Genomic DNA, 230,686 nt, shown 5'->3' with positions numbered 1-230,686 from the left:
GGCCGTGTTCCGTGAGGGCCGCGGCAATTCCGTCTGTTATCCCGCCGGCCGGATCGACAAGAGTGCCGTCCAGGTCGAAGATCACGGGCACTGTTGTTGAAGTCACCGGCTTAGTTTCTCACGATGGCACGCCGGCTCAAACTCGTATGCCCTCCGTGGAATACTCCCGCCCGTAATTGGAGTTTTTGTCCACGTATCGTGACTTCCGAGGCGTTCAGCTGCCATTATCCGGACAAAAACTCCAATGAAACGCTTACGACGGCGGCCCGCCAGTTGTTCTGGTGGCCCGCCGTTGCGTCAGAGGATTTCGGCCAGGAACTTCGCCGTGTGGCTTTCCGAGGACTTGGACACCTGCTCCGGGGTACCCGAAGCAATGATCCGGCCACCGCCGGAGCCTCCGTCAGGGCCAAGGTCAACGATCCAGTCGGCGCTCTTGATGACGTCGAGGTTGTGCTCGATGGTGATGACCGTGTTGCCCTTCTCGACCAGGCCCTGCAGCACCATCAGCAGCTTCCGGATGTCCTCGAAGTGCAGCCCGGTAGTGGGCTCGTCCAGGACGTAGACGCTCCGCCCGTTGGACCGCTTCTGGAGTTCGGCCGCGAGCTTGACGCGCTGCGCTTCGCCGCCGGACAGCGTGGTGGCGGGCTGGCCCAGCCGGACGTATCCGAGGCCGACGTCCACGAGTGTCTTGAGGTGGCGGGCAATCGGGGAGAAAGCAGCGAAAAATTCGGCTCCCTCCTCAATGGGCATGTTCAGCACGTCGGCGATGGTCTTGCCCTTGTAGTGCACCTCGAGGGTCTCCCGGTTGTACCGCGCACCGTGGCAGACCTCACAGGGAACATAAACATCAGGCAGGAAGTTCATCTCGATCTTCAGCGTGCCGTCACCGGAGCAGGCTTCGCACCGGCCGCCCTTGACGTTGAAGGAGAACCGTCCCGGGAGGTAGCCGCGGACCTTCGCCTCCGTGGTCTCGGCGAAGAGCTTCCGGATGTGGTCGAACACGCCCGTGTACGTGGCCGGGTTGGAGCGCGGCGTACGGCCGATCGGGCTCTGGTCGACGTGCACCACCTTGTCCAGGTGCTCGAGGCCCTGGACAGTCTTGTGCCGGCCGGCCACCTGCTTGGCGCCGTTGAGCTTGTTGGCCAGCACCTTGTACAGGATCTCGTTGACCAGGGTGGACTTGCCCGAGCCGCTGACGCCGGTCACCGCGGTAAACAGGCCCAGCGGGAAGGCCGCATCAACGTTGACCAGGTTGTTCTCGCGGGCGCCGACGACCTTCAGCTCGCGCTTCTTGTCGTACTTGCGCCGCTTCTTGGGGATGTCGATGCGCTTCCTGCCGGAGAGATAGTCCCCGGTAAGGGACTTCGTGTTCTCCAAGAGTGCTTTGTAGGACCCGGAGTGGACCACCTGTCCGCCGTGCTCGCCCGCTCCCGGGCCGATATCCACGATCCAGTCGGCCTCGTGGATGGTGTCCTCGTCGTGTTCGACCACGATGAGGGTGTTGCCCAGGTCCCGGAGCCGGGTCAGGGTTTCGATCAGGCGCCGGTTGTCCCGCTGGTGCAAACCGATGGACGGCTCGTCCAGGACATACAGCACGCCCACAAGGCCCGAGCCGATCTGGGTGGCCAGCCGGATGCGCTGAGCCTCGCCGCCGGAGAGGGTACCGGAGGGGCGTTCCAGGTTCAGGTACTCCAGGCCCACGTCCAGCAGGAAGGTGAGGCGGGCCTGGATCTCCTTGAGGACCTGATGGGCGATCTGCGCCTCACGGCCGGTCAGCACGAGGTTGTCCAGGAATGCCGCGCATTCGCGCATGGGCAGCCGCGCGACGTCGGCGATGGACTTACCGTTGATGAGAACCGAGAGCGACGCCGGGTTCAGCCGGGCGCCGTTGCAGGCGGGGCAGGGGATCTGCCGCATGTACTCCTCGTAGCGGTCCCGGGCGGAGTCGGACTCGGTTTCGGTGTGCTTGCGGTGCACGTACTGCACCACGCCTTCGAAGCCGGTGCTGTACTTGCGCTCCCGGCCGAACCGGTTGCGGTACTGGACCACCACCTTGTGGTCCTTGCCGTGCAGCACGGTCTGCCGAATGTCCGTGGGAAGGTCCTGCCACGGCGTGGTCATGGAGAATCCGAGCTCCTTGGCGAGCCCCCCGAGCAGCCGGTTCCAGTACTCGGTGGTCGCGGTGCCCAGGGACCACGGCGCGATCGCCCCGTCCTCCAGCGCAAGCTCCGGATTCGGAATGATCAGTTCCTCGTCCACTTCCAGCCGGGTGCCGATGCCGCTGCAGGCCGAGCAGGCACCGAACGGGTTGTTGAACGAGAAGGACCTGGGCTCAATTTCATCGATGGCCAGGGGATGCTCGTTGGGGCAGGCCAGGTTTTCCGAGAAGGCCCGCGTGCGGTGCGCGTCGTCAGCATCAAGGTCGACGAAGTCGGCCAGCACGCGCCCCTCGGCCAGGCCGAGTGCCGTTTCGATGGAGTCCGTCAGCCGCTGCCGGATGCCCTCCTTGACCACGAGCCGGTCCACCACCACCTCGATGGTGTGCTTGAACTGCTTGCCGAGCTTGGGCGGATCGCTCAGCTGGACGAGGTCGCCGTCGACCCGGGCGCGGGAATAGCCCTTCGCCGTCAGCTCCTTGAAGAGGTCCACGAACTCACCCTTGCGGCCGCGTACCACCGGAGCGAGGATCTGGAAGCGGGTCCCGTCCTCGAGTTCGAGCAGCTGGTCCACGATCTGCTGCGGGGTCTGCTTCATGACGAGTTCACCGCAGACGGGGCAGTGCGGACGGCCCACCCTTGCCCACAGGAGGCGCATGTAGTCGTAAATTTCGGTGATGGTGCCCACCGTGGAGCGGGGGTTTTTGCTCGTGGACTTCTGGTCGATCGAGACCGCAGGCGACAGGCCCTCGATGAAGTCGACGTCGGGCTTGTCCACCTGGCCCAGGAATTGCCGGGCGTAGGCCGAGAGCGATTCGACGTAGCGGCGCTGGCCCTCGGCGAAAATGGTGTCGAAGGCGAGCGAGGACTTTCCCGAACCGGACAGGCCGGTGAAGACGATCATGGCGTCACGCGGCAGGTCGAGGTCGACGTTGCGGAGGTTGTGCTCACGGGCGCCCTTGACCACCAGCCGGGAAAGATCCGGACGCGCCGGTTTGGCGGGGTTCAGGGGGACGACGGCGGAGGGGGCGACAGCGGTTTCTTCAGCTACGGCTTTAGGCACCCACTAATGCTAGTCGAAAACTTCTTCGAATATAAACGCGGGTGTGCTATGCCACGCCGCTACTCGGCGTCGTAAGCGGCAGCCAGCAGGTGGACCGCCTGGGCGAACGTTGCGCCCTGTGATTTGGCGGCCGCGGCATAGTCTGCGGCTGCCTCCGACAACGTCCCCCACCGCTCGTCGCGGGCGCAGACCACCGTTCCGTTGCGCCCCTTGGTGGCGACGACGCCCGCAGCTTCCAGTTCCTTATAGGCCCGCGCCACCGTGTGGGGTGCGACGCCGAGGGTTTCGGCGAGGCTCCGCACCGCCGGCAGCCGCGTGCCGGGAGCAAGCTTCCCCTGGTCCGCCTGCTCGATCACGTGCAGCCTCAGCTGCTCGAAGAGGGCCACGGAGCTGCCGGTGTTCGGTTTCCACTGCCCCGGGAAGGTATGGCCGGCGGTCACAGGCCTGACTCCCGGTAGCGCTGCCGGCCGGCGGCGTGCCTGCCGCGGTGCCGGCGGATGGCGCCGAGCTCGCGGTCCACCCCGCGGAACTGCGCCTCATACAGGTGCCTGTAATGGCCGTCCACGGACAGCAGGCTGCTGTGCGTTCCCTGTTCAACAATGCGTCCGTGATCCATGACCAGAATTAGATCAGCGTCGCGCACGGTGGACAACCTGTGCGCAATGATGAAGCTCGTCTTGCCGTGCCGCAGCCGGTTCATTGCGAGCTTAATCTGCATCTCGGTCCGGGTGTCCACGGAACTCGTTGCCTCGTCCAGGATCAGGACGCTCCGGTCGGCGAGCCGGGCCCGGGCGATCGTGATCAGTTGCCGCTGGCCCTGGCTCAGCGAATCGCCGTCGTCTCCCAGGACCGTGCCGTAGCCGGCGGGCAGCGACCTGACGAAATGGTCCACGTGGCTGGCCTCGGCCGCGGCCAGGATACGGTCATCATCCGCCCCCGGGGAGCCGTATTCGATGTTTTCGCGCACGGTCCCGCTGAACAGCCAGACGTCCTGCATGACCACGGCGAAGTTGGACCGCAGCGAGTCCACGGGGACCGTGGAGATGTCCGTGCCATCAATCGTGATCCGGCCCGAGTCCAGTTCATAGAAGCGCATGAGGAGGTTCACCACGGTGGTCTTGCCCGCGCCCGTGTGGCCCACGATGGCCACTGTCTGGCCCGGCAGGACGGAGAAGGACAGCCCGCTGGCGGCCGGCACTCCCGGGGTGTACGCGAAGGTGACGTCCTCGAAGTCAATCCGGCCGCGCAGGCTGTCCTGGCGGGCCGGAACGCCGTCCTCGCGTGGAACCTCAGGCTCGTCGAGCAGGGCGAAGACCCGCTCAGCCGAGGCCGCGCAGGACTGCATGAGCGTGAGCATGCCGCCAATCTGCCCCATTGGCTGGGTGAACAGGCGGCTGAACTGGATGAACGCCTGAATGCCGCCGATGGTCATTACCCCGGCCGCCACCTGCAGGGCGCCCACGACGGCCACGGCCACGTAGTTGAGGTTGGCTACGAAGACCATGAGCGGCTGCACGGCTCCCGAGACGAACTGGGCGCGCGCGCTGGCGCGGGCCAGCCGGTCGTTGCCGCGGCCGAAGATGGCCGCCGCCGTGTCCTGCTGCCCGAACGCCTTGATCACTTCGTGTCCGGTGATGAACTCCTCGACGTGGGCATTCAGCTCCCCGGTGGACGCCCACTGGGCCGAGAAATAGGTCTGGGACTGCCGTGCCATGAACACCGTAATCAGCGTGGACACGGGAACGGACACCAGGGCGATGGCGGCCAGCAGCGGCGAGATCCACAGCATCATGGCCAGCGAGCCGCACAGCATCAGCACGGACATGATCAGCTGCGTGAGCAGCTGATTGAGTGCCTGGGAGATGTTGTCGACGTCGTTGGTGGCCCGGCTGAGGACATCGCCCCTGGCCTGTTCGTGGAAGTGCGCCGACGGCAGCCGGTGCAGTTTGTCCTCGACGGCGGCGCGGAGGCCGAAGACCAGCCGCTGCACCGCCTGGGCGGTCAGCGCGCCCTGGACCCAGTTGAAGACGGACGTCCCGACGTACATCAGCGAGACCACGCCGAGCAGCATGGCAAGTTTGCCGGCGTCGAACGTCGCATGCATGAAGCCGTCGACAACGACGTCGGTGGCGTCGCCCAGGAGCTTGGGAGCCGCCACATTGAGGGCGGCGAAGCCGCAGGTGGCCGCGACGGCCAGGACCATCCTGCCTCCGGACGGGCGCAGCAGGCCCAGCAGGCGTTTGGCGGCCGGCAGGAAAGTGCCGGTGGTGCGCCTGGCCGCGTGGGTGCCCTTCATGGCCGCCCGCTGCTCACGGCTGCTCATCAAGGGCCAGCTGGGATTCGGCGATCTCCCGGTAGGTGGACGACGATTCCAGCAGTTCGGCGTGGGTCCCCTGGGCGACCAGCCGGCCTTCCTCCAGCACCAGGATGAGGTCCGCGCCCATGATGGTGGGAATGCGTTCGGCCACCAGGAGCACCGTGGCTGCTTCCAGCGCGGGCGCCATGGCCTCCCGGACAGCAGCCTCGGTGGCATAGTCGAGGGCGGAAAAACTGTCGTCAAAGAGGTAGAGGTCCGCGGGGCGGAGCATGGCGCGGGCAATGCAGAGACGCTGCCTCTGCCCGCCCGAAAGCCCGGCCCCGCCCTGGGCGACGGCTGCATGGAGGCCGTCCGGGAGCCGGCGGACGAAGTCATCGGCCTGCGCCAGCTGCAGGGCCTGCCACAGCTCGTCCTCGGTGGCCTCCGGCGCGGCCATCCGCAGATTGGTCGCCACGGAGCCGGAGAAGAGGTAGGAGTGCTGCGGCACCACTGAGATCCGTTCCCGCAGCCGGCCGGCGGGCAGGGTCCGGGCGTCGGCTCCGGCCAACAGGACTTCACCGGAGGTGGCGTCCAGGAACCGCGGGAGGAGATTCAGTAGCGTGGTTTTGCCGCTGCCGGTGGCCCCGATGATGGCCGTGGTGGTGCCGGGGACCGCGGTAAAGGAGATGTCCGCCAGGACGGGGGACTCCGCCCCGGGGTAGGCGAACCAGACGTGGCTGAATTCCACTCCCCCGCCGGCGGACCGGGCGCCGCCGCCCGGGGCGCCGGGCTCCGGCGGGGCCTGCACCGCGGCCGCGGGACGCGTCCCGGTGCGTTCCGGGGCGGGCACGCCCAGAGCCGGGGTCACATCCAGCACATCCTGGATCCGTTCGGCGCAGACGGCCGCGCGCGGTGCGGTGCTGAGTACGTACATGGCCATCATGATGGCCAGCAGGATCTGCAGGATGTAGGCGATGAAGGCCGTGAGGGCGCCCACCTCCATGCTGCCGCTGATGATCAGGTGGCCGCCGAACCAGACCACGGCCACCGAGGAGAGGTTCACCACGATCATGATCATCGGCAGCATGCCGGCCACCAGGAGGGCGGACTGGAGGTTGTTTCGGGTCAGCCTCCGGTTCGCTTCCGCGAAGCGCGCCGCCTCGTGCTTCTGCCGGACGAAGCCGCGGATGACGTTGACGCCGATAATCTGTTCGCGGAGGATCCGGGTGACGCCGTCGATGAGTGCCTGCCCCGTCCGGTAGAGCGGGATGAGGCGGCGCACGATCAGGTACATGATGAGCACTAGCAGCGGGACTATGACAATGACGACGGCGGACAGGGCCGCATTTTGCTGGACCGCCAGGATGATTCCGCCGATGCCCATGACGGGCGCCGCTGCGAGCATGGTGAAAACCAGGACCGCGAACGTCTGGATTTGCTGGACGTCGTTGGTGGACCTGGTGACAAGGCTGGCCGTGCCGAACGTCCCGATCTCCTGGGACGACATGGCCTGGACCTGGGAGAACAGCTCGCGCCGCAGGCGGTGGCCGATCTTCATGGCGACGTCGGCCCCCAGGTACCCGGCGCCCAGGGCGGCTGCAGCCTGCAAAGCGGTGAGCACCATCATCCAGCCGCCGAGCCCCAGGATTACTCCGGGCTGGTTGGCGAGGATCCCGTCGTCGATGATGCTCGCGTTCAGCGTCGGCAACAGCAGGTTTCCCGCGGTCTGCACCACCTGCAGCGCGATGATCGCCCAGACAGCCGTCCGGTGTTCGCCCAGGAGGCGGAGCATCAGGCCGAAAAGCACCGCGCCTCCTTCATCGCCTGGGCGTATGGGAGCCAGGCTCGGCCCCCAATAACCGCTTGGCCATTGTAAGCCAGATCACATAGGACCGCGCGGGAGGTTGCGGGGCGGGTTGCGCCGCGAGCCGGGAGCATGCTGCCCTAGAGCTTGCGGGCCACTGCAAAGATCCTGCGGAACGGGTACACCGTGCCGTGCGGAGTTGGCGGATAGGCGTCGGTCAGCCGCGCGCCGTATTCGGCCTCGAACCCGGCGACGTCCTCCGGCGAAAGCGCGGCCAGCACGGGCCGCAGGCCTGCGCCCCGCACCCAGTCCAGCACCGGGTTATCGCCGGTGAGCACCTGCTGGTAGGTGGTTTCCCATGCGTCAGCGGCGCACCCGGCGTCGAGCATGATCTCCAAGTAGCGTGCGGGCGGCGCCACCGCCTCATCGTGGCGCAGCACGCCGGCAAGCTTGCCGGCCCACTTCGGCGACTCGGCGACGTCGCGCATCAGGGTATGGGAAGCGGAAGTGAAGTTGCCCGGCACCTGCAGGGCGAACCACGCTCCCGGCTTCAGCGCCGCCAGCCAGCCGGCCAGCAGTTCGGGGTGCCCGGGGACCCACTGCAGCGCCGCGTTGCTCACCACCACGTCTGTGTCCTCGGAGGGCAGCCAGGAGGCGATGTCGCCGCGGCTGAACTCCAGCCCCGGGGCGGACTGCCGGTGCTGTTCGGCCATTGCCAGCATCTCGGCTGAGGAATCCAAGCCCACAACTTGCGCGTCTGGCCAGCGGGCCGCGAGCGTGGCGGTCAGGTTTCCGGGGCCGCAGCCCAGGTCCACCACCTGCCGCGGGGCGTCGGCGAGGACCCGGGCGGTCAGGTCAAAGAACGGGCGCTGCCGGTAGTCCCCGAACTGAACGTATTTGGCGGGATCCCACACATGGCCTCCAGTTGTTCGTGGACCGTAGTTCGTTGAAGCTTGGTCTCTAGGTTTTGTCCTGGCAGGGCGAGCCTAGCGCCGGGCAGGCACGAAATCGTTCAGGGACGCGCTGGCACTAAGCTGGAAGGCAATGAAACTCCTTGAGCAGCTCCCCGCCCCGTCCGCACGGATCACCACCGGAACCGGCGCGGACCCGGACACGCTGTACGAGCGCTTCGTGGAGTGGACCGAAAGCCGCGGCGTGCAGCTCTACCCGGCCCAGGACGAGGCCATCATGGAGCTGGCCTCCGGCGCCAACGTGATCCTCGCGACGCCAACCGGATCAGGCAAGTCCCTCGTTGCCATTGCGGCCCATTTCCAGGCAATGGCCCGTGGCGATCGCAGTTACTACACGGCCCCCATCAAGGCCCTGGTGTCCGAAAAGTTCTTCGCGCTCTGCGAGATCTTCGGGGCGGAGAACGTCGGCATGATCACCGGCGACTCCGGCGTGAACCAGGACGCTCCGATTATCTGCTGCACCGCCGAGATCCTGGCCAACACCGCCCTCCGCGAAGGCGCAACGGCCGATCTGGGCGCCGTCATCATGGACGAGTTCCATTTCTACTCCGATCCGCAGCGCGGCTGGGCGTGGCAGGTTCCGCTGCTGGAACTCCCGCAGGCGCAGTTCCTCCTCATGTCCGCCACGCTGGGCGACGTCAGCCGCTTCGAAGCCGGCATGACCGAACTCACGGGACGGCCCACCACCACGGTCAGCTCGTCCGAGCGCCCCATTCCGCTGCACTACTACTACCGCGAGACGCCCGTCCACGAGACCCTCGAAGAACTGCTTGGCACCAGGGAAGTGCCGGTCTACGTGGTGCATTTCAGCCAGGCGGAGGCGATTGAGCGCGCCCAGACGCTGATGAGCATCAACGTCTGCACGCGCGAGGAAAAGGACAAGATTGCCGAGCTCATCGCGAACTTCCGCTTCGCGGCAGGATTCGGCAAGACGCTGAACCGCCTGGTCCGGCATGGCATCGGCGTGCACCACGCCGGCATGCTGCCCAAGTACCGCCGGCTCGTCGAGCAGCTGGCCCAGGCCGGCCTGCTTAAGGTCATCTGCGGTACTGACACGCTGGGCGTGGGAATCAACGTTCCCATCCGTACCGTCGTGCTTACTGCACTGAGCAAGTACGACGGCGTACGCACCCGCCTGCTCAACTCCCGTGAGTTCCACCAGATTGCCGGCAGGGCCGGCCGGGCCGGCTACGACACGGCCGGCACGGTGGTGGTGCAGGCCCCCGAGCACGTGGTGGAGAACGTCAAGGCGATGGCCAAAGCGACCGCGAAGTTCGGCGACGACCAGCGGAAGCTGCGCCAGGTGGTGAAGAAGAAGCCGCCGGAGGGGTTCGTGTCCTGGGGCCAGCCCACCTACAACCGCCTGGTGGACTCGGTTCCGGACCCGCTGAGCTCCAGTTTCACGGTGACGCATGCGATGCTCATGAACCTCATGGAGCGTCCGGGCGACCCGTTCGCCGCGGCGCGCCGGCTCCTCACGGAGAACCACGAAGGCCGACCTTCGCAGCTTCGGCTCATGAAGAAGGCCCTGGGGATCTACCGGGAGCTGCTCGCGGCCGAGGTTGTGGAGCGCATCCCGGCTGCGGAGCAGGGAACGGACGGCCGCACCGTGCGCCTGACCGTCCACCTGCAGCCGAACTTTGCCCTGAACCAGCCGCTCTCCCCGTTTGCGCTGGCGGCGCTGGACCTGCTGGACCCCGAGTCGCCGTCCTACGCCGTCGACGTCGTGTCCGTGATTGAAGCCACGCTGGAGAAGCCCAGGCAGATCCTGTCCGCTCAGCAGAAAAAGGCACGCGGTGAGGCCGTGGCTGCCATGAAGGCGGACGGCATCGAATATGAGCAGCGGATGGCCATGCTCGACGAGGTCACCTACCCCCAGCCGCTCGCGGAAATCCTGGGCGAGGCCTTCGAGGTGTACCGCAAGGCTGCGCCGTGGGTGGGCGACTTTGAACTGGCCCCCAAGTCGATCATCCGTGACATGTACGAGCGTGCGATGAACTTTGGCGAGTTCGTGCAGTTCTACGGCCTTGCCCGCTCCGAGGGCATCGTGCTGCGCTACCTGGCGGACGGCTTCAAGGCACTCCGGCAGACCGTTCCGCAGGATGCGCTGCGGGAGGACCTCGAGGACCTGATCGCCTGGCTCGGTGAGCTGGTGCGGCAGGTGGACTCCAGCCTGCTGGACGAGTGGGAGGAACTGGCCTCCGGGGCCGCCCCAACGCCGCACGACGCACCGCCGCCCCCGCCGCCGTCGCTGACGTCCAACATCCGGGCCTTCCGGGTCATGGTACGGAACGAGATGTTCCGGCGCGTCGAGCTTTTTGCGGACGAGGACGCCGCTGCCCTGGGCGAGCTCGACGGCGATGCCGGCTGGGACGCGGCCCGCTGGGAAGGCGTCCTGGACGACTACTTCGACGAGCATGATGACATCGGCACCGGTCCTGACGCGCGCGGTCCCGGGCTGCTCATCATCACCGAGGAGCCCGGTGCCTGGAAGGTCCGGCAGATCTTCGATGACCCGGCGGGCAACCATGACTGGGGGATCTCCGCGGAGGTGGATCTGGCCGCGTCGGACGAAACCGGCACTGCGGTGGTCCGGGTGACCGGAGCGAACCGCCTCTGACCGGCGCTGTCTGGATCCGGACGGGCGCTGTCAGCCTGCCTGGGCCTCTTCCTCCAGCTCATCCGGGAAGCCAATGACTCCGGCGCCTTCCTCACCTACGAGCCCGGCCGCTTCAATGGCACCGCCAAGGATCAGGGTGGTCAGATCGGCCACGGCTTCCATGTAGCTTCCGTGCTTGGGATTGTCCGCAAAGTCTTCGAGCCACTTCATGGCCACCTGGCCGACGAACTCCATGGTGCTGGCTTCACTGGACATTGCGGTCTCCCTAGGATGTGACTGTCTGATTCAACCATCCTAGGTCGCGAGCCTGTGGGATCCTTGGGAGAAAGCAGAGCCCCAGCCAATAATGTGGGGGCCCGGCGGCGGCGCTGCCGCGGCCTTTCCGCCGGGACTGACTTCCGGGCAAGCTCCGGGGAAGTCGTTCGCGGATCGTAGTTCAGGAGGTTCATAACCGTCCTGGCCTCGTCGGATGAGAACCGGCTGGCTGTTTCAGGATCAAGCCACGGTTTCGGGTCCTCGGAATCGTCGACAAAGTTCAGGACGGGCAGCGGCGCGGTAGGCGGACCACCGTCTTTGATCGGGAACAGGTCCGGCCGGGCAGCGGGGTCGTAGTACACACGGCGCTGAGGTTCCCGGGTAATTTCATATGGGCTGTGGCAAGTGTAGCCGGCCCAGTGAACCACCTGCGGTTCGGGTAGGGTCTCGGTGGAGTTGGGCGCTTGCGGCGGAACAGACTTTTCGTAGGCCACCCATTGCCCGTTGATCTGAACGTAGATCAGGTCCTGACCACCTCCCGGAAAGTAGACCGTCACACCAGTGTCTGCAGGTGCCATCGGGGCAATTTGCTCTTGACCCGGCCCCGTACGGCCAGGCGTTACCTCGATCATCTGACTACGCCTTTTCACGTCGTCCAATTGACTAGGCCTCATTGCGACCGGTGCCTAGATCGTTTCGACCGCGATGTTGAGCATGCGGCGCAGCGGCTCGGCGGCGCCCCAGAGGAGCTGGTCGCCGACGGTGAAGGCGCTGATGTACTGCGGGCCCATCTCGAGCTTGCGGATGCGTCCCACCGGAATGGTCAGCGTGCCCGAGGCAGCCACGGGAGTCAGGTCGGCCATCGAGGCTTCCTTGGAGTTGGGCACCACCTTGGCCCATTCGTTGTCCTCTGCGAGCAGCTTCTCGATTTCGGCAACGGAGAGGTCCTCGCGCAGCTTCAAAGTGAGCGCCTGCGAGTGGGAGCGCATGGCCCCGATCCGCACGCAGAGGCCGTCCATGATCACGTGGTTGTCATCCGAGGTGCCAAGGATCTTGTTCGTCTCGACGCCGGCCTTCCACTCCTCCTTGGACTGTCCGTTGCCGAGGTCCGCGTCGATCCAGGGGATCAGCGAACCGGCCAGCGGGACACCGAACTGGGTGGCGTCGATCTCGCTCCGCTGGTGGGCCAGCACCTTGCGGTCGATGTCCAGGATGGCCGACGCCGGGTCGTCCAGTTCCGTGCTGACCTCGGCGTTGAGCGTGCCGAACTGGGTGAGCAGCTCGCGCATGTGCCGCGCGCCGCCGCCGGAGGCTGCCTGGTAAGTCATGGACGTGCCCCACTCGACGAGGCCGTTCTTGAAAAGGCCGCCGAGGCCCATCAGCATGCAGGATACGGTGCAGTTGCCGCCGATGAAGTCCTTGACGCCGTTGGCGAGTCCCTTGTCGATGACGTCGCGGTTGATCGGGTCCAGGACGATGATGGAGTCATCGTTCATGCGCAGGGTGGAGGCGGCGTCGATCCAGAGGCCGTCCCAGCCGCGGCTGCGCAGCTCACCGTGGACCTGTTTGGTGTAGTCCCCGCCTTGGGTGGTGACAATAATGGGCAGCTTCGCCAGCGTGTCGACGTCGAACGCGTACTCGAGCTTGCCGGCCGCGCCCGCGGCAGCACCGGCAACCGACGGGGCGGCGCCTCCCGCGTTTGAGGTGGAGAAAAATACCGGGTTGATGTTGGCGAAGTCGCCCTCTTCCTGCATGCGCTGCATCAGGACGGAGCCGACCATGCCGCGCCAACCGACCAGTCCAACGGACTGAGTAGCTGCTGTAGTCATCTAACCCGCCTTAGAACATGACCTCGTGCAGAAGAACTCCGGTGGACTCCTGCCGGAAGGGACCTTGTAGAGTGGACCCGCGCGTAGTGCACGGCCTTGTGCCGGGGCCCCCGCGTTGCGGCTGGAAGCCCCGGAGCTTCGGGCGACCGATGCGAGGCGGCGCGAGCCGGATTCCCGGCGAACACCGTGTTCTCCGGGACATCTGTGCCCTTCATCAGAAAGGCGTCAGCCATAACCGTCGAACCGTCTTGCATTGTCACGCCATAGTGGACGAAGGCCAAGACGCCCACGGAGCAGCGGTTTCCCAGAACAGTCGGGCCGGACTTGAAGGTGCCGTCTTCCATGGAATGGCCTTGAATGATTGTTTCTTCGTTGAAGGCGCAGTCATCGCCGATGGAGGCCAGCGTTTTCTCTGGGATGGTTAGGCCGGCATCGTACAGCCGTTTGCCCACTTTCACGCCCAACAACCTCCAGACCCAGGCCTTGAAGGGAGTTCCGTTGAACGGCGGCGTAGCGAGTAGCTTCCACAGCCTTTCATGTCGCCAAAAATAGGGGTCATAGATGGAGCAGTACTGCGGCTTCAGTTGGCGGAAACCCATCACCGAACGCTCCACCAGTACCCTAAAAAGTATGCGGAATATCAGGAAGCCGAGCATTGAGAGGGATACCGCCAGCACGCCGAGGAAGCCATGGGCGGTGACCGCAACGCCACCGAAGAGCGCGGCGGCAAACAACTGAAACCAATTAACCGCCAAGAAGAGCATCATGCTCACGATGTTGTGACGGTTCTTGGCCGGCAGAAGTCGGTTCTTGGCCTCTTCGATCTTGAGTTCATCAAACTGAGCATCGCGCTGGACAGATCTGGGGATCTCGAAGGCGGGAGAACCGAGCAGTCCCACATCGCGACGGACCGGGCCATCGATCGGGACCATCACTTTGGTGGCGAGGAGGCAGTTCTCCCCGACGCGGGCGCCGATCGGAAAGGTAACGTCGTTTCCCAGGAAATTGCGGCCTGCGACACGCACAGCTGACAGACGGAAAGACGTATTGGAGAAGTCTGCATTCATCATATTTAGTCCGTCTGAAACCATTGTTCCAGTTCCGACAGTGCTCAAGAAGGGGGATTCGTGGGCCAGCGTGGGGCCGAAGTTTGATCCCGTCTGCTCCACCTTGCGCAGATCGTAGCCGAGGGCGCGCAGATAATAAACGATGTACGAGCTGTCGCCGAAGACGTCCTTGTAGAGCTTGACATTCGAAATCCTTGCTATCATCCGCTGGATGGAAAAGTGCACGCCATAGAGCGGGTATACCTTGTCAGGCTTGAGAAACAGATTGAGCAGTCGCGGAACGGTGAGGACGAAGAGCAGCCCGCCGATGAGCCCGGAAATGAAGAGGACTAGTGTGGCGGCCAAGACGTCGACATAGAAGCTGGACTGGCCGAGGTGCAGGTGTTCGGAGTCCAGATAGGAGGGTAGCAGGGCGGCGAGCAGGAGGACGCCGCCAGGAACGACCAGGACAAGCCGGTTGAACAGCTGCAACACGCTGAAGATGACGCGTCTGCGGGTTGTGCAGTTGGCAGCGGGCACCCGACGGTAGTTGGCGGTCGTTCGCGCTGCCGGAGAGCCATGCCACGCCTGACCCGGTGGAATAGACTGCGGGGTCTGTAGTGAAGAGGCATGCCCCAGCTGCGAGTCATCGCCCATGGAGGTGCCGATGTCCAGCGTGGTCTTCTCAGAGATCAGCACATTATTACCGAGCGTCACCGAGCCAGTCTCAATTAGGCCAGGGCGGGCCCGGTAGCAGAGGAAGTAGGAATCTTTATGGATCACGGTGTTGTCGCCAACCATGAGCAGGTCCGGGCACGCCGGCACATGTCGGGAGAAGATGACCACTCCCTTACCGATTTTGGCGCCGAGAAGCCGCAGATAGAAAATGTAGAGCGGTGAACCGGCGAACAGCACGAGAGGATTAGCCCGCGTCAGTGTTTTTACCAGCCAGAATCGGACATAGCCCATGCTCCAAATTTGGATACCCCTCGGCTTCCAGCGACCGACGAGAACCCACTTAATGATGATTGGGGTCACGGACAGGGCCAGGAACATGGCCGCGCCGAAGCCGACGGAACGTAGCCACATCTCCACCCAACCGTTTCCGCCGGACACCCATTCGTAGCCGGCAATCAGCAGCCAGGCAGCGTACATGGTGTAGCCCAAGAAGAACGCCATCTGGATGACGCCGCACGTTACATACTGGAAGGTGGTCGGCGGCTTGACGACTGTATTTGTCCATGGGCCCGTGTCGTAATCCGCTGGCGCCGCAGTTGCTTCGGGCTGTGCTTCCGTGAGCACCGCGGCGAGCTGACGGATGGTAGGGTGCTGGTAGATATCCTGCATCGCTGCCGGCGTCAGGGAGGTTTCCCGGCGGATGCGGGCGCAAAAATGCGCCATCAGCAATGAATTAGCGCCAAGGTCATTGAAAAAGTGAGCGTCTGTCGAGATCCGGTCGAGCGCAAGTATCGCCTCGAGCTGCTCCACCAATGACGTCTCAGCGGGTGAAGCGGGGGGTGTGTAGGCCCCTGTGCTTGCCGGGCTGACTCTGTTGGAGGGGCGCGGTAATTGCTTCCGGTCCGCCTTGCCGCTGGCCATCATCGGTATGGATTTAAGTTCTTCATAGTAGGCCGGCACCATGTATCCGGGAAGCCTGGTGCGAAGCATCTGATACATGTCGCGCGTTTCAACACTCGCGGCATCATGGCGAAGCGTGTAATAGGCGGCCAGTTCCAGCACTCCAGGCTCTGCTTCGACGGTGTCAACGACTGCCTGCGCGATCCCTGGGAATTGCAAAAGGAACGATTCGATCTCGGCCAGCTCGATCCGGTATCCGCGGATCTTGACCTGGGTGTCAATGCGGCCGAGGTACTCGATTTCACCATCCTTGTTGATTCGGCCCAAGTCCCCTGTGCGGTAGATTCTCCCCGAGGGATTATTGCTGATCTGGAGGAAGTCAGGAATAAAAGCCTTCTCCGTAAGGTCCGGGCGATTGACGTATCCTCGCGCGAGGCCGACTCCCGCAAGCCCTATTTCCCCGGACTCCCCGAGTGGAAGTGTCCTGCTGTCGGCGGGATCGAGGATGACGGCCGAGTAGGTTGGCAACGGGACACCCAATGAAACAGGGCCGCCCGGGTCAACGAGGGCCCACGTGGCCGTAACGGTCGCCTCGGTCGGACCGTAGACATTGAGGAAACGACGGCCGGGAATGTGCCAGCGCGTCACCAGGTCCCTAGGACACGCCTCACCGGAGACTAGCAGGAAACGCAATTCCGGCAGGTCTTCATCGATAGTGGCGAGCAAGGTCGGCACACAGCACAGGGCGCTGATGCGTTTGGCAATCAAATAGGAGGCTAGGTCAGCGCCAAGAAGGGTGGAACCTGCGGGCTTGGGAACCAACGTGGCTCCGGCTAGCCATGAAACCCAAATTTCTTCAACGGAGAAATCGAAGGCAATGGTCATTCCCTGGTATACGCGGTCGGTGGGCTCGATCCCGTAGAGGGCCGACGCGACCCGCACGAAGTTGCAGATGCTTGCGTGGTCTATTGCAACGCCCTTTGGCCTGCCGGTAGATCCGGACGTGTAAATGATGTAGGCGAGTTCATCTGCCGTTCCGCCCTCCAAAGGTTCTTCCATCCGGGACGGGTCCTGCGCGTCCACGTGCCCGCGGACGTCGTCCAGGGAAACTGTCAGCGCGGCAACTTCAGGCAACAGATCCTGAAGATGTGAGAGGCTGAGGACTGCGGTCACGTCGGCGTCTTCGACGATGTACTTGAGTCGGTCCGGAGGGAAGCCCGGATCCAGCGGAACATAGGCGGCGCGGATCTTGAGTACTCCCAGCATCGCGACATAGGCGTAAGATGGCTGATCGAACAGCAGGGCTATGCGGTCCCCCGGCCGCGCACCCGCAGCAAGGAGATAGCGTGCTAACTGGTTGGCCCGCCGATCCAGGTCCTCGTAGGTAAAGACAACATCCTCCGCGTCCACCGCGAGCTGATCGGCGCGACCCTGGTCCGTGTAGGCGTCACACCGGTCCTCAAACAGCTGGTTCAGCCGTTCGCCTCTGCTCCACCGTGCTACGTGATCCGGAAAGGCCGACGCCAGCACTGGCCCGGCCCCGTTCTGCCCAGTTGTCAGGATCCCGCGCAGCTCGGCCGGGCGGACATCGCCACGGTTGTGCACCTTCACGTTTTTGGTCATTTTGCTGATTCCTTCATTGGCATTGGCATCCGCATATCCTCGGTCTTCGTTCAGTCGTGTCAGCTCGGCCGGCGCGCCCCTTAAAGGGTGTGAACGCCCAGCGGGGCTGGAACGGGGGACGACGACCGGCGGCCATCCTTGGATGTCTCCGGCCGGCTGACGCCACCCGGCCGTGGGCCGCGGGTGGCAGCGAGCCGCACGCCCCCTGAAACTTTTCCGACTCCGTCCATGGCCAGGCCAAACGCTGACCGCACTGCGCGGACAGCTGTCTCCAACTGATCCGCCCCCGTAAGTGCACTTAGGCCTGTCTCTGAAATTTCAATCAGATCGAGGTCAACTCTGGCCTTTGACAGTGCACTGAAGAAGGTGGAGAAAACCGCAGGAGATGACCTCATGCCGAGTCCGGACAGCATGACCTTGCCAGCTCGTCCATTGTGCTGCAGATCCTGAAAGTCGAGATCGCTCTGCTGGGCGCGCAGCACTGATAAAGCAGTAGCGGCCTGCAACGCCGGCAGCGAAAATACCACGTCAGCACGCCGGGCTGGCCCAGGTCTCTTCTCAACGACCGATTGGATGGTCACCGACTGCGAAAGGGTGCGGAAGAGTGCGGACATGCTTTCGGGGTCATCGGGCAGTCCGGCAACGGTAATTTCCGCCAGTGCCTCGCATCCGGACACCTCGGTTATCACTGCCTGCTCTGGTGCAGGCCTTTGGAAGGGGCTCCGGTCAAGTCCTGGCAAAATCAGGGTTCCCATCTCGTCGGTGAATGAGGATCTGACATGGAGGGGAAGGCCGAAGCGGCGGGCGTACTCGACGCTGCGCAGGTGCATGACCTTGCTGCCGCAGGCAGAGAATTCGAGCATTTCCTCGCTCGACAGGGCGGCGATCTTTCGCGCCGTCGGAACAATGCGGGGATCAGCTGTGTAAACGCCGTCCACGTCTGTGTAGATCTCGCAGATGCCCGCTCCGAGGGCGGCGGCGAGTGCCACCGCTGTCAGGTCTGACCCTCCCCGTCCGAGCGTCGTCACCCGCCGGCCTTTCTGCGTCCTGCCTTGAAAGCCCGCCACGATCGGTACTGTGTCGTGGTCGAGGCACGTCCGGATGCGTCCGGGCCGGACGTCGGTAATGCGTGCCTTACCGTGAACGCTGTCGGTTATTAGCCCGGCCTGACTGCCGGTGAACGTTCGTGCCGCCTGGCCGCAGTCCACTAGGGCCATGGCCAATAGGGACGAGGAAACGGCCTCCCCCATGCTGAGCAGGGCGTCCAGCGCTCCTGGGTTCGGGTTCTGGGAAACACCGGCAGCAAGGTCGCACAGCTGGTCGGTTGTATCTCCCATGGCGGATACCACGGCAACTACCTGGTAACCGGCCTCGCGGGTCTTGGCTATCCTGCGGGCGGCCCGGCAAATGCCGGCGGCGTCAGCTACTGAGGATCCCCCAAACTTCTGTACGATCAGGGACCCTCTGGGCACCGCGGGTCCGGCGCCCTCGTGCAGGGGCCGGCTCCATTCGGTCCAGAGCGGGGCCGTGGCCACGCGGCTTGCCGTGGTTTCATTTAGCTTTGCAGGTTCTATGGACTCGTGATCGGACGGAGGTACTAGTGGCACGTTCATTGGATTCCCCGCATTTCTTACGTCGTCGTACGGCGGTTATTCCCGTTCAGGCACAATCGAGTGATCCAGGCGGAGTCAGGCGACAGTTTTCAAAGCCGTTCTGTGTCCCGTGACGGATTCGGCCGCTCCCGCCAAGATTGCGAGCCCGCGTTGCAGGTCCTCGGCGGTGATTGTGAGCGCAGGCATGGTCTTGAGTACTTCACCCTCGGGCCCGGAAGTCTCCACGAGAAGGCCGCGGGCAAAGGACTCAGCTGCGATTTGCCCTGCCGTCTTGGTATCGGAGTAATGAATTCCGGTCAACATGCCCCGGCCCCGCACTGTGGCGCCTCCAGCCGTGGCTGCAATACGGGACAGCCCCTCGTGCAGCTGCGCTGAACGTGCCGCTGTCCTCGATTCAAAAGTTTTATCCCGCCAGAAGTGCTCCAGCGCCGCCGCACCCGTGACAAAAGCTGGGTTGTGCCCGCGAAAAGTACCGTTGTGCTCTCCCGGCTTCCAAAGATCCAGCTCGGGCTTGAACAGCGTTAGGGCCAAAGGCAATCCGAAGCCCGAGATGGATTTCGAAAGGCAGACGATATCCGGAACAATGCCTGCAGATTCGAAACTGAAGAATGTGCCGGTTCGTCCGCAGCCTGCCTGTACGTCATCGACAATGAGCAGAATCCCATGCTGATGGCAGATGTCTGAAAGTTCGCGGAGCCAGGACGCCCGTGCCGCCCTGAGTCCGCCCTCGCCCTGAACAGTTTCGACGATGATCGCGGCAGGCCTTTCAAGTCCTGATCCCGAGTCCTTGAGCGCCAGCCGAAGCCATTGGAATCCAGTTCCCTCGTCCTCGAGGAATCCGTCATAGGGGATGCTCGATGCGTTGGCCAGGGGAATGCCGGCACCGTGACGCTTCATGGCGTTGCCAGTTACCGCCAGCGAGCCAAGCGTCATCCCATGGAATGCGTTAGTGAAACCAAGAATGTGGGACCGCCCTGTAACTTTTCTGGCCAGCTTCAGAGCAGCCTCCACGCAATTCGTCCCCGTTGGGCCCGGAAACATTACCTTATAGTCCAAATTTCTTGGCTTGAGGATCAGTTCCTGGAACGTTTGAAGGAACCGCCGCTTCGCTGAAGTTTTCATATCCAGGGAATGAATGACTGCTCCGGACAGCAAATAATCCACCAGCGGTTGTAGAAGTGCCGGGTGGTTATGCCCGTAGTTCAGGGCTCCTGCCCCGGAAAAGAAATCAAGGTATTCACGGCCATCCTCGTCGTAGATCCTGCTGCCAGCCGCACGCTCGAAAACGGTATTCCAGCCTCGGCAATAGCTACGGACTTCGGATTCCAGGGATTCAAAAATATCCTGCATTTGGGTAGTTTCCTGCCAGCTTGTGTGTGAGGGCCTCAGACGCCTGCGTCCTGTCCACTCACTTTTCAAAGACCACCGCACAAAATGCGGCGAAACGGAAACGCTGCGGTCACCAATATTTTCCCCAGCAGCTAATATCTGGCTTACCGCCGCGAGTCTTCCACGGATGCAACCTACGCCACTTAAACCTGCTAATCGACAGTAGGCAGGTACAACACCGCATTGCAACCGTCCCGAGTACCTGCATAGTTGGCCCGACCAATACCTACGTACTTGGGCACTTCCAGGGCTGGTGCGGAGCTGTACCTGTCTCTTACCAAGAGTCTTTCTCTGCCCTGAAGCAAGAGGTAGCTTTCAACCATGGATGCGTTCCGCCCGAGCCGTAGAGTGTGTGGGAGCACCGCAGGAGTCGTTGTCGCCGCGGCTGCAATGGCGCTGTCGGCGTGTTCAGCGCCTGCCGCGAGGGCTCCCCTCGAGGCGCCGCCGGCCGTGACGTTGCCGGCGCAGGAATCGCCGCTGGAACCACGGCCGACGACCACGCCAGTGCCGGATACGGTCACCCCCGCGCCGAAGGACGCTGCCAACCAGGTGCGCGCAGCCTTCGCCAACAGCAATCTGATACAACACCTCGAGGAGCTGCAGAAAGTTGCTGATGACTCGGGAGGAAACCGGGCTGCGGGGACAGCAGGCTATGAAGCTTCCGCCCGGTACGTTGAGGACCAGCTCCGCGATGCCGGGTACAAGCCGGTCCGGCAGGTCTTCACCTATAGGGACCACAATCGTGAGGCGGACGTGGAGACTTTCAACATCCTCGCCGAAACTGCGGGAAATCCGGAACACACCATCGTTGTGGGCGGACACCTCGACTCCGTCCGCAGGGGACCCGGGATAAACGACAACGCCAGCGGCGTTGCCGCCATCATCGAAACTGCCCGCTGGATGGCCGAAACAGGAGTCCGCCCTAAGAACAGGGTCCGTTTTGCCTTCTGGGGTGCCGAGGAGGTTGACCTGCTGGGTTCCCGGCATTACGTGGACACCCTCACCGACCGCGAAATCTCGCAAACGATGTTAGACCTCAACCTGGACATGGTCGCCTCATCCAACGGCGGACGATTCGTTCATGATGGTGACGGCTCCAGCTTTGGCAATGCCGGTCCCCGCGGTTCGGGCGAGATCGAGCGCCAGTTCCTCGACTATTTCGCAAGGAATTCGCTGGCCGCGGAGGCAACTGAGTTCGATGGCGAGTCGGATTACGAGCCCTTCATTGGAGCTGGCATCCCCGCCGGAGGGCTCTTTTCCGGCGATGACGACCGAAAAAACTCCAGGCAGGTGACCGAATTCGGTGGGATCGAGGGCGAAGATCACGACCCCTGCTACCACAGCAGCTGCGACGACATAGAGAACATCGACCCAGCGCTGCTCAAGGACATGGCCGGCGCCTTGGGCTACGTCACGCTCGCCTTCGCAATGATGGCCCCGCCCTAATTGGAACCAAGCTCGGGACCTAAGAGAACCGCCATCGTTGCCGTAAACGAACCGGGCAGCCCTAGCGAACTTGGGTCCACGGCGTCGAGCACCCAGTGCTTGTGGCTTTCTTCCTGGCCCAGCAGCAGCGGAACAGAACCGGCAACATCCACGAGAGCCGGGTCAACGACGGCCAGCCCCCTGCCGAGGGCCTTCAGTACTGCCTCCTTGCGCGTCCACAGACGTGTCTGGAAACCCGGCTGCAGGGCCGGCTCCACCTTCTGCAGTTCGTCCCGTTCCCGTGCCGAAAGTGCAACCTGTCCAAATCCCTCAAAATCTGCGGCTACTCCGCTCTCCAGGTCGACGCCGACCCCCAGCACCTGCCCGTCCGTGGACGCCGCCAACAGGCACCAGTCTCCCGCCCTGCTCAGGCTCGCCAGAACGGTCACCTTCCGTGGGCTCGCCTGATACCGCGGCATCCCGTGCACGTGGTCGTCCCTGGAGCACTCCCGGCAGACGAAGTCGGCCTGCAGATCCCGTACGTCAACTCCTGCGGCCTCGGCGGCGTGGCCCCGTAACGCGATGCGCCCGGCCAGGAACCTCTCCCGCTGCTCCCGGGAAGCGAACGTCCATGCCAGCCGCCGCTCGGCGTCGTCCAGGAAATCGGCCTGGCGAAGGTCGACGCCGGACAGCCTTACGGCTGCCAGACGGATCCGCTGCACGTCTGGCAGGGCTGGCCTCTTTACACCGGCCCCGGAAGGGTCACTTGATTCTTGACGGGTCATTGGATTCAATAGCCTATACGCCAGAGGCATCCTTCGGGCATGCCGCCTCCCCGGAACGCAGTAAGCTCGGATCCATGAGTGTAATCCGTCCCGCCACACCCGCCGATGTTCCCGTAATCCTGCAGATGATCCACGAGCTGGCAGTCTACGAAAAGGAGCCGGACGCGGTCCGGAACACGCCCGAGATGCTCACCGAGGTCCTCTTCGGCAACAACCCGCGCGTTTACGCCCACATGGCCGAGAACGAAGATGGGCAAGTGCGGGGCTTCGCACTCTGGTTCCTCAACTACTCAACGTGGGAAGGCGTGCACGGGCTCTACCTGGAGGACCTCTACGTCACACCGGAAGCCCGGGGCGAGGGCCACGGGAAGGCCCTCTTGCAGCATCTGGCGGCGACCGCCGTCGAACGCGGCTACGCGCGGGTCGAGTGGAGCGTGCTTGACTGGAACGAACGGTCCATCAACTTCTACCGGAAGCTCGGCGCGTTCGCCATGGAGGAATGGTCCACGTTCCGGCTGACCGGAGCGGCGCTTGCCCAGTTCGGCAGCCGCAGTGAGGTCGGTGCCCATGGCTGAGGCAGCGCTGGGCGCCAGTGCCCAGGTGGGCCCTGTCCAGGTGGGCCCTGTCCACGCAGTCCGGGCCCGGCACAGGTTCCGCGGCATGCGCACGGCGGAGCACTACTTCACACTGCCACTGAACCATTTTGCCGGCCCGGACGGTGATGCTGCGGCCGAGACGATAACCGTATTCGCCCGCGAGTACGTGTCCGACGAACACAGTGAGGCGGAGGCCGCCGAGCTGCCGTGGCTCCTGTACCTTCAGGGGGGCCCGGGCGGACGCGGCAACCGTTTCGCGTCGCTGGGCGGCTGGAGCAAGGCGGCAGCAAAGGACTTCCGCATCCTGATGCTGGACCAGCGCGGTACCGGACTTTCCTCCCCCATTGACCGCACCACCCTGCCGCTGCGGGGGGACGCCGCTGCACAGGCCAGGTACCTTGAGCACTTCCGTGCCGACTCGATCGTCGCCGACGCCGAACTCATCCGCCAGGCCCTCGGTTCAGAGCCGTGGACTGTCTACGGTCAGAGCTACGGCGGCTTCTGTGCGCTCACGTACCTGTCGTTCGCACCCAGGGGCCTGCGCGAGGTGCTGATCACCGGAGGGCTCGCCCCGCTGACCGGCTCCCCGAAGCGGGTCTACCGCGAGACCTTCAAGCGGGTGGCGGCACGCAACGCGGAGTACTTCGGCTGGTACCCCGAGGACCGGGAAGCTGTAAACCGCATCGCCAGTCACCTCCGCGGCACGGCGGAGTACCTCCCGGACGGCTCTCCCCTCACGGTCGAGAGGTTCCAAATGGTTGGATCCTTCCTCGGCGGGAACACCAGGGTGGACACCCTGCACAACCTGCTGGAGGACGCCTTTGTGGAGACTCCCGGGGGTCCGCGGCTCTCCGATCCGTTCCTGGAGCAGGTCCGCCCACTGGTCTCGCGTGCAGCCAATCCGCTGTACGCGCTGATGCATGAGTCCATCTACGGCCAGAACGCGGCCACGGGCTGGGCGGCCTGGCGGGTTCTCGAGGAGTTCCCGGAGTTCAGTCCGGGCGCTGCCGAGCCACTCCTGACCGGTGAGATGGTCTACCCGTGGTACTTCGAACAGGACCCTGCCCTTCGCCCGCTGCAGGAAGTGGCGGAACTGCTGGCGGCCAAGGCTGACTGGAAGCCCCTGTACGACACCGCGCAGCTGGCTGCCAACATCGTGCCCGCGGCGGCCGCCGTCTACCGCGATGACATCTATGTGGACCACGGGCTCTCCATGGAGACCGCGGGCGCCGTCCGTAAGCTGAACACCTGGGAAACAGGCGAGTTCCACCACGACGGCATCGCCGACGACGGTGAGGCCATCTTCGGCCGCCTGCTCGGCATGGTGCGCTCCGCCCGCTGAGCTACTCAGAACACAAATCCAGCCCGAACTGGCAGGTAATGCCCTCAAAGCGGGGATTTGAGGGCAGTACCTGCCAGTTCGCGCTTCGAATCCTCCCCCCTCGACGTGCAAAAAAGCAACCCCGGCCATCAGGTGGCCGGGGTTGCTTTCTGAGACGGGGAGCGGAAGCCTAGTCGACGTCGCTCAGGCTCTTCCGGGAGTCCTCCTCGAGGCGGGCGTCCAGCTTGGCCTTCTGCGCGCCGGAGCTCACCAGGCTGGCGATCACGGCGATGATGATGGTGCCGATGATGACCGCGAGGGACACGTACGTCGGGATCTCCGGGGCCCATTCGATGTGGTGCCCGCCGTTGATGAACGGCAGTTCGTTGACGTGCATGGCGTGCAGAACCAGCTTCACGCCGATGAACGCCAGGATGATGGACAGTGCGTGCTTCAGGTAGATGAGGCGGTTCATCAGGCCGCCGAGCAGGAAGTACAGCTGCCGCAGGCCCATCAGGGCGAAGATGTTAGCCGTGAAGACGATGAAGGCGCTCTGCGTCAGGCCGAAGATCGCGGGGATGGAGTCGACCGCGAAGAGCAGGTCGGTCATGCCGATGGTGACGAACACGATCACCATGGGAGTGAAGACCTTCTTGCCGTCCACCGTGGTGCGCAGCTTGCCGCCGTCGAACTTCTCGGACATGGGGATGACCTTGCGGAGCTTGCCGATGAGGGCGTTCTCCTTGTCCTCTTCGTCTTCGCCCTCGTCCTGCGCCTGCTTCCAGGCGGTCCAGAGGAGGAAGGCGCCGAAGATGTAGAAGACCCAGCTGAACTGCTCGATCACGATGGCGCCGAGCATGATGAAGATGCCGCGCAGGATCAGCGCGATGATGATGCCCACCATCAGCACTTCCTGCTGGTACTTACGTGGCACGGAGAAGCGGGCCATGATGATGATGAAGACAAACAGGTTGTCGATGCTGAGACTGTACTCAGTCACCCAGCCGGCCACGAACTGGCTGCCGTACTCGGGTCCCGTGAACGCGAACATGGCACCGGCGAACACGAGGGCCAATGCCACGTAGAAGGCCACCCAAAGGCCGGCTTCCTTCATGGAGGGCTCATGCGGACGGCGCACTACCAGAAGCAGGTCCATAAGGAGGATGATGCCGAGGACGACGAACGAGCCGACCTCGAACCAGACGGGAAGTTCCACAAAAATGCCTTTCGCAGGGTACAGAAAACCGGTGTAAGTCTCTCCGGCGAACCTGTGCACTTTGTGCTGATGTGGCTGCCCGCTACGCCCGGCAAGGCATCTGTGCCCTGCGTGTTGACGTTCGTAGCGCTTGGGATACTCCCCTACGTGACCTCAACTTTACCCTAGAGGCGGTGCCCGATGCGCCACGTGACGCTACGCGTGCCCCGCCGACTGCATCTGCCGCAATTCCTTCTTCAGCTCGGAAACTTCGTCGCGGATCCGGGCGGCCACTTCGAACTGCAGCTCGGCGGCCGCTCCGTGCATCTGCTCGGTCAGCTGCTCGATCAGGCCCACCAGGTCCTCGGCAGGCGCCGCCGCCAGCCCGTCGGCCCGGACGGTGGCAGCGCCCTTCTTGGCCGCCTTGCCGCCCTTGGCCGCCGCAGTGATACCGCGCTTGCCCTTGCCGTAGTCGAAGCTGCCCAAGAGCGCATCCGTGTCCGCGTCTTCCTTGGCCAGCTGGTCCGTGATGTCGGCGATTTTCTTCCGCAGCGGTTGCGGATCGATTCCGTTTTCCGTGTTGTAGGCCACCTGGATGGCGCGGCGCCGGTTTGTTTCATCGATGGCATGGGCCATGGAGTCGGTAATCCGATCCGCGTACATGTGGACCTGGCCCGAGACGTTGCGCGCGGCACGGCCGATGGTCTGGATCAGGGACGTTGACGACCGCAGGAAGCCTTCCTTGTCCGCGTCCAGGATGCTCACCAGGGAGACCTCCGGCAGGTCAAGGCCCTCCCGAAGCAGGTTGATGCCAACCAGAACGTCGAACACACCCATCCGGAGCTCACGGAGGAGCTCAACACGCCGCAGCGTGTCGACGTCGGAGTGCAGGTACTCCACCTTGATGCCATGGCCGAGGAGGTAGTCGGTGAGGTCCTCCGCCATCCGCTTGGTGAGCGTGGTGACCAGGACGCGTTCGTTCTTCTCCGTGCGGGTCTTGATCTCCCCCAGCAGGTCGTCGATCTGCCCCTTGGTGGGCTTGACCACCACCTCGGGGTCGATCAGGCCCGTGGGCCGGATGATCTGCTGGACGAAGCCGTCCGCCTTGCCGAGTTCGTATTTGCCGGGCGTGGCAGACAAGTAGACCGTCTGGCCTACGCGTTGGAGGAATTCGTCCCACTTGAGCGGGCGGTTGTCCATGGCGGAGGGCAGCCGGAACCCGAAGTCCACCAGGTTCCGCTTGCGGGACATGTCGCCTTCGTACATGGCCCCGATCTGCGGGACGGTGACGTGGGATTCATCAATCACCAGCAGGAAGTCGTCCGGGAAGTAGTCCAGGAGGCAGTGCGGAGCCGTACCGGGGGCACGGCCGTCAATGTGCGACGAGTAGTTTTCGATGCCGTTGCAGAAGCCCATCTGCTGCATCATCTCGAGGTCGTACGTGGTGCGCATCCGCAGCCGCTGGGCTTCGACGAGCTTGTTCTGGCTTTCCAGGACCTTCAGCCGGTCGGCGAGTTCATCCTCGATCCGCTTGATTGCCCGTGCCATGCGCTCGGGTCCGGCAACATAGTGCGAGGCCGGAAAGACATACATTTCCTCCTCGTCCCGGATCACTTCACCGGTCAGCGGATGCAACGTGTGGATGTTCTCAATCTCGTCACCGAAAAACTCGATCCGGATGGCCAGTTCCTCGTACATGGGGATGATTTCCACGGTATCGCCGCGGACACGGAAGGTGCCGCGGTGGAAGTCCATGTCATTGCGCACGTACTGCATGGAAACGAACTTCCGGAGCAAATGGTCCCGGTTCATTTCGTCGCCCTTGCGCAGCGTCACCATGCCGGCGATGTACTCTTCCGGCGTACCGAGGCCGTAGATGCAGGACACCGTGGCCACCACGATCACGTCGCGGCGGGTCAGCAGGGCGTTGGTGGCGGAGTGCCGGAGCCGTTCCACTTCCTCATTGATGGAGGAGTCCTTCTCGATGAAGGTGTCCGTCTGCGCCACATACGCCTCAGGCTGGTAGTAGTCGTAGTAGGAGACGAAGTACTCCACGGCGTTGTTGGGCAGCAGCTCGCGGAACTCGTTGGCCAGCTGGGCAGCCAGGGTCTTGTTCTGGACCATCACCAGCGTGGGCCGCTGGATCTGTTCCACCAGCCACGCGGTGGTGGCGCTCTTGCCGGTGCCGGTGGCGCCGAGCAGGACCACGTCCTTTTCACCGTTCCTGATGCGTTCGGTGAGTTCGGCGATGGCCGCCGGCTGGTCACCGGCCGGCTGGAACTCGCTGATGACCTCGAAGGGCGCGACGACCCGGTTGACCTCCTGCGCAAGACTCATGCATCTAATCTACAACCGGCCACTGACAGGAACTCCTGATTCCGCTTTGGGCTGTACTGGGTTCAGCGTTGACGCGCGCTGGCGGCGCTTGAAACGTACGACGGCGGCTGCCAGCCGCTGCTTTCGGCCCACCGTTCCATTCCGGGAGCCCCGACGTCGCGGAACCAGGCCTCTTTGTCGTCCGCGTAGCCGGACGTGTTGGCGTCGGCGGCGTGCAGGGCGGCCACCCTGTGCTTCTCCGCGGCATACTCCTCCCGGGCCGCCGGATCGGCGCGCAGCCAGTCGCGGAAGCAGAGGGCAAACCGCCAGCCGGCCGAACCGGCCACCCGGACGTGAAGATTCACCGGACGGGCCGGATCGGCGTTGCCGTGCAGGCGCTTGGACCAGGCAGCGGAGTCAAAGGGCCCGTGGGGGCTGTCCATCAGGACGCCCGGCCAGAGCGGGAACCCCGCGGTGCCCAGCAGGGGCGCAATCCGGTCTGCCGTCGCGAGATCAGCGACCGCGAGCTGCAGGTCGATGACGTCCTTCGCGTCGAGGCCGGGAACCGACGTCGATCCAATGTGGTCCACGGCCAGGACACCCTCGCGGGCGGCAACCTTGAGCCGCTCCGCCAGGCAGGCGGCCTGGCGCGGCCAGTCAGGGTCCGGCGCCACGAGGAGGGGCGCCCCGCTGCGGCCGGCCACCACAGCCTGGCTGATGTTCCGCGCAAAGGGCACGAGCCGCCCCTCCCACAGACGGTCCACCGTGGCCAGCAGTTCCTCACGCGTGCCGGAGTTGGGAAGGACCACGTCCGCGGCGGCGATCCGGTCCTGGCGGGACGCCTGGGCCGCCAGCCGCGAACGGGCGTCCGCTTCCGTCATTCCGCGGTGCACGGTCATGCGCTGCAGCCGGACATCCTCGGGCGCATCCACCACCAGCACGAGGTGGAAGTTCTTCTGCTGTCCGGTTTCCACCAGGAGCGGGATGTCCTGCACCACCACCGCGTCCTCCGGCGCGGCCGCAATCACCGCCGCGGCGCGTTCGCGCACCAGCGGATGCACGATGCCATTGAGTTCGGCACGCCGTTCCGGCTCCTGGAACACGATGGCCCCGAGGCGCGGCCGGTCCAGCCGGCCCTCGCCGTCGAGGATGTCCGGGCCGAACGCTTCCACGACGGCGGCCAGTCCCGGAGTTCCCGGTTCCACCACTTCTCGGGCGATCGCGTCGGCATCGACGAGCACTGCCCCCAGTTCTTCCAGGCGCGTCGCCACCAGCGACTTCCCCGAGGCGATGCCGCCCGTCAACCCAATCTTCAGCACTCCCCAAGACTAAACTGAACCGCCTCCCTAACCTCGCTCCGCTCGGCCAGGAAACCCTGGCGGCGTGGGCCCATCCACCGCCTCCCCAATCTCGCAAGCTCGATTGGGGCCCCTCGGCGTCGTGGCCCCTGGCGGTGTGGGCCCATGTCCTACACTTGGGCGGTGCAAGAACAAGAGAGCAGGGCATCCGCGTACACCACGCTGGCTGCCGGGGACGGCTTCCGCCACGAGATCGAGATCAAGCGCTCCCGGTTCATCACCGTCCTGCGGCGGGCGGGGACCGACGAGGATGCCCGCGCGCTGGTGTCTGACCTTCGCCGCGAGTTCCATGACGCCCGGCACCATTGCTCGGCGTTCGTTCTGGGGCCGGACCGGGACATCCAGCGGTCCAGCGACGACGGCGAACCCTCCGGCACCGCCGGAATCCCCATGCTGGAGGCCCTGCTCCGGCGCGAAACCGCACCAGGGGTGACGGACCTCAGCGACCTAAGTGCCGTCGTAGTGCGCTACTTCGGCGGAATTCTGCTGGGAACCGGCGGGCTGGTGCGCGCCTACTCCGAATCAGTCTCGACGGCGCTGGAACTGGCACCGCTGGTACAGCGCCGACGGCTGCGCATCTGTGCCGTCCGGGTACCGCACGCCGCGGCGGGGCGCCTCGAGAACGACCTGCGCAGCGCGGGCTATGCGATGGCGGAGACCGGCTACGAAACCCAGTCCACAGTCCTGCGCCTCGCGCTGCCGGACGAGCCGGGAGACCTGGCCGCGGCCGCCGACCGGCTGGCAGCCCTGACCGCCGGAAGTGCGGCCCTCCAGCGCGAGGACACTGAGTGGATTGACGTTCCGCACTGACGTGGTAGGAAAGAATCATCAGCTTGCTTATGACTTTGCGCTTTTCTAGGGTGGACCTGTAAGGCACCACACGGAAAAAGGAGAACGCATGTCAGAGCACGACATCACCGGCAAGAGGGTCGCCTTCCTGCTGACGGACGGCGTGGAGCAGGTTGAACTGACCAGCCCGTGGGACGCCGTCAAGAACGCCGGCGGCGAACCTGTCCTGGTGGCTCCGAAGAGCGGAAAGCTCCAGGGTTTTGAAGGCGTCGAAAAGGGCGACACCTTCGACGTCGACCTGACCCTTCAGGATGCCAACGCCGCGGACTTCCACGCCCTGGTGATCCCGGGCGGCGTGGTGAACGCCGACCACCTCAGGGTGGACAAGGACGCGCAGGCGTTTGCCCGCAGCTTCTTTGAACAGCACAAGCCGGTCGCGGCTATCTGCCATGGCCCCTGGCTGCTCATCGATGCGGGCGTCGTCAAGGGCAGGAACCTCACCTCGTACCACACACTGGCCACCGACCTGCGGAACGCGGGGGCCAACTGGAGCGACCAGGAAGTCGTGGTGGACCAGGGCTTCGTGACCAGCAGGAAGCCGGACGACCTGCCCGCATTCAACAACAAGGTGCTGGAGGAAATCGCCGAAGGTGAACACGCCGGGCAGACCGCCTGACATTCCACAGTAAAAACGGCAAACAAAAGGTGGCCGCCCCCTCTCGGGGACGGCCACCTTTTCAGTGGCAATTAGCTAATGCCGGGCAAATTAGTTGCCGGTCAGCTTCTCGCGCAGAGCGGCAAGCGCCTCGTCCGAAGCAAGCGTGCCTGCACCGGAATCGGTGGCAGCCGGCTCGGAGGAGTAGCTGGTGGTGCCGGAGTCGCTCTCACCGGACGTTGCAGCTGCAGCGTCGTCGGCAGCGTGCTGGGAAACCTGCTTCTTGTGGGCTTCCCAGCGGGTCTGGGCGTCAGCGTACTGCTGCTCCCAAGCGGCGCGCTGGTTCTCGTAGCCTTCAAGCCACTCGTTGGACTCGGGATCGAAGCCCTCCGGGTACTTGTAGTTGCCCTCTTCGTCGTACTCTGCGGCCATGCCGTACAGAGCGGGATCGAACTCGGTGCTGTCGGCGTCAACGCCCTCGTTCGCCTGCTTGAGGGAGAGGGAGATGCGGCGGCGCTCGAGGTCGATGTCGATGACCTTGACGAACAGTTCGTCGCCAACGGAGACAACCTGCTCAGCCAGCTCAACGTGGCGGACAGCCAGTTCGGAGATGTGAACGAGGCCTTCGATGCCGTCTTCGACGCGGACGAACGCACCGAACGGAACGAGCTTGGTGACCTTACCCGGAACAACCTGGCCGAGGGCGTGGGTGCGGGCGAAGGTCTGCCACGGATCTTCCTGCGTAGCCTTGAGCGACAGGGAAACGCGCTCGCGGTCCAGGTCGACCTCGAGAACCTCGACGGTGACTTCCTGGCCAACTTCGACAACCTCGGACGGGTGGTCGATGTGCTTCCAGGACAGCTCGGAAACGTGAACCAGGCCGTCTACGCCGCCCAGGTCCACGAAGGCACCGAAGTTGACGATGGAGGAAACGACGCCGGGACGGACCTGGCCCTTTTCCAGCTTGTTGAGGAACGTGGAGCGGACCTCGGACTGGGTCTGCTCGAGCCATGCACGGCGGGACAGCACAACGTTGTTGCGGTTCTTGTCCAGCTCGATGATCTTGGCTTCGATCTGCTGACCGATGTACGGAGCCAGGTCGCGCACACGGCGCATCTCGACGAGGGATGCGGGCAGGAAGCCGCGCAGACCGATGTCGAGGATAAGACCACCCTTGACAACCTCGATGACGGTACCGGTGACAACACCGTCTTCTTCCTTGACCTTCTCGATGTCGCCCCAGGCACGCTCGTACTGAGCACGCTTCTTGGAGAGGATCAGGCGGCCTTCTTTGTCTTCCTTGGTGAGCACCAGGGCTTCGACCTGATCGCCAACGGAGACGACGTCTCCGGGGTCAACGTCGTGCTTGATGGAAAGCTCGCGGGAGGGAATGACACCTTCGGTCTTGTAACCGATGTCGAGCAGAACTTCGTCGCGGTCGACCTTGACGACGGTACCTTCGACGAGGTCTCCGTCGTTGAAGTACTTGATGGTCGCGTCGACAGCTGCGAGGAAGTCCTCAGCGGTACCGATGTCGTTGATTGCGACTACGGGGGTACCGGGCTTCTCGGTGGAGGTGATGGTCATGTAGTAGGGGCTCCGTTGTGGATAGTTAGTCGGTCAGGCAAACCGCCGCGCCTGCGTTATGGAACGCAGGCGCAGGTGTGGGCACTTCGCAGGGAAGTGCCTGGTCATCCTGATTTTGTGGATTGAAGAAAAAACGTGCACGTAGTACACGCCCGTTTATTCTAGTGGCAAGCGCCAACCGGGGTCAAAGCGCTAGAAATGCGTCAGGCAGTGCGGCGGACGTTCGACGGCGAACATGCGGGCGGCGCGGAACGCCGCGCCCGGTGTGTGCTCCAGAATGCGTCCCGACGCCGCCAGGGTCACGGGGCTGACCCCACCGAGGTAGATGGCGGACAGCGCCGCGACATCCAGCTCGAGGTCCGGCGCGCCGCCGCCTCCGGAGGTGACCACTGCGGCGCCGCCGTGAGCGTCCAGCGTGAAGGTGCCGCCTGTCAGGCCGAGCGGGTCGGCAACTTTCAGCACCAGCCGCCCGTCGGCCGGGTAGTGGCGGGCTTCCAAGGCCTGCTTCACGTCGAGGATCCGCAGCCAGAGCATGTCCCGCGCTTCCGAAGCCTCCACGCAGCGCGCGTCCTCGAGGGCCCACCGCAGCGTATCGTCCACCGGCGCTTCCTCCCAGGTGATCCGGTCCACCAGGTCGATGGCTGCCAGGTACTGCCACAGCTCGAGGTACGCCGCCCCGGTTGCCGCGACAAGGTCCACGACTTCCATGGTGTACGGGGTGCTGGACCAGCCGGCAAACCTGTACGAGACGTAGCCGTCCACGTCGCCGCGGGGCCCGTAGTGCAGCGCCACTTTGACCTTCGGGTCTTCGCCCCCGTCCCGGCTGACGGATCCCGAGGCGAACTGGCGGTAGAACTCGTGCCGGCCGATGGATCCGGGCGTGCTGCGGTGCAGACGGTCGAAGACCTCCGGAGCCAGGTCCAGCAGCACCTTGGGGTCCGCCACCTCGACGCTGCCCACCGGGGTGTGGTTGAGCCGGAAACGCGCGGTGGTGTCCACCTTCATGGACTGCTCGGACGTTGCCACGCCAAACCCGAACCGGCCGTAGATCGAGGCTTCGGACGCCGTGAGGGCTGCCATCGCGAGGCCTTCCTCCCGGGCCAGGGCCAGGTCCTCCCCCATCATGCGGCGCAGCAGGCCGCGGCGCCGGTGTGAGGTGCGGACCGTCACGGCGGTCACCAGCCGGGTGTCCAGCAGGCGGCCAAAGCCGATGTTCAGTGTCTTGGTCATGGTCCCGAAGGTGGCAACGGGCACGTCGGCTCCGAGCGAGTGGCGGGCCACCGTTCCGGCCTGGTACACCCCGGTCAGGACGCGCCCGTCCGTGCGCTGCAGCTCGATGCTTTTGTCCACCCGTTCATCGCTGCGCCGGGCATCGTGGATGCCGAAGGCTACCGCCCGCATCCAGGCAACCGACTCCGCGTATGCAGGATCGTCTTTGGCAGCCGCTTGGAACCGACGGATTTCATAGTCAGCGCTCAGATTAGACACAACCCCGAGCCTAACCAATGGTCCCCCGCCCCGCCTCCGGCGCGGCGGGGTCCGTTGAGGCTAGTGGCCGGCGTCGTACCAGCTGGTGCCGACGCCGATCTGGACTTCCAGCGGAACGCTGAGTTCCGCGGCGGCGGCCATCTGCTCCGTGACGAGCTTTTCGACTGCCTCCCGTTCGCCGGTGGCCACTTCCAGCACGAGTTCGTCATGGACCTGCAAAAGCATGCGTGACTTGAGCCCCTGTGCGGCCAGTTCCGAGTGCACGCCGAGCATGGCACGCTTGATGATGTCCGCCGCGGAGCCCTGGATGGGTGAGTTGAGGGCGATGCGCTCGGCGTTCTCGCGCAGCTGCCGGTCTGTGCTGGTGAGGTCCGGCAGGTAGCGGCGCCGGCCCTCGATCGTGGCCGTGTAGCCGTCCACCCTGGCCTGGTCCACCACGCCGCGGAGGTAGTCCCGCACGGCACCGAACCGGTCAAAGTAGTCCTTCATGAGGTTTCTGGCCTCATCCACCGAGATCTCGAGCTGCTTTGACAGCCCGAAGGACGTCAGCCCGTAGGCCAGGCCGTAGGACATGGCCTTGACCTTGGAGCGCATCGCGCTGGTCACCTCGGCCGGCGGCACGTGGAAGATGGACGAGCCGACGAAGCGGTGCAGGTCTTCCCCCTCGCGGTAGGCCTCGATCAGGCCGGCGTCGCCGGACAGGTGCGCCATGATGCGCATCTCGATCTGCGAGTAGTCCGCGGACAGCAGGCACTCGTACCCGTCGCTGACCACGAAGATGCCCCGCACGCGGCGGCCCTCCTCGCTGCGGATCGGGATGTTCTGCAGGTTGGGGTTGTTGGACGAGATGCGCCCGGTGGCAGCCACGTTCTGGGCGTAGGTGGTGTGGATGCGCCCGTCCTCGGCCACGGACTTCTTCAGCGTTTCCACCATCTGCCGCAGCTTCGCCGATTCGCGGTGGGCCATGAGCTGGACCAGGAATTCATGCCCGGTCTTCTCCAGCAGGCTCTTCAGCGAAGCGGCGTCCGTGGTGTACCCGGACTTGATCTTCTTGGTCTTGGGAAGTTGCAGCTCCTCGAAGAGGACCGTCTGCAGCTGCTTCGGCGAACCGAGGTTCACCTCGTGGCCGATCGCGGCGAACGCCCGTTCCTGCGCATCGTCGATCACCCTGGCCAGGTCCGCCAGCTGTTCGTCCATCAGCTCCATGGAGACGGCGATGCCGGTCTTCTCCATATCCGCGAGGACACGGGCCACCGGCAGCTCCAGCGTGGCCAGCAGATCCTCGGCCTTGCGGTCCCTCAGTTCCGATTCGAAGAACCGGCTCAGTTTATGGACGACGGCGGCCACCTGGACCAGCGCACCGGACGCCGCGGCGTCGTCGTCGAACGCCAGCTCCAGCTGGCCGGCCTTGGCGGCCTCGGGCGTGATGTGGATGTTCAGGTGGAACTGGGCCAGTTCGGCCAGTTCGTAAGTGCGGCGATCGGGCTGGATGAGGTAGCCGGAGATGGAGGTGTCATCCACCACGCCCTCCAAACCGAACCCGCGGTTGGCCAATGCCTTCAGTGCCGCCTTGTAGCCGTGCATCACCTTCGGCGATCCCGCGTCCCGGAGCCACTGGGCCAGCACATTGTCGGCGTCGGCGTCCAGCGCGGTGAGGTCCACGTAGGCGGCGGCATCGTCCCGCACGATGGCGACGGCGTCCGCGTCCTCGCCGATCCGGCCGGGCAGCACGTCCACGGCGAGGGCGGACCGCTGCCCGGCCCCTGCCTCGAGGAAGGCCCGGAGCGAGTCCGCGTCGGCCAGCGCGGCAAAGTCCCTGCTCTCCAGGGGCTCGCGCTCCGGCGCAGGAGCCTCGCTCGCGTACAGATCAAAGAGACGGGTGCGGATCGTCTTGAATTCGAGCTCGTCGAAGAGCTCCTCGACAGCCTTCTGGTCCGGCCGCGGGTCAGCCAGCTCGTCCAGCGTCACCGGGAGGTCAAGGTCGGTGTGCAGCCGGTTCAGCTTCCGGTTGCGCTTGACCGCGTCCACGTTGTCCCGCAGCGCGTCCCCCACCTTCCCGCCGATGGCATCGAGGTGTTCCAGCACGCCTTCGAGGCCGCCGTAGAGATTGATCCACTTGGCTGCCGTTTTGGGTCCGACTCCCGGGACGCCCGGCAGGTTGTCAGCGGTCTCCCCCACCAGGGCCGCGAGGTCTGAATACCGGGAGGGGCTGACGAAGTACTTGGCCTCGATGGCGGCGGCGTCCATGCGCGGGATGTCGCTGACGCCCTTCCTTGGGTACAGCACGAAGACGTTGTCCGTGATGAGCTGGAAGGCGTCGCGGTCGCCGGACACGAGCAGGACTTCGTAGCCGGCCTTTTCACCCATGGCTGCGAGCGTGGCCAGGATGTCGTCCGCCTCGTAGCCGGGCATCTTGATGGTCTTGATGCCCCAGGCGGCCATGACCTGGTCGATGAGGTCGATCTGGCCGCTCATTTCGCGGGGCGTTTCGTTGCGGCCGCCCTTGTACTCGCTGTATTCGGCCTTGCGGTGAGTGGTGTCATCCGAGACGTCGAAGGCCACGGCAATGTGGGTGGGCTTCTGTTCCTTGATCAGGTTGATGAGCATGGATGTGAAGCCGTGGATCGCGTTGGTGTGCTGGCCCCGGGCCGTGGAGAACTTGTCGGCCGGGAGGGCGAAGAAGGCCCGGAAGGCCATGGAGTGCCCGTCCAGCACCAGAAGCCGGGGCTGCTCCGTCAGGGGAACGACGGGAGCCTGGGTGGCCGACACCGACGGGGCGTCAGCCGGGGACACTGCAATGTCCTGAAGGGTCTGGGTTGTGGACGGAATTGGGGCCGGTTTGGTTGTTTCACTCACAGGTGCCAGCCTAGTTGCCATGATGGACAATTTCACGCCCGGCCCTGCCGGTGAGGCCAGCCCCACAGAGGCCGGCGCAGCCGCAGATGCGGCCATCGCGGCGCCCGCCGAGGTTGCAGCCTCGGTTGAAGCCCAGTTCAGGGAAGAGCTGTTTGAGGCCGGCGTCCCCGAGCACCTGCACGAATGGCTCGCGGAGTACGGCATCGGCGCCCTCGTGGTGAAGATGGGGATCCGGTTCCTGGAGATGAGCCCTGAACGGTGCGTTGCCACGATGCCCGTGGAGGGGAATACGCAGGTGGCCGGGATCCTCCATGGCGGCGCGCATGTGGTGCTGGCCGAGACCCTGGGATCGTTTGCCGCGGGGATGCACGCCGGTCCCGGCCGCCAGGCGCTGGGCATCGAGGTGGGCGCCACGCACCACCGCGCGGTCTCCGCGGGCACGGTCACCGGAACGTGCACGGCCATCCACCTGGGCCGCACGCTGACCACTCACGAGATCGTGATGACCGACGAACAGGGGCGCCGACTGTCCACGGCGCGCATCACCAACCTCATCCGATAGCGGCGGAAGAGGCTAGCGGCCAGGCCAGCTGTACCGGAGCTCCACGATCCCCCGCCCCTGGGGACGAGCCTCCTGCAACTCGAGTGGCGCCGTCGGGCCCTGGACGAGGGGAAGCAGCCGTTTTCCGCCGCCGAGCACCACGGGGATGACCGAGACAATCAGTTCGTCCAGGAGGCCGGCGCCGGCGAACTGGGCGGCGAGCTCGCCGCCGCCCACCACCCAGATGTTTTTGCCGGCAGCGTCACGCCAGAGGTCGTCGATGAATTCGGTCACTTCGCCGCGGACGAACGTGATGTCAGCTCCCGGCGGGGCGCTGAACTCGTGGTGGGTGAAGATCCAGCAGGGCGTGCCGGGGTAAGGCCAGTTGCCGGGTTCGTGCTCCATCAGCCACCCGTAGGTGGTCCCGCCCATGACGATGCAGCCGACGCCGGATATGAAGGCGTCGTAGCTTTCCTTGCCGCCATCGAAGCCGTCGAACTGGAGCAGCCAGGCAAGGTCGTCGTCTGCCGTGGCGATGAAGCCGTCGAGGGAGGACGCAACGTAATACTGGACACTGGGCATGGACCCAGCCTAGCCACTCCGGTTCAGCGTTCCCAGAGGACCGCCGCCGGACCTGCCCGGTTAGCCGCTGAAGTACGGAATGATCAGGTACAGGCCGAACATCACGGCGATGCCGCAGAGTCCAAAGCAGGCGTAGGAGAGGTATTTGACCCAGGCCGGCGCGGCCACGTGGCGGTCACCGGCGATGGCGGTCAGCCGGACGCCAAGGGAGTAAAGGACCACGACGGTCACGGCGGCGACCAGAGTGGCGCCGGCTACGGTGAGGAGTTCCAACCACTTCATCGCTGCGGGCCCTTCGGGTTGTTGTTCTTGGCGCGCTCGGCGGCGCGTGCCCTGGCGAGGGCCTTCTTCTTCGCGAAGCGGATTGCCTGCCCGGCCTCTTCGACCTCGACGGCGTTGTGGTGGCCCACCTGGGATTTGCGGGATACCAGGAACATGTACAAGACGGCGCCGGTGCCGGCCACTGCCGCAATCACCACGCCGACCACCCCGGTCTTGACCAGCAGTGCGGTCAAAGCACCGACAATGCCCGCGGCGGGCAGCGTGAAGAGCCACCCGAGTGCGATGCGCCCCACCATGCCCCAGCGCACCGTAGTGCCCCTGCGGCCCATGCCGGAACCAATCACTGAACCGGAGGCCACCTGGGTGGTGGACAGGGCAAAGCCCAGGTGCGAGGAGGCCAGGATGGCGGAAGCCGTGCTCGACTCGGCCGCGAAGCCTTGGGCGGGCTTCACCTCGGTGAGCCCCGCACCCATGGTCCTGATGATGCGCCAGCCGCCGGCATAGGTTCCGATGGCGATGGCGAGGGCGCAGGCCGTGATCACCCACAGCTCCGGGCCGGAGCCGGGCTTCTGCGTCCCGGCCGCGATCAGTACGAGGGTGATGATGCCCATGGTTTTCTGGGCGTCGTTGGTGCCGTGGGCCAGCGCCACCAGGCTGGAGGTGAAGATCTGGCCTGTCCGGAAGCCGCCGCGCTTCTGCGTGAGCTTGCTGCCTGTCTCCGGATCATGCCGTGACGTGAGGCCGTAGGCGATCCGGGTGCAGACGTAGGCCACAAGCCCTGCGATGACCGGGGCGAAGATGGCGGGCAGAATGACCTTTTGCAGCAGCGTCTCGAGGTTGACGGAGTGGAAGCCGATGCCCACAACCGCGGCCCCGATGAGGCCGCCGAACAGCGCATGGGACGAGCTGGAGGGCAGTCCCTTGAGCCAGGTGATCATGTTCCAGAGGATGGCCCCCATGAGGCCGGCGAAAATGATGTCCGGGGTGATCTGGACCCCGCCGGACCCCTCGCGAATGATGCCCCCCGAGACCGTTTTGGCGACTTCCGTGGACAGGAACGCGCCGACGAGGTTCAGGGCCGCCGCAAGGGCAACCGCAGTCTTCGGCTTGATGGCACCGGTGGCAATGGGCGTGGCCATCGCGTTTGCGGTGTCGTGGAAACCGTTCGTGAAGTCGAAAAATAATGCCAGCGCAATGACCAGCGCCACCATGAAGGTGATGTCCACCTGTTGCCCAATCTGCAGAGTCTACGTACAGCAGTTCCACTTCCCCGGCCTGCACTGCACAGCATAGTTCACCCGCTGTTTAAGGATACGTCTGGGGGTGGAGGTAGCGGAGCTGCAGAGCGGGCTTGAAACCTTATCGATGGTACGCGTCCTGCAGGCAAGGTCAAACCTGCACTGCTCAACTCAGTCACACCTGCCGGTCCGGGGGCCGGGAGAAGGAGCGGATGGCCTCCAGCTGACGCGGTGACAATCCTGTCCGGGGGTCCGGCGAAACCAGCAAGGCACGGCGGCCAAGGATCCGCGCCCACGCCTGCGCACGGCCTTCAAATGCGAGCTGGTCATCCACCCAGACGATCCGCTCCGGCGTGTTCCTGCCCACATCCGCCTGAATGGCTTCCAGCTTCCACCATTCCGCGCCGCTGCCCGCCCCGTCAGCGGTCAGCACCGGCCACGTGCTTCCCTCCAGTCCGGTGACCGGGCAGAGAACGGCGGGCGCCAGTTCCTCCCAGCTGGTGAGCCAGACGCACCGGAGTCCGGGCTGCAGGGACAGCCGGTTCAGGGCCGTCACCAGCTCCGCCGCATAGGCAACTTCCAGCATCCCGGCGAAGGTGTAACGCCAGGCCGAGTCCCACGGCGTGGTGCCCGTGGGGCCAAATGGGCACACCACGCCATCGACATCGAGGTAGAGGGTCACCCTGTTCCCTGTGTCTCCCTTGAGCGTGGTGTCTCCCTTGAGCGTGTCCCCCGTTAGCGCGGCGTCCCCATTCGACGCTGCGATTCCCGCGGCATTCCTTCCACGCCTGCAACGCTACGGAACCGTGGCCAGTACGGGCAAGGCCTCTGGGAACAAGAGCCCCAACTGCCGGTTGGGCGGACCCGGAGTGGATCTGAAGGCCGCCATAACCCCGGGGTAGACTGTGCCCCTCAGCGCTGGAGCGGGATCCGACGGAAGGCAATAAATGGGCATGGCCGGGGCAAACGGGGCAATTTCGGATGACGAACTGGACCTCCTCCACCGCTACTGGAACGCGGCCAACTACCTGACGGTGGCCCAGATCTACCTCCAGGACAACGCCCTGCTTCGGGAGCCGCTGCGGCCGGAGCACATCAAGCCGAGGCTGCTGGGGCACTGGGGCACCGGTCCCGGGCTGTCGCTGATCTACGCCCACCTGAACCGGCTGATCAAGAAAACGTCGGCCGAGGTCCTGTTCATTGCCGGCCCGGGCCACGGCGGACCGTCGGTGGTGGCGAACGTCTACCTCGAGGGCACGTACTCCGAAATCTACCCTGAGGTCGGCCGCGACGCCGCCGGGCTGCGCCGGCTGGCCAGGCAGTTTTCGACGCCGGGCGGTGTGGGCAGCCACGTGGGTCCGGCAACGCCCGGGTCCATCCACGAGGGCGGCGAACTGGGCTACTCGCTGATGCACGCCACCGGCGCGGTGATGGATAACCCGGACCTCATCGCCGCCTGCGTGGTGGGCGACGGCGAGGCCGAGACTGGCCCGCTGGCCGCCTCGTGGACGGCGCCGTTCTTCCTCAACGCGGCGCGGGACGGCGCGGTCCTGCCCATCCTGCACCTCAACGGGGCCAAGATTTCCGGGCCTACAGTCCTGGGACGGCGCCCCGACGCGGACGTCGAGGCATTGCTAAGTGCCAACGGCTGGGAACCCGTAACAGTGTCCGGCGACCAGCCCGAGAAGGTCCACCGCGCCCTGGCGGCCGCCCTGGAAAGTGCATATGCCACCATCCGGAACATCCAGCAGGCCGCCCGGGGCGCCGGTTCCGGTGCTTCCGGCTCCGGCCGTAACCTGCCGACGGCGCCTCGCTGGCCGGCGATCATCCTGCGGACCCCCAAGGGCTGGACCGGACCGGAGTCCGTGGACGGCACCCCGGTGGAAGGCACGTTCCGTGCGCACCAGGTTCCCCTGTCCGGTGTCAGGGACAACCCGGAGCACCTGGCGCTGCTGGAGCAATGGATGCGCTCCTACCAGCCCGTATCCCTGTTCGACGACGACGGCCGGCTCCTCCCCGAACTGGCCGCTCTGGCTCCCGAAGGCAGGCTCCGGATGGGAGCGGCGCCGTGGGCCAACGGCCAGCCGTCCGTCCCGCTGGAAATACCTGACCTCGCCCGGTACGCCGTCAACCCCGGCCAGCCCGGTTCAACCAGCATCGAAACCACCAAGCCGCTGGGTGAACTGTTCCGCGACCTCTACACCGGCACGGAGGACAACCCGCGGTTCCGGCTGTTCTGCCCGGACGAAACCAACAGCAACAGGCTGGGCGCCGTGTTTGAGGCCACTGACCGTTGCCTGACGCTGCCGGGGAACGACAGGGATAACGGCGGCGGGGACAGCCACGTCTCGCCGGACGGCCGCGTCATGGAGGTGCTCTCCGAGCACCTGTGCCAGGGCTGGCTGGAAGGCTACCTGCTGACCGGACGGCACGGGTTCTTCGCCAGCTACGAGGCCTTCGCCATGGTCAGCGCCTCCATGACCGTCCAGCACGCCAAGTGGCTGCAGCACGCCCGGGAGCTGGAATGGCGCTCGCCGGTGCCGAGCCTGAACATCCTGCTGACCTCCACCTGCTGGCGCAACGACCACAACGGCTTCAGCCACCAGGGCCCGGGCCTGATCGACACCGTGCTGTCCCTGTCCGGTGAAGTGACGAGAATCTACCTGCCGCCGGACACCAACACTCTTCTGGCGGCGGCAGAACACACCCTGCTCAGCAAGGACTATGTGAACCTGGTCGTCGTCGACAAGCAGTCACACCCCCAGTACCTGACCCTGGCGGAAGCCCGCGCGCATGCCGAGGCCGGAGCCTCCATTTGGGAGTGGGCCGGTAACGAGGACGGCAGCGACACTGAACCGGACGTCGTCCTCGCCTGCGCCGGCGACATCCCCACTGAGGAGGCACTCGCGGCGGCCTGGCTGCTGCAGCGCCACGTTCCCGATGCCACCGTGCGCGTGGTGAACGTCATGGACGCCATGGTTCTTCCGCCGCGCAACGTGCACCCGCACGGGCTCGACGACGGGACGTTCGCTTCGCTGTTCACAGACAGCTGCGAGGTGGTGGTGGCATGGCACGGCTACGCCCGCTCGTTCCACCAGCTCCTGCACGGGCGGCCGAACCCGGACCGGTTCCACGTCCACGGCTACAGCCAGCAGGGCACCACCACTACGCCGTTCGACATGGTGGTGGTCAACCGGATGAGCCGCTACCATCTGGCGTTGGAGGCGCTGCGCCGGATGCCGCGGCAGTTCGACGGCGCGGAGGCCCTGGCAGAGCACTGCAACCAGCAGCTGGACGCCCATGCCGAATACATCCGGGAGCACTTCGAGGATTTGCCCGGCATCCGCGACTGGGTATGGTCGCCGCCCGGTTCCTAAACCAAACTGCAACGCGAGGTCAGATATCGTCCAATGGAGGCCTGTTATTGGGCAAAAAGTGACCCCGCGTTGCTACTTCTAGGAACCAGGCGCTGCCGAGGCCCCGCTGACGTTTACCAGCCAAGCGATGCCGAACTTGTCGGTGCACATGCCGAAGATGTCACCCCAAGGCGCCTTCTCCATCGGGACGGTGACGGATCCGCCGTCGCCAGAGAGTTTGTCGTAGTAACCGCGAAGTTCCGCCTCGTCGTCCCCGCTGAGCGATACCGAGATGTTGTTCCCCGGTGAATAGTCCATGGAGTTGGGGGTGTCGGCTCCCATGAGCACGAGCCCCTTCTCCGAGGTCAGCATCCCGTGCATGATCTTGTCCGACTCGGCAGGATCTTCACTGGCGTGGAACTCCCCGAAGGTGCTGAGTGCCAGGTCGCCGCCGAACACCGACTGGTAGAAGGTCATGGCGTCGCGGGCGGTGTCACGGAAGCTTAGGTACGGGTTGAGCAGGGTGGACACGATCTGTTCTCCTTCGGCTGTACGTGTGGCGCCCGGTGTGCGGCGCCCGGCTCTACACATGTTGCCCGAATCCGGATCCCCTTCATAGGGGTTCACGGAAGTTCACGGATGTCCATAAGGGCAGCTCAGGGCCGGAAGCGGTAGCCGACGCCGGCCTCGGTCAGCAGATGGCGCGGGTTGCCTGTGTCCGCCTCCAGCTTGCGCCGGAGCTGGGCCATGTACACCCGGAGGTAGTTGGCTTCCTTCTCGTAGGCTGGCCCCCAGACGGTGGCCAGGATCTGCTGCTGGGTGATGAGCTTGCCGGGGTTCCGCACCAGGAGTTCAAGGATGCTCCACTCCGTGGGAGTGAGCCGGACAGGCTCACCGTTCCGGGTGACCATCCGCCGCCCCAGGTCCACGCTGAACTCCGCGGTGTCCACGGTGGAGGGCTCGGCGGTTTCCGGCGCGCGCCGCAGGAGCGCGCGGAGCCGGGCCAGGAGTTCCTCCAGCCCGAAGGGCTTGGTGATGTAATCATCCGCGCCGGCGTCGAGGGCGTCCACCTTGTCCGATGAACCGTGCCGGGCCGAGAGCACCAGGACCGGGGCGGAGCTCCACCGGCGTAGCTCCCTGAGGACCGCCGCGCCGTCCATGTCCGGTAATCCAAGATCCAGGACAACAAGCCCGGGCGGATTGCGGGAGGCAGCAATCAGCGCGGCCTCGCCGTCCGCGGCCGTCTCCACGGTGTAGCCGTGCGCCTGCAGTGTGATCCGCAGGGCCTTCAGCAGGTGCTGGTCGTCGTCGACGACGAGGACGCCAGTCATTGGGCAGTCTCCTGGGGAGGTACGGCAGGTGAAACACCAGGCACTGAAACGCCGGGAACGACGGCGGAGGTCCCGCCGTCAGCCCCGGTTGAGTCATGCCCCGTTGACAGGGGAAGCCGGATGACCATGGTGAGTCCCCCGCCGGGCGTCTCCTCTGCCGCCAGGCTGCCGCCCATGGCCGAGACGAACCCCCTCGCGACGGCCAGTCCCAGGCCCACGCCGGTGGACTGGGACACATCATCCAGGCGCTGGAACGGCCGGAACATCGCGGGCACGTTCCGGCCCGGGACACCGCGTCCGTGGTCGATGATCCTCAGTTCACCTGCCGGGTGGCCGTTGAGGATCGCGCCACTAAGCCCGCCCGCCGCCGCCGTCACCTTTACGTCAGAGGCCGGGGCGTACTTGACCGCGTTCTCGGCGATGTTGGCGATGACGCGCTCCAGCAAGACTGCGTCGGCGTCGACGGCGGGAAGGTTCGGCGGCAGTTCCACCCGCACGCTCCCAGCCGGAAGGCCGCGCAGCGCGGGAGGCACAACATCGAGCCACCGAACGGGCTTCAGCAGGGGACGGACTGAGTCGGCGGTGATCCTGGACATGTCGAGGAGGTTGCCCACCAGGACGTCCAGCCGGTCCGAGCATTCGTCGATGGTTTCCAACAGTTCCTGTTTCTCCTCGGGGGGATACGTGACCGCGGTTTGCAGGAGACCGCCGACGGCGAGTTTGATGCCGGCGAGCGGCGTGCGGAGGTCGTGCGAGACGGCACGCAGGATGGCGGTGCGCATGGTGTTTCCCTCGGCCAGCCTCAGCACCTCGAGGCGGCTGGCGGCCAGCTGCTGGCGCTCCAGCTGGGCCAGCACGTGCGCGGCGAACGCGCCCAGCAGGCTGCTGTCGGCAGCCGGCACGGTCCTGCCAAACAGCACCAGCCAGGTGCCGTCGTCGACCGGTTCCACGGTGTGCCCGGCGAAATCCGCGCCTTTCCGTTCATCCTCCGTCAGCTCGCCCGCACTCGCGAGCAGCCGGGCGCCGGGACCGGCGCGGGATGCGGGTTCGAACGCGGACCCGCTGAAGAGAGCCGCGCCGCGGACCCCGAAGACGTCCAGCGCCTGTTCCAGAAGATTGCCCACCGTATCCTCGGCGCGGGTGGCTCCGCGGGCGAGCTCGCCGAGCGTGGCCGCCTCGGCGCGCGCCCGGGCGGCCTCCTTGGAACGGCGTGCGGACCTGTCCACCACGCCGGCCACGGCCACTGAGACGCCCACAAACACGCCGAGGGAAAGGAGGTCCTGCGGGTCGCCGATGGCCAGCTCACCGACCGGCGGCGTGGAGAAGTAGTTGACCAGCAGGCTGCTCCAGAGCGCTCCGGCGACGGCAGGCCAGAGCCCGCCCACGAGCGCCACGGCCACGGCCCCGGCGAGCTGGACCAGGACGGCGGTGGCCACGCTGTGCTCGATGACGGCGAGCGCCAGCTGCATCAGGATGGGGACGGCGGCCGCCAGCACGAATCCGACGGTGACGCGCACGCGGCCAAGGTCCCGCTGCCGCCGGCGGCCCGTGCCGTGCCCGGCCAGCGGATGCGCCACCACCTGCACGTCGAGATCGCCCGCACGGCGGATGATCCGCGTCTCGGTGCCGCCCGAAAGGAGCTTGGCCAGTGGATGCGCGCGCGACTGGCCGATGACCAGCCGGGTTGCGCCCACGTGGGACGCGAACCCCAGGAGTGCTTCGACGGGATCATCGGCGGCGACGGTGTGGTAGCTGCCGCCCAGCTCCACCACCAGGCGGCGCTGGGATTCGAGGGCGCTGGTGGATTCGCCCGACGCGCCCTCCGCGGAACGGATGTGCACGGCCAGCAGGTCACCGCCGCCGGCACCGTCCAGGACCTTGGCGGCACGGCGGATCAGGATCTCCCCCTCTAGGCCTCCCGACAAGCCAATGACGATCCGTTCCCCTGCCATGACGCCATTCTTCCACCAGTCCGCCGGCCCCGGCGGCACGCGCGGTGGGGTGCCTCACACCGGCGTTAAGGATCCGTCAAGATTCCCCTGCGGGCGGTTCCGGCGCTCCTGCGCGGTGCTACGTTCGGCTGTGCCCGCAGCGAAATGCCACGGCGACGGTGACATGCCGCTGTCGCAGTGACATGCCGCTGCCGCGGGGCACCAGCACAGATGGAAGGCACCCATGACAACCATGAGCCGCCCGCCGGCGGACCCCTCGGAGCTGCGCCGCACCCGACGGCAGCGGCTGCACAGCTGGCTGCTGCTGGGCCTCCAGGACAGCAAGGGTTCCCACCAGGGACCCGGCGGGCTGACCGCCGCCCACGAGCGGAAGCATCCGTGGTGGCAGGTCATGTGCCTGACCGGCGTGGACTACTTCTCCACCCTCGGCTACCAGCCCGCCATCGCCGCGCTCGCGGCCGGCGTCATTTACCCGCTGGCCACGCTGGTCCTGGTTGCCGTCACCCTGTTCGGGGCACTGCCGGTGTACCGCCGCGTGGCGGGCGAAAGCTCCCACGGCGAGGGGTCCATCGCCATGCTGGAGCGGCTGCTCCCCCGCTGGGGCGGCAAGCTGTTCGTCCTGGTGTTGCTCGGCTTCGCGGCGACGGACTTCATGATCACCATGACTCTCTCCGCCGCCGACGCCACGGCGCACCTCATCCAGAATCCGTACGCCCCGGTATGGCTGCAGGGGCAGGAGGTGACGGTGACCCTCGTTCTCCTGGCCCTGCTCGCTGCAGTGTTCCTGCGCGGGTTCAAGGAGGCGATCGGCATCGCCGTCGTCCTGGTGGCGGTCTATCTGGGACTGAACGTTGTGGTGGTGGCGAGGGCCGCCGTCGAAACGCTGGGCCACCCGACCGCCGTCGGGGACTGGTGGCAGGCCCTGGGGACCTCGCACGGCAACCCGGCGCTCGCCGTCGCCATAGCCCTGCTGGTGTTCCCGAAACTGGCGCTTGGCCTGTCCGGCTTCGAAACCGGCGTGGCGGTCATGCCGGCCGGGACACGGACATGGAGGAGAACCCGGCGGGCCGCGTCGAGGGGACCCGGCGCATGCTGACCACCGCCGCGCTGATCATGAGCGCGTTCCTCATCGCCAGCAGCTTCACCACGGTGATCCTCATTCCGGCAGCCGAATTCGAGCCGGGCGGCCAGGCCAACGGGCGTGCCCTCGCCTTCCTGGCCCATGAATACCTGGGGAACGGGTTCGGCACCGTCTACGACCTCAGTACCATCGCCATCCTGTGGTTCGCCGGGGCGTCGGCGATGGCCGGGCTGCTGAACCTCGTGCCGCGGTACCTGCCGCGCTACGGGATGGCGCCGGAGTGGGCCAAGGCCGTCCGGCCCCTGGTCCTGGTTTTCGGCCTCATTGCCTTCCTGGTCACCGTTCTTTTCGAGGCCGACGTCGACGCCCAGGGCGGTGCCTACGCCACCGGCGTGCTGGTGCTGATGACCTCCGCGGCCGTGGCTGTGGCGCTGTCCGCGCGGCGCCGCCGGCAGCGGAACCGTACCGTGGGCTTCGGGCTGATCGCGCTGGTGTTCATCTACACGACGGTCGCAAACGTTGTTGAGCGGCCCGAGGGCATCCGCATTGCCGCGTTCTTCATCGCCGGCATCATCGTCATCTCGCTGCTGTCCAGGATCGGGCGGTCCTTCGAGCTGCACGCCACCCACGTCCGCCTCGACCGGACGGCGCTGGAATTCGTCGCCGCGGACGAGAGCGGCCCCATCGGCATCATCGCGCACGAGCCGCGGAGGGTGACGGCGGAGGCGTACCGGCAGAAACTGACTTCCGCCATCGAGGTCAGCCACCTGCCGGTGCATTACCAGGCGCTGTTCTTGGAGGTGATCGTGGACGACTCGTCCGACTTCGAGACCGAACTGCAGGTGCGGGGCGTGGTGCGGCACGGCTACCGGGTGCTGGAGGTGCACGGGCCCGTGGTCCCGAACACCATCGCCTCCGTGCTCCTGCACATCCGGGACGTCACCGGGCTTATGCCGCACATCTATTTCCGCTGGACCGAGGGGAATCCGGTGGTGAACCTGCTGCGCTTCCTGTTCCTGGGCGAGGGCGAGATCGCCCCGGTCACCCGCGAGGTGCTGCGTGAAGCCGAACCGGACGTCACCAGGCGTCCGTGGGTGCATGTGGGGTGAACACTTCCCCTGGCCCCCTGAACATGCGGGGTGCAGGCGCGGTGCAATGCGCATTGAGCATTGAGCATTGAGCATTGCGTGTTGCGTGCGCGGACGGACGCCGGGCCGTAGGCTCAGCGCATGGCGAAATTCTTTGATGTCCACCCCGAGGACCCCCAGCCCCGCGCGATCTCGCAGATCGTGCAGCTCCTGCGATCGGGCGGGCTGATCGCCTACCCCACCGACTCCTGCTACGCCCTCGGCGCCCAGCTGGGGAACAAGGAGGCGCTGGACCGGATCCGTTCCATCCGCCAGCTGGACGACAAGCACCATTTCACGCTGGTCTGCCGGGACTTCGCGCAGCTGGGGCAGTTCGTGAACATCGGCAATGACGTGTTCCGCAGCATCAAGTCCGTCACGCCGGGCAGCTACACGTTCATCCTGCCGGCCACCAAGGAGGTCCCGCGCCGGCTGCTGCACCCGAAGAAGAAGACGGTGGGTGTGCGGATCCCGCGGCACAACTTCGTGCAGGCGCTGCTGGCCGAACTCGGCGAACCGCTGCTGTCCAGCACGCTGCTGCTGCCGGATGAGGAGGACCCGCTGACCCAGGGCTGGGAAATCAAGGAACGGCTGGACCACGTGGTGGACGCCGTCATCGAGTCCGGCGACACCGGCGCCGAGCCGACCACCGTGGTCGACTTCTCCGGCGGCACTGCCGAAGTGGTGCGTCGCGGCACCGGCGACCCGTCCCGGTTCGAGTAGGGGCGGGCTTGAGTAGGGCCGGGCTCGAGTAGGGACGGGTCACCCGGCGGTGCGGTGAACCTGCTACTCCGGCTTCTTCGCCCTGCTGGGCTGGACGCGCGGCGGCTCGCCCGGCATCTTGGGGTAGTCCGGCGGGAACGGAAGTTCACCCAGCCCGTTCTTGACGTCGCGCTCCCACCACTCCAGCAGCGTGTCGATGGTGCCGGGCTTTGCGTGCATGTCCGCCCAGGGGTCCCCCACCGTTTTCAGCCTGTCCGGCACGGTGAGGATGGTGAAGTCCCTGGGCCTGACGTCCGCCAGCTCGTCCCAGGTGATGGGGCAGGACACGGAAGCGTGTGGAAGGGCACGGGGGCTGTACGCGCCGGCGATGGTGCGGTCCCGGTTGGCCTGGTTGAAGTCGACGAAGATGCGCTCGCCGCGTTCCTCCTTCCACCAGTTCGTGGTGACCTGGTCCGGCATGCGCCGCTCGAGCTCCCTGGCGGCAGCGATCACGGCGTGGCGGACATCCAGGAACTCCCGGGCCGGCTCAACGGGGGCATAAACGTGCAGGCCTCGGTTGCCGGAGGTTTTCAGGAACGCGTCCAGCCCTGCCTCGGCAAGTACCTTCCGCAGTTCCAGCGCGGCGGGGATGGCGTCGTCGTAGTCGGTGCCCGGCTGGGGGTCCAGGTCGATGCGCAGCTGGTCGGGATTGTCCGAGTTGTCCGCACGGGACGGCCATGGGTGAAAGACCACGGTGTTCATCTGTGCGGCCCAGACAGCGGCGGCCGGCTCGTCCAGGACCAGCATGGGATGCGAGCGCGCGCTCGGAAAGGTGACCTTCACCGTGCGGATGAAGTCCGGCGTTCCCTTCGGCGGGTTCTTGGAGAAGAACTGCTCGCCGTCCACCGTGTCGGAAAACCGCTGCAGCGCCACCGGTCGGTCGCCGTTGGCGCGGATGAAGGCCTCCCCCACGTCTACGAAGTAGCGCGCCAGGTCCAGCTTGGTCAGTCCCAGTTCGGGCCACAGCACCCGGCTTGGACTGGAGACGCGCATTTCCCGGGGGCCGTCGGGCCCGTCGACACTGATGGTGGTCTGTTCACTGGCCATGGGGACAACCTACCCCGCGCGGCCCGCGGCGTCAGCAGTATGCCCGCCGCGATTCCCGCCACTGTCATTGGCGGACGGGCCCCGCCAAAGTGAGTCCGGCCGTCGGGCACTGAGAAACATCTGCCCGCTCACTGGGCAGCGGCGGGGCCATCTGTAAGGATGAAACACACCGGGCGCCGCCAGGCGCAGAGCATCCGCGAAGGAGACCCGTTCATGGTTGAATCCCCGAGTCTGGACGCCAGCCAAGGACCATCGGCTGCCGAGGAGTCCGGTGAGTCACAGCCTTCCGTGGCATCGGAGGCGGGCAACCGCCAGCTGTTCAGCCTGGCGGCCGGGCAGGCGGGCCTGGAGGCGGGCAGCGCTGACCGCGATGCACTGGAGCAGCGGTTCGACCGGCATTTCCCCGCCCTGGCGAGGCTGTTCCGTTCGCTGTACGGAACCCGGCCTGACATCGAGGAGCAGCTGGCGGCCCTCGCGCGAGAAATCGCCAGCTCCTGGAAGGAGCGGCCGGCAGACCTGAAAAAGCTCGACGCCGGCCGTGAAGGCAACAGCGACTGGTTCCAGTCCAACCGCATGCTCGGTGGCGTCTGCTACGTGGACCGGTATGCGGCCGATCTGGAGGGCGTCCGGGCCCGCATCCCCTATTTCAAGGAACTCGGCCTCACCTACCTGCACCTCATGCCGCTGTTCCTGGCCCCGGAGCCCCTGTCCGACGGCGGCTACGCCGTGTCCAGTTACCGCGAGGTCAACCCGAAGCTCGGCACCATGGACCAGCTGCGCGCGCTCGCTGCCGAGCTGCGGGCCAACGGCATCAGCCTGGTGGTCGACTTCATCTTCAACCACACCTCCAACGAGCACGAGTGGGCGCAGCGGGCCGCAGCGGGCGATCCGCGCTACAGCGACTACTACTGGATCTTCCCGGACCGGGCCATGCCGGACGCGTTCGAGCAGAACGTCCGCGAAATATTCCCGGAGGACCACCCCGGCTCCTTCGTTCAGCTACCGGACGGCCGGTGGGTCTGGGCCACCTTCCACACGTTCCAGTGGGACCTGAACTACTCCAATCCCGAAGTGTTCCGGGCCATGGCCGGGGAGATGCTGTTCCTGGCCAATTTGGGCGTGGACATCCTGCGGATGGATGCAGTGGCGTTCATCTGGAAGCAGCTGGGGACGCCGTGCGAGAGCCTGCCCGAGGCGCACACCCTGCTCCAGGCCTTCAATGCGGTCTGCCGGCTGGCGGCGCCGTCCCTGCTGTTCAAGTCCGAGGCGATCGTGCACCCGGATGAGGTTGCCCTGTACATCGATCCGGCCGAGTGCCAGCTCTCCTACAACCCGCTGCAGATGGCGCTGACCTGGGAGGCGCTGGCCACCCGCAACGTCTCGCTGCTGGCCCAGGCCCTGGAGCGGCGGCACACCATTGCGCCGGGAACATCCTGGGTGAACTACGTGCGGAGCCACGACGACATCGGCTGGACGTTTGCCGACGAGGACGCCGCCGAGTTCGGCATCAACGGCTTCGATCATCGCCGGTTCCTGAACTCGTTCTACGTCAACCGGTTCCCGGGCAGCTTCGCCCACGGCGTGCCGTTCCAGGACAACCCGCGGACCGGTGACTGCCGCATCTCCGGCACCACGGCGTCGCTCTGTGGTCTTGAAGCCGGGTCGGCTGAGGCCATCCGCCGCGTCCTGCTGACGCACTCGGTAGCCTTCAGCACCGGCGGTATCCCGCTGCTCTACCTGGGCGACGAGGTGGGGCAGCTCAATGACTACGGCTATGCGCAGGAGAATGGTCACGACGCCGACAGCCGGTGGGTGCACCGGCCGCAGTTCCCTGCCGAAAAGTACGCGAAGCGGTTGGACCCGGCCACCCCTGAGGGGGCCGTATATGCGGGGCTGCGGCGGCTGGCGGAGGTCCGCGCGGCGACTCCCGAGCTGGCCGGCACCCGCCTGCTGCCGTTCTCCACGAACAACGCTGCGGTGCTTGGCTACCAGCGGCCCGGCGAGGGAACGGTGGTCCTGGCCCTGGCAAACTTCAGTGACGGGCCGCAGGTGGTGTCTGGGGACACGCTGTCCGGTTTCGCGGCAGAGGCTTTGGACCTGTTTTCCGAGGAGCCGGTCCGGATCGACGAGGGGCTGGTGCTGCGGCCGCAGGACTACGCCTGGCTCCGGGTGGTCCCGGCCTCCTGAGAACTCTTGCCGGCGTCCGGGCTTTGCGTCCGAATCCGTCCGCTCGGATCAGGCATGATGGAGTCATGCCCACCGCTGACTCGCCCATCACCATCGCCGTCGGCGACGGCCACGTCTCCGGTGCCTACGCGCGGCCGGCCAATCCGTTCGCAACGCTGGTGCTGGCCCACGGCGCCGGTGCGGGCATGGAGCATCCGTTCATGCGCGGGTTCACGGGCGCATTGAACGACGACGGCGTGGCCACCTTGCGCTTCAACTTCCCCTACCGCGAGGCGGGCCGGAAGTTCCCCGACCGCCCGCCGGCAGCGATCGCCACCTGGCGGGCGGCGATGGCCGAAGCGGCGGCCCGGTCGGAGTCCGCCGGGCCGGAGTCCGCTGGGTCGGAGTCCGCTGGGTCGGCGGAACCGATTTGGGCGGCCGGGAAGTCGTTCGGCGGCAGGATGGCCTCCATGGCGGTGGCCGAAGGCATGCAGGCTGCCGGTCTCGTCTACCTCGGCTACCCGCTGCACCCGCCCGGCAAGCCGGAGAAGCTCCGCGACGAGCACCTCTACGGAGTGCAAACCCCCATGCTTTTCCTGCAGGGAACACGTGACACCTTCGCAACCAAGGACCTGTTGGAAGGTGTGGTGTCACGGATCGGACCGACCGCCACGCTGCAGTGGTGCGAGGGCGGCGACCACTCGTTCGCGGTTGCCGGAAACAAACGCAGCGCCGAAGACATCGGCGCCTCGCTGGCGGCTCCGGTCGCCGCGTTCCTCCGCGCAAACAATCCCGCCAACAGCCCTGCGGGCGGCTAGAGCCTAGGCATGCGCGGCCGCTGGCGCCACGTTGCCCGGGACGGGTTCGTGCCGCAGGTAGCTGCGGCGGAACCGGCCCGTGCCGGCGGTCAGTGCCCGCAGCTGCACCGCATACCGGAGGAGTTCCCCGTCCGGGACCTCGGCGGTGACCTCCGTGGCGTCCCCGCCGGACGACGTCGTACCCGTGAGCCGGCCACGGCGGGACGAGAGGTCGCTCATGACGGCGCCCACATACTCATCGGGGATGCTGATGGTGACGGCGGAGACGGGCTCCAGCAGCTGGATGCGGCCGGCGGCTGCGGCCTCGCGAAGGGCGAGCGCACCGGCGGACTGGAACGCGGCGTCCGAGGAGTCAACGCTGTGGGCTTTGCCGCCCACCAGGGTCACCCGGATGTCCACCACCGGGAAGCCAGCAGAAACTCCCTTCTGCATCTGCGACCGCACGCCCTTCTCCACCGAGCCGATGAACTGGTTCGGCACCACTCCGCCCACGGTCTTGTCCACGAACTCGAAGCCCGCCCCGCGTTCGAGCGCCTCCACCTCGATGTCGCAGATGGCGTACTGGCCGTGGCCGCCGGACTGCTTGACGTAGCGCCCGTGCCCGGCGGCCGGGGCGGCGAAGGTCTCCCGCAGCGGCGTCACCACGGGCACAGTCTGCAATTTCACGCCCTGGTCCCGCAGCCGGTCCAGGACCACCTCGCCGTGGGCCTCGCCCATGCACCACAGGATCAGCTGGTGGGTTTCCGAGTTGCGCTCAACCCGGAGGGTCGGGTCGCCGGCGGCCACCTTGCCCAGGCTCTTGGCGAGGGCGTCCTCATCGCTGCGGGTGGCGGCCTCGACGGCGACCGGCATGAGCGGTTCGGGCATGTCCCAGGCGGTGATCAGCAGCGGCGCGTCCTTCGCTGACACGGTATCGCCGGTCTCGGCGCTGCCCAGTTTGGTGATCGCGCAGATGTCACCCGCCACCGCGTACGGCACCGGCTTCAGGCTCGCCCCCATTGGGGAGTAGAGGTGGGTGAGGCGCTCGTCGCTGTCGTGATCCTCATGGCCCCGTTCGGCCAGGCCGCGGCCGCTGACGTGCACTGCCGAATCCTCGCGGAGCGTGCCGGAAAAGACGCGCACCAGGCAGACCCGCCCCAGGAACGGGTCCATGGTGGTGCGAACCACCTCACCGGCCAGCGGCCCGGCGGGATCGCAGGACAGCGGTCCCGTCGGTTCCCCGGCCAGGTCCGTCACATCCGGCACGGCATGCTCCAGGGGTGTCGGGAACGCCCGGATCAGCATGTCCAACAGCTCCGTGATCCCCAGTCCGGTTTCGGCCGAGGTTGGCAGGACCGGGAAGAACGATCCACGCGAGACTGCCGTTTCGAGGTCGCCCACCAGGACGTCTACGTCGATATCCTCGCCGCCGAGGTAGCGGTCCATGAGCGACTCGTCCTCGCTTTCGGAGATGATGCCCTCAATCAGCGTGCCGCGCTCCGACTCCACGGCTGCGAGCTCATCCGCAGTGGCCTCGCGGACCGCGGGCGCCGGGGACTCGCCGTCGTACTCCGAGACCTGCCCGGACAGCAGCCCCAACAGTCCGGCGGCGCCGCCGTCCCCGCGCACGGGCAGGTAGGCGGGCACCACCGACTGGCCAAAGGCGCTCTGGCAGGCGGCCAGGGCGGCCTCGAAATTCGCGCGCGGGTGGTCCAGCCGGCTGATTACCACCGCCCGGGGCGTGTCCAACTGGGCGCACTCCGCCCACAGCGCGGTGGTGGCGGCGTCGACGCCGTCCACGGCCGACACCACGAACAGCGCCGCGTCCGCAGCGCGCAGCCCCGCCCGCAGCTCGCCCGTGAAGTCCCCGTAGCCCGGCGTGTCCAGCAGGTTCACTTTGACGCCGTCGTACATCAGCGGCGCCACCGAAAGCACCACGGAGCGCTGCTGGTGGATCTCAGACGGTTCCGCATCGCTGACCGTGTTGCCGTCGACGATCGAACCCATCCGCGGGATGGTCCCGGCCGCGGCGAGCAGGGCCTCGAGCAGCATGGTTTTGCCGGCCCCGGAGTGCCCCACAAGCGCGACGTTGCGGATGCCCTCCGGCTTGTCCACCTGCGCTCCGGCCGACGCGTCCGCCCGCCGGAGATCGGAACTGCCGCGACCCGGGCCCTTGCCCCGGCCATTAGTGCCCTTTACCGACATGACCATCTCCCGGCGTGCTAGTCGTGAGCCGCCAAGCGGCCTTGGTAAGACGATTCGACACCTAAAGCTGCTGATCAGCAAGGGGTCCCAGCCCCGCAAACGCCAGTCCGACGGCGGGGCGGCGCGGCTCCCCGGGGCCGGGACGGGCGCTACGTAATGACCGTTGCGGCGTCCTGCCCGTAGGGGGACGATGGATACCGTGGCCGCACGGCCGGCCCATGCCATCCGACTAGTCGCCAGGGAGCGGTCGATGAGTGCGTGGAATGAAAATATCGGTGCAGGATCATCCGGGCTGACAGCGGTGACCGTGGTGGAAGGTTCCTCCTTCTGCATCTCCGCCGAGAGCGGGGACGTGTTTCCCGGCCAGCCGCAGGGCGCTTTCTACCAGGACACCCGGATTTTGTCCCGCTGGCAGCTGACGGTCGACGGCGTTCCGCTGGAACCGCTGTCCGGCCAGACCCGGGAACCCTACCGGGCTGTGTTCGTCGGCAGGCCCCGCGCGGCCAACGGTGCGGTGGAGAGCCCGCTGGTGGTGGAGCACAGCCGGCAGGTGGGGCCGGGCCTGCGTGACGACATCAAAGTCCACAACTACTCGGAACAGCCGCGGATTTCCCAGATCCAGATCAAGGTGGATGCCGACCTGAGTGATCTGTTCGACGTCAAAGGCGGAAAGGTGGTGCCGTCCGCCGAACACAGCAGGAACGTCCGGGCGGACGCCCTGCAGATTGACGCCATGCGCAACGGCATCCACCGCGGCGTGGTCATCAGCGCCCGCGGCGCCACGGTCACGGAGGACGCCCTGACATTCGACGCCGAACTGGCCCCCCGCGGTGTGTGGACGGCCAGCGTGTTCACTACCCCGCTGGTTGACGGCGCCGGGCCGGCGAAGCCGTTCACGCATGAGTCGGCTCCGCACGTGGGCGCCCAGCGCTACGCCGCGTGGGAGGAGCACGTTCCCCGTCTGACCGTGACGGACAAGAACGTGGAGAAGGTCCTGACCCGCAGCCAGGAGGACCTGGGCGCCCTCCGGATCTTCGATCCCGACCACCCGGAGCGGGCCGCCGTCGCCGCAGGGGCGCCGTGGTTCATGGCCCTGTTCGGCAGGGACTCCATCCTGTCCTCCTACATGGCGCTGCCGGTGGATCCGAAGCTGGCGGCCGGAACCCTGCAGACCCTCGCCTCCCTGCAAGGCCAGAAAGTTGATCCGGACACCGAGGAGGAACCCGGCAGGATACTGCACGAGGTGCGGCTGGGGGTCACCGCCGGACTCGCGCTCGGCGGCAGCCAGGCGTACTACGGCACCGCGGACGCGACGCCCCTGTTCGTGACACTGCTGGCGGAACTGGGGCGCTGGGGCCTGGCAGGCGACCTGCTGGACTCGCTTCTGCCGCATGCCGACCGGGCCCTGGAATGGGTGGAGCACTACGGGGACCGTGATGGCGACGGTTTCGTGGAGTACCAGCGCGCCAACGAGCATGGCCTGCTGAACCAGGGCTGGAAGGACTCCTGGGACGGGATCAACTTCGCCGACGGCAGGTTGGCGGAGGCCCCCATCGCCCTGTGTGAAGTGCAGGGCTACGTCTACAGCGCCTACCTTGGACGCGCGCTGCTCGCGCAGCAGCTGGGGGACGAGGAGACCGCGGCCAAATGGAACCGCCGGGCTGCAGAGATCAAAGCCGAGTTCAACGAGAAGTTCTGGCTCCCCGAGCGGGGATACTTTGCCGTGGCCCTGGACAAGGACAAGCGTCCGGTGGATGCCTGCACCTCCAACATGGGCCATTGCCTCTGGGTGGGAATCGTCGACGCCGACAAGGCGCCCCTGGTGGCCAAGCGGCTGATGTCGCCGGAGATGTTCACGGGCTGGGGAATCCGGACGCTCGCCTCGGACATGGGCGCATACAACCCTGTCAGCTACCACAACGGTTCGGTGTGGCCGCACGACACAGCGCTGGTGGCTGCCGGGTTGATGCGGTACGGGTTCGTCGAGGAGGCCACGCAAATCGCCACGGGCCTGTTCGATGCGGCGGAACAGTTCGACGGGCGGCTGCCGGAACTCTTCTGCGGATTCTCCCGGGACGATTTCCCCGAGCCCGTCCCGTTCCCCACGTCCTGCTCGCCGCAGGCCTGGGCATCGGCGGCGCCAGTGCACCTGATGCGGACCCTCCTGCGCTTCGATCCCCTACTTCCCCGTGCGGAGGTCTGCCTGGCCCCCGTGCTGCCGCCGGGATTCGGCAGCTTCCGTGCCGACAACGTGCAGATGGACCATTCCCGGATCACCCTGAGCGCCGCCGGCAGCGAGGGATCCATTGACGGCCTGCGCGAGGGCCTGACAGTTCTGCACGAACCGCGGCCGCCACTGGAGCGGCTGATGGCACCTTGAGGAACACGGTGCCGTAGCCCGGTCCACTCAAAAACTGAATGGTCTCAGTAGTTAATCGGTCACAGTACATCCGGACAAGGGAGCTGCGGATGCGTATCGGTCTAATTGCGGGGCCTTGGTATCCGATTCCCCCGGCTGGGTACGGAGGCACCGAACTGGTGGTCGACGCCCTGGCCAGAGGCTTTACGAGGGCGGGCCATGAGGTGCTGCTTGCCGCTGCCGCGGACAGTACCTGCCCGGTGGATCGGCTCCCCGGGATGCGTTCCTCCGAACCCGACCTCGTCGGGTTCACGTCCTCGGAACTCAGCCACGTCGTCAACGCGTATGCCGGGATGGACGGCATGGTGGACCTGGTGCATGACCACACCCTCGCCGGGCCGCTCTACCGCGGCCGTCCCGAAGGGCTGCCGGTGGTAACCACCATCCACAGCGAACTCACCCCCTCGTTCGCCGCTGTCTATGGCGCAGCAGCCCGGGACACCACCCTGATCGCCATCTCGAGAAGCCAGGTCAGCAGCGCGCTGGCAGACCGTGTCGCGGCCATCATCCCCCACGGCATGGAGGTAGCCAGCGTTCCGGTGGGGCACGGACAGGGCGGCTACGCGTGTTTCCTGGGCCGGATGTGCCCCGACAAAGGCGTCGTCGAGGCCATTAGGGTGGCCCAACTGGCCGGGATTCCGGTCCGGATCGCCGCGAAGATGCGGGAACCGGCCGAAGTGCAGTACTACCACGACGTGGTGGAGCCGCTGGAGGGCCCGGACGTGGAGTTCCTGGGCGAGGTGGGCGGCGCGGAGAAATACAAACTGCTCGGGGAAGCCATCGCACTGCTCAATCCCATCCAGTGGATGGAACCATTCGGGCTAGTGATGATCGAGGCGATGGCCACCGGCACCCCCGTCGTGGCCACACCCATGGGGTCAGCGCCCGAGATCGTTGACGACGGCGTCAGCGGCTACCTGGCCGAGGCTCCGGAGGACCTTGCCCGCCTCCTGGTGCGCGCGGCGGACCTGGACCGCAGGGCAGTGCGGACCCAAGCCGAAGACCGCTTCAGCACCGAGCACATGGTCGAAGCCCATCTGGCCCTCTACGCCCGGCTGACCGGGCTGCCCGAAGACCCGAATGATGAGCTACGGGCCGCCGGGACGGGCCCTGGCGGCAACAGCCGAAGCCGCCGATAGTCACTTCCGCGTGTTGGTCCGCGCCGTGGCCGTCGCGGACCATGGGTCCTCGGGCCAGGGGTGCTTGGGATAGCGGCCCCGCATCTCGGCGCGAACCTGCGCGTACGGCCCCGACCAGAAGGAGGCGAGGTCGTCCGTGACGGCCAGCGGCCGCCGGGCCGGCGACAGCAGGTGGAACTGCACCGCCACCCGTCCGCCGGCGAGTAGCGGCGTCCGGTCCCAGCCGAAGCATTCCTGGAGCTTGACGGCGACTACCGGCCTGCCGCCGTCGTCCCCGGCCGCGGGGTAGTCGATCCTGACGCGGGAGCCGCTGGGCACCTCCAGGAACTCCGGAACGAGCTCGCCGAGGCGGGCGGCGTCGGGCCACGGCAGCAGCCGCCGCAGAGGATCCGTCAGGTCAATGCCGGAGGTAGCGGCGCCACCGGCCAGTGCCGCCAGTTCCGGACCGAGCCAGTCATCGAGCCGGGACAGCAAGGCCTGCTCGGACATGTCCGGCCAGGGTTCGCCCAGTTCCCGGTGCAGCAGTGCGAGACGGCGGCGCAGTCCGTCGGCCGCCGTCGACCATCCGATGGCTCCCAGCCCCTGTTCCTCCACCGCCCGGGCCACGGCGGCGCGGCCCTCGCCCGCGGACGCCCGCACCGGTGTGGAGGAAAGCGAGATGGCGCCCAGCCGCCGTTCCCGGCGGGCCGTCACCCGGCCCTGGCTGAACGTGGCCTCCACCGAGTCGAGCAGCAGGTGAGCTGCGGCTGCCTCGGCTGTGTCCGCCGTAAGCGGTGCTGCAGAGCGGATCACCGCGCCGGTTCCGGCCGCGTCCCGCCCGTCCGCCCGCGCCACCTCGGCCACTGCCAGCCACTCATGCCCGGCAAGCGGGCTGCCGGCGGGAAGGCCGGCCCGGGTGCCGGAGGTCAGCAGGTAACGCTCCGGCCCGTCCCCGGGTACCCGGCGGGCCACCCGGCCCGGGAACGCCAGGGCGACCACCAGACCAACCTGTTCGGCGGTTCCCGCCGGCACGGCGAGCACCGGCACATCGAGCATCGGCACATCGACGGTGGGAAGCCCGACGCCGGTCCCCGCCTGGCGTGCCAGGGTGTCCAGCCGCCGCGCCTCCTCGCCCCACCGCTTGGCGGCGGGATCCTTGCCGGAGCGGAGCGCCGAAACCAGCCGGGGCAGGTCCGCTCCGTTTGCGCGCTGGTCCCCCGCGACGGCGGCCACCACCTCCCCGGCGGTTCCGTAACTCTTAGTCCCGGAACCGGCGCGGCCGGCCGAACTTCCGCCCAGCAGCGCTGACCCGACCAGGAGGGCGCGTCCCAGGCGCGGATCAGCCGGGATGCGCGCCAGGGCTTTGCCCAAGTCCGTCGCGTGGCCGTCCTCCGCCACCGCGCCAAGCTCGCGCAGCACCTCGACTGCGTCGTCCATCGCCGCCTGAGGCGGGGCGTCCGGAAGCGCCAGCCCGCGGCCGCCCGGTGAGCCCCAGCAGGCCAGGATTAGGGCGGCGCCGGTCAGGTCGGACACGGCGATCTCGGGTGTCTGGTGCGCGGGCGCTGCACCGACGGTCTTCTGGTCATAGCAGCGGACCACCTTCCCCGGCCCCTGCCGCGCGGCGCGTCCGGCCCGCTGCTCGGCGGAGGCCCGGGAGCAGGAGACGGTGACCAGGCCGGTCATGCCGCGGCCGGCGTCACGGCGTGGTTCCCGCGACAGCCCGGCGTCAACCACCAGCCGGACGCCGGGCACCGTCAGCGACGACTCGGCGAGGCCAGTGGAGACGATGATCCGGGCGGGATCGCCCGGTTGGCGCCCGGACACGGCACGGTCCTGGGCGGCGGGGCTGACCTGGCCGTGCAGTTCCAGGATTTCGACGCCGGAACCCACTCGGCTGCGCAGCCGGCCAGCCACATGGGACACCTCCCACGCGCCCGGCAGGAACACCAGGGCGTCGGTGCCGGGATCTGCGGCAAGGGCTGACGCGTAACTCGCGGCGGCGGTGTCCGCCACATGGTCCAGGAAAGCGCGCGTCACGCCGCGACTGTCCAGCCGCGCCACCGGGGCGGGCGCCCATGCCGTTTCCAGCGGGTGCAGCGCGGAGGGGCAGTCGACGACGGGAGCCGGCCCGCCGCCGTCGGCCTCCTCGCTGTGCTCGCCCCCGGGATCCGCGCCGAGCAGCGCCGCGAACCGCGGAGCGTCGAGCGTGGCTGACATGGCGACGAGCATGAGGTCGCCGCGCAGCTGGCGCACCTCGGCGAGCAGGCCCAGCAGCAGATCGGTTTCCAGGCCACGTTCGTGCACCTCATCGAGGATGACGGCGGCCGTGCCGTCCAGGCCGGGATCGGCCAGCAGGCGGCGCAGCAGGATGCCGGGGGTCACGAACTCGATCAGGGTACCCGGACCAGCCTGCCGCTCACCTCGGACGGTGTACCCCACCCGGTCCCCCAGCTTCGTCCCATCAAGTGAAGCGAGGCGCCGGGCCGCCGACCGGGCGGCGACCCGGCGAGGCTGGGTCACCACGATGCGCGGCTTCCCGTCCCTGGCGGCTGCCTGGGCCAGGTTGGCCACCAGCGGAGGCACCAATGTCGTTTTGCCGGTGCCGGGCGGAGCCTGAACTACCGCAGCTCCCCCGTCCCCCTGCTCTTGGAGCACGCTGGCCAGCTCCGCCAGCGACTCCGCAAACACCAGGCCGGTGCCGATGGTCAGCAGGTTGAATGGGGCCAAAGGTGGCAGGGCGCCATGTGGGGCATCTTGCGGGAGGGGTGCGGAAGTCACCACTCCATTGTGCCGCTCGCTAAGGGTGGCACCAGGCATGCGTGCGCGTCTTACCCCAACCCGGCGAACACCAGCCGCGGTGCTGGCGCTCGCAGGTACGGCCCCGGCGTCGTGCTCCAGCACCGGTGCCACCTGCCGCCCTCAACGCTGATCGAGCTCACATCCGCAATCCTCCACGGGCGGCGCAAAGCAGTCGCGCAGGCCTGGGCAACTAAGCGTGCCCCGCGCTGCTTGCAGCACACGGCTTCCTAAGCAGCTGTGTACGATGCCCAGTCGGGCCACGGATCCAGCGGCAGCGGTGAGCCTGTGCTGTCGAAATCGCCGGGGTCGACGAAATCGTCCGGGTCGATGAATCCGTCGGGATCCTGCCAGTCCGGTTCCGACAAGTATTGGCCGGGCGGTGGTTCTGGCCAGCGGGGTGGTTCCCAGTCCTGGTACTCGGCCGGGTAGGACCTTCCCGTGGGTGAGATCCAGCCGGGTGGGGCGTCCCGGGTCGCGCCGACAGGTCTCCACGCCGTGGCGTGTTTGAGGCGGTGGTGTTTCGGGCAGGGCTGGCCAAGGTTGGCGACGCCGGTACCGCCGCCGTCGGACCACGCCAGGAGGTGGTCGGCGTCGTTGTCCAGGGAGTGGTTGTTGCAGTTGGGGAACGTGCACTTGGCGTCGCGGAGCCGCAGCCACTGCCGCATTGGTTTGGTGAGGCGGTAGCTGGTGCGTCCGATCTCCAGGGGCGCCCCGTCCCGCGGGTCGGTCAGGACCCGCAGGAATGACGTAGCGCCGTCGGCGACGAGCCGGCGCGCCATGCTGGCGGGGATCGGCCCGTACCCGTCCAGCATGGCTGGCTCATCGGACAGGCCGAGCAGCGAGAACACCGGAACCGTAACCAGGACCTGCGCCCGCGGGGACGGCACACCACCGGCCAGCACACCACCGGCCAGCGCACCACCGATCATGGCATCACCGGCCGGCACCTCACCAGCCGGGACGGAGTCTGCCGTCAGGGGAACTTCGGGCAGGGATCCTGCGGCCGCACCTTCAGTCCCACCATCAACCCCGGGGCCCGCCGTGAGCATCCACGTGGCGAAGGCGTCAACGCGGAGCTGGGTCAGGGTCCGGGTTTCGGTCGGGCCCTGCATGGCGCGGGCCTTTGCTGTGGTGCGGTTCCAGATCCCGGCGGCCTGGTCCGCCGGCAGAAAGGCCGAGAACCAGGCCATGCCGTCCCGGTCCGGGGCATACTCCAGCCGCCGGTCCTTCGCACTCTTGGCGTGCCGGGTTTCGATGCTGACCGGATGATGCCGTTCCCGCCAATACCGGGCCTTTGCCCGAAACCTCGCCGGCGTCAGCTCCCCCGCCGCGCAACCCCGCGCATACCCGGGCGCGTCCGGGTCCAGGAAATGCACCTCCAAAGCAGCGGCCGCTTCCGGATCCAGCCCTTCGGTTTCGTCGCACATGATCCGCGCGTGCTGCCACGACACTGCTCCTGACCCCAGCGCGCCCAGCACCAACGGCAGATCCTTGCTCAGTTTGGCGGATTCAACCACCAACCGCTCCGCAGACCCCTCACTGACAGTCAGGGCGCCAGCAACCTCAGCAGTCACCGACATCCGCCGGACGGTGCGGTCCTGCACGGACGCACCAGGCGGAGTCATAGCCTCCTCCGCCGCGGAAAAGCCGACGGCGAGCTGCACCTTCACGGCCGCCAGCCGCGCCTCCATCCTCGCCACCCCGGCCAGACCGTCCAAGCACGCAACCGCCTGCTCCCCCAACGGATCCGCCTCCGCCTGCGGCGATTCCGCCATATCCGCCAGCAAATCCGCGCCGGCCGGGCCCGGATCAGCCGCCCGGCGGAGCTCAGCAGCCAGCGAAAGAGCGGAGGCACTGATAGCCTCCAACGTCTTCGCAACTGCCTCGCTATCCATACCCACAGCATGACAGGGGGCTACGACATTGAAGGAGGGAAAGAGCACCACAAGCGGGTCAAATCGATAAAGTGCTAAACCGGAACGGGAGCCCAAAGTTGGTAAAACTTGCGGCACCGCAAGAAGCGCATAATGGCATCATCCAGCGGCAAGAATTCCGACGGCGGCCAGGGACAGGGAGGTCCGGATGCTGAGGCTTCCGCGCATCACAGTTGAGGTTCCGGTGCTCGCAGTGGGCACCAAACCCGCGGACTACGAACAGCTCGCCGCCTACGCGGACGGGCTGCGCAGGCCGCAGGGCCTGCACATGACCCTGCTCCACATCGGCATCCTGGAGGACTTCGCGGCCGACGTCGCAGACTGGACCAAGGGCGCCCCGGATCCGGCCGCGGCCGCCGTCAAGACCGCAGACTGGCTGCGCAGCCTGCCCGTGCTGGAAGGCTTCTCCGGAACGGCCGAGCGGCTGGTTCTACTGGGCGGCGGCAGGGTGTCCGGACTCGAGGTGGACGTGCCCCAGGGCGTGCGGGACTTTCAGGTCTCCCTCGTCCAGGCCCTCCATGAGCTGCTGGATGACCTGCTGGTGGACAACCCCGATGACTTCATCCTCAGTTCCCGAGCCCTGGGCTACAGGTATCCGCGGTGGCGCCCGCACGTCGCCGTGGGCAAGCCAAGGGCACAGGGCGGTTCTCCGCGCGGCGGTGCCTGGGAGATCCGGCCACTACCGGTCGAGTTTGGCCCGTCGCAGATCAGGAACAGGCACCTGCTGCCGCGCCCTGAGCCTGCATAGCCCTCGCCCCTGGCGGTCACACCCCGTCAAGAAGCCGGCGAACCGCTTCCGACGGAGCGAGTCCCGTATCCGACTTCAGCAGAGCCTGGTATCTCTCGAAGGCCCGCAGCGCCGACACGGTGTTGCCCTGCAGTTGCTCGGCCTGGATTTGGAGACCAACTGCCCGCTCGTATAGCGGCTCCAGTTCCAGGGCAGCCTCGGAGGCTTCCAGGGCAACCTCATATTCGGAACGCGCCAGCGACTCGCGGGCAATGAAGACCATAGCGTGCAAGCGGTCCTGGCGAAGGCGTGCCTGCTCGACGACAATCCAGTCTTCGTACCACCCCGGGAGCAGATCCGCCTGGCGCAGGTCATGGAGGCAGGCAGACGCATTCCCGTTGAGCCCGGCCTCGCCCAGCTGCAGGATCCGCCAGCGGATCCGGTGAAGATCGACCTCCACCACCTCGCTGAGGGACAGCACCGCACCGTTGGCCGACAGCAACCCCGGCATCTGCCTGTTGACAAGATGCACACTCACGCGGAGGCTTTCCATGGCCCTGCCATCGGAGTGCTCCGGCCACAGGAGGCCGGCCAGATAGTTCCGCGGGCGCGGACCCTTCACGGCCAGCGCCGTAATCAGCCGCTGTTGTCGGGTCGGGACGTGGACGGCATCGGCACCGGACAGGAGTTGCCACGACTGACACAGCCCCAAATGAAAGTCACCATAGCCACCGTTGCCCATGGTTGCCCCCCAAATCCAGTAAATGAGAGATCTGGGATAGATCTACGGAACGAGGATCCGCAGTTACGTGAATGATGTCAATCATCCACGCCCCTTGAACGTCATTCCGGTTACATAACTACGCTCATGCGTATCACGGGCCTCAGGAACACCTCTGCTCACAGGCCCATCGCCCGAGCCCTCCCGCGGCACCATTCCCGGATGGCCGACTGCCGGCTATCACTTAGCCGGCTCCCGCATGGGCTATATGCCCCAGGGTGGAGGCGGCGCATACTGGGACGAAAATCGTCCAGTTCCAGGGGCTACTTTGGCTTATTCAACATTGGGACAAGCGGCCGCTTCACACTTGCGCAGCGCCATCAGGATCACGCCCGACGAACGCGCGGCCACACTTCCGCCCTACCTGCGGGGCATCAACCTTCCGCGGGGACCGGCGGAGATTTACGTCCAACTGCAGCAGGCTCCCGCCGATCCGACGATCCTGCAAAATCTTGCAGCTGCCGTTGACGCCGAGGCGTCCGCGGAGCCGGCATTCAGGAAATCAGTGGAGCGCTTTGTGCGGGAAAGGCAGCGCCCGCAGCCGGTGCGCCTGCAGGTGCTTGGCCCGGCCCAAACTCCGGATGGCAACGGGCTCACGCCCGCTTTCGGCCGGACCCTGAGGATCGCGCTCGCCATGCGCGGCGGCGTCAGCCTTGCCGTCTGGATCGGTGGTTGCGTGGCGGAACTCGATATTTTGCGGCGCCTCCGGATCTGCAGGCCCGAGGACAGCGCTGACCCTGCCCGTGACGAACTCACCGCTTTCTACCTCAGCGGGACCGATGAAATTGCAAGCGACCCCCTGGCCGCTCCCGTGCTCCGGCGGGCACAGGCATACGCGTCGCTGCTGGTGGAGGCCCAATATGACAGGGTGGAAATCGACATTCTGGCCGGCGCCAGTGCCGGCGGACTCAACTGCATCCTCTACGCGGTGGCGCAGATGGTGGGCGCCGCACCCGACGAGACCATCCTGAAGACGTGGCAGCGCGACGGCGGCCTCCAGGAGCTCATGCGTCCCCCCGGACTCAGACGCGTCAAGTCCATCCTCCGCGGGGACGAATACTTCTTCCCCCGGATCCGGCAGGCACTCGAGCGGATCTACAGTACCGACCACCGGCATGAATCCCTGGTCCCCGAGCACCTGACCATCGATCTGTCCGCGACCGTTCTGGACAACGAGCTTTCCCGGAACCCCGATGTACAGGAGGGGCGCGGAAGTTTCCACTTTGAGGGTCGCAATACAGCGACAGGGACCCCCGGGGCGGCCGCCGCCGGACCTGTGCCCGGCAACCGGATCCCGGCCCGGAACGGCCCTGACACCCCCGCCCACACCGCTGCGACGGCGCCGGAGGTGGCCGCCGACCTGGCACGGCTCGCCTATGCTGCAAGGTCCACGTCGTCGTTCCCAGGTGCTTTTGAACCCGCCACCATCTACTCGATGGAGGGCCGCGAATACCTCCACCCGCTGCCGGACCAGCCCGATATGCGGCATGCCTTCGGCTCGCACCGCTCATCGACCACCGAGCGGGAACAGGCCGCCTTCCACGTGGTGGACGGCGGCGTGTTCGACAACATCCCCATCGGACGGGCACTGACGGCGGCGCGCGGCCGGGTCTCACCGCGGCCGGCTCACAGGGCACTGCTCTACCTGGACCCTGATGCCGTAAGGGACCCCGTGCCGGTAAGCCGAAACGAGAACATCTCACAGTTCGTCAACGCAGTGGGAGCCTCCCTGCTGCGGCTGAAGCGCCGCGAATCACTTGACTCGGAGGTCAACCAATATGTCGACTACGTCAACACCCTGTCCCTGAACCTTGGCCGTTCTGAGGCCTTGGCCGCGGTGCTGTCCGAGCGCTGGTGCAAGGAAGTCGGTTTGGAAAGGCGTCGCGCTTACGTCCGCTACCGTGCCACCTCAGACGTGGACCTGTTGACCCAGCTGCTGACGCGGCCTGATGAGTGGCAGGTTGCATCTACCGCCACAGACCGCCGCAACTTCCGGGCCCGTGGCAGCGACGAGCTAAGCGGATTCGATTCCCAAACGGGGCAGGTATACCAGTCCATTTCGAGGCAGGACGAGGGGACGGCCCAGTTCCAGCTGATCACCGCCGACGCCCAGGCCTTGCTCGATGCGGCGCAGTGCGCGTTCTCCTGGCTGCGCCGCATCGAGACGGAATCCTTTCCGGAGCAACTTCGGAACAGCCTCACGTCCTTCGACGAGCTTCGCGCCGGCGTCTACGGTGTCATCAACAATGCGGTTGCTGCCCGGGACAAGGCCTTCTGGGCTGTTCTTGACAGATCATCGGACTGCGAACCCGGTGTTCTTCACGAGGAAGTCATTTCAGCGTGGCTGTCGGCTACGGAATCGGACCGCCCGGATCTCAGCGCCTGCTGGAATGCCCTGCAATCCCATCTGGATGTGCTCATCGGGTACAGCGCGAACCTGACAGCCAGGGCGGAGGACGCCAGCCGGGCGGAGTACGGACTCCGTGGGTGGCTGGAGACCCCGTGGCCGCACTTAGCCAGGATGGTGCTCTCCCCCTCAGATGGCAGCAGGTTCTCTGCCCGCGACCTGGCACCCGCCCTGGCCGCGGCGGGCATCCCCCCGGTGGTGGCGAGGATCCGGTACTGGAGGATAGGGAGCGACGAGAAGCCCGGCCATGCGGAAGACTACGCCCTGCTGAAGGATGGCGAGCACCGGAGCATGGTGGCGTTCGTCCTCAGAAACCCTCAGCTCAATCAGCGGGTCGCGGCAGCACTCCTTGACTCCGACCCGGCAGACGTTCCCTCACTCTTCAAACTTGCCGGCAATACCCTGGCCAATTTCAGTGGCTTCCTGTCCCGGGAGTGGCGCGAAAACGACTGGTGGTGGGGCCGGCTGGACGCGGCGTCCGGCATATCCCGTTTCCTCGAGACGCTGTCCGTGGACGTCGGGCCCCGCATCCCCGAGCTCGACGGGGACGAGGAAAATCTCGATGAAGATGCGGACGAACCGCCCCACGGCTCCAGGAACCGGGTGTCCTGGCTTCAGGACAGGATCACTGAACAGCAATTCAGGCTCACACACCCGTCCCCTGAGAGCAGAAGGACCGCGCGGCAGTCGATCCGTGCCGGCGCCGACCGGCCATCCGACCTGAGCGCTTCCTACCGGTTGCTGCTGATGTCCCGTGGACTGCGGGTGCTGTGGCGGGCACGGCCGGACGGGAAGCTGGCCACCACACTGGGGGGCTGGCTGCTGCACGTCCTGCTCGTGCCACTGTTCACTGTACTGCCCGCCGTGGTCCACCCCGCGCGGCTGGCCTTCATTCTGGGGTTTGGCTACGCTGGCCTGTGGGTTCTGACCCGGCCGGAAGATGTTGCCTTTGGCGCTCAGCCGTTGTACCTCTATCCGTGGCTGGCACTTCCCGGTGTCCTCTTTCTCATCCTTGCGGCGGTGGCCCTCAACGACGGCTGGCACCGGTGGGGCCCCGTCCTTGCAGCGCTCGCCGAAAACCCTTCCCTGGCTTCGCGGTCCCGGGACTGGCAAGCGGCTGCTGCGAGAAGAGCATTTGCGGGTCCTCTGGCCGTGACGCTGCTGCTGGTACCGCTGGCGCTGGCAGCAAGCCAGGCACGGCAACTGATGGTGATCAGCTGCTTGGCGTTCATGGCGGGGCTGGTAATCGCCACGCGGCAGTGGGCCATGTCCGTGCCTGCGCTCATCCACGGCAAGCATCCGCGGCTGGATCAGGCCCTGGCTACGACAGGTCTGCTGCTGGCCGTCTTCGTGCCCCTCGTCACCGAGCTCATGCACTGGTCGGCCGCACGCGACTGGCAGAGCCTGGTGATTCTGGCCGGTGCCCTGCTGGTCGTGGCGCTGGCTCTCACGTGTGACTGGCTGACGCTGCCCGGTGCCCTGCTGACCGGTGTTCTGGCCGCAACGGCGGGACCCCTCGCTGCCTGGGCGGCCTGGGGAGTTCTAGGAACCCTGCGCCAGTCGGAGCGCACCCTCCTGTGCCTCTACGCCGCCGTGGTGGTGTGGGGACTGGTGGTCTGGTGGCTGCCGGAGATCACGCGGATGGTCCGGCACTGCTCCGACGCTGTGGTTACCGTACCGCGTCCTGTGAACCGTCAATAGCCGCTGTCACCACTGGATGCCGGCAGGGCTGTCCAGCGGTTCCCGGGCCAAGAGGGATTCCGGCACCGGGAACGTATCCGCGTTACGGAGCCCCTCAGGGAACCGCAGGCCCGTGCGTTCTTCGACTTCGCTGACGCCCACCTGGAAGACGCGGAATTCGTCGAGTTCAAGCGCTTCGAGCTGATTGAGGTTCTGGGTCAGCAGGAACCCCCGCCCCTTCAGCTGCCCGTCCTCGACGAAGGCGACGATTTTCCAGTACTCCCTTGGCAAGGGGACGGTCCGATAGACCCGGTCATCGTCCTGGAAGACCGGACCGCCAAAGACGCTGACCCTCAGGTCCTCAACTTCAACGTCGGCGAACACCGCGTCCTCTATGCGACCCCAGATCCCGCTTCGGCTGCTTTGGTTGAAATCATCCATCTGCGGCGTGATGTTGGTGTAGAAGAAGGAGTCCCGGTTGGCCCGGCCCGCCTCGGCAAGGTCGCCCCACAGCAGATCTGCGCGCCGGGCCAGATGACCGCGGTCCAGGCGGTTGTCGCTGTAGAGTTCGTTTCCGCATTGGAACCTGGCGGGGATTCGGGGATCCTTGGTGAAGTTGAGAGCCTTCCGGGGGATCTTTTTCAGCGCGGTGCCATCTATGTTCCAAGCGACCCACCGGGCAAACCGGCGGGACGCGCTCATTGCCAGCGAGAAGTGGGTGTACGGAATAACTTCATGGCCGTCCAGCAGAACCGCGTCGTCCGCAAGCGAGGCGGCCAGGGCAGGCAGACCCACCCGCACGCCAAGGAAAGCGGCGTCATAGCCGCCCCCTGCTTCACCGGGAACTGCTTCACCCGGAAAAGCTTCGGGCGCGGGCGGCACCAGAGTGATCTCCAGCTTCTCGAATACGGATTGGGGCAGGCAGGCCAAGGCATACTCGTCCGTGGTAGCACCGGTCTCGCCGGCAAAGTGCAGTCCAGCCAGAACGGTCCCGGGCGATCCATTGGCGTTCTTGAAGATCCAGGCTGAACCGGAGTCCCCGCCCCGGCTGATCTCGCCGTCGTCTGGTAGGTTTTGCTGATCCAGGCCTATCTCGAAGCCTCCGATGGCATGTTCGCCTTCCGTGCCGTAGGTCAGCTTGGCGATCACGTCCACCCGGCGGACCACGCCATGGGTGACGCCCGTGGTTCGTCCACTCTTCATGACCTTGTCGCCAATTTCCGGCTCGCCCAGTTCCTGCGGCGCCGTGCCGATGCCGAGGATTTCGGGCTCGATGCCGCGGCCCTCAATGGTCGCCACCGCACAGTCACCGGCGACGCCAAGGTGGGAGCGCTTGAGAACTCCGAGGCGGTTCCGGTCGACCCGGTTGTCGTCGTGGGGTCCCGGCTGGACCACGGTGTCCCCCAGCGCGCCGCCCGGACCGTTCAGCACATGCCAGTTACTCAACACCAGTGGTGCTCCGTCTGTCTTGTCATAGACGATGCAGCCAATGGTCCCGGCAGTGCCCCGGGTGTGGGCGACACTGATTCCCGGGAGCACCGGGTCAGCACGCACCTTTGCTGCGGGCGGCTCAGCTTCGGCCACGACGCGGAACCCGGGCCGGTAGCTCCGCTGGATCACGTCAGTCGGAACGGCGACGCCGTCGACCATAATGCTTTCGGGAATGGGCGCGGTGTCCAGCGCTCCCAGGTCTTCCGGAGCAGCCTTCTGGTCGACGGTGAACTGCAGGGCCAGTTCCCCGGTTGCTGTACCCTCGCTGACTTTGTAGCCCACCCCAATGGAGGTGATGTTGGGGTCCTTCAAGTACTCGGCTCCCCGCGTCCGAATGAACTGCCGCAGTGCCTTAGCGATCTTCTCCTCAGCCGGGCTCTTCTTTCCCGAGGACGCCTTGCTGGTGGTCATTGCCCTGTCCTTTCAAGTGAGAGGTACTTTCACGTCAGCGCAGCTGCACGCACCGGTCCCGCTGGCCCCCAACTGGCGGAACGACCGCGGCCGTCAGGAACCGCCTCCCGAGAGGGTGTGGAGCAGTTCGAGCGTCCGGTCCCGGTAGTCCCCGCCGGCGATCTCAAAGGATTCCGGCGCGCTTCCGGCGCCATCCAGGGCCGCGAGGGCGGCACCGGCCCGCTCCTGGAGGTCTGCCACCTCCTCCGCCGTATGCGGGTAGAGCAGCTGAAGGCCGCGCCGGTCCCCGGCGGAGAGGTCCTGTCCGTTGCCGGACGGAGCACAGCTGCTCGGGTTGGACTTGTAGAAAAAGGCGGGAAAGCTGTACAACATGACCGATTGGGTATCAAAGGGGCCGGCGACGGCGGCAGGATCGTCTTCAGTGCGCAGGTTGTGGTCCACCTTGGCGCGGGGCCAGTTGTTCGGCGGACCCGCAAGGAAGGTATAGATGCCCGGGCGGCGCCCGGCGGGATCGGGCACGAAGACCCCCTTTGTATTCCTGGTGGGCACGTAGTCCGGGTCATCGTCCCACCTGAACTCCTGCTCGCAGGTGCCGCGCATGTTCTGGTGGGAATGGTGGAAGGCCAGGGCGTGCAGGAATTCGTGCCGCACCGTGCCTTCCCATTTTTCGGGCCGGTCGGTGATGTACCCGCCCAGATTCAGGCTTCGCTGGTTTGGCCGGCCGCCTACGGAACCGCCCGGGGAGCCAATCGTGGCGTCGCTGCTGTCGGTGCCCACCAGCGAAAAGTAGCCCCCCATGTTGAACGCGACCCGGATTTCCGCCGCATAGGCGGTATCGTCCTCATGCCACCGCCGGTACTCCCCGGTGGCATCCAACCCGAAGTCCAGTTCAAGGTTGCAGGCATCGGTAATCTGCTTCGTAGCGCCGGCTATGTCGGCGTGGAGGGCAGTATCCCCATCGAGGAAAGCCACCCGAACCGCGGAGCCGGGCATCCAGCGCGCCAGATCCGAGACGAGGAATTCCAGGGCGGCGCCGCTGCCGGCCACCTGGTTCCGCCACGCATTCCGGACCTCGAGTGAGGCAACTACCTCGTCCGGAAGTGATTCCAGTTTCACTGCAGACCCTCCTACGTTGCTTCCAGCCGCTCCGAAAACGCAAAAAGCCCGCGTAGGAGCAGGACAGTAACGTATGCCGCCAACCGTTACTGCAGCGTTACAGCCTTCCCCCGTGCCGGCGTCCAGCGGCGGAGCCATTTGCAGCCAGCCGGAAAACGTCAGCCATCTGGCGCAGAAAGCCCGTTGGCTGGATTATTGGAATGCCACCATCGTGAGGTGGCAGGGGACCCGAGGGGGACCGAAAATGACCGAAGAAAAACCCCCCAGCTGGTGGGTAACTTTGCCGGGCATGGTCACGGCGGCCGCCGCGTTGCTCACCGCGGTGACCGGGCTCCTCCTTGGCCTGGGTCAGCTCGGGGTGTTCAACGCCGCCAAAGCGCCAATTGTGTCCGGCCAGGCAACCGGCGCGGCGTCCCCGCGAACAGGAACGTCCACCCATTCCGGGGCCTCAGACCGGCCCGGGGAAACGGCATCCAGTCCCGGCAACACCGCACCGGGTGAAGGCCCGGGATGGACTGTCACACTGCCGGAGCAGCGCAAATACCGCTCGTCGGAGGTGGAATACGAGGTCCTCAGCGCGGAGGCCCGGCCCGACGTGGATGGGAAGATCACCCTGACGTTCTCGGTGCGCGCCACCAACCACGGCAGGTATGACCTCAACTTCTGGGATTCCACCTTCCGGCTCAATGTCGCCGGCGTCAGCGTCGCCCCCGACTCGGGTTTGAACGAACTGGTCTCAGGTGACTCGAGCAAGTCCGGCGATGTCAGCTTCACCGTCCCGGCGGAGACGCGTGAAGCCGCATTGCGTATCAAGTTCCTGCAGGGCGAGAGCACGGTTAGTGTGCGTGTGGCCTCGCCCTAGCCGGAACCAGCAGTCCTGACTAGTTCCAACTGCTTCCACCTGCCCTGAGGCCAGGAGCGCCCCGCACTCACCGCGAGGGCCTGACCACCATGGCGGAGCCTCCCCCGCGCCTGACCGGCTCAGCCGCGGCGACCATGCGCCCGCCGGACTCGAACTCGATGGCCGTAGCCGCGCCGATCTCCGCTGCCGAAGTGAACGCGTCACCGGAAGGGGTGAACTCGTGGCCGAACGGCTTCAGCTGGCTTTCATACGTCTTGATGAACGCCGGCTCGGCCGTTACCTTGGCCGCGTTCCGCTGCGCCGCCCGCGGAGCCGCGATGGCAGCGGAGATGTTCATCCCAAGGTCCACCCTGTTCAGGATGGTCTGCAGGACGGTGGTGATGATCGTCGAGCCGCCGGGCGAGCCGAGGGCCAGGAACGGCTCGCCGTCCTCCAGGATGATGGTCGGCGACATCGAGGACCGGGGCCGTTTGCCGGGCTCAATCCGGTTCGGGTCCTTCGGGTCGTACACGGTGGAGAAGTCGGTCAGCTCGTTGTTCAGCAGGAACCCGCGGCCGGGCACCACGATGCCCGACCCGCCGGTCTGCTCGATGGTGAGGGTGTACTCGACGACGTTGCCCCACTTGTCCGCGACGGTCATGTTGGTGGTGGAGATGTTCTCGGTGTCCTTCTCGCTAGCGGGTGCCGCCGCGGCGGCCGGGCACGCGCCGTCGTAATTTGCCACGTCACCAGGGGCCACCGGCTTCGATGCCGCCTTCTTCGGATCTATCTCGCAGGAGCGTTCCTTGCCGAACAGCGGGTCCGTCAGGCGACGCGTGGGAACATCGACGAACGCGGGGTCGCCCACGTACTTGCCGCGGTCAGCGAAGGCGAGCGCGCTGGCCTCGAGGTAGTGGTGCAGCGCGCTGGGCCTGGACATGCCGGAGAGGTTGAACGGCTCAAGGATGTTCAGCGCCTCGCCCACGGTGGTGCCGCCGCTGCTTGAGGGGGCCATGCCGTAGACGTCGAGGCCGCGGTACTCCACGTGGGTGGGTGACTGGTTCAGCGCGCGGTACTTGGCGAGGTCCGCCGTCGTCAGGTGGCCAACGGGGACAGGCAGCTTGGTGGTCTTGGTCTTGGGCGGAGCCTGGACCGTTGCAGCTATCTCCTTCGCGAGCGCCCCGTGGTAGAAGCCGCGTGTTCCCTTGTCCGCGAGCAGCCGGTAGGTTGCCGCAAGGTCCGGGTTCTTGAAAATACTGCCGACGGCGGGTGCGTCACCGCCGGGAAGGAAGAGCTTGCTGGTTGAGGTAAACGCCTTGAAGCGGAGCTTGTTGTCGAGGGTCTGCTGGCGGAAGGTATCGTCCACCACAAACCCGCGGTCCGCAACTTCGATGGCCGGCTCGAGGACGTCGTCGAGGTCCTTGGTTCCCCACCGGTCCAGCGCCCGCTCCCACGTGGCCGGCGTGCCGGGAACGCCCACCGACACGCCGCTGGTGACGAGCTCCGGAGTGAAGTTGTAAGGTTTCTGCGTCTTCGGGTCGATGAAGGCGTCGTGCGGCATGGCCGCGGGTGCCGTCTCGCGGCCGTCGATGGTGCTGACACGCCCGGTGTGGGCGCTGTAGAAGAGGAAGTACCCGCCGCCGCCGACCCCGGCACTGTACGGCTCGGTTACGCCGAGCGTGGCCGCAGCGGCCACCGCGGCGTCCGCAGCGTTGCCTCCCCGGCGGAGGATGTCGATGGCCGCGGCGGAAGCCTCCGGGTCCACGGTGCTCACCGCGCCGCCATATCCGGTGGCCGTCGCGGTCTTTTCGGTCACCCGCTCATCAGCAAACGCGGGAGGGGCGACGGCGCCCGCCGTCACGCTCATGGCCAGGGCCGTGGTCACGGCTGCTACTTGGCTTTTCAGGTGTGGCATGGTCGCTCCCGGGTCAGGGTAGTGCGGGTGACGGTACTGTCACGCTACTCCGCAGAGGAAGGACACTCAACGGCCTAAACTTTCACCGGCCGTGTGCTTCATCAGCCGCGGCGCGCTGCCGGCGGCTGGCATACAGGAACGGCACGGCGAGCAATTGGATGACGCCGCTGAACGCTACCGATGCCGGATAGCCGTACACATCGGCGGTCCGGCCGAGCACCGGCTGCACCACCACGCCGCCGCTTGAGCCCATGAGGGAGGCAAAGCTGAGTACTGTCGCCCGCTGCCCGGAGTCGATCATGTCGTTGAGGTAGGCCTGCCCCACCGGAGTCCCGACCTCTGCCACCAGCGCCCAGACGGCCAGCAGCATCAGGGCCACCCAGAATTCACGCGTGAAGCCGAGCGCCACCAGGATCAGCGCGCTCCCGGATCCGCTGAGGATCAGCACCGTGGTGCGTTTGCGGACCAGGCGCCGGAAGTGCGGCGCCAGCCAGCCGCCGAGGACCTCTGCCCCTGCCACGATGGCTGCGGCCAAACCTGCGATGGCGTACGCGCTGCGGTCGCCGAACAGCTCAAGCAGGTACGGCTGCAGGGCGTAGAAGACATAGATCCCGACGCCGGCCGTGAACGGCGCGGACAGCATCACGTAACGCACGGGCGGATTTTTCAGGCCGTTCTCGATGGACGCTGAAAGGACGGCGCGCGTCGCCTGAAGGGGACGCGCGGAGCGTTCAGGCGTGAAGCCGACGTCGTGCATGAGCCAGAGGGCCACCACGAACATGGCCAGCAGCACGCCCACCCGCAGCAGGAACGGCACGCCGAGGTCGGTGGCCTGGGCAATGACGCCGCCTGCCACTGACCCGATGAGCATGGCGGTGCCGGACACCACCTGGCCGCGCCCGAATACCGTCTCCAGCGCACCGTCGTAGCCGGAGAAGTGCAGCGCGTCCACGAGCCACGCCTCCACGGCGCCGGAGAAGAAGGTGAAACCCAAACCAAGCAGCACGGACACCACAGCCCACGACCAGAACGGGGCGGAAAGCTGCCACAGCAGGTAGTAGAGGAGCGTCGAAACGGACAGGGTCGCGGTGCCGAGCAGGAAGGAAACGCGGCGCCCCCAGCCGTCGGCCACCACGCCCGTGGGCACCTCGAACAGCACCATACCGGCGGTGAAGAAGGCATTCGCGGCAAAAGTCTCAAGGTTGCTGAGCCCCGCGTCGAGCAGAAACAGCGTGTTGATGCCCCAGATGAACGACGCCGCAAGGGTATTGCCCAGTGTCAGCGTCAGGTAGATGCGCTGCACCTTGCGGGCCGCCGGGTTCATCGCCTCGCTGTCCGTCCCGGCGCGGAGTTGGGGCACGGAACCCATTCTCGTCGTCTTCGCCGGGGGCCGCCAGAGACCCTTTTATCAGGCGGCGTTCGAGCGTAGCGTCGTGCCCAACGGAGTGGGCGGCGAAAGGCGGTGCGGCTCCGGTCCGCACAGCGCCGCCTCCCTCCTGAGCCGTCGAAGGAGGCGGGAATGGCTGCTGGCTGGAACGCTGATACGGCTGCCGGTCCGGTGGGGTCGGGCACGGTCACCCTGGTGGAGGGGTCGTCCTTCTGTATCTCCTCGGCGAACGGGGATATTCACCCGGAGCATCCGCACGGGGTCTTCCATGAGGACACCCGCATCCTGTCCCGCTGGAACCTGTCAGTGAACGGCCTGCCCCTGGAGGCGCTGACGGCGGAAACCAAGGAGCCTTACCGGGCGCTGTTTATTGGCCGCGTTCCCCGCTCGGACGGGTATGCGGACAGTCCCCTGATCGTGGAGCGCCTGCGGGAGGTCGGTGCCGGCATCCGCGAGGAGATCACCATCCGGAACTACTCCTCGAAGGAAACCGAGTGCGTAGTGTCCCTCAGCGTTGAGTCGGATTTTGCCGATCTCTTCGAAGTGAAGGAAGCACGTGTCCAGCGGCGCTGGGAAGAATCCCGCCAGCCTGAGGGCGACTCCCTGGTGATCAAGGCGGGCTGGCAGGACCTCGTTAAGAGCGTCGTCGTCAACGCACATGGCGCCGAGGTCACCGCCGATTCCCTGACCTTCCGGACGTTAGTCCCGGCGCGCGGTGCCTGGAGCTCTCGGGTGAGCGTCGCGCCGGCCGCCAACGGCGGCGGCGGCGGGGTCCCGCCGTCGTCGTTAATCCGTCCCGCGCCCGGTGACGTATCACCGAGCGACCGCCGCCGGCAGGAATGGGTGGCCAAGATTCCCAAGCTGCACATGGGAAACCGTTCCATCGAGCGGACCCTGCGGCGCAGCTATGACGATCTGGGCGCGCTCCGCATCGAGGATCCCGCACATCCGGAGCGCATCGTGGTGGCCGCCGGTGCCCCGTGGTTCATGACGCTGTTCGGCCGGGACTCGTTGTGGGCCTCGGAAATGGCGCTGCCGGTGGATCCGTCCCTGGCGCTGGGCACCCTGCAGACGCTGGCCGACCGCCAGGGCAAGGTGGTGGACGTGATGAGCGAGGAGGAGCCCGGGAAGATCCTGCACGAGGTCAGGCTCGGCATCTCCAGCGGGCTGGCGCTGGGCGGCAAATCCGCCTACTACGGCAGCGTCGATGCCACGCCGCAGTTCGTGATGGCGCTCGGTTCGGTGAGCCGCTGGGGCTTCGCCAAGGACACGATTGCAGCGCTGCTGCCCCATGCCGACCGCGCCCTGGACTGGGTGCGGAATTACGGCGACAAGGACGGCGACGGTTTCGTCGAGTACGAGCGCCTCAACGACCAGGGCCTCATCAACCAGGGCTGGAAGGACTCGTGGGACGGCATCAACTTCGCGGACGGGACGCTGGCCGAGCCGCCCATCGCGCTCTGCGAAGTCCAGGCCCTGGTCTACAGCGCGTTTCTGTCCAGGGCATGGATGGCGTACGACGCCGGCGACGCACCGTTGGCGGCGCGGCTCACCGAAGAGGCGGCGCAGCTGAAGAAGAAGTTCAACGAACAGTTCTGGCTGCCGGACCGCGGCTATTACGCCGTCGCGCTGGACCGCAACAAGCGGCCGGTGGATGCGTGCACTTCGAACATGGGGCAGTGCCTTTGGCACGGCATCGTGGATGAGGACAAGCTGCCGCTGGTAGCCGAGCGGCTGATGACCCCCGAAATGTTCAGCGGCTGGGGTGTCCGGACGCTGGCCACGGACATGGGCGCCTACAACCCGGCCAGTTACCACAATGGGTCGGTCTGGCCCCACGACAATGCCATCATCGCGGTTGGCCTGTTGCGCTACGGCTTCGTGGCGGAGGCACAGCGGATCGCCACGGCCCTGCTGGAGGCCGCCGAATACACCGACGGGCGCCTGCCGGAACTGTTCTGCGGCTTCAGCCGGGACCAGGTCACCGAACCGGTGCCGTATCCGACGGCGTGCTCCCCGCAGGCATGGGCGGCCACCACGCCGATCATGCTGGTGACCAGCCTCATGCGGTACGACGCGCACGTGTCCCGGGGCGGCATGTGGCTGGATCCCGTGCTGCCCGAATCCTACGGCGACCTGCACATCACCAACGCTCCCATGGGCGGCGGCCGGATCACCATCAACATCACGGGTTCCGAGCCCTCCGTGCAGGGGCTGCCGGAAGGACTGACCTTCCACCGCGAACACCGGCCGTGGCTGACGGAGCTGCTGGCTGAAGCCGGGCTGGGAAAGTAGGAGGCGGGCTGGGTAAGTAGGTGCCGCGTTGGGTAAGTAGGAGCCGGTCTAGGCAAGTAGGGCTAGGCCCGGCGGTCCAGCGCCTGCAGCAGCCGGTGAACGGAGCCGCCGAGGTTCCACTCGGTGGCGAGGCGCTCGAGCTCTTCCCGCGCCCCGCCCCGGACGGCATGCAGTTCCGCGCCGGCTTCCTCAAGGGAGGGCAGCTCCAGGTTGCGCACCACGTTGACGACGGCGGGGGCCACCTTGAGATAGTCCGCGGCCGCGGCGAGCTTGGACCGCACCGAGGCGGACACCTTGCCTCCGGGATCCGCCGCCGCCGCGAGCAGCCCGTCGAGCGTGCCGTGTTCCAGGAGGAGCGCCGCGGCGGTCTTCTCGCCGATGCCCGCCACGCCCGGCAGCCCGTCGGAGGCATCGCCGCGAAGGGTGGCATAGTCGGCGTACTGCTCGGGAAGCACGCGGTACTTCCCGACCACCACGGCCTCGGTGAGCGTTTCGAGGTTTTTCATGCCCCGGGCGGTGTAGATCACCCGCACCTGCCTGGTATCGTCGACCAGCTGGAAGAGGTCCCGGTCCCCTGTCACCACGTCCACCGGAAGGCTGGCGTGGCTGGCATAGGTGCCCACGACGTCGTCGGCCTCATGCTCCGGAGCGCCCACGACGGCGATGCCGGCGAGGCCCAGCACGTGGCGGATCAGTGGGATCTGCGCCTCCAGCGCGTCCGGCACCACTTCCACGTCCGGGACAGCCTGCCTCACCTCGGCGACCCGGTGGGACTTGTAGGTCGGGATAAGGTCAACCCGCCACTGCGGACGCCAGTCGTCATCCCAGCAGGCCACCAGATGTGTGGCGCCGTAGTCCGTGGTGAGCCGCGCAATCATGTCCAGCAGGCCGCGGACGGCGTTCACCGGCGTTCCGTCGGCCCGGCGGATGGTGTCAGGCAGGCCATAAAAGGCGCGGAAGTACAGGGAGGCGGTATCCAGCAGCATCAGGCGGTTGACCATGACTGATCCTGACACGGAATCACCGCCCGGTGCCTGTGACACGGGCCGGAAGTGGGAGGATGGGCGCATGGAACTGCACATCACCGGCGACCCGGCCGCCGACAAACTGCTCAGCGATGACGCTTTCGCGCTGCTCACCGGCATGCTGCTTGACCAGCAGGTGACCATGGAGTCGGCGTTCGCCGGACCCGAAAAGATCCGCACGCGCATCGGCTCCATCAGTCCTGCCGCCGTAGCGGAACATGACCCGGCGGGCTTCGTTGAGGTGTTCAAGGAGCGCCCGGCCGTCCACCGCTTCCCCGGCTCCATGGCCGGGCGCGTCCAGGCGCTCGCCGAGGCCGTGCAGAGCGAGTGGAACGGCGACGCAACCGCCATCTGGACCCGGGACGAACCCGACCGCAAAGAAGTTCTGCGCAGGTTGAAGGCCCTGCCCGGATTCGGCGAGCAGAAGGCCAAGATCTTCCTGGCGCTGCTCGGCAAGCAGCGCGGACTCGAGGCGCCGGGCTGGCGCGAGGCCGCCGGCCACTATGGCGAGGAGGGTTCGTACCTCTCGGTCGCGGACATCGTGGACCCCGAGTCGCTGACGAAGGTGCGCGCCAGCAAGCAGGCAGCCAAGGCCGCTGCCAAGGCAGCGAAGGCGCCGGCCGCCCAATAGCCGTCTACCGAACAGGGGCTAAGTCCGAACAGGGGTTAAGTACGACGGCGGCCGGTCGCCTTGGCGTTACAGGCTCAGTACTCGCCCTTGATCACGAAGTAGGAGCCGCGGATCTCGCCGGCCAGCTTCGACTTTTGCCGCGCGAACTTGAAGTTTGAGGCGAGTTCCTCGGGAACTTCCATGCCTTGCGACAGCTTGAAGCCCACTGCCCGCTTCGCCCCGTCCTCGATCCCGTACATCACGTTGATTGACAGGCCGGATTCGTAGAACACATAGGCCATCCGGAAACCGTCCACCTCGAAGGAAGTAACCTCGAGCGGACGGGACGAGATGACGATGTTGCGCTCTTCCGAGAGGATGCGGTTGACCCAGTCGAGCGTTTCCGGCGCCTCACTGGCGGGCCTGACGGTAAACGCGTGGCCGTACTTGTTCTTGTAATAACGGGCCTCGTTGGCACGCAGGCCTGCCAGCGGCTCCGCCACTGGCGACGATTCCACGCCGATGGTGGATACGTTCTGGAAGTCTACGGTGTATGGCATGCGCCCTCCTGATCATGATTCATCGCACTCCTCACCCTAATGTCCGGCGCTGCAGCCCGGCTTCTCGATTCCTGATCGATTGGATTCAGTAGCTTGAGTCAGCAGCGCGGGAGTCAGTAGCGCCAGCGGAGGGCAGCGATGACAGCCTCGCGGTCAAGCTTGGCAAACCGCTCTGCTTCGCCGCGCCGCACCGCAACGTAGGCGTCCAGCAGTTCATGGCCCAAAGCGGAGCGGAGGAAACTGCTGCTCTCAAGATCGTTCAGGGCCGTGAACAGGTCAGGTGCAAACGCCCGGATATCCAGTCGCTCCCTCTCCGCCTCGCTCAATGTCCCGGGATCGACGGTGACCTCCGCAGGCAGTTTCAGCCGATTCCTGTAGCCCTCCATCGCGGCGGCGAGAATGGCCGCTACGGCAAGGTACTGGTTGGCGGATCCGTCGCAGCATTTCACTTCGGCGTTCGATTGCCCGTCCCCGTCGCCCCTCAGGCCTGGTACGAAGCGGACGGCGGCCTCGCGGTTGCCCGTGCCCCAGCAAACAAAACTGCCCGCCCATTGTTCTGGTTGTAGCCGGGCCAGGCTCAAGGCGCTTCCGCCCAGCAATGCCGTGCTTTCCGCCAGCCTGCCGAGCACGCCCGCGATCATGCTCTCGCCTTCCGGGCTCATCTGCGTCGCGGCTGCAGCGTCGTAAAAGACGTTGCCGGCCCTGGTTCTCGCGGAGAAATGGATGTGGCAGCCGTTGGTCGCTGTTTTGGAATCCGCCATTGGCGAGTAGGAAACGCGCAATCCATGCCGGTGGGAAACCCGGGCGACGATGAACCGGGCGAGAAGGTAATCGTCCACGGCCCGGACCGGGCTTCTCGGAGCCAGGGCGATTTCCACCTGGCCCTGGCCATACTCGGGGTGGATCTGCTCCACCGGAACGCCGGCCTCCACCAGCGCTGCAAGCACGTCCAGATGCCACGCTTCCAGCTGCAGGAATGCGGCCGCACTGTAGCCCGGACCACCGTGCGCCAGAACAGGCGCATCCTGAGTACCGCTGAACACTGTGAACTCCAGCTCGAAGCCTACCGACATCTCCAGCCCGGCCGTTGACCATTCGGCTGCCACTCGTTTGAGGGCAGTGCGCTGGCAGGTAGGAAACGGAACACCCTGCATGTCCACCAGGTCGGCCGGCGCCCAGGCGAGGCCGCTTGCCTTGTCGATGACGGCAACTGCCGAGCGGTCCGGCATTCCGCGCAGGTCACCGACTATGGGATCGATCCCGGATGATCGGGTGACGTGATCGTCAGCGGCCAGCAGGACACCGACGCTGACTGAGACGCCGCAGCCGTGGTGGAAGGCGCCCTCGACCCTGGGTCCCGGCAAAACCTTGACCCGTGACACACCCGCGTTGTCCAGGTGGGAAATGACAAGAGCCCTGACTTGCTGGAGATCCAAGTCTGCCTTGGGATTTGAAGTCACAGCTTTCCTTCCGTCGTCCGGGCAACCGGCGCTGGCCTTAGGCGCTCAGGTTGGCTTAGGCGCGCAGGTTATAGACACGCTCCGCGTTTTTCGAGGCCACCATCGTGGCAATTCTCTCGGTGTCCTTAGCTGTTGCCCAGCCCGAGGCAATCCATTCGTCCATGAGGGCCGCGAACTCCGTTCTCCAGCTGGCCGCACTGACAGCGTAGTGCTCGGCAAGGCCATACGAGTCCGATGAGTACAGAACCTTGCTGAACGGTGCGATCTCCATCGCCTGGCGGATCGCTGTGCAGGCGCTCGGGCCCAGGTAGTGGGATACCAGACCCGTGTCCAGGTAGACGTGCGGGAAGACCTGGGCCAGGATCCCGGCTTCCCTGATAAAGGGGTAGCAATGCAGCAGCATGAAATCGACGCCCAGTGTTCTGGTGGCGCGGAAGAGCGGGGTGAGCCGGGATGGATCAGCCCGGAACAGCTCAATGTCGCCGTCGCCGTATCCGGTGTGGAGCTGAAGGGGAAGGCCTGCATCGATTCCGGACCAGAGCCCGAACCTCAGCAGGACCGGGTCCGTGACTCGGAAGGTGCCGGTTCTCTCCGCGGTGCGGAACCATTCGTCAGCGGCTTTGAGCACTTCGGGCCCGGACGGCCGTTCGGCGGGAATGTCGAAACCATGACGGTAGGCGATGATGGATTTCAGTCCCACCGCCTCGCGGCTTCTGGCGGCCAGGGTCGCCGGGAGTTTCGCAACGAAGTCGGCTGCCGTGGACTCCGCCGCGAGGTCCTCCGCGACCCTCTCGATGCGGACGATCTCGGCGGTACGGGCTCCAGCACGCGCCGCCATCTCACCGGGGCCAAGAAGCCGTGCGTCCCGGATGCCGGTGTCGAGAAGGTAGTCGGACGTCCCTGTGCTGCGAAGCAGCAGTCGGCTGGCTTCCGCGGCGCCGACGCTCCTGCGCCGTGCAAGGTATTCATCCAAGGACGCAAGGGGTTCGAGCCCGAGGATCGGGGCGCAGAAACGCCGCACCGCCAGCCCGAAGGGCGAATCAAGGCTGTCCGTTCCTGCCGGTCCCGGCCAGTCGGACTCGGTGGCCAGGCTCCTGAACCCGTCGTCGCTCAGTTGGGTGTCGACGACGCCATGGCTGTGGTGATCGATCAGGGGCAGGTCGATTCCGCGCGTGCTGGTGTCAGTCATGGACTGCCTCCAATGTCAGCTGGCGTTGACCGCCGGGGTGTCTACCCGTCCGCCCAGAGCAGCCCAGAGGTAGCGGATGGCCGCCTCGACGCCTTTGGAATTCACTCCGGCCAGAAGCTGCAGGACCAGGCCGTCCAGCGCTGCGAACGCCGCCTGGGCAGCACCCTCCTGCCCGCCGAAGCCAATCCGCTCCAAGCCGTCGGAGAGCGCTGCAATGTAGCTTTCGTAGAGATGCTGCACCGGTCCCGCCAGTTCGGGGCGCCGCCGCGATTCCAGGATCATTTCGTACTGGAAAATCTGGATATCGGGGTTGTTCTCAATCAGCGACAGGATGCTCTGGCAGAACTCCTCCTCGGTCGCGGGCAGTGCCTCCAGCTGTGACAGCCCGATCGACTGCTGCACGGACCATTCCAGTGCGGCTTCGATGAGGGCGTCCCGCTTGCCGAAGTGATGGACCACCAAAGTGTTGTTGACGCCGGCGTGCTCGGCAACAGCACGGAAGGTCAGGCCCCGCAGGCCCTTTCGCGCCACCACATGCACGGTTGCCGCGAGCAAAGCTTCGCGGCCTGTGCCGTAGCTGTTCTGTTTCTGCCCGCTCATGTGACCGATTCTAGCCGCTGGGCGCAGCGTATTGACTTCAAACCTCAGCAGATGCTTAGCTGTGATGCACCGCACAACTAAGCAATTGCAGAGTTGTTTATCCCAGGAGGATCGAATGTCCACATCCACGAACGCCATCGAGTTCACCGTCCACGGTGCCTTTGATCCGCAGAAGTACGAGCCCTTCATTCTGGGCCAGGTCCAGTGGGTTCGACGCCCCGGAGACGGCGACCGTCCAGCACTGTCCGCAGGTTTCTGGCACGTCACTACCGAGGAGGCCCCCGAACCCTTCGACCTGCTGATCGAGGCGGACGAAACCATCCACATCATCGAAGGCCACCTGCGCATCGAGGTGCAGGGCGGCGAGAGCTTCGACCTGAAGGCAGGTTCAGCGGCTTCATTCAACAAGGGAGCCCAAACCCGGTGGACTGTGGTCGAGGACACCACCGAGTTCTTCGTCTACTCCTGACCGACAGCAAGCGGATCTGAAACAGAAGGCTCACCATGACTGACACCATCAACAACACCCGGCAGGCCGACGTCGTCATCATCGGCGCAGGCTTCGCCGGCCTTACTGCTGCCCGTGAACTGCGCCAGGCGGGTTTGTCCGTTATCGTTCTCGAAGCAAGGGAGCGCATCGGCGGCCGCACCTGGCTGGATGACCGCCTCGGCCGCCCCCTGGAAATAGGCGGCACGTGGGTACACTGGACGCAGCCCTATGTATGGGCGGAGATGAAGCGCTACGGCATCGGCGCCGTTCAGAGCCCTGTTCCGGAACGTGCCTACTGGTGGGCCGGCGGTACACGGCACGAGGGCAGTCCGGATCAGCTGCTGAGTGAAATCGATGCGTCCAACCGGAAGCTGGTGGAACAATCGCGCGAGTACTTTCCGCAGCCCTTCGCCCCGTTCACCAACCCTGATGTCAAGGGCATTGATCATGCTTCCCTGCCGCGAAAAATTGCGGAACTGGGAATCACTGATTACTCCCGCGACATCCTGGAATCATTCTGGGCGCTGAACTTCAACGGGCCGATCGACGATGCTGCGTTCACCCAGGCCCTGCGGTGGGTGGCGCTCACCAACGGAGACTGGATGGTCAACTTCGAAGCCTGCGCCACCTTCAAGATCGAGGGTGGGACCGGCAAGCTGATCAGCGGCATCGCCGCCGGAACAGACGTCCGCCTCGGAACGACCGTTTCGGCCGTCACCTACGCGGCTGGCCACGCCACCGTCAAGACCACCGACGGAAAGGAATTCCACGCAGCACACGTGGTCAGCACGCTTCCGCTCGGAGCCATGGGCGCGGTCGCGTTCGACCCCCCGCTTCCCGCGGCAAGCCGGAAGAGCATCTCTGAAGGCCAGGTCTCCAAGGGCATCAAGGTCTGGATCACCGTCAAGGGCGAGGTGAAGCCCTTTGTTGCCCTCGGATCCGCCGAATGGCCGCTGAACTTCGTCCAGACGGAATACGACCAGGACGGCAACACCATCCTCGTCGCGTTCGGACCCGACACCGCCCGGCTTGATGCCGCCGATGCCCGGCAGGTCCAGGCCGCCCTTGACCTGCTCGCGCCGGACCTTGACGTGATGGATGTCGCCAGCCACGACTGGACGAGCGACCCGCTGTCAGGTGAAACGTGGCCCATGCACCGGCCGGGCTTCCTGACAGAGTCCCTCCCCGGCTTCCAGCAGCCGCACGGCAGCCTCCTGTTCGCAGGGTCGGACTATGCCAACGGCTGGGGCGGCTTCATCGACGGGGCCATCGAAAGCGGGCTGGAAGCTGCCCGGAGCATCCTCAACGGGGCCGCCGCCTGATTTTCCGGGCACGTGCTACTTCTTAGCCGGCGAGAGGCCGGCGGCGTTCGCGTCGCCGGCAGCGCCCGAACGCTCAAGCAGTCTGCCGACCTGGACGACGGCGGATCTGATCTTCCCCGGATTTCCAAAAGTAAGGAACTGGAGCATCAGTCCGTCGAGTGCAGCGAAAACCGCCCGGGAAAGTTCGTCGTCCGTATCGAGGGAACGCTGGCGGAGAGCCGTCTCGACAGTTGAGATGTAGTTGTCGTAAAGGCGGTCCAGAAGGGCCTTAAGCTCGGGCTTTCGCCGCGCCTCCAGAAGCATTTCAAACTGGAACAGTTGCAATTCCGGCTCAGAGGCCACGGAGGCCAGCAGCGCATCTGCGAACTGCTCGTCGAAATCCGCCACGCGGGCAAGTCCGGTTTCATCGATGGACCGCTGCACAGCCCACTCAAGGGTGGCCGCGAGCAAGCCTTCGATCGAACCGAAGTGATGCGTTATGAGCGTGTGATTCACACCTGCCCGGGAGGCAACAGAACGGTAAGTGACTCCCCGCAGGCCCTTCTCGGCAACAACATCAATGACCGCTGCCAGCAGTGCATCGCGGCCATCCCCGTAGGGCAAACGTTGGGAATCCAGGCTCATAAGGCGATTTTAGCCCCGCCGGCACGCCTGACTGGGACCCTTGACTCCAGAACTAAACACTTGTAGAGTTTTGCTCGTGATGCGGCTCACGTTCCGCTCGTCACATTCGCTTTCACCGGAAGACGCGCACGAGGGGGTGCGCCTTCAACCGGCACCCACACACTTACTCATAGGCATGACTCGTGAGTCCTTGCCCTGGCGAAAGAGCCACACCATGAATCAACAAATCGGACAGATGCCCGCCCAGGACACGGTCACCAGCCCTGCCCGTCTGCGGCCGAATAAGCTTGGCGTCGTCGCAGTTGCCTTCTTTGCGATCGCTGCCGCCGCGCCCATGGCGGCCGTTGTCGGCGCGAGCCCTGTCCTGTTCGCGGCCAGCGGACCCGGAACCCCTGTTATTTACGTCATCGCAGCCCTTCTTGTGGCCCTGTTTTCCGTGGGATATCTGCGGATGAGCCACAGCATCACCAACGCGGGTGGATTTGTCGCCTACATCGCCAAGGGACTGGGAACGAAGTGGGCCACGGGCGGGGCAGGAATCGCGATCCTGACCTATGTCAGCCTCCAAGTGGGGCTCTGGTCCCAGTTCGGCGTCTTCGCCCAGCAACTCGCCGTGGCCCTGACAGGACTTGGACTACCGCCATACTTCTGGATCGTCGTCGTGCTGTCGCTGGCCACCGCCCTGACCATGAAGGGCGTGGATGCAAGCCTGAAGGTTTTGGGCGTGCTGATCCTGGGCGAAACCCTCGTCGTTGCCGCTCTTGTCGTTTCGCTGATCGCCCAAAAGGGGTTCGGGATCTTCACCTTCGACGGGTTCACCGGCGCCAACATTGTGGGACCCGGACTCGGCATCTCGCTGCTGTTCGCCTTTGCCTGCTTCACCAGCTTTGAAGCGACAGTCGTTTTTGCGGAGGAAGCCGTGAACCCGCGCAAGACCATTCCGCGCGCCGCCTATCTCGTCATCGCCTTCGTCGGCTTCTTCTACATGATCTCCACCTGGGCAATCAGCGGAGCGATCGGCATCGACCGGGTCCAGTCCGAAGCCGCCGGCAACCCCGCCGGCATGATCTTCGACCTCGCCCAGAACAGCGCCGGCTCCTGGCTCAGTGTCTCCATGCAAATCCTCGTCGTGACCAGTTTCATTGCCATGATGCTGGGCCTGGCCAACATGTTCGCCCGGTATCTCTTCGCCCTGGGACGCGCCGGGACGCTGCCCGCAAAACTGGCATCAGTCTCAAAGAGCGGCGCCCCGAGGTTCGCCGGGCTGGTCAACGGCCTCGTGGTCCTCGCCATCATCAGCGCCTTCCTGGTCTCCGGGGCTGACCCCATCACCACTGTGTTCGCATGGTTCGTCGCCCTCGGAACCGCCGGCTTCATCAGCATCCTCCTCCTGACGTCCGCGGCGATCATCGTCTTCTTCGCCAGGGCGAAGATTCGCGGCAACCCCTGGGTGACCGTCATCGCGCCAGTCCTGTCCTTCATTTCGTTCATCATCATCGGCTACCTGACCCTGGACAACTACGATGCCCTGCTCGGCGGCGCCGGCGGTGTTGCACGCTGGCTCCTCCTCGGCATCCCCTTCGTCCTCGTCGCAGGAATAGTCCGGGGAGCCCAGAAACCGTCAATCGACTACGCCTCCGAAATCGTCTGAGGCCATCACCCGCTCAACGAACCACCCGCTCAACGAACCGCACCGTTCAAGAACCAAGCTCAACCAAAGGAAAACCATGACCGCGACTGACATCCAGGACTACGTTCCCGAGAACGAATGGCCCTCCGTGGCCACCATGCTCGACGGATTCGGCGACCAGACCCTGCCCGCCTCCACGGCCCTGACCGGCACCGCACTGCACATCCCCCAGGACGGCGGCGCCGGCACAACCGCCTACACCTTCCACGACGCGCATTCCCTCACATGGACTTTGACCGACGGCAACGGGGACCAGGGTGCAGCCAGATACAAGGCAATCGAAGCGCGCCCGGGCATTTTCATCATCGACTTCGTCAAGGGAGAAGGCCGCCACGCTGAAAATGTCACCATCATCCTGGACCGGAACACCGGCGCCGTCACAACAGCCATCAGCTCCTTCATCGCCGAAGGAGGCAAGGTCCGAAGCACCACCACGTTCAACCACGGAAACGTGGACGGGGCCGCGGCCGTGCATTCCCGCTCGGGCGGACTGGTCGGCAAGCGCATCTACTACCGCTACAGCGACGTCGAAACCTACGAACACATCTACCTCAACGCCGGCACCTTCACGTGGCACTGCCTCCGTGGCGGCGAGGCAGGACTGGCCGACACCGACCGCTGCCTGACCTTCAACGTCGGCGAGGACCTCTACCTGTTCTTCTGGGCCGAAAAAGTCATGACCGTTGAGGCGGTTTTGCTCATCGACCTGCGCGAGCAACGCTCCATCGGGCGGATGTTCGGCTGGGACGAGCCCGCGGCCGAACCGGTGATCCTGCCTTTCGACTCCCGCCTCAGCATCCTGAACACCACCGAATACCCGCAGGACAACCACAAGCACTAACCGGCCACCCAGCCAGCCACTCCACGAGGAACACCAATGGAAACTTACGATTCACTGCTTGCCAGCATCTCCGCAGCGCCGGGCCAGGAGGGCCGGACCATTCTCGACCCCGCCACCGGCGGCGTCGTCGGCGAGGCGCCGGTCCACACCGTTGCGGACCTCGAAACCGCCGTCACCGCAGCCGTCGCCGCCCAGCCCGCGTGGGCTGCACTCGGCCACGACGCCCGCTCCGCCGCCCTGCTCAAGGCCGCCGACGCCGTCGAACGCTCCGCCGAGGAACTCGCCCAGCTGCTCTCCCGCGAGCAGGGCAAACCCCTCAACGGCCCGAACGCCAGCTTCGAAGTCGGCGCCTGCGCCGCGTGGCTGCGGGCTGCCGCCGGCACCCCGTTGGACCCGGAAGTTGTGGTGGACGACGGTGAAACCTACGCCGAGCTCCACTACAAACCCATCGGCGTCGTGGGCGCCATCGGCCCGTGGAACTGGCCCATGATGATCACCATCTGGCAGATCGCCCCAGCCCTCCGCATGGGCAACACCGCTGTGGTCAAACCCTCCAAAATGACCCCGCTCTCCGTCCTGGCCCTGATCAAGGTCCTCAACGAAGAACTCCCCGACGGCGTCCTGACCGCCATCTCCGGCGACCGCGAAGTCGGAGCCCGCCTGGCCGAACACCCCGTCGTCGGAAAGATCATGTTCACCGGCTCCACTGAAGCCGGCCGCGCCATCATCAAATCCTCCGCGGACACGGTCAAGCGGCTCACCCTGGAACTCGGCGGCAACGACGCCGGCATCGTCCTGCCCGATGCCGACCCCAAAACGATCGCTGAAGGCCTGTTCTGGGGCGCCTTCATCAACACCGGACAAACCTGCGCCGCCCTGAAACGCCTCTACGTCCACGACGACATCTACGACGCCGTCTGCCAAGAACTCACCGCCGTTGCCGCCGCGATGCCCATGGGGAACGGCCTGGACGAAAACAGCGTCCTCGGCCCCCTGCAAAACAAAGCCCAGTACGACATCGTCACCAACCTCGTCGACGCAGCGAAAGCGTCGGGCGCCCGGATCCTGCTCGGCGGCAACCCCGACCCCGGCCAGCCCGGCTACTTCTACCCCACCACCCTCGTCGCCGACATCGACAACAACAACCCCCTCGTCGCCGAAGAACAGTTCGGCCCCGCCCTGCCCATCATCCGCTACAGCACCATCGACCAGGCCATCGAGTACGCCAACGCCCTCGACGTCGGCCTCGGCGCCTCCGTCTGGTCCCCCAACCTCACCGCCGCCCGCGAAGTTGCCGCCCGCATTGAAGCCGGCACCGTCTGGATCAACAAGCACGGCGCGGTGGACCCCCGCATCCCCTTCGGCGGCGCCAAACAATCCGGCTACGGCCTCGAATTCGGCGTCGAAGGCCTCAAACACCTCGGCATCCCCCAAATCATCAACGGCTAGCCGGGCCAACGAAACATAGTGGCCGCCGTCGCTGCATTGCGACGGCGGCTCTTTCGGCATGCCACTAGGCAGAGAACCAGAGTGTGACCCGACCAATGTCCCGCTGACCTGCTTGTCGGGACCCCACAAAATCTTGACCTCGATGGGGAATTAGCGTCGGTTCGAAGGAATATCCGCAGCCATCACACGCAAAGGACCCATCAATGACGATTCAGGCAGACGCGAGCGAAGCCACAAGCCACGCGACCATTCCGGCCACTTTCCCCATCCTCGAAACCGCCAGACGGCAGGTCCTCGAGGACGGCATCGGGCTCGCCCAGGAGCAGCTTGAGGAGGTACTCCGCCTTCCGGACGAGGCCCTTCCCGCCGCCCTGCAACTGGCCCACGAAGTACGCCTCAAGCATTGCGGCGAGGACGTCGAGGTGGAGGGCATCATCTCCATCAAGACCGGCGGCTGCCCGGAGGACTGCCATTTCTGCAGCCAGTCCGGCCTGTTCGACTCCCCCGTCCGCGGTGTGTGGCTCGACATCCCCGAGTTGGTCAAGGCCGCGAAGGAAACCGCGGCGACCGGTGCCACCGAGTTCTGCATCGTCGCCGCCGTCCGCGGCCCCGACATCAAGCTCATGAACCAGATCAAGTTCGCGATCGACCGCATCAACGAGGAAGTCGACATCAACATCGCGTGCTCGCTCGGGATGCTCACCCAGCGCCAAGTGGACCAGCTCGCCGAATGGGGAGTGCACCGCTACAACCACAACCTGGAAACGGCCCGCAGCTACTTCCCGGAAGTCGTCACCACGCACAGCTACGAGGAACGCCTCGAGACCTGCAACATGGTCAAGGCAGCCGGCATGGAACTGTGCTGCGGCGCCCTGATCGGCATGGGCGAAACCCTGGAGCAGCGCGCCGAACTCGCTGCCCAGCTCGCCGCCCTCGAACCCCACGAGGTGCCGCTGAACTTCCTCAACCCCCGCCCCGGCACCCCGCTCGAAAACCAGGGCATCATGGACGGCAAGGACGCCCTCCGCGCCATCGCCGCTTTCCGGTTCGCCATGCCCCGGACGGTGCTGCGCTACGCCGGCGGCCGCGAGCTCACCCTGGGCGACCTCGGCACACGGAACGGGCTGCTCGGCGGCATCAACGCGGTGATCGTCGGCAATTACCTCACCACGCTCGGCCGGCCGGCTACGGCGGACCTCAACCTGCTGGTCGAGCTGAACATGCCGATCAAGGAACTCCAGAAGACGCTATGACCGGGGTTTCGACTGCCCGGGTTTCGACGGGCTCAACCACCGAAGCCGCCTATTGCGGGCACTGTGGTGAGCCGTACGACGGCGGCGACGGGCCGCCGTCGTACGCCCACCGGAACTGCCGCGCACGCCTGGCAATGGAACCGCCGCGGTACTGCGCCGCCTGCCGGCGCCGGTTGAAGGTCCAGGTCACGCCGCTGGGCTGGTCAGCGGAATGTTCCCGCCACGGGGTGCTGGTCCCGTGACGCAGGGTTCAATCGTGACGCAGGATTCGGAGCAGACTGACCTTATCCAGCGGGACCGCGCACGGCTGTGGCACCCTTACGCGCCGGCCTCCCCCAGCCTTCCGCTGTGGGAGGTTGAGGCGGCCGACGGAGTGCGGCTGCGGCTCCGCGGTGAAGACGGCACCCGCCACGAGGTGATCGATGCGATGTCCTCATGGTGGTCCGTGATCCACGGCTACCGCAACCCGGTGCTCGATGCCGCCGCCAAAGAGCAGCTGGACAAGTTCAGCCATGTCATGTTCGGCGGGCTGACCCATGCCCCGGCCGTGGAACTGGCCGAGCGCCTGGTGGCCATGGCCCCGGGTGCCCCCGGCCGGTCCGGGCTGGAGCGGGTGTTCCTCGCGGACTCGGGCTCGGTGGCCGTCGAGGTGGCGCTCAAGCTGGCGGTGCAGTTCCAGACCGCCGGCGGCCACCCGCGGCGGCAGCGGTTCCTCAGCCTCCGCGGCGGCTACCACGGCGACACCTTTGCTGCCATGGGGGTCTGCGATCCCGTGGACGGCATGCACTCGGCCTTCCCCGGGCTGCTCGCCGGCAACGTGTTTGCGCCCCGTCCTCCGGCGGCGGCGTCGGCAACACCCGAAGCAGTGCAGGCGTGGGCAACTGAGGTGGCGGAGCTGGCGGCGGCGCACGACGCGGAACTGGCCGCGATCGTCGTCGAACCGGTGCTGCAGGGCGCCGGCGGCATGCACGCGTACCCGGCCGAATGCCTGGCATCGCTCCGGGAGGTCGCGGACCGGCACGGGCTGCTGCTCATCTTTGATGAGATCGCCACCGGCTTCGGCCGCACCGGCCAGCTGTTCGCGGCCGATCATGCCGGCGTCGTGCCGGACATCATGTGCGTGGGCAAGGCCCTGACAGGCGGGTACCTGACCCTCGCCGCCATGCTCTGCACCGCTGAGGTGGCCGCGGCTGTTTCCGGCAGCCAGGCCGGTGCCCTGCTGCACGGCCCCACGTTCATGGGCAATCCGCTGGCGTGTGCCGTCGCCAACGCCAGCCTCGGCATCATTGAAAGCGGCCGCTGGCAGGCCGACGTCGCCCGGATCGGCACCGGCCTGGCCTCCGGGCTGGCACCTGCCCGGGAACTTTCGGCCGTCCGGGACGTGCGGGCTCTCGGCGCCGTGGGGGTCATCGAGCTGCACGACGCCGTCGACGTCACCGCCGTCACGGCGGCAGCTCTCCGCCACGGCGTCTGGGTCCGCCCGTTCCGGAACCTTGTCTACAGCATGCCGCCGTACATCAGCACCGCGGCGGACATCGCACAGATCACGGCTGGAATGACCGCAGCCGTCGCCGAAGTTCACGAAGCCGAGGTAGATGACGCCCAGGTACATGAACGGGTTCCCGCCCACTCCGGGAGTACATCATGAGCGGCGCAATGACAGAGTGGCTTGAGCGGCAGGCCGCGGTCAGGGAACGCCGGGGGCAGGTCCGCCGCCCGCTCCCCCGCGCCGCGCACGAAGAGTTCATCGACCTGGCCAGCAACGACTACCTCGGCCTTTCAACAGACCCGCGGGTTGCCGGGGCAGCCGCGGCGGCCGCGTCGCTGTGGGGCGCCGGCGCCACGTCGTCCCGCCTGGTGGCCGGTACCACGCAGCTGCACCTGGAGCTCGAGCAGGAACTGGCCGTGCTGGCCGGGATGGAAGCGGCACTGGTCTTTTCCTCCGGTTATCTGGCCAACATCGGGGTGATCACGGCGCTGGGCGGTCCCGGGACGCTGATCCTCGCGGACGAGCACTGCCACGCCTCGATGATCGACGGTTTCCGGCTCAGCCGCTCCCGCACCGAGTCGTTCGTCCACAACAGTGTGGAGGAAGCCGGCCGCCTGCTCGCCAGCCGTAAAGAACCACGGGCGATGATCGCCGTCGAATCCGTCTACAGCGTCCTCGGTGACGCGGCGCCGCTCGCTGACCTGCTGACCCTGGCCGAGCAGCACGACGCCGTGCTGCTTATCGATGAGGCCCACAGCCTCGGCGTCACCGGCTCCGGCAGCTTCCAGGGCCGCGGCTCGGTGGCCGGGACCGCCCTGGCCGGGCATGCCAACGTGGTTGTGACGGCCACTTTGTCGAAAGCCCTGGGCAGCCAGGGCGGAGCGGTCCTGGGATCCGCGCTGCTGCGGGAACACATCGTCAACAGGGCCCGCGGCTTCATCTTCGACACCGGGCTGGCTCCGGCGTCCGCCGCAGCGGCCCTCGCCGCGGCGCGGATCATCAGGGCTGAACCGTGGCGGGCGGGATCCGTCCACGGCAATGCAGCCGCCCTTGCCGCCGGGCTGGCCCCCGCTCTTGCCAACCGCGGCGCGGTTGGCCAAGACGACAATGTCCCTAACCGGACAGCCGGAGCCGTCCAGTCCATCCCCATGCCGTCCGCGGAGTCGGCCCTGGCCGCCACCGAGTCCGCGCGCCGCGCCGGAGTCCGGGTGGGCTGCTTCCGCCCGCCATCCGTTCCGGACGGGATACCGCGGCTGCGGCTCACCGCCCGCGCCACCCTCACGCCCGAAGAAATCGAAGAGAGCTGCGCAGTACTGCGCGGCATTTTGGAGGAACTTCCATGAACCTGTCCCCCGTCATTCTGGTCACCGGAACGGACACTGGCGTCGGCAAGACCATTACGACGGCGGCCCTCGCCGCCGTCCTGCATGGAATGGGGCGCAGCGTCGCGGTTTACAAGCCGTGCCAGTCGGGTGCCGCGGACGGCGATTCTGACGCCGCCGAAATCGTCCGGCTCGCTGGCCCTCTGACCGTTGAAACCGGCGTCGTGCTGCAGCAGGCCATGGCACCCGTCGCTGCTGCCGCCGTGGACGGGGCCCCGCTGCCTGCGCTGGCTTCGCACGCACGGCGGATATGCGGGCTCGCTGCTTTCCACGACCACGTCCTGGTGGAGGGCGCCGGTGGCCTTCTCGTGGAACTGGATGCCCACGGTGGCACCCTGGCCGATCTCGGTTCGCTGCTGGAAGCGGCATTTGTGCTGGTCGCACGGCCCGGCCTTGGGACGCTGAACCACACCGCCCTGACCCTCGAGGCACTGTCCAGCCGCGGACTGGATGTCCTCGGCGTCGTACTCGGCAGCTGGCCCTTTAGCCCCGGCGCAGTCCACCACACCAACCGGCAGGTGCTCGGCACACTTCCTGTTCCCCTCCTTGGGGCTCTTCCCGAGCAGGCCGCGGAACTCTCCCCGGCCGATTTTCGGGCCGGCGCGGCAGCATGGCTGAACGGGTTGCCCGCATGATGCCGGCGTCCAGTACGGCTCTGCCGCCGGCTCCGACGGAAACTCCCGACGGCTCAGCCCGGTGCCCCTACCTCGTGGTCCGGGACCCTGAATCGGTCCGCGACGTCCTGCACCGGCCTGCCGATTTCAGCCCGGCGAATGCCCTGGTCGCCGTGACCCAGCTGGAGGGACCGGCCCTCCGTGTGCTGCAGCGGGCGGGCTTTGCGCTGCCACCGGTGCTGGCCAGCAACGACACCGATTCACACAGCGGTATCCGCAAGGTGGTGGCCGGTTTCTTTACGCCGGCCACCGTAGCCGCCATGGAACCGCGCATCCGGGAACTGGCAAAGCAGGCGGCGGGGAACGCCGCGGACCAGCTCGCCTGCACCGGTCGAGCGGACCTTGTACAGACCGTGGCGGCATTTCCCCCGGCGGTCGTGATGCTCGAACTCCTCGGGCTGCCCGTGCGGGATCTTGCAGACCTCAAGCGCTGGGGGCTGGACTCCATGGAACTGTTCTGGGGCTGGCCCGCCCCGCACCGTCAGCTCGAGCTGGCCCGCAGCGCCGCCGGGTTCTACGCCTGGCTGCGCCGGCTCGTGGCCAAATCCATGGCGGCTCCCGGACGCAACCTGTTCAAGTCACTGGCCGAGCATGGCCTGTCCAGGACCGAGATGTGCTCGCTCGGCTACTTCCTGCTGATCGCCGGCCAGGAGACCACCACGCAGCTGATCAGCACCACGCTGTTCCGGTTGCTGGAGGGTGCCGCTCCCGTGGACTGGAGGGACGCGGCCTCGGAAGCCGGCGCCAGGTCCGCGGTGAGGCATGTGCTCGCCACCGAATCATCCGTCCCCACGTGGCGCCGCGTGGCCGCACGCGACACCAGCATCGGCGATAACCGGATCCCCGCCGGGACCGAGATCCTCCTTGAACTGTCCGGCAACCGGATCACGGCAGCCGCCGGATTCGAGACCCCTGGGCGGCAGTTCCAAACCGGACCCGGATCTTCGACCGGCCTCATCTTCGGTTCGGGGATCCACCGCTGCCTCGGGGCCAAGCTCGCCGAACTGGAGGCCATCGTCATCATCCAGGAAGCCGCGGCGGCGCTGCCTGGGATCCAACTGCGGGACCACGAGCCGGCATGGATCCGGCACCTGTCCTTCCAGGCACCCCGAACGGTCAGCGTGATGAACCGGCCTGGCTGACCGGCCTACCGGCCAAAACGGGTCGGGGCCAGAAGGAACCCGGGCTAGAAGGACGGCACAGTAAACCCCAGGCCCAGCAGACCCCGGCCCGCCTGCTCAAGGATCGGATCACGGCTCAGGGTCGGGTGGTTGAGGAGGACATTCACGTCGCGCTGGATGCGCTGCAGCGGATGCGAAAGCCGATGGGCGCTGCCGCCCGAGCCCGAGACGGCGAGCCGCACTGCTTCCTCCGCTGCCTCGCCGCTGAGGGCAAGGGAAAGCCGGTACTTGGCCCGCTCGTCGTCAGTCAGACCTGACGGCTGGCGCTCAAGTGACGACGAAACGATGCTGAGAGCCTCCCGCCAGTGCAGGCGCGCCGTGGCCGCCGTTCCGTAGGCTTGCGAGAAGCGGGCCTGCGCCAGCGGTGAATCCGCCTGCCGGTTGTCAACGGTGTTCTTCACCTTGCGCACCAGCATCTTCTCCCGAAAGACCTCGACGGCGTACTCGGCGGCTCCCAGCGCGGCAGCGGGTGCCACCAGGTTCAGCAGCGTGGCCATGGGTGTGTGGATCATCGGGTCCGGGTGGATTCGGCTGCCGGGATTGTCCGCTGCGCTCAGCAGTGCCCAATCCATGGCCCGGTGCTGCGGAACAAAAAGGTCCACCGTCCGGAGATCGTTGCTGCCGGTCCCCCGCAGCCCGGCCGTGTGCCACGCATCCAGCAGCTCAAGCTCGGCCACGGGGACCAGGCACTGCAGGCGGACGCCGTCGGACAGCACCGACAGCAGTGCCCATTCCGAATGCATGACCCCCGACGCGAAGCTCCAGTGGCCCGAAATCGAGAATCCTCCCGGGACCTTCCTGGCCGAGCCCACGGGAGCACCCGTGGCCGCAGCCATCGGAGCCCGCCCGCCGGCGAACACCTCGTCCTGGACCCGCCGGGGCCAGCGCGCCAGCATCCACACATGCTCGATCAGGTGTCCGGCGGTCCAGGCCGTCGACGCACAACCCCGGGCAAGCCGCCGGATGACCTCAGCATAGGTTTCCGCACCCAGGCCGTAACCGCCCAGCTCCAGCGGAGCCAGGAGCCGGAACACGCCTGCCTCCTTGAGGTCATTCATGGTGGCTTCCGGGAGGCGGCGCAGCCGCTCTGTTTCCTCCGCCCGATCCCGCAGCCGGGGAACCAGTTCGTCGATGCGGCTGAGCATCTCCTCGCGCGTGGGGACGGTGCCGCCCGGCACCGGCGGTACATGTCCGACGTCGGCCCTGGACAGTTCCAGCGTATGCGCGGTGCGGTCCCGCTTCGCCGCCAGGTAACTGTGGTTGGCAGGCGAGAGGTACACACCGGTGGGAACCTGTTCGGCGACGTCGATACCGAGGGCCGTCAACTGGTCAGCCTTGTCCGGGTTGTTGCTCAGGAGGCGGATGCTCGTGGCTCCGAGGGCGCCGAGCATCTGTGCGGCCGCAGTGTAGTCGCGCTCGTCCTCGCCGTGGCCCAGAGCCAGGTTGGCGTCGTAGGTATCAAGGCCCGTGTCCTGCAGGGCGTAGGCGTCGAGCTTGGAGTAGAGGCCGATGCCGCGGCCCTCCTGGCGGAGGTAGAGCAGGAATCCGCCTGCTGCGGCGATCTCTTCGACAGCCTCGCGCAACTGCGGTCCGCAGTCACAGCGCTGGCTGCCGAACACGTCGCCGGTCATGCATTCGCTGTGCAGCCTGACCAAGGGCACGTCATGGGTGAGGAGCGTCTGCTCCCACTGGCCCAGGGCGAGCAGCAGGTGCTCCTTGCCGTCCGCGAGGCCGCGAAACGTCAGCACCTCGGCAGTAGTGCTGTAACCGTCGGGAAAGCGCAGCGGCACAGTCACTTGGCTGCGGACGGCGGCAAAGGGCAGGGAGGAATCCTGCACAGCGGTTTCAACACAAGCGGTCATCAGAGGTCCTCGACATTCCAGGAGATTACTTGAAGCTTGAAGTAACCATAGCCGTGATTAGTTCAAGCTTCAAGTAATTGGCTCGCGTCGAAGCCGCCCGCCGACACCAATGGCCGCGGCAGAATTTGCAGGAGCCTAACACGATCCTGGTCGGCTCGCCGGTCGGCGGTTGGCTCGGGGACAAATTCGGCTGCAAACCACTGTTCATGATCGACATGGGGATCTTCCTCGTCGGCTCCGTTCTCCAGTTCTTCGTGCACGAACCGTGGCAGCTGTTCGTGGTCCGGCTGCTGATGGGCACGCTCTCGGCGAAGGTGGCGATCGCGAAGGGATACGGACTGAGCGAAGGACTCGCCGGCGGGGTGGGCCTCCGTGGTCCATGGCGAATTACGGGCCGCAGGTCACCGTGCTGATGGCCGCTGGGCTTACTCTCGTCGGCGCCATCCGGTCGCAGTGGCTGGCTCCCGAAACCAAAGGGAAGTCCCTCACCGAGACGGTCACAGGGTTCTCGCACCAAAACCCGGCGTCTGGGGTACTGGCCTTCGCCCTACCGGGCGGAGGGAAGCTGTGCGTCATCATGGGTGTTCCGCGGGTATGCGATCATGAGTGCTGCCGACATAATCCACATAACACCCACCGCGCCCAAAATAATGGCGCCGCCCGATCCGGTGGCAGCGCCAGCCAGCGCTGCGCCGGCGGCCGTAGCGCTCACGCGCAGGCCTGCACTGACCGTGAAAATCTGGGATCTGAGGTACTGCGGGCTGAGCCTGTTGCGCAGAAACAGCATCGCCGCAGTCGAGGATGCGGTGAAGGCTCCCGACAATCCTATGGTGAGAAAAGTCCAGACTGTCCCGAAATCCAGCGCGGCAGCGATGGTCAGCAACCCCGTGGCGAAGAAACCCGCCATCATGACTGCATGGGGGCGCCTGCGCGTGGGCCGCGCCGTCTCGACGACGGCGCCGAGAAGGCTGCCGATGGCGAAGGCTGTCACGACGGCTGCCCCGTCCCTGGGTGAACCGATCCGTTCGATCGAGAGTGCAACCGCTGCGATTGCCAATCCGCCCTGGCCAAACTGGCTGAGTGTGGACGCAGCGGTCATCACCGCTAACGGACGGTGGCTGGAGATTCTGTGCAGACCGGCCTTGACCGCCTGCCAGGGTGAACCGGCGGTGCGCCCATGAGGACGAAGCCCGACGGCGCGTACGGCTACGGAGCCCAGGGCCGCGGCGGCCGCCAGCGCCAAGAGACCGGCCTGGGCGGGCAGGAACGCCGCGATCAGGGCGACAAATGCCGGGCCGGCCACGGCCGAGACGTTATAAGAGAGGGCATCGTAGGCGAATGCCCTCCGTACGTCGGGAATCGCACCGAGAACGAAGCTGGACAGCCCGCCCATGTAAAAGGGTGAGACCGCGCCGGCCAGAGCCAAGCATGCGAATGCAACCGGCAGCGGTATCACGCCAAGGAAGGCGGTCACCCCGAAGGCGACGGCGGTCAGCAACGCGGAGGCTGCCACCAGCAGGCCCGGACGCCGGGCTCTGTCGAGGGCAGCGCCTGCCAGAGGGGCCGCGATGACGCTCGGGCCCAGTGACGCCGCGACAAGCGCTCCTCCCATGGCGACATCATGTATTTGCTGCACGGCAAGAATGGGGAGGGCAACGGCGGAACCGGCACTCGCCATTCTGGGTGGGACAGAAGCGGCGAGGTATCCGAGCGCGCCCATTGGTAGTCAGAACCCCTTCAGGTTGTTGGCATTACTTCGCCTAAACGCGCCAGCAGGCACCCCCGCCCGAAGACGGGGGTGCCTGCACTTGGAACTTCAGCGAAATCAACTAGAGCTTATACGGGGTGCTTCCACCTGCCGGGCCGTCCGGTCAGTGTCAGCGGCAACAGACGGGCCGGTCTCCGGAGCGCCCTCGTCGTTCGCCGAAGGGGCCCAGATGTCTCCGAGCGTGAAGCCGTTGGGGAAAGGGTCCTCAGGATCGAGCACGTAGGTGCTGAACCCGGTGATCCATGCCCGGCCGCTGATCCGGGGAACGACGCCGGTGCGGCTAAGGTGTTTGGTCAGGCACGCTGGATGTGCAACCCCTCGCCCGCGCCTGTTTGGCTGTTCGCGGCCTGCTGCAGACGCTGAAGGGTACGGGCGTCGATCTCAACATGCTCGGGCAGTTCGGTAAGCGCCATGGCCGGCAGTCGGACCTGGTGCTGGTCGCGGAGATTCTCCAACTGGGTGGCCAGCCGGTCGGCCGAGCCGGTGAAGTTGGCGGGATCGATGCACAGGACAAAGACGCCGATGCCTGGCGAGGTGCTGCCGCTGTCGAAGGGTGCCGCGTCCAGGGAGAATGAGGCCCCGGAGAGCGTCGCAAGGATCTCCACCAGCAGGGCGATGTTGCCGCCGCGGTGCCCGCCGAAAGGCAGCAGGGTTCCCGCCAAGGCTTCATTGGCGTCCACCGTTGGCTCCCCGTCGGCATTTAGTGCCCAGCCCGCGGGGATCGGGTCCCCGGCGTCGGCCGCGCGTCGAATGTTCACGAAGGCGGTCGAGGAGGATGCCTGGTCGATGACCATGGGCATGCCGCCCGGCCGGGGGATGCCGTAAGCCAGCGGGTTGGTGCCGAGGATGCGCTTGGGTGCGCCACCGATGGACATCAGGGCCGGGCTGTTGGCCGTTGCCACGGCGATGTAGCCCTGCTGGGCCACCTTGCGTGCGTAATAGCCCAGCTCGCCGCAGGTATACGAGTCCCGGACCCAGAGCGCGGCGATCCCGGCCTCATTCGTAGCCTCAAGCAGGTCCCTGAAGGCAGCCTGGAACGCTGTCTGGGCCAGGCCCTTGCCGGCATCGACGTCGATGACTGCCGCCGCCGCGCGGCGGACTTTCGGTTGGGCGACGCCGGAGATGCGGCCCTGCCTGTAACCGTCAAGGTAGTCGAAGAGATGCCCGACGCCGACGGCGCGGTTGCCGACGAGTTCGGCTTCCACCGTCGCGTCCGAGAGGACTTTGGCATCCTCTGCAGGGGCGCCGACGGCCAGCAGGGCACGCTCGCACAATGTTGCAAGTTCTTCTTTGGGGATGGTGTTCACGGGGAGTTCAGTCCTCTCATCGGGGCGCTCTGGAAGATGTCTGGCTCTCGAAGCGGGTTCGCCTCGTGAGCCTTGTGGTTCGCCTCACACTATCAGTATTTTGTGATCACATATCAGCCAACAGTTCGGGTTGGTGCGGCGGTGCAATGCCGGGGGTGCCGGGCCGTGGTCAGGGGGTTTCCACCTTGGCGGGCCACATGGTGTCAAGGTGTGAAATCTCCAGCGCTGTCCCCGCAGCGGCGAAGTCCGGGTCCACCCAGGCGAAGGCCAGGAAGCGGCCGGAGGCGGGATCCTCCGCAGCGCTCGTGATGTACCCGATGACGTCCCCGTTCGTGGACACGGGCTCACCCGGGACAACTGCGTGGCGGTCACTGGACAGCCGGAGCCGGACCAGCAGCCGGTGGCCCAGGCGGGCGCATGCACCGGCGGAAAGCTCGGCGAGACCGGCTTCGTACGCAGTGTCCTGCGGGCCGAAGTCGATGCCGAAGGCCGGGACGCCGTTGGCGATCCGCAGCGCCGTAAACGCTTCGTCCCCAACGAGGGCCATCCCCCGCTTTCCACCTGCCGCAGCCAGCAGGTCCCAAAGGTACAGCCCATGTTCCGTGGCCGTATAGAGCGTCCAGCCCCCAACGCCGGTAGCCGTTTCGGCAACGGCGCGGACCGGAACACCTCCGACGTCGAGCACCGGCGCTTCCATTGCGGCCTCGGGTATGCCGCCCCGGGTGACAGATGCCAGAAGGACGGCGGCATCAGGACCGATGAGCGCCAGGGCAGTGGTTGCGGATGATAGGTCGGCAACGGTCGCCGTCTCCAGGTGCGGGGTTTCCCGGCGAAAGTGCCACACGTCCTCGGGGCTGCTGCCGATGACCAGATAGGCGTCCTCCGCGGTCCGCACCACGGTGAGATCGGCGGCAATGCCGCCGGAAGGGCCCTTCACAAAGGCGCCCGTGGACGTGCCCACCTCCAGGGATAGGCTGGCCGTCAGGATTTCCTGGAGATGCTTTTCAGCCCCGCCGCCCCGGACCTGGAAGACGCTGGCGGCTCCCCTGTCCACGAGCCCAACGCTGTTCACAGCCTTCCGCGCCTCGGCGGAAATGGCGGGTGACCATCCGTACGTTCCCCAGGCATCCCGCCGTCGGCTGGCTGTTTCAGGGCCTTCGGTGGAGCCGTACCAGAGGGGGCGCTCCCAACCACCCTGCGCGGTGCCGAACACCGCACCCAGGGCTTCCTGCCGGACGTAGAAGGGGGTCGTGGCGAACTTCCTCAGCTGTCTGGTCTGCTTGCGGGGGTGGCTGATGTCGTAGACCTCGTCGTAATTCTCACTGGCGCGCTCGATGCTGACGGTCCGCGTCAGGTGCGTCTGGTCGAACCGTCGGAAGTCCAGGCTGGTCGTATCGATGCCCGGATCCCCGGTCACGATCCAGTCGGCCAGAACGCCCGCAACCCCTGCCGACTGGGTGAGCCAGACGGACTCGCCGAGCCACAGGCCGCTGATTCCGGGCACCTCGCCGAGGAGCGGGTTTCCGTCCGGGGTGAAGGAGAAGATCCCGTTATAGCCATCAACCGCTTCGCAGCTCCGGGTCTCGGGGAAGAGCCGCTGGACTTCTGCCCACCCGTCCTTCAGGTCGTTCCACGTCAGGGGGTGGATTGCAGGCTCAACCCGCGTTTCCGCGTAGTCCTTGGGGGACGCTATCTCGGACTGTTCCACCGGGATGACCCGGTGCTCATAGGTGCCCACGTCAGCCGGTCGCCCATCTGGCGGAGGTAGGAGCCGGTGGCCTGGTGCCGGACCATCGGCAGGTCGATCTCCACCTCAGCACTGAATCCGGCCAGCGACGGCAGCGGGCTGGTGTGGGATGAGCAGTGTTCCATGGGTACCATGGGCAGTTCCAGCCCCAGCAGCTTTCCCAGCCCCGGCCCCCAGAGGCCGGCGCAGACGACGACGACATCCGCCTCGATGAACGACGTCCCCTCCGGTAGCTGGTCGCCTTTGGACGGATTGCCCGGCACCGGCGGCGTCTGCCGGACCTCGACGCCGGTCACCCGGCCGCGTTCTGTCCGGAACCCGGTGACCGCGGTGTGGCCATAGAACCGCGCTCCGTTCTCGATGGCACGCCGAGCCTGCCACTCCACAGCCCGCACGGCCTTGACCACTCCATCCGTTGGGGTGTGCAGGCCGCCGAGCACGGTAGAGGTGTCGAGGCCCGGGAACAGCTTCCCGCACTCGTCGGCGGAAACCATCCGGGCCGGCACGTCCCAGGACCGGGCCAGGTTGTGCCGCCGGTGCAGGTATTCCAGCCGCTCCGGCTCGCAGGCCAGTTCCAAACCGCCGACACGCTTGAGGATCCACTCACCGTCCAGCATCGCTCCGTCCAGCTTGTCGAGTGTCCGCCTGGCCAGTTCAGTCATCACCGAAGAACCGGTGGTCTGGAAGGCAAAACCAGGGGCATGGGAGGAGGACCCGCCGGTGCGGTACAGCGGCCCCTGATCCACCACGGTTACGGACTTCATGCCGTGGCGGGTCAGGTCGTCGGCCAGGGCGGCACCAACCACGCCGGCGCCAATGATGAGGATCCGGGTGTCTGCGTCAATTCGGGCGGAGGCCACGTTATCTCCCTTGCGGTCAGAGACGTCCACGTCTCAGGTCAAAATGTCAGTTGGCTTCCGGGGGCCGCGCCAGGCGCCCTCGTGGGAAGCAAGAATTGGGTCACCGCCACAGAGGTTCGAGACGCCTCGTGGATAGTCGGCTGAATCACAGTATAGGTGAGATATGTGATCACAACCAGCCATTTTGTGAACTTCTTTTTAGGCCATCGGGTAGCCCGCCCGGGACACTCCGAAAGAGCCGTTAACCGCGGGAAGCGCCACCCCTCGAGGGCCGCGCTTCCCGGTAGTCGGGCCGTCGCCTGACTACGGGCATTCAGTGATCCACCGCTTCAGCACGATGGTCGTCAGCGAGGTGCCAATGATCGCCCGGCGGCGTGCGTGGCAGTCCCCGGCGCGAGTGCTTCGCGCAGCGTCTGCGCCACCCGACGGGCCTCCTGGTAGGCGCCGTGCGAACCTGCCGTTTCCGAGGTGTAGTCCCCGGCGAAGTGGATGTTTCCGACGCTGCGCTGGAGATCCGGCAGGGCCACGTTGCGTTTCGGGGACAGCACGGAGAAGCAATGCTCCCAAGTGGCCGCCGCCGCACCCACGGTCCGACCGCGCAGCTGCGGCGCAACCTCCAGGAAGTCCTCGGTCCATACCCGGATCAGCTCTTCGTCGCATTCGATCCCCGGAATAAATCCTGCCGAATTGCCGTAGCAGGTGAACCTGACGATTCCGTCGGCCGGCAGAACACCGGGCTGGGGATTGATGATGGCGTCAAACTTCTTGCCCACCGTCGAAACGAAGGACCAGTCCGCGAATTCCGGCACACCCTCGATGTTGGCGGCGATGGTGAACGTCGTGCTGCCCGGCGTCTCAGCGGCCTGGAGCGCCTTGTGCTTCCAGCCGGGCAGGGACTCGCAAAGGCCGGCCACCAGCGGTGCCGGCACCGCCATCACCACTTGCCGGGCCAGTAGCACCTCCTGCCCGCTTTCGCTGGTAGCACGCACTTCAAGCAGGCCGTCCAGGTCCTTGACGCTGTGGACCCGAACGCCGGTCCGGATGGCCGTGCCGGCGCCGGCGTTGGCTGCGAGGGCACGCGGCAGGGCCTGCATTCCGTTCACGGGGTACAGGCGGTTGTCCCTTTCGTGCGCGATGTAACTGCCGAGGTAGCGCAGGGCATACTTCGCCGAGAGCTGGGCAGCATCGCCCACTGCGCCGCCCCGGACTGCCGCCTCAATGACACTCCGGGCCGGACCCGGAAGCCCTGCAAGCCTTGCCGCCACTGTTTCGTTCGCCAGCCCCGCGGCCTTGTCCGTGATGGTTCCGTCCGACACGTTGTCCCTGTACTCGCGCGCCAGTCCTTCCATGAAATCGGCCAGCGCGATCTTGGACTCCGCCGGGAGCGGAAGCCCTTCGACGATTTCCGGAGTGGACCCTGCGACGGACGTAACGCCGTCGATATGGACGCCGTACGTAGCGGGGTGGAACGGGGCAGTCTCCTGGCCCAGTTCCTCGGCGAGCTCTTCTGCGCGGGTGCCGCGGTAGATGAACATGGCGCCGGTGTTGACGGCAGCGCCGGCGAGTTGGACGCTCCGCGTCCGTCCGCCGATATCTCCGTCCGCCTCCAGCACCTGGACGTCGATGTCCAGGTCGCGGAGCTCGTACGCGAGGGCAAGGCCTGCGGGCCCGGCCCCGACCACCACGACGTCGTGGATTGTCTTCATGCTTGACCACTTTCTTGTTTGGCGACCCAACTGACCCGCAGTAGTTGTCGTTTTGGAGCGTCAAAACGACAACTACTGCGGGTCAGTTGGGGTGTCCGCCCAGACTAAGACGAGATATGTGATCACACCAGAGTCATTCCGGAATTTGTCCCTTGAGGCACCTGATGAAGACCTCCACGGCAGGGGAACGGCCAAGGGACCGGGCAACGTAGAGTTCCGTCTGCGGCCTCCCCGCAAAGCGGCGAGTGGTGACTCCGGGCATCTGGAAGCGCTGCACCGATTCCGGCAGTACGGACACCCCCAGGCCCGCGGCGACAAGGCCGAGGACGGTTTCCTGGTGGATGGCCTGCTGGACCACGACGGGCGGGGTGGGGAGGGGCTCGAAGAGCCGCAGGACCCTCGCCACGAAGCCGGGCATCAGCCGGTAGGGAAACAGGATCATTGGCTCCCCTTCGAGGTCCCCGGGGCGAACCTCTTCGGCCGCCGCCAGGCGGTGTGTTTCCGGAAGGACCACCACCAGGTCTTCCGCGCTCAGCAGTTCGAGGTTCAGGCCGGGCACGTCACCAGGGTCCCGGATCAGTCCCAGGTCCAGGTTTCCGTCCAGCAACTGCTCAATTTGCTCGCCGCTGGTGAGGGGCTGCAGCACAAGGTCAATGCGCGGGCGCTGCTCGCGGAAAGCCCTGATGGCCTCGGGCACAGTGGTATAGCTCGCAGAACTGACGAATCCCACCCTGATCTTGCCGCTCTTCCCGGCAGCGACGTCGGCAACATCTCCGGCGGCATCATCAAGGTCCGCCACGGCGGCCTGGATCCGGTCCTTGAACGCCTCGCCGGCCGCCGTCAGCGTCACACGCCGAGTGGTGCGGTCGAAGAGCTGGACACCTAGTTCGCGCTCGAGTCCCTTGACGGCCACGGTCAGCGGCGGCTGGGTGATGTGCAGGCGTTCGGCGGCACGGCCGAAGTGCAGCTCGTCTGCGACGACGAGGAAGTACCTGAGCTGCCGGAGTTCCATGGCGATTCTTTCGGTTGACGCTAATAATTACAAGCTAAATGATATTGGACCGGCTGCACTGACGGGTGAGTTACTGGACATGAACAGGGGCGCCGCCCCGTCGCCCATTCCCCATAAGAGGAGCCATCCATGGAATCGACCGAATACGCCGTCGTCGGTGCTGGGCTGTCCGGCGCTGCCACCGCTTGGCATCTCGCCGCCCGCGGGCACGACGTTGCCCTGCTGGAGCGTTCAACCCCCGCGAATGATGCGGGCAGCTCGCACGGGTCCGCCCGCATCTTCCGCTACGCGTACCCCGAGGAGTTCTACACCGGCCTCGTCCAGGAGGCCAAGGCTGGCTGGGACGAACTGGCCCGCCTCAGCGGCAAGCAACTCATTACCCCCACCGGAGCCGTAGACTATGGCGCGATCCGCCAGCCGGAGCGCCTGGCCGCCGTGCTGGAAGCACGCGGTATTGACCACGAACTTCTGAGCCCGGAAGAAGCCAACCGCCGGTGGCCCCAAATCGCCTTTGACACCCAGGTCCTGTGGCACCCGGACGCCGGTGTGCTTGACGCCCACGAATCCGTCGCCTCCATGGTGGACCAGGCCGTGGCGCACGGCGCGGAACTTCACAACAACTGGGCTGTTGCCTCGATCTCCGGGGCCAACGGGAACTACACCCTGACGTCCGAAGACGGGCGTACATTGCGGGCCGCGAATGTGATTGTTGCCGCCGGTGGCTGGCTCCCCCAGCTGCTGGGATCGCTGTCGCTGCCCTCGTCCTTCCTGGCCGGCATGCCTTCGATCGAGGTGCGGCAGGAGCAGGCCTACCACTTCCCCTACGCCGACGGCACGGATCATGATGCTTCGCCGTGGCCGACGTTCATTCACAAGCGCGCAGGCTGGCAGGCGTACGGCCTGCCGGGCGGACGTGATGCCGGATTCCGCGGGCAAAAGGTTGCCGAGTACAACGGCGGGAAGATCCTGCCGTCGGCCGCCGAACAGGACGGACAGATCAACCCGGACAACCGCCGTCGGGTCATCGAGTACGTGGAACAGTACCTGCCGGGCCTGGTGCCGGAACCCTACGCAGAGACCACCTGCCTCTTCACCAACACCCCCACGGAGGATTTCATCCTCGACCGGGCCGACGGAATCACCGTCCTCTCCCCCTGCTCGGGCCACGGCGCCAAGTTTGCCCCGCTGATCGGGCAGCTCGCGGCGGACCTGGCAACGGGCGCGGGCGCCGTCCCTGACCAGTTCCGGCTCGCAGCCCAGGCGCAGGCAGCAGCTTCTGGAGCCCACGCATGACCCCGGGCACCGCTCCCCTGCCCCCGGCGTCAACCGCAACGGTGACCGGGCTGCTGTCGGAGATTGCAGCCACCGGCACGGATGCGCTCCGCGGCGGCTACACACGGCCGGTGTATTCCACCGCCGAACTGGACCTGCGCGGCTGGTTCATCGAACAGGCCACCAAGCGCGGGCTGGCCGTGGAAACGGACCGCAACGGCGCCATCTGGGCCTGGTGGGATGTGCCCGGCGGGGACCGCAGCAACAGCCTGGTCACCGGAAGCCACCTCGACTCGGTGCCCGGTGGAGGGGCCTTCGACGGTCCGCTCGGCGTGGCCTCCGCTCTGGTGGCCGTTGACATCCTCAAGGCACGCGTGGCCACCCCCACCCGGCCGATCGCCGTCGTGGTCTTTCCGGAGGAGGAAGGATCCCGGTTCGGCGTCGCCTGCCTCGGCTCCAGGCTGATGGCCGGCGCCATCGATCCGGACAAGGCCCGTAACCTGCGCGATCCCGACGGCTCAACTTTCGCCGACGTCGCCCGCGCCAACGGCTTGGATCCGCGCTTCGTTGGCCGGGACGAGCAGCTGCTGGGACAGATCGGCGCCTTCGTCGAACTGCATGTCGAGCAGGGCCGGGGCCTGATCGACCTGGACCAGCCCATCGCGATCGCGTCGTCGATCCTGGGACACGGCCGTTGGCGGCTGAGCGTCCGTGGCCAGGGCAACCACGCCGGGACCACGCTGATGGCCGACCGGAACGACCCCATGGTCTCGGCCTCCAGGATGGTGGTGGCCATCCGCGACATCGCCCGGAACCGGGCCCACGCCCGGGCGACAGTGGGACGCCTCCAGCCGGTGCCCGGCGGGACCAACGTCATCGCCTCGCGCGTTGATTTCTGGCTCGACGTCCGGCACCCCGACGACGCCGTGACGGCGGCTGTGGTGGAAAGCATCCACTCCCAGGCCCGGATCATCGCGGCCGAGGAAGGCTGCAGCGTGGAACTCCGGGAAGAATCGCTAAGCCCCACCGTGCATTTCGATCCCGGCCTCCAGAAGGAACTTCAGCTGGCCCTGCCGCAGGCCCCCGTCCTGGACACCGGGGCCGGACACGACGCCGGTGTCCTGGCACCCTTTGTGCCGACCGCCATGGTCTTTGTCCGGAACCCGAGCGGCGTGTCCCACTCGCCGGAGGAACACGTCGTGGATGACGACGCCGAAACCGGCGCCCAAACCCTGGCCGACGCCCTGCAGGGGCTCATGGCCTAATCCTCCGCACTTCAGAACCCAGCACCCGCGCCGAAATGTTCGGCGCGGGTGCCCTCGTTAAGAGCTGATCCAGGATCGGACCTACGCGGCTTAGTCCAGAGGCGCAGCCCGGACCATGAGGGGAACCTGGCGCCCGTCCAGCGGCGCATGCCAACGGAGGCTGGGAGCACAAAAGGGCGGTTGGATCCATTGATCCAACCGCCCTTTCTTCCGGCTCGTCCTGAAATCAGAGCTCGCTGGGTGCGCCCGGCTTGCCGACGGCGGGGTCCAGTCCGTACTTTTCGAGGATCTTCTTGATGGTTCCGTCTTCACGGAGCTTCTCGATGTCCTCGTCCAGCGCCTTGCCGAGCCCTTCGTTGTCCAGGCTGGACGGCAGCATGACCTGGCCCACCGCGGCGAACTCGGGGACATGCGTGTTCGGCTTGACGTCGATTACCTTGGCGCCCTCGATGGGGGCGTCCTTGAACCGGTTTTTGGCGGACGCGGCGGATGCCACGATAGCGTTGATGCGGCCGGCCTTGAGGTCTGAGTAGATGGACTCGTCGTCCTGGTAGATCTTGAACTTATCTCCGAGCCACTTCTGCAAGCTGTTGTTGTAGAGGTTGCCGGCCACCGAGCCGACCACCTTGCCTTCGAGGTCGTCACTGGTGAGGTCCGTTGTAGAGATGATGGCCTGGGGATCGGTCCACAGCGGTGTGCTGAGGTGGACAATCTTCGTGCGTTCCTTGGTGCGCAGCCAGCCTCCGGAGCCGATGTCGACGCGCTTGGACTGCACGGAGGGGATGACTGCTCCCGCGCCGCCCGACGTGCTGACGGTGACCTTGAGGCATTCCAGTTTGGCGATCTCGGCGATCAGGTCGCCCTCCATGCCGGTAACGCTGTCGCCGTTCAGGATGGTGGCGGGTGCATAGTCGTAGCTGGCGACGGTGAGCTCACCTTCGGTGATGGTTTTAAGGTCCTTGTGTGCCGGGGTGCAGTCGGCCGAGCTGCCAGCGGTGCTGCTGCCGCCGCAGGCGCTGAGAGAGATGGCGAGCAGGCCGGCGGCGCTGCCGGCGGAAAGTGCGCGCATCAGGGTGCGGGAATTCCTGGACATGATTGTTCCTTTGCTGTGATGGTGGGGCGGATTGCCCGGGATGGGTTGAGTTGGGTGGGTGGAGCGGGGGTCAGTTGCGTTGCAGGTGGCGGCCGAGGCGCTGTTCGAGCACCCGGACGAGGCCGAGGAAGACGAGGGTCAGGGATCCGTAGATCACGGCGGTGAGGAGGTAGACGCTGAGGTATTCGAAGGTGATGGATCCGATTTCGAAGGCTTTGGACATCAGTTCGGGCACGGCGATCACGAAGGCGAGGGCGCTGCCTTGGAAGACGAGGACGGCGAGTCCGGCCAGGGGCGGGGTGGAGATCCGCAGGGCCTGGGGCAGGATGATGAGCCGGAACCCGGTCCAGCCGCGCAGCCCTGAGGTGAGTGCTGCTTCTTTCTGCCCCAGCGGTACGGAGGCGATCCCGGCGCGGAAGTATTCGGAGGCGTAGGCGCCGGTGTTCCAGGTCAGCGCGATGACCGCTGTGGTCAGGGACGTCAGGGTGATGCCGGCGTCGGGGAGGCTGAAGTAGAGCAGGTAGAGCAGCACCAGGGCGGGCAGGCCGCGGCCGATCTCCACGAACAGGAATGAGATCCATTGCAGGGGTGCGAGTTTGGAGGCTGCCATCACGGCGAACAGCAGGCCGAGCGGGAAGCCGAAGAGCAGGGAGAGCCCGGTCAGCTGGAGGCTGACGGCCAGCCCGGGGGTGAGGTTGGGCAGCCAGCCGAGCCATTGGGTGAGCATGTCCATCACGCGACTCCGATCTTCCGGCGCAGGGTGAGGTCGACCCGGCGTGAAATCAGGGCGACGACAAGGCTGATCACGATGTACAAGGCCCCGGCGACGACGAACGAGAGCAGGCCCTCGTGGGTTTGTTTCGCGGCCTGCTGGGCGTAGTAGGTGATTTCGCGGACGCCGATGGTGGAGGCCAGTGCCGAGTCTTTCAGCAGCCCGATGCCGTAGGTGGCGATCGCGGGCAGCGCGACCCGGAACGCCTGCGGGGTGATGATGTGCCCGACCGTGGTGACGGTGGACAGGCCCAGGGCGTGCGCGGCTTCACGCTGCCCGTCCGGGATGCTCAGCAGCCCGGAGCGGTAGATTTCGGCCATGAACGCCGAGGCGATGATGGAAAAGCCGATGATCGCGGCCTGGATGGTGGTCAGGCGCAGCGAGTACTGGGGCAGGCCGAAGTAGATCAGGAACAGCCAGGTGATCGGCGGGATCACCCGGACCACGTTGATATACAGGGTCGCAGCGGCCCGGACGACCGCAAACGATGAGCGGGCGGCGCCGACGAGAACCAAACCGATGATCCCGCCGATCGCCAGGGAGGCGCCGGTGACGTAGAGGGTGAGTCCGACGCCCTGGGCGATGGAGGACAGCAGTTGGGTGATCATCGCTTGTGTCACCGGTCCAGGACGGCTTTGAGGAACTGCCGGGTGCGTTCGTTCTCTGGTTGCGACATGACCTGTTCGGACGGGCCGATCTCCAGCACGCCGCCGTTGCCCATCACCATGATCCGGTCCGAGACATCGCGGGCGAAGTGCATCTCGTGCGTGACCACGAGCATCGTCATGCCCTCGTCCGCGAGGTCCCGCATGACGGCGAGGACCTCCAGGCCGATCTCCGGATCAAGCGCCGAGGTCGGTTCGTCGAAGAGCATGACCTTCGGTGACAGGGCCAGGGCCCGGGCGATCGCGATGCGCTGCTGCTGCCCGCCCGACAGCCGGGCCGGGTACGCCTTGGCCTTGTCCGGCAGCCCGACGCGCTGGAGCAGCTTTTCCGCGGTGTCCTGCGCCTGCTCCCTGCTCGCGCCCAGGACCTTTCGCTGGGGCAGGGTGATGTTCTCCATCACGGTCAGGTGCGGGAACAGGTTGAAGCTTTGGAAGACCATGCCGGTCACCCGGCGGAGGTGGTCCAGGGACGCCTTGCCCGGCAGTTTCCCGCCGGCCACCACGCGGGCACCGCCGATCGCGATCGTGCCCTCGGTCGGTGTTTCCAGGTAGTTCAGGCACCGCAGGAACGTGCTCTTGCCTGCCCCGGACGGCCCGATAATCGAGACCACCTCACCCTCGTTCATCACCAGATTCACATCCGACAACACACGGGCCGCGCCGTAACTCTTGCCGAGCCCCGAAACCACCACCTCGCCAGAGAGCGCGGTAGGCGGCAATTTCGTGCCAAAACTTAAACCCATAATTCGTTTCCTTCGGGTAGCGGACGCGTGCACCACGACATCGGTCCGCGCATGTTGGATGATTCTGCAAGGGCCGGGCGGTAGCTCAGCGCCTGCATAAGCTGTCAGATGATGCCTCGGCGCATCATCTGAGTGCCGGCGGAGGCCTCCGGCTGACGGTTAAATCCCTGGTGTTGGGTGCCAGGATGACCCCGGCCGCTTGGGAGGCCGGGCCGGATGTGGTTGGAGTCACATTCAGAACTGTAATCTGTGATCACATATCCGTCAATGGGTTTGGTGTAACACGGCGGTAAATTCATCCCGACCGCGCGACGGTCGCCGCACTGTCGGGCCGTCCGCGGTCCTGGCCTAGTCCGCCTCGGGGCCACTGCAGTAAAGGCAGCCGTCCATGCAGCCTTCATCCTCGTCAGGCAGCGCGATCGGTACAGGGATTGCCGTCATGGATCAATTCCTTTCGAACCGGGAAAAATTAATTCCCGCGCCCTCTTGTGTGATTTGTGATCACAAGATACTGTGGTCTACACAACACCCGCAAGGGGGTTGGAGAAAAAATCGCCGGACCCAAATCCAGGGAACGGCCGGGAACCGCGGTCCGCCCGCGGCGACTCTTAGGAAGTACACAATGCCGAACAGACTTCTTCTGCATGTCGCAGAGAACAAGAAACTCGAAGCCATTGCCACACGGAACAGGCTGACCCGCCCCCTCGTGGACCGGTACGTCGCCGGCCGCGGACTGGTTGAGGCCTGGAAAGCCACCAAGGCCCTCAACCAGGCGGGTATCGATGTCAGCCTGGACTTGCTGGGCGAATCGGTTCAGGATCTGGGGCAGTCAAAGGCGGCCACCCAGGAATACCAGGGGGCCATCGAGAACATTCAGAGCCAGGCGCCCGGCTCTACCGTCTCCGTGAAGCTGTCGCAGCTGGGGATCATGATCGACCGTCAGGAGTGTGCCAACAACCTGAAGACGCTCCTGGACGCTGCAGCAACGCATGGGGCCACCGTGGAGGTGGACATGGAACACAGCTCTGTCGGCCGCGACACGCTGGCCATTTTCAAGAGCATCCTTCCTGACCACCCGAACACGCGAGTGGCAATCCAGGCGAGCATGCGGCAGACTCCTGAGGACCTGCTGTCCTTCGTCGAGATCAAGCCGCGGATCCGGCTGGTGAAGGGCGCGTTCGACGAGACCTCGTCAGACGCCCTCTGCGATGCGGACGAAGTCACCGAGCAGTACAAGTACCTGTCCCGATGGGCGCTGCAGCACTTGCCCGATCCAGCCTTCGGCACCCACGACGACACCTGCATTGACGTCATCAAGGACACTGCCCGCGAGCTGGGGCTGGACAAGCGCTCCTTCGAGTTCCAGATGCTCTACGGGGTCCGGCGGAAGCTGCAGGATGAACTGGTCCGGGATGGATACCGGGTCCGCGTTTACCTCCCCTACGGCACGCAGTGGTATCCGTACCTGATGCGCCGCATGGCCGAGAAGCCGGCCAACCTCCTGCTCTTCCTTCGCTCCCTCATTGGAGGCTGAACCGGCTTTGCCGTAGGCTTCGATGTGATCACATATCAATCTTTGAGCGCTGCGGTGCGGAGCGGGGAACGCCATGAGCCTTCAAACGTCCAGTCCAGTCACCCCCACATTGGTGGCTGACCAGGTGTATGAGGTACTGGAGAACGCCATCCTCACCGGGTCCCTCGAATCCGGATCACCGCTGAGGGTCCGCGACCTGGCCGCCATGGTGGGCACCAGCGTCATGCCCGTGCGGGAAGCGATCCGGCGCCTGGAAGAGGCAGGGCTGGCCACACGCATCCCCCACAAGGGTGCCGCCGTCAGGACGTTCACTGTCACCGAGCTGATTCACATCTACGACGTGCGGACCATCCTGGAGGTACAGGCGGCAACCCAGGGCGCCAGCCGGGTCAACCGCCCGGACCTGGGGGACATGAAAGCGTCCTGCGCCAAGATGCAAAAGGCGGTTGCGGAAGGCCGCATCATCGACGCCCTGGACCTTGACGAGGACGTCCTCAGGACCCTGTACCGGGCGTCCGGAAATCCCGTCCTCGTCAGCACCATCGAACAGCTTTGGCTCCAGTGCCGGCCCTACAAGGTCATCGGCGCAACTGAAGCCCTCGCCCAGAACGACAACACCCTCTGGACCACGCAGCCAGCTTTGGTCCAGGCACTGGTTGCCGGCGACGCCGCCGCAGCAACCACCATCACCGCGGACTCACTGGCCAGCGCCCTCCGCAGGCTGGAGCGCCGCCTCGAAACCCACTAACCAATCCGTGCCGACCGGCCCGGAACGTCCAAGAGGAGATACCCAGATAATGTCCACCCAATCAGTCAGCGTTACTGGAAACTTCAAGGTGCCGACCCCGTACAACGAGCCGTCACGCGAATTCCGCCCCGGCTCCCCCGAAGCAGCCTCCGTCAAGAAGGTGATCGCCGAGGTGACTTCCAGCGTTCGCGAGCTGCCGCACGTCATCAACGGAGTAAGGTCCATGACCGGCGAACTGCGCGACGTCACGGCTCCCCACCGCCACGCCCAGGTGCTGGGCCGCATCCCCACCGCCGATGAGGCAGTCGTCCAGTCTGCGATCGAGGCAGCCCTGGCCGCCCAGCACGACTGGTCCAGGACTCCCTGGTGGGAGCGGGCCGCCATCTTCCTGCGTGCCGGAGAGCTTGCCGCCGGAAAATACCGTGACGAGCTGGTGGCCACCACCATTCTTGGCCAGTCCAAGACGTTCCACCAGGCGGAAATTGATGCCGCCAGTGAGGTAGCGGACTTTTTCCGCTACAACGCCCACCTTGCCCAGCAGATCTTCGCCGACCAACCTGCCTCCCTGCAGGGTGAAGGCAACACGCTGGACCAGCGCGGCCTCGAAGGCTTTGTCCTGGCCATCACGCCGTTCAACTTCACCGCCATTGGGAGCAACCTGCCCACCACCCCCGCCCTCATGGGTAACACGGTGGTCTGGAAGTGCTCTGAGAAGGCGGCACTCAGCAACGACGTTCTCATGCGGATGTTCGAGGAAGCCGGCCTGCCGCCGGGTGTCATCAACCTGGTCCACGGCTCGGGCCGTGCGATCTCCGACCAGGCGATGAGCCACCCGGAGTTTGCGGGACTGAACTTCACGGGTTCCACGGACGTATTTCGCAGCCTCTGGAAGAAGGCCGGCGACAACATCGACAACTACCGCTCCTTCCCCCGCCTCGTAGGCGAAACGGGCGGCAAGAACGCCGTCGTGGTGCACCCCACCGCCGATGCCGATGCCCTCCGCGCTGCCCTGATCCGCAGTAGCTTCGAGTACTCGGGCCAGAAGTGCTCCGCGTCATCGCGCACCTACATCCCGCGCAGCATCTGGACCCGGATCAAGGACGAACTCGTCGAAACCACCAAGTCGCTCCGCCTGGGCGATCCGGCCGAGCACCAGACGTTCCTCGGCGCCGTCATTGACGAGACGTCCCTGCGCAAGCTGGAGACCGCCATCGAGAAGGCCAAGGCCCTCCCGAGCCACACGCTCCTGGCCGGCGGCAACGTCCACGCGGAAGAAGGCTGGTTCGTCGAACCCACCATCTTCGAGACTACCGATCCCCACGCCTTCACCATGAGCGAGGAATTCTTCGGTCCCCTCCTGACGGTCTACGTCTACGAGGATGCCGAGTGGGAGTCGGTACTGGACCTGGTAGACCAGACCAGCAACTACGCGCTGACCCTGTCCATCTTTGCCAACGACCGCCGCGCCATCTCACTGGCGCTGGACAAGCTGCGCAACGCCTCGGGCATGACGTACATCAATGACAAGCCCACCGGTGCGCTCATGGGCCAGGTCTCCTTCGGCGGCGGCCGCGCCTCCGGCACCAACGACAAGACCGGTTCCCGCCTGGCACTGCAGCGCTGGCTCAGCGGCCGCTTCATCCACGAGAACTTCTCGCCCTCCAGCGAATGGCGCCAGCCCTACCTCGCTGACTAATCAAGCCCGGGCCTTTCCTGACCGGCTGGGTGCGCACACGCGCACCCAGCCTCCAACCGCCGTCGGACTCCCTCGCAACGGAACCGAACGGCTTCCCAGCAGCCGCTGCCTGACCTGTCCAGGCAGCGGCTGCTGCCCTCTCCGGCCTTCCACCCAGCCACGGAAGTTCACCCATGAAGAAACGCATCAGCTCCCGACCCAAAACCAGCCCAAGTGCACTGCCACCCCTGAAGCGCCGTGACGAACGCGGCACGGCGATGTCCATCCTGCTCCTGTTCGCCCGCCACAGGACCCTGAGCAGCGAGCAGATTTCCGGCCTCCTTCGGATCCCGGCCTCCACCGTCTACCGTCACCTCCAGACCCTGCTGCAGGCAGGCTTCGTGGTGGAAAACCAGCTCATCGGCCGCTATTCGGCCGGACCTGAAGTGGTGCGGCTTGCCAACAACTACCGCGAGGAAGCCCTGGCCCAGGGCGAGGTGCGGCACAGGCTCGAGCAATTGTCACAGGACACCGGCGAGCTGGCCGCCTACCTGGTGCAGAGCAGTGACGAAGTGCTGTGCGTGGAGTCCGTGGAAAGCGCCCACATCCTCAGCTGCAGTTACGCCGCCGGACGTTCCCGCCCCCTCCTGAACGGGGCCAGCGCACGGGCCATCCTCGCCTTCCTTCCGGATGAGGAAAAGGACGACCTCCTGGCCCGCCACTTCCTCCGCCCGGACGAGGGACTCGCCCTCCGCTCCGACCTGGAGACCATCCGGGAACGCGGCTTTGCCACCAGTTCGGGCGCCCTGGCCCCGGGCGTCTGGGGCGCCAGCGCCCCGGTGTTCGACGACGGCGGCCGGCTTGCCGGCGTCGTCACCACCATGGTGCCGCTCGAGCGGGCAGCCACCGATGAGGCGCATGCCGGCTTCATCAGCAGCACCCGCCAGGCGGCTGCCGACCTCAGCCAGGTCGCCGCACCTGTTTGACCCGGCCACGTTCGTACCATCGGCGGCTTAGGGATGACGGCGACGACGGCGATCCCATGGGGGCGCCGTCGCGGCCGACAGCCCGGGAAATAAGCGCGAAACCGGTCCGTGCGCCATAGGATCATCCCATGCCAGGAAAAAAATCCGACGTCCCCCAACAGCCGGAGAACAAGAAGGTTGGGTTGGCGGCCGCCGTGGGATCCTCGCCGGCTTTTGCCGTCACCCCCACGCTCGTGGCGGACCAGGTCTATGAGGCTTTGCGGACCGCCATCCTCACGGGCGAACTGGCCGGGGGCTCCCCGCTGCGCGTCCGCGATGTGGCCGAGATGGTCGGCACCAGCGTCATGCCGGTCAGGGAAGCCATCCGCCGGCTCGAGGAGACCGGACTTGCCACGCGGGTGGCCGCCCACCGGGGCGCAGTTGTCCGGGAATTCACGGTCGGTGAACTGATCCATATCTACGAAGTCAGGGCAACGCTGGAGGTGGAGGCCGCGCGGCGCGGCGCCGCCAACGTCACCGACGCCGACGTGGCCCGCATGGAGACCGCCCTGGCCCGCCTGCAGAAGGCAGTGGCGGAACGCCGCGTCTCGGATGCGCTGGACGATGACGAAGATCTGCTCCGGACGCTCTACTCTGCGGGCGGAAACCCGGTTCTGGTGAGCGTCATCGAAACGCTCTGGCTGCAGTGCCGGCCGTACAAAGTCATCGGCGCAACTGAAGCCATGGAGCACGAGGACGGCAGCCTGTGGACCCCGCAGCCGGCCATCCTGGAAGCAGCCCGGGCACGCGACGTGAAGGAAGCCACCAGGCTCACCAAGCAGTCTTTGGCCAGCGCCCGGCAGCGTCTTGAGAAGCGCCTCGTTCCGCACTAGCTCGTTCCGCACCGCGTTGCTCCGAGGGGGCCGCTTCCCGTACGCGTCGGTTGTGTTGAATCGAATCAAACCTTGGCGCACCTCAGGCATTGACAGCCGCGGCGGGGGTGCCCTACCGTGTGAGGTGATTCACAATGAATCGATTCATAAAAGGAGTAGCGGCCATGGACGACAGCTACGGCGTCGATCTCCGAAGCAGCCCAAACGCCCCAGCCACAGCGGCCCCCGTCCTGGAACTGCGGGATATCCACAAGTCATTTGGCGCCGTGAAAGCGCTGCGCGGTGCAAACCTCAGCCTGCACAAGGGGCAGGTGACGGCGCTGGTGGGCGAGAACGGCGCCGGCAAGTCCACCATGGTCAAGACACTCGCCGGGCTGCATCAGCAGGACCGCGGACAGGTCTTCCTGGACGGTGAAGAGGTGTCCTTCCGCGACCCGCTCCACGCCCGGGAGGCCGGGATCGCGGTGATCTACCAGGAACCCACGATGTTCCCCGACCTGACGGTCGCGGAAAACATCTTCATGGGCCGCCAGCCGGTCCGGTCCCTGCGGCGCATCGACCGGAAGGCCATGCGCCAGCAGGCGCTCGAACTCTTCCGCCAGCTCGGCGTCAAAGTCGATCCCGACCGGGCCGCGCAGGGCCTGTCCATCGCCGACCAGCAGGTGGTGGAAATCGCCAAGGCCATCAGCCTCAACGCCCGCGTCCTCATCATGGATGAGCCGACGGCGGCACTCAGCGGCGTGGAAGTCGACCGGCTCTTCGCCGTGACCCGCACCCTGCAGGAACGCGGCGCGGCCGTGCTGTTCATTTCGCACCGCTTCGAGGAAGTCTTCGCCCTGGCGGACTGGATCACCGTGATGCGCGACGGCGCGCACGTGGCCACCTCGCCCGCCGCCGCCCTCACCGTTGACGAAGTGATCCGGCAGATGGTCGGCCGTGACGTGGCATCGCTCTTCCCCAAGCAGGAAACAGTCATCGGCGAGATCGCGCTTGACGTCAGGGGACTCAGCCGGAAAGGCGTGTTCTCGGACATCTCCTTCACTGTGAGGTCCGGTGAGATCGTGGGGCTGAGCGGCCTCGTCGGTGCCGGCCGGTCCGAGGTTGCCCGGGCGATCTTCGGCATCGACAAGTACGATTCGGGCTCAATCCAGGTCCGCAGCCAGACTCTCAGGCCGCTCTCCCCCCGCGACTCCATGGCCGCCGGCGTGGGGTTCGTCCCCGAAGACCGGCGCAAACAGGGCCTGGTCATGGAGCTGAATGTCAGCCGCAACCTGACCCTGACGCTGCGCAAAAAACTGAGCCGCTTCGGGCTCCTGACCAACCAGGCGGAGGCCCAGTCCACCAAGGAATGGGCGAAAAAGCTCCAGATCAAGGCCGGAGCACCGACGTCGCCGATCTCCACCCTGTCCGGCGGCAACCAGCAGAAGGTGGTCCTCGGCAAATGGCTGGCCACCGGCCCCAAAGTGCTGATCATCGACGAGCCGACCCGCGGCATCGACGTCGGCACGAAATCCGAGGTGCACCGGCTCATCTCTGAACTCGCCGGGACGGGCCTCGCCGTCCTCATGATCTCCTCGGAACTGCCGGAAATCCTGGGCATGTCCGACCGCGTGCTGGTGATGCATGAAGGCAGGATCACGGCGGAGCTCAGCCGCAGCGAAGCGACAGAGGAAACCGTGATGACGGCAGCCACCGGAGCTGATCCATCCACCAAGGAGACCCCGGCGTGACAACATTAGCCCTCAACCGCCAGCCGTCGACCGCGTGGCTGGGAACGCTGACCCGCTCGCGCGAGTTCAGCGTCTTCCTGGCGCTGGCGATCCTTGTCGCCGCCACGGTGGCCGCCAATCCGCGGTTCCTCAGTGCGCAAAGCACCAAGGACCTGCTCCTGAATTCCTCGATCCTGGTGATCCTCGCCGTCGGCCAGGCCATCGTCATCGTCACCAAGAACGTGGACCTCTCCGTCGGCTCCGTCCTGGGGCTGACCGCCTTCGCCACCGGCAAGATCTTCATCGCGCTGCCCGACCTGCCGGTGGTCGCCATGCTGGCCATCGGCGTCGGCCTCGGCGCTCTCCTCGGAGCCGTCAACGGCGCACTCATCGCAGTGGCCAAGGTCCCCTCGCTCGTGGTTACGCTCGGAACGCTGTACATCTTCCGCGGCGTCGACTTCGCCTGGGCGCAGGGCCAGCAGATCAGCCCCTCCAACCTGCCGGAGGCCTTCCTGGCGCTCGGCAGCGGCGCCGTGCTGGGACTCCCCTACCTGGCCCTCATTGCCCTGGCCGTCGTCATCGCCTTCGGGCTCTACCTGCGGAACTACCGCTCAGGACGCGAGTTCTACGCCATCGGCTCCGACGTCCTGGCCGCACGGCTGTACGGAATCGGCGTCGGCCGGAAGGTCTTCACAGCCTTCGCCATCTCCGGGGCCCTCGCCGGCCTGGCCGGCATCATCTACGCAGCCAAGTACGGCAACCTCGACGCGACGGCGGGGCAGGGCCTGGAGCTCAACGTTGTGGCGGCCGCCGTCGTCGGGGGTGTGGCCATCGCAGGCGGCGTCGGCACCGTCTACGGGGCGGCCATCGGCGCCGTCCTCCTGACCACCATCACCTCGGCACTGCCCGTCCTGGGGGTCTCGCCCTTCTGGCAGCGGGCCATGATCGGCGCGCTCATCCTGGCATCCATCGCCCTGGACCGTTACCTTGCCCTGCGCACCGAGCGCCGCCTGAGAGGACACGACAAGCATGCTGGCTGACACAGCACGGCCCGCGGCCGTCCGGGACACAGCCCCGCGCCTTGGCTTCCTCCGCAGCTGGGACACCGCGATCATCATCGCCGTCCTCCTCAGCATCGCGGTCGCCTCGGCAACGGTGACGGGGTTCGCCTCGCCCCGCAACACCGGGTTCCTCCTCATCGACCTGATCCCCATCCTGCTCCTCGCCCTGCCCATGACCCTGATCATCCTCACCGGGGAAATCGACCTGTCCGTTGCCAGCGTTGCCGGATTCGTCAGCTGCGTCTTCGGATCCCTCTGGAACGCCGGCCTGTCGCTGGAGCTGATCATTCCCCTGTGCATCGTCCTGGGCGCGGTGTCGGGTGCCGTCAACGGCGTCCTGGTCTCCGTGCTGGGGCTGCCTTCGCTTGCCGTCACCATCGGCACCCTCGCCCTCTACCGAGGCCTGGCGTTCGTGGTGCTCGGTGACCAGGCGGTCACCAGCTTCCCTCGGGCCATCACCAGCGGCCTGCAGGCCAAGATCGGCGCTACCGGCATCCCGGTGTGGATCATCCCGGTGATCATCCTCGCCATCATCTTCGGCGTGGTGCTCCACTTCACCGGGTTGGGACGCTCGCTCTTCGCCATTGGCTACAGCGAAGAGGCGGCCCGCTTCGCCGGCATCCGGGTGGCGCAAACGAAGTTCTGGCTCTTCATCGTCTCCGGCGCGGTGGCCGCACTCGTGGGCATCTGGTGGACGCTGCGCTACGGCAGTGCCCGCGGCGACAACGCCACCGGCCTCGAGCTGTCCGTGATCGCGGCCGTCCTGCTGGGCGGCGTGTCGATCTTCGGCGGCAAGGGCAGCCTGCCGGGCGTCATCGCGGGTGTGGTCCTGCTCGGCATCCTCCGCAACGCCCTCCAGCTGGCCCGCGTCCCGGAGGACACGCTGTCCATGCTCACCGGCGGCTTGCTGATCCTCGCGGTGGTGGCCCCCAACGCCATTGCGTGGGGCCGGACCCTCTCCCGCAGGAAAACCAGTTCCTAGCCCGCCGTTCCCACTCCAACAACAACGATGTTCAGTTGAAAGGCAAAACAATGAAACTCAGCTCCAAGCCGGGGGCCCGCCGGGCCAAGCCGATCGTCGTCGCCCTCGTTACGGGACTGTCCCTGGCGCTCACGGCCTGTGGCGGCACGACGGTCAACTCAGGATCCACCGGCGGCGCGGGCGGAGCCAGCGCGTCCGCATCAGCGAATCCGGATGCACCGCTGAAGGAGGGCCTGAAGATCGCGTTCCTGCCGAAGCAGCTGAACAACTCCTACTTCACGGTCACGGACCGCGGCGGGAAGACAGCCGTCGGTGAGTTCAAGGGAGTCTTCTCGGAGGTCGGGCCGTCCGAGGCCAGTGCCTCCAGCCAGGTCAGCTACATCAACACGCTCACGCAGCAGGGAACGGACGTCATCGCGACGTCGGCCAACGACCCCAAGGCCATCTGTTCGGCCCTGGACGAGGCGCGCAACGGCGGTGCCAAGGTGGTCACCTTCGACTCCGACACCGATCCCGAGTGCCGCGACATCTACATCAACCAGGCGACGGCGGAGGGCATTGCCGCCACGCAGGTCAAGCTCATCTCCGAAGCTATCGGAGCCGACGGCGGGGATATCGGCATCCTGTCGGCCACAGCCAACGCGACCAACCAGAACGCCTGGATCGCGCTGATGAAGAAAGAACTGGAAAAGCCCGAGTACTCCAAGCTGAAGCTGGTGGCCACGGTCTACGGCGATGACAACGCCCAGAAGTCACAGCAGGAAGTCCAGGCGCTGCTGCAGCAGCACCCCACGCTCAAGGGCATCATCTCCCCCACCACAGTCGGTGTGGCGGCCGCTGCGCAGTATCTGTCCGGCTCTGAGTACAAGGGCAAGGTGCAGCTCACCGGGCTCGGCTTCCCCAGCCAGCTCAAGGAATTCGTCAAGAACGGCACCATGAAGTCGTTCGCGCTGTGGGACGTCGAGAAGCTCGGCTACCTCACGGCCTACGCCGGCGCGGCCCTCGCTTCCGGCCAGATCACCGGCGCGGAAGGCGAAAAGTTCAAGGCCGGCGACCTGGGCGAATTCGAGGTCGGAGCCAACGGCGTGGTCCTGCTCGGGGACCCGACGGTCTTCACCGCAGACAACGTGGACAAGTTCAACTTCTAGATGGCGGCTGGCCCTGGCGGTGCTGGATGCACTCTCCCGGGCCACTGCCGTGAACTGACTCGTTCGGGGCCGGGCGTGGGCCGGCTCACGTCGGACCTACTCATTCGGCCCGACTCACTTCGGCCCGCTGCCCGGCGGGCCGTTGAGGACCGTGGGGAGGTACTCGAGCAGCTGGAGCCTGCCGTCGAAGGTCCTGCTGTCCACCATCTCGAGCGAGACGTCCGGATAGCCGTCATAGATCCGCTCCCGGCCGGTGCGGCCCGTGATCACCGGGAAAACGACCAGCCTGAACCGGTCAACGAGGCCAGCGGTCAGCAGTGACCGGCACAGGCTAAGGCTCCCGAGGGTACACAAGGGCCCTGTCCCGGTCCGTTTCATCTCCTTCACGGACTCGACGGCGTCGGTGGTGACCAGCTCGGAGTTGGGCCACGTCAGGGGCGCCTGCAGGGTGGAGGAGAAGACCACCTTCGGCACGGCGGCAAGGCCGGTCAGGGCGGCTCCTTCGTCTTTGGAGAATTCCGAGGCCGCGGCGGCGGCCTCCCCTGACATGCTGGACATCACCCGGTAGGTGTTCGCTCCCAGGAGGAAGGTGTAGCCCTTCTCCCCCTCCTGCTCGAGCCACGCGAGGTATTCCGGCCCCTCCAGTCCCCACCAGCCGGGCCATCCCTCGGCCGAGGCATACCCGTCCAGGGAGATGATGAGGTCGACCATCAGGCTCGCTGATGACGTTTCTGCACTTGATTCGCCCATGGCCGTCTCCTCCGCCTGAGCGACGCCAGGAGCGGCTGGGATGCTGCGCCGTCGACGCCCGTGCCGGCAATGCTATCCACGCAGCGATCAGCCGTACAAGCAGTGCTCTGGAAAGTGCCCGCGGAAGGTGCCAATGTGATGTCATGAATCTCGACGACCTGGTCTTCCATCCCTGGGTTGTGCAGGGGCCGCGCGAGGTGCCGACGTTGATCGGCGGCTCCGGGAGCCACGTCGTCGACGTTGACGGACGGCGCTACCTGGACTTCAGCTCGCAGCTGGTGTTTACCAACCTCGGTCACCAGCATCCGCGCATCGTTGCAGCGATCAAGGAGCAGGCTGACCGGCTGTGCACGCTCGCTCCCGGCCACGCCTCAGATGTGCGGGGCGAGGCGGCCCGGCTGATCATAGAAGTCGCGCCGGAGCATCTCGGGCACGTGCTGTTCACCACGGGCGGGACCGAGGCCATCGAGCATGCTGTGCGGATGGCGCGCCTTTTCACGGGACGGCCCAAGGTGCTCGCCGCCTACCGGTCCTACCACGGCTCGACCACGACGTCGATCCATCTCACGGGCGACCCGCGGCGCTGGGCCTCGGACACGGGCACGGCGGGTGCCGTCCACTTCTTTGGTCCTTTCCTGTACCGATCGGCCTTCGGATCAAGCACGCCGGAGGAAGAGTGCGAGCGGGCGCTGGCCCATCTCGAACAGGTGATCCTGCTGGAAGGACCGTCGACGATCGCGGGCCTGGTCCTGGAATCAGTCGTTGGCAGTTCGGGGGTCATCGCGCCGCCGCCCGGCTACCTTCGCGGGGTCCGCGAGTTGTGCGACCGCCACGGCATCGTCTACATCGCCGACGAGGTGATGGTGGGCTTCTGCCGCACCGGAGCGTGGTTCGGTGTGGACCATGCTGGTGTGGCACCAGATTTGATGGCGTTCGCCAAAGGGGTTAACTCCGGGTACGTTCCACTGGGCGGCGTGCTGGTCAGCGACCAAATCTACGATGCGTTCACCAAACGTCCCTACCCGGCGGGCATGACTTACAGCGGCCACCCCCTGGCCTGCGCAGCAGCCGTCGGCGCGATCAATGCGATGCACGAGGAAGGGACCGCGGCGGCAGCTGCCCGCTTAGGCGCCGACATCCTCGGGCCGGGGCTCAGGGAGCTTGCCGGGAAGCATCCGTCTGTCGGGGACGTCCGGGGTATCGGCGGCCTCTGGAGCCTGGAGCTGGTCCGGAACAGGCACACGAAAGAGCCGCTCGTACCCGCGGGCGGCACAGCCGCTGAGATCGCGCCCATCATCGCCGTCGCCAGGGCGTGCCTGGACCGGGGGCTTTTGCCGCTGGTTCAGGGCAACCGCGTCAATGTCGCCCCACCCCTCAACGTGTCCGACGCCGATGCGGCCGCGGGCGTGGCGATCCTGGACGAAGCATTGTCTGTGGCAGACGCGTATCTGGGCTAAACCTGCACACGGTAGGTCACATGCGTGACCAGGCTCGCTGCCCGCGATTCCACCTGCTCGAGCTTCAGCGGCGGGACGCCCTCGAACAGCCGCGTGCCGGCGCCGAACGTGAGCGGCGCAATGTGTACGCGCAGCTCGTCGATGAGGCCAGCGGCCAGGTACTGGTTGATGGTTGTGGCGCCGCCCCCGATCGCCACATCGCCGTCGCCGGCCGCCGCACGTGCCCGGGCCAGCGCCGACTCGATGCCGTCGGTGACGAAGTGGAATGTGGTGCCGCCGTCCATCGGTTGGGGTTCGCGGGCGTGGTGCGTGAGCACGAACACCGGGGCGTGGAAGGGCGGATCGTCGCCCCACCAGCCATTCCACTGCCGGTCCCACTCTCCGCGTACCGGGCCGAACATGTTCCGCCCCATGATGAATGCGTTGGCGGCAACGATCCGGTCGATCTCCGCCCGGTTCTCGTCGGGAGTTTCGAACATCCAGGCGTGCAGCCCGCCGCCGAAGCCGTCGCCGCCGTCGTCCCCGAACGGGCGCTGCTCGGTCTGGTTGAGCCCGGCCGAGTATCCGTCTGCCGTGACCGTGATGTCGCAGACCACCTTGCCCACGGGTTCTGTCATTGTTCTGGCCTCCTCAGGGCGACCGCCGTCGCCTCGCGGTGAGCTTGCTTGCAAGCATCAGCATAGACACCCACGGCACAGCGCCCAATGGCCCTGCGCATGAGAAGACACGTATGACACGGCGCTCGCAGCCCTCGAATCCGAAAGGTACTTCCGGCTGGTCGCAGACCTCCAGCAGTTCTGTTCCGCTCCCCGCTACGGCAGCCACGGCGCTGGCACCTCTACCTGGGATGACCCGTGTCCGGCGACCCCGTGTCCGGCGAAACACCTGATCCCGCAGACAAGGACGTATGATTTCTCCCCGGTGGGTTTCTCCTTCCCGGAACGGCCCGGAGCAGGGCCGGCCCGAGGGAAGGAAAAAGTGATCAGCAAATGACCGCCACGCATTCGCCGAGCAAAATGACGGGCCGCAGCGATGTCCTGCTCCGCATCGGACGCTGGCTCGGCGACGAGTCCGGGGACCGCACCCGGCCGGTCATCCTGGCGGTTGTACTGGTTCTGGCCGCACTCGGCCTCATCGAGGTCGCTTCGGCGTCGTCGGTGGAGTCGGTGGCAGCCGGAAAGAACCCGTACGACCTTCCGCTCAAGCAGGCCATGTGGACGGCAGCCGGGGTGGCGCTCATGCTGGGCCTGGCCCGGCTCCGGACCCGGCACATACGGTGGCTTGCCTGGCCGCTGCTGGGGGCCGCCGTCGTATCCCTCGGCCTGGTGTTCACGCCCCTGGGCATGACGGTGAACGGCAACCGGAACTGGCTGGGCTTCGGCGGGTTCACCGTCCAGCCTTCCGAATTCGCCAAGCTCGCCCTCATTGTTTGGGCGGCCGCGGTCCTGACCCGCAAGCAGGCTCTCCTGCACGAGTGGAGGCACGCCGTCGTCCCGTTGCTCGTGCCGGCCGGCGTCATCATCATCGGATTCGTCGTTCTCGGCCACGACCTGGGCACGGCCATGATCATCATGATGATCCTCGCCGCGACGATGTTTTACGGCGGGGTACGGATGAAAGTCTTCGGCGTCGCCGGAATTCTCGGCGCGATGTTGGCCCTCATCCTGGCCGCCACCAGCGGCAACCGCGTCGGGCGCATTTCATCCTGGCTCGGCGCGGGGTCCACGGACGATTCCCAGGGGGTCGGCTACCAGGCGCTGCACGGCCAGTACGCCCTGGCCTCGGGCGGCTGGTTCGGGGTGGGCCTGGGGCAAAGCCGGCAGAAATGGAACTGGATCCCCGAAGCCCACAACGACTTCATTTTCACCATCCTCGGCGAGGAACTCGGCCTGGCTGGAACTCTCCTGGTGCTCGTGCTGTTTACAGTCCTGGGCATCGCTGTATTCAAGGTCATAGCCCGCACCCAGGACACGTTCGCCCGCATTGTCTCCTCCAGCGTCATCACCTGGATCATTGGCCAGGCCGTGGTGAACATCGCCATGGTCACCGGCCTGCTCCCGGTCATCGGCGTGCCCTTGCCGTTCATCTCCTACGGCGGCTCAGCGATGGTTTCTTCCCTGGCCGGCATCGGCATGGTCCTGGCTGTCACCCGCCCTCAGCCCGTTCAGGCCGCTCGTCCGAAGAAGCCGCGGCAAGCGGTACACCGGAGTAGGGTACGGTCCTAATCCGGTGAGGATGCCGCGTTGGCCTTGGCCGCCGCGTCGGGGGTCGTGCTCTTAGCGTCCGCGGCAGGCATCGCGACGACGGCAACAACGGTGAGTACCGCACAGACCAGTACAGCCAGGAACACAGCGCTCGACGCCGACACGATGGTCTGCGGATCGCTGACGCCGCCCGGGGCGCCGGCGTAGATGGCGTTGGCAACTGCGCCGAAAATGGCGACGCCGATGGAACTGCCGATCGATCGCGCAAAAAGATTAGTGCCGGTGACTACGCCGCGCTCGTTCCACTCGACGCTGGACTGGGCGGCAATGAGGCTCGGGGTCGCTACCAGCCCCAGTCCAAGTCCGACGACGAAGCAACCCGCCGCTGCCACCAGAATGTTGGGTGCCGAGGCAGTCAGAGCCAGGACGCCTGTGCCGATGACCGTGACCGTAACGCCGATCAGGGCGGTCCTCCGGAACCCGATCCGCAGATAGAACCGGCCCGCCTGGGACGCGCTGATCGGCCAGCCGATGGTCAGTGCAGCCAGGGCGAGTCCCGCGAAAATCGGGGAGGTCGAGAGTGCCCCTTCGAGGAACGTGGGAACGTAGGAGGTGAGGCCAAGCATGACTGCACCGACGCCGAACGAGATCAGCGCCGTCGTCGCCAGTAGGCGCCGGGACACGACCCAGGGCGGGAGGACAGGCTCCGCTGCCCTCCTCTCGACAAGCAGGAACGCGGCGAACAAGAGGGCTCCGACAGCGAAGACGGCGATGCTGATCGACGAGTTCCAGGCCCACGCCTGGCCGCCTTCGAGGGCACCAAGGATGAGCAGGCTGAGCGAAATTGTCAGCAGCGTCGCCCCCAGGTAGTCCACCCGGTGCTTCGCCCGCTCGACGTTCTCGTGGAACGTCCGGACCAGCATCCACCCTGCGAGCAGGCAAAGGGGAATGTTCACGAGGAAGATGCCGCGCCAGATGCCGAGTGAGGCGAAGACACCCCCAAGCGTGGGGCCAACGACGGAGGACACCGCCCACACGCTGGCGAGGTAGCCCTGCACCTTTGCCCGCTCGGTCAGGGTGTAGATGTCGCCGGCGATGGTGATCGCCACCGGCTGCACTGCTCCAGCGCCCAGGCCCTGCAGCACACGGAACGCGATGAGGGCCGGCATGCTCCAGGCCACTCCGCAGAGGATAGAACCGAGCAGGAAAAGTCCGATGCCGCTGAGGATGATCGGCTTGCGGCCGACGACGTCCGAGAGTTTCGCATAGACCGGCACCGAGACTGCCTGCGCCAACAGATAGGCCGAAAAAAGCCACGGGAAGGAGGTGAATCCGCCGACGTCAGCCACGATCGACGGCACCGCCGTTGCAACGATCGTCGAATCGATCGCCACCAGGCCCGTCGCCAGCATCAGGGCGATGAGGATCGGTCCCCGCCGGGAACGGAAGCCCACTCCCTCGGGAGTCGTCGTCGTCATTTAATCTCTTTCCCGTTGTCATCAAAGCGAGGTGCGTCCGCGGAGCCCGGTGACGGCCCCAGACGCATAACTGTGCCAGGCGCCGAATTAGTCCCGGGAAAGGCCTTTAGGAAAACTTGGCTGAAACCTGTCCAAATCTGGCCTCCCTCCTGACCGATTCTTGAGCCCTGCCCGGCATTGTCGTACATGGCAGAGCCAATGCAAGGGGCGAACGAAGGGCAGGGCCATGAATGCCAAGACAGTGCTCACCAGTCAGCACACCGACAGCCACTGGACAGCCGATGAGGTCAGGGAAAAGCTTGGGCGGGAGCTGGAATCTGATCCGGGCCTGGCCGAATTCCTTGCCGCTGCCCCCAACATGGCACGCGCCCTCAAAGCCGTCCTGAACCTGGACCTCGGCGAACTGGCGGAGCGGCTGGTCCGGGCGGAGATCAGCGCCATTCTGCACTAGCGGTGCCCTGTTGCAGCGATGCTTGGCAGGGTATGTTGCACGAATGGACGATACATATCAGGTGATCGTGGTCGGCGGCGGGTTTGCCGGCATGACAGCAGCTGAGCAGCTTGGGCGCAAGGGGATCCGGGTCCTCCTTATTGACGCCAACAATTACCACCAGTTCCAGCCCCTCCTGTACCAGGTGGCTGCTTCGCAGATTGGCGTGTCCGCGGTGGCCCGGCCACTGCGGTCCGTGTTCCGCAGCACCGAAAGTGTCCGGGTCCTCACCGCGGAGGTGACGGCGATTGATTCCGCCACCCGTACCGTCACCACCGTGGACGGATCCCGCTACCAGGCGAAGATCCTGGTGGTTGCCGCAGGCGCAGTGCCGAACTTCTTCGACACTCCCGGCGCCGAAGAGCATGCCTATCCGCTGTACTCAGTGGCCGACGCCACGCGCCTGAGCACTGCCCTTACTACAGCCCTGGACCAGGCGGACCGCGCGAAGGCCGGCAGCGCAGAGGTGGTCGTGGTCGGCGGAGGCCCCACCGGTGTCGAGACAGCCGGCGCCCTCGCCGAGAACATCAAGTACCTGGTGCCCAAGTATTTTTCACCCGGGCTGGCAGCCCGGTGCCGCGTCCATCTTGTGGATATGCTGCCGAACGTGCTCATGCCCTTCTCGGCCAAGTCGCAGGCGTACACGCGGGACCGGCTGACAAAACTCGGGGTACAGCTTCACATGGGACAGGGCGTTACGGAGGTCCGGACGGACGGCGTGACGCTGGCGGACGGGACCATCATTCCCGCTCAGATCGTCGTGTGGGCCGGGGGCCTGAAGGCCGGAAAAGTCATCGCCGAATCAGGGCTCCCGCAGGGGAAGGGCGGACGCATCGACGTGCTGCCGGACCTGACGGCGCCCGGCACCGAGGGCGTCTACGTCCTGGGTGACTCCGCCAACATCACCGATGCCACTGGAGCCAAACTGCCCCAGCTCGGCTCTGTTGCTGAACAGTCCGGAAAATGGGCCGCCCGCAACATCCATGCTGACTTGACCGGCGGCACCCGTCAGCCTTTCGCCTACTGGGACAAGGGTTACATGGCCATGGTCGGCCGTGGCGCAGCAGTGGCCGAACTGGGCCGCAAACGCATCCAGCTCCAAGGACCATTGGCGTTTCTCTCCTGGCTCGGGGTTCACCTCGCCTTGCTTCCCGGTACCCAGCAGAAGATCCGCGCACTCTCCTCCTGGCTTACGGGGTACGTCACCCACAGCCCGTCACACGTCGTTGTCGGAAGGCCCGACTAGGCGCCTGCACGATCATCCTGCCCGGCGCTGCCGAGCGGGCCTTAGAGGACCCCGGATGTGGATACGAGCTGCGCCCGGCCCTCTTCGAGCCGGTATGCGACGCCGATCACCGCGGTGGAGTAATTGTCCACGGCGTCGTAAATCATCCGTGAACTGTCCAGCAGCCGGCGCACGGTCTGCTTGGCATGTTCGACGACCATCTCATTAACGTCCGTCTTGTCCTCACGCAAGGAGCTCAGCACCGAGGGTGTGATCCTCTCAACCAGGTCGCGGATGTGGCCTGAGGGCAGCTCGCCAGTATCCACAGCCTCTTTGGCGGCCGTGACGGCGCCGCAGTTGTCGTGCCCGAGGACGACTATCAGCGGGACGTGGAGCACCGAGACGGCGTATTCGAGTGAGCCGAGAACGGCGTCGTCGATCACGTGGCCCGCTGTTCGGACGACGAAGACGTCGCCAAGTCCGACGTCGAAGATGATTTCAGCGGCCAGCCGGGAGTCCGCGCAGCCAAAGATCACCGCGAACGGGCTTTGGGTGTTCACCAGCTCGCTGCGCCGTGAGGCGTTCTGGTTCGGGTGCATTGAATCTCCCGAGACGAAACGCTCATTACCGTCAAGGAGGCGCTGCCAGGCATCGTACGGGCTGACTCTGTTGCTCACCCTGTTTACTTTACGAGGCGTCCCCGTCGGGAAGGGGGAGCCGCCCGGCGAAAACTAAAGAGCCCTTGCAGCACTCTTGTCCATCCCCTGCTCGACACAGCCTCGTCACGCCGCTATAAAATGGGTTGATCATGATCGGTGCCAAGCTCCGTTTTCTGGCCTGGTTCGTCAGCCTAGCGACCCTCGTCTCGGCCTGCTCGCCCGCTATCAGACCCGATGTGGCTGCCACTGATCGACCGGTCCAGACCTCCTCGGCCCCGCCAGCCGCACGCGATGGCATCCCCGCTACGCGCCGGCCCCAGTCCCCCACCCCGACATCGGTTCCCAGGCCGACCCCGACGCCGCAGGCGTTCGCTCTCAACCTCTATCAGGAGGGGGACTTCGTTCCGCAGTACACCTTTGAATGGTGTGTGGCGGCAAGCATCCAGATCATGCACAACCTGATCGACGAGTCGGGGGCCCGCACGTGGGCTGACCGCGTTCATCAGGGCGAGCTGTGGGAGATGGCCCGGGCACGGTCGTCCAACTCGTTCAACGGTGCCAACCCCTTGGGTTGGGCGAAGGTGCTGAACGAGGCCGGAATGGGGCCGTACGACGTCGTCAGCGTCGCCGACTACGGGGAAGCGCTGCGGACCGCTGCGAGTGCCATCGCCGACACGGGCCGGCCGGTCGGGCTGGTCATGTGGCGAGGTCGTCACGTATGGGTGATGAGCGGCTTCAAGTCGCTCGGCGATCCTGGCCAGTTCCCGGAGTTCTCAGTCACTGGCATTCGGGTCCAAGATCCGCTCTACCCGTACGGCGACGATAAGTGGGGACCGTCCCCCGCGCCCAACACCCTGCTCACGCCCAAGCAACTGGCGACGCAGTTCGTCGTCCGCGAGCCGCGGCGCTGGAGCAGCAGACTGCCGACCGGCTACATGCTGGTGCTGCCGCGGGCCAAGGCCTGATCGCATCCGCAAGGTCTAGCGATTAGAAGCACAAGGCAGTTTCGTCCGGAGTCGCCAGCGTCAGCACGGCTTCCTCCACCGTTTCGTGGTCCTCCAGCTCGCGCTCGATTCTGCGCAAGGCCACGGCTACTTCGTGTTCCGGGTGGTCGCCCTGCAGGTCCACCGCCGCCACGACGTACAGCTTGCGGGGGCCGACGAACTCCAGGTGGAGGTAGGTGAGCCGGGCCACGTCCCGGTGTTCGAGCACCCGCCGGGCCATGGAACGTTCGATGTCCGGGGTTACGCCCTGGCCCACCAGGAACCGCCGGTTGCGGTCGATCAGCACAATGGCAACAACCGCCAGCAGAACGCCGACGACTATCGAGCCCACCGCGTCCGGCAGGGGCGATGCGGTGACCTGGTGCAAGAACACGCCCGCAAACGCGACCACAAGGCCAACGAGCGCTGCAGCATCCTCCGCGAACACCGCGCGGAGGGTGGGGTCGGAGCTGATCAGGACCTGCTTCAGCGTGCTCCGTTCCAGCTCACGGGCTGCCTCCCGGGTCTGCCGGAAAGCCTGGACAAACGACACTCCTTCGAGAACAAAGGCCACGGCCAGGACCACGTACGCCACCAGGAAGTCGGACGCGGGCTCCGGTTCGATGAGCTGCTGGATGCCGTGCATGATGGACACCACAGCCCCTGCGGTGAAGAGCCCGAAAGCAGCGAACATCGACCAGACATAGGCTTCCCGGCCGTAGCCCATCGGATGGCTTTTGTCCCGGGGGCGTCGGGAGCGCCGTTCCGCCATGAAGAGGAACACCTGGTTGCCGGTGTCCGCCCAGGAGTGCGCGGCTTCTGCGGTCATGGAGGCGGATCCGCTGAGCACCGCTGCCACCGACTTGGCCGCAGCAATAACGGCGTTCGCCGTAAACGCGATGATAACAGTCAGCAGTGTGGAGCTCGGCTCTTTTCGCTTCTCGGATGCCGCCATGGGGATACCGTACCCACCCGGACGGAAATGATGCCTTGGCAGTAGTACGGGCCTGGAATCCCGCTGGTATCAACTGACCAGTACGTAGCGCCGGCCCGTAGGTAAACAGAGCTGGCAGTTCGCGACGGGTCATATTCAGCTGCTCATTTTCGCTCCGGGCAAGCACCGGAGGAGCTGTAGGGTGGGCAGATGCAGGCACCGGAGGAACGCCGCAGTACTGTCCTGTCCGCCGGAGCGGAGCTGGCCGTGTTCGAATACGGTCCGCCTCCTGCCAGCGGCGCGCCCACACTGCTCCTCGTGCACGGATACCCAGATGACCACCGGCTGTATCTTCCGGTAATCGCCGAGCTGGCCGTCACCCACCATGTGATCGCCTACGACACGCGCAACGCCGGGTTATCCTCCGTGAAGCAAGCGCCTGGTGACTTCACTGTGGACACCCTGGTGGATGACCTGTTCGCTGTTCTGGCCTTCACGGATGCGGTCAACGTTCACCTCGTGGGCCACGACTGGGGATCGGTCCAGGGCTGGGCGGCTATCCAGGAACCCCGTGCATCGGGTCTCATTTCCCGATTCACCAGCATCTCCGGGCCCGACCTCGGGCACTTCCTCCACTGGATGCGTTCTCGTGCCCGCACCCTGAGGGGCTGGCCCCAGCTGGCAGCGCAGCTGCTTCGTTCCAGCTACATTGCCGCGTTCCAGATCCCGGTGCTGCCGGAAGCTGCGTGGCGCCTGTTCCTCACCCGTCTCTACGAAAAGGCGGCAGGACGCCGCGTCAATGACAACCCCCGCCGCGGGCTGGCCCTCTACCGCAGCAACCGCTTCCCTGCGGGCAAGGTAACGGCCCCCACGCCGATCAGCGTGCCCGTGGGTGTGGTGGTCCCGCTCAAGGATCCTTTCCTGTCACCGCACCTGACATCGGGACTAAGGCCTTGGGTGCCTGACCTCACCGTCATCCCTGTCGACGGCGGGCACTGGTGGCCAGCCACCCACCCGGCAGAACTCGCGCAGCTGCTACGAGCTCCCTATAACCTTTAGTCCGCAGACCGCTCCGGAACTGGGCACAACCTAAGCCAGGGTCGCTTTGGGGGAAGCGGTTCGCCTGGCGGCCTCTACCGCCCGCCGGGTGTCCTCCTCGACAAGATCAGCGTTGATGGCGGTGGCAGCCTTCACGCCTGCCGAGGCTGCCGTTATTACCTGCGCCGTGGGGTCGCAGATGTTGCCGGCGGCCCACACGCCTTGCACGGCCGTCAGGCCCACGCCGTCTGTGTTCACGTGGCTGCCTTGCCCGGCCTGGCCTGCCTGCTGCAGCCCGAGGGACTGCAGCAGTGACGACTCCGTCTTAGCCTTGGGGTTCACAACGAGATATTCACAAGCCACAACCTGACCCGACGCCAGACGCACTCCGGCGAGGGCGTCTCCTGCCAGCTCCAGCGACGCAACCGTGCCTTGGACGACGTGGACCGACCTGGCGTCAAGCTGTTCACATTCACCCGGATCCAGGTCCTCCAAAAGGTGCTGAAAGAGGATGATGTGCCCGCTCCACTGCCGGAAGAGCAACGCCTCCTGTACCGCGGCCGGTTCTGTCGCGAGTACTCCTATGGCCCTGTCCCGAATCTCCCAGCCGTGACAGTACGGGCAGTGCAGCACGTCCCGGCCCCATCGGTCCCTGAGGCCGGGCACCTCGGGCAGCTCATCCTCAAAGCCGGAAGCGATGAGCAGCCGCCGCGAACGCAGACTCTGCCGGTCCTGCACCTCGATGGTGAAAACGCCCCCTTCTCCGCGGGCCGAGACGACTCGTCCCTGCAGAATCCGGCCACCGTGGGCCCGCACTTCCGCGCGGCCGGCAGCGAGAAGCTCCTCAGGTGGCAGACCCTCACGGGACAGGAATCCGTGCAGACCAGCAGAACGCCCGTTCCTTGGTTGCCCGGCGTCGATGACCAGGACGGAACGCAGCGATCTGCAAAGAGTCACGGCTGCGCTGAGGCCCGCCGCTCCTCCACCGACCACCACAACGTCATAGATCTTTGGCGATGTCATGCAATCCCCTAACTTCGCTGCCTGCATGTGTACCCGCGAAGGAGCCGAATCCCCCACGGCAGGAGGACATGCCCCTCCTCGGCTCGGCGCCGGTCGTGGACCAGCGGGTCGAAGAGCCCTGTTGCGGGAGCTAACGGAACGGAATCTGCATACCGCGTCAATGACACAATATACTAAGCACACTTACTATCGCGGGCAAGCGGCTGCACTGGGCAGATGAACCAGCGGCCACAGGCCGTTGGCCACAAGAAATGCGCCCTGCAGCCGGCCGGGCAGACAGGGTTGGACGGGAGCACCGCCATCCCACCGCCTCGTTGGCGCGGGCCATTTGGGCCAACCAGCGCTGCTCGCCACCCATGGCCTCAGCCCGGTAGGCCGGCGCTTGACCGCACTAGGGAAGAAGCGCGGCAACGGCCGCCATTGCTGCCTCCGCGGTAAGTTTCATCGCGTCCCTGCCACTGCGGCCTTGGTTGGGATATGCTCCTGCCATGGCACGGCGCAGCTTTCTTCAATGGCCGGTCGTCCGGCAGCTGAGTACGGGCGATCTGCTGGGCCGCGGGCCAGCAGTAACCTCCCCGCAGACGAGGGCTATCACGCCGCGGACGGCCACCGCAGACCGAGTCGTGCAGAGCGTATGCCCCTACTGTGCCGTGGGCTGTGGACAGCGGGTCTACGTCAAGGACGAGAAAGTCGTACAGATCGAGGGTGATCCTGATTCGCCCATTTCCCGCGGCCGGCTGTGCCCCAAGGGCTCTGCCAGCGAGCAGTTGGTAAACTCGCCGGGCCGGCAGACCGCAGTGCTCTACCGTGCGCCGCGCTCGAGCCAGTGGCAGCATCTGGATCTCGCAACAGCCATCGAGATGGTGGCGGACCGGTTCATCGAGACGCGTCGCAGGACGTGGCAGCAGGAAGACGAAAAAGGACGGTTGCTGCGCCGCACCATGGGCATAGCTTCGTTGGGCGGGGCCACCCTGGACAACGAAGAGAACTACCTGATCAAGAAACTCTTCACCGCTGCCGGAGCGGTGCAGATCGAGAACCAAGCGCGCATTTGACACTCCGCCACGGTTCCCAGTTTGGGAGCCTCGTTTGGACGCGGTGGTGCAACGCAATCACTGCAAGACATGGCCAACGCCGACTGCATCGTCATTCAGGGTTCCAACATGGCCGAATGCCATCCTGTGGGATATCAGTGGGTCGCGGAGGCGAAGGCCCGCGGAGCGAAGGTCATCCACGTCGACCCGCGGTTCACGCGCACGTCCGCGGTCGCTGACAAGCACATTCCGATCCGGGCCGGCTCTGACGTCGTTCTTTTGGGCGCGCTGATCAATCACGTCATCACCCACGACCTGTGGTTCAAGGAGTACGTGGGCGCCTACACCAACGCGGCCACGCTGGTTCACGCCGATTACCGCGACGCCGAAGACCTCGGCGGGCTGTTTTCCGGCTTCGATCCTGAAACTGGAGCGTATGACACTGCGTCCTGGGCGTACGCGGAAGAAGGCGGCGACAGCATCGAGGAGCCGGCCGGCCCGGAACACGGCTCCGACGCTTCGGCCCGTGCCGCCGGCCACCAGTTCGGCAGCGGAGGTCCGCCCCTGGAGCACGCAGAGGTGAAGCGTGACGATACCCTGCAGGACCCCCGGACCGTCTTCCAGATCCTGAAGCGGCACTACGCCCGGTACACCCCGGAGATGGTCCAGGACATGTGCGGCATCAGCGTCACGGACTTCGAGTATCTGGCCCGCGCCATTACGGAAAACTCGGGGCGCGAACGGACAACCTGCTTTGCCTACGCCGTCGGCTGGACCCAGCACTCGCTGGGAACGCAGTTCATCCGGTCCGCCGCCATCCTGCAACTTCTGCTCGGGAACGTGGGCCGGCCCGGCAGCGGCATCATGGCCCTGCGCGGCCATGCCAGCATCCAGGGCTCCACCGACATTCCGACCCTGTTCAACCTCCTGCCCGGGTACCTGCCAATGCCCAGCGCCGGCCGCCACGACACCCTCAGCGAATATCTGGCATCCATCGCGTCCAAGAAGCAGAAAGGCTACTGGACGGATGCCGACTCCTACACTGTCAGCCTGCTGAAGGCCTGGTGGGGCGATGCCGCGAGGGCGGAGAACGACTGGGCCTACGACTACCTCCCGAGACTGACCGGAGCGCACGGTACCTACGAGACGGTCATGGGCATGCTTGAGGACAAGGTGGAGGGCTACTTCCTGCTCGGACAGAACCCTGCAGTGGGCTCGTCCAACGGCCGGATGCAACGCCTGGGCATGTCACATCTGAAGTGGCTGGTGGTTCGTGACCTGAATCTCATCGAGTCGGCCACTTGGTGGAAAGACGGCCCGGAGATCGACTCGGGGGAACTGCGCACCGAGGACATCGAGACCGAAGTGTTCTTCCTGCCTGCAGCTACCCACGTGGAGAAGGCTGGCTCGTTCACGCAGACCCAGCGGCTGCTGCAATGGCGGCACAAGGCGGTCGCCCCGCCCGGGGAGTGCCAAAGTGAGTTGGAGTTCTTCTTCAGGCTGGGCCAGCGGGTCCGGGAGAAGCTGGCTGGTTCCGACGACGAACGGGACCGTCCGCTGCTCGACCTGACCTGGGACTACCCCGTGGACGAACACGGCGATCCGGACGCCGAGGCCGTGCTTGCCGAAATCAACGGCCGTCACCTCAACGGGCCAGATGCGGGCAAACCCCTCTCCGCATATACAGAGCTCCGCGCCGACGGTTCCACGTCAGCGGGCTGCTGGATCTACACCGGGGTGTATGCCGACGGCTTCAACCACGCCGCCAACCGGAAGCCCGGCCAGGAGCAGGGACCTGCGGCTTCCGACTGGGGCTGGGCATGGCCAGCCAACCGCCGGATCCTCTACAACCGGGCGTCGGCTGACCCGGCCGGCAAACCGTGGAGCGAGCGGAAGAAATACATCTGGTGGGACCAGGAGCAGGGGCGGTGGGTCGGCGACGATGTTCCCGACTTCCCACTTGACCGGGCACCGGGCAGCCAACCCGACCCCGATCTCGGCGGCGCAGCTGCACTCGGCGGAGATGATCCCTTCATCATGCAGGCCGACGGTAAGGGCTGGCTGTTCGCGCCGAAAGGCCTCATGGACGGACCTCTTCCCACCCACTACGAGGCCCAGGAGTCGCCAGTGGCCAACGCACTGTACCCGCAACAGCAAAGTCCGGCGCGGCTGGTGTTCCCCCGTGCGGATAACCTCAGCGCGCCAAGTGCCGGTACCAGAGGCGCAGACGTCTACCCGTACGTCTTCACCACATACCGGCTTACTGAGCACCACACGGCCGGCGGGATGAGCCGCTGGCTTCCGTACCTGTCGGAGCTGCAGCCGGAGATGTTCTGCGAAGTTTCGCCCGAGCTGGCGGCTGAGCGCGGCCTTGAACCCTACGGGTGGGCCACGATTATTTCGGCCCGCTCCGCCATCGAGGCGAAGGTGCTGATCACCGAACGGATGACGCCCTTGGCCGTTGGCGGCCACACGGTGCATCAGATCGGGCTGCCCTACCACTGGGGCGTCGGCAGTAATGCCGTCGTCAGCGGTGACGCGGCCAACGATCTGCTGGGCGTCACGCTGGATCCCAACGTCCAGATCCAGGAATCCAAGGTGGCCTCCTGCGACATCCGTCCGGGCCGCCGGCCCCGCGGCGAGGAACTGCTTGCCTTGGTTGCTGAATATCAGGCGCGGGCCGGAGTGACCCCCGAGACCGGTAATCGCGCCGTCACCAATCCGGCGGCCGAAGGCATCGAACCCGGCCCAGGTGAGGACGGCGGCGCCGCTGGTGGGCCGCGATGATGGATTTCTTCGCTGCCGGCCCCACCGGACCCCACCCTGACCCGCCCGCGCCGCCGTGCCGTTCTGCTAACGTTCCCGGTACCGACTCAAAGTTGGAGGACTAGATGGGCCAGCTGTCCGGACCGACCGACCCCACCGCCGATGCCCACTGGGAGCACAGCCATCCGCGCAAGGGGTTCTTCACTGACACCTCGATCTGCATCGGCTGCAAGGCCTGTGAAGTTGCCTGCAAAGAGTGGAACCACAATCCGCAGGACGGAAACCTGGAACTGCTCGGATCCTCCTACGACAACACCGGAGCGCTCGGCGCCAGCACCTGGCGGCATGTGGCCTTCATCGAACAGGGCCAGGAACGCATCACGGAGGCACGGGAGTCCGGGCGCGCCCTCGTCAACCTGGGCATGCCCGGCATTGGTCCTCCCGTCCCGGCAGCGCCCACTGGACAGGACCTGGCGCAGGTGGATACGACACCGCCGGACACGGCGGACTTCCGGTGGCTGATGTCCTCCGATGTCTGCAAGCACTGCACCCATGCCGGGTGCCTGGATGTCTGCCCGACCGGAGCGCTTTTCCGCACGGAGTTCGGCACGGTGGTGGTTCAGGACGACGTATGCAACGGCTGCGGAACCTGCGTGGCCGGGTGTCCGTTCGGCGTGATTGAGCGTCGCAGCGACGGCATGGTGGCGGTGGCCGCCAAGCGGAAGGAGCAGCACGCCGAACATCCCGCCGTCCCCAACGCGGGCGTCGCCCAGAAGTGCACGCTGTGCTACGACCGCTTGGTCGCCGATGAGACACCCGCCTGCGCCAAAGCCTGCCCGACGACGTCCATCAAGTTCGGCGACCACGACGACATGGTGGAAACGGCCCGGGAACGGGTTGCCGACCTGCATGCCCAAGGCCTGACCGAAGCGAGACTTTATGGTGCAAACGAGCTCGACGGCGTCGGCGGAACCGGAGCGGTCTTCCTCCTTCTCGACGAACCGGAGGTTTACGGCCTCCCGCCGGACCCGAGGGTGCCCACCGCCGATCTGCCGCAGATGTACCGACGGGCCGGTATGGCCGTAGCGGGCATGGTCGCCGCAGCGGCAGTGGCTTTCCTGGGAGGACGCGCGTGACCCACTCCGAGTTCGATAGCTTCCGGCCGCCCGAACCTACCCGCCGCCGTCGGCCCGGCGGCAAGCGCGGCACCGGCCGCCGCGACAGCGGTGACGGCTCCCGGGAAATGCCCATGGTGCCGGAACCGGAGTTCACCTCGTACTACGGCCGTCCGGTGGTCAAGCCGGCGCCCTGGGGCGACGAGGTCGCCGCCTACCTGTTCCTCGGCGGTGTCGCAGCGGGTTCCGCACTGCTTGGCCTCGGCGGGCAGCTGACCCGACGGCCGACACTGCGCCGGAATGCCCGGTTGAGTGCCCTGACAGCGGTAAGCCTCGGTGCTGTTGCGCTGGTGAAGGACCTGGGCCGGCCGGAACGCTTTCTGAATATGCTGCGAACCATCAAGGTGACTTCGCCGATGAGTGTGGGTTCGTGGATTCTCAGCGCGTTCAGCCTCGGGGCGGCCGTCCCTGCCGTAGCGGAAATCGACCGGATGAGCGGGGCGCGGTTGCCGCTGGGCCCGTTGCGGACCGTGCTGCAAACGGCCGAGGGGCCGGCCGGCTTTGGGGCCGCGTTATTTGCCGGACCACTGGCGGCGTACACGGCGGTCCTGCTCGGCGATACAGCCACACCGACGTGGAACGCCGCGCACGAGGAACTGCCCTTCGTCTTCGTGAGTTCGGCGGCCCTCGCCTCTGCCGGGCTCGCCATGATCACGACTCCGGTGCACGAGGCAGGCCCCGCCCGGAACCTTGCCGTGCTCGGCGTGGTCGGTGACGTGGCTGCCATGCGAGTAATGGAACATCGGATGGACCCTGTGGCAGCCGAGCCCCTGCACGAGGGCAAAGCGGGGGCCATGCTCAAATGGAGCGAGTATTTGGCAGCCGCCGGCGGTCTGGGGACACTGCTGGGCGGACGTAACCGGGCGGTTGCCGCAATGTCGGGACTGGCTCTGCTGACCGCCTCGGCGCTGACACGGTTCGGCGTCTTCGAGGCTGGCCTCTCGTCAGCCAGGGATCCGCGCTACACGATCGAACCGCAGAAGAACCGGCTTGCCGCCCGCCGCGCGGCTGGGATCACTGGCGATTCGATCACTACTGCCAAGTGACTGGCCGGCCGGCTCTGGTTCAGCGGGCTCAGCGGATCTCGATGCCCTGGCCCACGACCGTATGCCCGATCACGGGATGCCCGGGCAACTCGCCGACGACGAGCAGGCCACCCGAGGTCTGCGCATCGGCAAGGAGGAGCAGATCGTCTTCGGTGACGCCGGCAGCGACCCTTAGCTGCGGTCGAACCCAATCAAGATTGCGCCGGGTCCCACCGGAAACAAAGCCGTCGCGCAGGGCCTGCCGGGCGCCGTCGACAAGTGGTACCGCCTTCCGGTCGATTACTGCCCCCACTCCGGAGGCGCGGCACATCTTGTACAGATGTCCAAGCAGGCCGAAGCCCGTCACGTCCGTGGCTGCACGCACGCCGGCCGCCACCGCATCCCCGGCCGCGTCTCGATTGAGGCGCGTCATTGTCGCCACCGCTTCGGCGAACACCTCACCGGTCTGCTTGTGCCGGTTATTGAGCAGTCCGACGCCGATCGGCTTGGTCAGCGTGAGGGGCAGCCCGGGCCCGGCGGCGTCGTTGCGCAACAACCGGTCGGGATGGGCAACGCCGGTTACGGCCATCCCGTATTTCGGCTCCGGATCGTCAATGGAGTGACCGCCGATCACCGGGCACGCCGCCTCAGCCGCGACGCTAAGACCGCCGCGGAGGACTTCAGTCATCAACTCCAGTGGCAGCACGCCCCGGGGCCAGCCTACGAGGTTGATCGCCATGATCGGGCGGCCGCCCATCGCGTAAATGTCCGAGAGCGCGTTGGCGGCCGCGATCCGACCCCAGTCGAAGGCGTCGTCGACGACGGGGGTGAAGAAGTCAGCGGTAGAGAGCACCGCCAGATCGTCACGCACCAGGACGGCAGCCGCGTCGTCGCCGCTGTCCAGACCGACCAGCACCTCCGCGCCGGGTTGGCCGGTGAGTCCGCGAACCGCTTCTTCGAGTTCGCCGGGCGGAATCTTGCACGCGCACCCACCACCGTGGGCATAGCCGGTGAGCCGGACAGCGCCGAGCGCGCCGTGCTGTGGAATAGACGTCTGGGTCTCGTTCACGTCCCTAGCGTACCCCCGTGGGCAATCTGCTAAATTGAACGCGGTGGCGTCCGGGTCCTGGTGGGCCCCCCGGTCTTCAAAACCGGTGAGGCCGAGTATCTCGGCCTGGCGGGTTCGATTCCCGTCCGCCTCCGCCAACCACCGACGGGCACGAGGCGGTACGAGGAGGGACTGTGGACCAGGTCGATCCCCGCCGCCTAATTCCGCGCACCGATGATCTGCTGGCCCTGCCGGCCGTCCGCAGAGCCGGGAAGCGCCTGAGTGGACGCGTCATCCGCGAACTCGTCCAGGAAGCCCAGGAGCAGGCGCGGCGCGGTGAGCTCGCTCCCGCCCAGGTGGAACCGGCCCTGCTGGCCGCCGTCGCTACTCGTACCGCGACAACCCTGCGGCCGGTGCTCAACGCAACTGGCGTCATCGTCCATACCAACCTTGGTCGCGCCCCGCTTTCCGCCGGTGCGGTTGAAGCACTTGTCGCAGCCAGCGGCTACGTGGACGTGGAACTCGATCTGGCAACGGGCAACCGCTCCCGCCGCGGCGCCGGTGCCCGGGCTGCATTGCTCGCCGCGTGTCCCGCTGCGGAGGACGCGCTGGTGGTCAACAACGGGGCTGCCGCGCTGGTGCTGGCCACCACAGCCCTCGCCACGGGCCGGGAGGTCGTGGTGAGCCGCGGGGAACTGGTTGAGATTGGTGCCGGTTTCCGGTTGCCGGACCTCATCGAATCGACGGGCGCGACCCTGCACGAGGTGGGCACGACCAACCGGACGCACCTGCGGGACTACGCCAGCGCCCTCGGACCGGCCACCGGCTGCGTACTCAAGGTCCACCCGAGCAACTTCCGGGTGGATGGATTCACGTCCGCCGTTCCACTGGGCGAACTGAGCTCGCTGACCGCGGCGCACGGGGTTGCACTCGTGGCCGACCTGGGCAGTGGACTGCTGGCGCCCGATCCGCACCTGCCCGAAGAACCGGATGCCGCCACCGCGTTGGCAAGCGGGGCCGACGTCGTCATCGCCAGCGGTGACAAACTGCTGGGCGGCCCCCAGGCCGGTTTGCTGCTCGGTAGCGCAGAGGTCATCACCCGGTTGGCGCGCCACCCGCTTGCCCGTGCCGTCCGTGCGGACAAACTTGCCCTCGCCGCGCTGGAGGCGACACTCGCGGGCGAACCACCGCCGGTTGTCCAGGCGTTGCACGCGGACCTGGGACACCTGCGGAGCCGTACCGACCGGCTCGCCGAGGCCCTGCGGGTGCCTGTCGTGGCGCACGATGGCCGGGTCGGCGGCGGCGGAGCGCCTGGTGTTCCCCTGCCGGGATGGGCGGTCCGGCTTCCAGCAGAGCTCGCGGGGCCCTTGCGTGCCGGCCACCCGGCTGTGCTTCCGCGCGTCCACGACGGCTCGTGCCTGGTCGATCTGCGCTGCGTGCCCGAAGGGGACGATGACCGGATTCTCGACGCGGTACGCCGCGCCCTGGCAGCCCTCGACCCTGCGGATGCAGGCAGGGCGGGCTAAGCAGTGCATGTCGTTGCCACCGCCGGCCATGTCGATTCCGGTAAGAGCACGCTGGTGCGCGCGCTTACCGGCATGGAGCCGGACCGTTGGGAGGAAGAGCGGCGGCGCGGCCTGACCATCGACTTGGGTTATGCCTGGACCACCTTGCCATCCGGCCAGGATGTTGCCTTCGTGGACGTACCGGGCCACGAGCGCTTCCTCGGCAACATGCTGGCCGGAATCGGGCCGGCGCCCGTCGTCTGCTTCGTCGTCGCCGCCGATGAGGGCTGGCAGGCGCAGTCCAGCGATCACCGGGACGCCATCGCTGCGTTGGGGATTGAGTACGGCGTCGTTGTCCTCAGCAGGGTGGACCTGGCGCCAGGGCGGGTTGCTGACGTGCTGGCCCGGACCCGCAGAGAGCTGGCCGGAACAGGTCTGCAGAACGCGCCCGCAGTTGCTGTGTCTGCCACCGAGGGTACCGGCCTGGCGGAATTGCGTGCCACGCTCGACGGCGTGCTGGCCGGCGTGCCTTCCCCCACCACCACAGGGCGGCTCCGATTGTGGGTGGACCGCTCCTTTACCATCACCGGTTCCGGAACGGTGGTGACCGGAACACTGGCAGCGGGAACGCTCGTGCAGGGTGACCGGCTGCAGCTGCTGGGCCACGATGGTTCGCGGCCCGTAGTGGTCCGTGGCCTTCAAAGCCGCGATACCTCATACTCCTCGCTGGGACCTGTCAACAGGGTTGCGCTGAACCTGCGTGACGTATCCGCCGCCGAGATCCGCCGCGGAGACGCTCTGCTTACCCCCGAGGCATGGCCCATCACGGGCGTCCTGGGCATCCACCGCACTACCGGTGTGCCCTATACGGATGTGCCGGAGCAGCTCATGGTGCATGCCGGTACTGCGGCCGTGCCAGCCCGGCTGCGCCCCTTTGGTGCCGACCACGCCCGGCTCGTCCTGGACAGGCGCCTGCCGCTCGTTCTTGGTGACCGGCTGGTGCTGCGCGACCCCGGGAGCCGCTCCGTGCTGGGCGGAGCGCAGATCCTCGACGCCGATCCCCCGGCCTTGCGGCGGCGCGGCGACGGTGTCCACTGGGCGGAGCGGCTCGCAGGCTTGGACGCCGCCGGCGACGTGCTGGGTGAAGTGGCGGGCCGCGGGGCGGTCCAGGAACAACACCTGCGTCGGCTCGGGCTGCTGCCTGCGCACGACGCAGAGGCGCCGTCCGGCGTCTTTGTTTTCGGCGACTGGTGGGTGCATGCTCCCCTCTTCGAGGCATGGCAGCACCGGCTGCGCACGGCCCTCGAGGTGCTGCTTGAGCGCGATCCCCTGGCACCGGGACTTTCGCAGGGTGCGGCGCGGGACCTGCTCGAGCTGCCCGATGAGAGGCTTCTTGCCCCCGTCGTGCGCGATGCAGGCCTGGAACAGGAGGGCGGCCACGTCCGGCTGCCCGGCAGCCATGCCAACCTTGGCGCCGCCGGGTCCGCTGTCGCCGAGTTGGAGCGCAGGCTTGCCGCAGACGCGTTCCATGCCCCGGAAGCCGATGAGTTGGCCACGCTGGGCTTGGGCGTGCGCGAGCTGGCTGCCGCCGAGCGCGCCGGACGCTTGCTGCGGTTGCGCGACGGGGTGGTGCTACTGCCTACGGCGCCGGCCCTTGCCATGCGCGAGCTGGCCCGCTTGGAGCAGCCATTCACCACGAGCCAGGCACGCCAGGTGCTCGGCACAACACGACGGGTCGCGGTTCCGCTGCTGGAATATCTCGACTCACGCGGCTGGACTCGGCGCCTGGATGCTGGTCACCGCACCATTGTGCGTTGACCGGGCTAAACCGAAGTGTTCGTGGCCGGTCACCCGCGTTGTTCCACTCCGACTGTCCTCGGCACTGGCGCTGCTAAACCCGCAGGTCAAATGCGCTCACCATACAACCGCCTACTGATGCCGAATCACACCGACTCTGATATATTAGTTCTGTTCTCCGGCATATATTACTTATGGGTTCGCCTGAGAATCGATCGTCAACTCGATGAGGAGTAGAACAAGCATGCAGCAGCTCGCGCACCGGCTCGAACGCCTGGGCACCGAAACCGCCTTCAGCGTCGCACAGGCAGCCGCCGCCTGGAAGGCAAAGGGGAACCTGGTGTACCCCTTCCACCTCGGCGACATAAACATCCCCACCGCTCCGAACATCGTGGAAGCGATGAACCGGGCCATCGCGGACGGCTACACGGGCTACTGCCCCGGCCCCGGCATCCCGCAACTGCGTGAGGCCCTTGCCGACGACATAGGCTCGCGCCGCGGCGTCCAGTTCTCCCCCGAGAACGTGGTGGTGATGACCGGCGGCAAGCCCGTCATCACGAAGTTCCTGCAGGCGGTCATGAACCCCGGCCAGGAAGTGCTCTACCCCAACCCCGGCTTCCCCATCTACGAATCGCAGATCGAGTACCTCGGCGGCACCGCCGTGCCGTACCGCTACGTGCCCACGAGCACGGGCTTCGCGATCGACCTTGAGCAGATCCGCGCCTCGATCACCCCGAACACCGTCGCCATCATCTACAACGACCTGCAGAACCCCATCTCTGCCGAGTCGACCGCAGCCGAGCGCGAGGCCATCGCACAGCTGGCAATCGAACACGACCTCTGGGTACTCTCCGACGAGGCCTACTTTGAGACCCGCTATGAGGGCGTCTCGAGCTCGATCACATCGATACCCGGCATGGCCGAGCGCACTGTCATCCTCTACACGTTCAGCAAGAAGTTTGCTATGACCGGCTCACGCCTGGGCTGCGCCGTCGCCCCGCGCGAGATCGCCCAGGTGCTCAGCACGCTGAACACCAACGACGAGTCCTGCACCACTCACTACGTGCAGTGGGCCGGCGTCGAAGCGCTCCGCGGCCCCCAGGATTCTGTGCAGCAGATGCTTGACACCCTGCAGACGCGCCGCGACACGGCCTGCGAGCTGGTGAACTCCATCCCCGGCATGCACGTCGCCGTGCCGCAGTCGACGTTCTACCTGTTCCCCGACGTCACCGAGGTCATGGAACGCATGGGTTACACGGCAGTCGGCGACTTCGCCTCGGACGCCCTGTACAAGACAGGCGTCTCCTTCTGCACCCGGGAGCACTTCGGCCGGCGCCTGCCCGGTGAGGACCGGCAGTACATCCGGCTCGCCTACTCGGGCATCGAGGCGTCATCTATCCGCGAGGGCCTCGGACGACTGCGCGAATGGATCGTGACCGCATGAGCCGGGTAGTCGTTACGGGCAGGGTGCCCGACGCAGCGCTGGAAAAGCTTCGTGCCGAGCACGAGGTCGATGCATGGACCGGAACGGAATCGATCAGCCGCGAGGAGCTGCTGCGCCGCGTGGCCGGGGCCGATGCCATCGTGAGCCTCCTCACCGAACGCATCGACGGCGAGCTGCTCGACGCCGCGGGCCCGCAGCTCAGGGTCGTCTCCAACGTCGCCGTCGGCTACGACAACATCGACGTGCCCGCCTGCACCGGACGTGGCATCATCGCCACCAACACCCCCGGCGTGCTCACCGAGGCCACCGCCGACATCGCGTTCGGGCTCATCCTGATGGCAACCCGCCGCCTCGGCGAGGGCGAACGGCTCATCCGCGCCGGCCAGCCGTGGAAGTGGGGCATGTTCTTCCTTCTCGGGTCCAGCCTGCAGGGCAAGACCCTCGGCGTCGTCGGCATGGGCGGCATCGGCCAGGCGACAGCACGCCGCGCCAAGGCCTTCGGCATGGACATCGTCTACCAGTCGCGCAGCGAGATCGATCCCGCGATCGCCGCGGAACTGGGCGCCCGCCGGGTCGACCTCGACGAGCTGCTGACTGTTTCCGATGTCATTTCGCTGCACTGCCCTTACGGACCGGCAACGCACCATCTGATCGGCGCCGAGCAGCTTTCAGCGATGAAGAGCTCCACCTACCTCGTCAACACCGCACGCGGACTGATCGTCGACGAAGCGGCCCTCGCCGCCGCGCTGCGCGAAGGCGTCATCGCGGGCGCCGGGCTTGACGTCTTCGAGAAGGAGCCGCAGGTCCACCCCGAGTTGCTCGACCTGGAAAACGTGACACTCGTGCCTCACCTCGGCTCGGCCACCGTCGAGACGCGCACCGCCATGGCAGTACTCGCCGCGGACAACACGCTCGCCGTCCTCCGTGGCGAGCGGCCGCCCACTCCGATCGGCTAGCGGGTACGGGCGCCACCGGAAACCGATACCCGGCGGACCTGGAGTGCAGTGCCGGCCGAGCTTCAGCATGACAGGTGCGTAGCGCGCACCTGAGAAGCTCGCACGAACCAGCGTGATTGGCCCCGGAGTGTCGGGAAGCATGATTTTTGGAAGGATCTGTTTCAGCTCGCCAACGGCACGTCCAACGCAAAAACAAGTACGAGCCCCGTCCCGAAGGACGGGGCTCGTACTGCTGACATGCCCTCGGGTCAGTTCGCCGCGATGTGCGGCAACATGCAGCGAAAGGCCAATGACCAGCTGCAGCTGTCGTCTGAACGGGCCGATCACCGTCAGGCGTCCGGCATGTCCTGCGTCGCCACGCTGCCCGCGCGCTCGTAGACCAATGACACTGCCCCCTTCGGGAAGGTGCGCGCCGGCTCGGCGAGGCGGAAGGAGGCGGGGACGGTCCCGGAGTCGAAGATGCGCTTGCCCTGCCCGAGGGTTAGCGGATAAAGCCACAGGTGGAGGCGGTCCAGCAGGTCCGCCGCCAGCAACGACCGGATGAGGACGCCGCTGCCGAACATGTGCACCTCGTCGAACTCTTCACGGAGCCGGCCCGCTGACGCAGCATCTGGCAGCACCTTGGTGCCCGCCCACGCCGGAGCAGCCAGTGAATGCGAGACGACGAACTTGGGCACTCGGTTGAGCGTGCCGCCGATCTCGCCGGACTGGTGCGGCCAGTACGCCGCAAAAATGTCGTAGGTCTTCCGGCCGAGGAGCAGGGCGTCGATGCGGCCGATCTCCTCGCCGATGGCAGCGCCGGCCTCGTCGTCGGACACCGGCGCCTGCCAGCCACCGAAGGCGAATCCGCCCGCGGTATCTTCTTCGCTGCCGCCCGGGGCCTGGTAGACGCCGTCGAGGGTGACAAACAGGTTGGCGACGATGATTCCCACGGGCCCATTCTGGATCAGGGTGCAACCGCTGTCCATAGCCAGCGGCCGTGGCAGACTGGTGCCATGCTGCTCGATGAGCTCGTGAGGACCTCGGAAGCCGTCGCGGCCACCCGCTCCCGGCTCGCCAAGGTCAACGAACTGGCAGGCCTGCTGCTCCGGCTCGACCCCGCGGACATCCCGACGGCGGTCGGCTTGCTCACCGCTAAGCCTCGCCAGGGCCGAGTCGGGATCGGCTGGAGCGGCATAAGGACAGCAAGGAGCGAGCCGGCGCCTGAGCCGACTCTCACCATCGCGCACCTCGACCTTGCATTGGATCGGCTGCTGGCAGCCGCAGGCGCTGGCTCGACGGTGGAGCGCGCCGCCACCCTTCGGACTCTGATGGCGGAAGCCACCGAACGGGAGCAGGCCTTCATCGCCGGCGTGCTGCTCGGAGAACTTCGTACCGGCGCACTCGAGGGCGTACTGACGGATGCGGTCGCCCGCGCCGCCGGCCGGCCCCTCGAGGCCGTACGCCGCGCAGCGATGCTCTCCGGTGATCTCGGCGGGACCGCCCTGCTGGCGATTACAGGCACCGCCGCCCAGCTTGACGCGGTCGGCCTCGTCGTCGGGCGTCCCGTGCAGCCCATGCTCGCCGCAACCGCGGCGAGTGCTAGCGAGGCGCTGGAGGCGACGGGGGAAGCGTCGGTGGAATACAAGCTCGACGGCGCACGCATCCAGGTGCACCGTGCCGGCGACGACGTGCGCATCTACACCCGCACCCTGGCGGAGGTGACCCACCGGCTGCCTGAGGTGGTAGAGGTGGTGCGCGGACTGCCCGTGCGCGATGTGATTCTCGACGGCGAGACCCTGGCCCTTGACGAGGACGGCGGCCCCCGGCCGTTCCAGGAGACCATGTCCCGGTTCGGGGCGAACGCGGCGCGCGCCACGCTGCTGCATCCGTGGTTCTTCGACGTGCTGCACATTGACGGGCGCGACCTGCTCGACGAGCCGTTGTCCACACGCATCGGCGTGCTCGAGCGCATCGCCCCCTCTCACCGCATCCCGGGGAAAATCACTGCGGATGCGGCTGTTGCCGAGTCAGTGTCACGCGATGCGCTGGCCGCCGGCCATGAGGGCGTGGTCGTGAAGGCGGTGGGCTCTGCCTACGCCGCCGGGCGGCGGGGTTCGAACTGGATCAAGGTGAAGCCCGTGCTCACCTACGACCTGGTGGTGCTCGCCTGCGAATGGGGGTCAGGACGGCGCACCGGGCTGCTGTCGAATCTGCACCTCGGAGCCCTGGACCCTGTTGGCGAGTTCGGCGAACCTGGCGGTTACGTGATGGTGGGCAAGACTTTCAAGGGCCTCACCGACGCGCTGCTGCAATGGCAGACCGAAAGGTTTCAGGAGTTGGAGGTGCGGCGTACGGCGGGTACGGTGTGGACCGAGCCGGTCACCGTGGTCGAGATCGCCATCGACGGCGTCCAGCAGTCTCCCCGCTATCCGGGTGGAATCGCCCTTCGGTTCGCGCGCGTCAAGCGCTACCGCGACGACAAGACGGCCGCGGAGGCCGACACCATCCAGACCTTGCGCGCCCTGCTCCGTACCCCACCGGGCTGAAAGGCAGGGAGAACACGTGCCCGAGGTGGGCCGCCATTCGCTCCGTGAAAGATCCGCTGCACCGTACGCCATCGCTTCGCTTCGTATCAGCGTTCTCTCAGGCCAGCCGGAGTCCGGCGCACGACATTGGCTAAGCGTTGATTCGCGGAGAAATCCGCCGCTCGATTTCAACGACCCTTCGCGCCTGCAATAGTCCACTCGATACGGCGCCATGATTGGGGTGCAAAGATACCGGCAGTGGGCCACCGTCCTTCGATAGGTTGGTTCCGTAAGGCCGACCACGGGTAACCCGACTCATTGGAGAAGACGTGAAAGCGATTGTGTACGAAGAAACAGGTTCGTCCTCAGTGCTGAAGCTTCAGGACAAACCGCTGACTCATCCCGGCACGGATGAGGTCCGGGTCCGCGTGGTCGTCTCCGGTGTGAACCCCACCGACTGGAAGTCCCGGGCAGGCGGAGGAGGAAGCACCGCCCTGGAAGCGCCGAAGGTCCCTAACCAGGACGGCGCCGGAGTGATCGACGCGATCGGATCCGGAGTGACAGGGCTCAGTGTCGGAGACCGGGTCTGGCTCTGGGACGTCGCCTGGGGCAGTAACGAGGGCACCGCACAGGAGTATGCCGTCGTACCGGCGGCCAAAGCAGTCCCGCTGCCGGACGCTGAGTCCTTCGACACTGGTGCGTCCGTCGGTATCCCCGCCCTGACAGCGCACCGGGCGCTGACCGCGAACGAGGACGGCCCTGCCAGGCTCTCCCCCGGAGCCTTGGCGGGACTCACGGTACTGGTCACTGGCGGCGCAGGCGCAGTGGGGCACGCTTCCATTCAGCTCGCCAACTGGGCCGGAGCAACCGTCATCACCACCGTCAGCGGAGACCGGAAAGCTGAACTCGCACGCCTCGCCGGAGCCCATACAGTCATCAACTACCGCACCGACGACGTTGTCACTGCTGTCCGCCAGGCCGCCCCCGGCGGCGTCGACAGCATCGTCGACGTTAACGCTCCAGCGAACATCGACACCGACGTGCAGGTGCTCAAGCCAAGCGGAACCATAGCCATCTACGCGGCAAATCCAGGCGAATCAGTGACGGTTCCCATCCGTGAAAGCATGACGAAGAACGTCCGGTACCAGTTCATCCTCACCTACACGGTCACCGACGAGCAGAAACAGCACGCCGTCGCCGCCGTCTCCGAGGCGCTGAAGGCCGGCGCGTTGCGCGTCGGTGAAGAACACGGCCTGCCGCTAACCCGCTTCCCACTCCGGGCGACCGGTGCAGCACACGACGCCGTGGAGCAGGGCACCATCGGTAAAGTGCTCATCGACGTCGCACCATCACCCTGATCCCCCGTGGTCGCGTACTCCTGTGTAGCCTGCGGCCACGGAGCGTTTGATTACCACGACGTTCTCGGCTTCCCAGACATGCAGCACGGGCATGCCGGCGATCAGGCTGCCGGGTCCTACGACGCCGCCGGGTCGACAGTGTCGTTAGCCCCGATGATAAGGACGACCGACGTCCCCTTGAGGTCCTCGTTGATCTCGTCCATCTCCAGGACGCTGCCGGGGGTACTTCTTGATGTCTCCGGACTTCAACGCGCGACCGGGTGGCCGTGCCGAAACACCACCCAAAAGGCGCACTGAATTTCGGACTCACGAGAAATCGCCGCCCGGCGCCGATCCTGCTAAGCCTTTCCGCGCCTTGCCGCACGTTCCACGAGGTCCGCCGCCCAAGGGCGCGAACCGTGCCGGAGCACCATACCCTCGGGTAGCCCCCGGACAGACGCAGTACATCCGGCGATGTCGATGGTGATACGGCCGCCTGCCATGGGAGCGTTGGTGATGTGCACACCGCCGTAGGAGTCCGGGAGGACGGGATCCATCCATAGGCCGCCGAGGGCGACATCTGGGTAGTAACCCATCAGGCTCTTGACAAGCATAATGGGGGTGGTGGCAGCCCAGGCCTGGGGCGAGCAGGCTGTGGGGTACGGCACGGGCTCGTCATAGTGCTCCCGGCTAAAGCCGCAGAACAGTTCGGGCAGTCGCCCATCCGAATATTCGGCCGCCTCCAGCAGGGCAGTTGCGATCCGCTGTGCCTCGGCTACGAAGCCGTAGCGAAGCAGACCGGCCGCGATGATCGCGTTGTCATGCGGCCACACCGACCCGTTGTGGTAGCTGACGGGGTTGTAGGCGCCCATGTCGCTGGCCAGAGTACGGACACCCCATCCGCTGAACATCTCAGGGGACATCAGGCGTTCCACTACGAGCGGGGCCTTGTCCTCATCGATGAGTCCGAACAGCAGGCCGTGACCCATGTTGGAAGCACAGGCATCAACCGGTCTCTTTCTGGCGTCAAGGGCAACGGCATAGTAGCCGTGCTCAGGCAGCCAAAACTGTTCATTGAACTGCCTCTTCAGCCGTGCAGCGAGGTCCCGGTACTTCACGGCCAAGTCCGCGTCACCGGAATCATAGGCTATCCAGGAGCGCGCCAAATACGCGCTATATACATAGGCCTGCACCTCGCACAGCGCGATCGGAGGCTCGGCCAGCCTGCCATCAGCAAAGTTGATGCCGTCCCAGGAGTCCTTCCATCCCTGGTTGATCAGCCCGCGGTCGTTGAGACGCTCATACTCCACGAAACCGTCCCCGTCCCTGTCCCCGTAGTCCCGGATCCAGTCCATCGCGCGGTCCACGTTGGGCATTAGTGACGCAACCGTATCCGCGGCGAAACCCCAGCGACTGACTTCCCCGAGCAAGGCCACGAACAGCGGTGTGGCGTCGACGCTCCCGTAGTACGAGGACTTGCCGCCCAAGGACAACCTGCTGGACACGTCGAACCGAACTTCGTGCAGGATCTTGCCCGGCTCCTCCTCGCTCATCTCGTCCACGACGCTGCCCTGGCGGTCAGCCAAGGTCTGGATAGTACCGACAGCCAGGGATGGGTCGACAGGCAGCGCCATGATGGAAGCCCATAACGAGTCCCTGCCGAACAGCGCCATGAACCATGGCGCGCCGGCAGCAACCACCACCCGATCCGGGTGGTCAGGATCTTCAATGCGAAGCGCACCCAAATCTTCGTAGCTGCGCCGCAGAGTCCGCTCAATGGAGCGGTTACCCATCTGCACGACCGGGATATTGGACACCCACGCCTGCCGGCGCCGGTCCCTGGGCGACAAGCCGTCCCCGTCTCGGTGGACAAACGCAGTCGCGCAGTCGGCCCCCTCGATGCTGGGTATCACGGTCAGGACCGCGGTCCAATGGCCGTGCGGCGGGACGGTCACGCGGTACGTGAGCGCCTCTGGCGTAATGTCTGCTCCGGGGGCTTGGATGGCCACGCCCTTCCGGATGTCCTCCCAGCCGGCCCGGATAGTGAGTGCGTCGCCATCAATCTGGCGGATTTCATCCCAGCACCGCTGTATGCGTGCTTCTTTCACCTCGAAGAGGTCCGCGAAGTCCGCTTCGGCTTTAAAGGAAACAATGCACTCGGCAGGGGTTGGTGAGTAGTTTCTGACCGTGATCTGTTCCAGGATTCCGGCACCTACCTCACGGAGTCGTTCGACGATCAGCGGGCTGTCTGCGTATCCATCCGAGCGATGCACCCGACCGACGAAGAAAGCACGATAGGGCTGCTTGGTCTTGGCGGCCAAGGGCTCCAGCGGCTGGCCGTTAACGGTCAAATTCCAGCGGGATAGGATTCGCGTATCCTCGACAAAAACCCCGTGCGGGTACTCAGGCTGAAGATCTCCGCTATCCGATGAGATGCAAAAGGAGGCCCCCTCTATCAAGGTGACCGTTGCTGAACCGAGGGGCCCGGCAGCAGTGTCAGCATTCCATCCAGCCATCGGCTCCTCCAAGGATTGACTGCAACGGGCTCAGCAGACCGGCGCCCTTGTGTCCGGTCGAACCAGGCGATCGCTGCCTTGATTGTCAAAACGACGGTACGCCCGTGCACGAGGTGATGCCAGCCCCGTGTTCGAAACCTTGGTGACGGCGCATAGGTGCTTCAACTGATCGGTCCCACAGCCGGGCAAACTTCACGACACCCGTGAACGGCGTAATGCGGCAGACCCGCATCTTCTGTATCCAGCCGGGCCAGTAATCCCCTGACCACGGCTTGACGAACCTTCTGCCGCCAACTCGCCTGGGCAAGAAGAGCGGGACACTTCGCTCCGGTGTGGCAAACTCCGCCCTCTCCGGCATGGCAAACTCCGCCGGCATATTCCGGATAGCAGTGGCTGCCTCAGCGGGCCTAGAGGTGGTTGAATCGATGAGTGCCACAGTCCGCGGCCTTCGTGCCCCTTCCTAAGCTTGCGCCGGGTGATCGAGTTGCTGTTCTGTCCCCGTCATTTGCAGCGCCGGGGTTCGCGCCGGCTATTCACGAGCGGGCTATGCAGCGGCTCTTCTCCGTGACGGGGCTCGTGCCCGTGGAGTATGCGACGACCCGCACGCTGGGAGCGTCGGCTCAAGAACGCGCCGCCGACGTAAACGCCGCCTTCGCTGACCCCAGCATCCGGGCCATCTTCACAACCGTCGGCGGCGACGACCAGATCACCGTCGTCGCGCACCTCAATGCTGAACTTGCCCTTTCGGACCCGAAGCCGTTCTTCGGCTATAGCGACAACACCAATATCCTCAACTGGCTGTGGTCTTTGGGTATCCCAGGCTATTACGGTGGGTCAACCCAAGTGCACATCGGACCGGGCCCCCACATCGATGAGGTTCATCTAACCTCACTGCGCGCCGCCCTCTTCGAAGATGCCCATGTGAACATCTTCGATCCAGGTGCGTCAGAAGATTTTGGACCGGACTGGCGTTCGCTCAGTGCTCTGACGGACTTCGGCTCGCGTGAGCGCACTGAGCCGTGGCTGTGGGCGGGACCAAGGCGTATCGCAGAAGGCGGCACTTGGGGCGGGTGCTTCGAGGTCATAGACCAGCTTGCGCTTGCGAACCGACTGCCGCCGCTCGAGTGCCTCCAGGGTAAAATCCTCCTTCTCGAAGCAAGCGAGGAGATTCCACCCGCAGTGCAGATCAGGAGGTGGGTACGTGCTCTCGGTGAGAGAGGCGTCCTGGCCGCCGTTGACGGAATCCTGGTCGCGCGACCTCCAGCGAGCAACTATGGGGTTGTGCCGCCTCCCCACGACCGCGCACAGCTCCGGACGAGTCATTATGAGGCAGTAATCAGCGAGGTTGCGCGCTACAACGATGATGCCGTCGTCTGTCTCGGCGTCCCGTTCGGGCACACTCGTCCTCAGTGGATCCTGCCCTATGGCGGGAATATTCGGCTAGACGGTTTTACGCAGGTGGTTACCGCCGACTACACCCGAGGTGCGCCGTCTAGCTGAACAATCGGTTGAAGTTGTTTAAGGCTCGCAGGGTGCTTCCATCTCAGCAGTGGGCAGCGTCCCAGGTGGGCGGAAGGGTCCGTCCCGCGGCTAACTGCCTCACGTCTCTCATCGGGCTATTTTGCCGAACTGGAACCTCGGTGTGAGCGGGGCGGTGTCTTACCAAACCAAACAGCGGGAGCCGTAAACGGTTAGCGCGGGGCGTATCTCAGGAGCTTCAGGACGGTGCTGGCCTGGACGGAGGAGAACCGGTTCCCCGTGTCGGGATCGAGCCATGGTTCCGGGTCTGCCAGGTGCCTGGCTGGCTCCAGGACCGGCAGGGGCAGGGCGGGTGCCCCGGCGTTCCCGGTGAATAGCAGGTCCGGCCTGGTGGTGGGATCGTGGTAGACGCGGCGTTTGCGTTCCCGGGTGATTTCGTAGGGGCTGTGGCAGGTGTAGCCGGCCCAGTGGACGGGGTCAGGCCATGCAGGAGGGCGCGGCCATCCGTCGGGGCCCGGGCGGGCGTTTTGGTTTGTGTCCGTGTGCGGGTTTGGGTGGGTCAGGGGCGTTTGAGTTGCCGGCCTCGGATCCGCGGGCGGCGGGGCGGACTTGACGTATTCCACCCACTGTCCGTTGACCTCAACGTAGAGCAGGTTCTGCTCGCCGCCCAGGAAATAGACTGTGACGCCGGCGCGTACGTTCGCGGCCGGGTCTGTCTGCACTGCGGGCGGCATGCTGCTGCCGGTCGTTAGTTCATGCATCTGGCTGACCGTGGGCGGTGCCGTTTCCTGCTGGGCGGTGGCGGTACTGCGGAACGGGCGGGTTCCGGCGATGGAGGAGGGCGCTTTCATGGGCCTGTCCTTTCCATCACCGTGACCCGGCCCTGCCGTGCCGGCACCTCAGCCCCGGCGGTGCCCGGGCCGAGGTAGCGCTCGATGCTGACCGGGCAGTGGCCAGGCCCGCCGCCCTGTCCCTGGCGGCGGTAGGTGATGACCTGGCCGGTTCTGCCGCACCCGCAGGTGCCGGTCTGGACGTCGCCGATGTCGTCGGTGAGGAGGAAACCGGGGTAGCTGGTGCTGAGGGCGTCCAGTATGGCGATGGTGCCGGTCTGTCCCGGGGCGAGCTCCTTGCCGCTCTGGGCAGGGTCCCGGATGGAGATGTAGCACCACGGCGGAACGTGCTTGCGGTGCAGGTGGCACTCGACAGCGAGCATGTTCGACTCGATCATCCCGTACATGTCCCGCACGTTCACCGCCCGCACGCCAAGCAGGTCGTGGCACCGCTCCCGCAAGTCTTCGTCAGGGATGGCCTCGGCCGTGTGCCGTTTCCAGCCGCCTAGCGTGATGATCATGCTGTACGGGTCCAGGCGCACCTTGATGTTTTCCTGCTCAAGGAACCGCAGGAGCCGGCCGATGAGGAACGGCGGACTGATGATGTGGCGTGTCATGTGTCCGGCCCACCGGCGCAGGTGCTCCAGGGCCTCCCCGGCGTCGAACGCCTGGTCGGCAACGAGATATGCGTGGTGGTCGAAAACGCTGTTCAGGACGTTCAAGTCCTTGAGCAGTCCCATCTCCGAGGCTTCGGGGTCCGAGGGGTTCAGGAAAAGTCCCGCGCCCCCGGAGAGACTGAAGAACTCCCGGTAGGTCCCGATCAGGGCGACCAGCGCCCGGGTCGATGTCTCGCTGTTGCGGGGGGCGACGGACGGCACACCGCGGGTTCCGCTGGAGCGGGTTTCGGTCTCGACGTCGGCCAGGGAGCAGGTCAGCAGCACCCTGGCGTCGGGACGCTTGAACATGCCGACCGGCAACAACGGCAGGGATTTCAGGTCGTTGATGTCGTTGATCGCGGCGGGATCGACTCCCAACGCCTCACACTGGGCGCGGTAGAAGCCGTTTCCGGCCTGATGGTAGATCGCGGCCTCCCGCAGGACGTCGGTCACGGACCGTGACCAGTCCTCAGGAGACTGGAAGTATGCCTGGGACACATTCCCCAGCATCTGCGGTAGGGAGAGCATTCTGTCACTCCTCGGTTTGCTCGGTCGTCGCCCAGATGGGCACGAATTGGTGGGACTGGATTGGCAGCACGCGCGCGCTGGCAGCATCATCATCGGAGGTGCGGCCGTTGCCGGCATGAGACTGCTCCTCACTGGGTCGTCTCTTCCGCCCCTGCCGCAGGGGGTGGTCACCTACGGAGACCCTGTTACAGGGGAACCCTTCCGAATGCCTCCCGCACGTCATCCAGCCGGTGCGCCACTGTAACCCTGCCCCGGCTCGGGGAGCCCGCCGCCTTGATCTCGCGACCGGTGACCAGCACGACGATGGTCTCTTTGCGGTCCACCAGCCCCTCACGCAGAGCACTCCGCAAGCCCGCCAGCGACGCGGCGCCAGCCGGCTCCGCGCCGACGCCCGCCGTCGAGGCCAGCAAACCGACGGTGTCCATGAGCTCAGAATCGCTCACGGCGACCATCGCGCCGCCGCTGGAACGTACCGCTCCGAGCACCGCATCGCCGATGGCGGGCCGCAGGACGGCGATCCCGTCGGCCAACGTGGACCCCGGGTCCAGTTCGTCGGGTGCTGGAGCGGTCCCCTGCCAGGCTCGCACCAGCGGTTGGCAGGCCTGAGCCTGCACACCGACCAGGCGGGGCTTACTGGCGGCAACTCCGCATGCGACCAACTCGGCGAAGCCCTTCTCGAGCGCGGCGAGAGTGGGACCGTCCCCCACCGGAGCGACCATCACGTCGGGCATCCGGCGGCCTAGCTGCTCCCAGACCTCCAGGGCCACGGTCTTCTTGGCCTCGGTCGTCAGGGGATTCACGCCGGTATTCCGGTCCACCCAGCCGAACTCCTCGACCGCTGCGCGCGACAGGTCGACGGCGGCCGCGTAGCCATCAGGAACCTGGAACACCCATGCCCCAGCCTGCGTCATCAGTGCGAGTTTGTCCTCCTGACAATCGATCGATACAAAGATGGCTGCCCGCATTCCCGCAGCTGCCGCCCCGAACGCCGTCGCAACTGCGGCGTTGCCCGTCGAAGCCGTCGTGATGGTGTCCAGGCCGTGCCGCAACCCGTCCTCGATCACCAGCGCCGTAGCCCGGTCTTTGTTCGACGCCGTCGGGCCGCGGGTCTCATCCTTGACCCACAGGGACGGTGTCCCCAAGGCGGCTCTCAGCGCCGGGGCCGGAAGCAGCGGCGTGCCTCCGATGGGCAGTGGATAACGCACCGGCCCGTCGGACAGGGGCAGGAGGTGGCGGTACCGCCACATCGTGAATGGTTCGGGCCCCTCTTCGGGAACCAAACCGGGACCATAGTCGTACTGCAGCCACTCGCACCCGGAGGTATGTACTGAACCTGTCACTCTGCCCATGCCGGATGCGCCTCCTCCCGCGTGTCCGTGCGTTCCACGTTAGCCGTACCTACGCAGCTCGGAGAAGAAGTCTTCTTGGACGTGGAGTTGGCCTGTGTGGGCGAGTTCGGCGTAGACGTATTTGCCTACTGCGAGGTCGAGCACGCCCAGGCCGAACGGCGAGAACACGATGGGGCGGTCGTCGGCGGGCGAGACCTTGCCTTCCATGACGTCCGCCAAGGTGCCGTCCACGAAGTTCCTGTTGCCGGTCATCTGTTCCACGAGGTGGGCTGATGTTCCGGCTTTTAGGCAGTGGTCGATGTCGTCGAGGATGTTGGTTGAGGCCAGCAGGATCTCGGGGGCCAGGTCGCGCAGGGACACGTGAAGTACCAGGGGGTTGTGCGCGAACCAGGCCGTGTCGTGCACGTGCGGCTGGCCGGCGACGGTGGCGAACACGATGAGGTCGCTGTTTCTGATCAGCTGCTCGGGGCTCTCGTGCACGCTTACCTGTGCTCCGGTGCCGCTGCGCTCGAGGTAGCCTTTGAAGCCCTCGGCACTTTCCCCGGAGAGGTCGAACACGCCTATCTCGTCGAAGGACCAGTCGGTGGCCTTCAGGTAGGTGTGGATGTAGCGGGCTATGAGGCCGACGCCGAAGAACCCGATCCTTCGTGGACGCCCGCGGCCCCGGCTGAGCCAGTCGGCCGCCGCGGCAGCCGATGCAGCGGTCCTGGAGGCGCTGATGATGGAGCCTTCCATGCAGGCGAAGGGGTAGCCGGTTTCCTGGTCGTTGAGGATCAGCACGGCTGAGGCGCGCGGTATCCCCGAGGAGACGTTTTCCGGGAAGCTGGAGACCCATTTGATGCCGTCGACTCCTACGTCACCTCCGATCGAGGCGGGCAGGGCGATGATGCGCGAGGTGGGCCGGTCCGGGAAGCGCAGGAAATAGGACGGGGGGTTTACCGAGTCTCCGGCTGCATGCACCCGGTAGGTCTGCTCAACCAGCTCGACCACCTGCTTCTCCCTGCCGCTGAGTACCTCCTGCACCTGGGCTCCGGGAATGACGGCGAAGGGCGGGACTGTTTTGGGTTCTGCGTCGGTTGCGGATGGGGAATTGGCTAGTTCTGTCATCGGGCACCGTCCTGGGTGTGGTTGTCGAGATCGAAGATGTTGCGCGGTTCGGCCATGCCGACGAGGATCTCCCGGGGCCCTTCATAGGCCTCGCGGCTGTGGGCGGTGCGGATGTTGTCGACGAGCATGAGGTCTCCCGTCTCCCAGGGGGTGCGGAGGGTGTGGGCTTCGTAGATCTCGTTCAGGAGGGCGATGATGTCCTCGCCGATCGGTTCGCCGTTGCCGAAGCGGGTGTTAAACGGCAGCCCGTCTGGGCCGTAGACGTCGACGAGGTACTCCCGCACCTCGGGAGCAACCGTCCATTCGCTCAGGAAAGCGATCTGGTTGAACCAGCAGCGTTGGCCGGTGACCGGGTGCCGGAGGACGGCGGGGCGCCGTTGCCGGGTGCGCAGTTCTCCGTCGGGTTGCCACTGGAACTCGATGTCATGGGTTCGGCAGTAGTTTTCGACGTCGGTACGGTCCGAGACCCCGAACGCCTCCTGGTAGCTGGCACCGATGTCTTCGTTGTAGCTGCGGGTGAGCAGCCACCCTTCGTTTTCGAAGCGCCGGACGATGTCCGGGGGCAGGGCGTGGAGCACGGCGGAGCCGTCCGCGACACCGGTCACCCCGCCGGCGTCGGGGGCGCGGAGGCAGGCGAAGAGCATCAGGGAGGGGAACTCGAGCGCGTAGCTGAGCTCATGGTGCATGCACATGGGCTGGTTAGCGGGCCAAGTCAGGGACGAGTACACGTCGTCCAGGTAGGGCTGCCTGGCGGCGAACGCTTCCCGGTCCGGCATGAGCCCGCCTGGAACCAGCTGCCCGAAGGTATCGGCCACCTCGGCCGGGTCCCGCAGGCCCAGGCCGCGGACCAGGACGGCGCCGTGCTCCGCTACCGCCGCCCGCAGCGCCTCACGGTTCTCTTCGGCCCACCGTACGGGGCCGTGGCCGTCCTCGACGGTGAGCAGCGGCGCCCGGCCGGCTTGGCGTTCGACCTCGAACTGGATCCTGGGTGAAGGTGATGACATCAGAGGGCCTTTCGTTTCATAGGTGACGGGTGGGAATGGGCCACCGGTGCTCCGACCGGGGCCATGGAGTCGGGTTCCGCGGCGGCTGGCGCCGGTCCCGGTGGCGGCGGAACGGCAGTCTCTGCCAAGGATGAGGCCTCGAGCAGGGCTGCCAGGTCCGCCAGGACGGGCGTCTGCATGATGTCCTTGATCGACACCGCGCGTTTGAGCAGTACAGCGAGTTTGACTGCGGACAGCGAGGTCCCGCCGAGGGCAAAGAAGGAGTCCTGTCCACCGATCCTGCCAGCTGGCAGTCCGAGCACGCTCGCCCAGGCCTCGGCGAGCCGCTGCTCGGTGGGCGACAGGGCATCAGTGACGTTCCCGGCCTCGGGTAGGATGTCCTGCGCCATACTGGCCAGGGACTTCCGGTCGACCTTCCCGTTGCCGGTCAGAGGCAGGCTTTCCTGCCACCGGTACGCCGACGGGACCATGTAGTCCGGTACGTGCGACGCGATCTGCTTGCGCAGCCCGGCGATCTCAAGGGCCCCTTTGCCTGAGTAGAACGCCACGAGGAACTTGACCTGGTCGGCGCCCTCAGCGACGACCACGGCACCGTCGCGCACTCCACGCACGCGAAGCAGGGCATTCTCGATCTCTCCGATCTCGATCCGGAAGCCCCTGATCTTCACCTGGTGATCGCGCCGTCCCAGGAAATCAAGCTTCCCGTCCGGCATCCACCGGCCATAATCGCCGGTACGGCAGACACGCTCACCGGCACGGTTCGGGTCGGGGCCGAACATCGCAGCGGTCCGCTCCGCATCGTTGACATACCCGCGGCCCACGCACACACCGGAGAACACAATCAGCCCAGGCGCGCCCAGCGGCACCGGACGGCCGAACTCATCGACCACGTCAACGTGTACATTGTTGATCGGTCTTCCGAGGGGCACCCGCGGCCCTGCCGGGGCCCGGTCCATGATCTCGTGGACCGCATCGTCCGACGTCTCGGTCAGCCCATACGTGTTCACGACCGGAACATCAGGGTAAAGCGCGAACCAGCGCTGGACGAGCTCCTTCTTCAGGAAGTCGCCAGTGGGGCACACGCAGTGCAGGTCCGGCAGCTTCCGTGGGTTTTGCTCCAGGTAAGACACGATGACCTCAAGGTATGACGGAACAACCTGGATCACGCCCGCCCGCCCATCCACCACCGTGTCAACGAACCGTTCGACGTCCAGGATCGCGTCCTGGTCAACAAACAGGGTCCGCCCGCCAACGAGCAAGGCCGCCACCAGCTGCCACACCGAGATGTCGAAGCATTGTGGACCCGTTTGCGGGATCACCTCGCCCTCGCGCACCCCCAGGTCGTCGATCTTGGCGTACATGTGGTTCAGCATCCCGGCGTGTTCGCACATCACGCCTTTCGGCTGTCCCGTGGACCCGGAGGTGAACAGGACGTACGCGAGCTGGTCGGGGGCAACGGCCACGCCGAGGTTCCCCCCGCCCTGAACCTCCGCGGCGAGCACATCAACGAACACCTCTTTCACCCCCGGCAGGGCCGCCAACGCTTGATCGAGCGTGGCAGTGCTGGCCCGCTCCGTCACCACCAGCGGGGACTGCGCCCGCGATATCGCCGTGGCCATCCGCTCGGGCGGGAAGTGCGGCTCGAGCGGCAGGTACGCCAGCCCGGCTTTCCAGATGGCCAGAACGGTCACCATCCAATCCAGGTTGCGCTCCATCACCACGGTGACCACCGTCTCCTGGTCCAGTCCCCGAGCCTGCAGCGCCCTGCCCACCCGGTTCGCCCGGGCGTTCAGCTCACGGTACGTCAGGCTGAATTCACCGTGCACGGCAGCGACCGCTTCCGGGTCGGACCCGGCACGCTGCTCGAAGATCTCATGCACCCGCAGATCCGGCAGCTCACGCTTGGGGCCCGCCAACTCCTCCAGTTGCAGGCGCAGTTCCTCAGGAGAGAGCAAGCACACGCGGGCATGCCCGGCGTCGGGCTCCGCCGCGATCGCCTCCAGCGCGCTGACGTGGTAGCCGGCAATGCGCTCTGCGGCGGTAGCGTCGAGAGCATCGGTGCGATACCGCAGCCGCAACCGGGACCCGGTGCTGCCATGGGATATCGCCACCTGCAGAACCGTGTCCTCAGTCAGCTCCCCCAGGGCGTCCCACGGGTCGAGCACGGTCTCAAAGACCGGGCGACTCAGGTTCAGCTCTTGGCACAGACCGTCGAGGGGATCCCCGTACCCGCCGGCCTCAAAATGCTGGCGGCACTCCCGCTCCACACGGCCCACTTCTGCCAGGAGCGCCCGCCAAGACGCCGGTTCGGTCGTCAATCGGCACGGCAGCACCCGGCGCCCGGGAGCCGCCGCATACCCGATGACGACCTCACACTGCCCTGCCAACACGGCGACCACCTTGGCGTGGGCGGCCAACAGCAGAACGTCCAGAGTCGTCCCCAGGCCCTCTGCCAGCCGACGCAAGGTCCCCACCAGATCATGAGGGATGTTCTCGTAGTGCTCGTCCAATCCGGGATGGGGATCCCGGGTCCACCGCGGGACGGCAGCGCGCCCGCCCCCCGCGAGCATGCCCCGCCAGAAGTCACGTTGCTCGTCAGTCAGCACATCCATATTCTGGTCTCCCCGATCAATACGCTGCGACTGCATCTGTGGCACCGCCAATCGATGCCGGTGAGGCAGTACCGAGTGGCCGCGCCGGCTCGCTAGAAGTCGAAGCGGACAATGCTTCGGCAGGATTGCCTCCCCAACGCTCGAAGGCTGGGATCTCCTCGCCCTTCATCAGGAAGGAGTCCGGCGCGAGCACCACTCCCTCGCCCATCTTCACGCTGTATAGGATCATCGCGGAGACGCCGACCGTGCAGCCCGAACCGATCGTGATCGCGTCGGACTTGAACGCGTAGTCCTCCTGCGAATGGCACTGGACCCAGGCCCCGGTGTTCAGGGCGACGTCGTCGCCGAGGGTGATGAGGTTTTTCTCGGCCATCTGTGCGCCATCATCGAAGAGCCGCCTGCCGACCTTTCCACCCAGCATCTTCAGGATCGTGCCCTTGAACGGCGTGCCATTGAAGAACGGACTCACCTCAGCTTCGAGCTTGAAGAAGCGTTCCGTCCGCCAGAAGTCAATGTCGTATATCGAGCAGTGCTTGGGCTTCAAGGGTTTGAATCCCGTGGAAGCGCGCTCAATGATTACGCCGTAGAACAGAGTGAACAGCAGCGTGGACACCGTGAGCAGTATGACTGATGCGCCTCCCACCATGTCATTTAGGTCTATTGCCAGGAACCCGAAGAAAGTGACAACAAAGGCGTAGAACCAGCGTGCCAGCAGGAACAACCCGATGGTGACAAGATTGTGCCGGTTCTTTGCTGCGAGCCGGCGCGGGAACTCCTCGTCGCCGGCCATACGGATAAATTCGCTGTCCCGCAGCACTGTGCGGGGGATCTCGAAGGCCGGCGAACCCAAGAGCCCGACACCCTCGCGGACCGGCCCATCGATGGGTACGAGAGCCTTCGTGGCAATGAGGCAATCCTGGCCAACCTTGGACTGGGGAGGGTAAAGGATCTCATTTCCCAAGAAGCTGTTGGCCGCGATCGACGTCCGAGAAAGGCTGAACGAGGTGCTGGAGTAATTGGCATTGACGATTGAGATGCCGCTGGCAACCACCGTTCCGCGGCCGACGGAACTGAGATATGGATTATCGTGTTTGATCTCAGTGCCGAAGTTCGACCCGGTCTGAACCACCGGGGCAAGCTTGTACCCAAGGCGCTGAAGATACGGCAGGATGTAGGAACTGTCACCAAAGAGGGTATGCAGTAGACGCCGGTTGGACAGTCGCTCGACAGCTCGATGGCACGCGAAGCGGAACCCGTACAGGGGGTACGTCCGATCCGGCCTAATAAAGAGGTTCAGCAGCCGAGGGACAGTCATCACAAAAAAGAGGCTGAGGAGGATGCGTCCGAAGAAGACGATCACGGAGGTCGCCAGCACCAGGCCTAACAACCCCGCCCCAGTGAACGAAGCCCCAGGCGCCGCGAGGAGGGCCGAGAGCCACGGCACCTGAATGAGGAGCAATGCAAATCCGCCGAATGCCAACGGGAGCGTCACGCCCAGATGGAGCATCAGCTGGAGAATGCCGTACCGCGCCCGCTTCCAAGGACGGCCTTCAACCGGCGCGACAGCACGGTAATCCGAATCCGTCCGGCGCCCGGGAGAGCCGTGCCAATGCTCGCCCGCGGGAACGGCCTGACCAGCGTACAGCGAGGAAGCATGGCCCAACTGGGCCCCGTCCCCCACTGAGGTATCAATGTCCAGCACGGCCTTCTCACCGATGAGGACGTTCTTGCCGATTGACACGTACCCGGTCTGGATCACACCACTGACGGCCCGGTAGCCCAGGAGGAAGGTGTCCTTGTCGATGACCGTATGCTCACCAATGGTGAGCATGTCAGTGCAGACAGGCACCCGCCTGGTGAAAACCACTGCGCCCTTCCCGACTTTAGCTCCCAGAGCACGCAGGTAGAACAGATACAGTGGTGAACCGGCGAAAAGGACCAGCGGGTTAGCCACCACCAGCGTCTTGACCAACCAGAACCGCACATAAGCCAGACTCCAAATCCGGATCTCTTCAGGCTTCCACCGGCCAACGAGAACCCATTTGGCCAGGACAGGAATTGCACACATGACCCCGAAAGTGCCACCCCCGAAGGCCGCACTTCTCAGGTAGACCTCAAAGGGACTCTGGCTTGCCCAGATCCACCCCAAGCCACCCTCGAAAGCCACCGAAAACAACGCAATGTAAGCCAGAAAGATCAGCACCTGCAACGCGCCGCACACGACATACTCGAACGTACTGGCCCGCGCCCGCGCCACGGGCAGAGCGCGATAGCGCCCGCCCCGAGATCTCCGCGCAGAAACTACCGCAGGTGTGCCGGCCAACCGCCTAACCGATGCTGTTGCCTCTGAAGCCGACGCCCCTGCAACCGCCGGACCGCCCGAAACCCACAGCTCGGTACTACCTAAAGCCGCGGCCAGCGCCGAGACCGTCGGGTACCGGTAGATGTCCTTGATCGACACCACTGGCAGGTCCGGCTCCTTACGCACCCGGGCGCAGAACTTCGCCATGACCAGCGAGTCCGCGCCCAGGTCCTGGAAGAAATTGGAGTCCACCGGCACCTGCTCGACGCCCAGCACGCCGGAGAGCACCTCCGCCAACCGGTCCTGCACCTGCACCGACGCCGTCGCCACTTGCACCTGCGCCGTCGCCTCTTCCGCCGGCGCCAGGGCCGCGGCCAGCGCCGAGATCGTCGGGTACCGGTAGATGTCCTTGATCGACACGGCCGGCAGGTCCGGCTGCTTGCGCACCCGGGCACAGAACTGCGCCATGACCAGCGAGTCCGCACCCAATTCGTAGAAGAAGTTGGCGTCCACGCGGACATCGTCCTTCTTCACCACCGAGGCGAGCAGAGCCGCCAGCCGGCGCTCCAAAACAGCGTCCGCACCCGTGGCCGGCGTGGCTGAAGAGCCGTCCCCGGCCGGAGCCGCGGTTGTCACAGAAATAGGGGGATTGATGGAAGGCGTGGGACGCAAAGTCCCCTGAAGGTTCTCAACGGGCAGGCTCACTGCAGGAAACTCCCTTGTGCGGCGGTGGCCACGTAGTCAGCCACCGGTACGGGTACTGGGTGCAGCGCTTCGGCCCCGAACTGATCGCGGACCCAGGCAGGGTTGTAGATAGTGTCCAGATAGGGACGGCCCATGTCCGGGGAGATGGCCACCGCCGTCAGGTCCCGGGCGTCGTGGTCCGCGAGCCACGACACAGCGCCGTGGACCACAGTCCCGGTGGAGCCACCGAGCATGAAGCCGGAAGCCGCGAGGCGGTGGCAGGTGCGCACCGTGTCCAGTTCTTCGACCATCACCACGTCATCGATCAAGGACTCGTCAAGCTGCGGCGGCCGCACGCTCATGCCCAGTCCCGGGATCAGGCGGGTGGCCGGCTGGCCGCCGAACGATACCGATCCTGCCGCGTCAACGGCGACAATCCGGACATCGGGCCGGTGCTCACGGAAATACCGCGCGCAACCCATCAAGGTCCCCGTTGTCCCGGCACCCACGAACAACACGTCCAGGTCGGGGAACTGATTGGAGATCTCGGGGGCAGTCCAGCGGTAGTGCGCTCCCCAGTTGCCGGGATTGGTGTACTGGTTGAGCCAGATGTACCGCTCGTCAGACGCGCACAGGTCCCGCACGTGGTTGAGCCGGCCCCCGAGGAAACCGTCAACGGGATCCGGTTCGGTGACCAGGTCCACCTGTGCCCCGAGCGACTCCATCAGCTGCCGGGTTGCCGGGTTGCAGCGCGGATCGATCACACACACAAAGCGGTAACCCTTGCTCGCCGCGATCATGCTAAGCGCGACGCCGAGGTTGCCCGAGGAGGACTCTACGAGGATCGAACCCGGACCGATCAGCCCCTCCCGCTCGGCGCGCTCAACCATCTCCCGCGCGGGCTTGAGCTTAATGGAGCCGGCGTAATTGAACCCTTCGATCTTCAGATAGAGGCGGCGGGCCAGCACCCCTTCCAGATCAACGAACAGGCTCTGCTCGTTAAACAGGTGCGGATCCTTGATAATCGGCATGTTCTTCCTCGTTCCCCTGCCATGAGCCTGGCCAGGGTTGGGGATGTTCCTGCCAGCTTGTGTGTAATGGGTGGTTGTGTCTGAAAGGTGACGGACATCTGCGTCCGGATATTTCACTTTTCAAGAAGAGCCGCGCAGAGCGGCACATGCGGAACACTGCGGCCACCGGAATGGCCGTTGGTGGCCGAGGTCGTCGCGATCTTTCCTGTGGGCCTTATTCGCCGAATCTGTCCTTTGATCCGGTAAATCAATAGTGCGGTCTCGTTGTGGTGCGCGCTTCCGTGCTGGCACGGTTTGGGCACTTGTATCTCTTAGGCAACCCCCTGTTGAGGCCAGGGGGCTATCGATTATTGGCCTTGGGAGTTCCAGACCGCCCAGGCCAGGCACCGGCGCACGGTCCACACACCGGATCCGCGACGCGCTGATGGCTGGCCCAATCGGTTCAGGACGGGCCGGCGGAGGCTGCTCCTTATTCGGTGTCTCTTGGTGACTGGTCCACCGGATTTAGCGGCGCTGTCCCTGCCCGATGGGCAGATCCACAAACATGCAGGTCAAAGACCACACCGCCCACAGCCCGACCACCACCATTGGACGTATCCGAACGGCTACACCAAGCTCTACCGGAACAGCGTTTCTGCCAACCCGCACTACAAAACGTAATGATCCGGCGGGACACCGCACGCGGAAGCGAAGGTGTTGCCACAACGCCTCCGCCACGGCGGCCATTCGCGGACGAAGAAATCGAGCGACGGGCGCCAGGCGGCTGGCCGACCGCGGGCGGCCACGATTTCCGCTAGCGCTCCTAGATTCGGTCCGGAATTTGGCTGCGTGGCACAGTCGATTGTGGTTGAGTTAGCGACATGACCCGACCGATCGAGGAATACGGCTTCATATCCGATCTTCGCACCGGGGCGCTAATTTCCCGAACGGGCAGCGTTGACTGGCTCTGTTTGCCGAGGTTCGATTCTGAATCGGTTTTCGGTGCCTTGGTCGGAACCGAAAACCATGGCCGGTGGCTCCTCGCACCATCTGGCGGCGAGGAGCGGACCGAAGGGTCCGCGGAAGTAGCGCGGCGGTACAGGCGCTCCACGTTTATCTTAGAAACTCGGTGGAGAACCGGCAGCGGTGAAGTTTTGGTGACAGAGTTCATGCCGATCGGTGTAAGCGGCACTACCTTGGTTCGCAGAATTCAAGGGCTCGAAGGTTGCGTTCTGATGCGCCAGGAACTGCAACTGCGGTTTGGGTACGGAAAGATTCTGCCCTGGGTCCATCGAATATACGACGACGACGGAGAGGCGCTGCTGGCTGTCGCTGGGCCCCAGGCTGTCATGCTGAGGGCGGAAGTTCTCCCCCGCGCCGCCTCCGATTATTCGCATGTTGGGACGTTCACTGTGGAAGCCGGTCAGACCATTGATCTGCAGCTGCGTGCTTTCTCCTCCCACGAGGTTCCGCCGGAGGCAGTCGACGTAGACCTGGCGCTGCAGACGACCGGCACCTACTGGAAAAGTTGGTCCAGCAACTACGTCTCGCAAGGTAACTATGACGAGCAAGTACAACGCTCGCTGCTCGTCCTGCGCGCGCTGACGCACGAGAGGACCGGGGGCATTGTGGCTGCGCCCACCACATCGCTGCCTGAACAGTTCGGCGGCCAACGCAACTGGGACTACCGCTATTGCTGGCTACGTGATGCGGCGTTGACCTTGGAAGCCATGATGACCCATGGCTTCCAACAGGAGGCACTGTGCTGGAGAAACTGGCTACTGCGAGCAGTGGCCGGGGACCCGCGCGATCTGCAAATCATGTACGGCATAGCCGGCGAGCGGGAGCTGCCGGAGCGGGTCCTAGGTCACCTGCCGGGTTACGAGGGATCCGGCCCAGTGCGGATCGGCAATCGGGCGGTCTACCAATACCAAGGCGACGTTGTTGGTGAAGTCATGGTGGCCCTGGCGAAACTCCGCGAGCTTGGCGTGCACGAGGATCATTTCTCCTGGCCGCTCCAGAGAAACATGCTTTGGTTCGTCGAAAACAATATCAGCCGTATGGACCACGGCATCTGGGAAATGCGCGGCGAGCAGCGGTTCTTCACTCATTCCCGTGTCATGATGTGGGCCGCAATGGATTCTGGGGTCAAGGCAGTAGAGGAGCACGGGCTTGAAGGCCCGGCCACGCGGTGGTCGGAACTCCGGGAGCAGCTCCGCGCAGAAATCATGGAACAGGGTTTCAACACTGACATAAACTCCTTCACGCAGACCTATGGGGACACCGAAGTGGACGCATCCCTCTTGGTTCTGCCGCAGGTAGGCTTTCTGGCCTACGACGACGAAAGAATGCTCGGCACGGTGTCCCGTTTGGAACACGACCTGCTTGACGGGAGCGGCCTGCTGGTTCGCTATCGAACGGAATCCTGCCCCGATGGGCTTGCACCAGGGGAATACCCGTTCCTTGCCTGCTCCTTCTGGCTCGTTGAGCAGTACGCCCGGTCGGGCCGGGTGCCGGATGCAAAGAGGCTTATGGACAGGCTCATCGGTTGCAGCAGTGACTTGGGACTGCTAAGCGAGGAATACGATACGACCGGCAGCCGAATGGCAGGAAATTATCCGCAGGCATTCTCGCACCTAACCCTGATCAGGGCTGCCGACGCTCTGAACAGGGCCACTATGGGGGCCGATGCGAAAGGGGCCGGGGAATCACATGCGAGCGCAGGGCCTTCGGGTCTTCCGTCCTAGTCGCTGATTTCCCGAGGGACCCCGGCTCCCACGTCCCGAAACCAGACCGTTCGTTCGGCGCGATTGGAGACGAGCCGCCGGCCGTCCAGGTAGAAGGCGCCGCTGTTCAGTGAACCCTGATACGCCGGTAACTGGTTCACCACGCGTTCCGTCAAAGCTTGCGGGGCCAGGATCTGTGGCATCCCGGGTGTCTCAGCTGGCAGCAGTAGCGGGCTTGCCCCGCAGGTGCGCGCCGAGGCCTCTCCTGCTGCGATAGTGGCACGCACGAAGCCGGTGACGGAAACTGCCGCTATCAGAATCACAGCAATGAGGACCGCTTTCAGCACGCGGGCGCTTTTCCGCAGTACCGTTGCCTGCATCTCTGCTGCTTCCTGCTTCTCTCGAGCGGCCTGAAGCTCGGCCCGCTTCGCCGCGACTATTCGTTCGTTCTCCCGCCTTCTGGAGGCGATAAGGAAATCCCGGGCAGTCTTCAGGCGGTGGCGGAACCCAGGCTTCGAGGCCAGGACCTCTGCACCAGTCAGCCTGACCCCCTCCAGCAACCAGGCGTTTCCGCGGCGGCTGGTTTCCCATGCCGCAGCGGCGCGTTCAATATTGTCCGCCTCCTTGAGGTCCTGCCGTTCGTTGGCCAGCCAGCCGGCCAGTTCCTTCCACTGGCGCAGCAAGCTTTCGAGAGCCACCTCAACGACGGCATCGCCACCACGGATGTCTTTGACCAGCAGGCGTCTGGCCACCAACAGATCAATCAGCGGCCGGGCCTGCGCCGGAAGGTCCGTCAGCCGCGCGACGCGGCGCATGGGCTGATCATTGTCCGGGTTGATGGTCGCCAGCCAAGGAATAAATGCCCTGTGCAGTTGCTCGAGCTGGGCCTGACGCTCCATGGGTTCCCGCGCGAGCACTGCGTCTATTTCTGTCTGCACAACACTGTTCATGCCGCCAATGGCCTCATATCCGTTCAAGGTCAGTTCCCCTGACCCTTCGAAGTCGGCATACAGTCGGGCGAGGGTTAGCGAGAGTAATGGCAGAGTGTCCGCACCCTCCGCTGACTCGGCAAGAAGCCGGTCGACTAGATCGGGCTGCACCCTCAGGGGCCGGCCGGCCGCCGTAGCCCGTGCGGCTGGTCCCAGGATGACCTCCTTGAACTGGGCCACAGGCATCGGCCTGAGTTCATTGAAAACTCGGGCGCCGACATTCGCCAGTGCCGGCGCAGTTTGCATCATCTCGTACCGATCCGCCCGGATGGTGGCAGCAACAAACAATGCGGGCCCGGGGCCTCCGTCACCACCAAGTAACAGTCCCAGGAGTTCCAGAAACCGGGGGGCCTGGGGTCCGGCGTCCACGTTGAAAAGCTCCTCGGCCTGATCCAAGGGCAACACCAGGGTGGGCTGGGGTGTTTCGCCTGTCTCCGTAGGCAGGTGGAAGGCTGCTGTCTTTCTCGCCTCCGCCAGCCAGTCCCGGAGCCGTTCTGCGTCTTTTGCAAGGCAGGCATCCTTGATTTCGGCCAGTGAAGGCTGATTCAATCCCACACTGCGTCGCAACGCATGAATCGAGTGGGCGAAACCCTGCTCCCCCGTCAGCGCGTTGCGCTCGGGGCGCATGATCTCCGACACCACAAAGTGCCGGTCGTCCCGTTTCAGGCGGGGCAGCAAACCGGCCCGCAGGAACGACGACTTACCGGCGCCCGAAGGACCCAGAATCATGAACAGCGACTCTATACCGGAACTGCGCATCCCCCGCAGCTCATCTAAAGCCCTGATAATCTGCCCGTCGCGGCCAAAGAACACTGCAGCGTCCGTTTCCTCCAGCGGCTGCCAACCCCGGTAAGGCGCACGGTTGAGATCATTTGTTGGTGGCCACACAAAGTGTTCCGCTCCGATGCCCGCCTTCTGAAGCCCTCGGCGCAGCCGCTGCAAACCCTCCGTCTCGAATGTGACAAATCGGTCGGCGCCGTCCACCGGAATTTGTGTGCTGGGGCCGTCTCCGAAAAGATCACAGCGCTGCCATTCTCCAGTAACACCCGGTTGCGTCGAAGGCTCGAGCCTGGCGCACAGGATCAGTTTGTTCAGGGACTCGGCCGTCCTGAACTCGGTCCTACATTCGGCTGATGCCTCCCAGTGCCGGGACAGCAGGCAAATCACGGCCTCGCACCGCGCATTGGAGCGTCGAAGGGCTTCCTTCCAACGCTCGCCGGGCTGGATACCGGTTACCGGATCCAGATCGAGAAATATCTCGTCCGTTAGGCCAGCGTCCTGCTCGACCAGCCACCGCTTCAGCGCGATGGCCTGAGCAGTGTCCCGGCTCGAATGGCTCAGGAAGATGCGTGACATGCGATCGCCCCACTACAGCAGTTGTCTCCGCGCAGCAGCAACTTTAGTGAACAAGGGGAAGCCAGGCTTCAACCTCGCCCGTAAATCCGACGGCCGCTGCGTTTCACCCACGGACAGTAATAGTTCAGAGCACGGCATCCAGGTAAGCAGGTGGGGGCTAGTGCGCCGCGCACCTCCTCCGACCGGGGGAGGCACAGGCTCGATCCTCCACAGGCAGTAGAGCGCAGGCCTTCGCATGGCGTCAATGGTGCACCCGGGGAGCATTCCACTGCAATGATGGGCGGCGCCAGCTTACGAGCCAATCGGTGTCTTCCGATGTATCGCGGTGCGTGTTAGCCTCACCCATATAGTTTCATGCATATGGTCTCACCATACGGTCTGGGTAACCCCTGACCGGCAATGGAAGGGGGCTAGCGGCAATGGGAACTGTGATCTTCAACAGAGAAGCCGTGGTGAGACTCGGCATTCTGCATTCCTTGGTCTCGCTGCTCAAGGTCCTGCTTGCGTTCGTCGTCGCGGCCGGCGTGACGGGGGCCAGTAGTCCCGCCCCTTCGCCAACCGCCACCCTCCAAAGCGGCATGGAGGGATCAAAGGCAGCCCTCGTACGAATAGAACTAGTGGCAGTGGCGGAGATCGCGCACATCGACGCTTCCACTGGGGTAGCGATGATTTCCCAAGGTCGGTCCGTCGTGCCGCTGAAGTCCGCCACCGGGATACTGCTTTCTGCTGACGGGGTCGTGGCCACCACTTGGGAGAGCCTCACGGTCGACGAGGATGCTGTCGCTGTCTACTCCGCGAACGAGTTGTTTGCCAACGTGATTCACGTACCCATTGTCGGCAACAATGGGAACCCAGCGATTCGGGGCTCCACGCCCGACCCCCACTGGGGGCCGCACCTTCAACACTGCTACAAGAAGGTGAGTCACTGCATCCTCTTCCGGGTGCCCCAGTACCACGTGCACACCTACACGTCCAAGCCAGGAGACGTCATTGCCGAGTTGCTTAACAAGCCGTCCAAGCCAAACGACGTCGCGCTTATTCGAATAAGCGGAGGTGGTGCGGCACCAACCGCCGCGCTGGCTACAACCGCCGCGGCCAAAATCGGCGGCGTCCTGCTGGGCTTCACAAAGCGTCCCTTAGCGGCGGTTTCTCCGGCTGAGTTTCCAGCTACGGTTGACATGGCCGGCAACCGCATAGGGTTCGCGACGGATCTCGCCGGGCCACTGAGGGACGGCGTGGCCGGCGGTCCGGTAGTCGATCGGTCGACAGGACAGGTTCTCGGTCTGGCGGGTTCGCGCCAACCTGATGGAAAGGCCACGCTCGTGCCGGCCGCGGCCATCAAGGCCGCGTTAGCGAAGGCGGGAATCCAGGTGTCGCCTTCGCGGTTTGACGCCGTTTTCCGTCGGGGCATCGACCATCTCGCGGCAGGCAACCAGGGCGGGTCAGCAGAAAGTGCGCTTCAGGAGTCCTTGACGTATTTCGACTCCGCCTTGGCAAGGAACCGTCTCGCCGAGGCCCGTGCGCAAGGTGCCACGCGCGCTCCGGCGGGCCAGGCACAGACTTCAGAGGACGCCGCCTCGGCGGCGTCGTTGCCCGGGCCGCTTCTAGCCGTCCTCGCGGGCGCCGTGATTCTGGCAGTCATCGGGGTAAGCGTGGTCCTAATGCGGCGGAGGGCTGCTGTCGCCACTGCCCCCGGCGCCGATAGTAGCCCTCCCGTGGCCTCGGGCGCTCCAGCCCCGAAGCCATTGAGGGCTGGGCCGATGGCTCCGAGCCATTCCCGAGCGAGCGTCGAGCGGACCGAGCTTACCAAAGTCGGGGACACCGATGAGCGGGCCGGGCCGGGTAAATATCACTCGGGTCGAACTGACGCGGGAGAGCATTTCAGGCCACCGCAGTCGCCGGCGGCCATGCAATTCGCAACACCACCAGCCTCGAACTCGGGTCATAACGCCAACGACGGCGCACGTCCCGGCGCGGGCGGAACGCGCTATGCAGGGCCGCTTGCACCCCGTGCCGTGAGCGAGGTATCGGCGTTCTGCTTCAGGTGCGGCCGGCAGCTTCAGCCGGAATGGCAATTCTGCGTCGGTTGTGGCCAACGGATCGGATGAATCATGGGTTTGAAGCCCAACTACCTCGATCCAGGAATGGAACTGGCCGGCTACCGGATTGAGTCGATGATCGCCCGTGGTGGCATGGGTGTTGTGTACAGAGCGTTCGATGTCCAACTCAACCGCCCCGTTGCCCTAAAGCTGCTGGCACCAGAACTTGCGGCGAACGACAAGTTCAGGCAACGTTTCGTCCGCGAATCCCGGCTAGCAGCGTCCGTCGACCACCCGAACATTCTTCCTATATACGGGGCGGGGGAATCATCCGGCTTGTTGTACATTGCCATGCGCTACGTCCACGGTACGGATCTAAAGGAGGAACTGGACACCCGTGGCGCACTTCCACTGGCCGAAGTGATGCGCGTCCTTGCAGACACCGCCTCCGCCTTGGACGCCGCACACGATGCGGGGCTCGTACACCGGGACATCAAACCAGGAAACATACTGCTTTCCGACGATCAGGTGTATGGCCACCGGCATGTCTACCTAACCGATTTTGGCCTAACGAAGCGCGCGTCGTCCGCCACGGGTGTAACCACTGCAGGCCACTTCCTTGGTACGTTGGACTACGTCGCTCCCGAACAGATCCGGGGTGACGACGTTGACGGTAGAGCGGACGTTTACGCGCTGGCCTGCGTTGGATACGCGTTGCTGGCTGGCCACCCTCCGTTTGATTACGACGACGACTCCGCCCAGCTGTGGGCCCACATGACGCAGGAGCCACCGCTACTCTGCGCGGAGCGGCCGGAGGTCCCTACAGTGATCGGACTCGCTATTCAGGCCGGCATGGCAAAAGACCGGGAAGAACGGCCCGCCTCGTGCGGCGCCCTCATCGACGCTATGGATACCCTTCGAAGTCTGCCAACATGGGAGCCCGTCGCCGCGAACAGCGTCCCCGCCAGCTCACCGGAAGTACAGCACGCCGCCACGGCACGGCCCACTAAAGCACCATCCGCACGCCATCGAGGGCAGGTCCAGAGGCGGCTACTCGTCCGGTCCGCAAGGCGGGTGAGCCCCTGGATACTTGGCTCGCTGGTGGCCGCGTTCGTCCTGATCTTGGCAGCCGTGCTGGTTCTCCCGCAGGGGCCCTCCGCGGAAGAGCGAGTGACCTTCAGCACCAAGGGAGTCCCCTACACTCTCCAAGTCCCCAAAAGCTGGACATCGCGCAGCGGAGCGGAGGGTGACAGTACGGTCAGCGTGCTGTCTCCTGCAGACGTCACGGCGCTATTCGCTGACGAGCCAGACGGCCCTGCAACCGCTGCCCGAACCGCAACCCAGGACCCGGCCAGTGTCGTGGGGCTTACCATCTACCACCAGGCCTCAGTGCTAAGCGCGCAGTCTCCGTCCGCCCGGGTCAGTACCGCCGAAGCACTTCTGCCCGGCACGGACGCCCGGTTGGTTGATCGTGGGACCGCAACCATCGGGGAGGTCAAGGGTCAGGTCATGGAAGGGACACTTCCCCTGTCGTCGTCAGTGATCCTGCAGGTGCGTGTCTGTGTCTTGGAGACGGATAGCAGCCAACTCCTCGTCTTCTTCGCGCCGTCTTCGCTCTTCGAGAAGAACACGGGGATTTTCGATAAGGTCGCTGGTTCCCTGCGTCGGACACAATGAGGACGAAGCCATGACAGAGCGGTCGACTCCGTCCAGGAGCGAACCCTTGCTCCACATCCACATGGACGGGCACGACTGGAGCTTTCCGCCTTCACAGGAAATTGAAATAGGTAGGGGCCAGCACGCCGATGTGCGCCTCAATGACGAGCGCGTCAGCCACGGGCATGTTCGCATATGGCACAGCACAGACGGTTGGTGGGTGGCCGACCAGACCAGCCGAAACGGCACCTGGATTGTCGGCGCAGAGGAGGCCCTCGACCGGCCCGTACCGCTTCATCCCGAGGGCCTACGCTTGCGCCTTGGCGCGCTGGACGGACCTGAACTGCTTCTCACCGCAGAACCGCTGCACGAGCCAGGAAGGCAGCGTGTCCTAAGCGTCGGGCGCTCGCGATCTTGTGACATCGTCGTACGCGACCCGCTGGTGTCTCGACGACATGCCACGATAGCGATGAGCGAACAAGCAGTTCTACGCGATGAAGGCAGCTTCAACGGGACTTTCCTAAACGGGGACCGTGTCGACGGCGAAGCGACACTTCGGGTTGGTGACCAAATCGGTGTGGGTTCCACCACACTGATCTGGAATGGCGTGCAGATTGCGAGCCCTTCGCCTCATCGTCCAATCTTCAGTGTCCGCCATCTGGAAGTCACCACCAGAGCAGGCGACCCTCTACTCGACGACGTGTCAATGAGTGTGGCCGCGGGCACACTGGTCGCCGTTATCGGCCCCTCCGTCCAAGCAAAATCAGCACTTCTGGGCGCCGTGACAGGACTGCAACAGGCATCCCGCGGACACGTAACATGGAACGGTCGAGATCTCTACGCGGAGTACGCACACATGCGCTTTCTCGTGGGACTGGTGCCGCAGGAGGACATCCTTCACCGTCAGCTCACGGTTCGGCGCGCCCTGCATTTCGCAGCTCAACTGCGCCTACCGCCCGACACGAGCGCCTCAGAGTTGGAGGAGCGGGTTAGCCACGTCCTTGCAGAGGTAAACCTAACACAGCACATGAATCAGCGGATCGACTCCCTATCCTGGGGTCAGCGCAAACGGACGGCTATCGCTTTGGAGATGCTCTCCGCCCCCCAACTCCTGTTCCTAGACCAACCCACCACCGGACTAGATCCCGGACTGGACAAGCAAGTCATCGGCAGCCTCCGTGCACTCGCTGACGCCAGCCGAGTCGTGCTGGTGGTGACCCAAAGCGTCCCAGTCTTGGACGTGTGCGACCGTGTCCTGGTCCTTGCCCCGAGCGGACGGGTAGCATTTTTCGGGCCACCCGCTGAAGTGCTCCCGTTCTTCGGCGTGGACAACTACGCCGAAGCCTTGGCGGCGTTGGAGGACCAGACGTGGGCAGGCCGTAATACGCTAGCACCTGCCCGGGAGGCTTACTTGGCGCGTACCACGTCCGCAGCGGTTGCGCTTCCTGCGGGCGACTTGCCCCCGCCGCCACGTGCCGCTCGTGGACGCCAGCTATGGACACTGATCCGCCGCAACGCGGCGGTCGTTGCGGCTGACCGGCTTACCGTCATTTTTCTCATCGGCATGCCAGTGGTGCTGGGCCTGATGGCACTTGCTATTCCGGGCCAGGCAGGACTCTCCGTCAACGAGGCCATGAACGATCTTAAACAGATTCAACAGCGGCTGATCGTACTCGTCGTCGGGGCCGCTCTCATGGGTGCGGCGCTAGGAGTACGGGAGTTGGTAGCAGAACGGCCCATCTACCGGCGGGAGCTGGCGGCCGGCCTGTCTCCTGGCGCATATCTGCTCAGCAAGGTCTTGGTTCTCGGAGTGCTGGTCGCCTGCCAGTGCGCGGTCTTCACCATGCTGGTGCTTCTTGGACACCCAGGTCCCGACGACGCCCTCGTGTTGGGTAGCGGACACATCGAAATTGCGGTGGCGGTGGCGGCTGTGGGCATCACCATGACGGTAGCCGGCCTTGTCGTCTCAGCCTCGGCCACGTCGACGGCGCAGACCATGCCAGCACTCCTCGCCATGGTCACGGCGCAGCTTGTTCTGTGTGGTGGGCTGTTTGCACTATCCGGACGCGTCGGCTTGGAACAAGTGGCGTGGTTGCTGCCTGCGCGCTTTGGGTACGCCGCCACAGCCGCGACCACAGGCTTCCAGAAACCGCCCGCAGCCGAAGCAGACCAGTTGTACGACCCAACGGCCCAGCAGTGGCTCATCGACATTGCCTTTCTGAGTCTCCAGGCCTTGGCATTCCTCGCATTGGCGGCCTGGGTACTGCAACGCTCAGCTACCCGGAATGCATGGAAATAAGTTGCAGCTGACACGCCCGACGCTTTTCTTGGTTGTTCCGCTGACCGGCTAACCAGTCCTGCAACCTCATTCGTCGGGTTCGTAGCGTGAATTGAATCTTTCGGCGGTCATGGCGTAACCGTCGGTCCCGTCTTCGTTGTTAAACACGATGACGTCGCCTTTGTTGTAGCTGGTGCGGCCTTCCTTGGTGGCCACGCTGCCCGCCTCATGGGCAAATTCGGCCCAAACGGGGGTGGATTTGACGTAGGCACCTCGGCGGATCTGGCTGTAGGTGGCAGCGAAGACGTCCGCGTCGACGGTGTGGATGTCGCCGTCGTCGTCCACCAGCCAGTCACCAGGCTTGCATTGCTGCTCGCCGCCCCACTTGCGGTAGCTGAACCCATCGGTGTCCAGGCGCAAAGGAATTGCGACGACGTACTGGTCCGGTAGGCGTCTGTAGCGGCGGAGCTCGCTCATGAGTCGTCCCTTCCGTTTACGCCGGTGGCAGGTCGAAAACCGTACCAAAATCAGTGTCCCGCACATCCCGTGCCGCGGCCAGCCTGCCCAGCCGGTGCAGGACCTCCATATTGCCCGGGGCATCCATGGCGCTAAGCGCGGTGGTGTCCATTGCCGTAAGGGTTCCGTCCAGCGTCCGCACACTCTCCGGCCGCAGGTCCACGTTATAACGCAAATAACTCATCACTGGCGCACCATGTAGCAGATCGCCCTCCAGCCCGCCCAGTTCCCGATCGATGATCCTTGCCGTTGGGCTGGCGGACATCCACTGGAGCATTGTTTCCTGCTGAACCGCGCAGTCCTGCAGCACAGATTTCAGCGCCCGCAGGGCGTGGCTTGCCGTCAGTTTGGCCTTGCTGACAGCGGGATCGGCCGCACCTGTACCGACCGATACGAGCAGCAGCTTGTCTGAACCGGTCTCCCAGCCCACTCGGTAACCTTCCACAATGGCGTACATAAGGGCCTGAAGTGCAGGGTTGTTGAAAGGACTGGCCCCACCATCGATGAAACTGCCAGTCACGGGGCTCACATTTCGTCCGCCCGTGATGGAGATGGTTTCCGGTCTGAAATAGGACGGCGCGGCGGTGGAAGCCCGGACAACCTGCCAGAGGGGATAGTCTCCGTTTCCCATCCTGCCGTTGTTTGCTGCGACAAAGTACCTGCCGTGGGGGTTGTTGGACACCGGCCAAGGGCTACCGCTGTCCAAGCGCTTGATGACTATCAGCAGGCCGGTCAGCAGCTCGGGACCGCCCAAAGTCGTGTCCGAGCCGAAGACATCCTTCAACTCGGCAACCAGGGACTGCTCGTCGTACTTAGCCCGCAGAAGAATTTGACGGAGAAGGCCTCGTTCAAAGACTCGCCGCCCGAGACTGAAGTACTTGTCCGTGAGTTCGCCGACGCTCCAGCCCTGGGCAAGGGCTGCCGCTATGATCGCCCCGGTGGATGTGCCTGCAATCAAGTCAAAGTAGTGGCCAAGACGGAAGTCGCTGCCGGCGCCATGGCGTTCGCGTAGCAGGCCCTCGATCTTCTCCAAAATACCGAGGCTCAAAATGCCCCTCAGCCCGCCGCCGTCGAGTGAAAGAATGCGCTTCGGCGTACCATCACTGAGGAAATGCTGGTCCCGAGTCAGTATTTGGTAGGGCATCTGACGCCTCTTCTCGTGTCGAGCTGAGTAACACCATGCTAGCTGGACGCAGATTGCTAAGCAGCGCTGGCGTTGACGCCGCTTTCTTCGGTGCGAGGCGTGGATCCTGGTGCAGGTCCGGCTACCAGGAGGGAACGGCAGCAATTTCGTTCCGACCGGCGGCGCATGGAACGGGACGTTCAATCTCTTTCCCGCCAAAATGCGTACTGGCACGGATGCTGACCGGACCCGACCGAAGGCAATATCGACATATCAAACGGCAAGGATTTACCGACAGGTTCCATTGCCAGGCCCCAGCAGTCCGAAGGAATGTGCCAATGTTGTCCACAACACCTGCACCGGTCAACGCGATCCATCTGGCGCTGTGCACGGTTGCGGAGGATCCCGCTATGCCCTTGGACGGTGACTGGACCGCGGGCCAGCTGCAGGCTGTGGCCGAGATGGACAAGCGTGTCCAGAGACACCCGCAGCACATGCTCGCCAGGATCGCTCTGGCCAATCACGGGAATACCCCGAGCCTTGAACGGATCAGGGCCAGCGTGGTGCGATCGCTCGGAGGCGCTGCGGGCACCCATTACATCGTGGCCGCGCTGCACCTGGCACATCTGGCAATGGCGCTGCCCCATGCGCTGTCCGCGACCCAGCGGTCCCTCCTCTTGGCACCGCTGAAGGCGGCCGAGATGGCCAGGGAAGCCACCGACAACGTTTCAGCGGAAGTGGAGTTCGCTGCCTGATGGCGGCGATTTCCCAAGCCGGAACCACGCGTCTGGCGGACTATTCGTCATGCCCGGCGGAGTCCGCCGCCCCGAAGGTACGTGAGGACGGCAAGCACGCGCCTGTGGTCCTCGGGTTCAGGCCTCAGGTCGAGTTTGAGGAAGATACTTCGGATATGAGCCTCTACGGTCCGCTCGCCCAGGAAAAGTGACTTTCCTATTGCCTGATTGGTGCGCCCTTCGGCCATGAGTTCAAGGACACTCCGCTCCCGGCTGGTGAGGTCATCCCCTGGGGTGTGACCTGCATGTGGGCGGGTCACGAGCCGTGTCACCAGATCAGGGTCGATGGCCGTGCCTCCAGCAGAAACGCGCTGGAGTGCGTCAACGAATTCGTCAACATCAGACACACGTTCCTTGAGCAGGTAACCCAGCCCTCTGGCCCCGTTCTTCAGGAGTGACATCGCGTTTTCCGTCTCCACGTACTGGGACAGCAGGAGAACGCCTGTCTTGGGGTACCTGCTTTTTATGGTCTCAGCGGTCTGGATGCCCTCAACCGTGTACGTGGGAGGCATGCGGATGTCCACCACTGCGACATCGGCACCGTGTGTATCAATCACGTCCAGCAATTTCGCTCCATCGGAAGCCTCGCCCACGACTTCCAGTCCCTCCGACTGCAGCAAGGCGGACAGTCCTCGGCGCAGCAAAGCCGAGTCATCAGCAATGGCAACACGCAGTGTCATGGCAGGTCGCTTTCCGGGTCCGTGGAGAAAGGAAGGATGGCGCGTATTGTCGTACCACGACCATCAGGACTGTCGATTGACAAGGTTCCGCCGAGTGCCGCCGCCCGGTCGGCAACCCCCAGCAGTCCGCCGTCGGGGCCGGGCTGCGCACCACCAATGCCGTCGTCCACTATCTCCATTCGCAACTCTCTTTCACATGCGTCGATGCAGATTCGCACCGAGGACGCCTCCGCATACTTAGTGGCATTGGTGACGGCTTCGGCGCAGATGAAGTAGGCGGCCAACTCCACGTGAGCCGGCAGCCCGCTGCATGACCGAAGATCCAGCTCCACCGGCAATGTTGACCGCTCGGCCAGCGCGGTGATGGAGCCCGCCAAACCCCTTTCCCGCAACGAAGGAGGATAGACACCCCTGGCCAATTCGCGCAGTTCATTAAGAGCGTCCGAAAGATCGGCCCTTGCCTGCTCGACCAGGCTTCGTAATTCCTGAGGATCAGTCGCGCGTTTGGCCCGGGCGAGCTCCATGGACACCGCGACCAGTCGTTGCTGGGCGCCGTCATGAAGATCCCGTTCGAGCTGACGACGCCGGGAGTCTCCTGCCGTGACGATCCGCTCCCGGGACCGGCGGACCTCAACGAGCTGCTCCCTGAGCTGTTGTTCCATCTGCTGGTTTTCAAGTGCCAAGGAAGTTGCGCTACGCACAGCGGCAAGCAATTGCGGCTGGTCTTGGAGGGCGCCGTCAAAAACCAATGCCCCTACCGGTGTCCCGTGACGCTCCAACACCATGGAGGCGCGCCCAGTTGAACCGTCCGGCAACGGCTGGGGGATTCCCGCGGTGTCGACAAAGGACGCCTTGTCCGGTAACCAACGGAGCAGTGTGAGGGTTGGATCGTGAACGGACCGGCGTAGCGCCGCCACCAGCCTGTCACTCATCGGGGCGGAGCCGACTTCCACCATCAGATCGCCCAGGGTGCCCCGCGCAAACCTGTAGCGCCAAAGCCCCAACAGAACTGAGAGCGGCACAATTGCCGTTGCCGGATACTGCCAGAGTAGCGCCTCGATGGACAAAGACCCTGACAGCTGGATCACAGCCAGCGACACCCATACGGTGGCCGCCGTCTTTACGATGACCGCAAGCCAAAGGGGCAAGAATGACGACCTGTATGCTTTCGTCCCTGTGCGCCACCGGCCGACGAGAACCACCACGATCGCGACTCCCACCGCGATCTGGAACGTGCGGATCGCATTACCAAGATTGGTCATGATCTCCGCGTTGTCCCATAGAAGCAGCAGGTTCTGGGACGTGGACTCCCCCTCCGCAACGTGCAATCGCGGGTCAAAGAACGCCCAACCCAGAACGGAGGCCACCAGCCACGAACCGAAGAAGAAACCGACCGCAGCCTTCTCGGCCCTGGTGCGCAGCACTCCCAAGGGAAAGCTGAGCGCCAGATGCAGCAAAGGCGGCTGATACATGAGCGTGAGTGTCACCCCGAGCGTGAAAGCCAGAGGGTCACTGGAGCGACGTATACCCGCCGCCAGCCATAGCCAGCCCGCAGCGCACAACAGCACGCCCGGGTTCCGCGCCGGCCGGCTATGCCAGGCGGTGATTCCGGCCACCACGAAAGCAAGCCCCACGCCTATAAACAGCGTCAACTCAAGAGCTGAGAACGGTGCCCGGTTCCGGTTCTCGCCCCATCGGACCACGCCTTGGGCATTGAGGCCTATGGTTCGTGCGGGATCTTGAAGTGCCGTGGGCGACCAGTCAACAGAAGCCAGGACAAGGACAAGGACGCCTGCGGTTACCCCCAACACACAAATGAGCTGGCGTGGAGTCATTACACCTCCCCTCGAACCTGGCCTAAGGGTGGATGCATTATGGTGAAGACCAGATCCATGGCCTCCGCCAATCTCCCTGCTGAGATTCCCTCAAAGAGGACCGCTACGAGAAGGCATATGGCTAGTTGAGATAACGGAGGGAGCAGGCCAACTCCGTGTTTTTCGCGGGAACTTTTCCTGAGCCCGGGTTGCAAAGACATAGCGCCGCCAACCTAGTCGGCGCTGACTCCGTTGTACCATCGGGTGCCAGGCTCCGCAATACACCTATTCGCGGGTCCTGCGGTTGTCTCCTAGGTGGGCGGCCCGTTTAGCGCGGCGAAGAACGGCGGCCGCCGCGGACGTGTCGCCACCTTCTGGACCTGCTGGCCCGTCGGCAACGAATCGCGCCATGCGATTTCAGAGATCGTCTTCGGGTCGGGCGGCGAGGATATGACTGGCCCTGACCTGCAGGATGCCGAGCGACTCCTGGATCAGGGGCGATGCGATGCTGCCCCTGCGCACCGCGGCGACAATACGGCGCGCGGGCTTCCCCTTGCCAGTAATGCGCAGTCGAACCACGTTTTCGGCACTACGCAGGGGCGCCAGCCGTGGCAGCAGGCCCACGCCCAGCCCCGCACCAACGAAGGCGATCTGGGTTTCCCATTCAACGGCCTCATGGGCAATCCGCGGCGTCACCCCGACTGCCGTGAACGCCGCGGTGAATAGGGCATGGTAGGTGGAACCGGTCGCCTCCGTGATCCAGGGTTCCGACGCCAGCTCTTCGAGCGTCACCGTCTCCCGCGATGCCAGTGGATGGTTGGAGGGAATGATCACGTCCAAGGGATCGTCGAGCAGAACGGTCTGCTCGAAGCGCGGATCGTCCTCACCATAGGTGTCGGACTGCATCGCGACGACAACCGCGAGGTCGATTCGCTCGGCGACCAACAAGTCGAAGCAGCGGGCCGGGTTGGCCTCGAGTACGTGAACCTCCAGTAGGGGGCGTGTCGAGCGCAGCGTGGCGGCCAGCGGCGCAAGCAATTGGGCGGCCGCCGTGGAGAATCCACCGAGCCCAAAACGGGACTGGACCTGGTCGCCGGCCTCCATAGCCGCGGCGCGCAGGCTCTCCCATTCCGCAATCAGGGTGTCCGAGCCAGCCACGAGAAAGCGGCCCGTGGCAGTAAGTCGCACGCCCCGGCCGTCCTTAGTCAGCAGTTGCATTCCAAGCACGCGCTGGAGCTCCCGCAATTGTGCGGAGACGGCGGAAGGAGAATAACCCGTGAGCTCCGCGGTGGCGCCAACGGTGCCGCACCGGGCAAACACCCGAAGTGTTATGAGCCGTGGATCAATCATCCACCTATTGTGCACCATTATCTCCTAAATCTTGCGCTTTTGTTGCAGGTCCATCCTCCTTAATCTCGTAACTAGAAACGTTCGACAACGCCAGCTGCCCACCCGTGGTCCCCACGAATCGCACGCTACCCAGGCCCCCCGGGAGGAAACCCATGTCTGTTCCAGTGAACTTGCCCCTCAATTCGCGCGGAAAACTCGCTTCATCGTTGCCTGCCGAGCAGCTGGCGGAAATCACCGAGTTGTTCGATCTCCGGCGCGCGGGATATTCCCTCGATGCCCCCTTCTACACTGATGCGACGATTTTCAACATCGACATGCAGGCAATTTTTGGCAAGCACTGGATCTTTGCTGCCAGCATCGCCGAGCTCCCGGAGCCGGGCGACTACGTCACCGTCGACTACGGACCCTACTCCTTGATCGTTCTGCGCAACGACGACGGCGGCGTTAACGTCCTGCACAATGTGTGCCGCCACCGGGGCGCCCGCGTCCTGACGGAACCCGCGGGGTCGACGGGAAATCTTGTATGCGGCTATCACTCCTGGACCTACTCCCCCAATGGAGATTTGATCCATGCCTCGGCACCGGGGGAAACGAAGTTCGACAAGGGCTGCTTCGGCCTCAAGCGCGCCCACAGCCGCGTGTTCGCCGGACTCATCTTCGTCTGCATTGCGGACGAACCGCCGGCGGATTTCGACGAAACCGGAAAGATATTCGAGCCTTACCTCGCGCCCCACGATCTGTCGAAGACGAAAATCGCCTACCAGCAGAACATCATCGAGGAGGGCAACTGGAAGCTCGTCATGGAGAACAACCGTGAGTGCTACCACTGCGACGGCCACCCGGAGCTCGCGTGCTCCCTCTTTCCCACCTGGGGCCTGACGGAGGGCCTGGTCCCGGCCCATCTCGAGGAAGTGTGGGACCGTAACAAGGAAGCGCAGTCATCGCTCGAGGAGCGTTGCAGGCGCTATGGCCTTCCCTATGAGGTCGTCGAGGAGCTCGACACGCGCATAGCTGGAATCCGCATCTCACGGGAATCGCTTGACGGTGAGGGCGAATCGTTCTCGGCCGATGGGCGCAGGCTCTCCAAGAAGCTGCTCGGTGACTTGCGGGACTTCCGCCTTGGCCGCTGCTCGATGCACCTGCAGCCTAACAGCTGGTTCCATTTCCTCGGGGACCACGTCATCACGTTCGCCGTCTTCCCCGTCAACGAACACCAGACACTGGTACGCACCACTTGGCTGGTGGCTGACGACGCCGTGGAAGGCGTGGATTACGATCTGGAGAAACTCACCTACACCTGGAAGCAGACAAATCTGCAGGACAAGGCGTTCGTGGAGCTGTGCCAGAAGGGCGCCAGCAGCCCCGCCTACGAGCCCGGCCCCTACATGAAGAGCGAATACCAGGTCGAGGCGTTCATCAACTGGTACGTACAGCGTGTGCAGGAGCACTTGGCATGATTGAACTCCGCCCCGACACGGCAATCCAGGAACCACAGCGCATCCGCGGCCTTGAGATGCCGTGGAACAGGGTGATGGGCAGCACCGAGGGACCCGCCCGCGCTGCCCACGCATTGGGCCCCTGGCATCCGCAGGAGTTCACGGCGGAATGCGTCGAGGTCGTTCCCGAGGCGGGCGGCATGATGACCTTCGTGTTCCGCCGCTGCGACGGTGCGCCCCTGGCGTTCCGTGCGGGCCAGTACGTGAACGTCGCCTTTCCCGTAAACGGCGAGGACCAGGATCCGGTGGACCGCAGCTACTCGCTGTCCAGTTCGCCCACCCAGCCGTGGACCTTCAACATCACAGTCAAACGCGACCCCACTGGACTCGTCTCACCCTGGGTGCACGAGAACGTCAGACCCGGCACCGTCCTCGAGATGCTCGGACCGGTCGGGGCATTCCACCTGCCTGACGCCGACCGCCGGGCACGGTACCTCTTGCTGGCCGCCGGCGCAGGAATCACCCCCATCATGTCGATGGTGCGGACCATCCACTCCCTGCCCGGACAGGCCGATGTCGTGGTGCTCTACCACGGAGCGGAGGCCGGAGGATATGCCTTCCACCAGGAGCTTGCCTACATCGCCTCCGTGGACTCGCGAGTCAAGGTCTTCTACGCGCTGGGTGACCGCAGCAAACCCGAAGGGTGGGAATGGCTCAGCGGAAGGCTGACGGCGGCCATGCTCGACGAGGTTGCCCCCGATGCCAATGGCCGCCAGGTCTATGCCTGCGGCCCCGAGGGTTACCTGAACACCGCCACCGAGCTACTGGGGAAGGTCGGCGTCGACGACACCTCCATCAACATGGAATTCTTCTCGGGAGATCGCCAGACGCTCCTTGAATACCAGGCGGAGATCGCGCTTGCAGAGGACATTGCCGAGGAAATCGCCGAGGAAATCGCAGATTCCGCCGAGGACTATTATGAAAGCCAGCCCACAGCGTTCGGGCTCTACGAACCCGGCTACAACGCCGAGGGACCCCTGAAGGCCACGGGGCTGCCGCTGGAACTCATGGACACGGCGCCCTATTCCGAAGCCCCCGACGGAAGTTCGAACGTGGGGCCGGAGACCGTGTCCCCTGATGCCTCGAGCTTCGACACGGTCGGAACGGGAAGCCTCACCCTGTCCTTCGTGCGCACCGGCATCAATGTACGCATCGACCCCGACGAACACATCCTCGGGGTAGCCCAACGTTCAGGCGTCAGGATCGGCGCGAACTGCAAGGAAGGGATGTGCGGCTCCTGCAAGATCGTCAAGCTTTCCGGGGAAGTCGAGATGAACCACCAGGGCGGGATCCGAGCACGGGAAATCGATGCCGGCAAGTTCCTGCCCTGCTGCTCCACCGCGCGGACCGATATGGTGATCGATGCCTAACCGCTTCCAGCTGCTGTAGGCCTGACGGCATCAGGGATTGTTGTCACGGCAAGAATACAAGTGGATAGTACACCCCCGCCTGACGTCAGGCAGCCGCTCAAAAGCCGTCAGATTAGAAACTAAATCGCCGTTCCCTGACCTGCCCTATCGAAAAGTCCTAGGTTCTAACCGGCCACTATCGGAGGGGAAGTTCGGGGGCGGTGCATCGGATCATTGTCAGTGGTGGCGATGGCAGGCCGCTAATGACGGTTGACGGGCCCTTGGACGCTCTTGCGTTGAAGCGACTGTCGACCCGAACAGGACCGTCCTGGTGCCGCTGAATATAGCGGCGGGCTCGCGGCCGCGGCCGCAACACCGTAGTTCGCAGAAGCCCTGGGACGCTTCGGAGACCGCATGGTGCGATGGCTTGCCTCCACCGGCATCCAACGCGGGCGTGCCGATCATCTCGTAACCAATAGGTGGACGTGGAGCGCAATCCGCCCATATCCAGCCGATTGACCTCTTCGGGTTACTTCTTGCTTTTTTCTCGCCCGGCGAAGGACTCCCAACCAGTGTGACCGTGCCGCCTAAATACGGGATGCTTCCTCGGTGCCGAGTACGCGGGATTACACAGTCTTCGAGCAGGGACCTGGAATGGCAGGGCCAATGGACCGTCTAATGCACCTCATGGCGCCTAAAATACTGCCATGCCTACACGTGTTCACGAGTTTGTCTGGCCTGATCGCGTCGTCATCGGCACCGTCGGCGTTCCTGGCGCGCGCACGTTCTATCTGCAGGTACGCTCAGGGACGCAAATTGTTTCTATTGCTCTGGAGAAGCAGCAGTCCGCTCTGCTCGCCGAGAAAATTGACGAGATTCTCGATCAGCTCATCACCGTCGAAGGCAACCGCTTCAGTGTTCCCAGCAGGACTCCCATCGAATTGGTCGACAACGATCCACTCGAACCCGTTCAGGAGCAGTTTCGCACCGGCGCGATGAGCCTAGGCTGGGATCCGACGACGGCGCATGTGGTCATAGAGGCTTACCACATCGCCGATGTCGACACTGGTGACAACAGCGAATCCCATGATCACGACGGCGCTGAAGTACCTGAAATGCTGTTGGTACGGATGCCGGTAGGCACCGCTCGCGCCTTCGCCAAGCGCACACGTAAGGTAGTAGACGCCGGACGTCCCATATGCCCGCTCTGCGGTTACCCCGTAGACGTCGACGGACATATCTGCACTCCTCCCGAGGTCTAATGAAGACGCCGTGATTGATTGCCATGGCACTTCTCTTCGGCTTCGCCACGGTCCACGCGGGATGGCTACGGTGCCTGCTTGCAGCGACAGGTTTCTCCGTCGGCGTGACGGCGGTGATCTGGCGCACCGCCATGGAGGATCACCAGGACCGGCCTGACCTTTGGCGGGAATCGCTGCAGCGCATCGCCGACCATCCGCTGCTGGGCGAGGGACCGGCGCCAGCACCCTTTTCCCCTGGCTTCCCTGGCGCGCGGGTCACCACGCATGCCCACAACGAGATCCGGCAGTGGGGAATAGAGTACGGGCTTGTTGGCATCGGGCTCACACTCGCCGTGGCCGTCGTTGCCCTCCGATCGGTGCCCCGACCGATCGACTGCAATCGCTGGTCCCAGTCCGCCGCACTCGCCCTCCTCGTCTCCGGCCTGACTGACTTCACGCTTCGGATCACGGCGCTCACGCTAACCGCCGCCGCCCTGACCGTCATGGGCGTGACAGGACACCTTCCGGCCTCCGGTCGCCCGCAGCGGATCTGCCCAGCGCACACACCCACGCACTGCGAAAAAGCTGACCTAGGCCCGCCCGCGGGGGGGCTGGCGAATGTCGACGGGAAGGGCAAGCTCGACGTCCGACGATTCGGCGGCCGAGATGGCCAGTGGAGCAATGTCGAGATCATCCGCGACTTCGCATTTACCTCCAAGGCCAAGATACAAGAACTTTTCAGCCCGCAGGGCTTTGACCGGCCGCGCAGCCGTTTTCACCGGCCCCATGCAGAGGGCCATCGATGAGGAAGGGATGAAGCGCGGAACAGCCTTAGAACCGCCCGTGGGCCCGCGGCCCGCGGCCCCGCCCAGGTCCCGCTTAGAGATTTAACGAGTGCTCGCACCGGCATGTTTTCTCTGGCTAGGTTTTCTGCAGATTGCGGAGCCATTTCTCGACACTGGACAGAACAGCCTCACGGGTTGCGGCATAACTGGTCACCGTTTCAGGCGCACCTCCAGTAGTCGAAGTAAGACGCGCCCGAAAAGGCAAGGCATGACCGGCTTCGAACCACACGTTGATCACCATGGTCGCCTCCCCTCCTCCGACTACCCCGTCGTCCGTCACCAAAGCCACAGCACGCACCTTGCCTTTCCCCTGAGATCGCTCATCTTCGTTCTGCCCTTCCATCCACAACAAGAAGGGTAGAAAGCTCTCATTAGGACGCTGCCACATTTGCCTCAAGATTCGAGACGCCGACAATCAAGAAGGGCACAAGATATGCAGCTGCGACGGCCTTCAACTCGTGTCGGAGCTGACACGCAACGGGCACCGAACACCCTAGGTTCGTTGACGGAATCGCGCGATGACGCAATTTTAGTTTTCTTCTTTATTCTGATGAGATAATTTGTCGATTGGCAGAACTCGTAGCCAGAAGGAGGTAATGGAGCCTTCCTGAGGCGCCGGTAGGCTGGGGTGCAGGGTGATGAGCAGGAACGGATAGCAACCAGCGGCGGCCCCAGATGGGTGCCGTCATACTGCGCCTCTGCAGCGGACCAACCAAAGTGTCTCATGGGTCGCCGGCAGCCGCGTTGGGGGACTTAATGGAACAGGACGGCGCCCACTTTCAGCTGAAGCTGTTGCAACGCTGGCAACTATTTTGCGGGCCAGCCGAAATTCATGTCCCGTCCAGACAGCAGCGGCTGGTCAGCGCGTTGGCGCTAATCGGCCCCCGCCCCCGCCGCTATCTCAGCGGACTCCTGTGGCCGGACAGCCCTGAAGTCCGCGCCTTAGAAAGTCTGCGCGTAAGCGTGCATCTGATGTCGCGCCAAAGTCCCGGACTGATTGTGGCCGACGGCCCGATTCTCTCCTTGACGAACAGCCTGAGCGTGGACCTCCACCAATTTCTCGACCATCTCAGGGCCTGTGAGCTATCAGAATCATGCTCTGCCCCAGATGGATGTTTATCGCAACTGCAGCGCGCTGAGCTGCTCCCCGGCTGGTATGAAGACTGGGTCGTACTCGAGCAAAACCGGTTACGGAACATCCGGCTGCGCGCCTTGGTGCTGCACGCAGGCCGATGGCTCGAGCAGGGGGAAGCTGCAAAGGCTGCCGAGGCCGCTCAAAACGCACTCGAACTCGAGCCCCTCCACGAAACCAGCATCGGGTTCCTGATGCACGCCGAACTGGAGCTTGGTAATCGCCCCGGAGCACTGCATGTCTTTGAATCCTTCAAGGCACTCCTGGCCGCCGAACTCGGCGTGCAGCCCTCAAGGCATCTTTCCAGGCTTGCGCAGCGTATCCGGGTATAGCGACGTAGGTCGCCCCGTCCCCTTTCTGTCACGCTTGGGCCATCTACGGGTCCCCGAGGGATCGCAGCTCGCGTGCGGCAAGGCGTCGGGAGCGCTTCCCGCGTCGCGGGAGCTGAACCGTCAAGCCCACATCCCCGATGCTTTGTCGTCTCGTTCATGTCGTCTCGGATCAGAAGTATGTTTGTCGACGTCGGCTCCCCCGAGCTGACGTGCAAGCGGGTTTCGAAGAAGACTCATTCCAACGGTTGTCGTCAGCCACGACACAGAGAAGAATCCCGCGAACCACCTCGTAGCACTGCAGGGCTGGCCACCGTAAGGAAAGCTCAGAGCGAGTTGCAGCAGGGCGGTTGATATATCCAAGTCGGAATCACAGCAAAGAATGTCGGGTCGCACCAACGACGAACCGCAGGCGTTCCCCGGACTCGATGAATCGTACAACGCTCTGTACATCCAAATCGGTAGTCCGGCGGCGTTCGGCGCCGCCATCCGCAAGATCGACATGACGTTCCTGAGATCAAATCTGGGCCCCTACCCGGCCCGGCATAGCTACCTGTCGATTGTTTTGCTGGCGTATTTGCCGCCCGAGCACGGTAGCTGATCTGTGGTCACCACAAGCAAGACACGACGCCGCACCGCATCCAGACGTTTTTGGCCCTTTGAACCACCCCTTACCATACTCATCGCCTTTACTCGTCTTGGTCGCACTGTTAGCGGCTTGGGGCATGCTCCGCGAGCTGTTGCATTTCGACAAGGTCGAAACCTGGTGGGTGCTGCTCGGCATCGTCGGCCTCACCGTTCTCCCCATCGTGCTGCTTCTGCTGGAGGGCATCGGCGCAGCCGGCCGGCTCCGTCGAAGTCGGGCAGGTAAAGGTGGCGCTCACGGCCGCTGCCGGAGCGCGGAATCTGGTTCTCGCGCCTCCGAACGTCACACCCAACCCAGTTATCGGAGACTCCGGCGCAACACATCATCAAGGGACTGAAGCGCGCACGCACGTCGAACATCATCGTGGTCGATCTTAGGGGCGGCCGCGCATGGACTGTAACCGGACACTGATCCGCGGCACGGCACAGTCCGCGACCAGACTCGGGCTAGTACGCTACGAGGTCACCTTCAAAACCAACGTCAGCAAATGCGCTACACCGCCATCATCGGCCACCCAGGCGACCAACTGGTCTTCCGCCCACACCTGGTCTTCACCGCAGGCGGCCACGTAAGCAGCAAAGGCGTCTACATCGCAACCAAAAACCTCAGCGGAGGACTCAGCGACGCACCCTTCCACCTCAACGTGACCTGCAAGAACTGACCCCATCCCCCGGATTGCACCGCGGGACCGGCGGACCAGCGCTGCTCGACGTCAGGGCAGAAGGGCCCGAGTCCGGGCTTGTCTCGGGTTCAGGTCCCGCGCAGGGGCCAGGGGCGCCATCCGTCAACGATGTCCCGGAGCCGGGTCCCTGCGTCCCGAAGCCGTGCAACTGACACCGAGCCGGATTCGCTGCGGCCGCCTTCAGTAGCGGAACCGTCCACCGCAGTCAGTCCATAGTCCATCCATCGTCGGCTGCCCAGCGGATAGCCTTCGCTGTAACTGCCACCGGCCACCGCCAACACCAGCAATTCCAACCGGTCCGCCTCGGACCTTGCGGTCTGGTCACATGCATCACAGCCGCACACCGGAAACGAGAAGTCATGCAACACCCCCGCGTGCACACCATAACTCCCGGATACCCGGTGAAGACAAACGTCACCGGCGCCGTGCCGGGCCTCCGCGACGTGACCCGCACCGCCTCCACCGTGTCCTGATCATCCCTGAGCAGATCCGCCGCGTGGGCCGGATCACTGTCGAATCCGACGTCGTACACGGCAGACAGGTACCCGATCAGTGCCCGGGCGACGACGTGGAGCCCGGCAAACCGCTCGGGATGGCTGTCCACACTGTAGGAGATCTCCGGAGTATCGTCATCGCCCGACCGCCGCCCATACGGGATGGGTTCGCCCTGTGCGGAGTAGTACGCCGCGACCGGCAGGGCCGGTCGGGCGCAGCGGGGCTGTCCTCCCGCGGGGTAGCGCCATAGCCACGACGAGCAAGCCGTTCTTGGAGCCCACGCCGAACCCGGCTTTCTGTGACCCCAGAGAGCAGACGCTCGCGGGATCGCGCCAACGACAGGACCGTGCATAGTTCCCCCTGTTGGGAAAGCGTCAAGAGTAACGCTGGAATAACGGCGGTTTTGATAGCTTCACTCTGAAGGGACTTTATGCCCCTCAGATTGGAGCAAGTGATGCGTGATTCATCGCCGGAAACGGCTCTTTCTAAGTCCACCGCATCCAAAAATGACGCTTGTTCCAACCCACCAGTTGAAACATTTCACTTCGGGGGTGAGATGACGAAGCCAGGTCACACGGCGAGGGGACGGTGGTCCGCCCTGTTCTTTGCGGCCTTGACGGCGATGATGTTGGCGGGTTTCGTGGCGCTTACGAGCTCCGACTCGGCCTCCGCCAACCATAATAAGAAAGGCTCAAAGGTCTCCGTGGTGGCGAATGTGTTCAACCTGGAGGGGGGTCGAACTGTGCCGCCTGTCAAGATGAGGTGTGTGTGGTCGGACAAGTACGAAACCTACAACTGTCAGGCTAAACACTTCAGACAACTCCTCACTACCAAGAACCAATCGGACGACACAGATTATTTACCTCGCGGCGGCGACTATCTCGGTGGCGACGTCGTGAATCCCCACGAGTTCTCCTGCGAGAGGCCCACCAAGGATCCCAGCACCGTCACACCAAGTGACTACAAGTGCCGCGATTCCAACCATAAGTTCCGGTTGAATCAGATGGTGTACCTGATCTACCCGGAGAACTGCGATTCCAGCAGCCCTAAGTGCATCGAATTCGTCTTGCCGCCCCGCAAGTGACGCGGATGGAGCAGCGTGCCCGCGTAGAGGCTCCGAGGTCGACATGACGTCGCTCTTCGTGAGTCACAGCTCACGGGACCACGAACCCGCGGAGAAGGTGCGCGACTGGCTGAGGGCCCAGGGGTATGCTGCGCTGTTCATGGACTTCGACGCCGACGACGGCATTCGCGCCGGCCGGGACTGGGAGCGCGAACTCTACGCCCAGTTGCGCAAATGTGACGGTGTCCTCTTCCTGGCCAGCGCGGCGTCGACCACGTCGCGTTGGTGCTTCGCGGAGGTAAGTCTGGCCCGGGCACTGGGCAAAGCCGTGATCCCCGTCCGCGTGGAGTCAGGCGCGCGGCTTAACCTGCTCGACGACGTGCAATGGATTGATTTTGCCGACGGAGATCATGCACTGAGCCGCCTGCGGCACGGGCTGTTGGCTGCCGGCCTCGACCCGGCTGAGTCCTTCGCCTGGGATCCCAATCGATCCCCGTACCCAGGGCTAAGGCCCTTCGAGGCGAACGATGCTGCGGTCTTCTTTGGCCGTGGTCCGGAGGTCGGCAGACTCCTCGAGCTGCTGCAACCGACCCTGCAGCGCGCAACCGGCCGGTTCGTCGCCATCGTGGGCCCCTCGGGCAGCGGCAAGTCCTCGTTACTGCGGGCAGGGCTGTTGCCCCGCATGGTGAAGCTTAGCCAGCATTGGGTGATCCTGCCACCACTGCGGCCCGGGTCACATCCCAGGCAGCAACTAGCCGCCTGTCTGGCGGACCGCTTCGCCGTCCACGGACGCATGTACTCCCGCGTCGATGTGGCGACCCGCCTTGAGCAGGGCCCACAGGCCCTCCTCGATCTGGCCACAGAGCTCGCCGAGCTAAACGTCAGCCCCGGCTCGGAACGACCGAGAGTGCTTGTGGTCATCGACCAGGCGGAGGAGCTGCTGACGCTCAGTGGGCCGCGTGAGCAGGAAGCGTTCCTGAATCTGCTCTCGGGAGCTGTGGCCCGCGAAGGTTCCCCGGTATGGGTCGTCGCGACGGTTCGTTCGGAGTTCCTGTCGACCGCTCCTGAGCGGGCCGGACTCTGCGAGGCGATGAACGACTCACTGGTGGTGGAGCCGCTCAGCCGCTCACGGCTGTCCGAAGTCATTGCCGGGCCTGCGCAACGTGCCGGCGTGGATTACGAGCCCGGCCTTGTCGAACGGATTGCACGGGACGCGGAGGGGGGCGACGCGCTGCCGCTTATGGCCTACACGCTCAGAGTACTTTATGAGCGATTTGGAGTTGATGGAAGGATCGACGGCAGCGAATACGAGGCCATTGGCGGCGTGGTCGGTGCCCTGACGAGACGCGCCGACCAGATCCTCGACGAACTGACACGGCGCGGTCTTGGCTCCCGGGTCCTGCCCACCTTGCTCAAGCTTGTGTCGGTGGAGCGGCGCGGTGAGCCCACCCGGCGGCGGGTTCAGCGCCGAAGCCTCGTGCCGGACGAGTGCATCGTCGTCGACACGTTCGTCGAGGCACGCCTGCTCACCAGTGCTGCAGACACGACAACGGCTGCTGACGACAGGAAGCGCACGAACGGCGGCGGGCAGGGCGTCATCGACGTGGCACACGAGGCGCTGTTGCGGCAGTGGCCGCCGCTGTGCAGGGCGATCGGCGAGGCTCGGGAATGGCTGGAGCGGCGTTCGGAGCTCGATCGTCTCGCCGCAGATTGGGAGCAGGGCGGCGCAGACGAGTCCTTCCTATTGCGCGGTGGGCGACTGGCTGCTTTCGACCGCTGGTCCGAAGAGCGTCTGCCAGACCTGAGCCCCCTCGGACGCCGTTTCCTGGAGAGAAGCCGCGAACTTGCCGCGCGAGAGCTGCAGGCGGCGCGCCGATCGAACCGCCGTCGGCGAATCCTGGTGGGATGTCTCGCCGTCTTCCTCGCTCTCGCGTTCGCCGCGGGTGCTGTGGCGTGGCAGCGGAACATAGAGGCACAGAGGCAGGCCGACCTTGCACTAAGCCGGCAGTTGGCGGCGGCAGCGAATGGGCTGGTCGGCTCACAACCGCACACCGCGATCCTTGCCGGGCTGCAGGCCCTCAGTCTGGGTGGCGAGTCCGCACCACCGGCGCCGGGTTTGGTGACCGCGTTGGCGCGGGTTACCCATCCTTCCCGGATGCTGCTCGCACACACCGGCCAGGTGCATGACGTGGCGTTCAGCCCTGACGGCAAGGTACTGGCGTCCGGCGGGGGCGACACGACGGTTCGGTTATGGGACGCGGCCACGGGCCACGAGTTCGGCATTCTAGCAGGAAAGGCGGAGGTGTGGAGCGTGGCATTCAGTCCCGATGGCCACCGAGTAGCCGCCGGAGACCGCAATGGGAAGATTCGGATCTGGGACCTGGGCACCGGCCGCAAGGAAGATGCCGCTCTGGAGCACGGATCGTGGGTGTGGGATGTGGCGTTCAGCCCAGACGGTCGCATGCTGGCGTCAGCAGGCGATGACGGCCAAGTGAAGGTTTGGGACACCACGTCTCGCCGGCTCCGCGGCCGGCCCCTGACCGGCACTATCGGCGCGGTCTACGGCACGGCGTTCAGCCGAAACGGAGTGGTAGCGGCCGCGGGGAAAGACGGAATCGTGCGGACATACGACTCCGAGTCCGGCAAACTGTTAAAAGAGTTCGTGAACGGCCAGAAGGTCCTGACGGTCGCGTTCAGCCCGGATGGCCGGATCTTGGCTTCGGGCGGGAGCGACGGAAACACGCGGCTGTGGGAGCCCGATGCCGGCCAGGCCATCGGCGGCCCGCTGGCGAGCGGCGGCGGGGAGGTGCGCGGTCTGGCCTTCAGCGCGGACGGTCACCTCCTCGCCTCGTCGAATGCGGACCACACTGTGACCTTGTGGACGGTGGCAAGCCGCCATTCCGCAGGCCTGCCACTCCTCGGTTCCACCCAAGACGTCGAGGGCGTGGCTTTCAGTCCCGACGGGGCTTCGCTTGCCACGGCGAGTTGGGATGGCGCGGTGCGGCTCTGGGATGTCGCGGAGATTTATTCGGTCAGTCGCGCCTATCTGGGTCACCTAGATTACGTTCAAGACGTCGCGATGAGTCCTGTTGGAGACATGATGGCCACCGCAAGTGTGGACCGTACTGCGCAGCTGTGGGACGTTGCCTCCGGGAAACGCCGCGGTCCGGCCCTACGTCATAACTCGGAGGTGAACGCCGTAGCGTTCAGCCCGGACGAACACACTCTCGCCTCAGTCAGCGGCGACGGCGTGCTGAAGCTCTGGAATGCTGGGACCGGCGACCTCCTTGGCCCCCCCATCGCGGCTAGCGGTGCGCTATCCGACGTGGCGTTCAGCCCGGACGGTGAGCAGGTCGCCGTAGCTGTCGACGATGGGACCGTGCAGACCTGGAGGGTAACGTCGCGAGAGCGCCGCTCGGTTCCGCAGCTCAGCCATTTCGAGGGCGTGAACGGCATCGCGTTTAGCCCGGACGGTGCAATGGCATCCGCATCGGATGACGGCACGGTCCGTATCTGGAACCCGGCTTCGGGACGATCGGTCGGACCTCTGACCGGCCACCAAGGACCCGTCTACGGGGTGGCCTTCAGCCCCGACGGGCGTGTGCTGGCCTCCGGCGGTTCCGATAACAACGTCTTGCTTTGGGATGCGGCCACCGGAAAAAGGATGGGTGCGCCGCTCAGCGGGCACACTGACGTCGTGCGAAGCGTCGCTTTTAGCCCCGACGGTCGGCTGATCGCCTCCGGGAGCGACGACCGGACGGTCCGCGTCTGGGACGTCGCTTCCACGCAGTCTCCCTCTGTCACTCTCAGTGGGCACAACATGGAGGTCACCGGGGTTGCGTTCAGCCCCGACAGCAAGTTCGTCGCGTCCTCGAGCTGGGACAGAAACGCCCGTCTGTGGGACCTGGGCTTCTCGTCTTGGGCCCAAGCTGGCTGCGCACTGGTCAATCGAAACATGACGATGAGCGAGTGGACTGCCCTGGTACCCGGACGGCCCTACCAGCGGACGTGCCCGGATATGCCGGCGGGCACCGGGGCACCTCCCGCGGCCCTGGTATCCGATAACCCTCGTGCAGGATAGCGCATCCCTTCACAACCAGGCCGGGGCAGGACGGATGTTCTCGACACCACCCCAGCATTCCAGCGCGGGCCCACCGATTTTGGGGGACAGGGACTGCCCCGTATTCGTTGACTCCTTGACTCAGCCCGGACGGTGGTGATGCGTACTGCTTCGGCCCCGGCAGTACTGGGACGAGATGTCCCGTGACCTTCGCCCGGTCTACACGGCACCCTCCGAGGCCGCAGCGAAGGAACGCTTCGTCGGGTTCTCGACCAAATGGGGCCGGCAGTACCCGGCGATCACCCGGCTGTGCGGTGAAGGCGCAGGAAGTTGCACTCACCTTCACCCCCTACTTCCTCTGGGCAAACCGCGGCCCCTCCACCATGCGTGTCTGGGTACCAGCCTCCAGTCACTAGGAACCAGCGGACTGCGCTTCTGTGCTGCCGGCACCATCGCCGGCAGCACAGAAGCGCAACCTGGAGAGCGCACGCCACCCCGTCAAAAGGCGGACAGCAGGACCGGCAACGCCTCCACGACGGCTTGCACGCCCGGACACCAAGGGCGACCGGTGATCCGCGGATCCACGACCAGTGTGTCCGACTATCCCCGATAACCGGCTCGCGCCGAACGGAACGGAAAGCGAGCCGAATGATGCGGCGCAGTGCCGCGACTGGAGGAACGCCCCATGGCAGCCCCACGGGTGCTCGCGACCACCGCCTATCTTCAACCCGGCGGAGAAGTTGACCGGATGCCGCAGGACGCCGGCTTCGACGTCGTTTTCTCCAAGTACCAGGACCGGCTCCGCACCGGCGAAGAACTGATCGACTACGTCAAGGATGTCGACGCCATTGTCGCCGGCACGGACGCCTTCACCGCCGAGGTCATCGACGCCGCCCCGCACCTGATGGTCTTCGGTCGCTGCGGGGTTGGATACAACAGCATCGACGTCACTGCAGCCACAAAAAATGGCGGCGCCGTGACCTTCACACCCGGTGCGAACCGCATCAGCATCGCCGAACACGCCTTGGCGCTGATGCTCAACTGCGCGCGGCTGATTCCTCAGAACCTGGCCAGCATCAGGGCCGGCGGCTGGGACCCAGACGAACGGCCGCGAGCTCACCGGCGACGCCCTGGGCGTTATCGGATTTGGCCCGATCGGCAAGACGACGGCCCAAGCACTGGGCATGACGTGATCGCCCACGACCCGTACATCGACTGCAAAGGCGCCCTGCGTAGGAACGGGCACGTTTCTCTCGGTTGGCCAGGCCTGCACATCTGCCGTCACCACGGCGGCGTCAGCGCCAGGGTTATCTGCGCCGGGGTTAAGGCGGCACGGGTGAGTCGGTGCGCATGCGTGCGGCCAGCGGCGCGCATTGCAATCAGCGCCGACGCTGGCCGTAACCAGCTTGGCATGAGGTCCCTTGCCGAGGTCATCTCCGCACAGCCCTGACGAAGTGCTCAGGCCAGGGCTGCGCGGTCGAGGCCCCCGCCGGGACATGCGCCGTGGTGAATGTACCGAACGCGGCAACGGTACCGGTCTCCGGAGTTCCGCCGGTGGGAGCGCCAGATGGTTCGGACCGGACTTCGAAGCCCATGGTAAGCGAGGTCCGGCCAAGCTTGTTGATTTTCACTGTTGCCGTCACACGTTGGCCGAACCACAACTTCGCCTTGTAGTTGATCACTTGCTGGACACGGGGGGCGCTGGGGAAATAGTCCGGCAGATCCAGCTTGCGGAATAGCTCCGCCTCTGCCGCCTCAACCCACCGGAGGATCGCAGAGTTGTGCTGGTGGCCCGATGCATCCGTGTCGACCCACTCCACGGTCCGCTCAACGCTCGCCTGCGGAAAACCCGCGTTTCCCTCTGCCTCAGTGTGATCCATGCTGCTCCTAGTGTGTTCCGATGCCGGCGTTCTCTTCCTCCGGCTCGCTCGACGGAGTACCAGCCGCTTCCGCCAGCGGTTTGGGGATCATGGCCACCGCCGCGGCTGCCAGCACTGCAATGCCGGCGAAAATCGCAAAGTTGGCCTCAAAGGGCAGTTTAGAGCCTGCAATCCATCCGCCGATCAATGGCCCGGAGATGGCGCCGAGGCGGGCGAAGCTCAATGCCCATCCTGTGGCTGTGCCGCGGATTTTGGCCGGATAGTAGTCGGCGATGTAGCCCGTGAGGACCAGTGACGTGGATATGGAACCCACACCTGCGAAGGCGACGAACAGCAGGTTGACCACCATGGTGTTCGGGAAGACCAGCAGCATGATGCCCAGGCCGCCGAGGATGTAGAACACCACAAGGATGAGCTTCTTGCCGTACTTGTCTGCGGCGCGGCCCAGGATGAGGCCGCCGATGGCTGAAGCAAGGCTGAAGACCAAGAGGAACGTGAGGGACGAGCCGAGGTCGTATCCGGCTTTCTTCATGATGCTCGGCAGCCAGGTGTTGAGTCCGTACACGAGGACCAGGCCACAGAACAGCGAGATCCAGAAGAAGACGGTGGACCTGAGGTATTTCGCGGAGAACATGGTGGTGATCGTCTTCCACCACGGCTCGGCCTCTGTGCTGGAGGCAGCCGGTGCCGGTGCTGCCATCGGGGTGTAGTTGGCAATTTTGAGCTTGAAGGCAAGAGCTTTTGCTTCGGACCTCCGGCCCTTGGTCTCGAGGTACTCCAGCGATTCGGGTAGAAGCTTCCAGATGATGGGGAGCAGCACGATCGGTGCTGCGCCGATCGCGATCACTGCCCGCCATCCGCCGAGCGGCAGTACGAAAAGCGCGGCCAGGGCGGCAGCGACGATGCCCAGGGAGTAGCCGGAGTACATGAGGCCATAGTTGAAGGAGCGCTTGTTCGGGGCCGAGTACTCAATGGTCAGGGCGGCAGCGACAGGGATGACGCCGCCCATGCCCAGCCCGCCGATCAGGCGGAAGAGTCCGAACAGTTCGGGGGTGGGCGCCCATGCGGCGCCAATTTGGGTCAGGGTGAAGATCGCCATGGATGCCAGCAGCATCTTCTTGCGGCCCACAAGGTCGCTCAGGGTGCCGATGAACAGGGCACCGATCAGCATGCCGATCAGGGCGTAGGATCCCAGTCCACCAAGCGCGAGCGGGCTGAGGTTCCATTCCTTGTACTCGGCCAGGGCCGGCAGGACGGCGCCGAGGACGCCGACGTCGTAACCTTCGGCCAGGATGGCCAGCCAGCAGCAGAAGAGAACCAAACCGGTGGTCCGGCTGGGGACTTTCCAATCGGTGACGGGTGCGTTTGCCATGGCTACTTCACCAGGACCGATGCCGAAGAGGAAGCGGGCGTCCAGCGAAGGTGCGGGTTGGTGACTTCAGCATCTGGTTCCTTCAGTAGGGACAGGCGGGGACGTACTGCGTCGGTGCGGGAGCTCGGCGGCTTGCGGCGGCCGGCCCGGAACTGCGGGATCCACTGTGCGCCTGGCCCGTTGTATTCCTGCTCGGCTGCGGCGTGGAGGGTCCACTGGGGGTCGTACAGGTGCGTCCGGCCAAGTGCGATGAGGTCTGCCCGGCCGGCGAGGAGGATGGAGTTGACGTCGTCGTAGCTGGAGATGGCGCCGACGGCGATGACTGCCACCCCTGCCGGGGCGGCTACTCCCTGGCGGATGCGGTCAGCGAACGGCGTCTGGTAGCTGCGGCCGAAGGCGGGCTTTTCCTCCTTGGCGACCTGCCCGGTGGAGACGTCGAGGCCGGCTGCACCGTGGGCTACGAAGGCGCGGGCGATTTCGACGGAATCGTCGGAGGTGTTGCCGCCCTCGATCCAGTCCGTTGCCGAGATGCGCACCGTCACCGGCTTGCCGGCGGGCCAGGCCGCGCGGACGGCGTCGAACACTTCCAGCGGGAACCGCAGCCGGTTCTCCAGGCTGCCGCCGTATTCGTCGGTCCGCTTGTTGGAAATGGGTGAGAGGAAGGAGGACAGCAGGTAGCCGTGGGCGGCGTGGACCTCGAGGAGGTCGAAACCCGCCTGCTCGGCCCGGAGCGTCGCGGCGACGAACTCTTCCTTGATGGCGTCCATGCCGGCGCGGTCCAGCTCGGCCGGCATCTGGTTGTGGGGGCCGTAGGCGATGGCCGAGGGGCCCACCGCCTGCCAGTTGCCGGTTTCCAATGGTTCGTCGATGCCCTCCCACATGAGCTTGGTGGAGCCCTTGCGGCCGGAGTGGCCGATCTGGGCGCCCATCTTGGCGCTGGACTGGCTGTGGACGAAGTCCACGATCTCCTTCCAGCTGTCCCGCTGGCTGTCCGTGTACAGGCCGGTGCAGCCTGGCGTGATGCGTCCGGCCGCCGAGACACAGACCATTTCGGTCATGACCAGGCCTGCGCCGCCCAGGGCCTTGGAACCGAGGTGGACCTTGTGGAAGTCTCCCGGAATTCCATCCACCGCCGAGTACATGTCCATCGGGGACACCACGATACGGTTCTTCAGTTCCAGTCCGCCGATGCGGAAGGGCTGGAACATGGCCGGTGCAACCTGCGTCAGTCCCTGCGATTCGGCGAAGTTCCGGTCCACGGCGTCGGCGAACTCCGGGTCGCGAAGGCGCAGGTTTTCCTGCGTGATGCGGCGGCTGCGGGTCAGCAGGTTGAACGCGAACTGCGTCGGGTCCTGATCCTTGTACTGGCCAATGCGTTCGAACCATTCAAGGGACGCCTGTGCAGCACGCTGGGTGGAGGCCACTACGGGCCGGCGCTCGGCTTCGTAGGCGGCCAGCGCGGATTCCACGTCGGGATGTTCGTGCAGGCAGGCGGCCAGGGCCAGTGAGTCTTCCATGGCCAGCTTCGTGCCTGAGCCGATGGAGAAGTGTGCGGTGTGGGCAGCGTCCCCCACCAGGACGACGTTGTCCTTGCGCCAGCTCTGGTTGCGGACGGTGTTGAAGTTCAGCCACTTGGAGTTGTTGGACAGGACTTCGTAGCCGTCCAGTTCCTCAGCAAAGATCGACTGAATCTTGGCGATTGCCTTCTCGTCGGAAACACCCGGCGGGAAAACGTCGTTGGCAGTCTCGTCGAAACCGGCGGCGCGCCAGACGTCCTCGTGCATTTCCACGATGAAGGTTGAGCCCTCGTCCGAGTAGGGGTAACCGTGGATCTGCATGACGCCCCACTCGGTTTCCTTCACGAAGAACTTGAAGGCCTCGAACACCTGGTCCGTGCCGAGCCACATGTACTTGTTGGTGCGTGGATCGAGGTCTGGCCCGAAAGACTCTGCGTACTTTGCCCTGATCTGCGAGTTGACGCCGTCGGCGGCCAGCACCAGATCATAGTTGGCTTCGAGTTCCTCAATGGCGGGCGCCATGGTCTGGAAGCGCAGGTCAACGTTGAGCTCGGCGCAGCGTCGCTGGAGCAGCTCCAGGAGTTCCTTGCGGCTCATGGCGGCGAAACCCTGGCCACCCACGCTGATCATCTGTCCGCCGAAGTGGATATCGATGTCGGCCCAGCGGGCGAAGCGGCGGCTCATGTAGTCGGCGACCACGGGGTCCGCGTTGCCGATTCCGCCCAGGGTTTCGTCGGAAAAGACGACGCCGAAACCAAAGGTGTCGCTGGCAGCGTTTCGTTCCCAGAGGGTGATTTCGTGGGACGGGTCCAGTTGCTTCATCAATGCTGCGAAGTAGAGGCCGCCCGGGCCGCCTCCAACGATTGCGATTTTCATGGTCCTGCTCCTTCTCACGCCTGGCTCTGGCCGGCGGGGGTGAGTTCTTGGGTCTGGTTCGCGATGGAGTCGCGGAGTTTGAAGTGCTGCAGCTTGCCGCTGGGATTGCGCGGCAGCTCAGTGACGAACCGGATGTCCCTGGGGTATTTGTAGGGGGCGATGGTGGCCTTGACGAAGTCCTGGATGTCCTTGCGCTTTTCGGCGTCGCCGGTGACGCCGTCGCGCAGGACGACAAACGCGCAGACAATGCTGCCGCGCTCGGGGTCGGGACGGCCGATCACGGCGTTCTCCACAACATCCGGATGCTGGTCGATGGCCGCCTCCACTTCGGGTGCGCCGATGTTGTAGCCGGAGGAGACGATCATGTTGTCCGACCGGGCCTGGTACGTAAAGTACCCGTCCTCGTCCCTGGTGAAGGTGTCCCCGGTGACATTCCAGCCCCGGACGACGTAATTGGCCTGACGTTCATCGTCCAGGTAGCGGCAGCCGGTGGGACCGATAACCGCCAGGCGTCCGGCCTGACCGGGCCCGAGCTCGTTGCCGTCGTAGTCCAGGATGGTTGCCCTAAAGCCCGGCACAGCCCGGCCGGTGGAGCCCGGCCGGATGTCATCGCCGGCGGCGGAGATGAAGACGTGCAGCATTTCAGTGGAGCCGATGCCGTTCACCAGGCGCAGGCCGGTTGCGTCGCGAACGGCTTCCCATGTCTCCTTGGACAGGTGCTCGCCCGCGGACACGGCCATCCGCAGGCCGCGGAGCAGGTCACCCCGGTTCTCCTTGAGGATCGCCCGGTACGCGGTGGGCGCTGTGAACAGCACCGTTGCCCCGGCAGCCGCCGCATGTTCAGCCAGCTCCACCGGGCCGGCCTTTTCGGTCAGCAACGCCGACGCACCGAACCGGAGCGGGAAGACCACCAGCCCGCCCAATCCGAACGTGAAGGCAAGCGGCGGTGAACCGGCGAACACGTCGTCCGCGGTGGGTTGCAGGATGTGCCGGGCGAAGGTGTCGGCATTGGCCAGGATGTCGCGGTGGAAGTGCATGGTCACCTTCGGCACGCCGGTGGTGCCCGACGTCGGGCCCAGGAGTGCGACGTCGTCGGCGGCGGTATCTACGGCGTTGAACTGTCCGCTCTTGGCTGCGCAGCGCGCGGTGAGGTCGCCGTCGTCGTCGCTTCCGTAGGCAAGGACGGTGACGTCCTCCCCTGCTGCCGCGGCGAGCTCGGCGATGAAGCGGTGGTCCGAGATGGCCACTACGGGCTTGGTGAGCCGGATCAGCGAGGCGACCTCGGTGGAACGCAGCATGGGCATGGTGGTGACCACCACTGCGCCTGCCTTCAGCACGCCCAGCCAGGCAGCAACAATCCAGGGGTTGTTGGGCCCGCGCAGCAGCACGCGGTTTCCAGGCACTACGCCGTGGTCCTCGGTCAGGACCTGGGCCACCTGGTTGGCGCGCTGCTGGAGTTCGGCGTAGGTCCAGACGGTGCCGTCCGGGGTCCGCAGCGCGGGCCGGTCCGCACCGTGCTCAACGACGGCGCTGTCGATGAGGGCAACGGCGGCGTTGAGCCGTTCCTGGTACTGGAGCTCGGGGAGCGGGAATTCGAGCGCCGGCCAGAGGTTGGCGGGCGGCAGGTGGTCGCGGGTGAACGTGTCCACGTGGGCCGATGGCGTCATGCGCATGGCCGTTCCTTTCAGTTGTGCGTCGGTGAAGCTGATGGATTCGAGTGGGAAAAATCAAGCCCCGGGTCGGATCATGCCTTCCTGCGCGACAGTGGCAAGGAGCCTTCCCTGCCGGTCGAAGAAGCGGCCCGTAGCGAGGCCCCTGTTGCTTTGCCCGGAGACGGCTTCCTGTGCGTAAAGGACCCATTCGTCGGCGCGGCCTTCACGGTGGAACCACATGGAGTGGTCGAGGCTGGCGGTGGCAAGCCCAGGACTGGACCAGTGCAGGCCGTTAACCCGCAGGAGTGGCTCCAGGATGGTGTAGTCGCACACGTAGGCCAGGGCGGCGCGGTGAAGGTCTGCGCCGTCCGGCAGGGCGTCGAAGGCTTTCACCCAGATGGCCTGTTGCGGGACCGGCCCGCCCTCCAGGTCGATGTAGACGGGGCCCGGAACGTGGCGCATGTCGAAACTGCGGCCCGTGGACCAGTATTCTGCGGCCGGGCCAGCCGCTTCGTCCAGTGCCTCAGCCGCGCTGCGCAGTGTTTCAGGGTCGACGGCGGCGGGAGCCTCAGGTTGGAAGTCCGGCCCGTCTTCGGGAACCTGGAAAGAGCCCATCGCGGCATAGACAGGCTTGCCGTTCTGGAAGCCCCGCACCGTCCGGGTGGAGTATCCGCGTCCGTCGCGCAACCGCTCCACTTCGTAGCGGACGCTTGATCCGACGTCGACCGGCCGCATGAAGTAGCTGTGCATGGAGTGCAGCGCCCTGTCGTCATCGACCGAGCGCATCATCGCCGCGGCGGCCTGCGCCACCATGTCGCCGCCGTAAGCCTTGGGCCACGGCACGTACTGGGTGGTTGCCTCATAGGCCTCGTCGTAGACTTCCTCCGGCACGCGCGTGAGCTCCACGGCATTCAGGAAAGTCTCCGAGGTCAGGGTTCCAGTGATCATTGCGGCTATGCCCTGCGGTAGTCGGCGAGCGTCTCGTCGGGGACGTCCTCAAGGTTGACCACGAGGTTCTCCGGGGTGCGGGCGGTGAGCCACACCAGCTCTTCCGTCACGGACATGTTCGCCTCCACGTGGGGCATGAACGGGGGGACGAACACCCAGTCGCCGGCCTTCATGTCAAGGAATTCCTGGTAGTTCTCACCGAAGTAGATGCGCCCGTGGCCGCGCAGCACATAGCCGCCGGTCTCGGCCTCGCCGTGGTGGTGCGGCAACGAGCGGTAGCCCGGAGTATTGGATACCTGTCCGAACCAGATCTTCGTGGCCGGAGTGTGCTGGATGCTGACTCCCGAGACGCGGATGCAGTCCCCGGACTGGGCGGTGTTGGTGTCTTCCTGTCCCGCGCGCGTCACCACGGGGACTACTTTGCCGTCTGTCTGCGCGTAGATGGAGTTGTCGCCCTCGAGGCGGTAATCGGTAGCTGTCTGGTTCATGGGAGTCACTCCTTGATTGATGCTGGACGGATGCGGACGATGTTTTCAAGGCGTCCGATGCCGGTGATTTCGGTGGTGAGTACATCGCCGTCATTCAGGAAACGGGGCGGTGTCATGCCCATGCCCACGCCCCCGGGGGTTCCGGTCAGAACGAGGTCGCCGGCACGCAGCGTGGTGAACTGGGAAATGTAGGAAAGAAGTTTTGCCGGGCCGAACACCAGAGTGCCCGTGTTGCCCTTCTGGACGACGTCACCATTCACGTAACCGACGACGTCAAACGGCCCGCCGACCTCGTCAGGGGTCACCATGACCGGACCAACAGGGGTGGTTCCGTCGAACGCCTTGCCCTGGAACCACTGCAGTGTCCGGTTCTGCCAGTCACGCATCGACACGTCATTTGCCACGGCGTAGCCGGCTATCGCCGCTTCGGCCTGCTTCTCGTCTGCGCGGGAAAGTTCGGAGCCGACGACGACGGCCAGCTCGGCTTCCCAGTCGACACGGTCGCTTCCGCGGACCTCGATGGTGTCAGTCGCGCCCACCAAAGTGTCTGCGTACTTGGCGAAGAGAGTGGGATATTCGGGAAGTTCCCGGCCCATCTCCTGGATGTGGTCCGCGTAGTTGAGGCCGCAGCAAATGACCTTGCCGGCCTGGGGAAGAAGAGGAGCGAAGTCAACGGCCTCGGCCTCAATCATGACCCGCTCGGGAGCAGTGGCGGCTACCCGAACCACGTCCCGCCAATCCGGGCGGGCCAGCAGCTCCCCGACGTCAGAGGCAGGGAGGGCAACGTAAGCGTCGGCACCCGTGGCGAGTGCCGCCGTCGTTCCCTGTCCTGCCGTGCGCAAGGTGGCGAGTTTCATGGTCTAAGTCCCTTCGAGAATGATGTGTCGACTTTTTTACGATCGTCACATATGCTCAACGTAGCACGGCGGAATTGATCTGCACAGAGCCTTTCCGGAACTTTTTTCAGGAGCCACCCCACCAGGAGGAACAGCATGGGCCACAAGACAATCAACCCGGAGTCGCTTCCCAAACCGTCCGGATTCGCGCACGGGATGCTCGCCGGAAACATGGTGTTCCTGGGCGGCCAGACAGCCCTGGACAAGAACATGAACATCGTTCCCGGCGGCATTGTCGAGCAGTTCACGCAGGCGTTTTCCAACGTCCTCACCACGCTGCGGGAGGCCGGGGGCCAGCCAGAGGACCTGGTCAACGTGACCATTTATCTCACCGACGTGGAGGACTACATGGCCAACGGCCGCGAAATTGGCCGTATCTGGCGTGAGATGGCGGGGTCGCAGTACCCGGCGATGGCGGGCATCGGCGTCACCCGCCTGTGGCAGAAAGAGGCGCTGATTGAAATTCAGGGCATCGCTGTGATCAGCGAACGCTGACCCGGGGAAATAAAAGGGGATCCGGCTGGCCTGTTGGCCAGCCGGATCCCTCTTTGTCCTAGGCGGCTTCCGCTTCCTCCACCAGGGCCATGGCGTACCGCTCCGCCATTGGCGCGATCAGGCGGTGGACGCTGAAGAAGATCCGGCGGGCCTCCGGCCCCTGCCAGCCCTGCGGCAGGTACTCAAGGGGCAGGCCGGGATCGCGGTAGGGCAGGCGCCGCCACAGGGTCAGCATCGGTACGTAGTAGCGGAAGGCATCCCGGCGCAGGTCAGCGGAAGACGCGGTCAACGCCCTTTCAGGATCATCCCCCACCAGCGCGGTCCAGTTCTCCAGCGATCCGCCGTAGATGTCCATAAACTCCGAAATCTGCGACTCCAGGGCCTCCAGATCCCACCATTGGGCAATCTTGGACCGCATATCTGAATCCGACGAGTAGTCGCCGGTGAAAAACTCAACGTACTGGTCCAGCCCCCTGGCTTGGAGCCGCTGCCTCGCGCCTTCACGCACTCCCGCGGGAGCGATCCAAACCCCGGCCCCCATGGAGCCAAAACCCAACCTGGTCAGCTCAGCGCGCAACTGGTGCCGGCGGTCCCGCATCGACTCAGGCACGGAAAAGATGGCAAGCACCCACGGGGCGCCGGTGGTTGCACGGTAGGGGGCGAAGATGCGCTCATCGCCCTCATTGATCAGCCTCAGTGAACGCTCGGAGAGTTCGTAGCGGGCCACTCCCCCGTTCTTGACGCTCGCCAGCACTCCCTTGGCCTTCAGGCGCGAGACGGCCGAGCGGACGCCGGGGGCATCATGGCCCAGGTCGCCGAGCATCTGGATCAGCACAGAAATGGGAAGCTGTCCGCCACCGCTACGCCCGTAGAGACCGTAAATGGTCAGGATGAGCTGCTGTTGGGGCAGCAAAGGAGCGGGGACGTCACTCATTCGATTGGCTTTCGATTCTGTCGGGGTCGCAGTCATCCCAAGCATATTTTAAGGACGCTGTGATCCGGCTCAGTGGCCCTTGAACGCTTCGGCCAGCCACCAGGCCCCGCCGTCGGAAGCAATGCGGGCATCGATGACGAGCGGCACATCGCGAGGCCCTGCCAGCCATTCTTCGACGGCTGCCAGATCGGCAACACTGCGGACGGTGACTCCGGCCGCCCCGTAGCCGCGTGCGATCGCGGCGATGTCCGCCGTCGGAAACCGCACAACTTCCATATCTGCATCATCAGCTTCGAAGTGGTGGACCTCGGCACCGTACGCGGAATCGTTGTAGACAATCGCCACGAGGGGGATGCGTTCACGGACCAGCGTTTCCAGTTCGGAAATGGCCATGAGGAAGCCGCCGTCGCCCGCCCCCAGGACGGGCAGCCGGTCGGGCCGGGCCTTGGCCGCGCCGATGGACGTGTACAAACCGAGGCCAATCGACTGGAAAGCCTGCGTGAAGCAGAATCCGAATTCATCCGGAACGGACAGGTACGCGCTGGGATAGCCCATGAAGTTGCCGGAGTCGATGGAAACGATCCTCTCGACGGGCAGGATGCGGTCCATCTCCCGGCTCAGCACACGGGGGTCAATGGCCTCGGGAGTAGACAGATCTTCTGTCTGTTCCGTGGTCCAGCGAGCATGCCGTTCAATCTGTCCTGCCATATCGGGCGTCCGCAGGCCCACTGCTCGGTGCTCGACTGACTGAAGCCTGGCAAGCACAGCAGCTGCAGTCTCTGCGCTGTCGCCAAGCACTCCGAGGTCGATGGGACGGTTAGCGCCGAGGGCGCGGTCCTCAAGATCCACCTGCGCCACCTTCGCGGACGCACCGATCAGGGAACCGTGGCGCATCGTCCACATGTTCAAGGCGCATCCCCAACCGACGATCAGATCAGCCTCGGAAATCGTAGCGGCCGTAAAAGGGGAGGAAAAGCCGCCGGAAATACCGAGATTGAAGGGGTTGCCCTGGAAGAGGCCGTGCGCGACGGCGGACGTTGCCACGAGTGCCCCCGCCGCCTCGGCCAGGGCGGCAATTTCAGGTCCCGCCCCTCGGCCGCCACGCCCGGCCACAAAAACCGGCCGCCGGGCATTCCGGATGAGCCCGGCCAACTGCTCCACAGCAGAATCCGATGGTGCTATCCGCTGTGGCGGAGCCAGTTGCCCCGGCTCAGCGCTCCCGTCGGGCACCGGCGCCGCCTGGATGTCGGTGGGCAGGGACAGTACGACCGTCCGGCGCTCGTTTACTGCCGTCCGGTATGCCCGGACCGTGTCGGCAACAGCCGTCTGGGGTGAGTGGATTCGCTCGGCCACTGCTCCAACGCTGCGGGCCAGGGCGTCCTGGTCGATCCTGAAGTTGGAACCAATGGCGGAAGCGGCCGTATCGGCAGTAACAACTATCATCGGCGTACGGCTCTTGGCAGCTTCGCCGATTCCGGTCACCGCGTTGGTCAGCCCGCAGCCTTGATGGGTGGAAACGACGCCGACCTTTCCGGACATCCGCCCGTAGGCATCGGCCATGGTGGCAGCGCCGCCCTCATGACGGGCCGCCGTGTAGGGCACGCCCGCCCGGCGCAACGCGTTGGTCACCACAAAATTCCCGCTGCCCACGACGCCGAAGACGTGGCCGACGCCCAGCCGGGCGAGCGTATAGCCAACGAGTTCGCTGACATTGCCGGCCACAAGGCCCGACGAAACGTCCGGTCTAGCTACGTCGCTGCCTTCGGTCCTGCTGGTCAAAACGGTCATTGTCTCTTCTCCTTTGGGAACAGCATGGGGGCAACACGCGGAAGCGGAAGCGGTCGACGTCAGTGTCGCAGCCGGGTGATTCGTCTAAAGCCCATGCTATCGCTAGATTTTTACGATCGTCAATAATTTGAAACATGCACCCTGTGCCGGCCACGAGCGGTCCGTCACTGTGAAGGGACCGGCGGGGTGGTACCGAGGAGTCCACGCCCGATCTCCTCGCCCACTTCGCGGAGTTTTCCGGCAAGCATCGCGGCATTGGGCGTCAATGGCCTGTCTGGGTGCAGCAATAGACCCACTTGTTGGGCTAGTCCGGCCAGGTGCAGTCCCAGCATCTGCAGGAGCGGCTCCGCGACTGCCATCGACTCGGGCATGAGGGCAAGGAATCCCTCCTCGGCCACGAGCGTACGCACGGTGGCAGGAGCTGCGGATTCGACGCGTTGTGCGGGAGGCGTAAGTCCGGCATTGCGGAAGTTCTCCTCGAGTTCGTCGCGGAGCGGAGTGTTTGCCAGCGGCACTACCCAAGGATGCCCGACCAGATCCTCCAGGGAGGGTTCCGGAAGGCCGTGCACGGGGTGCCATGGTGCAGCAACGACGCGGAAGTCCTCCCTGTATAACGGGACCAGCCGTAGCCGCGCCGTACTGGGATGATCCGTAACCCTGCCCACCAGCAGGTCCAGATCGCCGCTGCCCAGTTCCTGGATCAGGGCTTCGGGCGGCGCCTCCCGCAGCAGGACCTCCACCCGGGGCCGCTCGGCGGTGAACCGTGCCACGGCTCGCGGCAGCAGCAGGTTCGCGCCGGTAACGTGCGCGCCTACCCGGACCACGCCCGCTTCCGGGTCTGTGAGCTCGTCGACCCGGCGCCGCAGGGTACCCAGATGACCCACAATGGCCTTGGCGTGCTCGAGGCACGCCTGCCCGGCCAGCGTGGGTACCATGCGGCGACCGGTGCGTTCGAACAGCGAAGTTCCCACAGCGTGCTCGGCTTCCCGCAAAGCCCGGCTCATCGCCGGCTGCGTCAGATACAGTTCTTCCGCAGCCCGGACCAGACTTCCGTGTTCTGCAATGGCAAGCACGATCACAAGATGACGCAGCTTCAGGTGGGTGGTCAGCAGCGCCCGCAGATCCATTTCTTCATCCTACTGGCGCGCTGCCCGTGTCGCGGTGCCGTTTGCTGGCTCCGTGGCCCAAAGGAGACGAGGTTTATCCCTGACGGGGTCAGCGCGCAGCGGTTGCGGTCGTTCGGCGGAAAAGGGCGACTTCCCGGTCCCACTGGGCAGCCCCGCGGCCCGCTGCTTTGAGCACCTGCTTGCGAACCTTGCCGTTCTCGGTCTGGGGCAGTTGGTCTACGACGCGCACGAAGCGCGGGATGGCAAACGACGCCAGCCGTGGAGCGCAGAATTCACACAGCTCGCCGAAATCAACAGGCTCCCGAAGAACAAGTGCGGCCATCACCTCGTCCTCACCCAACTCGGAGTCGACGGCGTAAACAGCGGCGTCCTGGATGGCAGGGTGCTGCCGGAGCGCCTGCTCCACTTCGACCGAGGAGATGTTTTCCCCGCGGCGACGGATGACGTCCTTGATCCGGTCTACGAACCGAACCCAGCCGTCCTCGTCGACGACTACCCGGTCTCCGCTGTGGAACCAGAGGTCCTGCCACGCCTTCGTTGTTGCGTCGGCCATGGCGTGGTAGCCGGTTGCCATGGCGTGGGGCTGGTCGCTGCGGATCAGCAGCTCACCGGCCACGCCGCTGGGGAGCGGGACACCGTCGACGTCCACCACGCGGATGGAGAAGCCCGGGCGAACCTTGCCCATGTAGCCGGGGCGCCATAGATCCGGGGTTGATCCGATCACCGAGTTGGTTTCCGTCGATCCGTAACCGTCAAGCAACAGCACTCCGAACCGGTCGCGGAAAGGCTCGACCAGCCGGGCGGGGGTTGCAGGAGACAGGGCCACACGGATGCGGTGGTCCCGGTCGCCGGGCCCGGGATCCTTTCCTGCCAGAATCCCAACCATGGCTCCCAGGAGATACGTCACCGTGGCTCCGGCCGACGACGCGTCCGTCCAGAAACGGGATGCGGAGAACCTGGGGCCCAGGACGTACTCGCCCCCGCACTCGACCGCCTGCATGAAAGCGTTGAGGGCGTTCGTGTGAAACAGCGGCAGGCAGGTGTACAGGACGTCATCGGCCCTAAGCCCCAGCTGGTCGGACATGTTAACGGCCCACCAGTAGAACTGGCCCTGCGGACACAACACACCTTTCGATACCCCTGTCGTTCCAGATGTGTAGAGGATGGCGGCCGCCTCGCCCGGGGCCGTGCCCACCGGGTCAACGGCCGGGCCAGGTTCCGGAAGCGAGAGCACCTCGAAGGGTGCCTCCACGTCGAGAGCAGGTCCGTCAAGGACCCACACTTCTTTGAGGCTCGCCGGTGCCACTGCTGCGATGTGCGCCAGCAGTTCGGCTTCGGCCACCACCAGGGAGGCCTCGGAGTTCTCCAGCACGTGCCGCAACTGTTCACCCCGGCTTGCTGTATTCACTGGCACAGCCACGGCGCCGATCCAGGCACAGCCGAGGATCAGGTCCAGCAGTTCCGTCCGGTTCGAGGACATCAGCGCTACAGTTTGATGGCGCTCGATCCCGGCCCCGCGCAGGGTTCCTCCGGTCCTTGCGACGGCGTCCACCATGGCCTGGCTGTCGCGGCGGACATCACCGCAGCGGAACAGGGGCGCCGATGGAGCTTTCTGAGCGCGTTCAAGCAGCATCTGCGGGATGGTCAGTGGACGTTGGCGGCGTTCAGCGAGTGTCGAATTCATGGCTGATCCTCATTCACGGTGGAGCGGACAGGTAGATACGCGTGGACGCCGGAACCGGCGTTTGGGTCATTGGTCAGGGGCAGGCTTTGGCCCGGTTGGGCACCGGAGCCGGTAAGGCGTGCGACGACCATTGGACCGCGGTGGATGCTCAAGGTTGCCAGGACGGTGCCATCGGCCAGGGTCGTGCTCTGCTCCACGGTTCCGTGGGCTGCAGCCACTGTTGAGAAGCTGTCTCCTCCGCAGTGTGGGCAGAACAGCCGGGCGGGGAAAAGAAGGTGCCGGCAACTGCGGCATTCCTGCACCAGGGCGCTCATGCTCCGGCCTCCAGCACCGACATGGTGGCGCAGGCGCCATAGCGGTACAGGACCATGCCATACCCGCTGACCACAGCGTGGCGGGCCGGAATTTGACGTGCTCCTGCTGTGCCCATGAGCTGGCGGGCCGCCTCCACAAGTCCGTGCATTCCGCCGGCGGCTCCTGCCTGTCCGGCAGAGAGCTGGCCTCCGGACGTATTCACTGGCAGGTCGCGGGTGGAGATGTGGCGCTTGATGAAATTGGAGGCGTCTTCCCCTGCAGGCATTACGCCCAGGTCTGCGAGCTGGGCCACGACCATGGAAGGGTAATCGTCGTAGACGCAGGCCAGGTCCACCTCCTCCGGGCCGATTCCGGCTTCTTCCCAGCCAGCCGATGCGCATGCTCGTAGCCCGGTTTCCAGTCCGTCGCCTGCCTGCTGGTCGCCGTTATAGGAGGCACGCACCGTGAGGACCTTGGCCCGTGGTGTGCCGTTGCGCGGTTCGGCGACTAGGACCACGGCGTCGGCACCGGTTACCGGGGGCACGCAGTCGTAGCGGCCCAATGGTGTGGCAACAACCGGGGCGCTGAGGTAATCGTCCATGGTGAGGGGTTTCCGGTAGACGGCCGCGGGGTTGTCGGCAGCCCACTGGCGCTGGGCAATGGCGATGTGCCCGTAATCTTCACGGCTCAACCCCAGCGCTTCCATCTGACGGGTCGTGAGCATTGCGAACAAGGCATTCGGTCCCCTCATCGGCAACGGCGCCAGATGGTCCTCGGTCGCGCGGTTGTAGCTCGCCACCAACCGTGAGAACGCGGCCCCGTCCATCAGGTCGCCTGCCGCGAGAACGATGACTTTGGCGTCCCCGGCTTCGATGGCCCGAACGGCGTGTTGGAGCATTCCGCCCGCGCTGGCTCCGCCGTTTGTATCCTGCATCAGCCAGGTCAGGCGCAGGCCCATCCGCCAGGCGAGATCGATGGCGTGGTCGGGGTTGAGCGTGAAACTTGAGACAGCAAACCCGTCAACGTCGCCCGGCTTAAGGCCAGCCTCAAGCAATGCGCTCCGGACGGCCTGGGCAATAACGTGGGATGTGTCCGTCCCTGCATGGGGGTGTCGGGTGTACGGGGATTGTCCTGTCCCGATGATGGAGGCCGTCACGTCGGTCCTTCCTGATGGCTGTGAATGTTGCGATGGAACTGGCGGACCGTTAGGACACGCTTTCAACAGTTGCCTGTCCCGTTTCCTGGTGCTGATCGGCGCGCTTTTTCCCGCCCGCGGCAGCGACGGCAATCAGGGTTACGACTACCATTCCGATGAGGTACAGCGACACCGGCGCGGAGGAATTGGAGTTCAGCAACAAGGCCGTGGCGATCAGGGGCGCGAAACCGCCGGCGAAGACGGCTGCTACTTCGTGCGCGATTGCCATGCCCGAGTACCGGACTTCGGCGGAGAACAGTTCATGGAAGAACGCCGGCTGCGTTCCGATCATCGCCCCGTGGCAAACACCGTTAGCGATCAGGAAGGCGAGGATGACCACCGCGGGGGTGTTGGCGTCGATCATCGCAAAGAACGGGTAGGCCATCACGCCCATCCCGATCGCACCAAACGCGTATACGGGGCGCCGGCCGATCCGGTCAGAGAGGTACCCGAAGAAGACGTAGGTGCCAAAAGAAACCAGCATTGACACTGCCACGGCCAGCAGAAGAACGCCCTTCTCCACTCCCACATGGACCCCGTAGACGATGGAGAAGGAAAGGAAGATGTACGAGCCGCCGTTTTCAGCCACTCGCAACCCCATGGCCACGAGGATTTCGCGGGGATGGGCCCGCAAGGCATCCAGAGCGGGGACCCGGTGCTGGGGACGGCTCTCACGTACTTCGTTAAATTCCTTGGATTCCGGAAGCTTGAAGCGGATGTAGGCGCCAATACCAAGCAGAACCACACTCACGAGGAACGGCAGACGCCATCCCCAGGCAAGGAACTCCGGCTCTGGCAGCAGCTGGGCCAAGAAGAAGGCTAGAGACGACAACACAAATCCGAGGGAGATTCCGCCCTGGCTGAAGGCTGAGAGCATGCCCCGGCGTGAATGATTCGCATTTTCGCTGATCAGCAGAACGCCGCCACCCCATTCACCGCCCGCGGCGATACCCTGCAGGATGCGAAGAACGATAAGCAGCGTCGGTGCCCACAGCCCCACTTGCGCGTAGGTCGGCAGCAGGCCCATAAGTGCTGTACTGACGCCCATGATGGACAGTGTCAGGACCAAGGAATGCTTGCGCCCCAGTTTGTCACCAATGTGGCCGAAGATGATTCCACCTACGGGACGGGCGGCGAACCCGACGGCGAAACCGGCGAACGCCGCCATAGTTCCCACCAGCGGGTCGGTGTCTGCAGGAAAGAACAAGTGGCCAAAAACGACCGCCGATGCTGTGGCGTAGAGGAAGAAGTCGTACCACTCGAGCGCATTGCCCACAAGAGAGGCAACAACGTACCGCCGGACTCCAGGGCGCTGAGCCGATGGCTGGTGCTGATGATGATGGGACATTTTGTTGCTCCTTGGTGCCAACTTGGTTTGGCCTTTTTAGGGCTGACTCTGGGACCACTCCGCCCACTTCCCCGCAAAGGGGCATGCGGCATTCAAGCTTGGATCCGGTTTGTGTGACAGCCGTCACGATGACTCACCTTCAGTCTGACGCCGACAGCCGCCACCGTCGAATGCCTAACCTGCCAGGGCCTATGCGGGTTTGGGTAAGGGGTACGAAATAGGGCCACAAGATGTTCCCGACCGCCCGTGCTGCTGCTAACGTCGCAGAAACTCGCCATGAGGCGAATCCCAGCGCGGCAACTCACCCCGCCTCGCCAAGATCAACATCCAAGGAGCTGTTATGGAACGTAGTGCTGTATCGGACACGGGCACGGGCTTGGCTTCCCTTCTTGAAGACCTTCGGACGGCTAAAACGCAAGTAGTGGACTTAACTACGCCCCTCTCCGCCTCCACCCCCACCCTGGAGTTGCCGGAGCCGTTTGTGAACCTCATCGATTTCTCGCTTGAGGAAGTCTCCGCCTACAACGAACCCGGACCGTTCTGGAAGCACCACAACATTCATACCGGCGAACACATTGGAACCCACCTGGACGCCCCTACCCACTGGGCCACAGGACGCGAAGGCAAGGACGTGGCCCAGATCGAGCCCGCGCGGCTCGTAGGTCCGGCGGTCGTCCTCGACGTCGCCGCAGAAGCCGCTGCTGACCCCGATTTTCTGGTCGATATCCAACACATTCAAGAATGGGAGTCCGAGTATGGTCCCCTGCCCGACGGCGGCTGGCTTCTCGTCCGCACAGGATGGGACCAACGGTCCCAAACCCGGGAGGCCTTCCTGAACAAAGACGAATACGGCAACCCCCACTCCCCCGGATTCACGGTCGAGTGTGCCCGGTGGATCGCCCAGGAGTCCGTGTTGTCCGGCGTTGGCGTGGAAACCGTCGGTATTGATGCCGGCAATGCCGCCGGACAGCAGCCCCCTTTCCCGGCCCACCACTACCTGCTGGGAAACGACAAGTATGGCGTCACTTCGCTGCGGAACCTGACGCAGCTGCCAGCAGCGGGCGCAGGACTGATCGTCGCCCCGCTGCCGATTGTTGGTGGAACCGGCAGTCCAGCCCGCGTGTTCGCTCTGGTCGGCGCGTGACACACCCTTGCGAAGGTCCGAGATTTCAACCTGACACTTCTGGCTTGTTCCGGGCAGCCGACCGACGGCGGGGGGCAGGGGTGGGTTTGGGTCACTGAGGCCTGCCACGATGGCTTGGCGATTAGGTCTGTCGGATATTGGGTGAAGCAGCTGGATGCGGCACTGGAGTCGTTGCTCGATGCCACTCTCGCCGGGCTGCGCCTGACCAGGCGCCAGTGGCAGGTCCTCAACACGCTCAGCTCTGGTCCGGCCACACCTGCGGCCGTGGCAATGCCCTGCGCCCCTTCACGCAGGCTGACGGCATGGGCGCCCACGAACAGGACATGGCATCGCTTGTTCAACGAAAGCTGGTGTTCCTGCAGGACGGCCTCCTGGTGCTCACCAACTCGGGCAGCGCACTGCACACCAAGGCGACGGGTTTGGTGGAGGCGGCGCGGGGCGACCGCACGGCAGGTGTTGGAGCCGATGAATACGCCATGGCTGTCAGCGTTCTCGAGCGTATGTGTGCGAACGCAGGGCGCAGCAAAGCTAACTGACGCCATCCTCCCCGAGGCCGCTGCAGGCCGCTGGGCTTCGCGCGATGTAGCCCGTCTGCCAGGTTGTGGCAGCAGGCAGGGCCTGGGCCCGCGCAAGGGCCCGTCCCTGGGCCTCATCGGAGACTCCGGACCGGTAAATCCCACCTGTTCATCGGTCTCGGCACCGCGGCCGCGGCCGCGGAGAAGGGCCACCGGGTGAAATACACCCTCGCCACTCGGCTCCTTGGGCTACTCCACCAAGGGGAAAGCCGGCCAAGTCGGATGGCTGAGCCGCGCCACGTTTACCGGCAACTAATCCGGACGCATTCGATCGAGGAACCAGGGATCGACCAAGAACAAGAAGTTTTCAGCGGCCATCAGGCAACCTTGATCTAAGTTCTTCTGCATACGAAGCGATGGCCTGACGCTGGTCTCGGGTGAATCTTCTGGCCTGCAGGTCGAGGACTGCCCGGCTGCCCAACTCTCCCACCCCCAGCAGCTGACCCACCCGACGGATTGCTTCGTCTATGTCCTCTGAATTTTCAATGATCTGGAAGACCTCGTCACGCCGATCCATGGCCTGTGCCAAGGCATCGTGGATCATCAATTGTTGCCTTGTCTGCCACTCATCCTCATCCATGCGGCGATTCTTGCACGACGGAAGTCTCTGGGACTCTGCGCCCCATTGGGAATCTTAAGCTTGGCACTTCATTTTTTGAGGGAAACCTGTACCGCACCGCCAGCAGGTCTCCTTGTGACCGATGCCGCCAAGGACCTGCTACGGAGCTGGTGGTGTCGATGTGTCGGCCAGAAAGGAACCAAGGCGCTTGCCGGTTTCCTCCGGCAACCAGAACCAAAAACGCTGTTGACCGTTCCCGGCATCAATGTCCAGCTCAACAGCAAAGCCTGGCTCGTCACCCATTATCCGGCTAAACCCAGGGGCCGGCTCTGCTTCCCCCGGCAAAAGGAGCCTACGGTGCAGCGTCACCGGTGTGAGTCCACTGATTTAGCGATTTTTCCAAGAGTGTCCACGACAAAGGAGCCGTGGGCAGGCAAGCGTGGACAGTTCCTGCAACGTCCTGGGAAGTCACGTTAGGACTGAATTCATGGCAGACCCAGACAGAACGGTCATTCTCGTGCTCGTGTATTATCCGGTTTGTGGACACCTCAGAGGGGACCGGACAGACAAGGCGACCTGCAACGGGCAGTCCCCCGGAGAAGATCCTTGCCGTCGCCTACGAACTGTTCGCCAGGCGGGGGATCCGCGATGTAGGAGTCGACGAACTGATCCGTGCTTCAGGGGTGGCCAAGGCGACGTTCTACCGGCACTTTCAGTCCAAGGACGACGTCGTCCTGGCCTTCCTTGAGCAGTGGTACCAGGAACGCACTGCCGCGATCGAGGACGCTATCGCCCGGAACGGGACCCGCGGCGAGGCGGCCATGCTGACCGTCTTCGACGTCTTTGACGACTGGTTCCGCCAGGGCGCGGTGCAGGTCAGTTCCTTCCTTCACGTGATGATGGAAATGGGTCCGGACCACCCTCTCGGGAAGGCGAGCATCCAGTACCTGGAAAAGACGCGGGAGCAGATCGCCGATCTCGCAAGATCCGCCGGCCTCGACAACCCCTACGACTTCTCCTGGTCAATCCACATCCTGATCAAGGGAGCCATCGTCGCCGCGGCGGAAGGTGACCCCCGCGCCGCTGCCCGCGCCAAGGACATGGCTACCCTGCTCATCGACAGCCACCGGCCCTGAAGTACGCCAACCCGGCAAACTTTCGCTAAAGCTAAATGCCAAAGCGGCTCGAATTAAGCCGCGACGGACGCTTCTTTTGTGGAAAGTGAGTGCGGTCAAACCAGACTGCGTGCTCAATTTGACTCATAGGAACATCGGGACGGCACGCATGTTCACCTAAACCTCAGGCTGGGTGAACGGCGGTAGGTCTTCCGGGTCCTGGACGTCATAGAGGTGCCGGAGCAGGGCCGCTTCCGGGCACGCAGGGGAGGCCAAAAGTTGCACTCCGAGGGTTGCGACCACGGCCGGAGAATCTTTCCGTTGCGGATTTTGGCCGTTTCAGTCGCGTGAGCGGTCGTGATCCGTTCCGGCCAGGGGCACCCGATGTCTCGGACCTAGCCTTCACATTCGACCAGTAGAGGTGGCCATCGCGTTCGGTGGCGATTTGGGACCGGTGACGGACCAGGAAGCATGAGTGGCAGGTAAACGCGTCATCCGCCTCGGGCACGACCTGGACAACGAGTTCCTCCGCGACGAACTCTCCGCCCGGGATGACGGTATCGTCCAGTGCGTCGGTTTCCTCGAGGTCCCGGACCACACTGTTGGTTTCGGCGCCTGGGCGGAGCGTAGCGCTTCAAGGGAACTGCCCTGGGATTCTTTGACGTCGGAACGCACTTCGTCGTAATCGGCTGCCACCGTGGGCGGCGATCCTTCCAATGTTTGATCTTTGGGGTAGCCAACGCACACCAACGGCCGGCAACGCTGACCCGAGCGGCTGGCCTAGTGGCGGCCGTTCCCGTCCTGTCCGCGCCAGGCCCGGGAAGCGTACTCGGGCGGTGAGGATATGCGTACGGCGAGATCGGGGCCGGCGGCGGAGTGGACTGTGCAGCAGATCCTGGAGGGGGGACCCGGACCACCGCCACCGGCCCTGCATCAAGCATCCAGCCATGAACTTGGAAAAACGTTGCATCTCCTTGGGGCGTGACGGTACGCGGGCGAGAGGATTTCGCACCGCTTCCCGGGGTTGCCCACGCCTTGCTCCGCGACCCAGCTAAGACGGGCCACAGCGCGATGCCCACGAGCCAGTTGATACTCGCGTTTCGACAAGGGCTGCATACAACGCCAGTGCATGCGCCGGTCATCCGGACGCATCCCGGGCAGGAAAGTTGGCCTTATCCGTCGGGCTGGCTGAGGGCAAGGGCCGTGACCCTTCTAATGCTTTTCGGCTCACGCCGCCCAATTCCGGACTGGCGAAAGGTCTACTTCGACGTTCCCGGAGGGGGCGGCGTTTCCGGCGGGAGCCGCGCGGCGAGGCGGACAGCAGGACGCTAAGAGGGGGATGCTGGTCCCCTTTTTGAGTGGGTGGGGGGTTTGCCAAGGGCAGGGAGGGCGTGCATTTATCCAAGGTCCGTGTTTCACGGTAGCGGTGTGGTGGGTGCCACTTACTGATCTGGCCTGGAAGGTACTGGGGGCCATTTCAAGTCCGAAGGAGTCAAAATGTTTGCGAATTTACTTAGCCACACAGCGCCTGACGGTGCAGCCCGAACCGGGTCTCGCCCGCGGCGGAGCCAGGCACGGGCCGCGGGCGGACTGGCATCTGTTGCTGCTGCCGCGCTGCTGAGTGCCGCCTTGTCGCCGTTGGCCGCGGTTCCTGCCAGCGCGGCGGCAGCCGGTGTGGGGCCTGTGGATCCGTCCAACGGCTTTCCGACCTGGTTTTCCGACGGCACGGTGAAGCTGCAGCTCTGCTACATGGCCGGTGCCGGGTGCCTTTCCGAGCCGCCGGACCCTGCCGCGCCGGCGTCGTATCCGGACAATTTCCCCGAGGAGGCGTTCTGGTTCCAGGCGTCCGCGACCGGCGGCAACCTCGGGCTCTATGAGGCCGGACTTGAAGGCGCCCACACCAACGGCGTGGTGGAGCCCGGGCAGCAGATGGGTTTCGCCAGGCTGCGGTTCCTCGTGGACAACCTCGTTCCCAACGCCACCTACACCATCGCCCACCCCTACGGCGTGAACGTTCTGACGGCCGCGCCGGATCCCAAGAACGCTGCCTTGGGCAGGATCAAAACCACCATTGACTCCGGCGTGTGCGCACCCAGCCCGACCGTGCCCTGCGACTGGGCAAGTGTCGGTGCCGCTTTCCTGGGTGACTACAAGGCCGGCAGCACCGCGACCTTCCTCCGCCAGGTGGGAGCCGCCCCCGGGACATTGGGTGACATCAACACAGCACGGACGGTCACCGGCGCGCCCTCCGGCACGAACGCCGTCGTGATCACCGGCCCCAACGCCGGAGGTCCCGGGATCAACACCCTCACCGTCAACACCTTCACAGTCCAGGGACTGATAGCGGAAGGGTCCGACGGCGTCCCCTCCGCCCCGGATCTGGCGGCAGCCAGTGACAGCGGCCGGTCCGCCACGGACAACATCACCAACGTCACGGCACCCACCGTCACCGGTGCCGTGGCAGCGGGCAGCACCGCGCCCGTGCAGCTGATCGTGGACGGGGCGGCCACCCCCGTGGCCACCACCCTGGCCGGCGGAAACTACTCCGCCCGGCTGGCACCACTGGGCCAGGGTGTGCACAGGATCCAGTCCCGGACCGCGAACCCAGCCTTCGTACCGGACCCGCTGACCGGTGTTGTCCCGGCCGGAGTTCCCCAGTTCCTGACCTCCCCGACGCTCACGTTCACCGTGGACAGTGCTGCGCCGGTGGCCTCGGTCATCGCACCGTTCCCGTCAACACCGACCCTGGACACCACCCCGACGCTGAACTTCAGCAGCGAAGCCGGCGCGAGATTCGAGTGCCAGCTGCTTCCCAGCAACACCGCCTGGGACCCCACCTGCGCGTCACCCAAAACCTGGGACGCCCAGGCCAACGGGACCTACGTGTTCAACGTGAGGGCAACGGACGCCGCCGGCAACGTCAGCGCCGTAGCCAGCCGGGCTGTCCGGATCGGCCCTGCCGACACCGTCGCGCCGACCGTCACGGGACGGACACCCGCATCGGCCGCGACCGGCGTGGGTACCGGCACGAACATCACCGCCACTTTCAGTGAGTTCGTCCAGGGAGTCTCCGGCGGCACGTTCACCGTGAAGAACGCCGCCGGGACAACTATTCCGGCGACGGTGACGTACGACCAGGCCACCCGCCGTGCAACGCTGAATCCCACCGCCCTGCTCACCCCGGGCACGTCCTACACTGTCATCCTGACCGGCGGCACGGCCGCCATCCGCGACCTCGCCAACCGGCCGCTCGCAACGACCAGCTGGCGGTTCACCACAGGCTCCGCGCCGACAGTGACCTCCCGGGCCCCGGCAGTGAACGGCACCGGAACGCTGAGGGCGGCCAACATCACGGCGACGTTCAGTAAGCCCGTGAACGGCGTCAGCACCGCCACCTTCACCCTGAAGAACGCCGCGACCGGCGCGGCAGTGGCGGCCACGGTCACCCGCAACGGGACCACCAACCAGTGGATCCTCAACCCGGCAGCCACTCTTGCCGCCAGCATCAGGTACACCGCCACCCTCACCGGCGGAACCGCCGCGGTACGGGATGTGGCCGGCACTCCCCTGGCCAGCACCGCCTGGAGCTTTACCACCGGCACAAGCTAACCACTCCATACCCAACGGAAAACCGTTCAGGAAGCACCGCCCCACGCATGTGCGGGCGGTGCTTCACGCTTCGGATTGGGCTGTGTCTCCGCTACGCATCCACGCCACATGCGAAGCTGTCCGCTTCGGGTTCGTTGCCCCTGGCATGCATCACCCTGGCGTGGTGTTTCAGGAGCCGGCGCCGAGGTGGTTGATGCCGGCTTCGGTTCTGCCCGGCAGGAGTGTCGCCGAGTCCGAACGCTGGGCCATTCGGGAACGCCTTTGGGAAGGCAGCGCGCCGGCCGGCGCTGCAGCGCCTACCGCGGTGCCCGGGCGAGTGCACTGTCCAGGATGGCCAGGGCGCCTCCTACGGCCGAGGCGCGCTGAGCTGGACTTCACGTGCAGGAATGAGCTGACCTGGGCAGCGCCCTCGCGGAACCAGTCGTCGAAGACGTCGATGATGGTCAGGATGGCTGCCTCGTCGCCCTATGTCTGTCACATTGGGTCTGGCCAATTTCCTATCCGGTTCATCGCCTGATGCTTTCGTCTTGGTTGTCATTCGGTATCCAGTACCGCATCCATGATGGGGCCGGGTTCCTGAGAGGAAACTGAGACAGGCAGGGCTCTCATTGCATCGGGACGGTTCAGCCTGAATCCTTGGTTTCATGGTTCAACGGGGTCCGTCGTCCTCAGCTGCGCTCCCGGTGCGCGTATCCGAGCAAATACGCCGGGGGCGTGGAGCGGGTCTGCTGCGTGGACTCCGATGGCAGTCCACCGTGGCGGCCTTGGCCGTCGTCGCCCTCGCCCTGCTGACCGGCGGGCTGCTGATGCTCCTGATACTGGGGTCGGCACTCGTGTCGGGGACTGACAGTCTGCTGCGGACCAAGGTGCAGGATGTAGCGGCCCTGATACATAACCAAGATGCCGAAGAAGCGAGCCTGGCAGTCGCCGCTACCGTAAAGAAAGACCCCTTGGTGCAAATCATCGACGAGACGGGGAGGGTAATCGGCGCGTCGGAGCCCAGGCTGATAAAAACTCCCCTCACTTTTCTCAGGCCGGCTCCTGATGAGAGCGCGACCGACAGCGTATCGGTGCCCGGTCTCCTAGGAGACGCCGACGAGCGCTACGTTGTGGTGTTGGGCGTTGATGATGAGGGCAGGAAGTATTGGGTCCTGGCCGGCCAAGCCATTCAGCCCCAGTCAGACACGGTCCGGATTGTCACCTGGCTCTGGCTGGTTGCCATGCCCTTGCTGCTGGGTGTGGTGGGCCTGTCCGTGCATTACCTGATCGGGCGTTCACTGCGGCAGGTGGACACCATCCGTACACAGGTCAGCTATATCGACGCGGGAAGGTTGAGCCAGCGGGTCGACGTCCCCGCGACAGGGGACGAGCTGCAGGCCTTGGCGGTCACAATGAATTCCATGCTGGACCGGATCGAAACAGCCGACCAAAGGCAACGGCAGTTCGTCTCCGACGCCAGCCATGAATTACGGGGTCCGCTCACGACCATCCGCACAGGCCTGGACATCTCTATCGCTGACTCCTCCGGAGAAACATGGCGGGGCATGCAGCCAATCCTCGCCGAAGAGACGCGTCGGTTGCAGGGCCTCGTGGAAGACCTCCTGACATTGTCCAAGGCCAATGACGAAGGACTGGCCCTCCGCAGTGAGGATGTCGACCTCGACGATGTTCTGGCCGCTGAATTGCGCCGAGTGAACGCCACAAGCCAACACCGGATCGTCGCTGATCTGGTCCCGGCCAGGATTACGGGAGACCCGGTCCGGCTGAGCCAGGCATTTCGGAACGTGCTCGACAACGCCGACCGCCATGCCGCAGGGACCATCGCCGTGAAACTGTCGGTCACCGCTCAGGCAGTGGTCGTGACCATCGACGACGACGGAGCCCCTGTGCCAGTGGCCGACAGGGAAAGGATTTTCGGACGATTCGTCCGCCTGGATGAAAGCCGGTCACGCCACCAGGGCGGCAGCGGGCTGGGACTGGCGATCGCCCGTGCCATAGTGGAGGCCCACGCTGGCCGAGTTATCGCAGCCGAGACGTCACAGGGATGGTGTCGTTTTGAGGTCAGTTTCCCGCCGATGGCCCCACTTGCCCCGCTGCCCTTTTGAAGTGCCAGTCGCAAAAACCTAATCAGGGCTGAGCCTGTATCCCATGCCCCGTATCGTCCTCAGCGTGTTGAGGCCGAACGGCTCATCGATTTTCCTGCGCAAATACCCGATATAAACCTCGACGACGTTGTCCCCGCCCCGGAACTCCGGGTCCCAGACGTTGTCGAGGATCTGAGCCTTCGACAAGACCTGCTCCGGGCTGCGCATCAGGTATTCCAGCAAACCAAACTCCCGGGCAGTCAGGGAGATGCCCTGGCCGTGCCGTGCCACATGTCGCGTTGTCGGGTCCAGCCTCAGGGAACCGACCTCCAAAACCACCGGCCGTTCGGGCGAACCGCGGCGAATGAGTGCCCGCAGCCGTGCCACCAGGACCAGGAAGCTGAACGGTTTGGTGAGGTAGTCGTCTGCTCCCAGATCGAACGCATCGGTTTGGTCGTATTCACCATCCTTTGCCGTAAGCATGATCACTGGCATCCAATTCCGCCGCTCCCGCATCTGCTTCAGAACCTCGTACCCATGCATACCCGGAAGCATCACATCCAGTACGACAACGTCATAGAGGTTCTCCGAGGCGGCCCACAGCCCATCAACACCGTCGTGGGCAACATCGACGACGAAACCGGCGGTCGTCAGCCCCTGCCGAATCGTCTCAGCGAGCAGGACTTCGTCTTCCACAAGCAGGACCCGCACGGTTGGCATCCTCTCACCTGTACCGGGACAAGCATCAGTGTGCGACTGACCGGGCCAAGTGTCCAGCAGCGGTATGCGAAGAATCATTTGAAAATGATGAGGAACGCAGGGCTGTCACACAGGTTATCGCGTTATGCCGGCGCGCAGGGCAGTGATGAAGCAGGGCAGTGATGACAAAGGCCCTGCATGGGGCACACCGAAATCCCGAACCGGCGATGGCAACACCTTCTGATGGTCGCTCAACCACCGATACGCGGTTGGACCCGACAGCCCGGCACCCAGCCCTTCCCGGAAGCTGGGAGGGTGATCCGGGGGCGACATGGAGCGGTGCAAAAGCACCGCCATTTATCGCCGCAAATTACAGTAGAGTCCGTTTCGTTTCAGCTGACGTTTCACCGTTACGGTCCTAGCTTTCAACCTGACACTCGGCGCTGTCTGCATGTGAAATTCGTCGGGGACCGAAAAGCCCTGCAGATCTGGACAGTGGCGCGGCTGGCGCGGATTTTGGGTTCTTCACAGCGCTGAATCCGGGCTGGGCTGCATGGTCGGTAATACCGACGCTTACGGCGGTACTAAGGACTGACCCGCTGGTCATCATCGCGTTCCGCGTGCTCCGGCCAGCCGCCCTTCCGGTACGCAGGAGTTCCTGCGGCAAGCACGGTCACTGCCAAGGCACAACTGCCGACCATGACACTGACCATCGACAGCGCATTTCCGCCCAGGACCCCCGTCAAAAGACTGACGAGCCCGGCGACGCCAGACTGCAGGGCTCCGATAACCGCTGTGGCCGTTCCCGCCATGTGGCCATAGTTGTGCAGTGCCAGTACGGAGGCGTTTGCCGGGATCATGCCTTGGGCTGACAGGACCAGCCACAGGCCGGCCATCAGGCCAAATAGGCCGCCGGTACCTGTCGCCACCAGCACGAGCAGCAGCAGGGCGAGGCCCAGCTGCACCAGGAGGGCGGTGCGCAGGAGACGGACGGGCGGGAATTTTCGAACAAGGGCGGCGTTGAGTTGCGCCGATAGGACAAGCGCGGTGCCGTTGAGGGCGAAGACGAGGGCGAATTGCTGGGCGGTGAGGCCGTATTCGTTCTGGAAGACGAAGGGGGAGCCCACCACGTAGCTCATGATGAGGGCCAGCCCAAGCCCGGGGATGACGGCCAGCGCCATGAAGTGCTTGTCCCGCAGCAGGGACCCGTAGGCTTTGGCTACATGGCTGGGGTGGCCCGGGCTGCGCCGGTCCTCGGGCAGCGTCTCCGGCATGAACTTCCAGACGATTGCCACCAGGGCGACCCCTATGAGCGCCAGTGCATAAAAGACCGCCCGCCAGTCCCAGAGTCCGGCGATGGCTTGGCCCACGGTGGGGGCCAGGAGCGGCGCGACGCCGATCACCAGCATTAGCCGGGACAGCAGCTGGGCGGCAGCGGAGCCGACGAAGCGGTCACGGATGACAGCGAGGGCCACCACGGCAGCGGCCGCGTTGAAGAAGCCCTGCAGCACGCGCAGCCCTGTCAGCGCTTCGATGTTCGGCGTCATGGAGCATAACAACGAGACGACCACGTGCAGCGAAATGCCGATGACAAGCGGCAGCCGTCGTCCGAATCGGTCCGAAAACGGGCCGATCACCAACTGCCCGATGCCGGCAAGGGTTCCGGACAACGTGAGCTGGGCGGCGGTCTGGGTGGTTTGGAGGTCAGCCTCCACGGCGGGCAAGGAGGGCAGATGCATGTCCGTGGTGAGGGCCGGAAGCGCGGCCAGGGCGCCCAGCACGAGGATGTACTTGAAGGTGCGCGGTGCCTGCTTGCTGGTGTTGTGGGGGTGGGACGGATCCATCACGCGGCAAACCTAACTTGTGTGAAAGCACGGGTCCGCCGCGTGGCTTGAGCGGTCCAACTGAAGTTATGGGAGTACCCGCGGCGAAGTCGTCCTAAACCGGCGTCCGCAGTCTGGCTGCCATGCGCGCTCCCCGGCGCCCCTGGCATTCTTCCGGGAATCCAGAGACCAGGGTGGAGAGGACTGCGAATGGTAGGCAGGGCGGCTCCTTACTTCCCAGTCCCGGGTTGCCTTGCCGTATGCGGTTGGGAGTGACCGCCTGCCATAACCTGCTGGTCCTGGAACACCTGGGTCTTGGCAAAGGCCCCTGTTCGTTGGCGGCTGGTCGCAGTACGGGCACGCCCTGGACCTTCAGTAGAGACGCGCAATCCGCATCCGTCGACCAGGTTCCCTGCGGGGCCACTTTCCCAGGTTCCTACTACCTGACTTCGACGTCAGGAACATCGGGACGAGAGGCACCATGGCCAGCCGGACCCGCCAAGAACCTCACGCGGTGTGGGCATATCCTTCACGGATCCAGATGAACAGTTCGGCGTCGATCTCTGCGGGGTTCTTCAGGATCACTTCGTTGTGCCAACGGTTGGCCGACACACGCTCTGCGCGGTGAACCCGTGCCGATTCGAGTTCCCTGGTTAGAACAATGTTGATCAGGATACCGCCACGGCGGGGATGGATACCGAGGAACGCTCGTCCGTGAGCAACGTGGAACGACGACGCGTTCTCCTGCAGCTCACACCCGTCCAGCTCAGAAATCTTGTCCATAGGCGCGCTGTAAACGCCGGACGAAAGTGGATCACCATCAATGCGTTCTCTTGCCGTGCGAGCCATCCAGCCAGCATACGACAGGCAGACGCAGCACTCTTCCCGTGCCCCAACCCTTCGCAGAACTACTCCAAGAACACCTGCGAAACCGCCCGAACCTCAGAACAGGATCAGACGCCCAAAGTCCTTGGCTATTCCCGGGAACCCGCGCCGGACAACCACTTCACCCGAATGGCATCATGGACCGGGCTCCGTAGCCTCGGCATCGACCTGCGCGGCGCACGAAACACCGCACTCGACGAACACCTCACCCTTTCCCCTGCACCGCACTCGGCTACAGCCACCAAATCGCATTCCTCCACGCCGACGCAGCAGGCGACGCGTGGTCACGCTACGTCGAGCGACGAACCCGGCCATGACTAGTAGGGTTCAGCCCGACCACGCCAAGGCGGAAGGCTGCTGCCTCGTTTCAAGTACCGTGGCAGGATGATCGCTGAATACATGAGAGATGGCGCCCGCTCCCTCCCTGCGCATCCATCCCCGTCACAGGTATCAGCGATCAGGATTTGGCACTGCAAATACAAGTCCCTTAGCGGCCTATCAGATTACGAAAACCTGAAGACCTTAGTAATTGCGACCTATCCAGATACAGATCTGGAACCGATAGCCAGCCTTAGCAACCTTGAATATTTGAGCATCATGCACTTGCCGAACGTCTCAGATTTGGCTCCACTTAGCCACTTGCAGAGACTAGGCACGATTAGGCTCAGCACCCTGCCGAGCTGGGACTCCTCCGGCAAGCAGACGACGGTTCGCTCCCTGGAACCCCTAGCCGAGCTGCCAGCTCTGACTCACCTTGAACTCTTCGGAGTCCTGCCCGAAGACGGATCGCTTCAAGCCATGGAAAACTGCAGGGCATTGGAATCGATTCGGGTCAGCAAGTACCCGCCGCTCGAGGTCGATGCTTCTACCGAAAGACGGGTCTGGCTGCTTCCTTCGCACCCTCTCCAAGCGTTCGTGCCTGGACCTGACCCGCAACAAGATCAACGAAAGAGGCGTTGAACAGGGCGGAATACGCCCACATTTGATCCGCAGGGGGGACTGTCCGATTTTCGGTGGATCCACGGTTGGCATTTAGTTGATTCTTCCGTCGAAGCTGATGGCGAATGCATTCAGGGCCGGCTTCCATCGTGTGGCCCATC

At 65.3% G+C, this 230,686-nt stretch carries 175 protein-coding genes, 1 tRNA gene and 6 pseudogenes (1 of these 182 cut by a window edge); 84 read left to right on the top strand and 98 right to left on the bottom strand.

What is annotated here, in order from left to right:
- The 6 genes from ACTHQX_RS06760 to ACTHQX_RS06735 all read right to left on the bottom strand — a co-directional run.
- Positions 1-106, bottom strand: the 5' end (the start) of a protein-coding gene (locus ACTHQX_RS06760; protein ID WP_236803289.1) for an HAD hydrolase-like protein. Its footprint begins 611 nt before the window's first position; only the first 106 of its 717 coding nucleotides appear in the window; it begins with the start codon at positions 104-106; its stop codon lies beyond the left edge, outside the window.
- Positions 107-297: 191 nt separating this feature from the next.
- Positions 298-3,219, bottom strand: coding sequence for an excinuclease ABC subunit UvrA (gene uvrA / locus ACTHQX_RS06755; RefSeq protein WP_440156429.1), 2,922 nt, complete (start codon positions 3,217-3,219; stop codon positions 298-300).
- A 59-nt stretch (positions 3,220-3,278) separates the two neighbouring features.
- Complete coding sequence (locus ACTHQX_RS06750) at positions 3,279-3,659, bottom strand: GntR family transcriptional regulator (protein WP_190603133.1); 381 nt, start codon at positions 3,657-3,659, stop codon at positions 3,279-3,281.
- Complete coding sequence (locus tag ACTHQX_RS06745) at positions 3,656-5,515, bottom strand: ABC transporter ATP-binding protein (RefSeq protein ID WP_236809300.1); 1,860 nt, start codon at positions 5,513-5,515, stop codon at positions 3,656-3,658. Before ACTHQX_RS06745 ends, ACTHQX_RS06750 begins: the two co-directional genes overlap by 4 nt.
- A gap of 13 nt (positions 5,516-5,528) precedes the next feature.
- Entirely contained in the window at positions 5,529-7,322 is a 1,794-nt protein-coding gene (locus tag ACTHQX_RS06740) for an ABC transporter ATP-binding protein (RefSeq protein WP_440156427.1), read from the bottom strand.
- Between the two features lie 137 nt (positions 7,323-7,459).
- Positions 7,460-8,233 carry a trans-aconitate 2-methyltransferase gene (locus ACTHQX_RS06735; protein ID WP_236803286.1) on the bottom strand — a complete coding sequence of 258 codons (774 nt, stop codon included), beginning with the start codon at positions 8,231-8,233 and terminating at the stop codon, positions 7,460-7,462.
- Positions 8,234-8,363: 130 nt separating this feature from the next.
- Here ACTHQX_RS06735 and ACTHQX_RS06730 point away from each other — a divergent pair, with 130 nt between their 5' ends.
- Complete coding sequence (locus ACTHQX_RS06730; protein ID WP_236803285.1) at positions 8,364-10,910, top strand: DEAD/DEAH box helicase; 2,547 nt, start codon at positions 8,364-8,366, stop codon at positions 10,908-10,910.
- Positions 10,911-10,940: 30 nt separating this feature from the next.
- Here the strand turns inward: ACTHQX_RS06730 and ACTHQX_RS06725 are convergent, their stop codons facing one another.
- The 5 genes from ACTHQX_RS06725 to ectB form a co-directional block, all read right to left on the bottom strand.
- On the bottom strand, positions 10,941-11,165 hold the full coding sequence (locus tag ACTHQX_RS06725) for a hypothetical protein (protein ID WP_236803284.1): 225 nt from the start codon (positions 11,163-11,165) through the stop codon (positions 10,941-10,943).
- 686 nt (positions 11,166-11,851) lie between these two features.
- Positions 11,852-12,994 (bottom strand): aspartate-semialdehyde dehydrogenase, encoded by a 1,143-nt coding sequence (gene asd, locus ACTHQX_RS06720; protein ID WP_236803283.1) that lies wholly within the window; start codon positions 12,992-12,994, stop codon positions 11,852-11,854.
- Positions 12,991-17,241: a Pls/PosA family non-ribosomal peptide synthetase gene (locus ACTHQX_RS06715; protein ID WP_440156425.1), complete on the bottom strand. Its 4,251-nt coding sequence runs from the start codon at positions 17,239-17,241 to the stop codon at positions 12,991-12,993. The genes asd and ACTHQX_RS06715 overlap by 4 nt, the downstream gene beginning before the upstream one ends.
- Positions 17,242-17,321: 80 nt before the next feature.
- Positions 17,322-18,776, bottom strand: coding sequence for an aspartate kinase (locus ACTHQX_RS06710; protein ID WP_440156423.1), 1,455 nt, complete (start codon positions 18,774-18,776; stop codon positions 17,322-17,324).
- 153 nt (positions 18,777-18,929) lie between these two features.
- Positions 18,930-20,204 carry a diaminobutyrate--2-oxoglutarate transaminase gene (gene ectB / locus ACTHQX_RS06705; RefSeq protein WP_236803281.1) on the bottom strand — a complete coding sequence of 425 codons (1,275 nt, stop codon included), beginning with the start codon at positions 20,202-20,204 and terminating at the stop codon, positions 18,930-18,932.
- Positions 20,205-20,693: 489 nt separating this feature from the next.
- Here ectB and ACTHQX_RS06700 point away from each other — a divergent pair, with 489 nt between their 5' ends.
- The gene (locus tag ACTHQX_RS06700) at positions 20,694-21,689 is read left to right on the top strand and encodes a M20/M25/M40 family metallo-hydrolase (RefSeq protein ID WP_236803280.1); all 996 of its coding nucleotides are present in this window, start codon (positions 20,694-20,696) and stop codon (positions 21,687-21,689) included.
- Here ACTHQX_RS06700 and ACTHQX_RS06695 read toward each other — a convergent pair.
- The gene (locus tag ACTHQX_RS06695; protein WP_236803279.1) at positions 21,686-22,390 is read right to left on the bottom strand and encodes a 4'-phosphopantetheinyl transferase family protein; all 705 of its coding nucleotides are present in this window, start codon (positions 22,388-22,390) and stop codon (positions 21,686-21,688) included. The two genes, ACTHQX_RS06700 and ACTHQX_RS06695, sit on opposite strands and share 4 nt — an antisense overlap.
- A gap of 137 nt (positions 22,391-22,527) precedes the next feature.
- Between ACTHQX_RS06695 and ACTHQX_RS06690 the strand changes: the two genes are divergently transcribed.
- Together ACTHQX_RS06690 and ACTHQX_RS06685 are read left to right on the top strand one after the other, a co-directional pair.
- Positions 22,528-23,028 (top strand): N-acetyltransferase family protein, encoded by a 501-nt coding sequence (locus ACTHQX_RS06690; RefSeq protein ID WP_440156420.1) that lies wholly within the window; start codon positions 22,528-22,530, stop codon positions 23,026-23,028.
- Positions 23,021-24,391 (top strand): alpha/beta fold hydrolase, encoded by a 1,371-nt coding sequence (locus tag ACTHQX_RS06685; RefSeq protein ID WP_236803277.1) that lies wholly within the window; start codon positions 23,021-23,023, stop codon positions 24,389-24,391. Before ACTHQX_RS06690 ends, ACTHQX_RS06685 begins: the two co-directional genes overlap by 8 nt.
- Positions 24,392-24,560: 169 nt before the next feature.
- Here the strand turns inward: ACTHQX_RS06685 and ACTHQX_RS06680 are convergent, their stop codons facing one another.
- From ACTHQX_RS06680 to coaE, 3 genes are all read right to left on the bottom strand, one after another.
- Positions 24,561-25,586: a TerC family protein gene (locus ACTHQX_RS06680; protein WP_236803276.1), complete on the bottom strand. Its 1,026-nt coding sequence runs from the start codon at positions 25,584-25,586 to the stop codon at positions 24,561-24,563.
- 195 nt (positions 25,587-25,781) lie between these two features.
- Entirely contained in the window at positions 25,782-27,902 is a 2,121-nt protein-coding gene (gene uvrB / locus ACTHQX_RS06675; RefSeq protein ID WP_440156418.1) for an excinuclease ABC subunit UvrB, read from the bottom strand.
- A 62-nt stretch (positions 27,903-27,964) separates the two neighbouring features.
- A complete protein-coding gene (coaE, locus tag ACTHQX_RS06670) occupies positions 27,965-29,200 on the bottom strand; it encodes a dephospho-CoA kinase (protein WP_440156416.1) in 1,236 nt (411 codons plus the stop codon).
- Positions 29,201-29,344: 144 nt separating this feature from the next.
- On the opposite strand from coaE, the gene ACTHQX_RS06665 reads away from it, so the two are divergent.
- Together ACTHQX_RS06665 and ACTHQX_RS06660 are read left to right on the top strand one after the other, a co-directional pair.
- Positions 29,345-30,049 (top strand): IMPACT family protein, encoded by a 705-nt coding sequence (locus ACTHQX_RS06665; protein WP_440156414.1) that lies wholly within the window; start codon positions 29,345-29,347, stop codon positions 30,047-30,049.
- 88 nt (positions 30,050-30,137) lie between these two features.
- Positions 30,138-30,704: a type 1 glutamine amidotransferase domain-containing protein gene (locus tag ACTHQX_RS06660; RefSeq protein ID WP_440156412.1), complete on the top strand. Its 567-nt coding sequence runs from the start codon at positions 30,138-30,140 to the stop codon at positions 30,702-30,704.
- 90 nt (positions 30,705-30,794) lie between these two features.
- Here the strand turns inward: ACTHQX_RS06660 and rpsA are convergent, their stop codons facing one another.
- The 3 genes from rpsA to polA all read right to left on the bottom strand — a co-directional run bounded on the left by rpsA (position 30,795) and on the right by polA (position 36,635).
- Entirely contained in the window at positions 30,795-32,270 is a 1,476-nt protein-coding gene (gene rpsA / locus ACTHQX_RS06655; RefSeq protein ID WP_102974277.1) for a 30S ribosomal protein S1, read from the bottom strand.
- A 192-nt stretch (positions 32,271-32,462) separates the two neighbouring features.
- Complete coding sequence (locus ACTHQX_RS06650) at positions 32,463-33,749, bottom strand: GNAT family N-acetyltransferase (protein WP_440156441.1); 1,287 nt, start codon at positions 33,747-33,749, stop codon at positions 32,463-32,465.
- A gap of 69 nt (positions 33,750-33,818) precedes the next feature.
- Positions 33,819-36,635 carry a DNA polymerase I gene (polA, locus tag ACTHQX_RS06645; protein ID WP_440156410.1) on the bottom strand — a complete coding sequence of 939 codons (2,817 nt, stop codon included), beginning with the start codon at positions 36,633-36,635 and terminating at the stop codon, positions 33,819-33,821.
- On the opposite strand from polA, the gene ACTHQX_RS06640 reads away from it, so the two are divergent.
- The gene (locus tag ACTHQX_RS06640) at positions 36,634-37,176 is read left to right on the top strand and encodes a hotdog fold thioesterase (protein WP_440156409.1); all 543 of its coding nucleotides are present in this window, start codon (positions 36,634-36,636) and stop codon (positions 37,174-37,176) included. The genes polA and ACTHQX_RS06640 overlap by 2 nt on opposite strands.
- A 12-nt stretch (positions 37,177-37,188) precedes the next feature.
- Here the strand turns inward: ACTHQX_RS06640 and ACTHQX_RS06635 are convergent, their stop codons facing one another.
- The 4 genes from ACTHQX_RS06635 to ACTHQX_RS06620 all read right to left on the bottom strand — a co-directional run bounded on the left by ACTHQX_RS06635 (position 37,189) and on the right by ACTHQX_RS06620 (position 39,939).
- Positions 37,189-37,737 (bottom strand): dihydrofolate reductase family protein, encoded by a 549-nt coding sequence (locus ACTHQX_RS06635; protein WP_440156407.1) that lies wholly within the window; start codon positions 37,735-37,737, stop codon positions 37,189-37,191.
- Between the two features lie 60 nt (positions 37,738-37,797).
- Entirely contained in the window at positions 37,798-38,019 is a 222-nt protein-coding gene (locus ACTHQX_RS06630) for a hypothetical protein (protein ID WP_440156405.1), read from the bottom strand.
- Positions 38,016-39,245, bottom strand: coding sequence for an inorganic phosphate transporter (locus ACTHQX_RS06625; RefSeq protein WP_236803269.1), 1,230 nt, complete (start codon positions 39,243-39,245; stop codon positions 38,016-38,018). Before ACTHQX_RS06625 ends, ACTHQX_RS06630 begins: the two co-directional genes overlap by 4 nt.
- Before the next feature lie 187 nt (positions 39,246-39,432).
- Positions 39,433-39,939 carry an HAD domain-containing protein gene (locus ACTHQX_RS06620; RefSeq protein ID WP_440156403.1) on the bottom strand — a complete coding sequence of 169 codons (507 nt, stop codon included), beginning with the start codon at positions 39,937-39,939 and terminating at the stop codon, positions 39,433-39,435.
- A gap of 265 nt (positions 39,940-40,204) precedes the next feature.
- On the opposite strand from ACTHQX_RS06620, the gene ACTHQX_RS06615 reads away from it, so the two are divergent.
- Positions 40,205-42,634, top strand: coding sequence for a phosphoketolase family protein (locus ACTHQX_RS06615; protein ID WP_440156402.1), 2,430 nt, complete (start codon positions 40,205-40,207; stop codon positions 42,632-42,634).
- A gap of 78 nt (positions 42,635-42,712) precedes the next feature.
- Here ACTHQX_RS06615 and ACTHQX_RS06610 read toward each other — a convergent pair whose 3' ends face one another.
- From ACTHQX_RS06610 to ACTHQX_RS06600, 3 genes are all read right to left on the bottom strand, one after another.
- Positions 42,713-43,144, bottom strand: a complete 432-nt coding sequence (locus ACTHQX_RS06610; protein WP_236803267.1) for a VOC family protein — start codon at positions 43,142-43,144, stop codon at positions 42,713-42,715.
- A 125-nt stretch (positions 43,145-43,269) separates the two neighbouring features.
- The gene (locus ACTHQX_RS06605) at positions 43,270-43,944 is read right to left on the bottom strand and encodes a response regulator (protein WP_111902594.1); all 675 of its coding nucleotides are present in this window, start codon (positions 43,942-43,944) and stop codon (positions 43,270-43,272) included.
- Positions 43,941-45,896 (bottom strand): DUF4118 domain-containing protein, encoded by a 1,956-nt coding sequence (locus ACTHQX_RS06600; RefSeq protein WP_440156400.1) that lies wholly within the window; start codon positions 45,894-45,896, stop codon positions 43,941-43,943. The genes ACTHQX_RS06605 and ACTHQX_RS06600 overlap by 4 nt, the downstream gene beginning before the upstream one ends.
- Positions 45,897-46,119: 223 nt before the next feature.
- Between ACTHQX_RS06600 and ACTHQX_RS06595 the strand changes: the two are divergent.
- Both ACTHQX_RS06595 and ACTHQX_RS06590 read left to right on the top strand, forming a co-directional pair.
- Positions 46,120-48,086: pseudogene (locus ACTHQX_RS06595) on the top strand (amino acid transporter).
- A 120-nt stretch (positions 48,087-48,206) separates the two neighbouring features.
- Complete coding sequence (locus ACTHQX_RS06590) at positions 48,207-48,827, top strand: L-threonylcarbamoyladenylate synthase (protein WP_236803264.1); 621 nt, start codon at positions 48,207-48,209, stop codon at positions 48,825-48,827.
- A 63-nt stretch (positions 48,828-48,890) separates the two neighbouring features.
- Here ACTHQX_RS06590 and ligD read toward each other — a convergent pair whose 3' ends face one another.
- On the bottom strand, positions 48,891-49,913 hold the full coding sequence (gene ligD / locus ACTHQX_RS06585; RefSeq protein WP_440156398.1) for a non-homologous end-joining DNA ligase: 1,023 nt from the start codon (positions 49,911-49,913) through the stop codon (positions 48,891-48,893).
- 213 nt (positions 49,914-50,126) lie between these two features.
- Here ligD and ACTHQX_RS06580 point away from each other — a divergent pair, with 213 nt between their 5' ends.
- The gene (locus ACTHQX_RS06580; RefSeq protein WP_440156396.1) at positions 50,127-52,100 is read left to right on the top strand and encodes an alpha-amylase family protein; all 1,974 of its coding nucleotides are present in this window, start codon (positions 50,127-50,129) and stop codon (positions 52,098-52,100) included.
- A 65-nt stretch (positions 52,101-52,165) separates the two neighbouring features.
- Positions 52,166-52,897, top strand: coding sequence for an alpha/beta hydrolase family protein (locus ACTHQX_RS06575; RefSeq protein WP_440156394.1), 732 nt, complete (start codon positions 52,166-52,168; stop codon positions 52,895-52,897).
- 3 nt (positions 52,898-52,900) lie between these two features.
- Here the strand turns inward: ACTHQX_RS06575 and ACTHQX_RS06570 are convergent, their stop codons facing one another.
- On the bottom strand, positions 52,901-55,081 hold the full coding sequence (locus tag ACTHQX_RS06570; protein WP_440156392.1) for an elongation factor G-like protein EF-G2: 2,181 nt from the start codon (positions 55,079-55,081) through the stop codon (positions 52,901-52,903).
- Between the two features lie 250 nt (positions 55,082-55,331).
- On the opposite strand from ACTHQX_RS06570, the gene ACTHQX_RS06565 reads away from it, so the two are divergent.
- The gene (locus ACTHQX_RS06565; protein WP_440156391.1) at positions 55,332-57,461 is read left to right on the top strand and encodes an amylo-alpha-1,6-glucosidase; all 2,130 of its coding nucleotides are present in this window, start codon (positions 55,332-55,334) and stop codon (positions 57,459-57,461) included.
- An 89-nt stretch (positions 57,462-57,550) separates the two neighbouring features.
- Positions 57,551-58,639, top strand: coding sequence for a glycosyltransferase family 4 protein (locus tag ACTHQX_RS06560; protein WP_440156390.1), 1,089 nt, complete (start codon positions 57,551-57,553; stop codon positions 58,637-58,639).
- Here ACTHQX_RS06560 and hrpB read toward each other — a convergent pair whose 3' ends face one another.
- Positions 58,640-61,396: an ATP-dependent helicase HrpB gene (gene hrpB / locus ACTHQX_RS06555; RefSeq protein ID WP_440156388.1), complete on the bottom strand. Its 2,757-nt coding sequence runs from the start codon at positions 61,394-61,396 to the stop codon at positions 58,640-58,642.
- Positions 61,397-61,644: 248 nt separating this feature from the next.
- Positions 61,645-63,312 carry a DUF222 domain-containing protein gene (locus ACTHQX_RS06550; RefSeq protein WP_440156387.1) on the bottom strand — a complete coding sequence of 556 codons (1,668 nt, stop codon included), beginning with the start codon at positions 63,310-63,312 and terminating at the stop codon, positions 61,645-61,647.
- A gap of 187 nt (positions 63,313-63,499) precedes the next feature.
- On the opposite strand from ACTHQX_RS06550, the gene ACTHQX_RS06545 reads away from it, so the two are divergent.
- Positions 63,500-64,099 carry a hypothetical protein gene (locus ACTHQX_RS06545; protein WP_440156385.1) on the top strand — a complete coding sequence of 200 codons (600 nt, stop codon included), beginning with the start codon at positions 63,500-63,502 and terminating at the stop codon, positions 64,097-64,099.
- Between the two features lie 16 nt (positions 64,100-64,115).
- Here the strand turns inward: ACTHQX_RS06545 and ACTHQX_RS06540 are convergent, their stop codons facing one another.
- Positions 64,116-64,616, bottom strand: a complete 501-nt coding sequence (locus ACTHQX_RS06540; RefSeq protein ID WP_440156383.1) for a bacterial transcriptional activator domain-containing protein — start codon at positions 64,614-64,616, stop codon at positions 64,116-64,118.
- Between the two features lie 550 nt (positions 64,617-65,166).
- Between ACTHQX_RS06540 and ACTHQX_RS06535 the strand changes: the two genes are divergently transcribed.
- Positions 65,167-68,967, top strand: a complete 3,801-nt coding sequence (locus tag ACTHQX_RS06535; protein ID WP_440156381.1) for a DUF3376 domain-containing protein — start codon at positions 65,167-65,169, stop codon at positions 68,965-68,967.
- A 6-nt stretch (positions 68,968-68,973) separates the two neighbouring features.
- On the opposite strand, the gene ACTHQX_RS06530 is transcribed toward ACTHQX_RS06535, so the two are convergent.
- Positions 68,974-70,848, bottom strand: a complete 1,875-nt coding sequence (locus ACTHQX_RS06530) for a DNA/RNA non-specific endonuclease (RefSeq protein ID WP_440156379.1) — start codon at positions 70,846-70,848, stop codon at positions 68,974-68,976.
- 93 nt (positions 70,849-70,941) lie between these two features.
- Positions 70,942-71,964, bottom strand: a complete 1,023-nt coding sequence (locus tag ACTHQX_RS06525; RefSeq protein WP_440156377.1) for a hypothetical protein — start codon at positions 71,962-71,964, stop codon at positions 70,942-70,944.
- Between the two features lie 244 nt (positions 71,965-72,208).
- Between ACTHQX_RS06525 and ACTHQX_RS06520 the strand changes: the two genes are divergently transcribed.
- Positions 72,209-72,826: a hypothetical protein gene (locus ACTHQX_RS06520; protein ID WP_440156376.1), complete on the top strand. Its 618-nt coding sequence runs from the start codon at positions 72,209-72,211 to the stop codon at positions 72,824-72,826.
- A 67-nt stretch (positions 72,827-72,893) separates the two neighbouring features.
- On the opposite strand, the gene ggt is transcribed toward ACTHQX_RS06520, so the two are convergent.
- On the bottom strand, positions 72,894-74,720 hold the full coding sequence (gene ggt / locus ACTHQX_RS06515) for a gamma-glutamyltransferase (RefSeq protein ID WP_440156375.1): 1,827 nt from the start codon (positions 74,718-74,720) through the stop codon (positions 72,894-72,896).
- An 82-nt stretch (positions 74,721-74,802) separates the two neighbouring features.
- Positions 74,803-76,044, bottom strand: coding sequence for an MFS transporter (locus ACTHQX_RS06510; protein ID WP_440156440.1), 1,242 nt, complete (start codon positions 76,042-76,044; stop codon positions 74,803-74,805).
- Between the two features lie 195 nt (positions 76,045-76,239).
- Here ACTHQX_RS06510 and ACTHQX_RS06505 point away from each other — a divergent pair, with 195 nt between their 5' ends.
- The gene (locus tag ACTHQX_RS06505) at positions 76,240-78,402 is read left to right on the top strand and encodes an amylo-alpha-1,6-glucosidase (protein ID WP_440156373.1); all 2,163 of its coding nucleotides are present in this window, start codon (positions 76,240-76,242) and stop codon (positions 78,400-78,402) included.
- A 62-nt stretch (positions 78,403-78,464) separates the two neighbouring features.
- On the opposite strand, the gene ACTHQX_RS06500 is transcribed toward ACTHQX_RS06505, so the two are convergent.
- Positions 78,465-79,403, bottom strand: a complete 939-nt coding sequence (locus ACTHQX_RS06500) for a 5'-3' exonuclease (protein WP_440156372.1) — start codon at positions 79,401-79,403, stop codon at positions 78,465-78,467.
- 67 nt (positions 79,404-79,470) lie between these two features.
- Here ACTHQX_RS06500 and ACTHQX_RS06495 point away from each other — a divergent pair, with 67 nt between their 5' ends.
- Positions 79,471-80,058, top strand: coding sequence for an HhH-GPD-type base excision DNA repair protein (locus tag ACTHQX_RS06495; protein WP_440156371.1), 588 nt, complete (start codon positions 79,471-79,473; stop codon positions 80,056-80,058).
- A gap of 74 nt (positions 80,059-80,132) precedes the next feature.
- On the opposite strand, the gene ACTHQX_RS06490 is transcribed toward ACTHQX_RS06495, so the two are convergent.
- From ACTHQX_RS06490 to ACTHQX_RS06475, 4 genes are all read right to left on the bottom strand, one after another.
- Entirely contained in the window at positions 80,133-80,597 is a 465-nt protein-coding gene (locus tag ACTHQX_RS06490; RefSeq protein WP_440156369.1) for a phage tail protein, read from the bottom strand.
- A gap of 113 nt (positions 80,598-80,710) precedes the next feature.
- On the bottom strand, positions 80,711-82,057 hold the full coding sequence (locus tag ACTHQX_RS06485; protein WP_440156367.1) for a hypothetical protein: 1,347 nt from the start codon (positions 82,055-82,057) through the stop codon (positions 80,711-80,713).
- A gap of 55 nt (positions 82,058-82,112) precedes the next feature.
- Positions 82,113-83,246 carry an amidohydrolase family protein gene (locus tag ACTHQX_RS06480; protein WP_440156365.1) on the bottom strand — a complete coding sequence of 378 codons (1,134 nt, stop codon included), beginning with the start codon at positions 83,244-83,246 and terminating at the stop codon, positions 82,113-82,115.
- A gap of 15 nt (positions 83,247-83,261) precedes the next feature.
- Positions 83,262-83,846 carry a TetR/AcrR family transcriptional regulator gene (locus ACTHQX_RS06475; protein WP_440156364.1) on the bottom strand — a complete coding sequence of 195 codons (585 nt, stop codon included), beginning with the start codon at positions 83,844-83,846 and terminating at the stop codon, positions 83,262-83,264.
- Between the two features lie 115 nt (positions 83,847-83,961).
- On the opposite strand from ACTHQX_RS06475, the gene ACTHQX_RS06470 reads away from it, so the two are divergent.
- On the top strand, positions 83,962-84,315 hold the full coding sequence (locus ACTHQX_RS06470; protein WP_236803242.1) for a cupin domain-containing protein: 354 nt from the start codon (positions 83,962-83,964) through the stop codon (positions 84,313-84,315).
- 35 nt (positions 84,316-84,350) lie between these two features.
- Positions 84,351-85,658: a flavin monoamine oxidase family protein gene (locus ACTHQX_RS06465; RefSeq protein WP_440156361.1), complete on the top strand. Its 1,308-nt coding sequence runs from the start codon at positions 84,351-84,353 to the stop codon at positions 85,656-85,658.
- A gap of 15 nt (positions 85,659-85,673) precedes the next feature.
- On the opposite strand, the gene ACTHQX_RS06460 is transcribed toward ACTHQX_RS06465, so the two are convergent.
- Positions 85,674-86,282 (bottom strand): TetR/AcrR family transcriptional regulator, encoded by a 609-nt coding sequence (locus tag ACTHQX_RS06460; protein WP_236808766.1) that lies wholly within the window; start codon positions 86,280-86,282, stop codon positions 85,674-85,676.
- A 214-nt stretch (positions 86,283-86,496) separates the two neighbouring features.
- On the opposite strand from ACTHQX_RS06460, the gene ACTHQX_RS06455 reads away from it, so the two are divergent.
- The 9 genes from ACTHQX_RS06455 (at position 86,497) to ACTHQX_RS06415 (ending at position 96,202) form a co-directional block, all read left to right on the top strand.
- Positions 86,497-87,933, top strand: coding sequence for an APC family permease (locus ACTHQX_RS06455; protein ID WP_440156359.1), 1,437 nt, complete (start codon positions 86,497-86,499; stop codon positions 87,931-87,933).
- Between the two features lie 76 nt (positions 87,934-88,009).
- Positions 88,010-88,813: a MoaF C-terminal domain-containing protein gene (locus ACTHQX_RS06450; RefSeq protein ID WP_440156357.1), complete on the top strand. Its 804-nt coding sequence runs from the start codon at positions 88,010-88,012 to the stop codon at positions 88,811-88,813.
- 36 nt (positions 88,814-88,849) lie between these two features.
- Positions 88,850-90,262, top strand: coding sequence for an aldehyde dehydrogenase family protein (locus ACTHQX_RS06445; protein WP_440174553.1), 1,413 nt, complete (start codon positions 88,850-88,852; stop codon positions 90,260-90,262).
- 203 nt (positions 90,263-90,465) lie between these two features.
- The gene (bioB, locus tag ACTHQX_RS06440; RefSeq protein ID WP_440156353.1) at positions 90,466-91,515 is read left to right on the top strand and encodes a biotin synthase BioB; all 1,050 of its coding nucleotides are present in this window, start codon (positions 90,466-90,468) and stop codon (positions 91,513-91,515) included.
- Positions 91,512-91,757, top strand: coding sequence for a biotin synthase auxiliary protein BsaP (gene bsaP / locus ACTHQX_RS06435; protein ID WP_440156352.1), 246 nt, complete (start codon positions 91,512-91,514; stop codon positions 91,755-91,757). Before bioB ends, bsaP begins: the two co-directional genes overlap by 4 nt.
- A 14-nt stretch (positions 91,758-91,771) precedes the next feature.
- The gene (locus tag ACTHQX_RS06430) at positions 91,772-93,163 is read left to right on the top strand and encodes an adenosylmethionine--8-amino-7-oxononanoate transaminase (protein ID WP_440156351.1); all 1,392 of its coding nucleotides are present in this window, start codon (positions 91,772-91,774) and stop codon (positions 93,161-93,163) included.
- A gap of 8 nt (positions 93,164-93,171) precedes the next feature.
- Positions 93,172-94,347 carry an 8-amino-7-oxononanoate synthase gene (locus tag ACTHQX_RS06425; RefSeq protein ID WP_440156439.1) on the top strand — a complete coding sequence of 392 codons (1,176 nt, stop codon included), beginning with the start codon at positions 93,172-93,174 and terminating at the stop codon, positions 94,345-94,347.
- Positions 94,344-95,021, top strand: a complete 678-nt coding sequence (gene bioD / locus ACTHQX_RS06420) for a dethiobiotin synthase (protein ID WP_440156349.1) — start codon at positions 94,344-94,346, stop codon at positions 95,019-95,021. The genes ACTHQX_RS06425 and bioD overlap by 4 nt, the downstream gene beginning before the upstream one ends.
- Entirely contained in the window at positions 94,997-96,202 is a 1,206-nt protein-coding gene (locus tag ACTHQX_RS06415; RefSeq protein WP_440156347.1) for a cytochrome P450, read from the top strand. Before bioD ends, ACTHQX_RS06415 begins: the two co-directional genes overlap by 25 nt.
- A gap of 44 nt (positions 96,203-96,246) precedes the next feature.
- Here the strand turns inward: ACTHQX_RS06415 and ribA are convergent, their stop codons facing one another.
- Positions 96,247-98,103, bottom strand: a complete 1,857-nt coding sequence (gene ribA, locus ACTHQX_RS06410; protein WP_440156345.1) for a GTP cyclohydrolase II RibA — start codon at positions 98,101-98,103, stop codon at positions 96,247-96,249.
- A 77-nt stretch (positions 98,104-98,180) separates the two neighbouring features.
- Here ribA and ACTHQX_RS06405 point away from each other — a divergent pair, with 77 nt between their 5' ends.
- Positions 98,181-98,516: an MFS transporter gene (locus tag ACTHQX_RS06405; RefSeq protein ID WP_440156343.1), complete on the top strand. Its 336-nt coding sequence runs from the start codon at positions 98,181-98,183 to the stop codon at positions 98,514-98,516.
- Between the two features lie 134 nt (positions 98,517-98,650).
- On the opposite strand, the gene ACTHQX_RS06400 is transcribed toward ACTHQX_RS06405, so the two are convergent.
- From ACTHQX_RS06400 to ACTHQX_RS06370, 7 genes are all read right to left on the bottom strand, one after another.
- Complete coding sequence (locus ACTHQX_RS06400; protein ID WP_440156437.1) at positions 98,651-99,781, bottom strand: MFS transporter; 1,131 nt, start codon at positions 99,779-99,781, stop codon at positions 98,651-98,653.
- Between the two features lie 147 nt (positions 99,782-99,928).
- Positions 99,929-100,168 (bottom strand): proline racemase family protein, encoded by a 240-nt coding sequence (locus ACTHQX_RS06395; RefSeq protein WP_440156436.1) that lies wholly within the window; start codon positions 100,166-100,168, stop codon positions 99,929-99,931.
- The gene (locus ACTHQX_RS06390) at positions 100,165-101,178 is read right to left on the bottom strand and encodes an Ldh family oxidoreductase (RefSeq protein WP_440156341.1); all 1,014 of its coding nucleotides are present in this window, start codon (positions 101,176-101,178) and stop codon (positions 100,165-100,167) included. The genes ACTHQX_RS06395 and ACTHQX_RS06390 overlap by 4 nt, the downstream gene beginning before the upstream one ends.
- Positions 101,179-101,347: 169 nt before the next feature.
- A complete protein-coding gene (locus ACTHQX_RS06385; RefSeq protein ID WP_440156339.1) occupies positions 101,348-102,916 on the bottom strand; it encodes a glycine cleavage T C-terminal barrel domain-containing protein in 1,569 nt (522 codons plus the stop codon).
- On the bottom strand, positions 102,868-103,785 hold the full coding sequence (locus ACTHQX_RS06380) for an NAD(P)/FAD-dependent oxidoreductase (RefSeq protein WP_440156337.1): 918 nt from the start codon (positions 103,783-103,785) through the stop codon (positions 102,868-102,870). Before ACTHQX_RS06380 ends, ACTHQX_RS06385 begins: the two co-directional genes overlap by 49 nt.
- Before the next feature lie 344 nt (positions 103,786-104,129).
- Positions 104,130-105,491: a flavin monoamine oxidase family protein gene (locus tag ACTHQX_RS06375; protein WP_440156336.1), complete on the bottom strand. Its 1,362-nt coding sequence runs from the start codon at positions 105,489-105,491 to the stop codon at positions 104,130-104,132.
- Positions 105,492-105,624: 133 nt separating this feature from the next.
- A complete protein-coding gene (locus tag ACTHQX_RS06370; RefSeq protein WP_440156334.1) occupies positions 105,625-106,503 on the bottom strand; it encodes a LysR family transcriptional regulator in 879 nt (292 codons plus the stop codon).
- A gap of 129 nt (positions 106,504-106,632) precedes the next feature.
- Between ACTHQX_RS06370 and ACTHQX_RS06365 the strand changes: the two genes are divergently transcribed.
- Positions 106,633-107,796 (top strand): FAD-dependent oxidoreductase, encoded by a 1,164-nt coding sequence (locus ACTHQX_RS06365; RefSeq protein ID WP_440156332.1) that lies wholly within the window; start codon positions 106,633-106,635, stop codon positions 107,794-107,796.
- Complete coding sequence (locus tag ACTHQX_RS06360) at positions 107,793-109,040, top strand: allantoate amidohydrolase (RefSeq protein WP_440156331.1); 1,248 nt, start codon at positions 107,793-107,795, stop codon at positions 109,038-109,040. Before ACTHQX_RS06365 ends, ACTHQX_RS06360 begins: the two co-directional genes overlap by 4 nt.
- 226 nt (positions 109,041-109,266) lie before the next feature.
- Here ACTHQX_RS06360 and ACTHQX_RS06355 read toward each other — a convergent pair whose 3' ends face one another.
- From ACTHQX_RS06355 to ACTHQX_RS06340, 4 genes are all read right to left on the bottom strand, one after another.
- On the bottom strand, positions 109,267-110,133 hold the full coding sequence (locus ACTHQX_RS06355) for a substrate-binding periplasmic protein (RefSeq protein ID WP_440156329.1): 867 nt from the start codon (positions 110,131-110,133) through the stop codon (positions 109,267-109,269).
- A gap of 70 nt (positions 110,134-110,203) precedes the next feature.
- Positions 110,204-110,860 carry an amino acid ABC transporter permease gene (locus tag ACTHQX_RS06350; protein WP_440156328.1) on the bottom strand — a complete coding sequence of 219 codons (657 nt, stop codon included), beginning with the start codon at positions 110,858-110,860 and terminating at the stop codon, positions 110,204-110,206.
- A gap of 5 nt (positions 110,861-110,865) precedes the next feature.
- Positions 110,866-111,513, bottom strand: a complete 648-nt coding sequence (locus tag ACTHQX_RS06345) for an amino acid ABC transporter permease (RefSeq protein ID WP_440156326.1) — start codon at positions 111,511-111,513, stop codon at positions 110,866-110,868.
- A gap of 8 nt (positions 111,514-111,521) precedes the next feature.
- Positions 111,522-112,313, bottom strand: a complete 792-nt coding sequence (locus tag ACTHQX_RS06340; RefSeq protein WP_440156325.1) for an amino acid ABC transporter ATP-binding protein — start codon at positions 112,311-112,313, stop codon at positions 111,522-111,524.
- A 622-nt stretch (positions 112,314-112,935) separates the two neighbouring features.
- Between ACTHQX_RS06340 and ACTHQX_RS06335 the strand changes: the two genes are divergently transcribed.
- From ACTHQX_RS06335 to rhaS, 9 genes are all read left to right on the top strand, one after another.
- A complete protein-coding gene (locus tag ACTHQX_RS06335; RefSeq protein WP_440156323.1) occupies positions 112,936-113,847 on the top strand; it encodes a proline dehydrogenase family protein in 912 nt (303 codons plus the stop codon).
- A 73-nt stretch (positions 113,848-113,920) separates the two neighbouring features.
- Positions 113,921-114,595 carry a GntR family transcriptional regulator gene (locus tag ACTHQX_RS06330; RefSeq protein ID WP_236808690.1) on the top strand — a complete coding sequence of 225 codons (675 nt, stop codon included), beginning with the start codon at positions 113,921-113,923 and terminating at the stop codon, positions 114,593-114,595.
- 49 nt (positions 114,596-114,644) lie between these two features.
- Positions 114,645-116,291 (top strand): L-glutamate gamma-semialdehyde dehydrogenase, encoded by a 1,647-nt coding sequence (gene pruA / locus ACTHQX_RS06325; protein ID WP_440156321.1) that lies wholly within the window; start codon positions 114,645-114,647, stop codon positions 116,289-116,291.
- Positions 116,292-116,464: 173 nt separating this feature from the next.
- Positions 116,465-117,256, top strand: a complete 792-nt coding sequence (locus ACTHQX_RS06320; protein WP_440156320.1) for an IclR family transcriptional regulator — start codon at positions 116,465-116,467, stop codon at positions 117,254-117,256.
- 128 nt (positions 117,257-117,384) lie between these two features.
- Positions 117,385-118,128, top strand: a complete 744-nt coding sequence (locus ACTHQX_RS06315; protein WP_440156319.1) for a GntR family transcriptional regulator — start codon at positions 117,385-117,387, stop codon at positions 118,126-118,128.
- A gap of 164 nt (positions 118,129-118,292) precedes the next feature.
- Positions 118,293-119,858, top strand: a complete 1,566-nt coding sequence (locus tag ACTHQX_RS06310; protein WP_440156318.1) for a sugar ABC transporter ATP-binding protein — start codon at positions 118,293-118,295, stop codon at positions 119,856-119,858.
- Positions 119,855-120,877 (top strand): ABC transporter permease, encoded by a 1,023-nt coding sequence (locus tag ACTHQX_RS06305; protein WP_440156316.1) that lies wholly within the window; start codon positions 119,855-119,857, stop codon positions 120,875-120,877. The genes ACTHQX_RS06310 and ACTHQX_RS06305 overlap by 4 nt, the downstream gene beginning before the upstream one ends.
- Positions 120,867-121,880, top strand: a complete 1,014-nt coding sequence (locus ACTHQX_RS06300; RefSeq protein ID WP_236808638.1) for an ABC transporter permease — start codon at positions 120,867-120,869, stop codon at positions 121,878-121,880. Before ACTHQX_RS06305 ends, ACTHQX_RS06300 begins: the two co-directional genes overlap by 11 nt.
- A gap of 50 nt (positions 121,881-121,930) precedes the next feature.
- Positions 121,931-123,028 (top strand): rhamnose ABC transporter substrate-binding protein, encoded by a 1,098-nt coding sequence (gene rhaS, locus ACTHQX_RS06295; protein WP_440156314.1) that lies wholly within the window; start codon positions 121,931-121,933, stop codon positions 123,026-123,028.
- 114 nt (positions 123,029-123,142) lie between these two features.
- On the opposite strand, the gene ACTHQX_RS06290 is transcribed toward rhaS, so the two are convergent.
- Complete coding sequence (locus tag ACTHQX_RS06290; RefSeq protein ID WP_440156312.1) at positions 123,143-123,778, bottom strand: dihydrofolate reductase family protein; 636 nt, start codon at positions 123,776-123,778, stop codon at positions 123,143-123,145.
- Between the two features lie 143 nt (positions 123,779-123,921).
- On the opposite strand from ACTHQX_RS06290, the gene ACTHQX_RS06285 reads away from it, so the two are divergent.
- Positions 123,922-125,235, top strand: a complete 1,314-nt coding sequence (locus ACTHQX_RS06285) for an aspartate aminotransferase family protein (RefSeq protein WP_440156310.1) — start codon at positions 123,922-123,924, stop codon at positions 125,233-125,235.
- Here ACTHQX_RS06285 and ACTHQX_RS06280 read toward each other — a convergent pair.
- Positions 125,232-125,852, bottom strand: coding sequence for a dihydrofolate reductase family protein (locus ACTHQX_RS06280; protein WP_440156308.1), 621 nt, complete (start codon positions 125,850-125,852; stop codon positions 125,232-125,234). The genes ACTHQX_RS06285 and ACTHQX_RS06280 overlap by 4 nt on opposite strands.
- 372 nt (positions 125,853-126,224) lie before the next feature.
- Between ACTHQX_RS06280 and ftsW the strand changes: the two genes are divergently transcribed.
- On the top strand, positions 126,225-127,460 hold the full coding sequence (gene ftsW / locus ACTHQX_RS06275; protein ID WP_440156306.1) for a putative lipid II flippase FtsW: 1,236 nt from the start codon (positions 126,225-126,227) through the stop codon (positions 127,458-127,460).
- Here ftsW and ACTHQX_RS06270 read toward each other — a convergent pair.
- A complete protein-coding gene (locus ACTHQX_RS06270) occupies positions 127,457-128,917 on the bottom strand; it encodes an MFS transporter (RefSeq protein WP_440156305.1) in 1,461 nt (486 codons plus the stop codon). The two genes, ftsW and ACTHQX_RS06270, sit on opposite strands and share 4 nt — an antisense overlap.
- A gap of 226 nt (positions 128,918-129,143) precedes the next feature.
- Here ACTHQX_RS06270 and ACTHQX_RS06265 point away from each other — a divergent pair, with 226 nt between their 5' ends.
- Positions 129,144-129,368: a hypothetical protein gene (locus ACTHQX_RS06265; protein ID WP_236808603.1), complete on the top strand. Its 225-nt coding sequence runs from the start codon at positions 129,144-129,146 to the stop codon at positions 129,366-129,368.
- A 43-nt stretch (positions 129,369-129,411) separates the two neighbouring features.
- Entirely contained in the window at positions 129,412-130,653 is a 1,242-nt protein-coding gene (locus ACTHQX_RS06260; RefSeq protein WP_440156304.1) for an NAD(P)/FAD-dependent oxidoreductase, read from the top strand.
- 41 nt (positions 130,654-130,694) lie between these two features.
- Here ACTHQX_RS06260 and ACTHQX_RS06255 read toward each other — a convergent pair whose 3' ends face one another.
- Positions 130,695-131,309 carry a carbonic anhydrase gene (locus ACTHQX_RS06255; RefSeq protein WP_440156303.1) on the bottom strand — a complete coding sequence of 205 codons (615 nt, stop codon included), beginning with the start codon at positions 131,307-131,309 and terminating at the stop codon, positions 130,695-130,697.
- A gap of 410 nt (positions 131,310-131,719) precedes the next feature.
- On the opposite strand from ACTHQX_RS06255, the gene ACTHQX_RS06250 reads away from it, so the two are divergent.
- On the top strand, positions 131,720-132,256 hold the full coding sequence (locus ACTHQX_RS06250) for a hypothetical protein (protein WP_440156301.1): 537 nt from the start codon (positions 131,720-131,722) through the stop codon (positions 132,254-132,256).
- Between the two features lie 22 nt (positions 132,257-132,278).
- Here the strand turns inward: ACTHQX_RS06250 and ACTHQX_RS06245 are convergent, their stop codons facing one another.
- Positions 132,279-133,229, bottom strand: a complete 951-nt coding sequence (locus ACTHQX_RS06245; protein WP_440156299.1) for a cation diffusion facilitator family transporter — start codon at positions 133,227-133,229, stop codon at positions 132,279-132,281.
- A 189-nt stretch (positions 133,230-133,418) separates the two neighbouring features.
- Between ACTHQX_RS06245 and ACTHQX_RS06240 the strand changes: the two genes are divergently transcribed.
- Positions 133,419-134,267, top strand: coding sequence for an alpha/beta fold hydrolase (locus ACTHQX_RS06240; RefSeq protein ID WP_440156298.1), 849 nt, complete (start codon positions 133,419-133,421; stop codon positions 134,265-134,267).
- Positions 134,268-134,297: 30 nt separating this feature from the next.
- Here ACTHQX_RS06240 and ACTHQX_RS06235 read toward each other — a convergent pair whose 3' ends face one another.
- Complete coding sequence (locus tag ACTHQX_RS06235; RefSeq protein WP_440156296.1) at positions 134,298-135,269, bottom strand: NAD(P)/FAD-dependent oxidoreductase; 972 nt, start codon at positions 135,267-135,269, stop codon at positions 134,298-134,300.
- A 488-nt stretch (positions 135,270-135,757) separates the two neighbouring features.
- On the opposite strand from ACTHQX_RS06235, the gene fdh reads away from it, so the two are divergent.
- The 3 genes from fdh to nrfD all read left to right on the top strand — a co-directional run bounded on the left by fdh (position 135,758) and on the right by nrfD (position 141,290).
- Positions 135,758-139,090: a formate dehydrogenase gene (gene fdh / locus ACTHQX_RS06230; protein WP_440156295.1), complete on the top strand. Its 3,333-nt coding sequence runs from the start codon at positions 135,758-135,760 to the stop codon at positions 139,088-139,090.
- A 104-nt stretch (positions 139,091-139,194) separates the two neighbouring features.
- The gene (locus tag ACTHQX_RS06225) at positions 139,195-140,205 is read left to right on the top strand and encodes a 4Fe-4S dicluster domain-containing protein (protein WP_440156293.1); all 1,011 of its coding nucleotides are present in this window, start codon (positions 139,195-139,197) and stop codon (positions 140,203-140,205) included.
- Positions 140,202-141,290, top strand: coding sequence for an NrfD/PsrC family molybdoenzyme membrane anchor subunit (nrfD, locus tag ACTHQX_RS06220; RefSeq protein WP_440156291.1), 1,089 nt, complete (start codon positions 140,202-140,204; stop codon positions 141,288-141,290). Before ACTHQX_RS06225 ends, nrfD begins: the two co-directional genes overlap by 4 nt.
- A gap of 28 nt (positions 141,291-141,318) precedes the next feature.
- On the opposite strand, the gene selD is transcribed toward nrfD, so the two are convergent.
- Positions 141,319-142,317: a selenide, water dikinase SelD gene (gene selD / locus ACTHQX_RS06215; protein ID WP_440156435.1), complete on the bottom strand. Its 999-nt coding sequence runs from the start codon at positions 142,315-142,317 to the stop codon at positions 141,319-141,321.
- A 63-nt stretch (positions 142,318-142,380) separates the two neighbouring features.
- Here selD and ACTHQX_RS06210 point away from each other — a divergent pair.
- The 5 genes from ACTHQX_RS06210 (at position 142,381) to ACTHQX_RS06190 (ending at position 148,019) form a co-directional block, all read left to right on the top strand.
- Positions 142,381-142,475, top strand: a tRNA-Sec gene (locus ACTHQX_RS06210).
- 36 nt (positions 142,476-142,511) lie between these two features.
- Positions 142,512-143,843 carry an L-seryl-tRNA(Sec) selenium transferase gene (gene selA, locus ACTHQX_RS06205; protein WP_440156289.1) on the top strand — a complete coding sequence of 444 codons (1,332 nt, stop codon included), beginning with the start codon at positions 142,512-142,514 and terminating at the stop codon, positions 143,841-143,843.
- A 3-nt stretch (positions 143,844-143,846) separates the two neighbouring features.
- Positions 143,847-145,640 (top strand): selenocysteine-specific translation elongation factor, encoded by a 1,794-nt coding sequence (gene selB, locus ACTHQX_RS06200; protein WP_440156288.1) that lies wholly within the window; start codon positions 143,847-143,849, stop codon positions 145,638-145,640.
- A 223-nt stretch (positions 145,641-145,863) separates the two neighbouring features.
- Entirely contained in the window at positions 145,864-147,063 is a 1,200-nt protein-coding gene (locus tag ACTHQX_RS06195) for a pyridoxal phosphate-dependent aminotransferase (protein WP_440156286.1), read from the top strand.
- Positions 147,060-148,019, top strand: coding sequence for a 2-hydroxyacid dehydrogenase (locus ACTHQX_RS06190; RefSeq protein ID WP_440156284.1), 960 nt, complete (start codon positions 147,060-147,062; stop codon positions 148,017-148,019). The genes ACTHQX_RS06195 and ACTHQX_RS06190 overlap by 4 nt, the downstream gene beginning before the upstream one ends.
- Before the next feature lie 329 nt (positions 148,020-148,348).
- Here ACTHQX_RS06190 and ACTHQX_RS06185 read toward each other — a convergent pair whose 3' ends face one another.
- Positions 148,349-148,951, bottom strand: coding sequence for a dihydrofolate reductase family protein (locus ACTHQX_RS06185; protein ID WP_440156282.1), 603 nt, complete (start codon positions 148,949-148,951; stop codon positions 148,349-148,351).
- A 63-nt stretch (positions 148,952-149,014) separates the two neighbouring features.
- On the opposite strand from ACTHQX_RS06185, the gene ACTHQX_RS06180 reads away from it, so the two are divergent.
- Both ACTHQX_RS06180 and ACTHQX_RS06175 read left to right on the top strand, forming a co-directional pair.
- Entirely contained in the window at positions 149,015-150,547 is a 1,533-nt protein-coding gene (locus ACTHQX_RS06180; protein WP_440156281.1) for an ATP-dependent DNA ligase, read from the top strand.
- 308 nt (positions 150,548-150,855) lie between these two features.
- A complete protein-coding gene (locus ACTHQX_RS06175; protein ID WP_440156279.1) occupies positions 150,856-151,884 on the top strand; it encodes an NADPH:quinone reductase in 1,029 nt (342 codons plus the stop codon).
- Between the two features lie 9 nt (positions 151,885-151,893).
- Here the strand turns inward: ACTHQX_RS06175 and ACTHQX_RS06170 are convergent.
- Both ACTHQX_RS06170 and ACTHQX_RS06165 read right to left on the bottom strand, forming a co-directional pair.
- Positions 151,894-152,096: pseudogene (locus tag ACTHQX_RS06170) on the bottom strand (NAD(P)(+) transhydrogenase (Re/Si-specific) subunit beta); the annotation flags it as partial.
- A 126-nt stretch (positions 152,097-152,222) separates the two neighbouring features.
- Positions 152,223-154,379 (bottom strand): amylo-alpha-1,6-glucosidase, encoded by a 2,157-nt coding sequence (locus ACTHQX_RS06165; protein WP_440156278.1) that lies wholly within the window; start codon positions 154,377-154,379, stop codon positions 152,223-152,225.
- Positions 154,380-154,808: 429 nt separating this feature from the next.
- Here ACTHQX_RS06165 and ACTHQX_RS06160 point away from each other — a divergent pair, with 429 nt between their 5' ends.
- Positions 154,809-155,879 carry a S66 family peptidase gene (locus tag ACTHQX_RS06160; RefSeq protein ID WP_440156277.1) on the top strand — a complete coding sequence of 357 codons (1,071 nt, stop codon included), beginning with the start codon at positions 154,809-154,811 and terminating at the stop codon, positions 155,877-155,879.
- Between the two features lie 191 nt (positions 155,880-156,070).
- Here ACTHQX_RS06160 and ACTHQX_RS06155 read toward each other — a convergent pair whose 3' ends face one another.
- The 8 genes from ACTHQX_RS06155 to sbnA all read right to left on the bottom strand — a co-directional run bounded on the left by ACTHQX_RS06155 (position 156,071) and on the right by sbnA (position 167,961).
- Positions 156,071-156,709, bottom strand: a complete 639-nt coding sequence (locus ACTHQX_RS06155) for a hypothetical protein (RefSeq protein WP_440156275.1) — start codon at positions 156,707-156,709, stop codon at positions 156,071-156,073.
- Positions 156,706-157,872, bottom strand: coding sequence for a LuxE/PaaK family acyltransferase (locus tag ACTHQX_RS06150; RefSeq protein WP_440156273.1), 1,167 nt, complete (start codon positions 157,870-157,872; stop codon positions 156,706-156,708). Before ACTHQX_RS06150 ends, ACTHQX_RS06155 begins: the two co-directional genes overlap by 4 nt.
- A 185-nt stretch (positions 157,873-158,057) precedes the next feature.
- Positions 158,058-159,221, bottom strand: a complete 1,164-nt coding sequence (locus ACTHQX_RS06145; protein WP_440156271.1) for a threonine synthase — start codon at positions 159,219-159,221, stop codon at positions 158,058-158,060.
- Positions 159,222-159,260: 39 nt separating this feature from the next.
- Entirely contained in the window at positions 159,261-160,328 is a 1,068-nt protein-coding gene (sbnB, locus tag ACTHQX_RS06140; RefSeq protein ID WP_440156269.1) for a 2,3-diaminopropionate biosynthesis protein SbnB, read from the bottom strand.
- Positions 160,325-161,332: a TauD/TfdA family dioxygenase gene (locus ACTHQX_RS06135; RefSeq protein WP_440156267.1), complete on the bottom strand. Its 1,008-nt coding sequence runs from the start codon at positions 161,330-161,332 to the stop codon at positions 160,325-160,327. Before ACTHQX_RS06135 ends, sbnB begins: the two co-directional genes overlap by 4 nt.
- Positions 161,332-163,944: a non-ribosomal peptide synthetase gene (locus ACTHQX_RS06130; RefSeq protein WP_440156265.1), complete on the bottom strand. Its 2,613-nt coding sequence runs from the start codon at positions 163,942-163,944 to the stop codon at positions 161,332-161,334. Before ACTHQX_RS06130 ends, ACTHQX_RS06135 begins: the two co-directional genes overlap by 1 nt.
- Positions 163,945-163,960: 16 nt before the next feature.
- Positions 163,961-166,951: a Pls/PosA family non-ribosomal peptide synthetase gene (locus ACTHQX_RS06125; RefSeq protein ID WP_440156263.1), complete on the bottom strand. Its 2,991-nt coding sequence runs from the start codon at positions 166,949-166,951 to the stop codon at positions 163,961-163,963.
- Positions 166,948-167,961, bottom strand: a complete 1,014-nt coding sequence (gene sbnA, locus ACTHQX_RS06120; protein WP_440156261.1) for a 2,3-diaminopropionate biosynthesis protein SbnA — start codon at positions 167,959-167,961, stop codon at positions 166,948-166,950. Before sbnA ends, ACTHQX_RS06125 begins: the two co-directional genes overlap by 4 nt.
- Positions 167,962-168,821: 860 nt before the next feature.
- On the opposite strand from sbnA, the gene ACTHQX_RS06115 reads away from it, so the two are divergent.
- A complete protein-coding gene (locus ACTHQX_RS06115; RefSeq protein WP_440156259.1) occupies positions 168,822-170,687 on the top strand; it encodes a glycoside hydrolase family 15 protein in 1,866 nt (621 codons plus the stop codon).
- Here the strand turns inward: ACTHQX_RS06115 and ACTHQX_RS06110 are convergent.
- A complete protein-coding gene (locus tag ACTHQX_RS06110; RefSeq protein ID WP_440156257.1) occupies positions 170,684-173,011 on the bottom strand; it encodes an nSTAND1 domain-containing NTPase in 2,328 nt (775 codons plus the stop codon). The genes ACTHQX_RS06115 and ACTHQX_RS06110 overlap by 4 nt on opposite strands.
- A 419-nt stretch (positions 173,012-173,430) precedes the next feature.
- Here ACTHQX_RS06110 and ACTHQX_RS06105 point away from each other — a divergent pair, with 419 nt between their 5' ends.
- The 3 genes from ACTHQX_RS06105 to ACTHQX_RS06095 are packed head-to-tail and all read left to right on the top strand — an operon-like array spanning position 173,431 to position 179,005.
- Positions 173,431-175,119, top strand: a complete 1,689-nt coding sequence (locus ACTHQX_RS06105; RefSeq protein WP_440156255.1) for a hypothetical protein — start codon at positions 173,431-173,433, stop codon at positions 175,117-175,119.
- A 3-nt stretch (positions 175,120-175,122) separates the two neighbouring features.
- On the top strand, positions 175,123-176,727 hold the full coding sequence (locus ACTHQX_RS06100; protein WP_440156254.1) for a serine/threonine-protein kinase: 1,605 nt from the start codon (positions 175,123-175,125) through the stop codon (positions 176,725-176,727).
- Between the two features lie 46 nt (positions 176,728-176,773).
- Complete coding sequence (locus tag ACTHQX_RS06095; protein ID WP_440156252.1) at positions 176,774-179,005, top strand: FHA domain-containing protein; 2,232 nt, start codon at positions 176,774-176,776, stop codon at positions 179,003-179,005.
- A gap of 66 nt (positions 179,006-179,071) precedes the next feature.
- On the opposite strand, the gene ACTHQX_RS06090 is transcribed toward ACTHQX_RS06095, so the two are convergent.
- Entirely contained in the window at positions 179,072-179,461 is a 390-nt protein-coding gene (locus tag ACTHQX_RS06090) for a hypothetical protein (protein WP_236808476.1), read from the bottom strand.
- A 16-nt stretch (positions 179,462-179,477) separates the two neighbouring features.
- A complete protein-coding gene (locus ACTHQX_RS06085; RefSeq protein WP_440156249.1) occupies positions 179,478-180,644 on the bottom strand; it encodes a patatin-like phospholipase family protein in 1,167 nt (388 codons plus the stop codon).
- 317 nt (positions 180,645-180,961) lie between these two features.
- On the opposite strand from ACTHQX_RS06085, the gene ACTHQX_RS06080 reads away from it, so the two are divergent.
- On the top strand, positions 180,962-181,378 hold the full coding sequence (locus ACTHQX_RS06080) for a hypothetical protein (protein ID WP_440156248.1): 417 nt from the start codon (positions 180,962-180,964) through the stop codon (positions 181,376-181,378).
- A gap of 47 nt (positions 181,379-181,425) precedes the next feature.
- Here the strand turns inward: ACTHQX_RS06080 and ACTHQX_RS06075 are convergent, their stop codons facing one another.
- The 3 genes from ACTHQX_RS06075 to ACTHQX_RS06065 form a co-directional block, all read right to left on the bottom strand.
- Positions 181,426-182,097, bottom strand: coding sequence for a response regulator transcription factor (locus tag ACTHQX_RS06075; protein WP_440156246.1), 672 nt, complete (start codon positions 182,095-182,097; stop codon positions 181,426-181,428).
- A complete protein-coding gene (locus ACTHQX_RS06070) occupies positions 182,094-183,932 on the bottom strand; it encodes a sensor histidine kinase (protein WP_440156244.1) in 1,839 nt (612 codons plus the stop codon). The genes ACTHQX_RS06075 and ACTHQX_RS06070 overlap by 4 nt, the downstream gene beginning before the upstream one ends.
- 396 nt (positions 183,933-184,328) lie before the next feature.
- Positions 184,329-185,261 carry a LysR family transcriptional regulator gene (locus ACTHQX_RS06065; RefSeq protein WP_440156242.1) on the bottom strand — a complete coding sequence of 311 codons (933 nt, stop codon included), beginning with the start codon at positions 185,259-185,261 and terminating at the stop codon, positions 184,329-184,331.
- A gap of 152 nt (positions 185,262-185,413) precedes the next feature.
- Between ACTHQX_RS06065 and ACTHQX_RS06060 the strand changes: the two genes are divergently transcribed.
- The 4 genes from ACTHQX_RS06060 to ACTHQX_RS06045 all read left to right on the top strand — a co-directional run bounded on the left by ACTHQX_RS06060 (position 185,414) and on the right by ACTHQX_RS06045 (position 190,153).
- Positions 185,414-186,718, top strand: coding sequence for an aromatic ring-hydroxylating oxygenase subunit alpha (locus tag ACTHQX_RS06060; protein WP_440156240.1), 1,305 nt, complete (start codon positions 185,414-185,416; stop codon positions 186,716-186,718).
- The gene (locus ACTHQX_RS06055; RefSeq protein WP_440156238.1) at positions 186,715-188,127 is read left to right on the top strand and encodes a ferredoxin reductase; all 1,413 of its coding nucleotides are present in this window, start codon (positions 186,715-186,717) and stop codon (positions 188,125-188,127) included. The genes ACTHQX_RS06060 and ACTHQX_RS06055 overlap by 4 nt, the downstream gene beginning before the upstream one ends.
- A 686-nt stretch (positions 188,128-188,813) precedes the next feature.
- Complete coding sequence (locus ACTHQX_RS06050) at positions 188,814-189,368, top strand: DUF3090 domain-containing protein (RefSeq protein WP_440156236.1); 555 nt, start codon at positions 188,814-188,816, stop codon at positions 189,366-189,368.
- A 23-nt stretch (positions 189,369-189,391) separates the two neighbouring features.
- Positions 189,392-190,153: an O-antigen ligase family protein gene (locus ACTHQX_RS06045; protein ID WP_440156235.1), complete on the top strand. Its 762-nt coding sequence runs from the start codon at positions 189,392-189,394 to the stop codon at positions 190,151-190,153.
- Between the two features lie 115 nt (positions 190,154-190,268).
- Here the strand turns inward: ACTHQX_RS06045 and ACTHQX_RS06040 are convergent, their stop codons facing one another.
- Positions 190,269-190,535, bottom strand: coding sequence for a hypothetical protein (locus ACTHQX_RS06040; RefSeq protein WP_440156233.1), 267 nt, complete (start codon positions 190,533-190,535; stop codon positions 190,269-190,271).
- A 413-nt stretch (positions 190,536-190,948) separates the two neighbouring features.
- On the opposite strand from ACTHQX_RS06040, the gene ACTHQX_RS06035 reads away from it, so the two are divergent.
- The 3 genes from ACTHQX_RS06035 to ACTHQX_RS06025 all read left to right on the top strand — a co-directional run bounded on the left by ACTHQX_RS06035 (position 190,949) and on the right by ACTHQX_RS06025 (position 192,960).
- A complete protein-coding gene (locus ACTHQX_RS06035; RefSeq protein WP_440156232.1) occupies positions 190,949-191,656 on the top strand; it encodes an AfsR/SARP family transcriptional regulator in 708 nt (235 codons plus the stop codon).
- A gap of 379 nt (positions 191,657-192,035) precedes the next feature.
- Positions 192,036-192,254 (top strand): hypothetical protein, encoded by a 219-nt coding sequence (locus ACTHQX_RS06030; RefSeq protein WP_440156231.1) that lies wholly within the window; start codon positions 192,036-192,038, stop codon positions 192,252-192,254.
- 532 nt (positions 192,255-192,786) lie between these two features.
- Positions 192,787-192,960: a hypothetical protein gene (locus ACTHQX_RS06025; protein ID WP_236808430.1), complete on the top strand. Its 174-nt coding sequence runs from the start codon at positions 192,787-192,789 to the stop codon at positions 192,958-192,960.
- A gap of 89 nt (positions 192,961-193,049) precedes the next feature.
- On the opposite strand, the gene ACTHQX_RS06020 is transcribed toward ACTHQX_RS06025, so the two are convergent.
- Both ACTHQX_RS06020 and ACTHQX_RS06015 read right to left on the bottom strand, forming a co-directional pair.
- Positions 193,050-193,325, bottom strand: a complete 276-nt coding sequence (locus ACTHQX_RS06020) for a DUF6226 family protein (RefSeq protein ID WP_440156229.1) — start codon at positions 193,323-193,325, stop codon at positions 193,050-193,052.
- Positions 193,326-193,423: 98 nt separating this feature from the next.
- Positions 193,424-193,828 (bottom strand): annotated as a pseudogene (locus ACTHQX_RS06015) (DUF6226 family protein); the annotation flags it as partial.
- A gap of 102 nt (positions 193,829-193,930) precedes the next feature.
- Between ACTHQX_RS06015 and ACTHQX_RS06010 the strand changes: the two are divergent.
- From ACTHQX_RS06010 to ACTHQX_RS05990, 5 genes and pseudogenes are all read left to right on the top strand, one after another.
- On the top strand, positions 193,931-194,560 hold the full coding sequence (locus ACTHQX_RS06010; RefSeq protein WP_440156227.1) for a hypothetical protein: 630 nt from the start codon (positions 193,931-193,933) through the stop codon (positions 194,558-194,560).
- A gap of 43 nt (positions 194,561-194,603) precedes the next feature.
- The gene (locus ACTHQX_RS06005) at positions 194,604-198,620 is read left to right on the top strand and encodes an nSTAND1 domain-containing NTPase (RefSeq protein ID WP_440156226.1); all 4,017 of its coding nucleotides are present in this window, start codon (positions 194,604-194,606) and stop codon (positions 198,618-198,620) included.
- A 163-nt stretch (positions 198,621-198,783) separates the two neighbouring features.
- Positions 198,784-198,909: pseudogene (locus ACTHQX_RS06000) on the top strand (IS256 family transposase); the annotation flags it as partial.
- Positions 198,910-198,913: 4 nt separating this feature from the next.
- Positions 198,914-199,015, top strand: a complete 102-nt coding sequence (locus ACTHQX_RS05995) for a hypothetical protein (protein WP_440156225.1) — start codon at positions 198,914-198,916, stop codon at positions 199,013-199,015.
- A gap of 269 nt (positions 199,016-199,284) precedes the next feature.
- Entirely contained in the window at positions 199,285-200,049 is a 765-nt protein-coding gene (locus tag ACTHQX_RS05990; RefSeq protein WP_440156223.1) for a hypothetical protein, read from the top strand.
- Here the strand turns inward: ACTHQX_RS05990 and ACTHQX_RS05985 are convergent.
- Genes ACTHQX_RS05985 through ACTHQX_RS05955 form a run of 7 tightly spaced genes read right to left on the bottom strand, consistent with a single transcriptional unit; the run spans position 200,030 to position 208,189 of the window.
- Positions 200,030-200,479 carry an acyl-CoA thioesterase gene (locus tag ACTHQX_RS05985; RefSeq protein ID WP_236808412.1) on the bottom strand — a complete coding sequence of 150 codons (450 nt, stop codon included), beginning with the start codon at positions 200,477-200,479 and terminating at the stop codon, positions 200,030-200,032. The two genes, ACTHQX_RS05990 and ACTHQX_RS05985, sit on opposite strands and share 20 nt — an antisense overlap.
- A 7-nt stretch (positions 200,480-200,486) precedes the next feature.
- Positions 200,487-201,851 carry an MFS transporter gene (locus tag ACTHQX_RS05980; protein WP_236808410.1) on the bottom strand — a complete coding sequence of 455 codons (1,365 nt, stop codon included), beginning with the start codon at positions 201,849-201,851 and terminating at the stop codon, positions 200,487-200,489.
- 2 nt (positions 201,852-201,853) lie between these two features.
- Positions 201,854-204,244, bottom strand: coding sequence for a bifunctional salicylyl-CoA 5-hydroxylase/oxidoreductase (locus ACTHQX_RS05975; protein ID WP_440156221.1), 2,391 nt, complete (start codon positions 204,242-204,244; stop codon positions 201,854-201,856).
- A gap of 14 nt (positions 204,245-204,258) precedes the next feature.
- Complete coding sequence (locus tag ACTHQX_RS05970; RefSeq protein WP_440156220.1) at positions 204,259-205,917, bottom strand: AMP-binding protein; 1,659 nt, start codon at positions 205,915-205,917, stop codon at positions 204,259-204,261.
- Between the two features lie 54 nt (positions 205,918-205,971).
- Positions 205,972-206,844 (bottom strand): acyl-CoA thioesterase, encoded by an 873-nt coding sequence (locus tag ACTHQX_RS05965; RefSeq protein WP_440156218.1) that lies wholly within the window; start codon positions 206,842-206,844, stop codon positions 205,972-205,974.
- Positions 206,845-206,849: 5 nt separating this feature from the next.
- Complete coding sequence (locus ACTHQX_RS05960) at positions 206,850-207,332, bottom strand: cupin domain-containing protein (RefSeq protein WP_440156216.1); 483 nt, start codon at positions 207,330-207,332, stop codon at positions 206,850-206,852.
- 5 nt (positions 207,333-207,337) lie between these two features.
- Entirely contained in the window at positions 207,338-208,189 is an 852-nt protein-coding gene (locus ACTHQX_RS05955; protein ID WP_440156215.1) for a fumarylacetoacetate hydrolase family protein, read from the bottom strand.
- Between the two features lie 135 nt (positions 208,190-208,324).
- Between ACTHQX_RS05955 and ACTHQX_RS05950 the strand changes: the two genes are divergently transcribed.
- Entirely contained in the window at positions 208,325-208,723 is a 399-nt protein-coding gene (locus ACTHQX_RS05950; RefSeq protein WP_236808389.1) for a RidA family protein, read from the top strand.
- Between the two features lie 58 nt (positions 208,724-208,781).
- On the opposite strand, the gene ACTHQX_RS05945 is transcribed toward ACTHQX_RS05950, so the two are convergent.
- From ACTHQX_RS05945 to ACTHQX_RS05915, 7 genes are all read right to left on the bottom strand, one after another.
- Positions 208,782-209,657: a PaaX family transcriptional regulator gene (locus tag ACTHQX_RS05945; RefSeq protein ID WP_236808387.1), complete on the bottom strand. Its 876-nt coding sequence runs from the start codon at positions 209,655-209,657 to the stop codon at positions 208,782-208,784.
- Between the two features lie 69 nt (positions 209,658-209,726).
- On the bottom strand, positions 209,727-211,445 hold the full coding sequence (locus ACTHQX_RS05940; protein ID WP_236808385.1) for a thiamine pyrophosphate-binding protein: 1,719 nt from the start codon (positions 211,443-211,445) through the stop codon (positions 209,727-209,729).
- A 164-nt stretch (positions 211,446-211,609) separates the two neighbouring features.
- Positions 211,610-212,572: a LysR substrate-binding domain-containing protein gene (locus ACTHQX_RS05935; RefSeq protein WP_236808383.1), complete on the bottom strand. Its 963-nt coding sequence runs from the start codon at positions 212,570-212,572 to the stop codon at positions 211,610-211,612.
- Between the two features lie 88 nt (positions 212,573-212,660).
- On the bottom strand, positions 212,661-214,256 hold the full coding sequence (locus ACTHQX_RS05930; RefSeq protein WP_236808381.1) for an ATP-dependent acyl-CoA ligase: 1,596 nt from the start codon (positions 214,254-214,256) through the stop codon (positions 212,661-212,663).
- The gene (locus tag ACTHQX_RS05925) at positions 214,253-214,570 is read right to left on the bottom strand and encodes a zinc ribbon domain-containing protein (protein ID WP_440156211.1); all 318 of its coding nucleotides are present in this window, start codon (positions 214,568-214,570) and stop codon (positions 214,253-214,255) included. Before ACTHQX_RS05925 ends, ACTHQX_RS05930 begins: the two co-directional genes overlap by 4 nt.
- Positions 214,567-215,706, bottom strand: a complete 1,140-nt coding sequence (locus ACTHQX_RS05920; protein ID WP_440156209.1) for a thiolase family protein — start codon at positions 215,704-215,706, stop codon at positions 214,567-214,569. Before ACTHQX_RS05920 ends, ACTHQX_RS05925 begins: the two co-directional genes overlap by 4 nt.
- 49 nt (positions 215,707-215,755) lie before the next feature.
- Entirely contained in the window at positions 215,756-217,093 is a 1,338-nt protein-coding gene (locus ACTHQX_RS05915; RefSeq protein ID WP_236808376.1) for an MFS transporter, read from the bottom strand.
- Between the two features lie 340 nt (positions 217,094-217,433).
- On the opposite strand from ACTHQX_RS05915, the gene ACTHQX_RS05910 reads away from it, so the two are divergent.
- The 3 genes and pseudogenes from ACTHQX_RS05910 to ACTHQX_RS05900 form a co-directional block, all read left to right on the top strand.
- Positions 217,434-218,237 (top strand): cyclase family protein, encoded by an 804-nt coding sequence (locus ACTHQX_RS05910; RefSeq protein WP_236808374.1) that lies wholly within the window; start codon positions 217,434-217,436, stop codon positions 218,235-218,237.
- 323 nt (positions 218,238-218,560) lie between these two features.
- Entirely contained in the window at positions 218,561-218,773 is a 213-nt protein-coding gene (locus ACTHQX_RS05905) for a hypothetical protein (RefSeq protein WP_440156207.1), read from the top strand.
- Between the two features lie 91 nt (positions 218,774-218,864).
- Positions 218,865-219,007, top strand: a pseudogene (locus tag ACTHQX_RS05900) (IS21-like element helper ATPase IstB); the annotation flags it as partial.
- Positions 219,008-219,119: 112 nt separating this feature from the next.
- Here ACTHQX_RS05900 and ACTHQX_RS05895 read toward each other — a convergent pair.
- A complete protein-coding gene (locus tag ACTHQX_RS05895; RefSeq protein WP_236808365.1) occupies positions 219,120-219,392 on the bottom strand; it encodes a DNA gyrase subunit A in 273 nt (90 codons plus the stop codon).
- Positions 219,393-219,910: 518 nt separating this feature from the next.
- Between ACTHQX_RS05895 and ACTHQX_RS05890 the strand changes: the two genes are divergently transcribed.
- Positions 219,911-220,507 carry a TetR/AcrR family transcriptional regulator gene (locus ACTHQX_RS05890; RefSeq protein ID WP_236808364.1) on the top strand — a complete coding sequence of 199 codons (597 nt, stop codon included), beginning with the start codon at positions 219,911-219,913 and terminating at the stop codon, positions 220,505-220,507.
- A gap of 374 nt (positions 220,508-220,881) precedes the next feature.
- Here the strand turns inward: ACTHQX_RS05890 and ACTHQX_RS05885 are convergent.
- Positions 220,882-221,182 (bottom strand): annotated as a pseudogene (locus tag ACTHQX_RS05885) (DUF4193 family protein).
- An 801-nt stretch (positions 221,183-221,983) separates the two neighbouring features.
- On the opposite strand from ACTHQX_RS05885, the gene ACTHQX_RS05880 reads away from it, so the two are divergent.
- Positions 221,984-224,095, top strand: coding sequence for an Ig-like domain-containing protein (locus tag ACTHQX_RS05880; RefSeq protein ID WP_236808359.1), 2,112 nt, complete (start codon positions 221,984-221,986; stop codon positions 224,093-224,095).
- A gap of 755 nt (positions 224,096-224,850) precedes the next feature.
- Positions 224,851-226,200, top strand: coding sequence for a sensor histidine kinase (locus tag ACTHQX_RS05875; protein WP_440156204.1), 1,350 nt, complete (start codon positions 224,851-224,853; stop codon positions 226,198-226,200).
- 18 nt (positions 226,201-226,218) lie between these two features.
- On the opposite strand, the gene ACTHQX_RS05870 is transcribed toward ACTHQX_RS05875, so the two are convergent.
- From ACTHQX_RS05870 to ACTHQX_RS05860, 3 genes are all read right to left on the bottom strand, one after another.
- Complete coding sequence (locus tag ACTHQX_RS05870) at positions 226,219-226,890, bottom strand: response regulator transcription factor (protein ID WP_236808350.1); 672 nt, start codon at positions 226,888-226,890, stop codon at positions 226,219-226,221.
- Positions 226,891-227,462: 572 nt separating this feature from the next.
- Complete coding sequence (locus tag ACTHQX_RS05865; protein ID WP_236809268.1) at positions 227,463-228,722, bottom strand: multidrug effflux MFS transporter; 1,260 nt, start codon at positions 228,720-228,722, stop codon at positions 227,463-227,465.
- A gap of 486 nt (positions 228,723-229,208) precedes the next feature.
- Positions 229,209-229,484, bottom strand: coding sequence for a DUF5655 domain-containing protein (locus ACTHQX_RS05860; RefSeq protein ID WP_236808344.1), 276 nt, complete (start codon positions 229,482-229,484; stop codon positions 229,209-229,211).
- A gap of 231 nt (positions 229,485-229,715) precedes the next feature.
- On the opposite strand from ACTHQX_RS05860, the gene ACTHQX_RS05855 reads away from it, so the two are divergent.
- On the top strand, positions 229,716-229,907 hold the full coding sequence (locus tag ACTHQX_RS05855) for a hypothetical protein (protein ID WP_440156202.1): 192 nt from the start codon (positions 229,716-229,718) through the stop codon (positions 229,905-229,907).
- Positions 229,908-230,686: the final 779 nt, after the last annotated feature.

Origin of the sequence: Arthrobacter sp. SAFR-023 (assembly GCF_051965295.1) — a bacterium.
Taxonomy (GTDB): domain Bacteria; phylum Actinomycetota; class Actinomycetes; order Actinomycetales; family Micrococcaceae; genus Arthrobacter.
The sequence above is the reverse complement of the archived record's forward strand: the minus strand, read 5'-3'. Positions and strand labels throughout refer to the sequence as shown.

What these genes read in the sequence shown, in the direction of transcription:
- ACTHQX_RS06195 (WP_440156286.1), top strand. Translation starts at nt 145,864, where the DNA reads ATGCAGCAGCTCGCGCACCGGCTCGAACGCCTGGGCACCGAAACCGCC.
- ACTHQX_RS06270 (WP_440156305.1), bottom strand. Translation starts at nt 128,917, where the DNA reads ATGACGACGACGACTCCCGAGGGAGTGGGCTTCCGTTCCCGGCGGGGA.
- ACTHQX_RS06445 (WP_440174553.1), top strand. Translation starts at nt 88,850, where the DNA reads ATGGAAACTTACGATTCACTGCTTGCCAGCATCTCCGCAGCGCCGGGC.
- ACTHQX_RS06345 (WP_440156326.1), bottom strand. Translation starts at nt 111,513, where the DNA reads ATGATCACCCAACTGCTGTCCTCCATCGCCCAGGGCGTCGGACTCACC.
- ACTHQX_RS05980 (WP_236808410.1), bottom strand. Translation starts at nt 201,851, where the DNA reads ATGGCAAACGCACCCGTCACCGATTGGAAAGTCCCCAGCCGGACCACC.
- ACTHQX_RS05950 (WP_236808389.1), top strand. Translation starts at nt 208,325, where the DNA reads ATGGGCCACAAGACAATCAACCCGGAGTCGCTTCCCAAACCGTCCGGA.
- asd (WP_236803283.1), bottom strand. Translation starts at nt 12,994, where the DNA reads ATGACTACAGCAGCTACTCAGTCCGTTGGACTGGTCGGTTGGCGCGGC.
- bioD (WP_440156349.1), top strand. Translation starts at nt 94,344, where the DNA reads ATGAACCTGTCCCCCGTCATTCTGGTCACCGGAACGGACACTGGCGTC.
- ACTHQX_RS06415 (WP_440156347.1), top strand. Translation starts at nt 94,997, where the DNA reads ATGGCTGAACGGGTTGCCCGCATGATGCCGGCGTCCAGTACGGCTCTG.
- ACTHQX_RS06560 (WP_440156390.1), top strand. Translation starts at nt 57,551, where the DNA reads ATGCGTATCGGTCTAATTGCGGGGCCTTGGTATCCGATTCCCCCGGCT.
- ACTHQX_RS06135 (WP_440156267.1), bottom strand. Translation starts at nt 161,332, where the DNA reads ATGTCATCACCTTCACCCAGGATCCAGTTCGAGGTCGAACGCCAAGCC.
- ACTHQX_RS05880 (WP_236808359.1), top strand. Translation starts at nt 221,984, where the DNA reads ATGTTTGCGAATTTACTTAGCCACACAGCGCCTGACGGTGCAGCCCGA.
- ACTHQX_RS05930 (WP_236808381.1), bottom strand. Translation starts at nt 214,256, where the DNA reads ATGAATTCGACACTCGCTGAACGCCGCCAACGTCCACTGACCATCCCG.
- ACTHQX_RS06085 (WP_440156249.1), bottom strand. Translation starts at nt 180,644, where the DNA reads ATGCCCTACCAAATACTGACTCGGGACCAGCATTTCCTCAGTGATGGT.
- ACTHQX_RS05855 (WP_440156202.1), top strand. Translation starts at nt 229,716, where the DNA reads ATGGCATCATGGACCGGGCTCCGTAGCCTCGGCATCGACCTGCGCGGC.
- ACTHQX_RS06510 (WP_440156440.1), bottom strand. Translation starts at nt 76,044, where the DNA reads ATGAACCCGGCGGCCCGCAAGGTGCAGCGCATCTACCTGACGCTGACA.
- ACTHQX_RS06010 (WP_440156227.1), top strand. Translation starts at nt 193,931, where the DNA reads ATGCGTGATTCATCGCCGGAAACGGCTCTTTCTAAGTCCACCGCATCC.
- ACTHQX_RS06155 (WP_440156275.1), bottom strand. Translation starts at nt 156,709, where the DNA reads ATGAAAGCGCCCTCCTCCATCGCCGGAACCCGCCCGTTCCGCAGTACC.
- ACTHQX_RS05910 (WP_236808374.1), top strand. Translation starts at nt 217,434, where the DNA reads ATGGAACGTAGTGCTGTATCGGACACGGGCACGGGCTTGGCTTCCCTT.
- ACTHQX_RS06375 (WP_440156336.1), bottom strand. Translation starts at nt 105,491, where the DNA reads ATGAAGACAATCCACGACGTCGTGGTGGTCGGGGCCGGGCCCGCAGGC.
- ACTHQX_RS06005 (WP_440156226.1), top strand. Translation starts at nt 194,604, where the DNA reads ATGACGTCGCTCTTCGTGAGTCACAGCTCACGGGACCACGAACCCGCG.
- ACTHQX_RS06180 (WP_440156281.1), top strand. Translation starts at nt 149,015, where the DNA reads ATGCTGCTCGATGAGCTCGTGAGGACCTCGGAAGCCGTCGCGGCCACC.
- pruA (WP_440156321.1), top strand. Translation starts at nt 114,645, where the DNA reads ATGTCCACCCAATCAGTCAGCGTTACTGGAAACTTCAAGGTGCCGACC.
- ACTHQX_RS05905 (WP_440156207.1), top strand. Translation starts at nt 218,561, where the DNA reads ATGGCATCGCTTGTTCAACGAAAGCTGGTGTTCCTGCAGGACGGCCTC.
- ACTHQX_RS06665 (WP_440156414.1), top strand. Translation starts at nt 29,345, where the DNA reads ATGTCCTACACTTGGGCGGTGCAAGAACAAGAGAGCAGGGCATCCGCG.
- ACTHQX_RS06460 (WP_236808766.1), bottom strand. Translation starts at nt 86,282, where the DNA reads ATGAGCCTGGATTCCCAACGTTTGCCCTACGGGGATGGCCGCGATGCA.
- ACTHQX_RS06590 (WP_236803264.1), top strand. Translation starts at nt 48,207, where the DNA reads ATGGCGAAATTCTTTGATGTCCACCCCGAGGACCCCCAGCCCCGCGCG.
- ACTHQX_RS06475 (WP_440156364.1), bottom strand. Translation starts at nt 83,846, where the DNA reads ATGAGCGGGCAGAAACAGAACAGCTACGGCACAGGCCGCGAAGCTTTG.
- ACTHQX_RS05925 (WP_440156211.1), bottom strand. Translation starts at nt 214,570, where the DNA reads ATGAGCGCCCTGGTGCAGGAATGCCGCAGTTGCCGGCACCTTCTTTTC.
- ACTHQX_RS06350 (WP_440156328.1), bottom strand. Translation starts at nt 110,860, where the DNA reads ATGCTCACCCAATGGCTCGGCTGGCTGCCCAACCTCACCCCCGGGCTG.
- ACTHQX_RS06580 (WP_440156396.1), top strand. Translation starts at nt 50,127, where the DNA reads ATGGTTGAATCCCCGAGTCTGGACGCCAGCCAAGGACCATCGGCTGCC.
- polA (WP_440156410.1), bottom strand. Translation starts at nt 36,635, where the DNA reads ATGGCAACTAGGCTGGCACCTGTGAGTGAAACAACCAAACCGGCCCCA.
- ACTHQX_RS06045 (WP_440156235.1), top strand. Translation starts at nt 189,392, where the DNA reads ATGGCACTTCTCTTCGGCTTCGCCACGGTCCACGCGGGATGGCTACGG.
- bsaP (WP_440156352.1), top strand. Translation starts at nt 91,512, where the DNA reads ATGACCGGGGTTTCGACTGCCCGGGTTTCGACGGGCTCAACCACCGAA.
- ACTHQX_RS06260 (WP_440156304.1), top strand. Translation starts at nt 129,412, where the DNA reads ATGGACGATACATATCAGGTGATCGTGGTCGGCGGCGGGTTTGCCGGC.
- ACTHQX_RS05935 (WP_236808383.1), bottom strand. Translation starts at nt 212,572, where the DNA reads ATGGATCTGCGGGCGCTGCTGACCACCCACCTGAAGCTGCGTCATCTT.
- ACTHQX_RS06340 (WP_440156325.1), bottom strand. Translation starts at nt 112,313, where the DNA reads ATGGGTTTAAGTTTTGGCACGAAATTGCCGCCTACCGCGCTCTCTGGC.
- ectB (WP_236803281.1), bottom strand. Translation starts at nt 20,204, where the DNA reads ATGCAGGATATTTTTGAATCCCTGGAATCCGAAGTCCGTAGCTATTGC.
- ACTHQX_RS05940 (WP_236808385.1), bottom strand. Translation starts at nt 211,445, where the DNA reads ATGACCGTTTTGACCAGCAGGACCGAAGGCAGCGACGTAGCTAGACCG.
- ACTHQX_RS06615 (WP_440156402.1), top strand. Translation starts at nt 40,205, where the DNA reads ATGGGCATGGCCGGGGCAAACGGGGCAATTTCGGATGACGAACTGGAC.
- ACTHQX_RS06570 (WP_440156392.1), bottom strand. Translation starts at nt 55,081, where the DNA reads ATGTCGGTAAAGGGCACTAATGGCCGGGGCAAGGGCCCGGGTCGCGGC.
- ACTHQX_RS05985 (WP_236808412.1), bottom strand. Translation starts at nt 200,479, where the DNA reads ATGGATCACACTGAGGCAGAGGGAAACGCGGGTTTTCCGCAGGCGAGC.
- ACTHQX_RS06110 (WP_440156257.1), bottom strand. Translation starts at nt 173,011, where the DNA reads ATGTCACGCATCTTCCTGAGCCATTCGAGCCGGGACACTGCTCAGGCC.
- ACTHQX_RS05865 (WP_236809268.1), bottom strand. Translation starts at nt 228,722, where the DNA reads ATGGATCCGTCCCACCCCCACAACACCAGCAAGCAGGCACCGCGCACC.
- ACTHQX_RS06575 (WP_440156394.1), top strand. Translation starts at nt 52,166, where the DNA reads ATGCCCACCGCTGACTCGCCCATCACCATCGCCGTCGGCGACGGCCAC.
- ACTHQX_RS06745 (WP_236809300.1), bottom strand. Translation starts at nt 5,515, where the DNA reads ATGAAGGGCACCCACGCGGCCAGGCGCACCACCGGCACTTTCCTGCCG.
- ACTHQX_RS06370 (WP_440156334.1), bottom strand. Translation starts at nt 106,503, where the DNA reads ATGGAACTCCGGCAGCTCAGGTACTTCCTCGTCGTCGCAGACGAGCTG.
- ACTHQX_RS05975 (WP_440156221.1), bottom strand. Translation starts at nt 204,244, where the DNA reads ATGAAAATCGCAATCGTTGGAGGCGGCCCGGGCGGCCTCTACTTCGCA.
- ACTHQX_RS06315 (WP_440156319.1), top strand. Translation starts at nt 117,385, where the DNA reads ATGCCAGGAAAAAAATCCGACGTCCCCCAACAGCCGGAGAACAAGAAG.
- ACTHQX_RS06495 (WP_440156371.1), top strand. Translation starts at nt 79,471, where the DNA reads ATGGAACTGCACATCACCGGCGACCCGGCCGCCGACAAACTGCTCAGC.
- ACTHQX_RS06480 (WP_440156365.1), bottom strand. Translation starts at nt 83,246, where the DNA reads ATGACTGACACCAGCACGCGCGGAATCGACCTGCCCCTGATCGATCAC.
- ACTHQX_RS06150 (WP_440156273.1), bottom strand. Translation starts at nt 157,872, where the DNA reads ATGCTCTCCCTACCGCAGATGCTGGGGAATGTGTCCCAGGCATACTTC.
- ACTHQX_RS06100 (WP_440156254.1), top strand. Translation starts at nt 175,123, where the DNA reads ATGGGTTTGAAGCCCAACTACCTCGATCCAGGAATGGAACTGGCCGGC.
- ACTHQX_RS06690 (WP_440156420.1), top strand. Translation starts at nt 22,528, where the DNA reads ATGAGTGTAATCCGTCCCGCCACACCCGCCGATGTTCCCGTAATCCTG.
- ACTHQX_RS06310 (WP_440156318.1), top strand. Translation starts at nt 118,293, where the DNA reads ATGGACGACAGCTACGGCGTCGATCTCCGAAGCAGCCCAAACGCCCCA.
- ACTHQX_RS06630 (WP_440156405.1), bottom strand. Translation starts at nt 38,019, where the DNA reads ATGAAGTGGTTGGAACTCCTCACCGTAGCCGGCGCCACTCTGGTCGCC.
- ACTHQX_RS06055 (WP_440156238.1), top strand. Translation starts at nt 186,715, where the DNA reads ATGATTGAACTCCGCCCCGACACGGCAATCCAGGAACCACAGCGCATC.
- ACTHQX_RS06635 (WP_440156407.1), bottom strand. Translation starts at nt 37,737, where the DNA reads ATGCCCAGTGTCCAGTATTACGTTGCGTCCTCCCTCGACGGCTTCATC.
- ACTHQX_RS06075 (WP_440156246.1), bottom strand. Translation starts at nt 182,097, where the DNA reads ATGACACTGCGTGTTGCCATTGCTGATGACTCGGCTTTGCTGCGCCGA.
- ACTHQX_RS05990 (WP_440156223.1), top strand. Translation starts at nt 199,285, where the DNA reads ATGGCAGCCCCACGGGTGCTCGCGACCACCGCCTATCTTCAACCCGGC.
- ACTHQX_RS06425 (WP_440156439.1), top strand. Translation starts at nt 93,172, where the DNA reads ATGACAGAGTGGCTTGAGCGGCAGGCCGCGGTCAGGGAACGCCGGGGG.
- sbnB (WP_440156269.1), bottom strand. Translation starts at nt 160,328, where the DNA reads ATGACAGAACTAGCCAATTCCCCATCCGCAACCGACGCAGAACCCAAA.
- ACTHQX_RS06165 (WP_440156278.1), bottom strand. Translation starts at nt 154,379, where the DNA reads ATGGCTGGATGGAATGCTGACACTGCTGCCGGGCCCCTCGGTTCAGCA.
- ACTHQX_RS06030 (WP_440156231.1), top strand. Translation starts at nt 192,036, where the DNA reads ATGTCGGGTCGCACCAACGACGAACCGCAGGCGTTCCCCGGACTCGAT.
- ACTHQX_RS06080 (WP_440156248.1), top strand. Translation starts at nt 180,962, where the DNA reads ATGTTGTCCACAACACCTGCACCGGTCAACGCGATCCATCTGGCGCTG.
- uvrB (WP_440156418.1), bottom strand. Translation starts at nt 27,902, where the DNA reads ATGAGTCTTGCGCAGGAGGTCAACCGGGTCGTCGCGCCCTTCGAGGTC.
- ACTHQX_RS06070 (WP_440156244.1), bottom strand. Translation starts at nt 183,932, where the DNA reads ATGACTCCACGCCAGCTCATTTGTGTGTTGGGGGTAACCGCAGGCGTC.
- ACTHQX_RS06470 (WP_236803242.1), top strand. Translation starts at nt 83,962, where the DNA reads ATGTCCACATCCACGAACGCCATCGAGTTCACCGTCCACGGTGCCTTT.
- ACTHQX_RS06730 (WP_236803285.1), top strand. Translation starts at nt 8,364, where the DNA reads ATGAAACTCCTTGAGCAGCTCCCCGCCCCGTCCGCACGGATCACCACC.
- ACTHQX_RS06500 (WP_440156372.1), bottom strand. Translation starts at nt 79,403, where the DNA reads ATGGTCAACCGCCTGATGCTGCTGGATACCGCCTCCCTGTACTTCCGC.
- ACTHQX_RS06235 (WP_440156296.1), bottom strand. Translation starts at nt 135,269, where the DNA reads ATGACATCGCCAAAGATCTATGACGTTGTGGTGGTCGGTGGAGGAGCG.
- ACTHQX_RS06505 (WP_440156373.1), top strand. Translation starts at nt 76,240, where the DNA reads ATGGCTGCTGGCTGGAACGCTGATACGGCTGCCGGTCCGGTGGGGTCG.
- ACTHQX_RS06335 (WP_440156323.1), top strand. Translation starts at nt 112,936, where the DNA reads ATGCCGAACAGACTTCTTCTGCATGTCGCAGAGAACAAGAAACTCGAA.
- ACTHQX_RS06245 (WP_440156299.1), bottom strand. Translation starts at nt 133,229, where the DNA reads ATGGCGGCATCCGAGAAGCGAAAAGAGCCGAGCTCCACACTGCTGACT.
- ACTHQX_RS06225 (WP_440156293.1), top strand. Translation starts at nt 139,195, where the DNA reads ATGGGCCAGCTGTCCGGACCGACCGACCCCACCGCCGATGCCCACTGG.
- ACTHQX_RS06240 (WP_440156298.1), top strand. Translation starts at nt 133,419, where the DNA reads ATGCAGGCACCGGAGGAACGCCGCAGTACTGTCCTGTCCGCCGGAGCG.
- ggt (WP_440156375.1), bottom strand. Translation starts at nt 74,720, where the DNA reads ATGCCACACCTGAAAAGCCAAGTAGCAGCCGTGACCACGGCCCTGGCC.
- ACTHQX_RS06490 (WP_440156369.1), bottom strand. Translation starts at nt 80,597, where the DNA reads ATGCCATACACCGTAGACTTCCAGAACGTATCCACCATCGGCGTGGAA.
- ACTHQX_RS06450 (WP_440156357.1), top strand. Translation starts at nt 88,010, where the DNA reads ATGACCGCGACTGACATCCAGGACTACGTTCCCGAGAACGAATGGCCC.
- ACTHQX_RS06330 (WP_236808690.1), top strand. Translation starts at nt 113,921, where the DNA reads ATGAGCCTTCAAACGTCCAGTCCAGTCACCCCCACATTGGTGGCTGAC.
- ACTHQX_RS06320 (WP_440156320.1), top strand. Translation starts at nt 116,465, where the DNA reads ATGAAGAAACGCATCAGCTCCCGACCCAAAACCAGCCCAAGTGCACTG.
- ACTHQX_RS06400 (WP_440156437.1), bottom strand. Translation starts at nt 99,781, where the DNA reads ATGGCGAGTGCCGGTTCCGCCGTTGCCCTCCCCATTCTTGCCGTGCAG.
- ACTHQX_RS06060 (WP_440156240.1), top strand. Translation starts at nt 185,414, where the DNA reads ATGTCTGTTCCAGTGAACTTGCCCCTCAATTCGCGCGGAAAACTCGCT.
- ACTHQX_RS06640 (WP_440156409.1), top strand. Translation starts at nt 36,634, where the DNA reads ATGATGGACAATTTCACGCCCGGCCCTGCCGGTGAGGCCAGCCCCACA.
- ACTHQX_RS06455 (WP_440156359.1), top strand. Translation starts at nt 86,497, where the DNA reads ATGAATCAACAAATCGGACAGATGCCCGCCCAGGACACGGTCACCAGC.
- rhaS (WP_440156314.1), top strand. Translation starts at nt 121,931, where the DNA reads ATGAAACTCAGCTCCAAGCCGGGGGCCCGCCGGGCCAAGCCGATCGTC.
- ACTHQX_RS05970 (WP_440156220.1), bottom strand. Translation starts at nt 205,917, where the DNA reads ATGCGCATGACGCCATCGGCCCACGTGGACACGTTCACCCGCGACCAC.
- ACTHQX_RS06025 (WP_236808430.1), top strand. Translation starts at nt 192,787, where the DNA reads ATGCGCTACACCGCCATCATCGGCCACCCAGGCGACCAACTGGTCTTC.
- ACTHQX_RS06605 (WP_111902594.1), bottom strand. Translation starts at nt 43,944, where the DNA reads ATGACTGGCGTCCTCGTCGTCGACGACGACCAGCACCTGCTGAAGGCC.
- ACTHQX_RS05860 (WP_236808344.1), bottom strand. Translation starts at nt 229,484, where the DNA reads ATGGACAAGATTTCTGAGCTGGACGGGTGTGAGCTGCAGGAGAACGCG.
- ACTHQX_RS06265 (WP_236808603.1), top strand. Translation starts at nt 129,144, where the DNA reads ATGAATGCCAAGACAGTGCTCACCAGTCAGCACACCGACAGCCACTGG.
- ACTHQX_RS06290 (WP_440156312.1), bottom strand. Translation starts at nt 123,778, where the DNA reads ATGGGCGAATCAAGTGCAGAAACGTCATCAGCGAGCCTGATGGTCGAC.
- ACTHQX_RS06520 (WP_440156376.1), top strand. Translation starts at nt 72,209, where the DNA reads ATGACCGAAGAAAAACCCCCCAGCTGGTGGGTAACTTTGCCGGGCATG.
- ACTHQX_RS06050 (WP_440156236.1), top strand. Translation starts at nt 188,814, where the DNA reads ATGCCTACACGTGTTCACGAGTTTGTCTGGCCTGATCGCGTCGTCATC.
- ACTHQX_RS06115 (WP_440156259.1), top strand. Translation starts at nt 168,822, where the DNA reads ATGACCCGACCGATCGAGGAATACGGCTTCATATCCGATCTTCGCACC.
- ACTHQX_RS06035 (WP_440156232.1), top strand. Translation starts at nt 190,949, where the DNA reads ATGGAACAGGACGGCGCCCACTTTCAGCTGAAGCTGTTGCAACGCTGG.
- ACTHQX_RS05960 (WP_440156216.1), bottom strand. Translation starts at nt 207,332, where the DNA reads ATGAACCAGACAGCTACCGATTACCGCCTCGAGGGCGACAACTCCATC.
- ACTHQX_RS06685 (WP_236803277.1), top strand. Translation starts at nt 23,021, where the DNA reads ATGGCTGAGGCAGCGCTGGGCGCCAGTGCCCAGGTGGGCCCTGTCCAG.
- ACTHQX_RS06065 (WP_440156242.1), bottom strand. Translation starts at nt 185,261, where the DNA reads ATGATTGATCCACGGCTCATAACACTTCGGGTGTTTGCCCGGTGCGGC.
- ACTHQX_RS06040 (WP_440156233.1), bottom strand. Translation starts at nt 190,535, where the DNA reads ATGGAAGGGCAGAACGAAGATGAGCGATCTCAGGGGAAAGGCAAGGTG.
- ACTHQX_RS06465 (WP_440156361.1), top strand. Translation starts at nt 84,351, where the DNA reads ATGACTGACACCATCAACAACACCCGGCAGGCCGACGTCGTCATCATC.
- ACTHQX_RS06725 (WP_236803284.1), bottom strand. Translation starts at nt 11,165, where the DNA reads ATGTCCAGTGAAGCCAGCACCATGGAGTTCGTCGGCCAGGTGGCCATG.
- ACTHQX_RS06285 (WP_440156310.1), top strand. Translation starts at nt 123,922, where the DNA reads ATGAATCTCGACGACCTGGTCTTCCATCCCTGGGTTGTGCAGGGGCCG.
- ACTHQX_RS06600 (WP_440156400.1), bottom strand. Translation starts at nt 45,896, where the DNA reads ATGGCAGGGGAACGGATCGTCATTGGCTTGTCGGGAGGCCTAGAGGGG.
- ACTHQX_RS05955 (WP_440156215.1), bottom strand. Translation starts at nt 208,189, where the DNA reads ATGAAACTCGCCACCTTGCGCACGGCAGGACAGGGAACGACGGCGGCA.
- ACTHQX_RS05895 (WP_236808365.1), bottom strand. Translation starts at nt 219,392, where the DNA reads ATGGATGAGGATGAGTGGCAGACAAGGCAACAATTGATGATCCACGAT.
- ACTHQX_RS06360 (WP_440156331.1), top strand. Translation starts at nt 107,793, where the DNA reads ATGACCCCGGGCACCGCTCCCCTGCCCCCGGCGTCAACCGCAACGGTG.
- ACTHQX_RS06565 (WP_440156391.1), top strand. Translation starts at nt 55,332, where the DNA reads ATGAGTGCGTGGAATGAAAATATCGGTGCAGGATCATCCGGGCTGACA.
- rpsA (WP_102974277.1), bottom strand. Translation starts at nt 32,270, where the DNA reads ATGACCATCACCTCCACCGAGAAGCCCGGTACCCCCGTAGTCGCAATC.
- ACTHQX_RS06550 (WP_440156387.1), bottom strand. Translation starts at nt 63,312, where the DNA reads ATGGATAGCGAGGCAGTTGCGAAGACGTTGGAGGCTATCAGTGCCTCC.
- ribA (WP_440156345.1), bottom strand. Translation starts at nt 98,103, where the DNA reads ATGACCGCTTGTGTTGAAACCGCTGTGCAGGATTCCTCCCTGCCCTTT.
- ftsW (WP_440156306.1), top strand. Translation starts at nt 126,225, where the DNA reads ATGACCGCCACGCATTCGCCGAGCAAAATGACGGGCCGCAGCGATGTC.
- ACTHQX_RS06090 (WP_236808476.1), bottom strand. Translation starts at nt 179,461, where the DNA reads ATGAGCGAGCTCCGCCGCTACAGACGCCTACCGGACCAGTACGTCGTC.
- ACTHQX_RS06145 (WP_440156271.1), bottom strand. Translation starts at nt 159,221, where the DNA reads ATGGGCAGAGTGACAGGTTCAGTACATACCTCCGGGTGCGAGTGGCTG.
- ACTHQX_RS06280 (WP_440156308.1), bottom strand. Translation starts at nt 125,852, where the DNA reads ATGACAGAACCCGTGGGCAAGGTGGTCTGCGACATCACGGTCACGGCA.
- ACTHQX_RS06530 (WP_440156379.1), bottom strand. Translation starts at nt 70,848, where the DNA reads ATGACCACCAGCAAGGCGTCCTCGGGAAAGAAGAGCCCGGCTGAGGAG.
- ACTHQX_RS06545 (WP_440156385.1), top strand. Translation starts at nt 63,500, where the DNA reads ATGCTGAGGCTTCCGCGCATCACAGTTGAGGTTCCGGTGCTCGCAGTG.
- ACTHQX_RS06715 (WP_440156425.1), bottom strand. Translation starts at nt 17,241, where the DNA reads ATGACCAAAAACGTGAAGGTGCACAACCGTGGCGATGTCCGCCCGGCC.
- ACTHQX_RS06190 (WP_440156284.1), top strand. Translation starts at nt 147,060, where the DNA reads ATGAGCCGGGTAGTCGTTACGGGCAGGGTGCCCGACGCAGCGCTGGAA.
- ACTHQX_RS06660 (WP_440156412.1), top strand. Translation starts at nt 30,138, where the DNA reads ATGTCAGAGCACGACATCACCGGCAAGAGGGTCGCCTTCCTGCTGACG.
- sbnA (WP_440156261.1), bottom strand. Translation starts at nt 167,961, where the DNA reads ATGCCGATTATCAAGGATCCGCACCTGTTTAACGAGCAGAGCCTGTTC.
- ACTHQX_RS06300 (WP_236808638.1), top strand. Translation starts at nt 120,867, where the DNA reads ATGCTGGCTGACACAGCACGGCCCGCGGCCGTCCGGGACACAGCCCCG.
- ACTHQX_RS05965 (WP_440156218.1), bottom strand. Translation starts at nt 206,844, where the DNA reads ATGATCACTGGAACCCTGACCTCGGAGACTTTCCTGAATGCCGTGGAG.
- ACTHQX_RS05915 (WP_236808376.1), bottom strand. Translation starts at nt 217,093, where the DNA reads ATGTCCCATCATCATCAGCACCAGCCATCGGCTCAGCGCCCTGGAGTC.
- ACTHQX_RS06130 (WP_440156265.1), bottom strand. Translation starts at nt 163,944, where the DNA reads ATGGATGTGCTGACTGACGAGCAACGTGACTTCTGGCGGGGCATGCTC.
- ACTHQX_RS05945 (WP_236808387.1), bottom strand. Translation starts at nt 209,657, where the DNA reads ATGAGTGACGTCCCCGCTCCTTTGCTGCCCCAACAGCAGCTCATCCTG.
- ACTHQX_RS06355 (WP_440156329.1), bottom strand. Translation starts at nt 110,133, where the DNA reads ATGTCCAGGAATTCCCGCACCCTGATGCGCGCACTTTCCGCCGGCAGC.
- ACTHQX_RS06365 (WP_440156332.1), top strand. Translation starts at nt 106,633, where the DNA reads ATGGAATCGACCGAATACGCCGTCGTCGGTGCTGGGCTGTCCGGCGCT.
- bioB (WP_440156353.1), top strand. Translation starts at nt 90,466, where the DNA reads ATGACGATTCAGGCAGACGCGAGCGAAGCCACAAGCCACGCGACCATT.
- ligD (WP_440156398.1), bottom strand. Translation starts at nt 49,913, where the DNA reads ATGGCCAGTGAACAGACCACCATCAGTGTCGACGGGCCCGACGGCCCC.
- ACTHQX_RS06105 (WP_440156255.1), top strand. Translation starts at nt 173,431, where the DNA reads ATGGGAACTGTGATCTTCAACAGAGAAGCCGTGGTGAGACTCGGCATT.